General features: G+C 52.9%; 207 protein-coding genes and 7 tRNA genes (1 of these 214 running past the window's edge). 63 read left to right on the forward strand and 151 right to left on the reverse strand.

Features of this window, described 5'->3' with window-relative positions:
• Positions 1–78 precede the first annotated feature (78 nt).
• The 12 genes from nuoL to lrhA form a co-directional block, all read right to left on the reverse strand.
• Positions 79–1,920, reverse strand: coding sequence for an NADH-quinone oxidoreductase subunit L (gene nuoL / locus OGX86_RS11635; RefSeq protein WP_003834744.1), 1,842 nt, complete (start codon positions 1,918–1,920; stop codon positions 79–81).
• Positions 1,917–2,219, reverse strand: coding sequence for an NADH-quinone oxidoreductase subunit NuoK (nuoK, locus tag OGX86_RS11640; RefSeq protein WP_000612644.1), 303 nt, complete (start codon positions 2,217–2,219; stop codon positions 1,917–1,919). The genes nuoL and nuoK overlap by 4 nt, the downstream gene beginning before the upstream one ends.
• Positions 2,216–2,770, reverse strand: a complete 555-nt coding sequence (gene nuoJ / locus OGX86_RS11645; RefSeq protein WP_003028059.1) for an NADH-quinone oxidoreductase subunit J — start codon at positions 2,768–2,770, stop codon at positions 2,216–2,218. The genes nuoK and nuoJ overlap by 4 nt, the downstream gene beginning before the upstream one ends.
• An 11-nt stretch (positions 2,771–2,781) precedes the next feature.
• Complete coding sequence (gene nuoI / locus OGX86_RS11650) at positions 2,782–3,324, reverse strand: NADH-quinone oxidoreductase subunit NuoI (protein ID WP_003028062.1); 543 nt, start codon at positions 3,322–3,324, stop codon at positions 2,782–2,784.
• Positions 3,325–3,338: 14 nt separating this feature from the next.
• Positions 3,339–4,316 carry an NADH-quinone oxidoreductase subunit NuoH gene (nuoH, locus tag OGX86_RS11655; protein ID WP_003028063.1) on the reverse strand — a complete coding sequence of 326 codons (978 nt, stop codon included), beginning with the start codon at positions 4,314–4,316 and terminating at the stop codon, positions 3,339–3,341.
• Positions 4,313–7,039, reverse strand: coding sequence for an NADH-quinone oxidoreductase subunit NuoG (gene nuoG / locus OGX86_RS11660; RefSeq protein ID WP_032941985.1), 2,727 nt, complete (start codon positions 7,037–7,039; stop codon positions 4,313–4,315). Before nuoG ends, nuoH begins: the two co-directional genes overlap by 4 nt.
• Before the next feature lie 80 nt (positions 7,040–7,119).
• Positions 7,120–8,457: an NADH-quinone oxidoreductase subunit NuoF gene (nuoF, locus tag OGX86_RS11665; protein ID WP_003834753.1), complete on the reverse strand. Its 1,338-nt coding sequence runs from the start codon at positions 8,455–8,457 to the stop codon at positions 7,120–7,122.
• Positions 8,454–8,954: an NADH-quinone oxidoreductase subunit NuoE gene (nuoE, locus tag OGX86_RS11670; RefSeq protein WP_003028069.1), complete on the reverse strand. Its 501-nt coding sequence runs from the start codon at positions 8,952–8,954 to the stop codon at positions 8,454–8,456. Before nuoE ends, nuoF begins: the two co-directional genes overlap by 4 nt.
• Positions 8,955–8,956: 2 nt before the next feature.
• Positions 8,957–10,759 (reverse strand): NADH-quinone oxidoreductase subunit C/D, encoded by a 1,803-nt coding sequence (nuoC, locus tag OGX86_RS11675; RefSeq protein ID WP_003834757.1) that lies wholly within the window; start codon positions 10,757–10,759, stop codon positions 8,957–8,959.
• An 85-nt stretch (positions 10,760–10,844) separates the two neighbouring features.
• A complete protein-coding gene (gene nuoB / locus OGX86_RS11680; RefSeq protein ID WP_003028075.1) occupies positions 10,845–11,507 on the reverse strand; it encodes an NADH-quinone oxidoreductase subunit NuoB in 663 nt (220 codons plus the stop codon).
• A 15-nt stretch (positions 11,508–11,522) separates the two neighbouring features.
• Positions 11,523–11,966 carry an NADH-quinone oxidoreductase subunit NuoA gene (gene nuoA, locus OGX86_RS11685; protein WP_003028077.1) on the reverse strand — a complete coding sequence of 148 codons (444 nt, stop codon included), beginning with the start codon at positions 11,964–11,966 and terminating at the stop codon, positions 11,523–11,525.
• A 626-nt stretch (positions 11,967–12,592) separates the two neighbouring features.
• Complete coding sequence (gene lrhA / locus OGX86_RS11690) at positions 12,593–13,531, reverse strand: transcriptional regulator LrhA (RefSeq protein WP_003834760.1); 939 nt, start codon at positions 13,529–13,531, stop codon at positions 12,593–12,595.
• 927 nt (positions 13,532–14,458) lie between these two features.
• Between lrhA and alaA the strand changes: the two genes are divergently transcribed.
• Entirely contained in the window at positions 14,459–15,676 is a 1,218-nt protein-coding gene (alaA, locus tag OGX86_RS11695) for an alanine transaminase AlaA (RefSeq protein ID WP_003028082.1), read from the forward strand.
• Between the two features lie 83 nt (positions 15,677–15,759).
• Entirely contained in the window at positions 15,760–16,359 is a 600-nt protein-coding gene (gene yfbR, locus OGX86_RS11700) for a 5'-deoxynucleotidase (RefSeq protein ID WP_003028083.1), read from the forward strand.
• Between the two features lie 63 nt (positions 16,360–16,422).
• Here yfbR and OGX86_RS11705 read toward each other — a convergent pair whose 3' ends face one another.
• The 4 genes from OGX86_RS11705 to yfbV form a co-directional block, all read right to left on the reverse strand.
• Positions 16,423–18,255: an SLC13 family permease gene (locus OGX86_RS11705; RefSeq protein WP_048224738.1), complete on the reverse strand. Its 1,833-nt coding sequence runs from the start codon at positions 18,253–18,255 to the stop codon at positions 16,423–16,425.
• Positions 18,256–18,332: 77 nt separating this feature from the next.
• Positions 18,333–19,010 (reverse strand): sugar phosphatase, encoded by a 678-nt coding sequence (locus tag OGX86_RS11710; RefSeq protein ID WP_008785348.1) that lies wholly within the window; start codon positions 19,008–19,010, stop codon positions 18,333–18,335.
• Positions 19,003–19,497, reverse strand: coding sequence for a YfbU family protein (locus OGX86_RS11715; RefSeq protein WP_003028086.1), 495 nt, complete (start codon positions 19,495–19,497; stop codon positions 19,003–19,005). Before OGX86_RS11715 ends, OGX86_RS11710 begins: the two co-directional genes overlap by 8 nt.
• Positions 19,498–19,580: 83 nt before the next feature.
• Positions 19,581–20,036: a terminus macrodomain insulation protein YfbV gene (gene yfbV, locus OGX86_RS11720; protein WP_003028087.1), complete on the reverse strand. Its 456-nt coding sequence runs from the start codon at positions 20,034–20,036 to the stop codon at positions 19,581–19,583.
• Positions 20,037–20,375: 339 nt separating this feature from the next.
• Between yfbV and ackA the strand changes: the two genes are divergently transcribed.
• From ackA to yfcC, 3 genes are all read left to right on the forward strand, one after another.
• On the forward strand, positions 20,376–21,578 hold the full coding sequence (gene ackA, locus OGX86_RS11725; protein ID WP_003834770.1) for an acetate kinase: 1,203 nt from the start codon (positions 20,376–20,378) through the stop codon (positions 21,576–21,578).
• Between the two features lie 75 nt (positions 21,579–21,653).
• A complete protein-coding gene (gene pta, locus OGX86_RS11730) occupies positions 21,654–23,798 on the forward strand; it encodes a phosphate acetyltransferase (protein ID WP_008785351.1) in 2,145 nt (714 codons plus the stop codon).
• 199 nt (positions 23,799–23,997) lie between these two features.
• Entirely contained in the window at positions 23,998–25,518 is a 1,521-nt protein-coding gene (yfcC, locus tag OGX86_RS11735) for a putative basic amino acid antiporter YfcC (protein ID WP_286640098.1), read from the forward strand.
• A gap of 56 nt (positions 25,519–25,574) precedes the next feature.
• Here yfcC and yfcD read toward each other — a convergent pair whose 3' ends face one another.
• From yfcD to yfcF, 3 genes are read right to left on the reverse strand one after another with little or no spacing between them, the layout of a single operon-like run.
• The gene (gene yfcD, locus OGX86_RS11740) at positions 25,575–26,129 is read right to left on the reverse strand and encodes an NUDIX hydrolase YfcD (protein WP_003834775.1); all 555 of its coding nucleotides are present in this window, start codon (positions 26,127–26,129) and stop codon (positions 25,575–25,577) included.
• A gap of 56 nt (positions 26,130–26,185) precedes the next feature.
• Entirely contained in the window at positions 26,186–26,737 is a 552-nt protein-coding gene (gene yfcE / locus OGX86_RS11745; protein ID WP_048215855.1) for a phosphodiesterase, read from the reverse strand.
• Positions 26,738–26,792: 55 nt separating this feature from the next.
• Positions 26,793–27,437 (reverse strand): glutathione transferase, encoded by a 645-nt coding sequence (yfcF, locus tag OGX86_RS11750; protein ID WP_048215854.1) that lies wholly within the window; start codon positions 27,435–27,437, stop codon positions 26,793–26,795.
• A 134-nt stretch (positions 27,438–27,571) separates the two neighbouring features.
• Between yfcF and yfcG the strand changes: the two genes are divergently transcribed.
• The 4 genes from yfcG (at position 27,572) to OGX86_RS11770 (ending at position 30,125) form a co-directional block, all read left to right on the forward strand.
• Complete coding sequence (gene yfcG / locus OGX86_RS11755) at positions 27,572–28,207, forward strand: GSH-dependent disulfide bond oxidoreductase (RefSeq protein WP_048225819.1); 636 nt, start codon at positions 27,572–27,574, stop codon at positions 28,205–28,207.
• 54 nt (positions 28,208–28,261) lie between these two features.
• Entirely contained in the window at positions 28,262–28,624 is a 363-nt protein-coding gene (gene folX / locus OGX86_RS11760) for a dihydroneopterin triphosphate 2'-epimerase (protein WP_003028107.1), read from the forward strand.
• A 20-nt stretch (positions 28,625–28,644) separates the two neighbouring features.
• Positions 28,645–29,538: a TIGR01777 family oxidoreductase gene (locus OGX86_RS11765; RefSeq protein ID WP_003834782.1), complete on the forward strand. Its 894-nt coding sequence runs from the start codon at positions 28,645–28,647 to the stop codon at positions 29,536–29,538.
• A gap of 71 nt (positions 29,539–29,609) precedes the next feature.
• A complete protein-coding gene (locus tag OGX86_RS11770) occupies positions 29,610–30,125 on the forward strand; it encodes a GNAT family N-acetyltransferase (protein WP_071845290.1) in 516 nt (171 codons plus the stop codon).
• A 33-nt stretch (positions 30,126–30,158) separates the two neighbouring features.
• Here the strand turns inward: OGX86_RS11770 and hisP are convergent, their stop codons facing one another.
• The 15 genes from hisP to pdxB all read right to left on the reverse strand — a co-directional run bounded on the left by hisP (position 30,159) and on the right by pdxB (position 44,439).
• On the reverse strand, positions 30,159–30,932 hold the full coding sequence (gene hisP / locus OGX86_RS11775) for a histidine ABC transporter ATP-binding protein HisP (RefSeq protein WP_003028114.1): 774 nt from the start codon (positions 30,930–30,932) through the stop codon (positions 30,159–30,161).
• Positions 30,933–30,945: 13 nt separating this feature from the next.
• The gene (gene hisM / locus OGX86_RS11780) at positions 30,946–31,653 is read right to left on the reverse strand and encodes a histidine ABC transporter permease HisM (protein WP_003028116.1); all 708 of its coding nucleotides are present in this window, start codon (positions 31,651–31,653) and stop codon (positions 30,946–30,948) included.
• Positions 31,650–32,336 (reverse strand): histidine ABC transporter permease HisQ, encoded by a 687-nt coding sequence (locus OGX86_RS11785; protein WP_003028118.1) that lies wholly within the window; start codon positions 32,334–32,336, stop codon positions 31,650–31,652. Before OGX86_RS11785 ends, hisM begins: the two co-directional genes overlap by 4 nt.
• Positions 32,337–32,522: 186 nt before the next feature.
• Positions 32,523–33,305, reverse strand: a complete 783-nt coding sequence (hisJ, locus tag OGX86_RS11790; protein WP_003028120.1) for a histidine ABC transporter substrate-binding protein HisJ — start codon at positions 33,303–33,305, stop codon at positions 32,523–32,525.
• A gap of 247 nt (positions 33,306–33,552) precedes the next feature.
• Positions 33,553–34,335: a lysine/arginine/ornithine ABC transporter substrate-binding protein ArgT gene (argT, locus tag OGX86_RS11795; protein ID WP_043017065.1), complete on the reverse strand. Its 783-nt coding sequence runs from the start codon at positions 34,333–34,335 to the stop codon at positions 33,553–33,555.
• A 287-nt stretch (positions 34,336–34,622) separates the two neighbouring features.
• Complete coding sequence (locus tag OGX86_RS11800; RefSeq protein ID WP_043017066.1) at positions 34,623–35,192, reverse strand: UbiX family flavin prenyltransferase; 570 nt, start codon at positions 35,190–35,192, stop codon at positions 34,623–34,625.
• A 96-nt stretch (positions 35,193–35,288) separates the two neighbouring features.
• Positions 35,289–36,806, reverse strand: coding sequence for an amidophosphoribosyltransferase (gene purF / locus OGX86_RS11805; RefSeq protein ID WP_003028127.1), 1,518 nt, complete (start codon positions 36,804–36,806; stop codon positions 35,289–35,291).
• 33 nt (positions 36,807–36,839) lie between these two features.
• Positions 36,840–37,328, reverse strand: a complete 489-nt coding sequence (gene cvpA / locus OGX86_RS11810; protein ID WP_003028129.1) for a colicin V production protein — start codon at positions 37,326–37,328, stop codon at positions 36,840–36,842.
• 213 nt (positions 37,329–37,541) lie between these two features.
• Positions 37,542–38,210 carry a cell division protein DedD gene (gene dedD, locus OGX86_RS11815; protein WP_003834793.1) on the reverse strand — a complete coding sequence of 223 codons (669 nt, stop codon included), beginning with the start codon at positions 38,208–38,210 and terminating at the stop codon, positions 37,542–37,544.
• Entirely contained in the window at positions 38,200–39,468 is a 1,269-nt protein-coding gene (gene folC, locus OGX86_RS11820; protein WP_286640101.1) for a bifunctional tetrahydrofolate synthase/dihydrofolate synthase, read from the reverse strand. Before folC ends, dedD begins: the two co-directional genes overlap by 11 nt.
• Before the next feature lie 192 nt (positions 39,469–39,660).
• Positions 39,661–40,575 (reverse strand): acetyl-CoA carboxylase, carboxyltransferase subunit beta, encoded by a 915-nt coding sequence (accD, locus tag OGX86_RS11825; protein WP_003834797.1) that lies wholly within the window; start codon positions 40,573–40,575, stop codon positions 39,661–39,663.
• 149 nt (positions 40,576–40,724) lie between these two features.
• On the reverse strand, positions 40,725–41,384 hold the full coding sequence (locus tag OGX86_RS11830) for a DedA family protein (RefSeq protein WP_003028140.1): 660 nt from the start codon (positions 41,382–41,384) through the stop codon (positions 40,725–40,727).
• A gap of 24 nt (positions 41,385–41,408) precedes the next feature.
• Complete coding sequence (gene truA / locus OGX86_RS11835) at positions 41,409–42,221, reverse strand: tRNA pseudouridine(38-40) synthase TruA (protein ID WP_003028142.1); 813 nt, start codon at positions 42,219–42,221, stop codon at positions 41,409–41,411.
• Positions 42,221–43,234, reverse strand: a complete 1,014-nt coding sequence (locus OGX86_RS11840) for an aspartate-semialdehyde dehydrogenase (protein ID WP_008785360.1) — start codon at positions 43,232–43,234, stop codon at positions 42,221–42,223. Before OGX86_RS11840 ends, truA begins: the two co-directional genes overlap by 1 nt.
• Positions 43,235–43,302: 68 nt before the next feature.
• On the reverse strand, positions 43,303–44,439 hold the full coding sequence (gene pdxB, locus OGX86_RS11845; RefSeq protein ID WP_213786053.1) for a 4-phosphoerythronate dehydrogenase PdxB: 1,137 nt from the start codon (positions 44,437–44,439) through the stop codon (positions 43,303–43,305).
• 108 nt (positions 44,440–44,547) lie between these two features.
• Here pdxB and flk point away from each other — a divergent pair, with 108 nt between their 5' ends.
• Entirely contained in the window at positions 44,548–45,549 is a 1,002-nt protein-coding gene (gene flk / locus OGX86_RS11850) for a flagella biosynthesis regulator Flk (RefSeq protein ID WP_048216403.1), read from the forward strand.
• On the opposite strand, the gene OGX86_RS11855 is transcribed toward flk, so the two are convergent.
• Positions 45,546–46,724 (reverse strand): MFS transporter, encoded by a 1,179-nt coding sequence (locus OGX86_RS11855; protein ID WP_128611945.1) that lies wholly within the window; start codon positions 46,722–46,724, stop codon positions 45,546–45,548. The genes flk and OGX86_RS11855 overlap by 4 nt on opposite strands.
• Positions 46,725–46,954: 230 nt before the next feature.
• Positions 46,955–48,175 (reverse strand): beta-ketoacyl-ACP synthase I, encoded by a 1,221-nt coding sequence (gene fabB / locus OGX86_RS11860; RefSeq protein WP_008785363.1) that lies wholly within the window; start codon positions 48,173–48,175, stop codon positions 46,955–46,957.
• 159 nt (positions 48,176–48,334) lie between these two features.
• On the opposite strand from fabB, the gene mnmC reads away from it, so the two are divergent.
• Positions 48,335–50,335: a bifunctional tRNA (5-methylaminomethyl-2-thiouridine)(34)-methyltransferase MnmC2/FAD-dependent 5-carboxymethylaminomethyl-2-thiouridine(34) oxidoreductase MnmC1 gene (mnmC, locus tag OGX86_RS11865; protein WP_286640105.1), complete on the forward strand. Its 2,001-nt coding sequence runs from the start codon at positions 48,335–48,337 to the stop codon at positions 50,333–50,335.
• Between the two features lie 114 nt (positions 50,336–50,449).
• Here mnmC and OGX86_RS11870 read toward each other — a convergent pair whose 3' ends face one another.
• The 6 genes from OGX86_RS11870 to prmB are packed head-to-tail and all read right to left on the reverse strand — an operon-like array spanning position 50,450 to position 55,000.
• Positions 50,450–50,725: a YfcL family protein gene (locus OGX86_RS11870; protein ID WP_003028163.1), complete on the reverse strand. Its 276-nt coding sequence runs from the start codon at positions 50,723–50,725 to the stop codon at positions 50,450–50,452.
• 32 nt (positions 50,726–50,757) lie between these two features.
• The gene (locus OGX86_RS11875; protein ID WP_003834819.1) at positions 50,758–51,306 is read right to left on the reverse strand and encodes an elongation factor P hydroxylase; all 549 of its coding nucleotides are present in this window, start codon (positions 51,304–51,306) and stop codon (positions 50,758–50,760) included.
• Positions 51,306–52,115, reverse strand: a complete 810-nt coding sequence (locus OGX86_RS11880) for a sulfite exporter TauE/SafE family protein (RefSeq protein ID WP_003834821.1) — start codon at positions 52,113–52,115, stop codon at positions 51,306–51,308. The genes OGX86_RS11875 and OGX86_RS11880 overlap by 1 nt, the downstream gene beginning before the upstream one ends.
• Complete coding sequence (mepA, locus tag OGX86_RS11885) at positions 52,115–52,939, reverse strand: penicillin-insensitive murein endopeptidase (protein ID WP_032944099.1); 825 nt, start codon at positions 52,937–52,939, stop codon at positions 52,115–52,117. Before mepA ends, OGX86_RS11880 begins: the two co-directional genes overlap by 1 nt.
• A gap of 3 nt (positions 52,940–52,942) precedes the next feature.
• Positions 52,943–54,028, reverse strand: coding sequence for a chorismate synthase (gene aroC / locus OGX86_RS11890; protein ID WP_003834825.1), 1,086 nt, complete (start codon positions 54,026–54,028; stop codon positions 52,943–52,945).
• Positions 54,029–54,067: 39 nt separating this feature from the next.
• Positions 54,068–55,000: a 50S ribosomal protein L3 N(5)-glutamine methyltransferase gene (gene prmB / locus OGX86_RS11895; protein ID WP_003028173.1), complete on the reverse strand. Its 933-nt coding sequence runs from the start codon at positions 54,998–55,000 to the stop codon at positions 54,068–54,070.
• Positions 55,001–55,166: 166 nt separating this feature from the next.
• Between prmB and smrB the strand changes: the two genes are divergently transcribed.
• Positions 55,167–55,718 carry an endonuclease SmrB gene (gene smrB, locus OGX86_RS11900; protein ID WP_003839296.1) on the forward strand — a complete coding sequence of 184 codons (552 nt, stop codon included), beginning with the start codon at positions 55,167–55,169 and terminating at the stop codon, positions 55,716–55,718.
• Between the two features lie 74 nt (positions 55,719–55,792).
• Here smrB and sixA read toward each other — a convergent pair whose 3' ends face one another.
• The 4 genes from sixA to OGX86_RS11920 all read right to left on the reverse strand — a co-directional run bounded on the left by sixA (position 55,793) and on the right by OGX86_RS11920 (position 60,409).
• The gene (gene sixA / locus OGX86_RS11905) at positions 55,793–56,278 is read right to left on the reverse strand and encodes a phosphohistidine phosphatase SixA (RefSeq protein ID WP_003028179.1); all 486 of its coding nucleotides are present in this window, start codon (positions 56,276–56,278) and stop codon (positions 55,793–55,795) included.
• A 208-nt stretch (positions 56,279–56,486) separates the two neighbouring features.
• Positions 56,487–58,634, reverse strand: coding sequence for a fatty acid oxidation complex subunit alpha FadJ (gene fadJ / locus OGX86_RS11910; protein WP_128317523.1), 2,148 nt, complete (start codon positions 58,632–58,634; stop codon positions 56,487–56,489).
• Positions 58,634–59,944: an acetyl-CoA C-acyltransferase FadI gene (gene fadI, locus OGX86_RS11915; protein WP_008785369.1), complete on the reverse strand. Its 1,311-nt coding sequence runs from the start codon at positions 59,942–59,944 to the stop codon at positions 58,634–58,636. Before fadI ends, fadJ begins: the two co-directional genes overlap by 1 nt.
• A 180-nt stretch (positions 59,945–60,124) precedes the next feature.
• On the reverse strand, positions 60,125–60,409 hold the full coding sequence (locus OGX86_RS11920) for a YfcZ/YiiS family protein (protein WP_003834838.1): 285 nt from the start codon (positions 60,407–60,409) through the stop codon (positions 60,125–60,127).
• Positions 60,410–60,780: 371 nt separating this feature from the next.
• Between OGX86_RS11920 and fadL the strand changes: the two genes are divergently transcribed.
• Positions 60,781–62,112, forward strand: a complete 1,332-nt coding sequence (gene fadL / locus OGX86_RS11925; protein ID WP_020996688.1) for a long-chain fatty acid transporter FadL — start codon at positions 60,781–60,783, stop codon at positions 62,110–62,112.
• A 59-nt stretch (positions 62,113–62,171) separates the two neighbouring features.
• Here fadL and mlaA read toward each other — a convergent pair whose 3' ends face one another.
• A complete protein-coding gene (mlaA, locus tag OGX86_RS11930; protein WP_003028190.1) occupies positions 62,172–62,927 on the reverse strand; it encodes a phospholipid-binding lipoprotein MlaA in 756 nt (251 codons plus the stop codon).
• A gap of 288 nt (positions 62,928–63,215) precedes the next feature.
• Here mlaA and OGX86_RS11935 point away from each other — a divergent pair, with 288 nt between their 5' ends.
• On the forward strand, positions 63,216–64,157 hold the full coding sequence (locus OGX86_RS11935) for a formate/nitrite transporter family protein (RefSeq protein ID WP_048224768.1): 942 nt from the start codon (positions 63,216–63,218) through the stop codon (positions 64,155–64,157).
• A 75-nt stretch (positions 64,158–64,232) separates the two neighbouring features.
• Positions 64,233–64,307, forward strand: a tRNA-Arg gene (locus OGX86_RS11940).
• 46 nt (positions 64,308–64,353) lie between these two features.
• Here the strand turns inward: OGX86_RS11940 and OGX86_RS11945 are convergent.
• The gene (locus tag OGX86_RS11945) at positions 64,354–64,986 is read right to left on the reverse strand and encodes an ECs1377 family protein (RefSeq protein WP_048215836.1); all 633 of its coding nucleotides are present in this window, start codon (positions 64,984–64,986) and stop codon (positions 64,354–64,356) included.
• A gap of 186 nt (positions 64,987–65,172) precedes the next feature.
• Complete coding sequence (locus tag OGX86_RS11950) at positions 65,173–67,071, reverse strand: methyl-accepting chemotaxis protein (RefSeq protein WP_048224902.1); 1,899 nt, start codon at positions 67,069–67,071, stop codon at positions 65,173–65,175.
• Between the two features lie 370 nt (positions 67,072–67,441).
• On the opposite strand from OGX86_RS11950, the gene OGX86_RS11955 reads away from it, so the two are divergent.
• On the forward strand, positions 67,442–67,981 hold the full coding sequence (locus OGX86_RS11955) for a DUF2058 domain-containing protein (protein WP_020996692.1): 540 nt from the start codon (positions 67,442–67,444) through the stop codon (positions 67,979–67,981).
• A 105-nt stretch (positions 67,982–68,086) separates the two neighbouring features.
• Here the strand turns inward: OGX86_RS11955 and pgtA are convergent, their stop codons facing one another.
• The 3 genes from pgtA to pgtC are packed head-to-tail and all read right to left on the reverse strand — an operon-like array spanning position 68,087 to position 72,529.
• Entirely contained in the window at positions 68,087–69,334 is a 1,248-nt protein-coding gene (gene pgtA, locus OGX86_RS11960; RefSeq protein ID WP_032944112.1) for a two-component system response regulator PgtA, read from the reverse strand.
• Complete coding sequence (pgtB, locus tag OGX86_RS11965; protein WP_171845906.1) at positions 69,324–71,318, reverse strand: two-component system sensor histidine kinase PgtB; 1,995 nt, start codon at positions 71,316–71,318, stop codon at positions 69,324–69,326. The genes pgtA and pgtB overlap by 11 nt, the downstream gene beginning before the upstream one ends.
• A gap of 11 nt (positions 71,319–71,329) precedes the next feature.
• Positions 71,330–72,529 carry a phosphoglycerate transport regulator PgtC gene (pgtC, locus tag OGX86_RS11970; protein WP_286640186.1) on the reverse strand — a complete coding sequence of 400 codons (1,200 nt, stop codon included), beginning with the start codon at positions 72,527–72,529 and terminating at the stop codon, positions 71,330–71,332.
• A gap of 415 nt (positions 72,530–72,944) precedes the next feature.
• Between pgtC and pgtP the strand changes: the two genes are divergently transcribed.
• Positions 72,945–74,336: a phosphoglycerate transporter PgtP gene (gene pgtP / locus OGX86_RS11975; protein ID WP_168978086.1), complete on the forward strand. Its 1,392-nt coding sequence runs from the start codon at positions 72,945–72,947 to the stop codon at positions 74,334–74,336.
• A gap of 109 nt (positions 74,337–74,445) precedes the next feature.
• Here pgtP and OGX86_RS11980 read toward each other — a convergent pair whose 3' ends face one another.
• Entirely contained in the window at positions 74,446–74,688 is a 243-nt protein-coding gene (locus OGX86_RS11980; RefSeq protein WP_008785383.1) for a DUF2545 family protein, read from the reverse strand.
• 439 nt (positions 74,689–75,127) lie between these two features.
• Here OGX86_RS11980 and lpxP point away from each other — a divergent pair, with 439 nt between their 5' ends.
• Positions 75,128–76,048, forward strand: a complete 921-nt coding sequence (gene lpxP, locus OGX86_RS11985) for a kdo(2)-lipid IV(A) palmitoleoyltransferase (RefSeq protein ID WP_020996694.1) — start codon at positions 75,128–75,130, stop codon at positions 76,046–76,048.
• A 41-nt stretch (positions 76,049–76,089) separates the two neighbouring features.
• Here the strand turns inward: lpxP and OGX86_RS11990 are convergent, their stop codons facing one another.
• Positions 76,090–76,704 carry a lysozyme inhibitor LprI family protein gene (locus tag OGX86_RS11990; RefSeq protein WP_048224909.1) on the reverse strand — a complete coding sequence of 205 codons (615 nt, stop codon included), beginning with the start codon at positions 76,702–76,704 and terminating at the stop codon, positions 76,090–76,092.
• Positions 76,705–77,047: 343 nt separating this feature from the next.
• On the opposite strand from OGX86_RS11990, the gene ypdK reads away from it, so the two are divergent.
• Positions 77,048–77,119, forward strand: coding sequence for a membrane protein YpdK (gene ypdK, locus OGX86_RS11995; protein WP_010723117.1), 72 nt, complete (start codon positions 77,048–77,050; stop codon positions 77,117–77,119).
• Positions 77,120–77,186: 67 nt separating this feature from the next.
• Here ypdK and alaC read toward each other — a convergent pair whose 3' ends face one another.
• Positions 77,187–78,425 (reverse strand): alanine transaminase, encoded by a 1,239-nt coding sequence (gene alaC / locus OGX86_RS12000; RefSeq protein ID WP_286640111.1) that lies wholly within the window; start codon positions 78,423–78,425, stop codon positions 77,187–77,189.
• A 387-nt stretch (positions 78,426–78,812) separates the two neighbouring features.
• Between alaC and OGX86_RS12005 the strand changes: the two genes are divergently transcribed.
• The 3 genes from OGX86_RS12005 (at position 78,813) to OGX86_RS12015 (ending at position 82,405) form a co-directional block, all read left to right on the forward strand.
• Positions 78,813–80,510, forward strand: a complete 1,698-nt coding sequence (locus tag OGX86_RS12005) for a sensor histidine kinase (protein ID WP_008785387.1) — start codon at positions 78,813–78,815, stop codon at positions 80,508–80,510.
• Between the two features lie 14 nt (positions 80,511–80,524).
• Positions 80,525–81,259, forward strand: a complete 735-nt coding sequence (locus OGX86_RS12010; RefSeq protein WP_286640112.1) for a LytR/AlgR family response regulator transcription factor — start codon at positions 80,525–80,527, stop codon at positions 81,257–81,259.
• A 123-nt stretch (positions 81,260–81,382) separates the two neighbouring features.
• Positions 81,383–82,405, forward strand: coding sequence for a hypothetical protein (locus OGX86_RS12015; protein WP_286640113.1), 1,023 nt, complete (start codon positions 81,383–81,385; stop codon positions 82,403–82,405).
• Between the two features lie 26 nt (positions 82,406–82,431).
• Here OGX86_RS12015 and glk read toward each other — a convergent pair whose 3' ends face one another.
• Complete coding sequence (gene glk / locus OGX86_RS12020) at positions 82,432–83,397, reverse strand: glucokinase (RefSeq protein ID WP_003028256.1); 966 nt, start codon at positions 83,395–83,397, stop codon at positions 82,432–82,434.
• Positions 83,398–83,601: 204 nt separating this feature from the next.
• On the opposite strand from glk, the gene OGX86_RS12025 reads away from it, so the two are divergent.
• Positions 83,602–84,837: an ion channel protein gene (locus tag OGX86_RS12025; protein WP_286640114.1), complete on the forward strand. Its 1,236-nt coding sequence runs from the start codon at positions 83,602–83,604 to the stop codon at positions 84,835–84,837.
• On the opposite strand, the gene OGX86_RS12030 is transcribed toward OGX86_RS12025, so the two are convergent.
• Positions 84,838–86,490, reverse strand: a complete 1,653-nt coding sequence (locus tag OGX86_RS12030) for an alpha-keto acid decarboxylase family protein (protein WP_286640115.1) — start codon at positions 86,488–86,490, stop codon at positions 84,838–84,840.
• A 182-nt stretch (positions 86,491–86,672) separates the two neighbouring features.
• On the opposite strand from OGX86_RS12030, the gene mgrA reads away from it, so the two are divergent.
• Together mgrA and ypeC are read left to right on the forward strand one after the other, a co-directional pair.
• The gene (gene mgrA, locus OGX86_RS12035; RefSeq protein ID WP_048234784.1) at positions 86,673–87,662 is read left to right on the forward strand and encodes an L-glyceraldehyde 3-phosphate reductase; all 990 of its coding nucleotides are present in this window, start codon (positions 86,673–86,675) and stop codon (positions 87,660–87,662) included.
• Between the two features lie 137 nt (positions 87,663–87,799).
• Positions 87,800–88,126 (forward strand): DUF2502 domain-containing protein YpeC, encoded by a 327-nt coding sequence (gene ypeC, locus OGX86_RS12040; RefSeq protein ID WP_003834889.1) that lies wholly within the window; start codon positions 87,800–87,802, stop codon positions 88,124–88,126.
• Between the two features lie 32 nt (positions 88,127–88,158).
• On the opposite strand, the gene OGX86_RS12045 is transcribed toward ypeC, so the two are convergent.
• Positions 88,159–89,397, reverse strand: coding sequence for an Nramp family divalent metal transporter (locus OGX86_RS12045; RefSeq protein ID WP_008785392.1), 1,239 nt, complete (start codon positions 89,395–89,397; stop codon positions 88,159–88,161).
• Positions 89,394–89,468: a hypothetical protein gene (locus OGX86_RS22845; RefSeq protein WP_418219455.1), complete on the reverse strand. Its 75-nt coding sequence runs from the start codon at positions 89,466–89,468 to the stop codon at positions 89,394–89,396. Before OGX86_RS22845 ends, OGX86_RS12045 begins: the two co-directional genes overlap by 4 nt.
• Positions 89,469–89,741: 273 nt before the next feature.
• Here OGX86_RS22845 and nupC point away from each other — a divergent pair, with 273 nt between their 5' ends.
• Positions 89,742–90,944 carry a nucleoside permease NupC gene (nupC, locus tag OGX86_RS12050; protein WP_003834893.1) on the forward strand — a complete coding sequence of 401 codons (1,203 nt, stop codon included), beginning with the start codon at positions 89,742–89,744 and terminating at the stop codon, positions 90,942–90,944.
• 150 nt (positions 90,945–91,094) lie between these two features.
• Here the strand turns inward: nupC and OGX86_RS12055 are convergent.
• Both OGX86_RS12055 and OGX86_RS12060 read right to left on the reverse strand, forming a co-directional pair.
• Positions 91,095–91,170 (reverse strand) — tRNA-Ala (locus OGX86_RS12055).
• 42 nt (positions 91,171–91,212) lie between these two features.
• A tRNA-Ala gene (locus OGX86_RS12060) sits at positions 91,213–91,288 on the reverse strand.
• 221 nt (positions 91,289–91,509) lie between these two features.
• Between OGX86_RS12060 and OGX86_RS12065 the strand changes: the two genes are divergently transcribed.
• Positions 91,510–91,872 carry a YfeC-like transcriptional regulator gene (locus OGX86_RS12065; protein WP_003028277.1) on the forward strand — a complete coding sequence of 121 codons (363 nt, stop codon included), beginning with the start codon at positions 91,510–91,512 and terminating at the stop codon, positions 91,870–91,872.
• Between the two features lies 1 nt (position 91,873).
• Positions 91,874–92,266 (forward strand): MerR family transcriptional regulator, encoded by a 393-nt coding sequence (locus OGX86_RS12070; protein ID WP_003834896.1) that lies wholly within the window; start codon positions 91,874–91,876, stop codon positions 92,264–92,266.
• 56 nt (positions 92,267–92,322) lie between these two features.
• Here OGX86_RS12070 and gltX read toward each other — a convergent pair whose 3' ends face one another.
• Positions 92,323–93,738: a glutamate--tRNA ligase gene (gene gltX, locus OGX86_RS12075; RefSeq protein WP_008785393.1), complete on the reverse strand. Its 1,416-nt coding sequence runs from the start codon at positions 93,736–93,738 to the stop codon at positions 92,323–92,325.
• Between the two features lie 258 nt (positions 93,739–93,996).
• Between gltX and OGX86_RS12080 the strand changes: the two genes are divergently transcribed.
• The 4 genes from OGX86_RS12080 to OGX86_RS12095 all read left to right on the forward strand — a co-directional run bounded on the left by OGX86_RS12080 (position 93,997) and on the right by OGX86_RS12095 (position 94,397).
• Positions 93,997–94,072 (forward strand) — tRNA-Val (locus OGX86_RS12080).
• A 46-nt stretch (positions 94,073–94,118) separates the two neighbouring features.
• A tRNA-Val gene (locus tag OGX86_RS12085) sits at positions 94,119–94,194 on the forward strand.
• A 47-nt stretch (positions 94,195–94,241) separates the two neighbouring features.
• Positions 94,242–94,317 (forward strand) — tRNA-Val (locus OGX86_RS12090).
• 4 nt (positions 94,318–94,321) lie between these two features.
• Positions 94,322–94,397 (forward strand) — tRNA-Lys (locus OGX86_RS12095).
• Positions 94,398–94,751: 354 nt separating this feature from the next.
• Here OGX86_RS12095 and OGX86_RS12100 read toward each other — a convergent pair.
• From OGX86_RS12100 to OGX86_RS12130, 7 genes are all read right to left on the reverse strand, one after another.
• A complete protein-coding gene (locus tag OGX86_RS12100; RefSeq protein WP_032944129.1) occupies positions 94,752–95,636 on the reverse strand; it encodes a LysR family transcriptional regulator in 885 nt (294 codons plus the stop codon).
• Positions 95,637–95,734: 98 nt separating this feature from the next.
• Complete coding sequence (locus OGX86_RS12105; protein ID WP_286640116.1) at positions 95,735–96,991, reverse strand: nucleoside permease; 1,257 nt, start codon at positions 96,989–96,991, stop codon at positions 95,735–95,737.
• A gap of 56 nt (positions 96,992–97,047) precedes the next feature.
• A complete protein-coding gene (xapA, locus tag OGX86_RS12110; protein WP_048224927.1) occupies positions 97,048–97,881 on the reverse strand; it encodes a xanthosine phosphorylase in 834 nt (277 codons plus the stop codon).
• 325 nt (positions 97,882–98,206) lie between these two features.
• The gene (locus OGX86_RS12115) at positions 98,207–98,476 is read right to left on the reverse strand and encodes a YdgH/BhsA/McbA-like domain containing protein (RefSeq protein WP_008785396.1); all 270 of its coding nucleotides are present in this window, start codon (positions 98,474–98,476) and stop codon (positions 98,207–98,209) included.
• 229 nt (positions 98,477–98,705) lie between these two features.
• Complete coding sequence (locus tag OGX86_RS12120; RefSeq protein WP_048224933.1) at positions 98,706–99,101, reverse strand: DUF302 domain-containing protein; 396 nt, start codon at positions 99,099–99,101, stop codon at positions 98,706–98,708.
• Between the two features lie 77 nt (positions 99,102–99,178).
• The gene (locus OGX86_RS12125; RefSeq protein ID WP_048224936.1) at positions 99,179–100,270 is read right to left on the reverse strand and encodes a YVTN family beta-propeller repeat protein; all 1,092 of its coding nucleotides are present in this window, start codon (positions 100,268–100,270) and stop codon (positions 99,179–99,181) included.
• 428 nt (positions 100,271–100,698) lie between these two features.
• Positions 100,699–101,625 carry a LysR family transcriptional regulator gene (locus tag OGX86_RS12130; protein WP_003834913.1) on the reverse strand — a complete coding sequence of 309 codons (927 nt, stop codon included), beginning with the start codon at positions 101,623–101,625 and terminating at the stop codon, positions 100,699–100,701.
• 89 nt (positions 101,626–101,714) lie between these two features.
• Here OGX86_RS12130 and OGX86_RS12135 point away from each other — a divergent pair, with 89 nt between their 5' ends.
• Positions 101,715–102,713 carry a bile acid:sodium symporter family protein gene (locus OGX86_RS12135; protein ID WP_003038103.1) on the forward strand — a complete coding sequence of 333 codons (999 nt, stop codon included), beginning with the start codon at positions 101,715–101,717 and terminating at the stop codon, positions 102,711–102,713.
• Here OGX86_RS12135 and OGX86_RS12140 read toward each other — a convergent pair.
• From OGX86_RS12140 to zipA, 3 genes are all read right to left on the reverse strand, one after another.
• Positions 102,710–102,928: a DUF3820 family protein gene (locus OGX86_RS12140; protein ID WP_048224939.1), complete on the reverse strand. Its 219-nt coding sequence runs from the start codon at positions 102,926–102,928 to the stop codon at positions 102,710–102,712. The two genes, OGX86_RS12135 and OGX86_RS12140, sit on opposite strands and share 4 nt — an antisense overlap.
• Position 102,929: 1 nt before the next feature.
• The gene (gene ligA, locus OGX86_RS12145) at positions 102,930–104,945 is read right to left on the reverse strand and encodes an NAD-dependent DNA ligase LigA (RefSeq protein WP_048224942.1); all 2,016 of its coding nucleotides are present in this window, start codon (positions 104,943–104,945) and stop codon (positions 102,930–102,932) included.
• A 71-nt stretch (positions 104,946–105,016) separates the two neighbouring features.
• On the reverse strand, positions 105,017–106,045 hold the full coding sequence (zipA, locus tag OGX86_RS12150; protein ID WP_286640117.1) for a cell division protein ZipA: 1,029 nt from the start codon (positions 106,043–106,045) through the stop codon (positions 105,017–105,019).
• 230 nt (positions 106,046–106,275) lie between these two features.
• On the opposite strand from zipA, the gene cysZ reads away from it, so the two are divergent.
• The 5 genes from cysZ to crr all read left to right on the forward strand — a co-directional run bounded on the left by cysZ (position 106,276) and on the right by crr (position 111,136).
• Complete coding sequence (cysZ, locus tag OGX86_RS12155; RefSeq protein ID WP_122984034.1) at positions 106,276–107,037, forward strand: sulfate transporter CysZ; 762 nt, start codon at positions 106,276–106,278, stop codon at positions 107,035–107,037.
• A gap of 163 nt (positions 107,038–107,200) precedes the next feature.
• On the forward strand, positions 107,201–108,172 hold the full coding sequence (cysK, locus tag OGX86_RS12160) for a cysteine synthase A (RefSeq protein WP_003038091.1): 972 nt from the start codon (positions 107,201–107,203) through the stop codon (positions 108,170–108,172).
• Between the two features lie 383 nt (positions 108,173–108,555).
• Entirely contained in the window at positions 108,556–108,813 is a 258-nt protein-coding gene (ptsH, locus tag OGX86_RS12165) for a phosphocarrier protein Hpr (RefSeq protein WP_002913505.1), read from the forward strand.
• 45 nt (positions 108,814–108,858) lie between these two features.
• Complete coding sequence (ptsI, locus tag OGX86_RS12170; RefSeq protein WP_008785405.1) at positions 108,859–110,586, forward strand: phosphoenolpyruvate-protein phosphotransferase PtsI; 1,728 nt, start codon at positions 108,859–108,861, stop codon at positions 110,584–110,586.
• Between the two features lie 40 nt (positions 110,587–110,626).
• The gene (gene crr / locus OGX86_RS12175) at positions 110,627–111,136 is read left to right on the forward strand and encodes a PTS glucose transporter subunit IIA (RefSeq protein ID WP_000522253.1); all 510 of its coding nucleotides are present in this window, start codon (positions 110,627–110,629) and stop codon (positions 111,134–111,136) included.
• Positions 111,137–111,284: 148 nt separating this feature from the next.
• Here the strand turns inward: crr and OGX86_RS12180 are convergent, their stop codons facing one another.
• Positions 111,285–111,524, reverse strand: a complete 240-nt coding sequence (locus OGX86_RS12180) for a hypothetical protein (RefSeq protein ID WP_008785406.1) — start codon at positions 111,522–111,524, stop codon at positions 111,285–111,287.
• Positions 111,521–112,387, reverse strand: coding sequence for a pyridoxine/pyridoxal/pyridoxamine kinase (pdxK, locus tag OGX86_RS12185; RefSeq protein ID WP_048224947.1), 867 nt, complete (start codon positions 112,385–112,387; stop codon positions 111,521–111,523). Before pdxK ends, OGX86_RS12180 begins: the two co-directional genes overlap by 4 nt.
• Before the next feature lie 82 nt (positions 112,388–112,469).
• Between pdxK and ptsJ the strand changes: the two genes are divergently transcribed.
• Positions 112,470–113,762 (forward strand): MocR-like B6 salvage transcription factor PtsJ, encoded by a 1,293-nt coding sequence (ptsJ, locus tag OGX86_RS12190; RefSeq protein ID WP_286640118.1) that lies wholly within the window; start codon positions 112,470–112,472, stop codon positions 113,760–113,762.
• Between the two features lie 13 nt (positions 113,763–113,775).
• On the forward strand, positions 113,776–114,492 hold the full coding sequence (locus OGX86_RS12195) for a type 1 glutamine amidotransferase (protein ID WP_286640119.1): 717 nt from the start codon (positions 113,776–113,778) through the stop codon (positions 114,490–114,492).
• Between the two features lie 81 nt (positions 114,493–114,573).
• On the opposite strand, the gene cysM is transcribed toward OGX86_RS12195, so the two are convergent.
• The 10 genes from cysM to OGX86_RS12245 form a co-directional block, all read right to left on the reverse strand.
• On the reverse strand, positions 114,574–115,485 hold the full coding sequence (cysM, locus tag OGX86_RS12200; protein WP_048215810.1) for a cysteine synthase CysM: 912 nt from the start codon (positions 115,483–115,485) through the stop codon (positions 114,574–114,576).
• 67 nt (positions 115,486–115,552) lie between these two features.
• Positions 115,553–116,650 (reverse strand): sulfate/thiosulfate ABC transporter ATP-binding protein CysA, encoded by a 1,098-nt coding sequence (cysA, locus tag OGX86_RS12205; RefSeq protein ID WP_003038066.1) that lies wholly within the window; start codon positions 116,648–116,650, stop codon positions 115,553–115,555.
• On the reverse strand, positions 116,640–117,515 hold the full coding sequence (cysW, locus tag OGX86_RS12210; protein WP_042306930.1) for a sulfate/thiosulfate ABC transporter permease CysW: 876 nt from the start codon (positions 117,513–117,515) through the stop codon (positions 116,640–116,642). Before cysW ends, cysA begins: the two co-directional genes overlap by 11 nt.
• Positions 117,515–118,348, reverse strand: coding sequence for a sulfate/thiosulfate ABC transporter permease CysT (gene cysT / locus OGX86_RS12215; protein WP_003038061.1), 834 nt, complete (start codon positions 118,346–118,348; stop codon positions 117,515–117,517). The genes cysW and cysT overlap by 1 nt, the downstream gene beginning before the upstream one ends.
• Complete coding sequence (cysP, locus tag OGX86_RS12220; RefSeq protein ID WP_003835019.1) at positions 118,349–119,365, reverse strand: thiosulfate/sulfate ABC transporter substrate-binding protein CysP; 1,017 nt, start codon at positions 119,363–119,365, stop codon at positions 118,349–118,351.
• A 157-nt stretch (positions 119,366–119,522) separates the two neighbouring features.
• Positions 119,523–120,314, reverse strand: a complete 792-nt coding sequence (ucpA, locus tag OGX86_RS12225) for an SDR family oxidoreductase UcpA (protein WP_286640120.1) — start codon at positions 120,312–120,314, stop codon at positions 119,523–119,525.
• 172 nt (positions 120,315–120,486) lie between these two features.
• Positions 120,487–121,386 (reverse strand): porphyrinogen peroxidase, encoded by a 900-nt coding sequence (yfeX, locus tag OGX86_RS12230; RefSeq protein ID WP_048215808.1) that lies wholly within the window; start codon positions 121,384–121,386, stop codon positions 120,487–120,489.
• 93 nt (positions 121,387–121,479) lie between these two features.
• On the reverse strand, positions 121,480–122,055 hold the full coding sequence (locus OGX86_RS12235) for an RpoE-regulated lipoprotein (protein WP_032944164.1): 576 nt from the start codon (positions 122,053–122,055) through the stop codon (positions 121,480–121,482).
• A 59-nt stretch (positions 122,056–122,114) separates the two neighbouring features.
• Positions 122,115–122,564, reverse strand: coding sequence for a DUF2919 domain-containing protein (locus OGX86_RS12240; RefSeq protein ID WP_008785415.1), 450 nt, complete (start codon positions 122,562–122,564; stop codon positions 122,115–122,117).
• Positions 122,551–122,976, reverse strand: a complete 426-nt coding sequence (locus tag OGX86_RS12245) for a GNAT family acetyltransferase (RefSeq protein WP_003038048.1) — start codon at positions 122,974–122,976, stop codon at positions 122,551–122,553. The genes OGX86_RS12240 and OGX86_RS12245 overlap by 14 nt, the downstream gene beginning before the upstream one ends.
• A 212-nt stretch (positions 122,977–123,188) precedes the next feature.
• Here OGX86_RS12245 and amiA point away from each other — a divergent pair, with 212 nt between their 5' ends.
• Positions 123,189–124,058 carry an N-acetylmuramoyl-L-alanine amidase AmiA gene (amiA, locus tag OGX86_RS12250; RefSeq protein ID WP_003038046.1) on the forward strand — a complete coding sequence of 290 codons (870 nt, stop codon included), beginning with the start codon at positions 123,189–123,191 and terminating at the stop codon, positions 124,056–124,058.
• Between the two features lie 2 nt (positions 124,059–124,060).
• Positions 124,061–124,960 carry an oxygen-dependent coproporphyrinogen oxidase gene (gene hemF, locus OGX86_RS12255; RefSeq protein ID WP_048224960.1) on the forward strand — a complete coding sequence of 300 codons (900 nt, stop codon included), beginning with the start codon at positions 124,061–124,063 and terminating at the stop codon, positions 124,958–124,960.
• 95 nt (positions 124,961–125,055) lie between these two features.
• On the opposite strand, the gene eutR is transcribed toward hemF, so the two are convergent.
• The 18 genes from eutR to maeB all read right to left on the reverse strand — a co-directional run bounded on the left by eutR (position 125,056) and on the right by maeB (position 142,355).
• Complete coding sequence (gene eutR / locus OGX86_RS12260) at positions 125,056–126,108, reverse strand: HTH-type transcriptional regulator EutR (RefSeq protein WP_003835032.1); 1,053 nt, start codon at positions 126,106–126,108, stop codon at positions 125,056–125,058.
• Positions 126,109–126,156: 48 nt separating this feature from the next.
• Positions 126,157–126,687, reverse strand: coding sequence for an ethanolamine utilization microcompartment protein EutK (gene eutK / locus OGX86_RS12265; RefSeq protein WP_003835033.1), 531 nt, complete (start codon positions 126,685–126,687; stop codon positions 126,157–126,159).
• An 11-nt stretch (positions 126,688–126,698) separates the two neighbouring features.
• The gene (gene eutL, locus OGX86_RS12270; protein WP_003838537.1) at positions 126,699–127,358 is read right to left on the reverse strand and encodes an ethanolamine utilization microcompartment protein EutL; all 660 of its coding nucleotides are present in this window, start codon (positions 127,356–127,358) and stop codon (positions 126,699–126,701) included.
• Between the two features lie 9 nt (positions 127,359–127,367).
• On the reverse strand, positions 127,368–128,264 hold the full coding sequence (eutC, locus tag OGX86_RS12275) for an ethanolamine ammonia-lyase subunit EutC (protein WP_286640121.1): 897 nt from the start codon (positions 128,262–128,264) through the stop codon (positions 127,368–127,370).
• Between the two features lie 20 nt (positions 128,265–128,284).
• On the reverse strand, positions 128,285–129,646 hold the full coding sequence (gene eutB / locus OGX86_RS12280; RefSeq protein WP_003038029.1) for an ethanolamine ammonia-lyase subunit alpha: 1,362 nt from the start codon (positions 129,644–129,646) through the stop codon (positions 128,285–128,287).
• An 11-nt stretch (positions 129,647–129,657) separates the two neighbouring features.
• Positions 129,658–131,061, reverse strand: coding sequence for an ethanolamine ammonia-lyase reactivating factor EutA (gene eutA, locus OGX86_RS12285; RefSeq protein WP_128316381.1), 1,404 nt, complete (start codon positions 131,059–131,061; stop codon positions 129,658–129,660).
• A complete protein-coding gene (gene eutH / locus OGX86_RS12290; protein ID WP_003835043.1) occupies positions 131,058–132,290 on the reverse strand; it encodes an ethanolamine utilization protein EutH in 1,233 nt (410 codons plus the stop codon). The genes eutA and eutH overlap by 4 nt, the downstream gene beginning before the upstream one ends.
• Before the next feature lie 119 nt (positions 132,291–132,409).
• Positions 132,410–133,597, reverse strand: a complete 1,188-nt coding sequence (eutG, locus tag OGX86_RS12295; RefSeq protein WP_286640122.1) for an ethanolamine utilization ethanol dehydrogenase EutG — start codon at positions 133,595–133,597, stop codon at positions 132,410–132,412.
• Positions 133,587–134,426: an ethanolamine utilization protein EutJ gene (gene eutJ, locus OGX86_RS12300; protein WP_079935155.1), complete on the reverse strand. Its 840-nt coding sequence runs from the start codon at positions 134,424–134,426 to the stop codon at positions 133,587–133,589. Before eutJ ends, eutG begins: the two co-directional genes overlap by 11 nt.
• 12 nt (positions 134,427–134,438) lie before the next feature.
• A complete protein-coding gene (locus OGX86_RS12305; protein ID WP_003835050.1) occupies positions 134,439–135,842 on the reverse strand; it encodes an aldehyde dehydrogenase family protein in 1,404 nt (467 codons plus the stop codon).
• Positions 135,843–135,853: 11 nt separating this feature from the next.
• Positions 135,854–136,141, reverse strand: a complete 288-nt coding sequence (eutN, locus tag OGX86_RS12310) for an ethanolamine utilization microcompartment protein EutN (protein WP_003038011.1) — start codon at positions 136,139–136,141, stop codon at positions 135,854–135,856.
• 114 nt (positions 136,142–136,255) lie between these two features.
• Entirely contained in the window at positions 136,256–136,549 is a 294-nt protein-coding gene (gene eutM / locus OGX86_RS12315; RefSeq protein ID WP_003835054.1) for an ethanolamine utilization microcompartment protein EutM, read from the reverse strand.
• Between the two features lie 36 nt (positions 136,550–136,585).
• Entirely contained in the window at positions 136,586–137,602 is a 1,017-nt protein-coding gene (gene pta / locus OGX86_RS12320) for a phosphate acetyltransferase (RefSeq protein WP_032944169.1), read from the reverse strand.
• Entirely contained in the window at positions 137,599–138,402 is an 804-nt protein-coding gene (gene eutT, locus OGX86_RS12325; protein ID WP_191226947.1) for an ethanolamine utilization cob(I)yrinic acid a,c-diamide adenosyltransferase EutT, read from the reverse strand. The genes pta (OGX86_RS12320) and eutT overlap by 4 nt, the downstream gene beginning before the upstream one ends.
• 9 nt (positions 138,403–138,411) lie before the next feature.
• A complete protein-coding gene (gene eutQ, locus OGX86_RS12330) occupies positions 138,412–139,110 on the reverse strand; it encodes an ethanolamine utilization acetate kinase EutQ (RefSeq protein WP_032944171.1) in 699 nt (232 codons plus the stop codon).
• A complete protein-coding gene (gene eutP, locus OGX86_RS12335) occupies positions 139,088–139,567 on the reverse strand; it encodes an ethanolamine utilization acetate kinase EutP (RefSeq protein WP_003037998.1) in 480 nt (159 codons plus the stop codon). The genes eutQ and eutP overlap by 23 nt, the downstream gene beginning before the upstream one ends.
• Before the next feature lie 12 nt (positions 139,568–139,579).
• Entirely contained in the window at positions 139,580–139,915 is a 336-nt protein-coding gene (gene eutS / locus OGX86_RS12340) for an ethanolamine utilization microcompartment protein EutS (protein ID WP_003037995.1), read from the reverse strand.
• Between the two features lie 160 nt (positions 139,916–140,075).
• Positions 140,076–142,355 (reverse strand): NADP-dependent oxaloacetate-decarboxylating malate dehydrogenase, encoded by a 2,280-nt coding sequence (gene maeB, locus OGX86_RS12345; protein WP_003835063.1) that lies wholly within the window; start codon positions 142,353–142,355, stop codon positions 140,076–140,078.
• A 280-nt stretch (positions 142,356–142,635) separates the two neighbouring features.
• Between maeB and tkt the strand changes: the two genes are divergently transcribed.
• Positions 142,636–144,630, forward strand: coding sequence for a transketolase (tkt, locus tag OGX86_RS12350; protein ID WP_048224972.1), 1,995 nt, complete (start codon positions 142,636–142,638; stop codon positions 144,628–144,630).
• Here the strand turns inward: tkt and OGX86_RS12355 are convergent.
• The 3 genes from OGX86_RS12355 to aegA all read right to left on the reverse strand — a co-directional run bounded on the left by OGX86_RS12355 (position 144,620) and on the right by aegA (position 148,498).
• Positions 144,620–145,663, reverse strand: coding sequence for a DUF1176 domain-containing protein (locus OGX86_RS12355; RefSeq protein ID WP_168978079.1), 1,044 nt, complete (start codon positions 145,661–145,663; stop codon positions 144,620–144,622). The genes tkt and OGX86_RS12355 overlap by 11 nt on opposite strands.
• Positions 145,664–145,786: 123 nt before the next feature.
• Positions 145,787–146,362: a GDP-mannose pyrophosphatase NudK gene (nudK, locus tag OGX86_RS12360; protein WP_286640123.1), complete on the reverse strand. Its 576-nt coding sequence runs from the start codon at positions 146,360–146,362 to the stop codon at positions 145,787–145,789.
• A 156-nt stretch (positions 146,363–146,518) separates the two neighbouring features.
• Positions 146,519–148,498 carry a formate-dependent uric acid utilization protein AegA gene (gene aegA / locus OGX86_RS12365; protein ID WP_048215802.1) on the reverse strand — a complete coding sequence of 660 codons (1,980 nt, stop codon included), beginning with the start codon at positions 148,496–148,498 and terminating at the stop codon, positions 146,519–146,521.
• A gap of 260 nt (positions 148,499–148,758) precedes the next feature.
• Between aegA and narQ the strand changes: the two genes are divergently transcribed.
• Together narQ and acrD are read left to right on the forward strand one after the other, a co-directional pair.
• Positions 148,759–150,456 carry a nitrate/nitrite two-component system sensor histidine kinase NarQ gene (gene narQ, locus OGX86_RS12370; RefSeq protein WP_048215801.1) on the forward strand — a complete coding sequence of 566 codons (1,698 nt, stop codon included), beginning with the start codon at positions 148,759–148,761 and terminating at the stop codon, positions 150,454–150,456.
• A 184-nt stretch (positions 150,457–150,640) separates the two neighbouring features.
• A complete protein-coding gene (gene acrD / locus OGX86_RS12375) occupies positions 150,641–153,754 on the forward strand; it encodes a multidrug efflux RND transporter permease AcrD (protein WP_286640124.1) in 3,114 nt (1,037 codons plus the stop codon).
• A gap of 75 nt (positions 153,755–153,829) precedes the next feature.
• On the opposite strand, the gene ypfM is transcribed toward acrD, so the two are convergent.
• Positions 153,830–153,889, reverse strand: coding sequence for a protein YpfM (gene ypfM / locus OGX86_RS12380; RefSeq protein ID WP_001386977.1), 60 nt, complete (start codon positions 153,887–153,889; stop codon positions 153,830–153,832).
• A 389-nt stretch (positions 153,890–154,278) separates the two neighbouring features.
• On the opposite strand from ypfM, the gene OGX86_RS12385 reads away from it, so the two are divergent.
• From OGX86_RS12385 to OGX86_RS12395, 3 genes are read left to right on the forward strand one after another with little or no spacing between them, the layout of a single operon-like run.
• Positions 154,279–154,635: an ArsC family reductase gene (locus OGX86_RS12385; protein WP_003835078.1), complete on the forward strand. Its 357-nt coding sequence runs from the start codon at positions 154,279–154,281 to the stop codon at positions 154,633–154,635.
• A 3-nt stretch (positions 154,636–154,638) separates the two neighbouring features.
• On the forward strand, positions 154,639–155,766 hold the full coding sequence (gene dapE / locus OGX86_RS12390; protein ID WP_003037976.1) for a succinyl-diaminopimelate desuccinylase: 1,128 nt from the start codon (positions 154,639–154,641) through the stop codon (positions 155,764–155,766).
• Positions 155,767–155,793: 27 nt separating this feature from the next.
• Positions 155,794–155,994 carry a YpfN family protein gene (locus tag OGX86_RS12395; RefSeq protein ID WP_003835080.1) on the forward strand — a complete coding sequence of 67 codons (201 nt, stop codon included), beginning with the start codon at positions 155,794–155,796 and terminating at the stop codon, positions 155,992–155,994.
• Positions 155,995–156,097: 103 nt separating this feature from the next.
• Here the strand turns inward: OGX86_RS12395 and ypfH are convergent, their stop codons facing one another.
• From ypfH to dapA, 6 genes are all read right to left on the reverse strand, one after another.
• Positions 156,098–156,796, reverse strand: coding sequence for an esterase (ypfH, locus tag OGX86_RS12400; protein WP_048224981.1), 699 nt, complete (start codon positions 156,794–156,796; stop codon positions 156,098–156,100).
• A 73-nt stretch (positions 156,797–156,869) separates the two neighbouring features.
• Positions 156,870–158,885, reverse strand: a complete 2,016-nt coding sequence (locus OGX86_RS12405; RefSeq protein WP_286640125.1) for a tRNA(Met) cytidine acetyltransferase TmcA — start codon at positions 158,883–158,885, stop codon at positions 156,870–156,872.
• A 15-nt stretch (positions 158,886–158,900) separates the two neighbouring features.
• Positions 158,901–159,767 (reverse strand): KPN_02809 family neutral zinc metallopeptidase, encoded by an 867-nt coding sequence (gene ypfJ / locus OGX86_RS12410; protein WP_003037967.1) that lies wholly within the window; start codon positions 159,765–159,767, stop codon positions 158,901–158,903.
• Between the two features lie 128 nt (positions 159,768–159,895).
• Positions 159,896–160,609, reverse strand: coding sequence for a phosphoribosylaminoimidazolesuccinocarboxamide synthase (gene purC, locus OGX86_RS12415; RefSeq protein WP_003835086.1), 714 nt, complete (start codon positions 160,607–160,609; stop codon positions 159,896–159,898).
• Positions 160,610–160,720: 111 nt separating this feature from the next.
• Positions 160,721–161,755, reverse strand: coding sequence for an outer membrane protein assembly factor BamC (gene bamC / locus OGX86_RS12420; RefSeq protein ID WP_003835088.1), 1,035 nt, complete (start codon positions 161,753–161,755; stop codon positions 160,721–160,723).
• A 16-nt stretch (positions 161,756–161,771) separates the two neighbouring features.
• Positions 161,772–162,650 carry a 4-hydroxy-tetrahydrodipicolinate synthase gene (dapA, locus tag OGX86_RS12425; protein WP_003037957.1) on the reverse strand — a complete coding sequence of 293 codons (879 nt, stop codon included), beginning with the start codon at positions 162,648–162,650 and terminating at the stop codon, positions 161,772–161,774.
• A 145-nt stretch (positions 162,651–162,795) separates the two neighbouring features.
• Between dapA and OGX86_RS12430 the strand changes: the two genes are divergently transcribed.
• Together OGX86_RS12430 and bcp are read left to right on the forward strand one after the other, a co-directional pair.
• Positions 162,796–163,368 carry a glycine cleavage system transcriptional repressor gene (locus OGX86_RS12430; RefSeq protein WP_003037954.1) on the forward strand — a complete coding sequence of 191 codons (573 nt, stop codon included), beginning with the start codon at positions 162,796–162,798 and terminating at the stop codon, positions 163,366–163,368.
• Positions 163,368–163,838, forward strand: a complete 471-nt coding sequence (gene bcp / locus OGX86_RS12435; protein WP_003835095.1) for a thioredoxin-dependent thiol peroxidase — start codon at positions 163,368–163,370, stop codon at positions 163,836–163,838. Before OGX86_RS12430 ends, bcp begins: the two co-directional genes overlap by 1 nt.
• A gap of 107 nt (positions 163,839–163,945) precedes the next feature.
• On the opposite strand, the gene iadA is transcribed toward bcp, so the two are convergent.
• The 4 genes from iadA to OGX86_RS12455 form a co-directional block, all read right to left on the reverse strand.
• On the reverse strand, positions 163,946–165,109 hold the full coding sequence (gene iadA / locus OGX86_RS12440) for a beta-aspartyl-peptidase (protein ID WP_286640126.1): 1,164 nt from the start codon (positions 165,107–165,109) through the stop codon (positions 163,946–163,948).
• A gap of 11 nt (positions 165,110–165,120) precedes the next feature.
• Complete coding sequence (locus OGX86_RS12445) at positions 165,121–165,582, reverse strand: YjiG family protein (protein ID WP_003835099.1); 462 nt, start codon at positions 165,580–165,582, stop codon at positions 165,121–165,123.
• Position 165,583: 1 nt separating this feature from the next.
• The gene (locus tag OGX86_RS12450; protein WP_032944189.1) at positions 165,584–166,243 is read right to left on the reverse strand and encodes a nucleoside recognition domain-containing protein; all 660 of its coding nucleotides are present in this window, start codon (positions 166,241–166,243) and stop codon (positions 165,584–165,586) included.
• 166 nt (positions 166,244–166,409) lie between these two features.
• Complete coding sequence (locus tag OGX86_RS12455) at positions 166,410–167,474, reverse strand: AI-2E family transporter (protein ID WP_003037941.1); 1,065 nt, start codon at positions 167,472–167,474, stop codon at positions 166,410–166,412.
• A gap of 226 nt (positions 167,475–167,700) precedes the next feature.
• Between OGX86_RS12455 and bepA the strand changes: the two genes are divergently transcribed.
• Together bepA and arsC are read left to right on the forward strand one after the other, a co-directional pair.
• A complete protein-coding gene (bepA, locus tag OGX86_RS12460; protein ID WP_008785438.1) occupies positions 167,701–169,164 on the forward strand; it encodes a beta-barrel assembly-enhancing protease in 1,464 nt (487 codons plus the stop codon).
• Between the two features lie 123 nt (positions 169,165–169,287).
• The gene (gene arsC / locus OGX86_RS12465; RefSeq protein ID WP_048215795.1) at positions 169,288–169,647 is read left to right on the forward strand and encodes an arsenate reductase (glutaredoxin); all 360 of its coding nucleotides are present in this window, start codon (positions 169,288–169,290) and stop codon (positions 169,645–169,647) included.
• A gap of 35 nt (positions 169,648–169,682) precedes the next feature.
• On the opposite strand, the gene OGX86_RS12470 is transcribed toward arsC, so the two are convergent.
• The 4 genes from OGX86_RS12470 to OGX86_RS12485 form a co-directional block, all read right to left on the reverse strand.
• Positions 169,683–170,384 (reverse strand): DnaA inactivator Hda, encoded by a 702-nt coding sequence (locus OGX86_RS12470; protein WP_211924219.1) that lies wholly within the window; start codon positions 170,382–170,384, stop codon positions 169,683–169,685.
• A 95-nt stretch (positions 170,385–170,479) separates the two neighbouring features.
• Positions 170,480–171,769, reverse strand: a complete 1,290-nt coding sequence (uraA, locus tag OGX86_RS12475; RefSeq protein WP_003835107.1) for a uracil permease — start codon at positions 171,767–171,769, stop codon at positions 170,480–170,482.
• 96 nt (positions 171,770–171,865) lie between these two features.
• Complete coding sequence (gene upp / locus OGX86_RS12480) at positions 171,866–172,492, reverse strand: uracil phosphoribosyltransferase (protein ID WP_003835110.1); 627 nt, start codon at positions 172,490–172,492, stop codon at positions 171,866–171,868.
• Between the two features lie 183 nt (positions 172,493–172,675).
• Positions 172,676–174,106: a 6-phospho-beta-glucosidase gene (locus tag OGX86_RS12485; RefSeq protein ID WP_048224988.1), complete on the reverse strand. Its 1,431-nt coding sequence runs from the start codon at positions 174,104–174,106 to the stop codon at positions 172,676–172,678.
• Positions 174,107–174,401: 295 nt separating this feature from the next.
• Here OGX86_RS12485 and purM point away from each other — a divergent pair, with 295 nt between their 5' ends.
• The 4 genes from purM to ppx all read left to right on the forward strand — a co-directional run bounded on the left by purM (position 174,402) and on the right by ppx (position 179,905).
• Positions 174,402–175,439, forward strand: a complete 1,038-nt coding sequence (gene purM / locus OGX86_RS12490; protein ID WP_286640127.1) for a phosphoribosylformylglycinamidine cyclo-ligase — start codon at positions 174,402–174,404, stop codon at positions 175,437–175,439.
• Positions 175,436–176,077 carry a phosphoribosylglycinamide formyltransferase gene (purN, locus tag OGX86_RS12495; RefSeq protein ID WP_008785442.1) on the forward strand — a complete coding sequence of 214 codons (642 nt, stop codon included), beginning with the start codon at positions 175,436–175,438 and terminating at the stop codon, positions 176,075–176,077. The genes purM and purN overlap by 4 nt, the downstream gene beginning before the upstream one ends.
• A gap of 215 nt (positions 176,078–176,292) precedes the next feature.
• Complete coding sequence (ppk1, locus tag OGX86_RS12500; protein ID WP_032944192.1) at positions 176,293–178,359, forward strand: polyphosphate kinase 1; 2,067 nt, start codon at positions 176,293–176,295, stop codon at positions 178,357–178,359.
• Positions 178,360–178,363: 4 nt separating this feature from the next.
• Positions 178,364–179,905, forward strand: a complete 1,542-nt coding sequence (ppx, locus tag OGX86_RS12505; protein ID WP_032944195.1) for an exopolyphosphatase — start codon at positions 178,364–178,366, stop codon at positions 179,903–179,905.
• On the opposite strand, the gene OGX86_RS12510 is transcribed toward ppx, so the two are convergent.
• Complete coding sequence (locus OGX86_RS12510; RefSeq protein ID WP_286640129.1) at positions 179,885–182,155, reverse strand: bifunctional diguanylate cyclase/phosphodiesterase; 2,271 nt, start codon at positions 182,153–182,155, stop codon at positions 179,885–179,887. The two genes, ppx and OGX86_RS12510, sit on opposite strands and share 21 nt — an antisense overlap.
• A 350-nt stretch (positions 182,156–182,505) precedes the next feature.
• Here OGX86_RS12510 and OGX86_RS12515 point away from each other — a divergent pair, with 350 nt between their 5' ends.
• Positions 182,506–182,709 (forward strand): YfgG family protein, encoded by a 204-nt coding sequence (locus OGX86_RS12515; RefSeq protein ID WP_103015178.1) that lies wholly within the window; start codon positions 182,506–182,508, stop codon positions 182,707–182,709.
• A 364-nt stretch (positions 182,710–183,073) separates the two neighbouring features.
• The gene (gene mscS, locus OGX86_RS12520) at positions 183,074–183,952 is read left to right on the forward strand and encodes a small-conductance mechanosensitive channel MscS (protein WP_032944199.1); all 879 of its coding nucleotides are present in this window, start codon (positions 183,074–183,076) and stop codon (positions 183,950–183,952) included.
• A gap of 121 nt (positions 183,953–184,073) precedes the next feature.
• Here the strand turns inward: mscS and guaA are convergent, their stop codons facing one another.
• Together guaA and guaB are read right to left on the reverse strand one after the other, a co-directional pair.
• Positions 184,074–185,651: a glutamine-hydrolyzing GMP synthase gene (gene guaA, locus OGX86_RS12525; RefSeq protein WP_003037760.1), complete on the reverse strand. Its 1,578-nt coding sequence runs from the start codon at positions 185,649–185,651 to the stop codon at positions 184,074–184,076.
• A gap of 63 nt (positions 185,652–185,714) precedes the next feature.
• Entirely contained in the window at positions 185,715–187,181 is a 1,467-nt protein-coding gene (guaB, locus tag OGX86_RS12530; RefSeq protein ID WP_003037756.1) for an IMP dehydrogenase, read from the reverse strand.
• A 160-nt stretch (positions 187,182–187,341) separates the two neighbouring features.
• Here guaB and xseA point away from each other — a divergent pair, with 160 nt between their 5' ends.
• Entirely contained in the window at positions 187,342–188,715 is a 1,374-nt protein-coding gene (gene xseA / locus OGX86_RS12535) for an exodeoxyribonuclease VII large subunit (RefSeq protein WP_286640131.1), read from the forward strand.
• 227 nt (positions 188,716–188,942) lie between these two features.
• A complete protein-coding gene (locus OGX86_RS12540; protein ID WP_286640133.1) occupies positions 188,943–189,491 on the forward strand; it encodes an REP-associated tyrosine transposase in 549 nt (182 codons plus the stop codon).
• 205 nt (positions 189,492–189,696) lie between these two features.
• Here the strand turns inward: OGX86_RS12540 and OGX86_RS12545 are convergent, their stop codons facing one another.
• The 15 genes from OGX86_RS12545 to OGX86_RS12615 form a co-directional block, all read right to left on the reverse strand.
• Positions 189,697–195,309: an adhesion domain-containing protein gene (locus OGX86_RS12545; RefSeq protein WP_286640135.1), complete on the reverse strand. Its 5,613-nt coding sequence runs from the start codon at positions 195,307–195,309 to the stop codon at positions 189,697–189,699.
• A gap of 161 nt (positions 195,310–195,470) precedes the next feature.
• Positions 195,471–196,448 carry a SinI family autotransporter-associated protein gene (locus tag OGX86_RS12550; protein ID WP_128316391.1) on the reverse strand — a complete coding sequence of 326 codons (978 nt, stop codon included), beginning with the start codon at positions 196,446–196,448 and terminating at the stop codon, positions 195,471–195,473.
• A 57-nt stretch (positions 196,449–196,505) separates the two neighbouring features.
• Positions 196,506–198,716 carry an intimin-like inverse autotransporter SinH gene (gene sinH / locus OGX86_RS12555; protein ID WP_284105832.1) on the reverse strand — a complete coding sequence of 737 codons (2,211 nt, stop codon included), beginning with the start codon at positions 198,714–198,716 and terminating at the stop codon, positions 196,506–196,508.
• A 210-nt stretch (positions 198,717–198,926) separates the two neighbouring features.
• Positions 198,927–199,145: a zinc ribbon domain-containing protein gene (locus OGX86_RS12560; protein WP_048225010.1), complete on the reverse strand. Its 219-nt coding sequence runs from the start codon at positions 199,143–199,145 to the stop codon at positions 198,927–198,929.
• A gap of 268 nt (positions 199,146–199,413) precedes the next feature.
• Positions 199,414–200,955, reverse strand: coding sequence for a peptide MFS transporter (locus tag OGX86_RS12565; RefSeq protein WP_048225012.1), 1,542 nt, complete (start codon positions 200,953–200,955; stop codon positions 199,414–199,416).
• Between the two features lie 301 nt (positions 200,956–201,256).
• On the reverse strand, positions 201,257–202,729 hold the full coding sequence (gene der, locus OGX86_RS12570; protein WP_003835168.1) for a ribosome biogenesis GTPase Der: 1,473 nt from the start codon (positions 202,727–202,729) through the stop codon (positions 201,257–201,259).
• Positions 202,730–202,847: 118 nt separating this feature from the next.
• Positions 202,848–204,026: an outer membrane protein assembly factor BamB gene (gene bamB / locus OGX86_RS12575; RefSeq protein ID WP_008785453.1), complete on the reverse strand. Its 1,179-nt coding sequence runs from the start codon at positions 204,024–204,026 to the stop codon at positions 202,848–202,850.
• 10 nt (positions 204,027–204,036) lie between these two features.
• A complete protein-coding gene (locus tag OGX86_RS12580; protein WP_136392220.1) occupies positions 204,037–204,657 on the reverse strand; it encodes a YfgM family protein in 621 nt (206 codons plus the stop codon).
• A gap of 13 nt (positions 204,658–204,670) precedes the next feature.
• Positions 204,671–205,945 (reverse strand): histidine--tRNA ligase, encoded by a 1,275-nt coding sequence (gene hisS, locus OGX86_RS12585; protein ID WP_003835173.1) that lies wholly within the window; start codon positions 205,943–205,945, stop codon positions 204,671–204,673.
• 110 nt (positions 205,946–206,055) lie between these two features.
• Positions 206,056–207,174, reverse strand: a complete 1,119-nt coding sequence (ispG, locus tag OGX86_RS12590; protein ID WP_003037720.1) for a flavodoxin-dependent (E)-4-hydroxy-3-methylbut-2-enyl-diphosphate synthase — start codon at positions 207,172–207,174, stop codon at positions 206,056–206,058.
• Between the two features lie 26 nt (positions 207,175–207,200).
• Complete coding sequence (gene rodZ, locus OGX86_RS12595; protein WP_286640143.1) at positions 207,201–208,199, reverse strand: cytoskeleton protein RodZ; 999 nt, start codon at positions 208,197–208,199, stop codon at positions 207,201–207,203.
• 283 nt (positions 208,200–208,482) lie between these two features.
• A complete protein-coding gene (gene rlmN / locus OGX86_RS12600; protein ID WP_008785455.1) occupies positions 208,483–209,649 on the reverse strand; it encodes a dual-specificity RNA methyltransferase RlmN in 1,167 nt (388 codons plus the stop codon).
• Positions 209,650–209,900: 251 nt separating this feature from the next.
• Positions 209,901–210,332: a nucleoside-diphosphate kinase gene (gene ndk, locus OGX86_RS12605; protein WP_003037710.1), complete on the reverse strand. Its 432-nt coding sequence runs from the start codon at positions 210,330–210,332 to the stop codon at positions 209,901–209,903.
• Positions 210,333–210,480: 148 nt separating this feature from the next.
• Entirely contained in the window at positions 210,481–212,793 is a 2,313-nt protein-coding gene (gene pbpC, locus OGX86_RS12610) for a peptidoglycan glycosyltransferase PbpC (RefSeq protein WP_048225020.1), read from the reverse strand.
• A complete protein-coding gene (locus OGX86_RS12615; protein ID WP_286640145.1) occupies positions 212,794–217,728 on the reverse strand; it encodes an alpha-2-macroglobulin family protein in 4,935 nt (1,644 codons plus the stop codon).
• A gap of 206 nt (positions 217,729–217,934) precedes the next feature.
• Between OGX86_RS12615 and sseA the strand changes: the two genes are divergently transcribed.
• Complete coding sequence (sseA, locus tag OGX86_RS12620; RefSeq protein ID WP_286640147.1) at positions 217,935–218,780, forward strand: 3-mercaptopyruvate sulfurtransferase; 846 nt, start codon at positions 217,935–217,937, stop codon at positions 218,778–218,780.
• Positions 218,781–218,823: 43 nt separating this feature from the next.
• Here sseA and sseB read toward each other — a convergent pair whose 3' ends face one another.
• The 11 genes from sseB to trmJ all read right to left on the reverse strand — a co-directional run bounded on the left by sseB (position 218,824) and on the right by trmJ (position 227,569).
• Positions 218,824–219,600, reverse strand: coding sequence for an enhanced serine sensitivity protein SseB (sseB, locus tag OGX86_RS12625; RefSeq protein WP_016157136.1), 777 nt, complete (start codon positions 219,598–219,600; stop codon positions 218,824–218,826).
• A gap of 70 nt (positions 219,601–219,670) precedes the next feature.
• On the reverse strand, positions 219,671–220,954 hold the full coding sequence (pepB, locus tag OGX86_RS12630; protein WP_286640149.1) for an aminopeptidase PepB: 1,284 nt from the start codon (positions 220,952–220,954) through the stop codon (positions 219,671–219,673).
• A 61-nt stretch (positions 220,955–221,015) separates the two neighbouring features.
• The gene (gene iscX / locus OGX86_RS12635; protein WP_003037694.1) at positions 221,016–221,216 is read right to left on the reverse strand and encodes a Fe-S cluster assembly protein IscX; all 201 of its coding nucleotides are present in this window, start codon (positions 221,214–221,216) and stop codon (positions 221,016–221,018) included.
• A gap of 11 nt (positions 221,217–221,227) precedes the next feature.
• Positions 221,228–221,563, reverse strand: a complete 336-nt coding sequence (gene fdx, locus OGX86_RS12640) for an ISC system 2Fe-2S type ferredoxin (RefSeq protein ID WP_003037690.1) — start codon at positions 221,561–221,563, stop codon at positions 221,228–221,230.
• Position 221,564: 1 nt separating this feature from the next.
• Positions 221,565–223,415 carry a Fe-S protein assembly chaperone HscA gene (hscA, locus tag OGX86_RS12645; RefSeq protein ID WP_003838439.1) on the reverse strand — a complete coding sequence of 617 codons (1,851 nt, stop codon included), beginning with the start codon at positions 223,413–223,415 and terminating at the stop codon, positions 221,565–221,567.
• 15 nt (positions 223,416–223,430) lie between these two features.
• Positions 223,431–223,946, reverse strand: coding sequence for a co-chaperone HscB (gene hscB, locus OGX86_RS12650; protein WP_071692600.1), 516 nt, complete (start codon positions 223,944–223,946; stop codon positions 223,431–223,433).
• Between the two features lie 76 nt (positions 223,947–224,022).
• The gene (gene iscA / locus OGX86_RS12655; RefSeq protein WP_003835203.1) at positions 224,023–224,346 is read right to left on the reverse strand and encodes an iron-sulfur cluster assembly protein IscA; all 324 of its coding nucleotides are present in this window, start codon (positions 224,344–224,346) and stop codon (positions 224,023–224,025) included.
• Positions 224,347–224,366: 20 nt separating this feature from the next.
• Positions 224,367–224,753: a Fe-S cluster assembly scaffold IscU gene (gene iscU / locus OGX86_RS12660; protein ID WP_002913991.1), complete on the reverse strand. Its 387-nt coding sequence runs from the start codon at positions 224,751–224,753 to the stop codon at positions 224,367–224,369.
• 26 nt (positions 224,754–224,779) lie between these two features.
• Complete coding sequence (gene iscS / locus OGX86_RS12665) at positions 224,780–225,994, reverse strand: cysteine desulfurase (protein ID WP_003835233.1); 1,215 nt, start codon at positions 225,992–225,994, stop codon at positions 224,780–224,782.
• Positions 225,995–226,106: 112 nt separating this feature from the next.
• A complete protein-coding gene (gene iscR, locus OGX86_RS12670) occupies positions 226,107–226,598 on the reverse strand; it encodes a Fe-S cluster assembly transcriptional regulator IscR (protein WP_003037674.1) in 492 nt (163 codons plus the stop codon).
• A 239-nt stretch (positions 226,599–226,837) separates the two neighbouring features.
• Positions 226,838–227,569 carry a tRNA (cytosine(32)/uridine(32)-2'-O)-methyltransferase TrmJ gene (gene trmJ / locus OGX86_RS12675; protein WP_003835235.1) on the reverse strand — a complete coding sequence of 244 codons (732 nt, stop codon included), beginning with the start codon at positions 227,567–227,569 and terminating at the stop codon, positions 226,838–226,840.
• Between the two features lie 118 nt (positions 227,570–227,687).
• Here trmJ and suhB point away from each other — a divergent pair, with 118 nt between their 5' ends.
• A complete protein-coding gene (gene suhB / locus OGX86_RS12680; protein ID WP_003835237.1) occupies positions 227,688–228,491 on the forward strand; it encodes an inositol-1-monophosphatase in 804 nt (267 codons plus the stop codon).
• A 103-nt stretch (positions 228,492–228,594) separates the two neighbouring features.
• On the opposite strand, the gene OGX86_RS12685 is transcribed toward suhB, so the two are convergent.
• Positions 228,595–229,575 carry a nickel/cobalt transporter gene (locus tag OGX86_RS12685; RefSeq protein ID WP_128316398.1) on the reverse strand — a complete coding sequence of 327 codons (981 nt, stop codon included), beginning with the start codon at positions 229,573–229,575 and terminating at the stop codon, positions 228,595–228,597.
• Positions 229,566–230,204, reverse strand: a complete 639-nt coding sequence (locus tag OGX86_RS12690; RefSeq protein ID WP_048225041.1) for a DUF1007 family protein — start codon at positions 230,202–230,204, stop codon at positions 229,566–229,568. Before OGX86_RS12690 ends, OGX86_RS12685 begins: the two co-directional genes overlap by 10 nt.
• Positions 230,205–230,624: 420 nt before the next feature.
• Here OGX86_RS12690 and OGX86_RS12695 point away from each other — a divergent pair, with 420 nt between their 5' ends.
• On the forward strand, positions 230,625–230,686 hold the beginning of the coding sequence (locus OGX86_RS12695) for an autoinducer 2 ABC transporter substrate-binding protein (RefSeq protein WP_286640152.1). The gene runs 922 nt beyond the window's last position; only the first 62 of its 984 coding nucleotides appear in the window; its start codon is at positions 230,625–230,627; its stop codon lies beyond the right edge, outside the window.

The following is a 230,686-nucleotide window of genomic DNA, read 5'->3' on the forward strand; positions in this document are numbered from 1 at the left end:
AATTCTAAAAATTATTTTTGGGTTTGTAGGCCGGATAAGCGCAGCGCCATCCGGCAATCGTTCATCCAGCCAACAAACTCAACGCAGTACCATCAACAGTGCCAGCACAACGACGGCGCCGATGCTCATTGATGCAACATACCAGCGCAGATAACCGTTCTCGCTCAACAGCAGGCCTTTACCTGCAAAGCGGGAAAGGATCGCCGGAATGTTCATCATTGAGTTGAGCGGATCGCGTTTCAGCAACCAGGCAACACCCAGGAACGGCTTGACGAACACTTTGTCGTACAGCCAGTCGAAGCCCCAGGCGTTATACCACCAGGTACCCAGCAGGCGGCCCGGCGCACTGTTCGCAATCGACGTCACCAGCGTGCGTTTACCCAGCCACAGCCATGCTGCGATCAGGATGCCCGCAATCGCTACGATACCGGAGGTAATTTCCAGCGTCATGACGCGACCATGCTCAAGCTCGGTCGTCGCAGGCAGTACACCCTGCAGCGGCGGCACAATCAGCGCGCCAACGAAGGTGGACAGGATCATCAGCACAATCAGCGGCAGATGATGGGTAATCCCCTTCCCTGCGTGGGCGTGAATTTGTTCTTTACCGTGGAACACGATGAAAATCATACGGAAGGTGTACAGAGAGGTCATGAATGCACCGACCAGACCTGCAACCATCAGATTAATATGACCATTCGCCATTGCACCGGCCAGAATCTCATCCTTACTGAAGAAGCCAGCGGTAATCAGCGGCAGAGCCGACAGCGCCGCGCCACCGATCAGGAAGCAGAGATACACCAGCGGAATTGACTTACGCAGCCCGCCCATCTTGAAGATGTTCTGTTCGTGGTGGCAAGCCAGGATAACCGAGCCGGATGCCAGGAACAGCAGCGCTTTAAAGAAGGCGTGCGTCATCAGGTGGAAAATCGCCGCATCCCACGCCTGTACGCCGAGAGCCAGGAACATATAACCAATCTGGCTCATGGTGGAGTACGCAAGAACGCGTTTGATGTCGGTCTGTACCAGCGCAGCAAAACCCGCCAGCACCAGCGTGATCGCACCGATAATCCCCACCAGGTGCAGGATTTCAGGCGTCATCAGGAACAGGCCGTGCGTACGTGCTATCAGGTAGACACCAGCGGTAACCATCGTCGCGGCGTGGATCAACGCGGAGACAGGCGTCGGGCCGGCCATCGCATCAGCAAGCCAGGTCTGCAACGGCAGCTGTGCAGATTTACCGACCGCACCGCCCAGCAGCATCAGGGTTGCCCACATCAGCATGTTGTTACCGTCTGCAAAGTGCGCAGGCGCCAGTTCCACCATTTCGCGGAAGTTCAACGTGCCCAGCTCGTTGTAGAGGATGAACAGCGCGAACGCCAGGAATACGTCACCAACGCGGGTTACCACGAAGGCTTTCATTGCCGCAGCGCCATTCTTCGGATCGGTGTAGTAGAAACCAATCAGCAGATAGGAGCACAGGCCCACGCCTTCCCAGCCGAGGTACATCAGCAGCAGGTTATCCGCCAGTACCAGAACCACCATGCTGGCGATAAACAGGTTGGTGTAGGCGAAGAAACGAGAATAGCCCTCTTCTCCGCGCATATACCAGGAGGCGAACATGTGGATCAGGAAACCAACGCCGGTCACCACGGAGAGCATGGTCAGCGACAGGCCGTCCAGCACCAGGTTGAAGCCGATGTTGAAGTCGCCGACTGACATCCACGTCCACAGCGGCTGGCTGTAAGCCTGCTGGCCATTGGCAAAGAAATCAACGCCAACAAACGCAGTCACCAGCGCGGCCAGACCGATCGACCCGACACCCACGGTAGCGGACAGATTTTCTGACCAACGACCACGAGAAAACGCCAGTAATACAAAGCCAATAAATGGCAGAATAATGGTTAAGGCAAGCATGTTCATCCACGCATCTCACTTACTGAATCGATGTTCAGGTTCTGGCGACGGCGATGAAGTTGCAGCAACAGCGCAAGCCCAATGCTCGCTTCGGCAGCCGCAAGGCTGATGGCGAGAATATACATCACCTGACCATCGGTCTGGCCCCAGTAGCTTCCGGCGACCACAAAGGCCAGCGCGGAGGCGTTAATCATGATTTCCAGTCCGATCAGCATAAACAGCAGATTGCGGCGGATAACCAGACCGGTTAAGCCCAGCACGAATAAGATCGCAGCGAGGATCAGTCCATGTTGTAAGGGGATCATGCGTGCTCCTCCGTTTTTCTTTTCGCGCGGTCATCGGTGCGATTGCTCAGCACTTCACCAGAACGCTCTTCGCGCCCCACGTGGAAGGCCACAACCAGACCCGCCAGCAGCAGCATCGAAGCCAGTTCAACCGCCAGTACATACGGTCCGAACAGGGAAATACCGACTGCTTTCGCGCTAATTGGCGTGCCGTCGATGCCCTGATCGTTAACGCCCAGAATGGCGTAAACAATAACCACCAGCATAATGGCCGACAGAATCGCCGGACCAATCCACACCTGCGGTTTCAGCCACTGACGTTCCTGTTCAATTTCAGAACCACCAAGGTTGAGCATCATCACCACGAACACGAACAGCACCATGATGGCGCCCGCGTAGACGATAATTTCCAGCGCACCAGCGAAGTAAGCGCCTAACGAGAAGAACACCCCAGAAATCGCCAGCAGCGAAATAATCAGGTATAGCAACGCGTGTACCGGATTGGTGTGGGTGATCACCCGCAAGGTTGCGAGAATGGCTATCAGGCCACAGATATAAAAAGCGAACTCCATTGCCCCTCTCCTTACGGTAACAGGCTCTTGACGTCGATAGGCTTAGCTTCGTTCTCTGCTTCACCCTTATCTTTGCCGTCGATTGCCATACCTGCCATCCGGTAGAAGTTATATTCCGGGTATTTGCCCGGACCGGAGATCAGCAGATCCTCTTTCTCGTAAACCAGGTCCTGGCGCTTGTACTCACCCAGCTCGAAATCTGGAGTCAGCTGAATAGCCGTAGTCGGACAGGCTTCTTCGCACAGGCCGCAGAAAATGCAGCGTGAGAAGTTAATGCGGAAAAACTCCGGATACCAGCGGCCGTCTTTGGTCTCTGCTTTTTGCAGAGAAATACAGCCTACCGGACACGCTACCGCACACAGGTTACAGGCAACGCAGCGCTCTTCACCGTCTGGATCACGAGTCAGAACGATACGACCACGAAAACGGGGCGGTAGATAGACCGGCTCTTCCGGATACATCTGCGTTTCGCGTTTCGCGAACGCATGCAGGCCGATCATCCAGATACTACGTACCTGGGTGCCGAAACCTACGAACAATTCTTTTAAGGTCATGGTCTTTGTGTCCCTTATTGCGCCTGCCAGAGAATGACAGCCGCCGTTACCAGCAAGTTGACGAGCGTCAGCGGCAGACAGACTTTCCAGCCGAAGGACATTACCTGGTCATAACGAGGACGCGGTAACGACGCACGAATCAAAATGAACATCATCATGAAGAACGCGGTTTTCAGCGCGAACCAGACGAATGGCGGTAAGAACGGGCCATGCCAGCCACCGAAGAACAGGGTAACCATCAGTGCAGAAATGGTGACGATACCGATGTATTCACCCACGAAGAACAAACCGAATTTCATACCGGAATATTCAATGTGGTAACCGTCGGCCAGTTCCTGCTCGGCTTCTGGCTGGTCAAACGGGTGACGGTGGCACACCGCCACGCCCGCGATGGCAAAGGTGACAAAACCAAAGAACTGCGGAATAACGTTCCAGATATCAGCCTGGTTGTTGACGATGTCGGTCATGTTAAATGAACCGGCCTGCGCCACCACGCCCATCAGGGAAAGCCCGAGGAACACTTCGTAGCTCAGCGTCTGCGCAGACGCACGCATCGCACCGAGCAGGGAGTATTTGTTGTTACTGGACCAGCCAGCGAACAGCACCGCGTATACCGCGAGGCCCGCCATCATCAGGAAGAACAGGATCCCGATGTTCAGGTCAGCAACCACCCAGTTCGGACTCACCGGCACGATGGCGAAAGCCAGCAGCAGCGAGGTGAAGGCGATCATCGGTGCCAGGGTAAAGATGACGCGATCCGAGAATTTCGGGATCCAGTCTTCTTTAAAGAACATCTTGATCATGTCCGCAACCAGCTGGAGCGAACCGCCCCAGCCAACACGGTTCGGTCCGTAACGGTTCTGGAACAGACCCAGCAGACGACGTTCGCCAAAGCTCATGAATGCCCCGCAGGTGACCACCACCAGCAGGATCACGACCGCTTTGAGAATGCTCAGCAGGATCTCAATCAGATCGGGTGTAATCCAACTCATTGTTGTGCCTCCTGCAGATCCTCAAGACGCGCACCTGCCAGAACCGGCGCGATGCCAGGCATACCCATCGGCAAACCAACCTGCCCTGCCGTTAATCCTTCAGCGATTTCAACCGGCAGCGTAACCGTGTTGCCATCGTAGCTGAAAGAAACGCGCGTACCGGCATTAACACCCAACTTCGCGGCATCAGCCGGGTTGAGTTTGATGTACGGCTGCGGCATGCGAGTCTGGAAGACTGGCGCACGCTGGGACATTTCGTCACTGCCAAACAGATGGTAGTACGGCGCTATACGCCACTGACCATCCTGAGCCTGGAAGCTCGCCGGAACGGTAGTGAAGTAATCCATACCATCTGCAGAAGCTTCGATCAGACGCACGCCCGGATCGCCATGACGCAGTTTACCGCCCACTTCATCCTGGAACTTGTTCCACGCCTGTGGGGAGTTCCAGCCCGGAGCCCAGGCAAACGGAATTTGTGAACGCGGCGCAGACGGTTGGTTGTTCCCTTCCATAGAGAAGGCGAACATAGTGTCTTTGTCCTGCGGCTGGCGCGGTTCGTGTACGCTGATGTTGGCGCGCATTGCGGTACGACCGCTGTAGCGGTGCGGTTCACGTGCCAATTTCTGTCCACGGATACGGAAGCTTGCGTCCGGAGCGGCATCTTTGATACCCGCCAGTTGCGGCAGCTTCTCAACGACCGCGTCGATAACGTGGTCGAGCTGCGTCCAGTCCACTTCGCGGCTCTGCACGGTGCTGTGCAGCGAGTGCAGCCAGCGCCAGCTTTCCAGCATCACGGTGTTACTGTCGTAGTAGGACGGGTCGTAGACCTGGAAGAAACGCTGAGCGCGGCCTTCGTTGTTAATCACCGTACCATCGCTTTCGGCGAAGCTTGCGGCGGAAAGCACCAGATGAGCGTTTTCCATAATTGCCGTACGCTGATGGTCAATGACCAGTACCAGCGGTGCTTTCGCCAGCGCAGCGTTCACACGCGTTGCTGAAGCATGGCGATGCAGGTCATTCTCCAGCACCACAACGGCGTCAGCACGACCTGTTTCCAGCTCGGTCAGCGCATCGTCAAGGGAACCACCGCCAATCATACCCAGGCCCATGCTGTTAACAGAGCGAGCAATCATGGTGATGCCGACGTCTGCGCCACGGCCTTTCAGCGCCTTCGCCACGTTGGCAGCCGCCTGAATCACTTCGGCGCTACCGGCGTTGGTGCCGGAAATAATCAGTGGTTTCTTCGCCCCGGCCAGTGCCTGAACGATAACGTCAATTTTGTTCTGCAGGTCACGGTCGATACCGTCAACCGCCGGAGCGTTGTTATCCAGCGCATGAGCGATAGCGAAACCTAAACGCGCCTGATCTTCAACCGGTGCACGATAGGTCCATGCGGCGATGTCATCCAGACGGGTGTTATCGACGTTGGTAACGAACAGCGGGTGCTTAGCACGCTGGCCGATGTTAAGGATTGCTGCGATCTGCCAGTCAGCCACTTTCTGTGCCGCCGCCATTTCACGCGCTTTACCTTTCACCGCCTGACGCACTGCCAGCGCAACGCGTGCGCCGGTCTGGGTGACATCTTCGCCCAGCACCAGAACCGCATCATAAGATTCGATTTCGCGCAGTGCCGGAGTATGAATCCCGCCGTCACGCAGCACGCTCAGTGCCAGTTGCAGACGTTCCTGCTCGCCCTGGGCGATACCGGTATAGAAGTTATCCGCACCCACCAGTTCACGCAGCGCGAAGTTACTTTCAACGCTGGCGCGCGGGGAGCCGATACCAATTACTTTCTTCGACTGACGCAGAATATCTGCCGCGCCCTGCATCGCCTGCTCGGCGTTGAGCGTGATCAGGTCATCGCCACGACGCTGTACTGGCTGACGCGGACGGTCTTTCAGGTTCACGTAACCATAGCCAAAACGACCACGGTCGCAGAGGAAGTAGTGGTTAACGGTACCGTTATAACGGTTTTCGATACGACGCAGTTCACCATAGCGTTCGCCCGGGCTGGTGTTACAGCCGATGGAACACTGCTGGCAGATGCTCGGCGCAAACTGCATGTCCCATTTACGGTTATAACGCTCAGAGTGCGTTTTATCGGTGAAGACGCCGGTCGGGCAAATTTCTACCAGGTTACCGGAGAACTCACTTTCGAGCGTACCGTCTTCCGGGCGGCCAAAGTAGACGTTGTCATGTGCGCCATAGACGCCCAGATCCGCGCCATCGGCGTAATCTTTGTAGTAACGTACGCAGCGATAGCAGGCGATGCAGCGGTTCATTTCGTGAGAGATGAACGGCCCCAGGTCCTGGTTACGGTGAGTACGCTTCGTGAAGCGGTAGCGACGGAAGCTGTGACCGGTCATGACGGTCATATCCTGCAGGTGGCAGTTGCCGCCCTCTTCACAGACCGGACAGTCGTGCGGGTGGTTAGTCATCAACCACTCCACGACGCTTTCGCGGAACTGTTTCGCTTCTTCGTCATCAATAGAAATAAAGGTGCCTTCGGTGGCCGGTGTCATACAAGACATCACCAGGCGACCACGCGTGTCTTCCGCGTTTTGATATTGCTTCACCGCACACTGGCGGCAAGCACCGACGCTTCCCAGCGCCGGGTGCCAGCAAAAGTACGGAATATCAAGGCCGAGAGACAGACAAGCTTCCAGCAGGTTGTCCGCTCCGTTGACCTCATATTCTTTGCCGTCTACATGAATCGTAGCCATAGTCAGCATGCTTCCAGTTGGCTCGGTCGTAACCGAGCGTTAATCGAATTTCTTATCGCGACACAGGGCTAACCCTGTAATCACCAGCGCTCTTTCAGCAGGTTCGGCTGAATACCACCAATCTGATGGGTATTGCTGAAGGACTGCTTGATGCCAGCTTCGAATTCTTCGCGGAAATATTTAATGGCGCTCTGCAGCGGTTCCACTGCACCCGGTGCGTGTGCACAGAAGGTTTTACCCGGGCCGAGGAAACGACACAGTTGCTCAAGTGTCTCGATATCCCCAGGCTGGCCTTCGCCACGCTCCAGCGCGCGCAGAATTTTCACACTCCACGGCAGACCGTCACGGCACGGCGTACACCAGCCGCAAGACTCGCGGGCAAAGAACTCTTCGAGGTTACGCACCAAAGGAACCATGCCAATCTCGTGATCAACAGCCATGGCCAGCGCGGTGCCCAGACGGCTACCTGCTTTACCAATGCTTTCGAATTCCATCGGCAGATCGAGGTGTGCTTCGGTCAGGAAGTCAGTCCCTGCACCGCCTGGCTGCCAGGCTTTAAACTTCAGTCCATCGCGCATGCCGCCCGCGTAATCTTCGAGGATCTCACGCGCGGTAGTACCGAAAGGCAGTTCCCACAGGCCAGGATTCTTCACGCGACCAGAGAAGCCCATCAGCTTGGTGCCCGCGTCTTTGCTCTTCGAAATGTTCTGGTACCACTCCACGCCGTTCGCGAGGATAGCCGGTACGTTACACAGGGTTTCGACGTTGTTTACGCAGGTCGGTTTGCCCCATGCGCCAGAGCTTGCCGGGAACGGCGGCTTGGAGCGCGGGTTAGCACGGCGACCTTCGAGGGAGTTGATCAGCGCGGTTTCTTCACCGCAGATGTAACGCCCTGCCCCGGTGTGGACAAACAGTTCGAAGTCGAAACCAGTGCCCATGATGTTTTTGCCAAGCAGACCGGCTTCGGTCGCTTCGGCAATCGCGCGACGCAGATGCACGGCTGCTTCGATATATTCACCGCGCAGGAAGATGTAACCACGGTACGCTTTCAGCGCAAACGCGGAAATCAGCATGCCTTCCACCAGCAGGTGCGGCAGCTGTTCCATCAGCAGACGGTCTTTATAGGTGCCCGGCTCCATTTCATCGGCGTTACACAGCAGGTAACGGATGTTCATGGATTCGTCTTTCGGCATCAGGCTCCACTTCAGACCGGTGGAAAAGCCCGCGCCGCCGCGCCCTTTCAGGCCAGCGTCTTTTACCTGATTAACGATTTCGTCCGGTGACAGCCCGGTCAGGGCCTTACGCGCACCTTCGTAGCCGTTCTTGCTACGGTATTCGTCCAGCCAGACCGGCTGTTTGTCATCACGCAGACGCCAGGTCAGCGGATGGGTTTCGGGAGTACGGATAATGTCTTTCATTTATACCGCTCCAGTAGTTCGGGAATGCCTTCCGGGGTCAGGTGAGCGTGAGTATCCTCATCGATCATCATGTTTGGCCCTTTATCGCAGTTCCCCAGGCAACAGGTCGGCAGCAGCGTAAAGCGACCATCAAAGGTCGTCTGCCCCGGCTTGATGTTGAGTTTTTTCTCAAGCGCGGCCTGGATCCCCTGGTAGCCGTTGATATGGCACACCACGCTGTCGCAATAGCGGATCACGTGGCGACCTACCGGCTGGCGGAAGATCTGGCTATAAAACGTAGCAACACCTTCTACGTCGCTTGCCGGAATACCCAGCACATCAGCGATCGCATAGATCGCCCCATCCGGCACCCAGCCACGCTGTTTCTGAACGATTTTCAGCGCTTCAATGGACGCCGCACGCGGGTCTTCGTAGTGGTGCTTCTCGTGCTCAATCGCTTCACGCTCAGCCGCACTCAGCTCAAAAGCCTCGGTTTGTGGTTGTTGATTCTCGTGCATAATTAGCGGTCCACATCTGACATAACAAAATCGATACTACCCAGATGGACGATTAAGTCGGACACCAGGCTGCCACGTACCGCTACCGGGATCTGCTGCAGGTGCGCATAGCTCGGGGTACGGATACGGGTACGGTAACTCATGGTGCTGCCATCGCTGGTCAGGTAGTAACTGTTGATACCCTTGGTCGCTTCCACCATCTGGAAGGACTCGTTTGCCGGCATAACCGGACCCCACGAAACCTGCAGGAAGTGGGTGATCAGGGTTTCGATATGTTGCAGCGTGCGCTCTTTCGGCGGCGGCGTCGTCAGCGGGTGATCCGCTTTGAACGGGCCTTCCGGCATGTTATTGAGGCACTGCTCAAGGATGCGCAGACTCTGGCGCAGCTCTTCAACTTTCAGCATCACGCGGGTATAGCAGTCAGAAACGCCGCCGCCAACCGGGACTTCAAAGTCAAAGTTTTCGTAACCAGAGTACGGACGCGCTTTACGCACGTCGAAATCAATACCGGTCGCGCGCAGCGCAGCACCGGTACAACCCCAGTCCAGCGCTTCTTTCTTACCGTAAGCGGCAACGCCCTGCGAACGGCCTTTCAGGATGGTGTTACGCAGTGCGGCTTTCTCGTAAGAATCCAGACGTTTTGGCATCCAGTCGAGGAAGTCACGCAGCAGCTTGTCCCAACCGCGCGGCAGATCGTGTGCCACACCGCCGATACGGAACCAGGCCGGGTGCATACGGAAACCGGTGATCGCTTCCACCACGTCATAGATTTTCTGACGGTCGGTAAAGGCGAAGAAGACCGGGGTCATCGCGCCGACGTCCTGAATGAACGTGGAGATGTACAGCAGGTGGCTGTTGATACGGAACAGTTCGGACAACATCACGCGAATCACGTTGACGCGATCCGGTGTGGTGATACCAGCCAGCTTCTCAACGGCCAGTACGTAAGGCATTTCGTTTACGCAGCCGCCGAGGTACTCAATACGGTCGGTGTACGGAATGTAGCTGTGCCAGGACTGACGTTCACCCATCTTTTCAGCGCCACGGTGGTGGTAGCCGATGTCAGGTACGCAGTCGACGATTTCTTCGCCATCAAGCTGCAGCACAATACGGAAAGCACCGTGAGAAGACGGGTGGTTAGGACCGAGGTTGAGGAACATGAAGTCCTCGTTTTCGGTACTACGCTTCATACCCCAATCTTCAGGTTTGAAGGTCAGCGCTTCCATTTCCAGATCCTGTTTGGCTTTAGTCAGCTCAAACGGATCAAATTCGGTCGCACGCGCCGGGTAGTCTTTACGCAGCGGATGACCTTCCCAGGTATGCGGCATCAGCAGACGCGTCAGGTGCGGGTGACCTTCGATATCGATGCCAAACATTTCCCAGGTTTCACGCTCGTACCAGTTGGCGTTCGGGAACAGTTTGGTGAAAGTCGGTACGCGCAGATCGTTTTCAGACAAAGCCACCTTGAGCATGATATCGCGATTGCGTTCAATGGAAATCAGGTGATAGAAAACGGAAAAATCCGCGGCAGGTAACCCTTCGCGGTGCGTACGCAGACGTTCGTCCATGCCGTGTAAGTCAAACAGCATGACGTAAGGTTTCGGCAGTCTCTTTAAGAAATCGCCAACTTCCAGTAATTGTTCACGCTTGACCCAAACAACGGGTACCCCGGTGCGAGTCGCCTGAACGGTAAAGGCATCCGGCCCAAAACGGTTGCGCAGTTCGCCAATGACCGGGTCATCAAGGTGATCCCGTGTTTGCCATACGGCGTCTTGCGCGGTTAAGTCGGTCATATTGTTCACCATTGCAAATGGTCCGTGGTGGTCGGCAGTGCTTCGCGCTATTTATGTAGTGATAAGCGAAGGAAGTGCTGCTGCCGACAGGCGCAAATTAAATCTCGTCTGGTGTACGAAGATTCGTTACAGCAATACGTTCGCCGCGTTTACGCTCGCGTTCTGACTGCATATTGGCGCGATAAACGCCCTGATCGCCAACCACCCAGGAGAGCGGACGGCGTTCTTTGCCAATGGAATCTTGCAGCAGCATCAGAGCCTGCATATACGCTTCTGGGCGCGGCGGACATCCCGGGATGTACACATCGACCGGAATAAATTTATCAACGCCCTGCACCACAGAATAGATGTCGTACATACCGCCGGAGTTGGCGCATGCGCCCATGGAAATAACCCATTTCGGTTCCAGCATCTGATCGTAGAGGCGCTGAATAACTGGTGCCATTTTGGTAAAGCAGGTTCCGGCTACGACCATCAGGTCAGCCTGACGCGGCGATGCACGCAGTACTTCCGCACCAAAACGGGCCACATCGTGCACGGCGGTAAACGAGGTCACCATCTCAACGTAGCAGCAGGAAAGGCCAAAGTTATATGGCCAAATTGAGTTTTTACGGCCCCAGTTAACCATGTCATGCAGTTTGCCCATGAACACGTTTTTGTTAACTTCTTGTTCCAGGGGGTCGGTTACGATCTCCTGTTTTTGCAGGGGGTAACGGTCGTTCTCACCGTTAGGATCTATGCGGGTGAGCGTATAATCCATCTTAATGCCTCGCGGTTAGCGTTGACGATTAGCGATACTGTTCGTTTCCGGGTTCATACGCTCGCGGCGTGAACGCGCGGGCGTCCAGTCCAGCGCGCCAATACGCACCAGATAAACCAGACCTGCCAGTAACACAAAAATAAAAATTGCAGCTTCCACAAAGCCAATCCAACCGCTTTCACGGATAGAAGTTGACCATGCGAACAGATACAGCGCTTCAACGTCGAAGATAACGAAGAACATGGCTACCAGATAAAACTTGGCAGACAGGCGCAGGCGGGCGGTGCCGACCGAGTCGATACCTGATTCAAACGGCACGTTTTTAGATCTCGCGCGTGCGCGACCCCCTAAAAACCAGCCGCCGACGAGCATCAGGCAGCACAGGCCAATGGCAACGATAAGAAAGATAGCGAATGCCCAGTGATGAGCGATGATTTCAGTGGATGTTGACATACTCATTGCTTACTCATCAAAAGTAGCGCCAAATTCTCTGCTCTTTTCGGCAGATGAACGCCACATCGATTCATGGGGAGGAATAAAAAAACCTTACAATCACTGTGAAAAATCATTTTATACAGCTAATTGATGGGGTTTTTTACTCCTTTCTATAACCTTTTGTCAACTTTAACAAAAGTTTCCTCACATTATTTTACACTGTTCCAACTTCATTAACATAAAGTGCTCTTTAGACCCACTTCGATTGCATCATCGGTCATTTTTAATGTTGTTGAATCGTGTCCGTAGTGAAGTAAAAAAGATAATACACGTCTATTTTGACAGGAATTCACCCAGATGCCTCCCCCTAAATGGGAGTATTTTCTTGATCTGTGACACGCTTTTGTTAATTCACCATAAAAAACAGCAACAATTTCTCTAGTTTTTTAACATGGAAACATTTAGCAACTCAGCTGATTATTTTTCATCCTATTGTCAGTCTGTTTTTTTACCTGCTGATTTTGTTAAGTTTTAGTATATGAATGAACAGAAAGCAGTAATATTTGCATAAAAAAAGAGCCGCTGGATGTTTTTTCATCATCAGTGGCTCTTTTTTACACTTACATTTTAAAACGTTTTTTTGTGACGCTTTACTCAAAGTCGCCTTCAACAATCAGCGAGTCATCTCCCCCTTCAGGGGTAAACTGATTGTATTGCCAAGGATTTTGATATGTCTGCATCGACTTAAAGATAACCTGAGCTAATTCATTTTGCGTGGCCGGATCGCTGCACAGCAGATACTCGGTATCAGGCAGAGGTGGTAATCCGTCTGCCGCACCCAGTACGCGTAAATCCGGGCTCATCATTTCGACAGGACGGGCAGTAACGCCCAGCCCTGCTTTTACCGCCGCGCGGACCGCAGGCAATGTTGAAGCGACATAAGCCAGACGCCACGGGATCTGTGCGGCATTCAACGTCGCCAGCACGATATCGCGAAACGGGCTGGGATCGTCCAGCAGAACTAACGGCACCGGTTCCCCTTTTTGCAGGATATATTCGGCTGCGCAATACCAGTGCGTCGGTGAAGTCCGCAAATTCAGGCACTCAAAATCGCCAGGTCGGTTAGTGGTGACCACTAAATCCACTTCTTGCGACTTAAGCATCTCCACCATGTAGGCGTTGCGTTTCACTCTGACATCCAGTGCAAGTTTCGGATAAACCGAACTTATACGGTTAAGCAGAAAAGGGAGTATGGTATCGGCGGATTCATCAGAAGCACCGATAGTTAACACCCCCTGAAGATTGTTAAACATCAATGATGAGCATGCCTCATCATTAAATCGCAGTATTTTCCTGGCGTAACCCAACAGCTGGATACCATGTTCGGTCAGCAGTTTGTTGCGTCCATGGCGCGCGAACAACTCTTTCCCCACAAGTTGTTCAAGACGCTGCATTTGCTGACTTACCGCAGACTGAGTTCGACATACCGCAGCTGCCGCAGCCGCAAAGGTATTCAGGTCGGCAACAGCAACAAAGGTTCTCAGCAGATCGAGGTCGAGGTTAATTATCGGACGATTTGCATTTATCATAGTTTTTCACTTACTCGCGGGTCATACCGGGTTAATGCTGTGCATTCAGAATCAAACAACTCCATTTGTAATGTGCCTCCCTTCAGTTTCGCTTAGTGTAACCAAGTGAAAATAAGGATGTATTTGGTTTAACAAACGAAACAATTCTCTTTCTGAGCTATTTTAATACCCGTGATATTCATCGGAATATAGCAACGAGAAAGAGCCGTATTTTTAGCTGCTGGATGATTCTGACTAATGGGAAACATGTAAATTTTGTAAATTTAAAAAATAGTTAACGAACAATAATTTACACATTAAAAACTAACTTTTCAGGATGTTAGGAACAACCAACAAACATTTGAATTATCGTAAAATTCGTACTACACACCATTTCATAGGAGTTATCTTAACCTAAAACCACTATATTTATAAGTGTTATCGCGAATAATTCCGGGCAAATTGGTGTTATGTCAGCGCAACGGTTTTCGTATTATTGGCCCACTCAATTTGATGTCGTTTAAATAATAAATAATAATTAATTAAGAATCTCTCAATTCATTAATTATGCTTAACAATGGATTCACACCGCATCACGCAGGGATCAGACCGATAACAGATTTCGCAGGCAAAACCTCAGTATTTTCGAATTACGCCATTCAGCTGAGATCTCGGCTACCTTTTTCTTTACAGGTCTAACTTTTTTCGACCAGACAAATCACCACACCCACACTAACAAAGCAAAATATAAACCACAAAAAACACAACAATCCAGATTATTACTCTACAAAAATCACATTATTTAGTTATTAACAGTGAATTATAATCCTCCTGCTTTCCAAAATCTTCTACTAAAGACCCTTCAAAACTCACCGTCGTGGGAGTACATTGTGCTGGGCTGACTTCCACGGCAGGGAGTGGCATTCACAGCTAAAAAGGTCAACGTTCATGTCCCCCATTGAAAAATCCAGCAAATTAGAAAACGTCTGTTATGACATTCGCGGCCCGGTTCTGAAGGAAGCAAAGCGCCTGGAAGAAGAAGGCAACAAAGTTCTGAAACTGAACATCGGCAACCCTGCGCCTTTCGGGTTTGAAGCGCCAGATGAAATTTTGGTGGATGTGATCCGCAATTTGCCAACTGCGCAAGGATATTGCGATTCCAAAGGCCTTTATTCAGCCCGCAAAGCAATCATGCAGCATTACCAGGCCCGTGGGATGCGCGACGTAACCGTGGAAGATATCTATATCGGTAACGGCGTATCTGAATTGATTGTGCAGGCCATGCAGGCATTGCTAAACAGTGGGGACGAAATGCTGGTTCCTGCACCTGATTATCCACTGTGGACGGCGGCGGTTTCGCTCTCTGGTGGTAATGCCGTGCACTACCTGTGTGACGAATCGTCAGACTGGTTCCCGGACCTGGATGATATCCGCGCCAAAATTACGCCGCGTACCCGTGGGATCGTCATCATCAACCCAAACAACCCTACTGGCGCGGTGTATTCTAAAGAGCTGCTGATGGAGATTGTTGAGATTGCCCGCCAAAACAATCTCATCATCTTTGCGGACGAGATTTACGACAAAATTCTTTACGATGACGCCGAGCACCACTCGATTGCGGCAATGGCCCCTGACCTGCTGACTATTACCTTTAACGGCCTGTCAAAAACCTATCGTGTTGCCGGTTTCCGCCAGGGCTGGATGGTATTGAACGGACCGAAGAAACATGCCAAAGGGTATATCGAAGGCCTTGAGATGCTGGCTTCTATGCGCCTTTGTGCCAACGTTCCGGCACAACATGCCATTCAGACCGCACTGGGTGGATATCAGAGCATCAGCGAATTCATCATGCCAGGCGGGCGTCTGTATGAGCAACGTAACCGCGCCTGGGAACTGCTTAATGACATCCCCGGCGTCTCTTGCGTAAAACCGCGCGGTGCGCTGTATATGTTCCCGAAAATTGATGCTAAACGCTTCAATATTCATGACGACCAGAAAATGGTACTCGACTTCCTGTTGCAGGAAAAAGTACTGCTGGTCCAGGGGACGGCATTCAACTGGCCGTGGCCGGATCATTTCCGCATCGTCACGCTACCGCGTATTGACGATATCGAAATGTCGCTGAGTAAATTTGAGCGTTTCCTGTCAGGATATCGCCAGCTGTAACCACGCAAAGTGCTGCCGGGTTTGCATCCGGTAGCACTCTCTGCGCAAAATACCGTTACTGAAGTCACTGAGTAAGGGTCGTTATGAAGCAGAGCCACTTTTTTGCCCACCTCTCCCGTCTGAAACTCATTAACCGCTGGCCGCTGATGCGCAACGTGCGCACCGAAAACGTGTCCGAACACAGTCTGCAGGTTGCCATGGTTGCCCATGCGCTGGCCGCAATTAAAAACCGTAAATTTGGTGGTCAGGTTAATGCTGAGCGTATTGCCCTGCTGGCGATGTATCACGATGCGTCAGAGGTGTTAACCGGCGATCTCCCTACCCCAGTGAAATATTTCAACTCGCAGATTGCCCAAGAATATAAAGCGATAGAGAAAATTGCCCAACAAAAACTGGTCGATATGGTTCCCGATGAGCTGCGCGATATTTTTGCGCCGCTCATTGATGAACATGCCTTAAGTGAAGAAGAGAGGTCGATTGTTAAACAGGCCGATGCCCTGTGCGCGTATCTGAAGTGCCTGGAAGAACTCTCTGCCGGTAACAACGAATTTCTGCTGGCGAAAACACGTCTGGAAAAAACGCTGGAGTCACGACGCAGCGAAGAGATGGACTACTTTATGGACGTATTCGTCCCGAGTTTTCACCTCTCATTAGATGAAATCAGTCAGGATTCTCCATTGTAAGTTTGCGGCGACATTGCCTTTGTAGGCCGGATGAGGCGTTAGCCGCCATCCGGCACATAAAAATCAAAACGGAAACAGCATCGGGATCATCACCACGCACACCACCATCACAATGATGGTAAACGGCACGCCAATTTTTACGAAATCGCTAAAGCTGTAGTTACCCGGCCCGAGTACCAGTGTGTTTACCGGTGAAGAAACTGGCGTCATAAAGGCTGCGGAAGCCGCCATCGCAATCACCATTGCAAAAGGATACGGCGAAACGCCCATCGACTTTGCTGCCGCCAGCGCAATCGGCGCCATCAGTACCGCCGTCGCAGTGTTAGAGATAAATAACCCAATGGTCGCGCACAGCACGAACAGACAGCCCAGCATCATATACGGGCCGTACCCTCCACCAACGTCCATTAGCCCTTTAACCACCAGATCGACGCCGCCCGTTTTTTGTAATGCCAGCGCAAAAGGCATCATTCCGACAATCAAAATAATACTTGGCCAGTGAATGGCTTTGTAGGCGCTTTCGGCATCGATGCAGCGGAATTTTCCCATCAGCAAACAGGCGATAATCGCGGCAACTGTATTAGGGATTTCATCGGTGAGCATTAACGCGACCATCAGCACCAGACAGAAAATCGCATGCGGCGCCTGGCTGTGCGCCGGAGAAGCTTCACTGACTTCCACGGGCATATTCAGCACCACGAAATCGCGCCCTTTTTGCCCCAACAAAGTGATGAGTTTCCAGTTGCCCACCACCAGAATGATATCGCCCATCAGTAGTGGTTCATCAACCACCGCTCCGGCCAGTGCCGTACCATCACGCTTCAGTCCGACGACATTAAGCCCGTAACGCGAACGAAAAGCGATTTCCCGTACCGTTTTGCCGATCAATTCCGATTCAGGAATCAATGAAATCTCGGCCATACCCACATCAAGCGCCTGCTCGGAGAAGTATTCACCACGCAGCACCATCGGCTCCAACAGTTGCTCGCTGCAAAACTCACGCAGGTCAACGTCGGCCGCTGACATATCGATCAGCAATACGTCACGGGCACGGAACTCAGAAACCCCGTTAACATCGACAATCACGCGGCGAAAACGCCGCCAGCGTTCAACACCAATCACGTTTGCCCCGTAGCGTTCACGCAATTTCAGGTCATCCAGACGTTGGCCAATCATGGGAGAACCCGGGCGAATCGCCAGGCGACGGGCACGCCCTGTCAGGCGATATTCTTTGATCAGATCGCGAAAGGTCCGGCGCTTCCAGCCGTCTCCCGGCTGCCCGGAGTCTTCGCCTTTCAGCATAAAACGCATCACCAGCATATAAATTATGCCGAGTACCAACACCACCAGTCCCAGTGGGGTTACGCTAAAAAAGCTAAAACCGTTAAGTCCTTCACGTAACAATTCACTGTTGACGACCAGGTTCGGCGGCGTTGCCACCAGCGTCATCATGCCGCTTATCAATCCGGCAAAGCTCAATGGCATCATCAGGCGTGAGGGGGAGATTTGCATGCGCATGGAAACGCTTAAGACAACCGGAATAAAGATGGCGACCACACCGGTCGAACTCATGAAGGCACCGAGTCCGGCTACGGTTATCATCAGCAACACCAGCATTTTAACTTCACTGCTGCCAGCGACCTTCACCAGCCAGGCACCCATTACCGTCGCCACGCCGGTACGCACCAGGCCGTCGCCGATAATGAATAAAGCCGCTATCAAAATAACGTTAGGATCGCTGAACCCGGAAAAAGCCTCTGTGATGCTCAATGTTCCGCTCAGAACAAAGGCAATAATGACCAGCAAAGCGACCGCGTCCATACGCACTCTGCCAGTTGCAAACAAGACGACGGCAATCGCCAGCAATGAGAGAACCCATATCAATTCACCGTTCACAACATATCCTTGTTAAATGAGAGGGATGGGCTGATTCTGCCATAAAAAAGCCCCAACAATCTGGGGCTAAATCATGATCAGGTATTTCTTATAACGACCACATTTCCGTTGGGTTGTTTGGTCACAGAAATATGTTCCAGACTGGTCAGCGAAAAATCAACCTCGTCCAGACGCGGCGTATCCGCTGGCGCGTTAACCGCGATGACATGACACCCAGCAGCCAGTCCTGAGAGCACCCCGGCGGGGGCATCTTCCACCACTGCACATTCCTGCGGCGCCAGACCCAGAAGTTGAGCGCCTAACAGATACGCGTCTGGCTCTGGCTTCCCTCTTTTTACCCGCTCAGCGGTGACAAACACTTCTGGAGCAGGAAGCCCAGCAACACGATGGCGCGCCCGTGCGACCGGCATGGAGCCGGAGGTCACAATCGCCCATGGAATACCCGCTTTATTGAGATGGTTGAGTAAATCAACTGCCCCCGGCAGCGCGGTGATCCCGGCGGTTTCCGTCGCTTCGATCTGCTCCAGACGGGTAAATTCCGCGGCGATCTCTGCCTCAGACTTGCCCACCATAAAGTGTCGCAGGGAGGTAATGGCCTGCTTGCCATGAATAAAGCCGAGTACCTCGGCGTGATCGAGGCCGAAGCGATCGGCCCAGTTGCACCACGCACGCTCTACTGCGGGTAAGGAATCGACCAGCGTTCCATCCAGATCAAACAGAAAACCTTTGCACTGCACGCTCGCCCCCTCAGGCATTAATGATTTGGTTAATTTCATTCGCGCTCAGGTGATACTGACGCGGGCAAGAGTGCCAAACATTCAGCATACGCTGATATTTTTCCCACATTGGGGTCTGGGCGTTGAAGCCATGCGTACCCGCATCAAAGTGGGTGTAACGACCTTCCACATTGACCATAAAACGAACGTACCCGAGGAAACGGGCTTCCGTTGCGGCGTCAAAACCGAGGAAGGTCACGCGACGCTCATCAATAGCCTGCGCATCCTTAAGATTAGTCCAGGACACATGTAATGCGTGATACATCTCCATAATATCGATAATCGTACGACAGGTTTCTTCCGTCAGTTCACCAAACTCACGATCCAGCTCACGCATCTGCAAGCCGTAACCGCGTTCAATAATCGTCTGCAAACGACGATAACGCTCGGCGTTAGTTGGATCGAGCATAGTCATCATTTTGTACTGATTCGACAAAATCAGACGTTGAGCGTTGGTCATTTCCATTTGGGACTCCTGTATCACTACTACTGCGATGAAAAAAAAGAAGGCATCTTGTGCCTTCTTTTATATGCGTAATCAGGGGTCAATTACAAATCATCAAGGAAAGTTTTATCCAGTTGTTTGAAGGCGCGCTTAAGCGTGTCAGCCAACGCCTGGTAATCCGGCTTTCCTTCCACCGGAGAGAGCGCCTGCCCAGCTTCTTGCAATTTACCCCGAACTTCGTAGAACCAATTGAGAATTGAAGGCGGCAGCGGCGTTACGGAACGTTTTCCCAGCCACCACATCCCCTGCATCGGCAGGCTAAGCGCAAACAGAGCAGTCGCCACGGCCGGGCCCAACTGCCCCCCTAACGCAATTTGCCAACATAAGGTGAAGACGGCGATAGGCGGCATAAAACGAATCGCGTAACGCGTCATGCGGATCACGCGGTTCTCAACAAACACGGGCGCAAGGCGCTTTTCCATTGGCCACGTCTTTGCATAGTGCTGCCCCCGGCGAAACAAGCTAAAAAAATTGACGGAGCGATTATCCGGTGTCGACATGGCGGTTACCTCAACTTCACATATAAAAATTAAAAAATTTGTGCAAAACAACAACTACAAGGGACATCGTTCAAAACATTTTGTCTTTGATACCCACATTCAGGTATCCTGTGCCGGCCTGTAAGGCCTGTAGTCCAAAATCATTGAGTCGTCAAATTGGCATACATTATGCCATTGCCTGAAAAATACGCAAAATGACATAGACTCAAAGGTATTTATTCCATCGTGCCCAAAAAGACTATGGCGCATGATGTTAATCATAAACGTCGGTGTCATCATGCGCTACGCTCTATGACTCCCTGACGTTTTTTTAGCCACGTATCATAAATAGGTACTTCCATGTCGAGTAAGTTAGTACTGGTTCTGAACTGCGGTAGCTCCTCACTGAAATTTGCCATCATCGATGCAGTAAACGGTGAAGAATACCTCTCTGGTTTAGCCGAATGTTTCCATCTCCCAGAAGCACGTATCAAGTGGAAAATGGACGGCGGTAAACAAGAAGCGGCTTTAGGTGCAGGCGCCGCTCACAGTGAAGCGCTGAACTTTATCGTTAACACTATTCTGGCACAAAAACCAGAATTGTCTGCGCAATTGACCGCTATTGGTCACCGTATCGTACACGGCGGCGAGAAGTACACCAGCTCCGTGGTTATCGATGATTCCGTTATTCAGGGCATCAAAGATTCTGCCTCTTTCGCACCGCTGCATAACCCGGCTCACCTGATCGGTATCGCAGAAGCGCTGAAATCCTTCCCTAATCTGAAAGACAAAAACGTGGCTGTATTCGACACCGCGTTCCATCAGACTATGCCGGAAGAGTCTTACCTCTATGCTCTGCCGTACAGCCTGTACAAAGAACACGGCGTTCGTCGTTACGGCGCGCACGGTACCAGCCACTTCTTCGTCACACAGGAAGCGGCAAAAGTGCTGAACAAACCGGTTGAAGAGCTGAACATCATCACTTGCCACCTGGGCAATGGCGGTTCTGTATCTGCTATCCGTAACGGTAAATGTGTTGATACCTCCATGGGTCTGACCCCGCTGGAAGGTCTGGTGATGGGTACGCGTTCCGGTGACATCGACCCGGCGATCATCTTCCACCTGCACGATACCCTGGGCATGAGCGTTGACCAGATCAACAAAATGCTGACCAAAGAGTCCGGCCTGCTGGGTCTGACCGAAGTCACCAGCGACTGCCGTTATGTTGAAGATAACTACGCTACTAAAGAAGACGCTAAACGTGCAATGGACGTTTACTGCCACCGTCTGGCGAAATACATCGGTTCTTACACTGCGCTGATGGATGGTCGTCTGGATGCAGTTGTCTTCACCGGTGGTATCGGTGAAAACGCAGCGATGGTTCGTGAACTGTCTCTGGGCAAACTGGGCGTTCTGGGCTTTGAAGTTGACCACGAACGTAACCTGGCCGCACGTTTCGGCAAATCTGGTTTCATCAACAAAGAAGGTACCCGTCCTGCGCTGGTTATCCCAACCAACGAAGAACTGGTTATCGCGCAAGACGCGAGCCGTCTGACTGCCTGATTTCACACCGCCAGCCTAGCTGGCGGTGCTGTTTTGTAACCCGTCTAAATTGGCGGTAACGAAAGAGGATAAACCGTGTCCCGTATTATTATGCTGATCCCTACCGGAACCAGCGTCGGCCTGACCAGCGTCAGCCTTGGCGTGATCCGCGCAATGGAACGCAAAGGCGTTCGTCTGAGCGTCTTTAAGCCGATCGCTCAACCGCGTGCCGGTGGCGATGCGCCAGACCAGACTACCAGCATCGTCCGTGCTAACTCTTCTCTGCCAGCCGCTGAGCCGCTGAAGATGAGCCACGTTGAATCTTTACTGTCCAGCAATCAGAAAGATGTGCTGATGGAAGAGATCATCGCGAACTACCACGCGAACACCAAAGACGCTGAAGTCGTACTGGTTGAAGGCCTGGTCCCAACCCGTAAACATCAGTTCGCGCAGTCTCTGAACTACGAAATCGCGAAAACGCTGAACGCGGAAATCGTCTTCGTTATGTCTCAGGGTACCGACACCCCGGAACAGCTGAACGAGCGTATTGAACTGACTCGCAGCAGCTTCGGCGGCGCGAAAAACACCAACATCACCGGCGTAATCGTTAACAAACTGAACGCACCGGTTGATGAGCAGGGCCGTACTCGCCCGGATCTGTCCGAGATTTTCGACGACTCTTCCAAAGCGAAAGTGATCAAAGTTGATCCGGCTAAACTGCAAGAATCCAGTCCGCTGCCGGTTCTGGGCGCGGTGCCATGGAGCTTCGATCTGATCGCTACTCGTGCAATCGATATGGCGCGTCACCTGAACGCCACCATCGTTAACGAAGGCGATATCAACACCCGTCGCGTGAAGTCTGTGACGTTCTGCGCACGCAGCATTCCACATATGCTGGAACACTTCCGCGCAGGCTCCCTGCTGGTAACTTCCGCAGATCGTCCTGACGTGCTGGTTGCAGCATGCCTGGCGGCCATGAACGGCGTGGAAATCGGTGCCCTGCTGCTGACTGGCGGCTACGAAATGGACGCGCGCATCACTAAACTGTGCGAACGTGCATTTGAAACCGGCCTGCCGGTATTCATGGTAAACACCAACACCTGGCAGACCTCTCTGAGCCTGCAGAGCTTCAACCTGGAAGTTCCGGTTGACGATCACGAGCGCATTGAGAAAGTTCAGGAATACGTTGCTAACTACATCAACGCTGACTGGATTGAATCCCTGACTGCAACCTCTGAGCGTAGCCGTCGTCTGTCTCCGCCAGCGTTCCGTTATCAGTTGACCGAGCTGGCGCGCAAAGCGGGCAAACGCGTTGTTCTGCCGGAAGGTGACGAACCGCGTACCGTTAAAGCGGCAGCCATCTGTGCTGAACGTGGTATCGCAACCTGCGTACTGCTGGGTAACCCGGATGAGATCACCCGCGTTGCAGCCTCTCAGGGCGTTGAACTGGGCGCTGGCGTAGAAATCGTTGATCCAGATGTGGTTCGCGAAAGCTACGTTGCTCGCCTGGTCGAACTGCGTAAAAACAAAGGTATGACCGAAACCGTTGCCCGCGAACAGCTGGAAGACAACGTTGTTCTCGGTACCCTGATGCTGGAACAGGACGATGTTGACGGTCTGGTTTCTGGTGCAGTACACACCACTGCGAACACCATCCGTCCGCCGCTGCAGCTGATCAAAACTGCACCAGGTAGCTCTCTGGTGTCTTCCGTGTTCTTCATGCTGCTGCCGGATCAGGTTTACGTTTACGGCGACTGCGCGATCAACCCGGATCCGACTGCAGAGCAGTTGGCAGAAATCGCGATTCAGTCCGCTGATTCCGCAATTGCCTTCGGTATCGAACCGCGCGTAGCGATGCTCTCCTACTCCACCGGTACTTCTGGTGCAGGTAGTGACGTAGAGAAAGTTCGCGAAGCAACCCGTCTGGCACAGGAAAAACGTCCTGACCTGATGATCGACGGTCCGCTGCAGTACGACGCCGCCGTTATGGCTGACGTAGCGAAATCCAAAGCGCCGAACTCTCCGGTTGCAGGTCGCGCTACCGTGTTCATCTTCCCGGATCTGAACACCGGTAACACCACTTACAAAGCGGTACAGCGTTCTGCCGACCTGATCTCCATCGGGCCAATGCTGCAGGGTATGCGCAAGCCGGTGAACGACCTGTCTCGTGGCGCGCTGGTAGACGATATCGTCTACACCATCGCACTGACCGCGATCCAGTCTTCCCAGCAGCAGCAGTAATCTGCCGAGTGTGCCGGATCTTTTATCCGGCAACACATCTGCTTATCAAACCGGAAATAGCTGATATTTCCGGTTTTTTTATGTCTTTTTCCCCTTTGGCATAATCTGAAACATTTGCCTGGATGCGCTGTATCAATGAATAACTATTCTTCTGTTCGCATACTTACTCTCTTTTGCGTTGCAACAGGGATAGTCTTTCATGTCAGCAGTAACAGAATCACAGCCAGCTAAAAAATGGGCGATGCCCGACACGCTGGTGATTATTTTTTTCGTCGCCATTTTAACCAGTCTGGCAACATGGGTTGTTCCCGTCGGGATGTTCGACAGCCAGGAAGTTCAGTATCAGGTTGATGGACAAACCAAAACCCGTAAGGTGGTTGACCCCCATTCCTTTCGTATTCTGACCAACGACGCAGGTGAAGAGCAGTATCACCGGGTGCAGTTATTCACCACCGGAGATGAACGCCCAGGCCTGATGAATTTCCCGTTTGAAGGATTAACCTCCGGCTCGAAATTCGGCACTGCTGTCGGCATCATTATGTTTATGCTGGTCATTGGCGGCGCATTCGGCATCGTTATGCGTACCGGCACCATTGATAACGGCATCCTGGCGCTCATTCGCCATACGCGGGGCAACGAGGTCCTGTTTATCCCAGTGATGTTTATTCTCTTCTCCTTAGGCGGTGCGGTGTTTGGCATGGGGGAAGAGGCTGTTGCCTTTGCCATTATCATCGCGCCTTTGATGGTACGGCTAGGTTACGACAGTATCACCACCGTGCTGGTTACCTATATCGCGACTCAGATTGGTTTCGCCAGCTCATGGATGAACCCATTTTGCGTGGTGGTCGCGCAAGGTATTGCGGGGGTACCGGTGCTCTCTGGTTCCGGGCTACGCATCGTGGTCTGGGTGATCGCTACACTAATCGGGCTGACCTTCACGCTGGCCTATGCGGCGCGTATCAAAAAGAATCCGCTTTTGTCCCGGGTACATGAATCCGACAGCTTCTTTCGCGAGCAGCAGGACGAGGTCGTGGAACGACGCTTCACGCTGGGCGACTGGTTAGTGCTACTGGTGCTAACCGCGGTGATGATTTGGGTTGTCTGGGGCGTTATCGTCAACGCGTGGTTTATTCCTGAGATCGCCAGTCAGTTCTTCACGATGGGTCTGGTGATTGGCATTATCGGCGTCGTGTTTCGGCTCAACGGCATGACGGTCAACATCATGGCCTCCTCATTCACTGAGGGTGCACGAATGATGATTGCCCCTGCCCTGCTGGTTGGTTTTGCCAAAGGCATTTTACTGCTGGTCGGTAATGGAGAGGCGGGTGAAGCCAGCGTGTTAAACACTCTGCTGCACAGCATTGCCAATGGCATCAGCGGGCTGGATAACGCCATCGCGGCGTGGTTTATGCTGTTGTTCCAGGCAGTTTTTAATTTCTTCGTCACTTCCGGCTCTGGTCAGGCTGCGTTAACCATGCCGCTACTGGCACCGCTGGGCGATCTGGTTGGCGTAAACCGTCAGGTCACAGTCCTGGCCTTCCAGTTTGGCGACGGATTCAGTCATATTATCTATCCGACGTCAGCATCTCTGATGGCTACGTTAGGCGTTTGTCGAGTGGATTTTCGTAACTGGCTGAAGGTAGGTGCTACGCTGTTGGGACTGCTGTTTATTATGTCCAGCGTGGTGGTGATTGGCGCGCAGATGATGGGTTACCATTAAAAAGTGTGCGTCCGGCCTACTCGATTTCTCGACGCAGTAGGCCGGATGAACAGAGTTTACTCAGCTTCTTCCTGCTTTTCGGCTTTCGCCCCTTCATTCTTGGCGTTGCGGGTCATCCACAGCGCCAGGGCTTTCAGGGAGTCCGGTGTAAATTCGTCGCAGCGCGCGGTAATTTCTTCCGGCGTCAACCAGCAAACTTCACTGACCTCATCTTCCTGAAGCGCAAACGGTCCGTGGGAAACGCAGCTAAACAACCCACCCCATACGCGACAGTTCTGGTCTTCAAAGTAAAACTGACCATGCTCGGCAAACGGCACGCCCGCAATCCCCAGTTCCTCTTCTGCTTCACGACGCGCTGATTCCAGCATCTGCTCGTCAGCCTGAACCACACCGCCTGCGGTGGCATCCAGCATGCCGGGCAAAAAATCTTTTGTCTCAGTGCGACGTTGAACCAGAATTTTGCCCATACCATCATGCACAACGATATACGTTGCACGATGGCGTAAGCGTTGCGCCCGCATTTGTTCCCGGCTGGACTGTGCAATGACTTCATTGTCTTCATTCACAATATCCACCCATTCAGTACTTGCCAAACGACGCTGTTCCACCATCAGGAAACCTTCTTTTTTCTGGCGCTCTTACGGCGCGTTTATGTTTGTGGGGTAAATTACGGATTAATCTCGACCTGTGCAATAACACTTTGATCATTGAGTGCCATTACGCTGAGAACATTATCATCCAGAATCCCGTAACTTGCCGCAAAGCCCCCTTTCGGGATGCTTACCGAGCCGGGATTGAAATGATAGATACCCTCGCGCCGCTCAGCAACCGGCAGATGAGTATGCCCATAAACCAGAACATCGCCCGCATTGAGCGCCGGCAAATTTTGCGGGCCAAAAAGATGTCCGTGCGTCAAAAAGAGTCGCTGGTTTTCTGTCAGAATTTGCTGCCACGGCGCAGTCATCGGAAAATGCAGGAGCATCTGATCCACTTCGCTGTCGCAATTACCACGCACCGCAATAATTCGCGATGCCAGCTCATTCAGCCGTTCAGCAACCTGCGCAGGTGCATAGCCTTCTGGAAGCGCATTACGCGGCCCGTGGTTTAAAACATCACCCAATATCACCAGCCATTGCGCGCCGCTTGCAGCAAACCGCTCGAGTACGCGTTCCGTGGCTGGCAACGAACCATGAATGTCCGATGCGAACATCAGTTTCATCACTCACTCCTCGCTGAAAATTACCTTGTAATGATACTGGATTACGGCCCGTTTTTCAGCAGGAACGCTTCGCTGAAAGCGCGATAAAACGCTGTACTGAAGCGCGCTGCCACTGGAAGGTGGCGTATTCCGCAAGCGCTTCTGGAACCTCATCGCCGTTAAGGACCAGGCGATTAAGCATTAGCGCTAAATCACAGTCAGCGATACACCATTCGCCAAATAAATTCTGCTTACCGTGGCTCAGTAAACTGCTCGCAGTAGCGAACAGTTTTTCCGCACTGGCTTTTCCCGCTTCGCTTAACGGTCCTTTCTTTACGTCAGCAAAAACGACATCTGTTGATCGTTCCTCACGGATAGGCATTAAATCGCTGCGGATCCACGCCTGAACCTGGCGCGCCCGAGCGCGCTTTTGTACATCGTGTGGGTAGATACGCTCCCACTGTGGCGGTGCAAAGCTCTCTTCCAGGAATTCCGTAATCGCTGATGATTCGCTTAGTTCAAAACCATCGATCTCAAGAACCGGTACGCGGCGCGTCAAGGCGTAACCTTGCCATGAAGGATGCAAGTGTTCACCACTATTGAGATCAACGGTTTTCAGCGTAAAAGGTAGCCCTTTCTCTTGCAGAGCAACATAAACAGACAGCACGTAAGGGGAGAAAAAATTGGCATCTGACCACAGCGTAATTGCAGATTTGCTCATAATGTCCTCTGAAGTGTATTGGCTTGCTTTCAAAATATAGAGTCTTTCTCTCGCTGTCACTTGATGAAAACTCACGCACGCCAACAGGCTCTATACTTGTAATGACCCGGTTCATGACAAAACGGATGCTGAAAATGATCGATCTCTTTTACACGCCATCGCCAAACGGTCACAAAATCACGCTGTTTCTTGAAGAGGCACAGCTGCAATACCGTCTGATTCATGTCGATATCAGCAAAGGCAGCCAGTTTCGCCCCGATTTTCTACTGATCTCGCCGAACAATAAAATCCCGGCCATTATCGATCATGCGCCGGAAGATGGCGGAAGGCCCATCAGCTTGTTTGAGTCCGGAGAAATTTTACTCTATCTGGCGGAGAAGAGCGGTAAGCTGCTCAGCGGTGAATTACGCGAACGCCACACCACACTGCAGTGGCTGTTCTGGCAGGTCAGCGGTCTGGGTCCCATGCTGGGGCAGAATCATCATTTCAGTCATTACGCTCCGCAAACGATCCCTTACGCTATTGAAAGATACCAGGTTGAAACCCAGCGCCTGTACAACGTGATGAATAAACGTCTGGAAACGTCACCCTGGCTGGGAGGCGATCACTACAGCATTGCTGACATTGCCTGCTGGCCGTGGATCCACGCCCATCAGCGTCAGCGCATCGACCTCGACAATTACCCGGCGGTCAACAACTGGCACGAACGCATCCGTACGCGTCCCGCCACGGAACGCGCCATGCAGCAAGCACTGAGTGAGAAGCGGTGACGCAATTCGGTTCTCGTGTATCATGCAGAGGTTCATACATGGAGGAAACCTGCAATGTCACAACCTGACGCCATTATTCGTATAAAAAACCTTCGTCTGCGCACCTTTATCGGCATCAAAGAAGAGGAGATCCTTAATCGCCAGGATATCGTCATCAACATTGCCATTCACTATCCGGCAGACAAAGCCCGTACCAGCGAAGATATCAACGACGCGCTGAATTATCGCACTATAACCAAAAGCATCATTGCCCACGTGGAGGGTAACCGCTTCTCATTGTTAGAAAAATTAACTCAAGATGTGCTCGATATCGCACGCGAACATCACTGGGTCACTTATGCTGAAGTGGAGATAGATAAACTTCACGCATTGCGTTACGCCGACTCAGTATCAATGACGCTGAGCTGGCAGCGCTAAAACGTAACCCGGGAGGCGACATGCAGATTCTGATTACCGGCGGTACTGGCCTGATTGGACGTCATCTGATCCCCTGCCTGCTGGAACTGGGGCATCAGATAATCGTAGTGACACGTACCCCTGATAAGGCTCGTCAGATTCTCGACTCTCGGGTCACGTTATGGAAAGGACTGGAAGAGCGGCAACATCTCAATAATATTGATGCCGTGATTAACCTTGCCGGAGAGCCTATTGCAGATAAGCGCTGGAGCGCACAGCAAAAGGAACGCTTGTGCCAGAGCCGTTGGGGCATTACGCAGAAACTGGTCGATTTAATCAATGCCAGCGAGACGCCGCCCTCAGTGTTAATCTCCGGTTCCGCTACCGGTTACTACGGCGATTTGGGCGAAGTTGTGGTTACGGAAGAAGAGCCACCGCATAACGAATTTACCCACAAGCTGTGCGCCCGCTGGGAGCAAATTGCCAGCACTGCGCAAAGCGACAAAACCCGCGTATGTATGCTGCGTACCGGCGTGGTACTGGCCTCAGCAGGCGGCATTCTGGCAAAAATGGTCCCGCCGTTTCGTCTTGGCTTAGGCGGCCCGATCGGTAACGGACGCCAGTATATGGCATGGATCCATGTTGATGATATGGTCAACGGAATTATCTGGCTGCTGAATAACGATCTACGCGGTCCCTTCAATATGGTTTCGCCATACCCGGTGCACAATGAGCAGTTTGCCCACGCGCTGGGTCACGCTCTGAACCGCCCTGCAATTCTGCGCGTTCCCGCCACCGCTATGCGACTGCTGATGGGGGAATCGTCAGTACTGGTCCTTGGTGGACAACGCGCATTGCCCAAACGCCTGGAAGCTTCCGGTTTTACGTTTCGCTGGTACGATTTAGAAGAAGCGCTGGCGGATGTCATCCGATAACCCCTATGCACTATTCACAGTCGCCGTTGTGGTGGTAAGGTTATAGACCAGATTTCCGCAATGGCGACGTTATGGCGATAATATCGACTCCCCGACTTACCCTCTCTTTGTTTCAATTTTCTGACTGGTCATTTTTCCAGAAACTCCGTGAATGTCCTGAAGTCATGCGCTATATGGGCAACATCGCCCCGGCGAAAGATACGCGGCTGTTATTCGCCAGACGTCTGGCCGCACAGCACACTTTCGTCATCCGCGAACATAACAGCCCGACGCCACTTGGCGATATTGGTCTGCAAATCAGCCATCTTTACCCGCAGGAAGCCGACCTCGGCTACGCCATCATGCCACAGGCTCAGGGGAAAGGTATTGCCAGCGAAGCCGTGCGCGCGGTGTGCCAGTATGCCTTCGAGCATGCAGGTGTGACGGCGATAAACGCATACGCGCTGGCGGATAACAAGGGTTCAATCCGTATTCTGGAAAAGACAGGCTTTGTACGTACGCAGGTACTGGAAAAGGCGTATGAGATTGACGGCATCGCCTACGACGACTGGGTGTTTCGGCTGGAGCGCGACGCGCTAAAATTGTAAGCCCGGAAAGCGTAGCGCCTCCGGGCTGTTGACTTACTTCAGCGATCCTTTAAGGAACTGTTGCAAACGCGGGCTTTGCGGATTACCAAATACCTGCTCCGGGTCACCCTCTTCCTCAATTTTCCCCTGATGCAGGAAAATCACGTGCGTGGAAACATGACGGGCAAACCCCATTTCGTGGGTCACCACCACCATGGTTTTCCCCTCTTCAGCCAGCTGTTGCATAATGCGCAGCACTTCACCCACCAGCTCAGGATCAAGCGCCGACGTAGGTTCATCAAACAGCAACACTTCCGGTTCCATCGCCAGCGCACGGGCAATGGAAACACGCTGCTGCTGACCACCGGACAGGTGCACCGGATATTTGCCCTGTGCGCGCTCATCAATGCCCACTTTAGCCAGATACTTCACCGCACGGTCGCGAGCTTCCTGCTTGCTCAGCCCCAACACCTGAATCGGCGCTTCCATGACGTTTTCCAGCACTGTCATGTGACTCCACAGATTAAAGTGCTGAAAGACCATCGTCAGACGCGTACGCAGCAGGCGTAGCTGATTTTTGTCCGCAACCTTCAACTGGCCGTCTTTGTCGCGCACCAGACCAATGTTCTGACCGCTGACGACAATCGACCCGGCACTCGGTTTCTCGAGAAAGTTAATGCAGCGCAGGAAGGTACTTTTACCGGAACCTGACGAGCCAATAATGCTGATAACATCACCCGCGTTGGCCTGCAGCGATACCCCTTTCAGCACTTCATGTTCGCCGTAGTGCTTATGTAAATCGATAACGTTTAATTTATTTTCAGACATCGTGTTACTCGAATCATTTAGAGGATACATGCTGCAACCAGCGTTTTTCCGCTTTACGGAACAGACTGATCAGGACATACGAAATAATCAAATACAGCACAGCGGCAATACCGAAGGCGGTAAACGGCTGATACGTTGCCGAGTTGATATCGCGAGCGATTTTCAACAAATCTGGCACCGTGGCCGTAAATGCCAGCGCCGTGGAGTGCAGCATTAAAATGACTTCATTACTGTATGCCGGCAGCGCAATACGCAGCGCGGAAGGTAAAATAATGCATCGATACAGTTTGAATGACGAGAAACCGTATGCGCGCGCAGCCTCAATCTCACCGTGAGGCACGGAACGAATAGCCCCGGCGAAAATCTCCGTGGTATAGGCGCAGGTATTCAGCGTCAGCGCCAGCACGGTGCAATTCAGCCCGCTGCGGAAAAACGCGTTGAGGAAGTCCGTGCCTTTAACTATTTCCAGCGTATACATCCCGGAATAAAACACCAGTAACTGAACGTACAGCGGCGTCCCACGAAAAATATAGGTGAACAGCCAGATGGGAAACTGGATAAATTTATTACTGGAAACGCGACCAATCGCCAAAAAGAGTGCCAGTATTCCGCCCATCACTACTGACGAAATCAAAAGCCACAGGGTGATAGCGACGCCAGTGTAGCGATATCCGTCGGTCCACAGCAGGGACTTCCAGTATTCCTGAATAATCTCGATCACAGGTCAGCCCTCTTCACACCCACGGAATAGCGGCGCTCAAGGTACAGCAGCACACCATTAGAAACAGTGGTAAACACCAGATAGATGACCCCGCACACGACGGCAAAATAGAACGGCTCCCAGGTACTCTTCCCGGCAAGCTGAGTCGCTTTCACCACGTCTTCAAGTCCAAGCAACGATACCAGCGCCGTAGCCTTAAGAATAACCTGCCAGTTATTGCCGATTCCCGGTAAGGCATAACGCATCATCGCCGGGAACATAATGCGACGAAATATTTGTGAGCTGGTAAAGCCAAACGCCGTCGCGGCTTCAATATGGCCTTTTGGTACAGCCATAAACGCACCGCGAAAAGTTTCGGTAAAATAGGCGCCGTAGATGAATCCAAGGGTGATAATGCCCGCAACCATCGGATCAATATCAATCTGGCCGATACCGATGGCATCGGTAATGGTATTCAGCGCGATTTGTAATCCGTAGAAGATGAGCAGCATTAAGACCAGATCGGGCACGCCGCGGATTAGCGTTGTGTACCCTTCGAAAATAAGTCCCATTGCCCGGCTTTGCGACAGCTTTGCTGCTGCGCCGACAAGACCTATCAGAACCGCCAGTACCACCGAGCTGAGTGCCAGCTCCAGCGTAACAATTGCGCCCTGTAAAATAACACCTGAAAAGCCATACAACATGCTGCCTGTCCTGTCGTGTGTGGTGGAGTAGTAAGCCTCTTTTGATTTCAGACTAACCGTTAAATGCCGGATGGCGGCCTTGCCTTATCCGGCCTACAAAATCACCGTAGGCCGGATAAGCGCGGTGCCATCGGGCATAAATTCAACGCGTCAAAAATCTACGGGCTTTATCAGCACCTGCGGTAATTAACCGCCGTAAACATCAAAATCGAAGTACTTTTTCGCCAGCTTCTCGTAAGTACCGTCAGCTCGCATTTCGGCAAAGGCTTTATTCAGCGCTTCGCGCAGTTCGTTATCGTCTTTGCGCAGCCCCATACCGGTACCCACGCCGAACAACTTCTCGTCTTTCACAGACGGGCCGCCGAATTTGTAATCTTTACCGACTGGCTGTTTCAGGAAGCCTTCGCTGGCCGCAACTTCATCCTGGAACGCTGCGTCAATACGCCCGGCAGTCAGGTCAGAATAGATATTGTCCTGCCCCTGATAAGAGACAATCTCAATACCTTTTGGCGCCCAGTGTTCGTTGCCGAACGTTTCCTGGGTAGTGCCCTGCAGCACACCAACACGTTTGCCTTTCAGCGACTCAATGGTCGGCTGAATAGCAGAATCTTTAGCGACAACCAGACGCGAATCGGCGGCATAAAGCTTGTCGGTAAATGCGATTTCCTGCTGACGTTTTTCAGTAATGGAAAGCGAGGACATGATGGCATCGATTTTCTTCGCTTTTAGCGAAGGGATCAGCGCGTCCAGCGGGTTTTCCACGAAGGTACATTGCGTATTGATACGTTTGCACAGTTCTTTAGCCAGATCGATATCAAAACCGACTAATTCACCCTGCGCATTCTTCGATTCGAACGGCGCATAAGTAGGATCGGTACCGATACGAATTTTTTGCGGAATGGCTGCAAATGCTGCGGTAGCACTGGAGAAAGCCAGAACCAGAGAAAGAGACAACACCAGTTTTTTCATAACTATCCTCAACAGACTGTCTTTTATAGGGGATCTTTACAGGACCAGGTGCAGTTATCGTGCCATTAATCAGGCCGACAAGGCAAAGCATTCTACCCTGTCGGCGGTATTTATTTGCATGAAAAGCGCTTAAGTATGCACTCATGCTTATTAAGTCAGCGATAAAAGCACTAAAACAGTGCACTGAATTTATCATGCACCGTAATGGTTACCCGCAATGGTGCAGTCAATTCCCCGCTGCGGCGTATTAATCGCCGTAGACATTGAAGTTAAAATACTTGCTCGCCATTTTGTCGTAGGTGCCGTCTTTGCGCAGTTCGCCCAGCGCTTTATCGAAAGCGGCTTTCAGCTCTGCGTCATCTTTACGTAAGCCAATCCCGGTTCCGTCGCCAAAGTATTTTTTATCTTTTACTGAGGGACCGGCAAAGACGTAGTCCTTACCAGCAGGCTGCTTCAGGAAGCCTTCGCTGGCCGCGACTTCATCTTGCAACGCCGCGTCCAGACGGCCCGCCGTCAGGTCAGAATAGATGAGGTCCTGGTTCGCATAGGCCACCACGTCCACGCCTTTGCTGCGCCAGTTGTCATTGGCATAGGCTTCTTGAGTCGAGCCTTGCAGGACGCCAACGTGCTTGCCCTTCAGGGAGTCCAGAGTCGGTTGAATCGGGGAACCTTTCGCGGCGATCAGACGTGAGTCTGCAGCGTAAAGTTTGTCTGAGAATGCAATCTCTTGCTGACGCTTCTCGGTGATAGAAAGCGAGGAGATGATGGCATCGATTTTTTTCGCTTTCAGCGACGGGATCAGCGCATCAAAGTCGCTGGCAACCCAGGTACATTTGATCTGCATGCGCTTACACATCTCATTTCCCAGATCGATATCAAAGCCGACGAAGTCGCCTTTGGCATCTTTAGAGGAAAAAGGTGCGTACGTTGTATCTGTACCAATACGAACCGTCTGCGGAAGTGCTGCGTAGCTGGCCGCGGTGGCGGAGAGTCCTACCAGCAAAGACAAAGCAAGAACCGTCTTCTTCATACATAACCCTCAAGTGGCGTAATTTTATTATGTTTTACGTTGTGTTGTGTGTTTGCAGACTTTTTCATGCAGGTCTTATGCCATTTTCGCGCCGATGAGGATATTCGACGTTAAATATGTTAATAAAACGTTGCAATAATGTCCTGATTTTGAAGATAGCAGGTCTGACGGTTGAACCGCAGCGTTTCGTTGAGTTTTAACGAATTAAATGTTGAGGATATGATCGCGGTTACAAAATTGCCCTGAAACAGGGCAACGGATGTTTCTTTGCACGCTGATGGAACGGCTTACGCCCCTTGCCAGCGGGTGAACAGATCCTGCGGAAGGGAGATATCAAACTGATCAAGTACGCGGTTAACCGTTTGATTAATCACATCATCCAGCGTTTGAGGGCGATGATAGAATGCCGGGACAGGCGGCATAATCACCGCGCCAATTTCCGCCGCCTGCGTCATCAGCCGCAGATGACCCAGATGCAACGGCGTTTCACGCACGCACAGCACCAACGGGCGACGTTCTTTTAACACCACGTCTGCCGCACGGGTAAGCAGTCCATCGGTGTAGCTGTGAACGATGCCAGAAAGCGTTTTGATTGAACACGGCAGAATAACCATTCCGGCGGTCTGAAAAGAACCGGAGGAGATACTGGCGGCGATATCGCGCGTATCGTGATTCACATTCGCCAAGGCCTGCACGTCGCGTACAGAGAGGTCCGTTTCCAGCGCCAGTGTCTGCCGGGCAGCGGCACTCATCACCAGATGGGTTTCCACATCGCTAACGTCACGCAAAACCTGCAGCAGGCGCACGCCGTAAATTGCCCCGCTTGCGCCAGAAATACCAATGATGAGTCGTTTCATGTGTAATCGCCCTTACTTGCTCAGGGCCGACTTTGCAGGAAATTACGGTGAGTTGCAAGCAAGGGCGCAGGTTGCGCCCTTGCTTGCGAGCAAACATTAACCTTCGTTGTGCATCTCAAGGTTTTCCGCTTCGTTCTGACGCAACACCGCTTTGGCATCGTCATTACGCAGGGAGTCGAGGAAATCGAGATATTGCTGGTCGACGTCTTTGGTAACGTACACGCCGTTAAACACTGAACATTCAAACTGCTGAATATCCGGGTTCTCAGCACGGACAGCTTCAATCAGATCGTTCAGATCCTGGAAGATCAGACCATCTGCGCCGATTATCTGGCGAATCTCGTCCACTTCACGACCATGCGCAATCAGCTCCGTCGCCGTAGGCATATCGATGCCATAAACGTTCGGGAAGCGAATTTCCGGGGCGGCAGAGGCCAGATACACCTTCTTCGCTCCGGCTTCACGCGCCATCTCGATAATCTGTTCTGAGGTGGTGCCACGCACGATGGAGTCATCCACCAACAGCACGTTTTTATCACGGAATTCCGCACGGTTAGCGTTCAGCTTACGGCGCACAGATTTACGACGCAACTGCTGGCCCGGCATGATAAAGGTACGGCCCACATAGCGGTTTTTCACAAACCCCTGGCGGTACGGCTTACCGAGAATGCGGGCAATTTCCAGCGCGATATCACAGGAGGTTTCCGGGATTGGGATTACTACGTCGATGTCCAGATCTTCCCACTCACGGGCAATTTTTTCGCCAAGCTTAGTCCCCATATTCACACGGGCGCTGTAGACGGAAATCTTGTCGATAAAGGAGTCAGGACGTGCGAAGTAAACGTATTCAAACAGACATGGATTGCTCACCGGGTTATCGGCACACTGACGGGTAAACAGCTGGCCTTTTTCGGTGATGTACACCGCTTCGCCAGGCGCTACGTCGCGCAAGAATTCAAAGCCCAGCGTATCCAGCGCTACGCTCTCAGACGCCACCATGTACTCGGTACGGCCATCGCCAATATCGCGTTTGCCCATCACCAGCGGACGGATACCGTTAGGGTCGCGGAAGGCAACCATACCGTGACCGATAATCATCGCCACGCAGGCATAGGCGCCGCGAATCTGGCGGTTGGTTGCCGCAATGGCCGCAAAAATATTGTCGGCTTCCAGCGGGTAATGGCGGAAGTTATCCAGCTCGCTGGCGAAAATATTCAGCAGAATTTCAGAATCTGAAGTGGTATTGATGTGGCGGCGCTTTTCTTCAAACAGCTTTTTACGCAACTCATGCGCGTTGGTCAGGTTGCCATTGTGGGCAAGCGTAATGCCATACGGTGAGTTGACGTAAAAAGGTTGAGCTTCGGAGGCGCTGGAGCTGCCAGCCGTTGGGTAACGCACATGACCGATGCCCATATTGCCCTGCAAACGCTGCATATGGCGCGCTTCAAAAATATCGCTCACCATTCCGTTTGCTTTACGCAAGCGGAAGCAGTTGTTGGCATCAATGGTGATGATGCCCGCAGCATCCTGACCACGATGCTGGAGCACCGTTAACGCGTCATAAATCGACTGGTTTACCGGCATAACACCGGCGATACCGACAATACCGCACATACGTCTTTTCCTCGTTCAGCAACGACCCAAAGTTTATACTTTGGGCAAGAAACTTGACGAGCTTTGCAGATAGTCAAAGAACCATCTGATGATGAAACTGAACTGCGGGATCAGCTGTGACTTACCCCAGTCTTCACTTTTCGACAGACCGGTAAAGGTATCGAGAAAGAACAGTATGGCGGCGACGATCAACGCTCCACGCAAAGCACCGAAGCAGATCCCCAACACCCTGTCGGTACCCGACAGTCCTGTTTTCTCTACCAGTTGGCCTATCACAAAGTTAACGATAGCGCCGACGATAAGTGTCGCGATGAACAGTATCGCGATAGCAATCCCATTTCGAACCAGTTCGTCTTCAAAGCCCGTAAACCAGACAGACAGGTAAGTGTAGTAATGGCTGGCGACAAAGAAAGCACAACCCCAAGTCACCAACGATAATGCTTCACGAACAAAGCCACGGATCAGGCTAACCAGACAGGAAAAACCAATCACCGCGATAATGGCGTAATCAATCCAGACCATATGTGTCCCACGATTTTACGCCCTGTCGTCCTGTTCGGGGCGCATTCTAACAGAAAAAGAAAACGTTTGCGTAGGGATTTCCTTTCCACGCGTAAATAAAAATGGCGCTGAAAAAATCTTCAACGCCATACGATTTTATGCCTCTTCGGACACTGCCGGATGGCGGTGTAAACACCTTGTCCGGCCTACATCAGAGCAACGTAACGCAATCCCTTAGTTAGGAGTATACCCCATCACCACCCCGCTCAAACCAGAGATCTTCTGCAGCTCGCCCAGCGAGTTCTTCAGCTTATCTTTGGAGGCGTCAGGCCCTACGAGAATGCGGGTTATTTTACCCTGCACCGGCGTTGACGGGGAAGTATATACCCGGAAGCCCGCGCCACGAAGTTTACCCACGATCTCATTGACCTTATCCGCGTTTTTCAGCGCACCGAGTTGTACAACGTACGCTTTGCCGGTTGGCGCTGGCGCTTCCTCAGCGGCCGGTTTCGGCGCTGGAGTCGGTGCCGGTGTTGGCGTCGGGGCGACGGCAACAGGCTGCGGTTTCGGTTTAGGTTTCGGTGGTTCCACAGGCGCAGGGACAGGATCTAACTCCGCACTGTTTGCCGTCGTCAAACGTGATGGATCCAACGATGGCGCGGCAGCATCACCCGCACGCACCTCTTCTGCCGCCCCTTCCGGCGGCTGAGTCGGCAGAGCCTGCGTTGCTGCAGGCATCATGTCTGGTTCATCGCGATCGCCGGGTTTAGGTACCAGTGGGATCGCTGCAAATTCATCCTGATAATGCTTTTTCTGGCCGTCAAGCAGCCCGGGAAGCACAATCACCCCGAGCGCGACCAGCACAATTGTGCCGACTAATCGATTCTGAAACTTACTCGCCACCGCTTCTCCCCACGTCTATTACTTCCATGACATGTGCGACAGTGTGAAACGATCCACACACCAACACGGTATCTTCTGGCTTCGCCTCAGCAAGTGCCGCAGTCCATGCCTGCGCCACGCTGTCATAAGCGTTGCCTTTGCCCAGGTGCTTCAGCAGCTGTTCTGCCGTTGCACCACGCGGCCCTTCCAGGGGCGCACAGTACCAGTCGTCAACCACGCTTTTCAGCCAGGCCAACGTACCGGCAATATCTTTATCATGTAGCATACCGATAACCGCAAGTACACGCCCGCTTTTCACTAACTTTTTCAGACGTCCGGTCAGATACTCCGCCGCATGCGGGTTATGGGCAACATCAAAAATCACCCGCGGCGACTCGCTCACAATCTGGAAGCGTCCCGGTAAAATCGCTTGTTCGATACCGTCACGAATGGCCTGCTCGCTGACGTTAAGACCACTTGCGCGCAGTGCAGCCAGTGCGGTTGCAGCATTAGGTTGTGGCACCTGCGGCAACGGCAGGTGCGCCAGCGTTCCATGAGCATCAGTAAACGACCAGTCGTTCTCCGTGACCGCATAGCGCCAATCCACACCACAACGTTGCAAAATCGCCCCGCACTCCTGAGCGACATCCGCGATGGTGTAAGGCATTTCCGGTTCACCGACGATGGCCGGTTTCTCTGCGCGGAAAATCCCTGCCTTCTCACGACCAATACTTTCGCGATCCGGGCCCAGCCAGTCAGTATGGTCAAGCGCAATACTGGTGACTACTGCGACATCGGCATCGACGATATTGGTGGCGTCAAGGCGGCCACCTAACCCCACTTCCAGAATAACAACATCCAGTTGGGCCTGTTTAAACAGCCAGAGTGCCGATAACGTACCGTATTCAAAGTAAGTCAGGGAAATGTCACCACGTGAGTCTTCAATCTCAGCAAACGAGGCGGTATGAGCTGATTCCGGCAGTTCACGCCCCTGCACGCGCACGCGTTCCGTGTAGCGCACCAGATGAGGCGAACTGTACACCCCAACTTTATAGCCTGCCGCAGTCAGCACAGATTCCAGCGTACGACAGGTTGTGCCTTTCCCATTGGTTCCTGCCACCGTAAAAACAAATGGCGCAGGTTTCAACACACCCAGTTTACGCGCCACCTGGCTGACGCGTTCAAGGCCCAGATCGATGGTTTTACTGTGCAGGTTTTCAAGATAAGAAAGCCACGACGCCAGGGGCGACGCGGCTTGAGGGATACGTTTATTGTCCATGATGCCTGTAGATTCTTTACGTTGAGAAAAGCAAAAGGGCAGCGCCAACCGGCCTGCCCTTTTTTACACGTCGTTTTCCACGTTGCAGATGTGTTGGCTGTACTCGCTCTCCCGAATCACTTAACGGTGTAAGTTCATCGGGATTAACACTCTTGTCGCCTGCCTGCAACCCGAAACCCATAGCGTAAACTATCAGGCCTCTGGTTCCTGATCGGGAACCGGAGGTACCACTTCGCCTTCACGCGGCTCATCCGGATTCGGCGCAGGAAGATTCATCAGCTTCGCCAGGATGCTTGCCAGTTTCAGGCGCATTTCCGGACGGCGGACGATCATATCGATAGCGCCTTTTTCAATCAGGAACTCGCTGCGCTGGAATCCCGGCGGCAGTTTCTCACGTACGGTTTGCTCGATAACACGCGGACCAGCGAAGCCGATCAATGCTTTCGGTTCGGCAATGTTGAGATCGCCCAGCATCGCAAAGCTTGCGGAAACACCACCCATTGTTGGGTCGGTCAGTACAGAAATATACGGTAAACCGCGTTCCTGCATTTTCGCCAGCGCAGCAGAGGTTTTCGCCATCTGCATCAAAGACATCAGCGCTTCCTGCATACGCGCCCCGCCAGAAGCGGAGAAGCAGATCAGCGGACAGTTGTCTTCCAGCGCCTGCTCAACGGCACGGACAAAACGCGCGCCGACCACAGAGCCCATGGAGCCGCCCATAAACGCGAACTCGAATGCCGCAGCAACGACCGGCATACCGTGAAGTGTGCCTTTCATCACCACCAGCGCATCTTTCTCGCCAGTTTCTTTCTGCGCAGAAGCCAGTCTGTCTTTGTATTTTTTGGAGTCACGAAACTTCAGCACGTCTTTCGGCTCAAGCTCGCTACCCAGTTCCACAAGAGAACCTTCATCTAACAGGCTATGCAGGCGATTGCGCGCCGACATGCGCATATGATGGTCACACTTCGGACAGACCTCAAGATTACGTTCCAGCTCAGCACGGTATAAAACCTGACCGCAGCTATCACACTTGGTCCACACCCCTTCAGGAATGCTTGCCTTGCGGGTGGGAGTAATGTTGCTTTTAATTCGTTCAATCCAGCTCATTGGTGACCTTTCTGCCTGAACCCTAGTCAGCTTTGTTATAAGGGGCGCATAATGCCATTTTTGCCCCTAACAGACCATGAATGTTGCACATTAAAACATAACAGCCCGAAACTTTGGATAAAAAAGTGGTCGAACCGCTGAGTTACTTTCTATTTTGCAGCCCGTGACGCAGCACGCTTATGGCGAATTACTTCAATCACCCCCGGCAATACGGAAAGGACGATAATCGCCACAATCAATAATTTCAGGTTTTCCTGGACGATCGGCAAATCGCCGAATAGGTAGCCTGCGTAGGTGAACAACAATACCCACAGCAATGCACCTACGACGTTATACATCGCAAAGTGACGGTAGGACATATGTCCCATACCGGCAACAAACGGCGCAAATGTACGCACGATAGGCACGAAACGCGCCAGGATAATCGTCTTACCGCCATGACGCTCGTAGAACGCATGGGTTTTATCCAGGTAGCTGCGGCGGAAAATTTTGGAGTTCGGGTTACTGAAAAGTTTTTCCCCGAACAATCGGCCAATCGTGTAGTTCACCGCATCGCCCACAATCGCCGCCACAATCATCAGTGCCACCATCAGATGAACATTAAGATCGTTGGTTGGCAGCGCAGAAAGCGCACCCGCAACAAACAGCAGCGAGTCCCCAGGCAGGAATGGTGTCACCACCAGCCCGGTTTCACAGAACAGGATCAGAAACAGAATGGCATATACCCAGATACCGTATTCCGCAACCAGCTCCGCCAGGTGCACATCAATGTGCAGGATAAAATCGATAAGAAAGTAAATCAGGTCCATAGTTTTGCCTTTATACGACTCAAATTAGTCCGCCAGAAATAGCGGGCCCATAGGCGGTTTTGGCAGGTCGAACCGGTCCGGGTAATCTACCGCAACCAGGTACAATCCTTCCGCTTTCGCCGTTGCCGCTGCCAGCGTTCTGTCCTTTGCCGCTAACAGTTCTGCTATCCAGCTCTCCGGCTGGTTGTTGGCGCCAACTTCCATCAGGCTGCCGACAATATTCCTGACCATATGATGTACAAAGGCATTCGCTTTAATATCCACCACCACATATGCACCGAAACGTTCGACGTTAATGTGCATCACGTTTCGCCACGGCGTGCGCGACTGACACTGCACCGCTCGAAACGAGGTAAAATCATTTTCGCCAATCAGACACTGGGCCGCACGATGCATACGCTCAGCGTCCAGCGGTTCATAGTAATGGGTTACCCCTTTACCCAAAACCGCAGGGCGCAACCGATGATTGTAGATGATGTAGCGATAACGGCGAGCCGTGGCGCTAAATCGGGCATGAAAATCATCGGGTACAGCTTTAACCCAGCGCACGGCGATGTCACCAGGTAAATTCGCATTTACCCCTAGTGTCCAGGCCGCATCTTTACGCTGGGCAGTGGTTTCAAAATGCACGACCTGCCCAGTGCCATGAACGCCCGCATCCGTGCGTCCTGCACAAAAAACATTGATGCGTTCATTCGCCACCTGAGAGAGCGCTTTTTCCAGTTTTTCCTGAACGCTACGCACTTCGTTCTGGCGCTGCCAGCCATAATATTTGCTGCCGTCATACTCAATGCCCAGCGCAATTTTATGGGTTGACGGCTGTTGCTGGTCAGACATTAGTACAGGTACTCCTGCACCAGTTTTTCCGCAATTTTCACCGCCATTAACGCGCCGCCAAAGCGTACGTTGTCCGCCACAGACCAGAACTGAACCTGCTCTGGCATACCGTAATCATTATGCACGCAGCCAATAGAAAGGTGCGGCGTGCCCGATGCATCGCCAACCTGGGTCGGGAAGTCGGTCTCTTCCGACAACACCACGTCTTCACCGCGTGAAAACGCATCGCGCGCTTCTTCCGCCGCCAACGGGCGCAGGGCCTCAAAATTTACCATCTGCGCGTGGCCATAAAATACCGGGGACTGCACAATGCTGGCGGAGATGAGCAGACCGTCATCCTGCATAATTTTGCGCACTTCATCGACGATACGACGCTCTTCACGCACGCTACCTTCACGATCGGGCAGCAGCGGCAGCATGTTGAATGCCAACTGACGGCCAAAGAAATCATCTTCGTCAATCGGGATACCGTTAAGCAGTTTCGCACTCTGTCCGGCCAGCGCATCCACCGCTTTTTTGCCATGAGCGGAAGCTGAGATAATATTGGTCACCGTAATACGCGAAAGCCCACCGTCATCAATCAACGGTTTCAGCGCAGACAGCAGTTGGCTGGTCAGACTGTTAGGCACTGCAATCACATTGCGGTTACGGTAATCCGCCAGCACGAACGGGTTAACGTCCGGAACCACCAGCGGAACGTCTGGCTCAAGCGCGAACAGACCGCTGCTGTCGATCACCAGGCAACCCGCATTAGTGGCTTCTTCTACCCATGCGGCGGTGGCTTCAGCGCCCGCAACAAAAAATGCCAACTGTGCCTGCGTCCAGTCAAAGTCTGCAACGTCCTGTACTATGACCGATTTACCGTTAAAACGCAGATGTTCACCGGCGCTTTCATTACGCGCCAGCGCATAAATTTCACCGACCGGGAACTGGCGTTCAGCCAGCGTATCGAGCAGGGCTTCGCCTACGGCGCCCGTTGCGCCCAGAATGGCAATATTCCAGCCTTCAGACATGGTGATTTACTCCAAGAAATACGTAAGCGTCCCTGTCGCATTATTCGACAGGGAGCATTAAGAAGACATTAATGTGCCGGATGATGAACAGCGTTAAAACCCAGCTTACACAATAAGGCAGCAGCCGTTGCGTCGTCACACATCACATATAAAGACGACCATTCACGACGCTCAAGGTAATTTTTACGCAGTTTATCAAACTCACCCGGAATTCCAGCGACTTTACGCAGCGGCGCATCATCGCGGCGCACATCATACACTAAATGCACCAGCCTTTTCAGCGTTGGCTGATCTAACGGGCCGTGCAGGGTGATACGACCAAATTCCGGCGCGGGTAACAGGGTACTGAGCGCAACGTGCTGCTCGTGACCAATAAACTTACTATAGGCCTCAAAGACCTGCGTGGTGCCACGCGCTTTTCCTTCGAGGGTATACCCGGCAATGTGCGCCGTGCCGATATCGGCTTTCTCCAGCAACGCCACATTAAGATCCGGCTCTCCTTCCCAGACATCCAGCACAACGCTCAGCGACTGACCGGCATTCAACCGGTTCAGCAATGCCGTATTGTCGATGACCGGCCCACGGCAGGCGTTGATCAGAATAGTGCCCGGCTTCAACCGGCTAATCAGCGCGTCATCCGCCATGTGCAGCGTTTTGTACGGCCCGTCTTTAAACAGCGGGGTATGGAAAGTCAGCACATCGGCTTGCTCAACCAGTTCATCCAGCGAGCAGAAATTGCCTTCGTCACCGCGATCGGCTCGCGGTAGATCGCACAGCAGCGTGCGGATCCCCAGCGCTTCCAGACGCGCCTGCAAACGCCCGCCCACGTTGCCCACACCCACAATGCCTACGGTGCGATCGCGTAACGCAAACCCGTCGCGCTCCGCCAGCATCAGCAACGCTGAAAAAACATATTCTACGACCGCTATTGCGTTACAACCGGGCGCGGCGGAAAAACCGATCCCCGCCTGCGCAAGCCAGGCGTCATCCACATGGTCTGTGCCAGCGGTTGCCGTACCGACAAATTTAACCGTTTTTCCGCCAAGCAGTGATTCATTTACTTTCGTCACCGAGCGCACCATTAAAGCATCCGCATCATCCAGTTCAGCAACGGGAATCGGACGACCGGGAACCGCTTTGACCTCCCCCAAACGACTGAACAGTTCGCGGGCATAGGGCATATTTTCATCAACGAGGATTTTCACGTCTTTCGCACCTGTTTGAGAACGAGAGTTAACCGGGCAAGTGTGCCATAATCTCGCCGCCAGGCATACTGCGAGACCTGGTCAGCACAGATTTAAGGAACAGAGATGATGCAGCCCATTTCAGGTACGCCCGCACGCCCTCCCGGCGAAGGCCAAAATGCCCCTTCCGCTGCGGGTGAACAACCGTTATCCACGCAACAACGTACTGTGCTGGAACGGCTAATTACCCGTTTGATTTCACTCACCCAGCAGCAAAGCGCTGAGGTGTGGGCCGGAATGAAGCACGATCTGGGCGTCAAAAGTGATACGCCGCTGCAGTCACGTCACTTTCCTGCCGCTGAGCAAAACCTTAACCAACGACTGGGGGTTGCTCAGCAAAATCATGTTAATCGTCAGGTGCTTTCGCAGCTCACTGAATTACTGAGCCAGGGAAATAATCGCCAGGCGGTGAGTGATTTTATCCGTCAGCAGTATGGGCAAACGGCGCTCAGCCAGCTCACGCCTGAGCAGTTGAAGAACGTGCTCACGCTGCTGCAACAAGGACAGCTGTCGATACCGCAGCCGCAGCAGCGCCCTGCTACCGATCGCCCGTTGCTCCCCGCAGAGCACAATACGCTGAACCAGTTAGTTACCAAACTGGCGGCGGCCACGGGAGAATCCGGGAAGATGATCTGGCAGTCGATGCTGGAGCTGTCTGGCGTAAAAAGCGGTGAGCTGATCCCTGCCAAACAGTTTACGCACCTGGTCACCTGGCTGCAGGCGCGCCAGACGCTCAGCCTGCAAAGCGCACCAACGCTACAAACGCTCCAGGCGGCGCTGAAGCTGCCATTAGAGCCGAATGAGCTGACAGCGATAAAAGAATACGCGCAGCAGACGTATCAGATCCAACCACAATCGATTCTGACCACGGTGCAGGTGCAGGACTTGCTCAATCAAATTTTCCTGCGTCGCGTGGAACGAGAACGTGAGCTCATCGATCCGCGTCATCTGCAGCCCATTTACAGCCCGTTCGCGCCGATGATTGAAACGGTTAAATCTCTGTCGGCACGACCGGGACTGCTGTTTGTTGCGTTGATGATTGCGTTAGCCATTTTCTGGCTGGTCGCTTAACCTTTACGCAGCGTAAGCAACGTTACAATAATCCCCACCACGGCGGATATCGCCCCGGCAAGGAACACTGAGGGATAACCGTACGCGGTGGCCAGCACCCCGGCGACCGGACCGCTTATGCCGTAGGAGATATCCTGAAACGCGGCGTAACCGCCCAGCGCCGTACCGCGAACCTGCGCGGGCACTCGCTTCACCACTTCGACGCCCAATGCCGGGAAGATAAGCGAACACCCGGCCCCGGTTAATGCCGCCCCGAGCAGCGCAATCCAGGCCGATGGGGCCTGCCACAGCAAAATCAGCCCCGTTGTTTCCACCAGCAAAGAGACAACGGCAACCTTCACGCCGCCGAAACGGTCCGGCATCCAGCCAAACAGAATGCGCATCAGCACAAATGCCCCACCAAACGCAGTCAGGGTGAACCCCGCCATCGTCCAGCCGTTGCTGACAAAATAGAGTGAAATAAATGTACCGATCACCGCAAAGCCAACGCCCTGCAGCGCCAGGCCCAGGCCCGGTTTCCAGATAAGCCCCACCACGCTCCATAACGAAGGACGTTCTCCTGCATGCGCAGGCACTTTACGCACGGTGCCGTTGAATGCCCATGCCAGCAGCGGTAATACCATCGTCGTTCCCGCCAGCGCCGCGAAGCCAAAGTGGCTGTGGATCAACAGGCCCAGCGGTGCACCGGCGGCCAGCGCGCCGTAAATCGCCATTCCGTTCCACGACATCACCTTACCGGAGCGTGTTGGGCCGACCAGCCCCAACCCCCAGGTCAGCGTACCGGTGAGCAGTTGGCTTTCGCCAAAACCGAGGATCAAACGCCCGACGATTAACAACGCAAATTTTACAGGGACAGAAACAGGCAATAGCGCGGCTAAAAGCCACGCCGCGCCCGCCAACCCACAGGCAAACATCCCCTGTAGCGCCGAGCGTTTAGCACCATATTGATCGGCTAAGCGCCCGGCGTAGCCGCGCGTTAATACCGTCGCCAGAAACTGTACACCTACGGCGATACCGACCATGGTGTTGCCATAGCCCAGTTCCTGATGCACAAACAGAGGAATCACGGGCAAAGGGAGACCGACCGTCATATAGGTCAGGAAAACTGCAAAAGCGATACGAAACAGCGAAAAGTTCGCCGAAGGTGTTTTTTCTTGTTGGGTTACAGCTGTCATGCGTTACTCCAAAATGCAGAGTAAGGCGAGGAATGCCCACGCCCCCTCTACCTGACTATCAGGATTAAGGTGCGTTGGATAACGTTAAACGCTTACGCATTATCAAGAGGATAATGTTGAAGCTGGAGTCTGCCTGTAAACCCGATCGATTGTCAACGATATAAAAAAGGGAGCCTGACGGCTCCCTTTACTGTACAGCATGAGCCGGATATAAGATCCGGCACACTGTCTTATGCTTTCAGCTTACGCATGACCAGCGTTGCGTTAGTGCCGCCAAAGCCGAAGCTGTTAGACATCACGGTAGTCAGCGCCTGCTCGGTCGGTTTGGTCACGATGTTCAGACCTGCCGCCTGCTCATCCAGCTCTTCAATGTTGATGCTCGGCGCGATAAAGCCGTGTTCCAGCATCAGCAGAGAGTAGATAGCTTCCTGTACGCCAGCTGCGCCCAGGGAGTGGCCGGTCATGGCTTTAGTCGCAGAGATTGCCGGGCTGTTGTCGCCAAACACTTCACGGATTGCACCCAGCTCTTTCACGTCGCCTACCGGGGTAGAGGTACCGTGAGAGTTCAGGTAGTCGATCGGGGTGTCTACACCGTGCATCGCCATTTGCATGCAACGTACTGCGCCTTCACCAGACGGAGCAACCATGTCTGCGCCATCGGACGTTGCGCCGTAACCGACGATTTCCGCGTAGATATGCGCGCCACGTGCCAGCGCGTGCTCCAGCTCTTCGACCACGACCATACCGCCACCACCAGCGATAACGAAACCGTCACGGTGTGCGTCATAGGTACGGGAAGCTTTTTCCGGTGCATCGTTGTATTTGGTAGACAGCGCGCCCATGGCGTCGAATTCACACGCCATTTCCCAGCACAGCTCTTCGCCGCCGCCAGCAAAAACGATATCCTGTTTGCCCAGCTGAATTTGTTCTACCGCGTTACCGATACAGTGCGCGGATGTCGCACAGGCAGAGCTGATAGAGTAGTTTACGCCGTGAATTTTGAACGGCGTTGCGAGGCAGGCAGAAACGCCGGACGCCATCGCTTTGGTGACCACATACGGGCCAACCGCTTTCAGACCTCGCGGGCTACGCATTGCGTCAGCACCGAACACCTGAAAACGCGGGGAGCCGCCGCCGGAACCTGCAATCAGGCCAACGCGCGGGTTGTTCTGGTAATCTTCTGCTGCAAGGCCGGCATCAGCCACTGCCTGTTCCATAGAAAGGAATGCATAGATGGATGCGTCGCTCATAAAGCGCACTACTTTGCGGTCAATGAGGCCAGTGGTATCCAGTTTTACGTTGCCCCAAACGTGGCTACGCATGCCGGAGTCCTTCAGCTCCTGAGAGAAAGTGATCCCTGAACGTCCTTCACGCAGAGATGCCAGGACTTCCTGCTGGTTATTACCGATGCTGGAAACGATGCCCAAGCCAGTAATCACTGCACGTTTCATTCAATACCTCTGTAAGTCGCACTATTTTAAAGTTTCGAGTGGCACAATAGCGTACACTTGTACGCCGAACAAGTCCGATCAGCCATTTAATGTGGAAATTTGCGCAGCCAGGCACTCATCGCTAAGATCGGGGCACAGCCTGCCAGACGAGTAACTTACGTGAAACAATACGCTATACAACCTGCAAACCTTGAATTCAACGCTGAGGGTACACCTGTTTCCCGAGATTTTGACGATGTCTATTTTTCTAATGATAACGGGCTGGAAGAGACACGTTACGTCTTTCTCGGCGGGAATCATCTCGCCCAGCGATTCCCCGCGCATTCACGTCCCCTCTTGGTGGTGGCAGAAAGCGGGTTTGGCACCGGACTTAACTTCCTGACGCTCTGGCAGGCATTTACCGGTTTTCGCGATAGCCATCCTGAAGCTACCCTGGAAAGATTACATTTCATCAGTTTTGAAAAATATCCGCTAACGCGCGAAGATCTCACCTTAGCCCATCAGCACTGGCCAGAACTTGCCCCGTGGGCCACGGCGCTGCAAGAGCAATGGCCGCTGCCACTGGCGGGATGCCATCGCCTGCTCCTTGATGAAGGACGCGTCACGCTGGATCTGTGGTTTGGCGATATTAACGAACTGACCAGTAAGCTCGATGACTCCCTGAATCAAAAAGTGGACGCCTGGTTTCTGGACGGTTTCGCACCGGCAAAAAATCCGGATATGTGGACGCCAACGCTGTTTAACGCAATGGCCCGTCTGGCTCGTCCCGGCGGTACGCTGGCGACCTTCACCTCAGCGGGCTTTGTGCGTCGGGGGTTGCAGGAAGCCGGGTTTACGATGCAAAAATGCAAAGGCTTTGGTCGCAAACGTGAAATGCTCTGTGGCGTAATGGAACAGACGCTGACGCTCCCTTCATCGGCTCCCTGGTTTGCACGTTCCGGAACAGATAAACGCGAAGCCGCCATTATTGGCGGGGGGATTGCCAGCGCATTGCTGTCGTTGGCGTTACTGCGTCGCGGTTGGCAGGTCACACTCTATTGCGCCGACGATAATCCAGCCGGGGGTGCCTCCGGCAATCGCCAGGGCGCGCTTTATCCGCTAATCAGCAAGCATGACGCGGCCATTAATCTCTTTTTCCCCACCGCGTTTACCTTCGCTCGTCGACTGTATGACGCCCTCCCCGTTGAGTTCGCGCATGACTGGTGCGGTGTGACGCAACTGGCGTGGGATGAAAAAAGCCAGCAAAAAATCGACCAAATGCTGTCCCTTGAATTGCCTGATGCGCTCGCCGTCAGCGTTAACGCAGAGCAGGTTTTACAAACGACCGGCGTCGAAACCGGATGCGGCGGGATTCAGTACCCTGCCGGAGGATGGCTGTGTCCGGCACAGTTAACCGCCGCCGTATTCGACTACGCCGCAACGCTGGGATTACGCACGCGGTATCAACATACGCTGGCCTCGCTGTCTCGCCAGACAGAACACTGGCAATTGACGTTTGCCAGTGGCGAAACCGCCACTCACGCTGCTATAGTTCTGGCTAACGGGCATCGCATTAACGGCGTTGAGCAAACGCAGTCGCTACCAGTGTACTCCGTAGGCGGTCAGGTGAGTCACATTCCTACTACGCCTTCGCTTTCAGCGCTGCGCCAGGTGCTGTGCTATGACGGCTACCTCACGCCGCACAACCCGCAAAACCAGCAGCACTGCATTGGCGCCAGCTATCATCGCGGAAGTGAAGAAACGGTGTATCGCGCGGACGATCAGCAGCAAAACCGTCAGCGCTTAATAGATTGTTTCCCGAATGCCGCATGGGCAAAAGAAGTAGACGTTAGTGGCAATGCCGCCCGTTGTGGAGTGCGCTGCGCCACGCGCGACCACATGCCGATGGTCGGCAACGTCGCGGATTATGACGCCACGCTCAGCCAGTATGCCACTCTTGCCGAAGACAAAGTGCACGCCGTAAACGCCCCGGTGTATTCCGATTTATTTATGTTGGGTGCGCTGGGCTCGCGCGGGCTGTGTACTGCCCCGCTGTGTGCAGAAATTCTGGCATCGCAAATGAGCAATGAACCCATACCAATGGATGCCAACACGCTGGCAGCGCTGAATCCGAATCGTCTGTGGGTAAGGAAGTTATTGAAGGGTAAAGCGGTGAAATAAGATACCATCTCGCCATTGCCTGATGGCGCTACGCTTATCCGGCCTACAACCCCCGTCCGCGTAGGCCGGATAAGACGCCTTCGCGTCGCCATCCGGCACAATCCACTGCAATTATTATTGCGTTGCCTTCTGGAACAGTGTGTCCCACATCTCTTTCACTAACGCCTGGTCACGCGGCGAGAGTTCGCCTGCGCTGATGGCCTTTTCCAGGCTGCTGGTCACATTGGCGTACAATGCCTCAGCGGAATGGTCCTCGCCAGCATCCAGCTCAGCCACAGCCAGCGTCAGGTGCCCACGCAAATAGCCACTGGCAAACAACTCATCATCGCTGGCGTGCTCTACCATATCGTCGATTAATGCCAGAATGCGTGATTCAAACTCCGCGATCATCTTATTTCCTCATTGTAAACGTGGCAGCGGCTTCAGTTGAGCGCTTCGGGCCACGGGAATTGTTCCGCCGTAAGTTCAGGCGTGTGATAATAATTCTGTAACGCGTTAATGAAACGCGCCGGACGTTCAGGGATCCCCTTTTCCAGGTACTCCATCACCTGAGCATGAACACGGCGCTGGAATACCACGCGATCCGGTTCAAAGTCTCCTTCCAGATTGTCGCAACTGACGTTAAACGGGTAGCCCGCCGCCATGCAAAACAACCAGTCAAACGCCTGCGGCTTCACTTCCACGTCTTCAAACTGGCATTGTGTCTTCGCGTCGCGTCCGTCCGGGCAGTACCAGTAACCGAAATCGACCAGTTCACGACGGGCTTTACCGGCGATGCACCAGTGTGAAATTTCGTGTAACGCACTGGCGTAATAACCATGCGCAAAAACGATACGGTGATACGGTAATTCCGCATCCGCTGGAAGATAGATCGGTTCGTCGTCGCCTTTAATCAGACGGGTATTAAATTCATCGGCAAAGCAGCCGTTAAAAATCTCAATTAACTGTTCGTAGTGATGCGTATTATTCATTAGTTCATCCCCAGCCAGTGGAGAATCTCCTGTCCATGATTATCATAAAGTAGCTTGGCGCTCATCACGGCGGAGACAATAACGATCATTGGCCGAATGAGTTTTTGTCCTTTGCTGAGTACCAGTCGAGAGCCCATCCGTGCGCCAATAAACTGGCCAATGAGCATCACAAAACCTGTCGCCCAAATCACTTTGCCGCCGAGGGCAAACAGCAACAACCCACCGATATTCGATGTGGCATTTAATACTTTGGCGTGGGCCGTCGATTTCGCCAGGTTGTATCCGCACAGCATGACAAAAGCCAGCGCGTAGAACGACCCCGCCGCCGGACCAAAAAAGCCATCGTAAAAGCCGACGCAGCCCCCGGCCACCAGCGCGAAAGGCAAACCGTGCAGTCGGCGCTGTCGATCCTCTTCCCCGATTTTCGGCATCAACAGAAAGTAAAGGCCAATACAGATAACCAATACTGGCAGGATCTGGCGCAGAACATCTGACTGCACGTGCTGAACCAACAGCGCGCCACTCATTGAGCCGATAAAGGTCATGAAGATATTGAGCTTCTGATCCGCCAGATTCACCACACCCCGACGAATAAAATAGAGGGAGGAAGAGATAGATCCCCCGCAGGCTTGCAGCTTATTGGTCGCCAGCGCTTGCGCAGGTGGCATCCCGGCCGCCATCAATGCCGGGATGGTGAGTAGACCACCACCTCCGGCCAGAGAATCAATAAAACCTGCCAGCATCGCCACAAAAAAAAGCACACCTAACAGCAGTGGCGACACCATAAACAGAGAGGCAAAATGATCCATTAGAGTACATGCTCGTCCAGTAGCGCCTGGCAGGAAGGCGGCAACGGCGGCGGTGTCTTCTTCTCAGGCTTGGTGGTTCCAGGTTTTGGAGGTTCGAACCAGCTTTGCAGCTCTGCGCCACAGCCGTCACCCGGTGGCGGTAACGGTTGATCTTCGCACTCAAGGCTGTCGGCAGGGCAACGTAACCGCACGTGCATATGCGCACGATGCTGGAACCACGGCCGCACTTTACGCAACCAGTCCCTGTCGGTCCCTGCATCCAGACAAAGTTGTTGCTTAATCGCCGGATTCACGAAAATACGCGTTACTTCATTATCTTTTGCAGCCAGCCTGATCAGGCTGAAAATCTCCGGTTTCCACAGTGACGGCACAACACGTTTGCCATCCTGTGAGACCAGATCTAACGCCTGCGGCCGCAGCAGTTGCGACTGGGTCCAGCGCGTTTTCGGCAGTTGCAGGAAAATATCCACATCCAGTCCCGTCTGGTGGCTGGCGTGACCGCCATTGAAACGCCCACCGGCCGGCATCCCCATATCGCCGATTAACACCGTGCCCAGCCCCTGACTATTGGCCTGATAACTCAGACGCTGGATAAACCTCACCAGATCCGGATGGCCAAAGTAACGACGCTGATCGGTGCGCATCACCTGATAGTGTTCTGACTGTACAGGCAGCGTATCAGCGCCAACAATACAGCCATTGGAAAACGCGCCGATAGACTGCGCACTTCCTGCAACCGGATGGGTAATTTTCTGCCAGGGCGTCGCCGCCAGACAGGCGGTACTGGCAAACAGAGCCAGCGCCGCAAGTGCCGTTTTTTTCATCTCTTACCAGCGTGGAATATCGGTCTTCACGTCCGCATTTTGCGCCCGCTGACGCAGCAGGTGATCCATCAATACGATCGCCAGCATCGCCTCGGCGATCGGTACGGCGCGGATCCCTACGCACGGATCGTGGCGACCTTTAGTGATCATTTCGACTTCTTCTCCAAAGCGGTTAATAGTGCGCCCAGGAACGGTAATACTGGACGTCGGTTTCAGCGCCATATGAGCAATGATTTGCTGCCCGCTGCTGATCCCGCCCAGAATGCCGCCCGCATGGTTACTCTGGAAACCTTCTTTGGTGATTTCGTCACGGTTCTGACTGCCGCGCAGCGCAACAACGTCAAATCCATCGCCAATCTCAACGCCCTTAACGGCGTTAATGCTCATCAGCGCATGGGCGATGTCAGCATCCAGGCGGTCGAATACAGGTTCGCCGAGACCCGCAGGTACACCGCGTGCAACAACGGTCACCTTCGCTCCGATTGAGTCACCTTCTTTCTTCAGCCCGCGCATCAGTTCGTCCAGCGCTTCGAGTTTATCCGGGTCCGGGCAAAAGAACGGGTTAAGTTCCACCTGGGACCAGTCTTTGATCTCCAGCGGAATATCACCCATCTGCGTCAGGCAGCCGCGGATCTCAACGCCGAATTTTTCCGCCAGATATTTTTTGGCAATCGCTCCGGCCGCCACGCGCATCGCCGTTTCACGTGCGGATGAACGTCCGCCGCCACGGTAGTCGCGCAGGCCATATTTTTGCTCATAGGTATAGTCGGCGTGTCCCGGACGAAAAACGTCCTTAATCGCGCCGTAATCCTGTGAACGCTGATCGGTATTTTCGATCAGCAGGCCAATGCTGGTGCCTGTGGTAACGCCCTCGAACACCCCGGAGAGGATTTTCACCTGATCCGGCTCACGACGCTGCGTAGTGTAGCGCGATGTGCCCGGACGGCGTCTGTCGAGATCGTGCTGCAGGTCAGCTTCCGTCAGAGAAATGCCCGGCGGAACACCATCGACAATACAACCGAGCGCCAGCCCGTGTGATTCGCCGAAAGTGGTTACGCGAAAGAGTTGCCCAATTGTGTTTCCTGCCATCACGGCTCCGTTATGCGTGTTGTGTATGTGCGCGTGTAATTAGTCTTTATAAATGCTGAAGTGCTCGCGAGCAGCAACTAACTGCTCTTTGGTCAGCATGAATACGCCGTCACCGCCGTTGTCGAACTCCAGCCAGGTGAACGGTACATCCGGATATTGCTCTATCAGATGTACCATGCTGTTTCCGACTTCACAAATCAGAATACCGTTATCTGACAGGTAGTCTGGGGCGTTCCCCAGAATGCGGCGGGTAAGTTTCAGCCCATCGCTGCCGGACGCCAGACCCAGTTCAGGTTCGTGACGATATTCGTTTGGCAGATCGGACATATCTTCTGCATCGACATACGGCGGGTTGGTCACAATCAGGTCATACTGGACTTTCAGCAGATCGCGGAACAGATCGGAACGGATCGGCGTGACGTGATGAATCAGGCCGTGTTCTTCAATATTGTGTTCGGTCACCGCCAGCGCGTCAGTGGAAATATCCACCGCATCCACTTCGGCTTCCGGGAAGGCATACGCGCAGGCAATGGCAATACAGCCGCTGCCAGTACACATATCGAGGATATGCTGTGGTTGCTCATTAATAAGGCCCGCAAAGCGGTTATTGATAAGCTCGCCAATCGGTGAACGCGGAACCAGCACGCGTTCATCAACATAAAACTCATGCCCGCAGAACCAGGCTTTGTTGGTCAGATAAGCAACCGGAATGCGCTCGTTGACGCGGCGAATCACGCGTTCAACAATACGATGACGCTCGCTGGAGGTCAGACGCGCGGTACGCATATCTTCTGGAATATCCAACGGCAAATAAAGTGACGGCAGCACCAGTTGTACGGCCTCGTCCCATGGGTTATCCGTGCCATGGCCATACCAGATGTTCGCCGCGCTAAAACGGCTGACCGCCCAACGCAACATGTCCTGAATGGTATGCAGTTCACTCACTGCTTCATCGACGAAAATTTTATCCACGTATTCCTCCAGGGCATGCTCGTATTAATTTCGGCGGCTAGTTTGCCACGAAGACGGCGATAAATCAGCATTCACACGGGGCCTGAACGCGAAAATTGCGTTTTAAGCGATCGGATGCCCGCCGAGTCGGGTTAAACTAACGGAAAATAAAAGTTGAGACTCTCGAATGAAAAAGAAAACATCGCTCAGCGAGGAGGATCAGACGCTGTTTCGCCAGCTGATGACCGGCACGCGTAAAATTAAACAGGACACCATTGTTCACCGACCTCCACGTAAAAAAATTGCCGAGGTTCCGGTTAAAAGACTGCTACAGGAGCAGGCTGATGCCAGCCACTATTTCTCGGATGAGTTTCAGCCGCTGCTGAATACGGACGGTCCGGTAAGATACCTGCGCGCCGACGTCAGCCATTTCGAACTGAAGAAAATGCGCCGTGGCGATTACTCTCCGGAGCTGTTTCTCGATCTGCATGGGCTGACCCAGCAACAGGCCAAACAAGAGTTAGGCGCGCTGATTGCCGCCTGTCGCCGTGAGCATGTATTTTGCGCCTGCGTGATGCATGGCCACGGAAAACATATTCTGAAACAGCAGACGCCGCTCTGGCTGGCACAGCATCCGCACGTGATGGCCTTTCATCAGGCGCCGAAAGAATACGGTGGCGACGCCGCGCTGCTGGTGCTGATTGAAGTGGAAGAGTGGCTACCGCCCGAACTTCCGTGATGCAGAAAAACAAAAAGAGCCGCATTTGCGGCTCTTTGATTTTCCGGGTGGCGGCTGCGCCTTATCCGGCCTGTTTAAATCGCTTTTGCCATTTTCAGGTTACACGGGCTCATCTGCCAGTTAAAAGTACCCTTCCCGCTCTCATCAAGCGTAACGCTGGCAATCGCTGATGTGGTAAACATCGGCGGTGTTTCACCAGGGCAAAGCTCAGACACCAGATATCCCACTAAAGGCAAGTGAGAGATAACCAGTGCCGTGGCAATACCTTCATTGGCCAGAGCCTGTAAATAGGCGCTGACCAGACCGACATCGCCGCAGGGAGTCAGCTCCGGCAAAACATCAACACCGGTTGGCAGGTTCATACACTCCCCCACCACATCCAGCGTTTGTTCGGCTCGTAGGAACGGGCTCACCAGAACACGTTCGATATCCACTTTTTGACCTTTCAGCCAGTTCGCCATCAGGCGAGATTCGTCACAACCACAGGAGGTTAAGGGACGAACCGAATCACTGGCGGCATCGAGGGCCGCGTCGCCGTGACGCATGATAAAAACTTGCATATTGCACCGCTTTTGTTAACCAGAATCACCACTACCTTTATTCACAGCCCCTATTGGCTGTGGTAACGATATGGTGGCCGGCATTGTGCCTTATCCATTCACCGAATGAAACGCTGTTTTTTACCTCAACGGCGTAAGTATAGTCAATCTCTGTTTACATTTTGAGCGCGACCCATACATTCAGTGCGGATTCATCCTACCTTTGACCTCATGAATTCAGGTCAGTTTCCCCAATATTCCAGAATCTTTCACTGCGTTCCGCCATCTGCAATAACTGCTCACACGGCGTAAACCGCGAGCCGTACTGCGTGGTCAGCCGTTGCAGAACCGCAACCACTTCACCCGCGCCGAGAGAATCCATATACCGGAACGGGCCGCCGAGGAATGGCGGAAAACCAATACCAAATACAGCGCCGATGTCGCCATCACGTACGCTGCGGACTATCTTCTCGTCGAAACAACGGGCTGCTTCATTGAGCATTAACATAACGCACCGCTCTGCTATCTGCGCGGCGGTAAGTCGGCCCTGACCCTGGACGCCAATAAGCGTATAAATTGCAGGGTCGACCTGTTTTTTGCTTTTACGCCCTTTCGCAGCATAAAGATAGAAACCCCGACCATTTTTTCTACCTTTGCGATCGTCATTCAAAATTGAAGCAACAACATTTGCAGGCGCGCTAAAACGTTCTCCATATGCAGCCTCAAGCACTGGTATAATTTTAGTGCCCGTATCAATTCCGACCTCATCCAAAAGTTGGATTGGCCCAACTGGAAAACCAAACTTAACCAGCGCGGCGTCTATGGTTTCGACCCGCTCGCCTTCGGTCAACATACGAATCGCTTCGTTAATATAAGGCGCTAAAATGCGGTTAACGTAAAAGCCGGCCTTATCTCTCACCACTATCGGCGTTTTGCCCTGTTTTTTCGCTAACTTAACGGTAGTTGCAATTGTCTGCTCAGAGGTCGTGGCATGCGGGATCACTTCGACCAACGGCATTTTTTCCACCGGACTAAAAAAGTGTAAACCAATCACTTGTTCGGGCCTGGCAGAGTTCGCAGCAATATCGCCAATGGGCAAAGAGGAGGTGTTAGAAGCAAAAATGGTATGAGGTGCGCAATTTTGCTCAACTTCTGCCACCATCCGTTGTTTTAGCGACAGATCTTCAAACACGGCTTCAATAATTAGATCGCGATGCGCAAAGCCACGGTAGTCGATTGATCCCGAAATCAGCGCCAGTTGTTTATCGCGTTCGCTGGCTTTGATATGACGGCGGCGAACCTTCGTTTCAAGCTGATCCCAGCTGTACTTCAGCGCGTGGTTGATTCCCTTAGCGTTTATATCTTTGATGCGCACAGGCAAGCCGCCTTTACAGGCCGTCACGTAGGCAATACCCCCGCCCATCAGACCGCCCCCCAAAATACCTACGCTGTTTAGCGGGCCAGGTTTCGCATCACTTCCGGGATCTTTTTTCACATCGGTGTTGGCAAAAAAGATGTGCCGTAGCGCCTGAGACTGGGATGTCATCGCCAGTTCACCAAACGCGCGGGCCTCAGCGTCGTAACCGCTACTGCTGCCTTGCGCTAGCCCGGTTTCGATGACCTCAAGGATACGTTCTGTTGCAGGGTAGTTACCTTGCGTTTTTTGCGCCGTCTTTTTACTGGCCATGCGGAACAACAGCGCCCGCCCCAGCGGCCCCGCCAACACTCGCTCTCTCACGGGCAGTGTTCGATGCGCAGAACTGTCCTGTTTAGCCAGTTCAACGGCCGCTTCCAGCAAAATGGAATGCGGTACAACTTCATCCACTAAACCAACTTTCAGCGCCTGTTTTGCGCGTAATTGTTTTCCGGTGAGGATCATATCCAGTGCGGTACTGACGCCAATCAGGCGCGGCAGCCGCTGCGTACCACCGGAGCCGGGCAACAAGCCAAGTTGTACTTCCGGTAAACCCAGAACGGTTTTAGCATCATCGGTACAAATACGATTGTGGCACGCCAGCGCCATCTCCAGGCCACCGCCGAGGCATGCGCCATGAATCGCGGCGATAACCGGGATCGGCAAGGCATTAATTTCCGCCATCATCTGCTGCCCCTGACGGGCCAGCGTTTCGGCTTCCTGCGCGCTACGACAGCTACCAATCATGTTGATATCCGCCCCGGCAATGAAGTTATCGGGTTTAGCCGAAATAAACACCACGCCGCGCAATGCTTTGTTATCGCGGATTTGCTTCAGAATGGCCCGTACCTGAGAAGCAAACTCCGCTTTCAGGGTGTTCATTTTCTCTCCGGGCACATCAATGGTGACAACAGCAACGTTATCCAGACGTACGTTTAGTGTAAAAGCCGATGCCATTTCCATTATTCCGCCTCCAGAACCATGGCTGCACCCAAACCACCAGCTGCACAGGCGGTCACTAAACCAAAACCACCGCCACGACGTCGTAACTCATGGAGGGTTTGGGTAATCATGCGCGCACCGGTAGCGGCGAAGGGGTGCCCATAGGCAATCGATCCACCCAGCACGTTAAATTTACTGTCATCAACTTCGCCAGTGGCATGTGCTCTGCCCAGCACGTCGCGGGCAAAACGTTCGCTACCCAGCAACTGAATATTCGCCAGCGTTTGAGCGGCAAAGGCTTCATGCATGTCGATCAGCGTTAAATCTGCCATCGTCAGACCCGCTCTCTCCAGGGCAAGCGGCGTTGACCACGCTGGTCCCAGCAGCATGTCCTGCCAGACATCGATGGCGGTAAAAGCAAAACTACGCAGGTACCCCAGTGGCACCAGCCCCAGCTCTTTCGCACGCGACTCCGTCATCATGATCACGGCGGCTGCGCCGTCCGTTAGCGGGGTACTGTTTGCTGCGGTGACAGTGCCGTGCTTGCGGTCAAACGCTGGACGTAGTTTGGCGTAATCGGCCAGCGTAGAGTTACCACGAATATTGTTATCTTCTGAAAAAGGATCTTTAAACGGTGGCGCGTAGGTAGTCATTACCTCATCTGCCAGCTTTCCTTCAGCCCACGCCTGAGCGGCACGCTGATGAGAGCGGTGCGCCAGAGCGTCCTGCTGTTCTCGGGTAATACCATAGGTTTTGGCCATTTGCTCAGCCGTATCCCCCATACGCAAACCGGTGGAATACTCAGCGACGGCTGGCGGCACAGGCATCAGATCACGTAATCGCAGTCGGGAAAAGAGTTTAAGGCGTTGACCGGTAGTCCGGGCCTTATTGACATCCACCAGCACCCGCGCCAGCTTTTTACTAACGCCAATAGGCAAGACTGACGAGGAGTCCGCACCCCCCGCAATTCCCGCACGAATAGACCCCGCCATCAGGCTTTCCGCGACATTCGCCACTGCCTGAAAACTGGTCGCGCAGGCTCGGCTTACGCTATAGGCATCCGTATGCACATTCATGCCGGTTCCCAGCACGATTTCACGAGCAATATTTGGCGCTTCAGGCATTTGCACCACCTGACCAAAAACCAGTTGCTCAATCACATCAGCAGGTATTTCGCTGCGCGCCAGCAGCTCACCGACGACCATTTTTCCTAAATCAACGGCGGGAATGCCATGAAACGCGGTAGCCTGACGAGCAAATGGCGTACGCAATCCACTTACAATGGCAATACGGTCGCCCTGGCGGGTAACCAGCGGTAAAGCCTGACTCATAACACTCCCCTGTAAAAAAAATAAAATAAGTGGTCTGACCTGATCATAGTCTTAACCAATTTTTTACATTTAGCCAAGCGGAGAGAAAAGAAAGTGGGAGCTAAGACACAGTGAATAATCACTGACAGTTACGAAAAAGCCCTTGCTATCTGATAGCAAGGGCTTTTGCAGAGGGGGAGATTAACGCAGGCCCAGCTGGAAGATCAGCGTTTCAGCTTCACAGGCAAAAACAAAGTCGATATCCAGACGCACACCTTCTGACTCTTCAGTAAAGGTCGAGGTGATTTGGCAAGGCTCAGATTCCACGCCACGCGCCTTTTCGGTCAGAGCGGCCAGCGTTTCTTCCGCCTCTGCGCGATTCGCGAACACACGGCTGTAGGACGCGGTGCAATCGGAGTTGTCCATGATGGTGCCAACATCCATACAGCAGCAAACCGGGGTTTCATCAGCACTGCATTTACTCATTGTAGATTTCCTCTGTATTCGCACCTGAGGTGCCAGATAAACGATAGGGATATTTTACGCTCCCATTATTCGCCTCTCCAGTCGTTAATTGTATGAAATGCGATAAGTGACCGAAATCACACTTAAAAATGATCTAAAACAAAAATCGCCCAAACAGGTGAGTGCGCACCCCCGCAATTTTGCCAGCTGGATCGCGTTTCTCTGATCAAATTTGAAAATATTTATAAACATACTTGCAACATTCCAGCTGGTCCGACCTATACTCACGCCACTGGTCTGATTTCTAAGTCGTACCTCAGACCCTACACTTCGCGCTCCTGTTACGGCATGTAACATTGTTTGTATAAAAATAAATCTATGAGGTTATGGTCATGAGCCAGAAAACCCTGTTTACAAAGTCTGCTCTCGCAGTCGCAGTGGCAATTATCTCCACACAGGCCTGGTCTGCAGGCTTTCAGTTAAACGAATTTTCTTCCTCTGGCCTTGGCCGGGCATATTCGGGTGAAGGCGCAATTGCAGATGATGCAGGTAACGCCAGTCGTAACCCGGCATTGATTATGATGTTCGATCGCCCTACTTTTTCAGCAGGTGCAATTTTCGTTGACCCAGATGTAGATATTTCCGGTCGCTCGCGTATTGGCAATGACGCCAGCCAGGATAATATCGCCCCAACAGCCTGGATACCGAACGTGCATTTTGTTGCTCCGATTAACGATCAGTTTGGTTGGGGGGCCTCAGTCACCTCTAACTACGGCCTGGCTACGGAGTTTAACAATAATTACACAGCAGGCTCGATGGGCGGGAAAACCGATCTGGAAACGCTCAATCTAAACCTGAGCGGTGCTTATCGCCTGAACAATCATTTTAGCTTCGGTCTCGGTTTAAACGCCGTCTATGCAAAAGCGAAGCTTGAACGCTATGCTGGCGATTTACCACAGCAGATCGTTGCAGGCTCCGGGGGCAGAATTCCTCCATCACTGGCCGCGCAATATCCGGCAGATACACAGATTGCGCGCCTGAAAGGTGACGAGTGGGGCTTCGGTTGGAATGCTGGCCTTCTTTATGAAGTAGATAAAGATAACCGCTACGGTTTCACCTACCGTTCTGAAGTAAAAATTGACTTCAACGGTGATTACCGCAGCAATCTGCCATCAATGGACCGTATTCCTGCGCAGTTGCGTCCGGTGTTCGCGAGCCTGCCAGCAGGAACCAACGGCAGTACGATCGATGGTTCACTTGATCTGAACCTGCCAGAAATGTGGGAGTTTTCAGGCTATAACCGCGTTGCACCACAGTGGGCGGTTCACTACAGCATGGCTTATACCAGCTGGAGTCAGTTCCAGGAGCTGAAAGCAAAAGGCAACAACGGCCAAACCTTGTTCTATAAAGAAGAAGGCTTCAAAGACTCCTATCGCATCGCGCTCGGTACTACCTATTACTATGATGATACCTGGACGTTCCGTACCGGTATCGCCTTTGATGATAGCCCGGTTCCGGCAAACCGTCGTTCCATCTCTATTCCGGATCAGGACCGCTTCTGGCTGAGCGCGGGTACAACCTACGCCTTTAATAAGGATGCATCGTTGGATGTTGGCATCTCTTATATGCACGGTCAGAAAGTGAAATTCGAAGAAGGCCCATACTCCTTTGAATCTGAAGGGAAAGCCTGGTTGTACGGTATGAACTTGAACTACGCATTCTGATTTTCTTCAGACGTAAAAAAGGTGAGCTTTTTAGCTCACCTTTTTATTTGCCCAATTCCTTACTCAGAATCGATCTCTTTTAAATCGTCCTGAATATCTTTCGCGTTCGGGTTTTCTTCTGGTTTGAGTTTCCCGCCGTTCGCAATAAAGTCATGACGCTGGAAGTAAGCTTCACGCACCATGATGTAAGGATCGGAAGACTGACGCAGCAGACCATCAGAGTCGAGCAATTGCGCACGAGTTTCAATCCCTTCAACCGTCCATTTGCCTATCGACAACGGCCAGGTCAGCCAAGACAGTACCGGATACAGCGTATCGACCATATCGCCGCCGTCATCACGCAGCGTGAAACTACCGTAGAACGGAAGCTGCATATACGGCCCGTAACCAACATCATAGTGGCCTAACGTACTGCCAAAGCGGTGTGGTTCAACGCGCTGCAACTTCGGATTAGCCATACCTGCCACATCGATAAAGCCGCCCATACCTAACAGGGTATTCAGGAAGAAACGGGTAAAGTGCACCATCCCCTGATAAGGATCGCCTTGCAGGAAATAGTTGACCATGACGGCCGGCTCTTCAAGGTTCCCCGTAAAGTTGCTTAAACCATTACGCGCCGGCTGCGGAACATAGTCACGCCAGGCAACAGCTACGGGTCTTACAACGTATGGATCTAAAACATTAAAGTTGAAGTTGTACATGGTGCGGTTGAACCCTTCAAATGGGTCCGAACGCCCCTGCTGTTCAGTACCGGAGCTCGCACACCCCACCAAAAGTGTGGTTCCCAGCGCAAGCGCCGACAGGCGAAGCTTCATAAGTGTCTCCCTGTGTTTTATGGCTATCGCTGATTGCCATCCATGACGGAACGATGACGTATCCGCCTGTTTAGATGTGAGCGATTGTAACAGCACGTCAAATGATGTCTATATACCCTGTCTTACTGATTTGATCATAGCCTGGTAATGCGCACTCCGCGGCGGTTCTATTCTAACTAACCCGATAAAAACAAACGTTACTATTTTTGCTATCTCAGACTTTCTCCCGCTGATTTTCAGACAAAAGCCGCTACGCTTTAGCAATACGTGCTTATTCAGGATTCGGCTATGAATGACATCAAGAAAGATAAGATTGATCGACACAGCGACGAACTCGAGGTGGAAAGCGATGAAAAGCTAACAGGGAAAAAGATAGAGCTTGATGAGGACAGACTCCCCTCCCGCGCCATGGCAATCCATGAACATATTCGCCAGGATGGGGAGAAAGAGATGGAGCGTGACGCGATGGCGCTACTGTGGTCAGCCATCGCAGCAGGACTGTCGATGGGCGCCTCGCTACTGGCAAAAGGGATTTTTCACGTACAGCTGGAAGGTGTGCCAGGGGGATTTTTACTCGAGAACCTCGGTTATACCTTCGGCTTTATTATTGTCATTATGGCCCGCCAGCAACTTTTTACCGAAAATACCGTCACCGCTGTACTGCCGGTGATGCAAAACCCTACCCTTGGCAATTTTGGCCTGTTGATGCGCCTGTGGAGCGTGGTTCTGCTGGGTAATATTATTGGCACCGGGGTTGCAGCATGGGCATTTGAACATATGCCGATTTTTGATGAAGAGACCCGCGATGCTTTTGTCAAAATCGGCATGGATGTGATGAAAAACACTCCTGTGGAGATGTTTTCCAACGCCATCATTTCCGGCTGGTTAATTGCCACCATGGTGTGGATGTTTCCCGCCGCCGGAGCGGCAAAAATTGTGGTCATTATTCTGATGACCTGGCTGATTGCGTTAGGTGATACCACGCATATCGTCGTCGGCTCGGTGGAAATTCTCTATTTGGTCTTTAATGGCACGCTGCACTGGAGTGATTTTTTCTGGCCCTTTGCGCTACCAACGCTCGCCGGGAATATCTGTGGCGGAACGTTTATTTTCGCGCTAATGAGCCATGCGCAGATCCGCAATGATATGAGCAACAAACGCAAGGAAGAAGCCAGGTTGCAAGCAAAGCGTGATGAGCAAAAGCAGAAAAACCAGAAAAAACAGGCCTGAATGGTGACTGTTTGAGCAGTCGGGCGGCCTGAGACTTACCGTTGTGAGTAAAAAACGCTATACTCGTGCCGCTTCGTCCCCTTAGTTAAATGGATATAACGAGCCCCTCCTAAGGGCTAGTTGCAGGTTCGATTCCTGCAGGGGACACCATGAATTCTTATGCTCCCCGTTATAATCCCTTCATTTACCAGTCAGTTCATCCCTGTGCCAGGCGGTAAAACGGCACATTCCTCACTGTTGCAGTAAGATTGTCGGACACCATTGTCTGCTTTGTCGCTATCCGCATCCCTGCTTTTCTCAGCCTCAACACATCAGCGGCAATACGCTGGCTGCCAAACCAGAAAAGCCCGTCCAGCGCAGTGACATCAAGGCCCGATTCCAGTGCCAGCTTCAGACGTTCACGCGGCGCTTTTACTGTTTTAGCAATCTGCTGATATGGCGCTTCGCTTGAACCTGCAGGACTAATGCGCCGGATACGATGTGACAAGCGGTACTGAAATTCATCCGGTATCCCACCGAGACTCGCTTTCAGGCTGTAAACACAACCAAAGCGTTTGCCGTTAAAGATGACGTTTTTCTGACTAAGCTGCAGCTCTTCACGCACGCTGGCAATCAGTTGTGGAGTACGGAGTAATAACAAGCGGAAAGGCAGCTCAAAGCTAGTCACGTAGTCCACATTCAATAAAGCAATACGCAGACGTTCTTGGGGCCCCGCCTTCATTTCCCGGCATTCAGCAATAACATCAGCCCACTGGCCGGTAAGACGGGAACACTCTGTCGCCTCAGTAAAACTGTATTTTTCAGCCTGATAATCAATACGCTCGGTCACACTGAATTCCCTTCTGGCCAGATCTCGGTATTGGTTGCTCACTTTACCAGCGACGACATCCCTGTGTCAGAAATCTTTTTCTAACCCACTGAAAGTGCCTGACCAATCTTCCCTCGTATCCTCACCATGAGGATACGACAACTAACCGACCCGGTATGTTTTCCGGGTCGGTTAAACGGCGCCACGTCAGACAACAAAACGGTTAACCAGATCCTTCATGGTTGCCGACAGATTGTCCAGCCGCTGGCTGTCGCTCGCAGCCTGAGATACCAACGCCGCATTTTGCTGTGTGACCTGTTCCATCGGTCGCAATGCCAGGTTTATCTGGGTTACCCCTTGTGACTGCTCCGTCGCCACACGAGCGATATCCGCAATATATTGCTTCATACTGGTGGTATTATCCGCCGCGGCTTCCAGCGCGGTAGCAGATGCAGTAACCCGCTCAACGCCCTCACTAATTTTGACCATATTCTGCGCGACCAACTCACGGATTTGGTTAGCCTCTTTGGCGCAACGCTGCGAAAGATTTCTCACTTCACTAGCTACGACAGCAAACCCCCTGCCCATCTCTCCTGCCCGAGCAGCTTCCACTGCCGCATTCAGCGCCAGTAAATTAGTCTGAAACGAAATATCATCAATCGAGGTCACAATATTCGAGATTTTCTCACTGGAAGCGCGAATATCCCCCATGCTCTGGTTCGCCGCACTGGCAACGTTACTGGCCTGTCGGACCTCTTTTTCCAGTCTGATTGTCAGATGCTCCGCTTCGCGGGCATTATCCGCCGTTTGCGTAATCGCAGTTGATAACTGCTCCATACTGGCCACAGCTTCTACTATTGATGCAGCCTGTTCATCTGTACGTTGAGCCAGATCCTGATTTCCCGCCGTAATACTGCTACTGGCATCGGACAAAACCACGGAGCCTTGCTTAATCTCCTGTACGATATGCTGAATACTTTCCAGCATCGTGTTATAGGCACGATTAAGTGAGGAAAGCTCATCTTTGCCCGGGGTCGCCAGACGTTGAGTCAGATCGCCATTCATACCCGCAATCTTGCGTAGCGTGTCACTAAACTGACGGTGCATATTGATTGCGATGGCCCCAGCGAACGTCAATGATGCCAGGAGCGCTAACAGGCTAACAGCCATATATATTTGCCAGTTTTTTCGTGCATCCTGCGCGAGTTTTTCTGCATTCGCCAACAGACGATTCGCCGTCACATTTTCTATCTGCCGCATCACTTCAATACGCTGGGTTTGTACTTTAAACCAGGTAGTAGGATCGACACCAAATCCACCGTTCTCGACATGGTTAAACGCGATCTCGCGAAATGCGAGGGCTTTAGACGCTTCTGCTGACTGTAAGCGGCTTTTCAACATGGCCGCCTGTTCCGGTGAACTCAGGCGTAACGATTCTGCCAACCAAACGTTCTGTTTACTGACGACATCACTGAGTTGATGTAACTGTCCGTCGGCGAAATGGCCGGAGGAAAAGATATTTGATAACAGCGCCCGTTCAATACCCGCTTGTTCTTTCAAATTCAGCAGGTTGTAGTAGGCGGCAAATGCGTTTGCCATCTCGCCAGAATCCGTCAACTGCCCCAATCTACCCACAAAATTCAGCACATCAGCAATGACGTTGGTATAAAACTTAACGACATCTGAAGCCGGAAGCCCTAATTGCGTGACATTCTCCCGTATAGTGGAGAGAGAAAGAATGTTTTTCTTAAACGTAGCGACAGAGGTGGCGACATCCCCTTCCGGTAATGCAGTATCGGACAGTGACCGCACAAATACCTCGATCTCGCGATCGGTCAAAGCCCGCTGTGCGTTTAACTCATCTTTGAACGTCTTCCCTTCAGCCCCCAGAAACCCGACACTCATGCCGCGTTCTTTTTGCAATTCATGCACTACATTTCCGGCACTGCGTGCGAGCGCTGTCAGTTGGGCAATATTCTCCATCTGCCGTTCTGTCTCAATGCGCGTTAATATTCCTGAACCAGCAAACCAACATAACGCCAGTAATAATGGTTGTAGCGCAATTATTAACTTCATTTTCATCGGCATTCGATAAACCCACCACATGCCACTTCCCTCCATTATCCATATCTTCATTATGGTTATCGGCGTAAAGAAGCGGCTCTTTAAATTTGAACAATGGGCAACCGTTTGTTTTTTAGATTAAATTTTTGCCAGAATAACTCTATTTAATTACTTCAATCAGAATAAAACCCTGACTAATACGGATTTGTAAACCTATAGTCCATTTTATTAACTTATTTGGCATATTATTTTTTATTAAAAAATCAGGTAATCATTAACTGATTCAAAAGAGAGAGAAGCACAGGACAGTGACAGCAGCCCGAGATAACAGCCATGGCGCGGCCATCATTCTGGCGTCCCGCCGAACGTTAAGGTTATAATCCTTGCAACGATTTTTGGATTAGAAGCGACAATGACAAAACTTACCCTACAAGAACAGATGCTTAAAGCAGGTCTGGTCAGCAGCAAAAAAATGGCGAAAGTGCAGAGAACGGCGAAAAAATCGCGTGTTCAGGCTCGTGAAGCCAGAGAAGCGGTTGAAGAAAATAAAAAAGCACAGGTCGAGCGTGATAAGCAGCTCAGCGAACAGCAGAAGCAGGCCGCATTGTCTAAAGAATACAAAGCGCAGATCAAGCAGCTGATCGAGATGAACAAAATCACCATTTCCCGTGGCGATATTGGTTACAACTTTACTGACAATAACCTGATCAAAAAAGTTTATGTTGATAAGGTAACCCAGTCTCAGTTGATCAAGGGCCGTCTGGCCATTGCCCGCCTGACTGCTGAAAGCAGCAGCGAGAGCGAATACGCCATTATCCCGGCTGTTGTCGCCGACAAGATTGCCCAGCGCGATGCAAGCTATATTGTTCTCAATTGCGAACTGAGCCAGGAAGCGAAGGACGAAGACGATCCGTATGCTGATTTTGTCATTCCTGACGATTTGATGTGGTAAGAAAAACACCCCGATAATCACCCAGAGTTCCGTCGTGTATTTCGGTGAACGCTAGCGCCGCCACCGAAATACCGTCAACCGCTATTCTTCCCCACATGCCGTCTGCTAAAACTTATAGTGTTCCTTGCTCAGTCCGTATTTTCTCATGCGCAAATACAGTTTCTTACGCGGAATTTGTAAATACTCCGCCACTTCATTAATACGTCCCTGATGAATATTAAGCGCTTCGGTAATGATCTGTCGCTCGTACTCATCGACGCGACGATCGAGCGGTGTCGGTTCGGGCAAATGTAGCTGTGGATTCGCGGTTTCAGCCAGTGGCAATAACCCAACGGCAAAAAGCTCGGCGGCATTGGCCAGCTCTCGAACATTGCTCAACCACACGCGACGCCGCATTCCTTTTAGTAATTCCCCGTCAACCTCGGGCACCGGATGGTTCAGACGCAGACAGGCTTTCTGCAGATAATGGCGAAACAGCGGCTCAATATCATCCGGGCGCTGAGACAACGGCTGGCAACCAATTTGCGTCATCGCGAAACAGTAATAAAGTTCGGCCACAATCTGGTTGGTTGCTGCCAGTTCCACCAACGAAGTAGCGCCAATACCGATTAAGCGAAACGGACGCCGCTCCTGGCTTTGCAAATGCACCAGCTGGTGCTGCTGTTCGCGCGTCAGGCACTCAATATGGCTCAGGACCAGCGTTCCCCCTTGCGCCTGGGCAATAAGGTCATTGAGTTGCCCCGCATTCTCTAACGTCAATTCCCCGCGGATAAACGGTCCTTCAGCGCTGCGCCCAAGCTGATGCAAATAACGGGCTCCGGTCATACGCCCCGTTCCCGGCTCGCCATAAAACCAGACGGCAATATCCGTTTCCGCCAGTTGCCGTAAGCGCTGGCGGTACTGATTAACCCAGTCGCTGTAGCCGACCAGTTCAACCTGGAGCTTTTGCTGGCAATAGTGACGACGTGCAATCACAGATTTTCTCTGCCGCAACGCATCCTCTACCAACACCAGCAGTTTGCCTGGATCAACCGGTTTTTGCAGAAAATCCCACGCACCTTTCTTCACCGCGTCCACCGCCATCGGGACATCGCCATGTCCGGTGATCAACAGGATCGGAAGCTGATTGTCATCCTGATGAAACAACGTCATCAGGTCGATTCCATTACAGCCAGGCATACACACGTCGCTCAGGACAATCCCTGGCCAGTCGGCCTGCAGCCAATTTCGGGCATCAAAAGGGTTACTGCATGCGAATACATGATATCCCTCCTGTTCAAGCAACAGGGTGTAAGCGTCAAGAACATCGGCATCATCATCAATAAGCAGAACAGAATATTCATCACTCAACATCGTTTACATCCGTCAGATTAAATTGCAGAACGACGCAGGCATTGCGCCCCGGGGTCGACGCCAGGCGCAGTTCGCCGTTCATTTGCATCATTAACGATACACAAATCGATAAGCCAATACCGAGGCCAACATCCTTACTGGTGGTAAACGGTTTTAACAGTGATGGTAATAATGCTCCAGGCCAACCAGGGCCGTTATCACTGATAAATACGCACAACCGGCTGCCTTCGGTCTGCCAGTGAACCTCTATTTTCGCTGCAACCGGACAGGCATCCAGCGCATTTGCCAGGACGTTTACCAGTACCTGCTGGATACGCACTTCATCACCAACCACCCACACGCCCCGGTCTGGGAGCGTCAGCGTACCCTGCTGTGGCTTGTGTCGCATGGCCAACAGTTCCCAGGCAGCGTTGAACGTTTGTCGGAGATCGACCGGATGCAGAGGCGTGCCAGGCTCGGCCCGGCGCGCAAACTGACGCAGTGAACGGATAATGGCATCGATGCGAGTAATCAGCCCTTCCGCTTTGGTTAATGTGCTTCTCGCCTGAGCGGGTTGCCCCTGTTCGATTGCCCTCCCCGCCGTAAACAGGTACATCGACAGCGCATTCAGCGGTTGATTAATCTCGTGCGCCAGCGTGGTCATAGTCTGGCCGACCACCGCCAGTTTTGCCGTCTGGATCAGCTCATCTTGCGTTGCACGAAGATCAGATTCAATCTCCTTGCGTTCGGTCACTTCCTGCTCCAGCTGATTTTTTTGCGCACTCAACTGGCCCAGGGTATGACGCAGCAAGCCTGCGATACGCCCCAACTCATCGCGTCCATATACCGGGATAGAGGCATCCGTTCTGCCAAGACCAATTTGCACCACGGCCTGGTTGAGCGCAGTAAAACGCTTCACCAGACGCGAGCGAATGAAGTAGTGGTTAAGCCCCCAGGCGAGAAGTAGCGCCAGCAGCGTCGCCAGCAGGATAAGTCCACCGCTGACGCGAACAATTTGTTCCAGCCGCTGGTTAAACGTCTGCATTTGCTGATGGCTACTCCCCAGTTGCGCTTCCAGCAGTGTTCGAAAGCGCCCAAGCGTAGCCTCTCTGGCATGGCTGGCATCAACCAGCGCTTTTTGCGCTGCGACATAATCGCGCATCGTATCGGGCATTTTATTTTTCATCATCCCGATTTCCAGCAGCTCATCGATAGTTTGTCGCAGTGTGATAGTGCTGGGCCAGTCATCGAGGGTGCGGATATTTTCATCCGCCGTTTTCTTCAGATTTTCCAGGTAGCGGATGTGATTCTCCACCAGCATGCCATCGTCGCTACCCGATTTCAGTTCATTGAGCCTGTCGCGTAAATCATCAACGATCTGGTTTTCAATTCTTGCCAGGGTATAGACCTGCTGCTGCTCGTTTTGCACCTCTCGGGCACGTTTGAGATACAGCGCCGCATCACCATTTTTGGCCTCGATTTGATCCAGCAACGTCCCCTGCTGCCAGGTAAAATCCTGCACCAGTGAATTCAGCTCAGTAGTAAAATCATCATGTAGCCAATCAATGCGCGCGGAAAGTTCGCTCACTTTTTCGCGGACAAGGAACATGTTGTAGAGCACCCGGTCCAGTTCCGCCATCAGCGCCCGGCTGTCCTGCAAAATCACCGCCAGTTGCTGCTGTTCTGCTGGTTGCAACCCCCTGCTCAGCACTTCGATTTTATCCAGATGCGAGATTATCTGATTGCGCAGTTGCAGCCTAACCGTCGTATTGGGAGCCAGCAGGAATTCATTAAGCTGGTCCACAACCAGATTGAGATTCCCTTCAATCAAAAAAGCGGAATGCACGCGCGGGAAGTAATCATCAAGCGAATAGCGTATCTGCGAGCTCTGCTCATGCCAGGAGTATAAACTGACGCAGCTTACGCTCAACGTCAGTAATGCGCCCGTTAGAAAGGCTCCCCGCAGGCTGCTGCTGATGCTGAGTTGGCGAAGGCGTTGCAGTATCGATCCACCTTTCATTTTAATTCTTCCAGTTTTGATATCGCCTGACGCTGGTTTTTAAGAAACCAGAGCTGCCACTCCATCATCTGCTGTTCGGCAACGCTTTTATTATCAAACTGCGCAAGCCAGGCTTCATCTTCACTACTTTTGGCATCTATCGGAACGCTGGTCAGTAAGGCTCTGATTTCGGGTAGCGGGCGTTTCAGGCGTGCTTCCGCACTGTATAGTGCCCGCCATGCATCCTTCAGTTGCGCAAGACGGAAACTGATGGCGGTATCAAACATCCGCTGCACTAACTGTTGTCGCTTAAGGATCAGCCGATAATTAAGCGGAGGCTGGTTCATTAAAATAGCCTGCTGAGCAGCGCGGGGATTATCAGATGCGAGCTGCGTTACCGGATATTTCCCCGTATTCGCATCAGCAAGGATCCGCTGCCCCTCCGGGCTTAACAAATAGCGGATAAAACGACGCGCTTCATTGGGGTGCTGGCTGTTCTTGAGAACAGCAACATAGGTTGGCGATACCGCCGAGCGTGGAAAATAGGTAAAAGTCAGGTGAGGATCGTTAAGCAACAGGTTGGCATAATTATCAATGACCGGCCCCGCCACGCCCAGGCCACTCTTAATTTTGTCGGCTACGCCAAAACTGCGTGATGAAATCGTCACCAGATTTCCAGCACTCGCCAGCAGCGTCGCCCACCCCGCTTCCCACCCTTTTTGCTGTAGCAATGACTCAACCATCAGATGGTTGGTATCCGAACGCGATGGGCTACTCATCAACAGTGCGTTCTGATATTTGGGCAGCGTTAAATCCCCCCAGTCGGCAGGAGGCGACAGATGTCGTGCCACCAGCGCAGAACGATTAATCAACAGACCAAAACCAGATATCGCCACTGCCACGGAGGTCGAACGGATAGAGTCTGGCACCAGCCGCTGGCTTTCCGGCAACGCATTTTCGAAGGACGCCAGCTTCTGATGCTCCTGCAGATGCTGTAACAGCATAGGGGATGAGGTCAAAATCAGATCAACATTTTCCGCATTCGCGGTATCCAGCAGTTGCTCCAATGAAATGCTGGTCCGGTTTAACGTGCGAATCATCACCGACCCCGGTTCAGTCTGCCAACGCTGAATAATCCAGGCCGTTGCCCCAGGGGAAAAGGTTGTCGCCATTACCAGCTCTTTACCCTGCGCCAGGCAACTCACCGACAACGACATAAAACAGAGCGAGAACGCCCAACAACGCCCCCGGCCCAAAAGTCTGTTTGTGATCCCGTTCATAAATACCAACATATGCAAAAAAAAATATTGAGACAAAACTTACCCGTTTATCACCGACTGGGGGAAGAATAAGGTTATTCGTAGAATAACCAAACGGAAAGTGACGACATCGGTAAAGAATACCCGAAAATGCAGTCTGAATTTGTTAATATCCGCACACGCCGATGATAAAAGCGTCCGTAAAAGAATAGAATTGAAAAGCCATTATTTAAAAAGAGTCAAAATAAGCCACACCATCCAAAAATTGAGTCAATAGTGACACATTTCATCTATTTGAATTTCTCGCCCGCCTATTTCACTCTTCACTACGAAAAATCCTGATATTCACATCAATATAAATTTAGGTGATGATATGTTATCCATATTTAAGGCAGGGCCTTCAGCAAATAAAGTCCCGGCGGAGAAAGTCCAGGAAACTTATGGCCGATACCGCATTCAGGCATTACTCAGCGTATTTCTTGGCTATCTTGCGTACTATATTGTGCGTAATAACTTCACGCTCTCAACACCGTACCTGAAAGAACATCTGGATCTCAGTGCCACGCAAATTGGTCTACTCAGCAGTTGTATGCTTATTGCCTATGGGATCAGTAAAGGCATTATGAGTAGTCTGGCAGACAAGGCCAGCCCTAAGGTCTTTATGGCATGCGGCCTGGTTCTGTGCGCCATCGTAAACGTCGGTTTAGGATTCAGTACCGGATTCTGGATTTTTGCCGCTCTGGTCGTTTTCAACGGTTTGTTCCAGGGTATGGGCGTTGGCCCTTCATTTATTACCATCGCCAACTGGTTTCCGCGTAAAGAACGTGGACGCGTCGGCGCATTCTGGAATATTTCTCACAACGTTGGCGGTGGTATTGTCGCTCCGATTGTTGGTGCCGCCTTTGCCATTTTAGGGAGCGAGCACTGGCAAAGCGCCAGCTATATTGTCCCGGCCGGTGTTGCCGTACTGTTTGCTTTTATTGTGCTGATGCTGGGGAAAGGTTCACCGCGCCAGGAAGGCTTACCGGCTCTGGAAGAAATGATGCCGGAAGAAAAAGTAGTATTAAATTCCCGACACACTGACCAGGCGCCAGAAAATATGAGTGCCTTCCAGATTTTCTGCACCTATGTGCTGCGTAATAAGAATGCCTGGTATGTTTCACTGGTAGATGTCTTCGTCTATATGGTGCGTTTTGGCATGATTAGCTGGTTGCCTATTTATCTGTTAACCGAAAAACATTTCTCGAAAGAGCAAATGAGCATCGCTTTTCTGTTTTTTGAATGGGCGGCAATCCCTTCCACATTACTGGCGGGCTGGCTTACCGATAAACTGTTTAAAGGCCGTCGCATGCCGCTGGCCATGATTTGTATGGCGCTGATTTTCGTCTGTTTGATCGGCTACTGGAAAAGTGAATCCCTGCTGATGGTCACTATTTTTGCCGCCATTGTGGGTTGCCTGATCTATGTTCCACAGTTCCTCGCTTCTGTTCAGACGATGGAAATCGTTCCCAGCTTCGCAGTAGGTTCTGCAGTAGGACTGCGCGGATTTATGAGCTACATTTTTGGCGCATCGCTGGGCACCAGTCTGTTTGGCGTAATGGTCGACAAAATGGGGTGGCACGGCGGCTTCTATCTGCTGATGGGGGGTATTGTTTGCTGCATCCTGTTCTGCTACCTCTCTCATCGCGGTGCGCTGGAACTTGAGCAACAGCGAAAAAATGCTCAGCAAGAGGAAGCATCACTCCAGTTGGCGGATGCCCGGTAATTCATTTCGGCCTCACAAAAAAGTGCCAGCGATGCTGGCACTTCAATAAACTCAGATAAATAATAAATAACTCAAGGTGATAATTTATTGCTAAACGTAACATTCCAAATTATTGCTTACCATCCGCGACCATAAAGCGAATGATCAAACCACATGTCGGGGCAAGAAACAGGAATAATCCAGTTACCATTTCGTTACCATTGGTCAGCCGCATAGTAAAAACGTAAATTAATGCCGTAAGGATGGCCATGCCGAGAAAAGCGCTAATTGACGCCGCAGCGCCTATAACCTGCCAGATATAGCAACTGACGCACAGAATGCTCAGTATGAGAAAGGTCCAGAAATAGAGCATAGCGATACCTCCTGTCTGCCGTAAACTTAACGTAAGTCCTTACACTCCCTTAACTTTATATTCTAAGACAATTCCTATCCGCTTGCAATTTGAGCAACATTTTATTCACAAAAATCATTCGACCGCTTACTATTACACTGTTCTCCGTCGTTTATTTAATCATCATAAAAACAACGAATTATATATAGGCGAAATTTTGCCCTTAATCGCCCTAAAAACATTTACGAATCTTGAGTAATTATTTCTGGCTGACATTAATTTTCGGGTGTACATTGTGCGTCCGATCATTCATGCCCCCTCGTGGTTTTGTCCTGACTCAGTTTTACACTCTTTACAGGAACCAATGTCGTTCATGGCGGCCTAACGATCAGTGCAGAGTGTAAAGCGACAGGCAAAGAATCTTCGCGATACATCTATTTCGTATCAACAACAGGTGCTTATGTTCCCCCAATGTAAATTTTCACGCGCGTTTTTGCATCCGCGCTACTGGCTCACATGGTTTGGTGTTGGTGTGCTCTGGTTACTGGTACAGCTTCCCTATCCCGTATTGTGTTTTCTTGGTACCCGTACAGGAACGCTGGCTCGTCCATTTTTAAAACGCCGTGAATCTATTGCACGTAAAAATCTCGAACTCTGTTTCCCAAATCTGTCACAGGAAGAAAGAGACAAACTGGTCGATGAGAATTTCCGTTCGCTCGGCATGGGGCTGCTTGAAACAGGTATGGCCTGGTTCTGGCCGGACCGCCGGGTGCGCAAATGGTTTGATGTAGAAGGGCTGGACAACCTGAAGCGCGCTCAGATGCAAAATCGTGGCGTGATGGTCGTTGGCGTACACTTTATGTCGCTCGAGTTGGGTGGTCGCGTAATGGGGCTTTGCCAGCCAATGATGGCAACCTATCGCCCGCACAATAATAAGTTGATGGAGTGGATCCAAACCCGCGGTCGTATGCGCTCCAACAAGGCGATGATCGGCAGAAATAATCTGCGTGGTATTGTCGGCGCCCTGAAAAAAGGCGAGGCAGTGTGGTTTGCCCCCGATCAGGACTATGGTCGTAAAGGGAGTTCATTCGCCCCCTTCTTCGCAGTTAAAGACGTGGCGACCACCAACGGTACCTACGTACTGTCACGGTTATCGGGCGCAGCAATGCTGACCGTAACCATGGTGAGAAAAGCAGATAACACCGGTTACCGCCTGTTCATCACCCCAGAAATGGAAGGTTACCCGGCAGATGAAAGCCAGGCTGCGGCGTATATGAACAAAATTATCGAAAAAGAGATCATGCGTGCACCCGAGCAGTATCTCTGGATCCACCGTCGCTTCAAAACTCGCCCGATGGGTGAAGCTTCGTTGTATATCTAAAAAGAAAGGCCGTAAGGCCTTTCTTTTTTTCTGCGGTTGAATTACTTAACGCCCCATTTGCTGTGCAGTTCAGCCATTCGCTCGCTGTAGTTGCGGGCGATGCAGGCTGATTTATCCTGTTCCTTCCAGCACTCGTTACGCCCTTTCACCCAACCGCGCTGCTCTGCTTTCAGCGTCTGGTTATTGCTCGATTTAACCAGCGCCTGCTTGTAGGCCCCGTTTAACGCTAAATCCATTTCTGAGAGCGAAGGACTGTGGCAGATAATCTCTTCGATACTGCCCTTTGCAACCGCAGCGCAGGAAAAAGAGGGTCCAGTGCTGGTCGATTTTTTGGCCCCAGAAAAGTCAATATTATCTTCAGGCAGGCATACCCCGTGCTTTCGATTCGGCCCACTCCAGGAAACGTCCGGATTCCCGTCATCTTTACGAGAAATAGAAACCGTATTGTTCCCGCTTTTGGCTTCCCAGTAATTTTCATTGAAGGCCTTCACCGTCGCCTTCGAGCCATCAATCCAAACATTGCCTTTGCCATCACTATTCACGCCACCAATACTTGCGCAGCTGAAATTAAACGCCAACGGTGAGGCCGCCATCGACGTCAATGGCGTAAAAACGAGTGCTAACATCATTAATCTGGTCATTTTTAACCTTTTCATTATCTCATTTCGCGAAAAATTAACCGCATTAACATCATGGCGATATGAGAATTCTCCGAGTAACCATTACGTCGCTCAATAGCAATTTATTACCGGCAGAAATTAAACTGTCGCCGAATCACGACAGTTGTAAGTTATTAAAATTAAATAAAAAAATGCCTCTTGTCTCTCCTCATTTTTAGGCGTACATTAGCGCCGTCTGGAGCATTAAAGCTCAGAATTCTGAGGTGATGCAGCCAAGCAAATGAGGGGGATTCTCCCTTTCGTTCGCGAGTGCATCAGCTCTATGTCAGGTAAGCATATGTTCATTTAGACGTACCCCAGGTATGCGGAGAGATGAAAAGTGAAATATTTCTTTATGGGCATTTCTTTTATGGTCATCGTTTGGGCCGGTACTTTCGCCCTGATGATCTAAATTAAAAGACGCAGCAAAAAAACAGGAGCCATCAGGCTCCTGTTTTGCATTTTGGGGAAACATTCTATCAGTCGATACTTTCAGAAGCCGGTTTTGCACTGGTCGGTAACAGGCCATCTGCGCGAAACATCGCCTTGATGCCGCGAATAGCCTGGCGGGTACGGTCACGGTTTTCAATCAACGCAAATCGCACATGCGTATCACCATAATCACCAAACCCAATCCCTGGCGAAACGCATACCTTCGCTTCGTTCAGCAGCTTCTTGGCAAACTCAAGTGACCCCATCCCGGCGTATTGCTCTGGAATTTTCGCCCAAACGTACATTGAGGCCTTTGGCATCTCGACCATCCAGCCTGCTTCATGCAGTCCTTTGACCAGCACATCACGACGACGTTTATATTGCTCAGCGATATCCCGCACACATTGCTGATCGCCTTCCAGCGCGGCAATTGCTGCAACCTGCAGTGGCGTAAAGGTCCCGTAATCGTGATAGCTCTTGATTCGCGCCAGCGCGTTCACCAGCGTTTTGTTGCCCACCATAAACCCGATACGCCATCCCGCCATGTTGTAGCTTTTCGACAGGGTGAAAAATTCAACAGCGACGTCGCGAGCGCCGGGTACCTGCATAATCGATGGCGCCATCCAGCCGTCATAAACAATATCAGCGTAGGCCAGGTCGTGAACCACCAACACGTCATAGCGTTTAGCCAGGGCCACCACTTTCTCAAAGAATTCCAGCTCGACGCACTGCGCGGTCGGGTTGGATGGGAAACCTAAGATCATCATCTTCGGCTTCGGGTAACTTTCGCGTATTGCGCGTTCCAGCTCATTAAAGAAGTCGACCCCCTCAACCAGCGGCACTGAACGCACCTGCGCGCCGGCAATCACCGCGCCATAGATATGGATGGGATAACTTGGGTTGGGCACGAGGACCGTATCACCGTGATCGAGCGTTGCCAGCATCAGGTGCGCCAGCCCCTCTTTGGAACCGATGGTCACAATGGCTTCGGATTCAGGATCGATCTCAACGTCATAGCGTTCCTGGTACCAGCGGGAAATCGCCCGACGCAAACGCGGAATGCCGCGTGAGGTGGAGTAACCGTGAGTATCCGGGCGCTGCGCCACGGTACACAGTTTTTCGACAATGTGAGGAGGCGTGGCTCCATCCGGGTTCCCCATACTGAAATCGATAATATCTTCGCCGCGCCGACGCGCAGCCATCTTCAGTTCAGCGGTGATGTTAAAAACGTACGGGGGAAGGCGATCAATACGCGTAAAGCGACGTTCAGGGCGGGAGTCAGCCATAATATCCTCAGATTAACGTTAGCGCCCGGACCGTCCGAGCGACGCTGCCACGATGGTGGCACGTTTAGAAAATAGCCTGAATAATTTCCTTCTGTCGAGAGGCAAAACAAAATATTTTTTCCTGACGAAAAAGAGGAACAGCTGAGCAAAATGAGGAAATAACCATTTTCACAACCCGCCAAAAATTACCATCATTTAACATTTTGTTGTTAAATACATTACCTTGAACGCAGTGCTCACAGGACAGGTATTGTAAATACAACAATCATGCAACAATCCCCTTTTAATATTATGGTTTTTCCCCATTAGCTCTGAACTGCGGGGATGCTGGTCATCCTGCCTCAGGTTACCTATCATAGTGGTTTAACCCTTGCGCAAGAGTCACCCGTGCACGAAATATTCAATATGCTGCTGGCGGTATTTGACCGGGCAGCACTGATGCTGTTCTGTCTGTTTTTCCTGATTCGTATCCGCCTGTTTCGCGAACTGTTGCACAAGTCAGCCCACTCCCCAAAAGAGCTGCTCGCCGTTACCGCGATTTTCTCCATGTTTGCCCTGTTCAGTACCTGGTCAGGCGTACCGGTAGAAGGTTCTCTGGTCAATGTGCGTATTATCGCGGTCATGTCAGGAGGGATCCTGTTCGGTCCGTGGGTTGGCATTATTACGGGGCTGATCGCAGGCACCCACCGTTACCTGATCGATATTGGCGGCGTAACTGCCCTACCCTGCTTTATTACCAGCATTCTGGCTGGCTGCATTGCCGGGTGGATCAACCGTAAGATCCCCAAAGCGCAGCACTGGCGCGCGGGTATTTTAGGCGGAATGCTGTGCGAATCACTGACCATGATCCTCGTCGTCGCCTGGGCACCCACCACCGAGCTGGGGCTGGATATTGTCTCAAAAATCGGTATCCCAATGATCCTCGGCAGCGTCTGTATTGGTTTTATCGTGATGCTGGTACAAAGCGTTGAAGGTGAGAAAGAAGCCAGCGCTGCAAAACAGGCCAAGCTGGCGCTGGATATCGCCAACAAAACGCTGCCGCTCTTTCGTCAGGTCAACAGCGAGTCGTTACGCCAGGTGTGCGAAATTATTCGCCACGATATCCACGCTGACGCGGTTGCCATCACCAATACTCAGCACGTTCTGGCCTATGTTGGCGTTGGAGAGATCAACTACCGCGATAACGATGACTTCGTCAGCCCCACCACGCAGGAGGCCATAAATCACGGTAAAATCATCATAAAAAACAATGATGAAGCGCATCGCACCCCGGAAATTCACTCCATGCTGGTGATCCCGCTTTGGGAGAAAGGCGTCGTGACCGGCACGCTGAAGATCTACTACTGTCACGCTCATCAAATCACTTCCTCGTTACAGGAAATGGCGATCGGTCTGTCGCAAATCATCTCCACCCAGCTTGAAGTCTCCCGCGCAGAGCAACTACGAGAAATGGCAAATAAGGCAGAGCTACGCGCGCTGCAAAGCAAAATAAATCCCCATTTTCTGTTTAATGCCCTGAACGCGATTTCATCGTCGGTGCGGCTTAACCCGGACACCGCACGTCAGCTCATTTTTAATTTGTCGCGCTATCTTCGCTATAATATTGAATTAAAAGACGATGAGCAGATCGACATCAAGAAAGAGCTGTATCAAATCAAGGATTACATCACCATCGAACAGGCCCGCTTTGGCGACAAGCTGACCGTTATTTATGATATCGATGAAGAGGTAAGCTGTTTTATTCCCAGCCTGCTGATTCAGCCGTTGGTCGAGAACGCTATCGTCCATGGGATCCAGCCCTGCAAAGGGAAAGGTGTGGTCACCATCAGCGTTGCGGAGTGCGGCAACCGGGTACGGATTGCCGTACGAGATACGGGTCATGGTATCGACCCAAAAGTGATTGAACGGGTCGAGTCCAATGAAATGCCGGGCAATAAAATTGGTCTGTTGAATGTGCACCATCGCGTTAAGCTGCTCTACGGTGAGGGATTACATATCCGCCGTCTGGAGCCAGGCACAGAGATTGCCTTTTATGTACCTAATGTGCACTCGCCCGCAGCCGCGCCAACTACATTATTGCTTTAACCAGGAGTGAAGTCGTGAAAGTCATCATTGTTGAAGATGAATTCCTGGCCCAACAGGAACTGAGCTGGCTGATAAAAGAGCACAGCCAGATGGAGATTGTCGGCACGTTTGACGATGGTCTGGACGTGCTGAAATATCTCCAGCACAACCGCGTTGACGCCATTTTTCTGGATATTAATATTCCCTCGCTGGACGGCGTATTGCTGGCACAAAATATCAGCCAGTTCGCGCATAAACCCTTTATTGTGTTTATTACCGCATGGAAAGAGCATGCTGTTGAAGCCTTCGAACTGGAAGCTTTTGACTACATTCTGAAGCCGTACCAGGAATCACGCATTGTCAGTATGCTGCAAAAGCTAGAAGCCGCCTGGCAGCAACAGCAAACGGGAACGTCTCCTGTAAGTCCGGTGGCCCGCGAAAACGATACGCTCAACCTGATCAAGGATGAGCGGATCATCGTGACCCCAATCAACGACATCTACTACGCTGAAGCGCATGAAAAGATGACGTTCGTCTATACGCGACGAGAATCATACGTCATGCCGATGAACATCAGTGAATTTTGCAGCAAACTGCCGGCTTCGCATTTCTTCCGCTGCCACCGCTCGTTCTGCGTAAATCTGAATAAAATCCGCGAGATCGAACCCTGGTTTAACAACACTTATATTCTGCGTTTAAAGGATCTGGAATTTGAAATCCCGGTTAGTCGGAGCAAAGTGAAAGAATTCAGACAATTAATGCATTTATAGTGCTGAAAAAGCGTGACGAATGGAGAGTACAGCGCGCGCTTTCAGTCGTTTCCGCGACTAACAGGATAGCGGAACTAAGTTTGTAGTATATTGGTCGTCACTCTATTTTTTACAGGTGATGTCATGGCAAAGCTGAGCGAAAAATATCAACGTACATATCTACGCGAATACGCAAAAGAAGCGGAAAAAAATGCCCTGATATGGATAAGTACGGACGATTATTTAGCTGAGTGCCTGGATATTCATGAACAATGCCATCTGGATTATTCACTGCAACAACAGCTGAGTTCATGGCTTTTTATGCTGCGCATGAAGCGCAGCCCGGATTTATTAGGATATAAAACCGCGATACAGTCAAATAATATGGAATCTCTGCACTTATCCCTGCGACAGTCTGCGATGATTAAACATGTGACGCAGGGTGTGGACTCAGGCTGCGATCACAGTATTAATGTATGGACGACACTGGAGATTCTTGCCGCGGGTTTATTTGACCGAGTACCGCTCTTATTGCCTGAAAAATTGGGCATGAGTGATAACGGTCACCCTGTTAACCTGGCCATGACGAATTTAATGATGGCGGTGTGGTACAAACGTGCAGACTTTGCAGTGGATGCCAGAAAAAGAGCGCAAAAGGTACTGGCCGCGAAGCAGACAGCAAGCGATATGTTCATCCTCCGCTACCTGATGGCGCTCCTGGATGAGGATGTGACAGAAGCAGGGACACAACTCGATTTATATTGTAAAAGCGTATCTGCATTGAGAGAACCGGGACTCACTAAGCTCCATAAAATGTTCTGGCCATACGCGCACGGGTTATACAACATGGTTTATATTGTATTGGGCAAAGATAAAGCCAGCGCGATGCCAAAACCAACCGCAGAGTGTTTCATGGACGATCTGGCGGAATGGCAAAATAAAAATAACTATCGCCATGGCCCGCTATTTGTTGAATACCCTAAACCAATTGACCTTATTAACACCCTGATCTCATGCACGCCGCCAGAATGTTGTTTGCATCAACCCTATCTGGATACCGATAAAAAATATAAAAACACAAGATACCTGCATGCCGATTTATTTGAACAACAGATGATCAAGATAATTTTAGAAAATATGAACAGCCAGAACGACAAGGCCGGATAAGCGCTGAGCACCATCCGGCCCTGACCTTACAAAATGTGGCCCAGCGTCTGACGTAAATGCGCACCAGCGCCAAGTAGTCCTGGATTATCGTGCACGATCAGATACACCGGAATATCCTGCACGTAGGCTTTAAAACGACCTTTATCTTCAAAACCACCGCGGAAGCCCGACGCTTTAAAAAAGTCGAGGAAGCGCGGCACAATACCGCCGGCGATGTACACACCGCCAAATGTGCCCAGCGTTAACGCCAGATCGCCACCAAAACGTCCCATGATGACGCAGAACAGCGACAGCGCACGACGACAGTCAATGCAAGAATCTTCCAGCGCCCGTGCGGTGATATCCTTCGGCTGCAGATTTTCCGGCAGGCGTCCGTCAGATTTGACGATCGCGCGATACAGATTCACCAGTCCCGGACCAGACAGCACGCGTTCTGCGGACACGTGACCTATTTCCGCGCGCAGAACCTCAAGGATAATTCCCTCTTCCTCGCTGTTAGGCGCAAAATCCACGTGGCCGCCTTCACCAGGGAGGCTTACCCAGCGTTTATCCACGTGGACCAGATGCGCCACGCCGAGCCCGGTTCCTGCGCCATAAACAGCAATAGGTTTACCTTCAACAGGTTCCGCGCCACCAAACTGGATTAAATGCTCTTTTTTCAGCATCGGGATCGCCATCGACACAGCGGTGAAATCATTGATGATTTCCAGATGGCTGAAGCCCAGGTTTTTTTTCATCTCAGCAATAGAGAACGCCCAGGTATGGTTGGTCATTGCCACCCAGTCGCCGGTTATCGGACAGGCAATGGCAATACAACCATCTTCAACGCTAACGCTATGCTCATCCAGGTACACGCGCACCACCGCCTCCAGACTTGGATAATCCAACCCGGAATAGGTTTTTGCCTGCGAAATCTCGCCACTGGCAATATCGCACAGAGCAAGACGCGCGTTGGTGCCGCCAACATCCCCTACTAAAGCATATTTTGTCATTCTTCCACTGCTCCGCTAAAGTCAGAATAAATCTTTGCCACACTGTAAATTCATGGGGACATAACAACAACGGTCTGAAGGCTGATGCCCGTGGAAAATCGATCCAGATCACACAATTACTTTATCGTTTCAGCACCATTTGCAGCGATGTCGTCAGGCAGGCTGTGCAAACTATGTCTATGAATCTGTTTTAAGGAATAGAAAATGCTCCATCCGCGAGCCAGAACGATGCTCTTGCTATCAATCCCAGCGCTAATCATTGGCATAGCGTCCAGCCTGGTGTTGATCGTTGTGATGAAAGTGGCTTCCGTTTTACAGCAGTTTTTGTGGGAACGTCTGCCTGTTAGCATCGGTATAGCCCAGGACTCTCCGGTCTGGATTATCGGTATGCTGACACTCACGGGGATCATGGTCGGGTTAGTTATCCGTTACAGCCATGGCCACGCAGGCCCGGATCCGGCCTGTGAACCGTTAATTGGTATGCCGGTGCCAACGTCAGCAATACCGGGCCTGCTGGCAGCGCTAATCCTCGGCCTCGCGGGTGGCGTCAGTCTGGGTCCGGAACACCCCATCATGACCGTGAATATCGCACTGGCAGTGGCACTTGGTAGCCGCATGTTTCCGCGCATTGCGAAGCTGGACTGGACCATTCTCGCCTCTGCCGGCACCATCGGCGCGCTATTTGGTACCCCCGTTGCCGCCGCGCTGATATTTTCGCAAACGCTAAATAGCTCAAACGATGTGCCCTTGTGGGATCGCCTGTTTGCACCGTTAATGGCCGCCGCCGCGGGTTCGCTAACCACCAGCCTGTTTTTTCACCCCCATTTTTCACTGCCCATCGCGCACTACACGCAGATGCACTTGATCGATATCCTCAGCGGCGCGGTTGTTGCTGCCATCGCCATTGCCGCTGGGATGGTTGCCGTCTGGTGTCTGCCGCGTTTGCACCATTTAATGCATCGATTAAGACACCCGGTGCTGATCCTCGGGGCAGGCGGTTTTATCCTTGGTATTTTGGGTGTTATCGGCGGGCCGCTTACCTTGTTTAAGGGACTGGACGAAATGCAGCAAATGGCATTTAGCCAAACGCTGGGGACATCAGATTATTTCATGCTCGCCGTGATCAAACTAACGGCATTGGTGGTAGCAGCGGCGAGTGGTTTTCGCGGCGGACGAATCTTCCCGGCGGTATTCGTTGGCGTCGCGCTTGGCCTGATGCTGCACGCCCATGTTGAAGCTGTGCCGGCTGCCATCACGGTTTCTTGCTCTATTCTCGGGCTGGTGCTGGTCGTCACCCGTGACGCCTGGCTGAGCCTGTTTATGGCAGCAGTGGTGGTGCCAGATTCCACCCTGCTACCGCTGCTGTGCATCGTCATGCTGCCCGCCTGGCTGCTGCTGGCAGGCAAACCGATGATGGTCGCTGAGCGCCCTGATAAATAGCTATCCGCCGTTGCGAGATTCCAGCGCACGGGTCACCGTGCGCAATAATTCAGGAAGATCGGCTTTCGGTAGCACCACCTCAATTAACGACAATCGTTGCGGATTGGACAACCGGGCCAGCACCTCTTCCAACTGTACCGCCAGCTTCACCCGCCAACATTCTGCCTGACATTCACGACTAAACGCCTGCGGCACCGACGTCCAGCTCCAGGCGGCGATGTCGTTATAGCGCTGATTTGCCCCATGTATGGCCCGCTCCACGGTATAACCGTCATTGTTGAGCAGTAAAATAACCGGCGATTGCCCGTCTCTGAGCATGGAGCCCAGCTCCTGAATGGTGAGCTGCGCCGCGCCATCACCAATAATCAGGATCACCCGACGGTCCGGACAGGCCGTTTGCGCACCGAATGCCGCCGGGAGCGCGTAGCCGATAGATCCCCACAAAGGTTGAACCAGTACTTCCGCCCCGCAAGGTAGTGAGAGCGCAGCCGCGCCAAAGGCGGCGGTTCCCTGATCGACGAGGATAATGTCATCAGGCTTCAGAAACTGCTGCACCGTGTGCCAGAAGTTTTCCTGCGTCAGTTGGCCCTTCTCAACCTGAACACGCCTAATTGGCGGACGTTCTGGCGGTAGAGAAAACGACATTTCCAGGCACAACTCACGTAATGTGGTGACCGCCTGCTCCATCGGGATGTTAAACCAGTGGGATCCAATTCGTGACGCATGGGGCTGAACGTCAATGGTGCGATCCTGCGGTAGCTGTTGTGTAAACCCAGCAGTGAGGGTGTCGACAAATTGTGTGCCGACACACATTATCGTATCGGCATCTTCTATCGCCTGACGTACATAATCGCTGCTGGCTCCAGCGCTGTACGTGCCAACAAACGCCGGGTGACGCTCATCAAACAGTCCTTTGCCCATCAACAACGTGGCATGAGCCATCGGCGTTTCCGCCATCCAGCGCTGTAAAACCGGCTGCAGGCCAAAACGCAGCGCGAGGAAGTCGGCCAGCAACGCTACGCGTGGGCTGTCCAGCAATCGTTCACGGGCATGGTAGCGAAACGCCTCTATCACGCTGCTTTCCGGCTCGCTCAGAGGAACAATCATAATATCATTCGGTGGCGTAGCAGGCTGTTTAGCCACATCAGCAGGCAGCATCAGATAGCCCGGCCTGCGCTCGCTGAGCATCATTCGCAACACACGGTCAATTTCATAGCAGGCATTTTGTTCATCCAGTATCGCGCTGGCCGTTGTTACTGCCTGCTGCATGCGGTAAAAATGCTGAAAGTCACCGTCACCCAAAGTGTGATGCATCAACTCTCCGCGACGCTGCGCGCCGCGACAGGGTGCGCCGACAATATGCAAAACAGGAACATATTCCGCGAAGCTACCCGCGATACCGTTAATTGCGCTTAACTCCCCCACACCAAACGTGGTGAGCAGCGCCCCAACCCCGGATACCCGGGCATAGCCATCTGCCGCATAAGCCGCATTCAATTCATTCGCACACCCGACCCAACATACGTTGGGATGTTCAATCACGTGGTCAAGAAACTGCAAATTATAATCGCCCGGCACACCAAAGAGATGGCCGACGCCACAGCCTGCCAGCCTGTCCAGCAGATAATCAGCAACGGAATACGGGGTTTGCATGACAGCTATCCTTCTGACGGTAACCTCATGTTGAGTATCGAAGAACTGTGATGACTGTCCAGGAAAGTCGCTGTGAAAGGGTGGAAAGCAGGATTTACAGTTTTGGCGGTTAAAATTCATTGAAGAATCGACGGTGTAACCGTATACACTGAAAGACACACGCATTGTGGAAGGGAGGTGACATGGTTTATCACGCAGATGAAAATCGTTATCAGACAATGGAGTACCGCCGCTGCGGTCAAAGCGGCCTTAAGCTCCCGATTGTCTCTCTGGGTTTGTGGCACAATTTTGGCGATACCACGCAGGTCGAGAACAGTCGCGCATTGCTACAGCGCGCATTCGATCTGGGGATTAACCATTTTGATCTGGCAAATAACTATGGTCCACCGCCGGGTTCGGCAGAACGGAATTTTGGTCGGATCCTGCAGGAAGATTTTTTACCGTGGCGAGATGAGCTTATTATCTCCACAAAAGCGGGCTACACCATGTGGGAAGGTCCCTACGGTGACTGGGGTTCACGCAAATATCTGATTGCCAGTCTCGATCAAAGCCTGAAGCGTCTGGGGCTGGAGTATGTCGATATCTTCTACCACCATCGCCCCGACCCTGAAACACCGCTCAGAGAAACCATGCGCGCGCTGGATCACATCGTCCGTCAGGGCAAAGCGCTGTACGTCGGGTTGTCTAACTATCCAGCAGATCTTGCCAGGCAGGCGATTGAAATACTCGACGATTTAGGTACGCCATGCCTTATTCACCAGCCCAAATATTCCATGTTTGAACGTTGGGTCGAAGGCGGCTTGCTGTCGCTATTACAGGAAAAAGGTGTCGGCAGTATCGCCTTCTCACCGCTGGCTGGCGGACAGTTAACCGACCGCTATCTGAACGGCATTCCTGCGGATTCTCGTGCGGCAAGCACCAGTCGCTTTCTGAATCCGGACCAGATCACTCCACAAAAACTGGAAAAAGTGCGGGCGCTGAATGTGCTGGCAGAACGACGCGGGCAAAAGCTTTCCCAAATGGCGCTAGCATGGGTGTTACGGGATGACAAAGTCACGTCCGTGCTGATTGGCGCGAGTAAAACGGCGCAGATTGAAGACGCTGTCGGTATGCTGGCAAACCGTCACTTTACGTCTGAAGAGTGCGCGGAGATTGATGCTATCCTGAGTTGATTGAAATAAAGACACATTTATTAACAAAAAGTGCTCTCACTTGCGATTTAAGAGTTAAGGCGATGAAACGGGGCTTTACTGCCCCGTAATATTACGTTAACAGGCCGGCTACGGCTCGATCGTGAAGGAGAGAAAACATGTTCAGGTCACTGATTCTGGCGGCAGTCTTATTGGCTTTTACACCGCTGGCCGCGAACGCTGGCGAAATCACCCTGCTGCCATCAATAAAATTACAAATTGGCGATCGCGATAACTACGGTAACTACTGGGATGGCGGCCGCTGGCGCGACCGGGATTACTGGCACCATAACTATGAGTGGCGCAAAAATCGCTGGTGGCGTCATGACAACGGCTACCATCGTGGCTGGGACAAACGCAAAGCTTATGAGCGTGGTTATCGTGAAGGCTGGAACGATCGTGACGACCACCGCGGTCGCGGGCGTGGCCACAAACATCATCATTAATGTAACAAAAGGGCCAACGGGCCCTTTTGTTTTTACAAACCGAGTGCGGTTCCTACCAACAGCCAGATATTAAGCGCCACCACCAGTACAACAATCACCCAGCCTACCTGTTTTACCCAACGGGTATTCACCAAATCGCCCATCAGCTTACCGTCACTGGTAAAGATCAGTAGCGGCACCAGCGCCAGTGCAATACCAAAACTGAGCAATACCTGGCTCATCACCAGAATACGCGTCGGATCCAGTCCCATCAAAATCACAATAAATGATGGCATCATGGTGACGGTACGGCGTACCCAAAGCGGAATGTGAAAGCGGATAAACCCTTGCATCACCACCTGCCCGGCCAACGTACCGACCACGGTAGAAGAAAGTCCCGCAGCCACCAGGCTTAAACCGAATACCGTCGCCGCAGCGTGACTCAACAGCGGTTCAAGTGTCAGATACGCTTGATCGAGATCGGCAATACCGGTATGCCCGCTAAAGTGAAATGCAGCGGCAGCCGTCGCCATCATCGCCAGATTGACAAATCCAGCAATCGTCATGGCGATTGCCACATCCCATTTCGTGGCCGCATAGCGCTGTTGACGTGTTCCGCCGTGCAGATGCTGAGTTAAGGAAGAGTGCAGATAAATGACGTGTGGCATGATAGTCGCGCCGAGCACGCCAGCCGCCAGGAACACCGCTTCGGAATTAGGCAGGCTCGGGATAACCATTCCCTTGCTAAGTTGCGCGAAGTTCGGCTGGGAAAAGATCAGTTCCACAATGTAAGCCGCAGCCACAAACAGCAGCAAGCCGCCAATCACTTTTTCCAGCGGTTTTTGCCCACGGCGCTGCAACATCAGAATCAAAAAAGTCGCGATACCGGTGAGCACGGCCCCCTGCAATAACGACACGCCGAGGATCAATTTGAAACCAATCGCGGCACCAATGAATTCAGCAAGGTCTGTCGCCATGGCGATAATTTCGGCCTGCACCCAGTAGAACCACACCACCGGACGAGGATAGTGATCGCGAATTTGCTCCGCCAGGTTTTTACCCGTGGCAATACCCAGCTTTGCCGACAGCACCTGAATCAGCATCGCCATCAGATTTGCCCAGACCACCACCCACAACAATTTATAGCCAAAGCTGGCCCCTGCCTGGATGTTGGTGGCGAAGTTGCCCGGATCGATGTAGCCGATCGCCGCGATGAACGCAGGTCCCATTAATGCGAGCTTCAACTTGCGCGCTGCCCGTCCACTGCTACTCTCAACGCGATCGTTAGTCATTTTAGTGCCTCAGAAACATAGCCTTTGCTATGTTTCAAGCTACGCCTATTGAGAATGATTATCAAATTCATTTTAATGGGTGAAGTTGATTTCTCTGATAGCGTTTGTCTATGGATCGATAAGGATTCTGGAAATACCGGTGAGATGTTTAATTATTGTTATGAGATTAGCACAATGACATAACTTTTCACTTCCATACTAAACATAACAGAAGTGTATCACCGATCACTAATTTTGAATCTCGTCACAGGTCCTTATTATAGTGTGTGTTTGATCTCGTTTTCTTTATGGTTGTTACATAGAATGTGCACGAAAACTAAACCTGCCTCATATTTGGAGCAAATATGGACCGCGTTCTTCATTTCGTCCTGGCCCTTGCCGTGGTTGCGGTACTCGCACTGCTGGTAAGCAGTGACCGTAAAAAAATCCGCATTCGTTATGTTATTCAATTGCTTGTTATTGAAGTGTTACTGGCATGGTTCTTCCTGAACTCTGATGTCGGTCTGGGCTTCGTGAGAGGCTTCTCCGAGATGTTTGAAAAACTCCTCGGATTCGCTAATGAAGGGACAAACTTTGTCTTCGGCAGCATGAACGACAAAGGCCTGGCATTCTTCTTCCTGAAAGTGCTGTGCCCAATCGTCTTCATTTCCGCTCTTATCGGTATTTTGCAGCATATCCGCGTTCTGCCGGTTATCATCCGCGCGATTGGTTTCCTGTTATCCAAAGTGAACGGTATGGGCAAGCTGGAATCCTTCAACGCCGTCAGCTCCCTGATCCTGGGTCAGTCCGAGAACTTTATCGCCTATAAAGATATTCTCGGCAAAATGTCTCGCAACCGTATGTACACCATGGCTGCAACGGCGATGTCGACCGTTTCCATGTCTATCGTCGGCGCGTACATGACCATGCTGGAGCCGAAGTACGTGGTTGCAGCGCTGGTTCTGAACATGTTCAGCACCTTTATCGTGCTGTCGCTGATCAACCCGTACACCGTTGATGCCAGCGAAGAAAACATCCAGATGTCTAACCTGCACGAAGGCCAGAGCTTCTTCGAAATGCTGGGTGAATACATCCTGGCAGGTTTCAAAGTGGCAATTATCGTTGCGGCGATGCTGATTGGTTTCATCGCGCTGATCGCGGCCCTGAACGCCCTGTTCGCCACCGTGACCGGCTGGTTTGGCTACAGCATCTCCTTCCAGGGCATCCTGGGCTACATCTTCTACCCGGTTGCATGGGTAATGGGTGTGCCGTCCAGCGAAGCGCTGCAGGTGGGCAGTATCATGGCAACCAAACTGGTTTCCAACGAATTCGTCGCGATGATGGATCTGCAGAAAATTGCCGCCACGCTCTCTCCGCGTGCAGAAGGTATCCTGTCCGTGTTCCTGGTCTCCTTCGCTAACTTCTCTTCCATCGGTATTATCGCCGGTGCGATTAAAGGTCTGAACGAAGAGCAAGGTAACGTGGTTTCCCGCTTCGGTCTGAAGCTGGTGTACGGCTCTACGCTGGTGAGCGTACTGTCTGCATCTATCGCCGCACTGGTGCTGTAAGCGTAAGACAACGTCGTATTGATAAGACCGGGGAGATTCTTCTCCCCGGTTTTTTTATGCCTGCTATCCAGCAAACCGAAGAGATACAGGGTAAGAACAGGTAGGATACAGAAACAAAAAACCCCCGCTTTTCAGCGAGGGTTTAAATTTTGGTGGAGCTAAGCGGGATCGAACCGCTGACCTCTTGCATGCCATGCAAGCGCTCTCCCAGCTGAGCTATAGCCCCACGATGCTATTACGTACATACCAAATTCATTGGGATTAAATTTGGTGGAGCTAAGCGGGATCGAACCGCTGACCTCTTGCATGCCATGCAAGCGCTCTCCCAGCTGAGCTATAGCCCCATTACGTAAAGCTTGTCGAGTTGACGGGCGGCATCATATGAATTCCCTTCGCGTGTGTCAACGGCAAAATTAACTCATAGAATTCAATCGCTGAAAAAGCAGTCAAATGAAGAACATTGCGTAACAACTCGCATTCAGTAGTTAAACGCGTCACGGTTTCTACTAAAATGGTGCTATAAAATGAGCCACTAATTAACCCCACGACTATTCAGGGAATCGTTATGTTCAAGGAACGGATGACGCCAGAAGAACTTGCTAATCTGACCGGATACAGCCGACAGACCATCAATAAATGGGTGCGCAAGGAGGGTTGGGCTACATCACCAAAACCAGGCGTACAGGGCGGTAAAGCGCGTCTGGTTCACGTCACCGAACAAGTTCGTGAATACATTCGCAGCGCTGAGCGTTCAGCCGAAGGTTTATCAGATAATTTATCGTTATCCGGCGATACCTCTATCGAAGCTCTACTGATTAGGCTCGCCAAAGAGATGACTCCGTCAGAACAAAAAATGTTTACGTCACTGATCCTGCGTGAAGGCATTACGGGTTTGTTACAACGCTTAGGGATCCGCGACAACAAATAATATGAAAAAATTACGCAGCAAAATGACGACCGAAGAACTGGCGGAATGTCTCGGGGTTGCCAAACAAACCGTCAATCGTTGGATCAGAGAACAAAACTGGACCACCGAAAAGTTTCCCGGCGTTAAAGGGGGTCGTGCAAGGCTGATCCATATCGACTCCAGCGTCCGTACGTTTCTGCTCAATATTCCGGCTTTTCGCAAAGTCCCTGAAATTTATCAGGCTGAGGAACCGCTGGCAGAATACACCCACGTGGTGCGTAGCCACGCCTGTCGCCAGATAATTAGCGCACTGGACAACATGTCCCCAACGGAACAAGAAAAGCTGGCAATGTATATTTCGCGCGAAGGTATTCGCACTTTCCTTACCCGTCTGGGTATTGATGAGTCTGAATAACAGGCAAAAAAAACGGCAGGATGCGCTCCTGCCGTTGTTTCATCGCTCAACCGGTCTTACTGCTGGCTTTCACGCTCAGCAATAAACGCCAGCGCTTTATTAATACGCTCAATGCTGCGGGATTTACCAATCGCATGCACCGTTACGTCTAACGCCGGAGACTGACCCGCGCCGGTTACGGCTACGCGCAGCGGCATCCCAACTTTACCCATACCCACTTCCAGCTCATCAGCGGTTGCCTGAATCGCGTGATGCACGTTTTCTGCCGTCCACTCGCTGATAGCAGCCAGCTTATCGCGAACCACTTCCAGCGGCTGACGCGCTACCGGACGCAGGTGTTTCTTAGCTGCATCCGCGTCGAACTCAGCAAAGTCTTCGTAGAAGTAGCGGCAGCTCTGCGCCATCTCTTTCAGCGTTTTGCAGCGCTCACCCAGCAGTTTAACCAGCTCAGACAGCTGCGGGCCGACGCGAGTATCGATATTTTCCTGCTCAATATGCCATTGCAGATGCGTTGCCACATATTCAGGTGCCAGCGAATTAATGTAGTGATGGTTCAGCCACTGCAGTTTTTCGGTGTTGAACGCACTGGCAGACTTGCTCACCGCACCAAGGGAGAACAGTTTGATCATCTCTTCACGGGTGAAGATTTCCTGATCGCCGCTGGACCAGCCCAGACGCACCAGATAGTTCAGCAGCGCTTCCGGCAGGTAACCGTCGTCGCGATACTGCATAACGCTGACCGCACCGTGACGTTTAGAGAGTTTTTTACCGTCGTCGCCGTTGATCATCGACACGTGTGCATAAACCGGCACCGGCGCATTCAGCGCTTTCAGGATGTTAATCTGACGCGGAGTGTTGTTGATATGGTCTTCACCACGAATAACGTGGGTGATTTCCATATCCCAATCGTCGACAACAACACAGAAGTTGTAGGTCGGGGAACCGTCAGTACGGCGGATGATCAGATCGTCCAGCTCCTGGTTGCTGAATTCGATCGGCCCACGGATCTGGTCGTCAAAAATAACGGATCCATCCTGCGGGTTGGCAAAACGCACCACGCAGGGTTCATCAGCAGCATGATGTTCATGGCCGTGGCGGCAGCGACCGTCGTAACGTGGCTTCTCACCGTTTGCCATCTGCTCTTCGCGCAGCGCGTCCAGACGCTCTTTGGAGCAGTAGCATTTATACGCGGTACCGGCTTCCAGCATCTCATCAATCACGGCGTTGTAGCGATCAAAACGTTTGGTCTGGAAGTACGGGCCTTCATCCCATTCCAGATTCAGCCAGTTCATGCCATCCATAATGGCTTCAATAGCTTCCGGAGTGGAGCGTTCAAGATCGGTGTCTTCAATACGCAGCACAAACTCACCGTCATGGTTACGTGCAAAAAGCCAGGAATATAGAGCAGTACGCGCACCACCGACATGCAGGTAACCTGTCGGGCTTGGCGCGAAGCGAGTTTTGATTTTCATGAAATGGCCTTACGTTTATAAAGATGCCGACAACCGGCAAATCCTGGGAAGATTATCAGGCTCGTATTCTATCACTGTGGCCTGATTCCTCAATGTTGTTCAGGTTGGAACATCACGCTTTGCCATTTTCGTATACAAATCATGCTGCATGGATTGATTTGCGATCGTTTTGTTTAAATTTACGACGAACGAACAAATTCTTTAGAAAATGCGTTGACTCATTTTCAACTCTCCCTATAATGCGACTCCACACAGCGGGGGTGATTAGCTCAGCTGGGAGAGCACCTCCCTTACAAGGAGGGGGTCGGCGGTTCGAACCCGTCATCACCCACCAACTACTTTATGTAGTCTCCGCCGTGTAGAGTAAGAAATTGAGAAGTGGGTGATTAGCTCAGCTGGGAGAGCACCTCCCTTACAAGGAGGGGGTCGGCGGTTCGATCCCGTCATCACCCACCACTTTCTCTCCAGCTGGATTTCTTACGATAAAATTGAAGTACCGAAGTGGGTGATTAGCTCAGCTGGGAGAGCACCTCCCTTACAAGGAGGGGGTCGGCGGTTCGATCCCGTCATCACCCACCACTTCGGGTCGTTAGCTCAGTTGGTAGAGCAGTTGACTTTTAATCAATTGGTCGCAGGTTCGAATCCTGCACGACCCACCAATGTAAAAAGGCGCCCTAAAGGCGCCTTTTTGCTATCTGCGATTTATAAGATTCGAACCTGCATCGCCTGATGCGCTACGCTTATCAGGCCTACAGACAATACCGCACGCGTAGGCCGGATAAGACGTTAGTCGCTATCCGGCACAGACAACACTACACACGTAGGCCGGATAAGACGTTAGTCGCCATCCGGCACAGACAGCACTACACACGTAGGCCGGATAAGACGTCAGTCGCCATCCGGCACAGACAATACCGCACACGTAGGCCGGATAAGACGTCAGTCGCCATCCGGCACAGACAACACTACACACGTAGGCCGGATAAGACGTCAGTCGCCATCCGGCACAGACATCACATCGTCAATGCCGCTACCAGTTTCTCCAGCGCGGGTGTCGCCTGCAGTTGGTCATACACAATATACAAATCCGCCGGAATACGTTCCTCTAACGGTCGAAATACCACACCAGGCCAACTCATCTGCGCATAGCTGTCAGCAATTAACGTAATACCAATCCCCATGCTGATCATCGCCAGCACCGTTTGCGGCTCCCTCACCTCACGAATAATCATCGGGGAAAATCCAGCACTCAGGCAAACTCGCTGCAAAAATGCCCAGTCAGTATGAATGGAAGGCATTGTGACAAAATATTCATTTCTCAGCGCCTCCAGCGGTATGGACTCACAGGCAGTAAGAGGATGTTCTTCCGGCATGGCAACCAGAAAAGAGGACTCATGCAAACGCAAACTGGTAAACCCGGGAGAAAGCTCCGTAGCCATCCGCCAAATTCCTGCATCCAGTTCACGCCGTTCCAGCATCGTCATCTGCATCGCGGGCATGTTCTCGCGAAACAGCACCTCAACATTGGGATTATCCTTCATAAAACGCCGCATCACCGGACGCATTTTTCCCCACATCGCTGTACCGATAACGCCAAGCTCAATTCGCCCTGCCTCACCACGACCAATTTGCTCCACTCTCGCCAGCGCCTGATTGGCACTGGATAACAGTCGGCGCGACTCTTCCATCAATATCTTTCCCGCGTGAGTTAACGCCACGCTGCGAGAATGACGGATAAATAGCAAAGTGCCGAGCTGTTGCTCCAGCTCTTTAATATGGGTACTGAGCGGCGGTTGCGACATATTCAGGCGAGCAGCAGCGCGTCCAAAATGCAGTTCTTCTGCGACAGCAAGAAAATAACGCAGTAACTTCAGATCGATACGGTGCGTGCGTTCCATGGATAATGCGCTCCTGAAATAAGGATAATGCGCAAAGTTACCACATTGCCTCGCAGATAATGAAACGGCGGGTATCAGAACCCGCCGCCAATGGAGTGTTAATGTGCCGATGATTTCTGTGCCAGTCGTTCAGGCTCATGCCTGTACTTAAAGAACAATGCAAAGATAACCGCAAGTGCTAACGCATACGCGGCAAACACCAGCCAGATGGTTTGCCAATCCTTAACGCCATCGACAGAGAAGTAATCTACCGCCATCCCGCTCAGGATTGAACCCACCCAAGCGCCCACGCCGTTGACCATCGTCATAAATAGCCCCTGCGCGCTGGCGCGAATGTTAGAGCTAACCTCCTGCTCGACAAATACCGATCCCGAGATATTGAAGAAATCAAACGCACAGCCGTAGACGATCATCGACATCAGCAGCAGCACAAAACCAAACGGCGACGGATCGCCAAAGGCAAAGAAGCCAAAGCGCAGCGTCCATGCCAGCATGCTCATCAGCATCACCGTTTTAATGCCAAAGCGTTTAAGGAAGTACGGAATAGTGAGAATAAAGCCCACCTCCGCCATCTGTGAAACGGAAAGCAATATGGAGGGGTACTTCACCACAAAGCTGTCGGCAAACTCAGGATTACGGGCAAAATCATGCAGGAACGGATTGCCAAAGACGTTGGTGATTTGCAACACCGCCCCCAGCATCATCGCAAACAAAAAGAAGATTGCCATCTGCGGTTTTTTAAACAGAACAAAGGCGTCCAGACCGAGCTTGCTGGCAAGCGTGGTGTTTGCTTTCTTCTCAGCAACCGGGATTTTCGGCAACGTCAACGCATACAGAGCCAGCAATAACGATGCGCCAGAAGCGATATACAGTTGCGCACTGCTCAGCTCCAGTCTCATCAGGCTCACCGTCCACATCGCCACAATAAACCCAATGGTGCCAAACACACGAATTGGCGGGAACGCGGTGACCGGATCCTGACCCGATTGTGCCAGGCACGAGTATGAGACGCTATTCGATAACGCAATCGTCGGCATATACGCCATTGCGTTAACCAGCATCACCCAAAACATAGTCTGCGGATCGGTAACGGTTGTGGCATATAGCAACACGCCCGCACACACCAGATGACAAAGCATATAGGCGCGATCGGCGCGTAGCCATTTATCGGCAATGATGCCCATAATGCCCGGCATGATAATCGCCGCCAGCCCTTTCGAACTGTAGACCATACCCACATTCGCGCCGGTAAAATCCAGGGTATTAATCATGTAGGAACCCAGGGTTACCAACCAGCTTCCCCAGATGAAATATTGCAAAAACGACATGAGCTTTAAGCGAGATGCGATACCCATTTTTCCGTTCCTTGCCATAAAGTAAGACCCCGCAAGCGGGGTCATTTTTTAGTTATTCAGGCCAGTTTGCGCAAGAATCCGCAGATCAAATTGATGAAATTCTGCCGGGAGAGTTCCGCCGCAGCCAGCGTCTGCGCGTGAGATAATTTAACATCACCCAGACCTTCCGCCAGGTTGGTGATGGCCGCCACCGCAACCACTTTCAAACCGCAGTGGCGCGCAGAGATAACTTCAGGCACCACCGACATCCCCACCACGTCGCCACCGATAATTTGCATCATGCGGATTTCTGCCGCGGTTTCAAAGTTCGGCCCCGGATAAGAGACAAAAACCCCTTCACTCAGCGGGAATCCTTCCTCAGCGGCAACAGTTTGCAGGATCGCACGGTAGTCAGCATCATAGGCATTCGCCAGTGAAAAGAATCGCTCACCAAAACGCTCATCGTTTGGCCCTACCATCGGCGTACCCGGCATCGTATTGATGTGATCGCTAAGCGCAACGAGGCTACCCGGTCCGACTTCGGGACGCAAAGAGCCTGCGGCATTGGTGCAAAACAGCAGCTCACAGCCCAGCAGTTTCAGCGTACGAATGGCATCCGTCATCACCGTCATACCGCGACCTTCATAGAAATGTCCACGTCCTTTCATACAGGCCACCGGAATTCCCGCCAGATTTCCCAACACCAGTTCACCAGCATGGCCGTGTACGGTACTCACCGGGAACCCTGGTAGTTTCTCGTAAGAGATGGCAGCCGCATCCTCAATTTGATCCGCCAACGCCCCCAGGCCGGAGCCGAGGATAAAGGCTACGCGCGGCGTAAAATCCGGTTTGTAACCACGAATGATATCAGCGCTATACCAGGGATTTTGCGAGAAAAGAGAGTGGCTCATGAGATGTCCTTAATACTGAGTAATCGAAATAACGTAGCGTACCGCATTGTTATAGCGAGACTACGCAATCGATTACCAATACCGTTTATCCCGATAACCGATAGTAAATCGGTATAGATGGCATGTGCTAAATCGGCCTGAACTCACATTTTTTTTCTGCCAGAAATGGCAAGGAGTACCAACATATCTGGAATTCGTCAGACGAGTGGGCTGACAAAACCCGCCCTGAGAATGACTGACAAACATTTGTTGATTATTAATAAGCGAAAGCAGGTACAACAACGTACTTTCGCTAATCAATATTTTAAATGGGGGAAACTGCTGTTTACTTCTTATAGAGTTCGCTGGTCACTACAGCCTGAGAACCATTGCCTATAGAAGAGAAGTTCTTAATAACAAAGAAATCAGCACCTTCTTTATCTGCCATTTTCGAAATTTTGTGCATACATTGATTCACCGTATTTTCCGTTACGGTGATTGACTTGACATGCTTTAAACTATTGGCTTCTTGTTGCGAGATTTCTGTAGCAGCAAAGGCAGACAGACTGAGAAAACACAAAGAAGCGGCCAATGATGTGACTAATGTCTTTTTCATAACTATCCTCATAACTTACATATTAATATTTGAGCGTCAAGATATACTCTTCACATAATATTGCAAACAAAAATCCTTCTATTTATAAAATAGACGAATCGACAAATATTGAAGAGTAATGAACATCAAATGTATTGTTCAATAGGTTTATTATAGCGGGTTAAATACTTGCATAATAAACGCAGAAAATAACACTAAATACCCACGAGGCATTTAGTGTTACTTGCAATTAATTACCTGCCACTTCGTTAAGAAGGGTTGCCAGGATGCTAACTGGAGCAACAATATTATGTGCAACACCATAATCAATCTCCAGAACAGTACTTGCATCCTGATAATCTATATGGGTATCACCATTATCATCCTGCCAAATAACCACCCGTAGGGGTAGCTCTATTGCCGCATGAGGATTTGCTTGCATGGCAGGAGTACCACCCTTTGGGTTACCAAACAGAAATAACATCGTCGGTCGCAGAGCAAGACCTACATCCGTTGCCGCTTGCTGTTGATCAACCTGCACAAAAATACGAATATTTTTAGCATTCAATACGCTGACGAGTCTGTTTACAGTATCATCAAAATTGAACTTACTAGGCAGCGTTTTTGTCCGCTCCGGCTTTCTCATCTGTCGTTCCTTTATTTATAGAATATTTATGAAAATACCCGCCAGCAAATGACGGGTATTGATAAATGCTAGCACAATTATTTAGGCGTCACGTCAACAGAGCCCCAGCTAATACCATTTGGGTTGTTGTCTACCGGGAGCGTGTTCACTACCTTACGCTCATTAATGTCAATCATCGAGACAGAGTTTGCAAATGAGTTAGTTACGTAAGCATATTTGCCATTTTTATCGACAACCACGCCATGGGCCCCATTGCCAGTGGTGATAGTTTTCGCTACCGTAAGGCTTGCGATATCAATCATGTTTATTGTGTTACCCGGCTTGCTCTTCGAGCCCTGATTGGTTACCAGCATGCTTTTACCATCCGGAGTGCCAAACAGCTGGATTGGTACGGTACCGACATTAATTTTCTTCACAACTTTACGCGTTGCTGTATCAATCACCGCTACAGCGTCTTCACCAGACAGGGAAACAAACACCAGTTTTCCGTCCGGTGAGAAACCTACCTGGGCTGGCATTTTACCTAATGGGATCTGCGCGACTTCTTTATTACTGGCTGTATCAACAACGGATACCGAGCCCCCTTTCATATTCGCGATATAAACTTCTTTACCGTCAGGACTCACTCTGAGGCCATGAGGGAACTTACCTACATTAATTGTCGTTAGATTTTTCAAATGCTCTGCATCAATCACGCTGATGGTGTTATCTGCACTATTTGAGATATACGCCATTTTCCCATCAGGGGTGACGACAACATGCGCAGGGTGTGCGCCAACCTGAAGTTTTGCAATAACTGTATCATTCTCGGCATTAATAACCCAAACTTCGCCATGTTCCTTTTTGCCTGCATGAGAATCTTTGCCCATGTCCATCTTCTCAGAATGGGTATCTTTACTCATATCCATATGTTCAGAGCCTGATGAATGTGTCCCGTTAGCACCAAGGTTGGTTACCCAAACTGTTTTATTGTCTGGTGACACCTGAACGTTATGCGGCATTTTACCAACATGTACTTTATCTACAGTCTTTAAAGACACAGCATCAAGTACATTAACTGAATCTGCACCTTCATTTGCTACATACACTCTGTCTGCTGCAAACGTATAACCAGACCATGCCAGCATACTAATTTGCATTGCAATTAAAATTTTATTTTTGCTTATCATCGCCGCCAATACCCCATTAGTTAAATATATTTACCGGATTAGTTTCAGCAACCAGCTATTGTAGGATTATTTAACATATCACTAATATTACTCCATCGGGATCGTGTTAATTCTACCTATAACGAGTTACTGTATAAATTGCTTAGTCATTTCATTAATCAATCGCCATACATCATTGTATTAGCTACTGCTATCCGTACTTGCGTATAAAGAGTATCAACCTTCCAGCAAGTGGAAGGTCAAGAAAAAAAGTAATAATTTAAAATAGTCTTACAAATCCGCAAGCTGAGCAATTGCCTAAGAATATCGCAGGAGAATTTATAAATATAAAGAGGTAGTCCGGTGCCGGGTAAAAATATAAAAGTTAACGATCAGTTCATCGATACTGAAAGCCAAACTTAACGACATGACAAACACCAGCCATATCGTTAAAGCTGGTACAAAGGATCCCGTGCCCGACCGGCGGTTAATTCACTGGCCTGCATCCGTACTACGTCCCACAGCGCCTGAGCCGCAGTCGATAAAGAACGATTTTTACGTCGTGCCAGCATCAATTGTCGTTCCACAACCGGCGTCAGGCGTTTAACCTGCAAATGGCTGCCCTGTGGCAGAGGAAGCGCCAGCGCAGGCAGCACGCTGATACCAATCCCCGCCTCAACCATCGGGAAAAGCGTGGCAGGGTGACCTATCTCCTGAACGATATTGGCCTCAATGGAAAAGTGAGCCAGCGCCGCATCGATCAACGGTCGACTGCCGGAAGCGTAATCCTGTAATACCAGGCGCTCATGATATAAATCCTGCCAATTTACCCATTCGCGTTGGGCTAGCGGATGATCCTCTCGACACAACAGCAGGAATGGTTCGGATAACACCGCTTCACACTGCAGATCGGTCACAGCACCTGGATCTATCACAATGCCAAAATCTACCTCGCCCTGACGAATACTCTCCAGCACCCACTGTTGCGGCCTGTCGTGCAGCACAAAATCGATTGCTGGATAAAGCTGATTACTCTGGGCAATACACTGTGGAATAAGGTGAGCAGATATTGTCTGGCTGGCGGCAACGCGCACCGTTCCGGTTAACTGCGTTCCCACCTGGCCTGCTTCACGCAGCGTGCTGTGCAGTTCATCCAGAATACGTTCCAGCCGCGCCGCCAACTGGTGCCCTGCTTCCGTCAGCACTACTTCCCGCGTTGTTCTATCTAACAACCGCACACCCGTCTGCCCTTCCAGCTCTTTAACGCTGTGGCTGACCGCAGACTGGCTTAAGCCAATGATATCCCCCGCCCGGCTAAAGCTTTTGGCCTGAGCGACGGTAACAAAGATACGGAGCTGACGCAGAGAGTAATTCATCTATTCGATTCATATATGGATGCAATAAATCAATTTTATTTCTCAAACAGAAAAACGCAAAATGTTCCTACCGAATTTCAGGAGCTTTTATGAAACTTTTTCGTATCCTTGATCCGTTCACGATAACGTTGATTACGGTCGTTTTACTGGCGTCCTTTTTCCCGGCCGAAGGTGGCTTTGTACCTTTCTTTGAAGGCTTAACCACCGCTGCCATTGCCCTACTGTTTTTTATGCACGGGGCGAAGCTTTCGCGTGAAGCCATTATTGCCGGCGGTAGTCACTGGCGTTTACATCTGTGGGTGATGTGCAGCACGTTTGTTGTTTTCCCGGTGCTGGGCGTTCTGTTCGCCTGGTGGGCACCGGTAAATGTTGACCCGATGCTGTACACCGGTTTCCTGTACTTGTGTATTTTGCCGGCCACGGTGCAGTCGGCAATCGCTTTTACGTCGCTGGCGGGGGGTAACGTTGCTGCCGCCGTGTGTTCCGCTTCGGCCTCCAGCCTGCTGGGTATTTTTCTCTCGCCGTTACTGGTTGGCCTGGTAATGAATATGCATGGCGCAGAAGGCAGTCTGGAGCAGGTGGGGAAAATCATGCTGCAGCTGCTGCTGCCGTTCGTACTGGGACATCTTTCACGTCCGTGGATTGGTAACTGGGTGTCCCGACATAAAAAATGGATCGCCAAAACGGACCAATCCTCCATCTTGCTGGTGGTGTACTCCGCCTTCAGTGAAGCCGTGGTTAACGGGATCTGGCACAAAGTGGGGATTGGTTCGCTGTTGTTTATCGTGGTGGTCAGCATCGTATTGCTGGCAATCGTGATTGGCATCAACGTCTTTGTTGCGCGGAAATGCGGCTTCAACAAAGCCGATGAGATCACCATTGTCTTTTGCGGATCGAAAAAGAGCCTGGCGAATGGGATCCCAATGGCAAATATTCTGTTCCCGACGTCAGTGATAGGAATGATGGTGCTGCCGTTGATGATCTTCCATCAAATTCAGCTGATGGTGTGTGCCGTGCTGGCACGTCGCTACAAGCAACAAACAGACGCATTGCAGGCGCAGCAGAAAAGCCGCGCCGCAAAGGCTTAGAGAGGGCGTTTCAGGGGCTGCACCAGTTGCGTCAGCCCTTCAGTTTTAATCAGCAGCGTGATTTGCATCAGCTCGCCCAGCTTTCCCGGCGGGAATTCATCTTTACGGGCAAACCACAGCAGATACTCTTCCGGGACATCAATCAGCCGACGCCCTTTATATTTGCCAAAGGGCATCACGGAATTGGCGATTTCAACCAGCTGCTCTTTTTCCATTTCAGGCACCCAGTAAGCGGATCATTTCAGCTTCATCGATCACGGCAATACCCAGTTCCTGCGCTTTTGCCAGTTTCGAACCCGCCGCTTCGCCGGCAATAACCAGATCGGTTTTCTTCGACACGCTACCGGCTACTTTCGCGCCCAGTTCGGTCAACCGTGCTTTGGCGTCATCACGCGACATCAGGCTCAGGCTTCCGGTCAGCACCACCGTTTTGCCCGCGAAGGGGCTGTCGATTTCGTCAGCGTTGATGACCACCGGCGCAGGCCAGTGAATGCCCTGCGCCAGTAACTGGCCTATCACCTCGCGGTTGCTCTCTTCAGCAAAGAAATTAAACACGTGGGTCGCTACCACAATGCCGACATCCGGCACTTTTTGCAGCTCTTCAATGGAAGCCGCTTCCAGCGCTTCAAGCGTGCCGAAATACGCCGCCAGACCTGCGGCTGTGGCCTCGCCGACTTCACGAATGCCCAGCGCGTAGAGGAAACGGGCAAACGTCGTTTCTTTCGCTTTTTCCAGCGCATTCACCACGTTTTGCGCCGATTTCGGCCCCATACGATCGAGTCCGGTCAGCTTGCCTGCCGTCAGGGTGAAGAGATCTGCTGGCGTATGGACATACTCTTTCTCGACCAGTTGATCGATAATTTTGTCGCCCATACCGTCAACATCGAGCGCGCGGCGAGAAACGAAGTGTTTCAGCGATTCCTTACGCTGCGCCCCGCAGATTAAACCACCGGTACAGCGAGCGACCGCTTCGCCTTCCACACGTTCAACATCAGACCCGCACACCGGACAATGCTGTGGAAACACAATTTCACGCGTATCGTCCGGGCGCTCGGAAAGCACCACATTGACGACCTGCGGGATCACATCGCCCGCCCGGCGAATAACGACTTTATCGCCAATACGCAACCCCAGACGATCGATTTCATCGGCATTATGCAGAGTGGCGTTACTGACCAGAACCCCGGCAACCTGAACCGGCTCAAGACGAGCGACGGGCGTAATCGCCCCGGTACGTCCGACCTGAAACTCAACATCGCGAACAAAGGTCATCTGCTCCTGCGCCGGAAACTTAAAGGCCACCGCCCAGCGCGGCGCGCGCGCGACAAAACCCAGTTGCTCCTGCAACGCCATAGAGTTGACTTTAATCACCACACCGTCAATATCGAAGCCCAACATCGGTCGGTCTTCTTCAACCTTGTGATAGTAAGCGAGTACTTCCTCCGGAGAGTCGCAAAGCTTAACTCTGTCGCTCACCGGCAATCCCCACTCTTTAAATTGCAGCAGACGGCCCAGGTGGGTATCAGGCAACACACCACCTTCCAGCACACCAACGCCATAGCAGAAGAAAGTAAGCGGTCGCTTCGCTGTGATACGTGGATCAAGCTGACGTAATGACCCGGCCGCTGCGTTACGTGGGTTAGCAAACACTTTGTTGCCAGTACGGCGGGCCTCTTCGTTAATTTTTTCAAATCCGGCCTGCGGCAGGAACACTTCACCACGCACTTCCAGACGCGTCGGAATGTTATCGCCTCGCAGTTTTAATGGGATCGCACGGATGGTGCGCACGTTCGAGGTAATGTCCTCCCCCGTGGTACCATCACCACGCGTTGCGGCACTAACCAGCACACCGTTTTCATACAGGATACTGACCGCCAGCCCGTCCAGCTTCAGTTCGCAGCACCAGGTTAGTTTGTCCGTACTCTTCAGTCTGTCCTGCACGCGCTTGTTGAAGGCGAGAAAACTCTCTTCATCAAACACGTTATCCAGCGACAGCATTGGCACTTCATGGCGAATCTGGCTGAACGCTGCTAACGGGGCGGCGCCAACACGCTGGGTTGGCGAGTCGGGGGTGATAAGTTCCGGATGCTGCGCTTCCAGCTCGCGCAGTTCACGCATCAGGCGATCATATTCCGCATCGGGAATTTCCGGCGCATCCATCACATGGTAGAGATACTCATGATGGCGAAGCGTGGTTCGCAGTTCTGTCAGTTGTTGTTCGATTGATTCCATATCGCACCATCAATGATAAAAAACCCCCGACAGGCGGGGGTTTAGCAAGGAGATGTCACGCCAGAGGAAAATCAGGCGCGAGATTCTTTAACTTCGCGGATGCGGTCCTGATACTCGCGCAGTTTCTGCGGCGTCATCATGCGACGTTGATCGTCGAGCACCACACCACCCACTTCATCGGCAATGTGCTGTGCGGACTGCAGCATCAGCTTAAAGTTTTGCAGCTCGTCACCGTAGGACGGAACCTGCATAAAAATAGTCACGCCAGGGGTGCTGAAATCACCCGTCATTTCGGGGTCAAACGTTCCTGGGTTAACCATATTGGCAAGGCTGAACAGCGAAGGACCGCTGCCATCCGGGCTCAAATGACGATGGAAAATATTCATATCGCCAAATTTAAAACCGGCTTGCTGAATGCTGTTGAGCAGCACTTCACCGTTGAGCTCACTACCGTGATGCGCCGCAACGTTCATAATAATGACCGCTTCTTTACGCTGCGGTTTTTCAGCAACAGGCGCTTCTTCAACTACCGGCTCAGGCTGCGGTTGATGTTCAACGGCAGGCTCTGCGGGCTGGAAAGCCTGCGGCGCAGGTTGCGGTGCTTGCTGCACGGGCTGCTGAACCTGCGGAGCAACGGGCTGATGCTGCATCGGCTGCTGCACAGGTTGTTGCTGAACAGGCTGATGCTGAACAGGCTGATGCTGCACCGGCTGCTGCGGTTGTACAGGCTGCGGCTGCTGCTGAGCATGCGGCGGCGGTACCGGCGCTTGTGCAGGCTGCGGCGCGGGTTGACGCGGCTGAGCAGACGCATAAGGCGGCTGGTACTGGTGTTGCGGCGACTGAGGAGGAACACCATGTTCCTGCGCGTTACCGGGAGCATGATTCACACGATGAACGCGAACTTCGCCCACGCCTTCGTCTTCCTCGACGTTGTCGTCGAACGAATCCTCGTCTTCACGTTTAGACTTCATGCGTTTCAGTGGGCGATCGCGGAATATAGAAGACCGCTCTTTACGGCTAGTCCAAAAACCATGTACCAGTAAAGCGATTATGGCGATCGCGCCAACAATGATTAATATCAGACGCAAATCCTGCATCATTATATTCTCTGTTGTTCTAACACCTTGCCACCACGGCAAACATTTACTCACTAAGAGTATTTGTCGATTACGCCAAGTGCAAGTGCACTCTTGGCTTTCACGGCATAAAGATGAACAAAATTGTGCTTTTTGCTGTTTTTTCGAACATTTCTGAACAGCTTAACGCTCAACAACCCGGTAAGATACGCAAAGTTTACCAGAGCTTATATAACAAGGAGTATGTCCTGACCATGGTTTCATCATCTGCAGTCGTACCTCGCAGCGGCCTTTATTACTTTTCACAGGGATGGAAGCTCATCACCCAACCGGGCATTCGTCGCTTTGTCATCCTGCCTTTGCTGGTGAATATCCTGCTGATGGGCGGCGCATTCTGGTGGCTATTCACACAACTCGATAGCTGGATCCCCGCGCTGATGAGTCACGTCCCTGGCTGGCTTCAGTGGCTCAGCTACTTGCTGTGGCCGATTGTCACTATCTCCGTACTACTGGTGTTCGGCTACCTGTTTTCCACCATAGCCAACTGGATTGCCGCGCCGTTTAACGGTCTGCTGGCTGAACAACTGGAAGCACGCTTAACGGGCGCAACACCGCCTGATACCGGCGTTCTCGGCATCATGAAAGATGTTCCCCGTATCATGAAACGTGAATGGCAAAAGCTGGCATGGTATCTCCCGCGCGCCGTCGTGTTGCTGATCCTCTATTTTATTCCGGGTATTGGTCAGACCGTCGCCCCGGTGCTGTGGTTCCTGTTCAGCGCGTGGATGCTGGCCATTCAGTACTGCGATTATCCGTTTGATAACCATAAGGTGCCTTTTAAGGAGATGCGCGTCGCGCTGCGCACACGCAAGGTCACCAATATGCAATTTGGCGCATTGACCAGCCTGTTCACCATGATTCCGGTGCTCAATCTGTTCATCATGCCGGTCGCGGTTTGTGGTGCCACGGCGATGTGGGTAGACTGCTATCGTGCTAAGCACGCGTTATGGAAGTAATGCAAAAATGTGTAAAAGCGGGCTGGCTTATGCCCGCTCTTATTCCATACTGCAACGCATTATTTCCTGGTGGCATATAGATATACGAATTCCTTACTTCCCCATACTTTCTCAACAGGTATGCTGAAGCGGTATCCCAATTTCATACAGTTAAGGACAGGCCATGAGTAAGATTTTTGAAGACAACTCGCTGACTATCGGTCATACGCCGCTGGTTCGACTGAACCGTATCGGTAACGGACGCATTCTGGCGAAGGTGGAATCACGCAACCCAAGCTTTAGCGTCAAATGCCGTATCGGTGCCAACATGATTTGGGATGCCGAAAAACGTGGTGTACTGAAACCGGGTGTAGAGCTGGTCGAACCAACCAGCGGCAACACAGGGATTGCGCTGGCCTACGTTGCCGCAGCTCGCGGCTACAAACTGACTCTGACCATGCCTGAAACCATGAGCATTGAGCGCCGCAAGCTCTTAAAAGCGTTGGGCGCGAACCTGGTGCTGACTGAAGGCGCAAAAGGTATGAAGGGCGCGATTCAGAAAGCGGAAGAAATTGTGGCCAGCGATCCGGAAAAATTCCTGCTGCTGCAGCAGTTCAGCAACCCGGCAAACCCGGAAATCCACGAAAAAACTACCGGCCCGGAAATCTGGGAAGATACCGATGGCCAGGTTGATGTCTTTATTTCCGGCGTCGGTACCGGCGGTACGTTGACTGGTGTGACCCGTTACATTAAAGGCACTAAAGGCAAAACCGATCTGATCACCGTCGCGGTTGAACCTACCGACTCCCCGGTTATCGCCCAGGCGCTGGCAGGTGAAGAACTCAAACCAGGCCCGCATAAAATTCAGGGCATTGGCGCAGGCTTTATTCCGGGCAACCTTGATCTGAAGCTTATCGATAAAGTCGTTGCCATCACTAATGATGAAGCTATTTCTACTGCGCGTCGTCTGATGGAAGAAGAAGGTATTCTGGCTGGGATCTCTTCCGGTGCTGCGGTTGCTGCCGCGCTTAAGCTCCAGGAAGATGAAACCTTTACCAATAAGAATATAGTGGTTATTCTACCGTCATCGGGTGAGCGTTATCTGAGCACTGCACTGTTTGCCGATCTCTTTACAGAGAAAGAACTGCAACAGTAGTGCCAGCATGTTAAAAACGCGTAAAAAAGCACCCTTTTGGGTGCTTTTTTGTGGCCTGCTTCAAAGTTTCAACTCTCCTGGCATTGATTCAACCCGCCGGAACTGGTATTTAACCAAGCTAATTATTTTGATGCGCGAAATTAATCGTTACAGGAAAAGCGCTAGCTGAATCGATTTTATGATTTGGTTCAACTCTTCCTTTCGCTGCATAATGTTTAATGACGAACGAAACGTCAGCGGCAAGAAGTTGCCAGCAACGGATTGCACCGAACTCCTTTTGTGTCGCGTCCAGTTTACGCCGATGCTAACAATACAGGCTAAAGTTGAGCCGCCAGGCTAGACTTTAGTTCCACAACACTAAACCTATAAGTTGGGGAAATATAATGTTCCAGCAAGAAGTTACCATTACCGCTCCGAACGGTCTGCATACTCGCCCTGCTGCTCAGTTTGTTAAAGAAGCAAAAGGCTTTACTTCTGAAATTACTGTGACTTCCAACGGCAAAAGCGCTAGCGCCAAAAGCCTGTTTAAACTGCAGACTCTGGGCCTGACTCAGGGTACCGTTGTCACCCTGTCCGCAGAAGGTGAAGACGAGCAGAAAGCAGTTGAGCATCTGGTAAAACTGATGGCTGAACTCGAGTAAGTTCAACGAGTTCTTTTAAATATCAGTCACAAGTAAGGTAGGGTTATGATTTCAGGCATTTTAGCATCCCCGGGTATCGCTTTCGGCAAAGCACTGCTGCTGAAAGAAGACGAAATCGTCATTGACCGGAAAAAAATTTCTGCCGACAAGGTTGATCAGGAAGTTGAACGTTTTCTGAGCGGTCGTGCCAAGGCATCTGCGCAACTGGAAGCGATCAAAACCAAAGCTGGTGAAACGTTCGGTGAAGAAAAAGAAGCCATCTTTGAAGGGCATATCATGCTGCTCGAAGATGAGGAGCTGGAGCAGGAAATCATAGCCCTGATTAAAGATAAGCACATGACGGCTGATGCAGCTGCGCATGAAGTTATCGAAGGTCAGGCCACAGCCCTGGAAGAGCTGGATGATGAATACCTGAAAGAACGTGCGGCTGACGTACGTGACATCGGTAAACGCCTGCTGCGTAACATTCTGGGTCTGGCAATTATTGACCTAAGCGCTATCCAGGACGAAGTTATCCTGGTTGCCGCAGACCTGACTCCGTCAGAAACCGCACAGCTGAACCTGAACAAGGTGCTGGGTTTCATCACTGACGCGGGCGGACGTACTTCCCATACCTCAATCATGGCGCGTTCTCTGGAACTGCCTGCTATCGTAGGTACGGGTAGCGTAACCTCTCAGGTGAAAAACGACGACTATCTGATTCTGGATGCCGTAAACAATCAGGTTTACGTCAATCCGACCAACGACGTTATTGAGCAACTGCGTGCCGTTCAGGAGCAGGTTGCAACCGAGAAAGCGGAACTCGCTAAGCTGAAAGATCTGCCGGCTATCACGCTGGACGGTCACCAGGTTGAAGTTTGCGCCAACATCGGTACCGTTCGTGACGTTGAAGGCGCCGAGCGTAACGGCGCTGAAGGTGTGGGTCTGTACCGCACCGAATTCCTGTTCATGGACCGTGAGTCGCTGCCAACTGAAGAAGAACAGTTTGCTGCGTATAAAGCCGTTGCTGAAGCCTGTGGCTCTCAGGCGGTCATCGTCCGTACCATGGACATCGGCGGCGATAAAGAGCTGCCGTACATGAACTTCCCGAAAGAAGAGAACCCGTTCCTGGGCTGGCGTGCCGTGCGTATCGCCATGGATCGTAAAGAGATCCTGCGTGACCAGGTTCGCGCTATCCTGCGCGCCTCCGCTTTCGGTAAACTGCGCATCATGTTCCCGATGATCATCTCTGTTGAAGAAGTGCGTGCACTGCGCAAAGAGATTGAAATCTACAAACAGGAACTGCGCGACGAAGGTAAAGCATTTGACGAGAGCATTGAGATTGGCGTGATGGTGGAAACACCAGCTGCGGCAACAATTGCGCGTCATTTAGCCAAAGAAGTTGATTTCTTTAGTATCGGCACCAATGATTTAACGCAGTACACCCTGGCAGTTGACCGTGGTAATGATATGATTTCACACCTTTACCAACCGATGTCGCCATCTGTGCTGACGCTGATCAAGCAAGTTATTGATGCTTCTCATGCTGAAGGCAAATGGACTGGCATGTGTGGTGAGCTTGCAGGCGACGAACGTGCTACACTTCTGTTGCTGGGGATGGGTCTGGACGAATTCTCTATGAGCGCCATTTCTATCCCGCGCATTAAGAAGATTATCCGTAACACGAACTTCGAAGATGCGAAGGTGTTAGCAGAGCAGGCTCTTGCTCAACCGACAACGGACGAGTTAATGACGCTGGTTAACAAGTTCATTGAAGAAAAAACAATCTGCTAATCCACGAGATGCGGCCCAATTTACTGCTTAGGAGAAGATCATGGGTTTGTTCGATAAACTGAAATCTCTGGTTTCTGATGATAAGAAAGACACCGGAACTATTGAGATCGTTGCTCCGCTCTCTGGCGAGATCGTCAACATCGAAGACGTGCCGGATGTAGTTTTTGCTGAAAAAATCGTTGGTGATGGCATTGCTATCAAACCAACCGGTAACAAAATGGTTGCCCCTGTTGATGGCACCATCGGCAAAATCTTTGAAACCAACCACGCTTTCTCTATCGAATCCGACAGCGGCATTGAGCTGTTTGTTCACTTCGGTATTGATACCGTTGAACTGAAAGGCGAAGGCTTCAAACGCATCGCTGAAGAAGGTCAGCGCGTGAAAGTGGGCGACCCGGTTATTGAATTCGATCTGCCGCTGCTGGAAGAAAAAGCCAAGTCTACCCTGACTCCGGTTGTTATCTCCAACATGGACGAAATCAAAGAGCTGATCAAACTGTCCGGTAGCGTGACAGTGGGTGAGACTCCGGTTATCCGCATCAAGAAGTAATTCTTTTTGCAGAGAAAGATGGCGCCATCAGGCGCCATTTTTTTTATCTGATGGATATCAAAACCCTGCCGGATGGCGCTACGCTTATCCGGCCTACAGCAAACTCCGTAACGTAGGCCGGATAAGACGTTCTCGTCGCCATCCGGCATTAAATCTGTGAGGTGACCGGTCGGTAACACGCCTCGCGCATCAGAATCTTCATCCCTTCCGGCCCGCTTTCCAGCATCCGTCGCTCCGAGTCTGCCACTAACAATTCACAGTCGTAGCCACCCGCAATACCAAACATGGCCCGTGCTACGCAGATATCTTCCAGCGCTGCTGCCCCGTTGGTGTCAAAATGTCCAACCATACGCCCATTCTGGCGAACTACCAGCCGGTAACTCTTCATCGCGCCTCCCCTGCCGGTGGCAGAATTAATTCATCACAACCGCACAGGTGCGTCCACGTCATCACGTCCAGCACCCGCTGCGCGGCGTCGTGAGTCGCGGTCGTCAGCGCTTTCCCCAGCACAATGCCGCTCGCCAGTTCAGCACAGAACAGATCGCCGGTGCCTTTTAAATCCGTCTTCACCCGCGGGTAAGCGAACACCTCAACCGTTTCAGCCGTCACCACCGCAACGTTAATAATCTCTTCGGTATCCCCCGGCGCGCTGGTAATTACCACCCATTTCAGGGTGTCAGTGAGCAGTGATTGTGCCGCCGTAATGGCTTCATCAAGCGTTCGACACGGCTTTCCGCTCAGCATTTGCAGCTCGAACACGTTCGGCGTCAGCCCCTGCGCCAGCGGCAGCAGGTACTGACGATAAGCTTCCGGGATTTCGGCTTTCACATACATGCCGCTATCCGTATCGCCAATCACGGGGTCGACCAAAATGCACAGGTCCGGATGCGTTGCCCGAACGGTTTCCAGCCACTGTGCCAGCAAGGCGATTTGCTCTGCGCTGCCCATGTATCCTGTAGTCACCGCCTTCAGCTCGCGCAGAGCATCACGCTCATTTAAGGCGCGGAGATAACCGCTAAACCACTCGGCCGGAATAACGCCGCCATAAAAGGTTTCATAATGCGGGGTGTTACTGAACAGTACCGTGGGTACTGCCGTCACGCGTAATCCCTGCGCTTTAATAGCCGGAACAGCGATACTGTTGCCTACGCTGCCATATACCACCTGTGACTGGACGGCGACAATATCGGTCTGTAATGCCCGATGCTTATCGTCGAAGAGCACTGACTGAATATCACTCCCCTGCTCCATAAATTTCTCCTCTCGCTGGACAGCGCGCTTACGCCTCACTATTATCGTCATATGCTAAAATTCATTTTGTCATAGGTCAATAATGATCGACGGAAAAACCGCTAACGAAATTTTTGACAGTATCCGTCAACATGTCGCTACAGGCACGCTGGCAGCGGGAGAAACGTTGCCACCAGTGCGGGAACTGGCAACGGAATTAAACGTGAACCGCAATACTGTCGCGGCGGCTTACAAACGCCTGGTCACCTCCGGGTTGGCGCAGAGCCTGGGACGCAACGGCACGGTGATTAAGGGGATTAATGCCCCGGTTGCGCTGGAAGGTGGTAATCCAGATACCCCGCTTGTCGATCTTTCCGGCGGGAATCCAGCGCCCTCGCGGCTTCCTGACCTGAGTAGTTATTTCGCAAAGATAAATAAGAATCCGCGTTTGTACGGCGATGCCGCTGTGTCACCAGGGCTTAAGGTATGGGCATCACAATGGATGCAAAATGCAATGCCCGGCAAAGGGGAAATTGATATCACCAGCGGCGCCATTGATGCTATCGAACGGCTACTGTGCGCCCATTTACTGCCTGGTGATAGCGTTGTCGTAGAAGATCCATGCTTTTTGAGCAGCATCAACATGCTGCGTTATGCTGGTTTCTCCGCCAGTCCGGCCAATGTTGACCACGAAGGCATGCTGCCGGACCAACTGGAACTCGCGCTACAGAAAGGTGCGCGGGCGGTAATTCTGACACCGCGTGCGCATAACCCCACAGGATGCAGCCTGAGCGCCTCACGCGCGGCGCAATTGCAGGAAATCCTGGCCCGCTATCCGCAGACTCTGGTGATCGTCGACGACCACTTTGCGCTGCTATCTGCTTGCCACTGGTATCCGGTGATTGCTAAGGAAACCACGCATTGGGCGATTGTCCGTTCGATGTCGAAAACCTTAGGCCCGGATTTACGCCTGGCCATCGTAGCCAGCGATCCCGTCACATCCGGGAAACTGCGTTTACGGCTCAACTCCGGTAGTCAGTGGGTCAGCCATCTGCTGCAGGATTTAGCCTGCGCGTGCCTGAGTGACGAGACATATCAACACACACTGGCACAAACGCAGCAGTTTTACGCCGTCCAGCAGCAAAAGCTGAATACGGCTCTGCGCCAACATGGCATTGAACTGCCCGTCGGTGACGGTCTGAATCTGTGGTTACCGCTGGCAGATCACAGTCAGGCGATCGCTTTTGCGCTGGCAAAGTCCGGCTGGCTGGTTCGGGAAGGCGAAGTGTTCGGCGTCAATACGCCTGCACACGGTTTACGCATTACGCTGTCAACATTAGAAGACAGCGACATTGATAAGCTGGCGGTTGATATTCATCAGGCGCTAAAGCGCTAACAGGAGAGAAAAAGTGCGAGTTCATTTTGTTATTCATGAGTCTTTTGAATCTGCTGGCGCGTATCTGCCGTGGGCCGAATCACGCGGCTATACCATCACCTGGTCACGCGTATACGCCGGAGAAACAGTTCCCGCCAATGCCGATGGTTTCGATATGTTGGTGGTGTTTGGCGGTCCACAGTCACCACGAACCACGCTGGCAGAGTGCCCGTACTTTGATTCTCAGGCCGAGCAGCATCTGATCAACCAGGCGATTGCGGCACGTAAAATTGTGGTGGGGATCTGCCTGGGTTCACAGTTAATCGGCGAAGCGCTGGGTGCGAAGGTGTGCCAGAGTCCGGAAAAAGAAATTGGTCACTACCCCATCGTTCTGACCGAAGCCGGTCAACAGCACCCGCTGTTCAGCCATTTCGGCTCACCGCTTACCGTCGGTCACTGGCACAACGACATGCCAGGAATAACCGACCAGGCGACCATTCTTGCTGCCAGCGAAGGCTGCCCACGACAAATCGTGCAATACGGTAATGTCGTCTATGGTTTCCAGTGCCATATGGAGTTCACTGCTGACGCGATTGAAGGATTAATTCAGCACTCAGAGCAAGAGTTGGCTGAAGCTGAAGGGAAACGCTTCATCCGCCCGGTTGAAGAGATGCGCGCCTGGGACTACCAGCAAATGAATGAGAAGCTGTGGCAATTCCTGGATAAGCTGGTGGAAAAACGTAACGATTAATCATCCCTGGCCGGATAAAACATTATCCGGCCATCGTGCCAGGCAGTTACCTGATGGCGCTGCGCTTATCAGGCCAAAAAGTTAAATTCCCAGCCCCTGATTAAAGTGCTCTTCACCAAAGACGCCGGTCGAAAGGTAGCGATCGCCGCGATCGCAGATGATCGCCACAACTACCGCGCCGGGCGTAGCACGTGCAACGCGTAACGCGCCCGCGACCGCGCCGCCAGAGCTGACACCGCAGAAAATTCCTTCACGCACGGCCAGTTCACGCATGGTATTTTCGGCATCATTCTGATGAATATCCAGCACCTCATCCACCAGCGAGGCGTTAAAAATGCCCGGCATATATTCCGCAGGCCAGCGGCGAATTCCCGGAATACTACTGCCCTCTTCCGGCTGCAGGCCAACGATAGTGACCGCTTTTTCTTGCTCACGCAGAAAACGCGACACACCGGTAATGGTGCCTGTCGTTCCCATACTGGAGACAAAGTGGGTAATACGACCTGACGTCTGCTGCCAGATTTCCGGTCCGGTGGTGGTGTAATGCGCGTACGGGTTATCCGGATTATTAAACTGATCCAGCAGCTTACCTTCTCCACGCTGCGCCATTTCAAGAGCTAAATCGCGCGCGCCTTCCATCCCCTGCTCTTTGGTGACCAGAATCAGCTCGGCACCATAGGCGCGCATCGCCGCACGGCGCTCCTGACTCATGTTGTCTGGCATCAACAGCTTCATGCGGTAGCCCTTCAGCGCGGCGATCATTGCCAGCGCAATTCCGGTATTACCGCTGGTAGCCTCAATCAGCACGTCGCCTGGCTTAATTTCTCCGCGCTTTTCCGCTTCGACGATCATCGACAACGCGGCGCGGTCTTTCACCGAACCTGCGGGATTATTGCCTTCCAGCTTGACCCAAATTTCACTACCGTTATCCGGCGCCAGACGTTGTAATTTCACCAGAGGCGTATTGCCAATTGTTTTTTCTAATGTGTTCACGTTTTCAGCTCGTAAAAAAGCCCGGTAAGCGTAGCGCCACCGGGCGATAACTATGCAAATTAACCTATCAGGCTGATTGCGCCAGGGCAAGTTCCTCTTCACGCGTTTCAATACGCTGGTCGCCGTTATACAAACGTGCATTTTGCAGCCCGACAAACAGCCGTTCACCGCGGCTCGGGGAATCATCGCCTTGCATGATGACCGTCAGCGGTTCGTTGTACCACCCGAGGGGTTGTACAACTAATTGGGTGTAGTGCCCCTTCGGACTAGCTTCCAGCACCTGCACCGGCAGCGGCGAATCCAGGCTGGTACGGCGGCTCACATCCACTTCCCATGGACGCAGGAACAGATCGACCGGTCCCTGGTAGCCAGGTGTATAGCCCAACGGCCAGCGGTGTGCGCCCACGTGGAACTGTCCGCCACGAATCGTCCCCTGCAGGCGGTTAACCTCGCCCATAAACTCCAGCACAAAACGGGTGGCCGGTTCGCGCCAGACCTGATCCGGCGCATCAGCCTGTTCGATATGACCCTGACTCATCACCACCACGCGGTCTGCGACTTCCGTTGCTTCTTCCTGATCGTGGGTAACAAACACGCTGGTAAATTTCAGCTCTTCATGCAACTGACGCAGCCAGCGACGCAGCTCCTTGCGCACCTGCGCATCAAGCGCGCCAAACGGTTCGTCGAGCAGCAGGATCTGTGGCTCTACCGCCAGCGCACGCGCCAATGCCACGCGCTGCTTTTGTCCGCCGGAGAGCTGTGCCGGGAAACGGTCCGCCAGATGAGCCAGTTGAACCATTTCCAGAAGTTTGGTCACTTTTGCTTTGATGGCCGCCGCATTCGGGCGCTCACGCCGTGGCAGGACCGTCAGACCAAACGCGATATTGTCGAAAACGGTCATATGACGAAACAGCGCATAGTGCTGGAACACGAACCCCACCTTACGGTCGCGGGCGTGTAATCGGCTGACGTCGGTACCGTGAAAACGGATATGCCCGCTGGACTGATGCTCCAGGCCGGCAATAATGCGCAGCAACGTGGTTTTGCCCGAGCCGGATGGCCCCAACAGCGCGACCATCTGACCTGAAGGAATATCCAGCGAGATATCGTTCAGCACCTGGGTGCGACCAAAAGACTTCTTAATATTGGCAATCTCAATGCTCATGATTTTCCTCCTGCTGCGCGCGTTTTTCCTGGTTCTCCAGACGCCATTGCAACATGCTCTTCAAAAACAGGGTAATAATCGCCATCAGCGTCAACAGCGCGGCGGCGGTAAAGGAGCCGACGGCGTTATAGTCCTGCTCCAGTAATTCAATCTGTAGTGGTAAAGACAAGGTTTCGCCGCGAATCGAGCCGGAAACCACCGACACTGCGCCGAATTCGCCTATCGCACGGGCGTTAGTCAGCACCACGCCATACAGCAACGCCCAACGGATATTCGGCAGCGTGACGCGGCGGAACATCTGCCAGCCGGAGGCGCCCAGTAAAATCGCCGCTTCGTCTTCATTGCTGCCCTGACTTAGCATCACCGGTACCAGCTCGCGCACTACAAACGGACAGGTCACGAACACCGTCACCAGCACCATCCCCGGCCAGGAGAACATGATTTGCAGATTGTGTTCATCCAGCCAATCACCCAGCGGACCGTTAGAACCATAAAACAGCAGATAGATCAGACCTGCGACCACCGGCGAGACAGCAAATGGAATATCCAGCAGCGTCAGCAGCAGTTGGCGTCCTGGGAAGTTGAAGCGAGTCACCAGCCAGGCCAGCAATACGCCGAACACCAGATTAACCGGCACCGCAATCAGCGCAATTAGCACCGTCAGCCAAATGGCATGCAGCATATCCGGGTCAGCCAGGTTCTGTAGTACCGGCATTAATCCCTTACTGAACGCCTGCACGAAGATATAAATCATCGGTACCAGCAAAATAAAGGTCGATACCAGCATGCCCGTGCCGATCAGAAACCATTTACCCCAGTTAATGCGGGGTGCGTCATAGCGTTTCAATTGAGTAATGTCTGCCATCAGTGACCTACCACGCGTCGACCGAAGCGACTTTGCAGGGTGTTAATTGAAAACAGCAGCAACAACGACGCCCCGAGGATCACAGAAGCAATCGCGCTGGCGGCCGGGTAGTCAAACTCCTGCAAGCGAACAAAAATCATCAGCGAGGTCACTTCCGTTTTCCATGCGATGTTTCCGGCGATAAAAATAACCGCGCCAAACTCACCAAGGCTGCGGGTAAACGACAGCGCAACGCCCGCCACCAGCGCAGGAGACAGCTCCGGCAGCACTACTTTACGGAAACTCTGCCAGCGCGTAGCACCGAGCGTTTCAGCTGCTTCTTCATATTCCGGGCCTAACTCTTCCAGTACTGGTTGCACGGTACGCACCACAAACGGAATGCTGGTAAAGGCCATCGCTACCGCGATACCTAGCCAGGTGTAGGTCACCTTGATATCCAGCTTCGCCAGCCACTCGCCGTAGAAGCCATTAACCGAAAACAGAGACGCCAGCGTCAGACCTGCCACCGCCGTAGGCAGTGCAAACGGCAGGTCCATCAGCGCATCCAGCAGCGTACGGCCCGGAAAGCGATAGCGTGTTAAGATCCACGCCATCAGCAAACCGAACACGCCGTTAAAAATCGACGCCACAAACGCCGACAGCAGCGTCACTTTATAAGCCGCCACCACCTGCGGATTGGTAATCACATCCCAGTATTGCGCCCAGCTCATTTGCGCCAGTTGCATCACCAGCGCGCTCAGCGGCAGCAGCAATATCAGGCAGACAAACAGTAAGCTGGTGCCCAGGCTCAAAGTGAAGCCAGGCAGCACGCGTCGGGAAGAAACAGCAAACATTTACTTACGCCCCGCCGCCAGCAGTTTGTCCAGCTCACCGCCGCTGACAAAGTGCGTTTTCATCACTTCAGGCCACGAGCCAAACTTATCTTCTACACGGAACAATTCGGTCTGCGGGAATTTATCTTTCAGCTTGTCCATTACCTGTGGGTTATTCACGCGGTAGTAGAAATCGGTAATGATGGTTTGCGCCTGCGGGCTGTACAGCCAGTTCAGGTAAGCTTTCGCCGCTTTTTCAGTACCGTTGGCCTGCACATTTTTATCTACCCAGGCCACCGGGAACTCCGCCAGAATGTTGACCTTCGGCACCACCACTTCGAAGCCCTGGTCTTCATACTGTTTACGGATGTTGTTCACTTCCGATTCAAACGTGATCAGCACATCACCCAGACCGCGTTCAACAAAGGTGGTCGTTGCACCGCGACCGCCGGTATCAAACACTTCCACGTTTTTCAGAAACTGGGTCATAAACTGTTCGGTTTTGGCTTTATCACCACCGTCAGCTTTATCTGCCGCGCCCCACGCAGCCAGATAGGTATAACGCGCGTTACCGGAAGTCTTCGGGTTAGGGAAAATTAGCTTCACGTCCGGGCGAACCAGATCGTTCCATTCGTGGATATTCTTCGGGTTGCCCTTACGCACCAAAAACGCCATGGTGGAATAGAATGGCGAACTGTTATTCGGCAGGCGGCTTTGCCAGTCGGCAGGGATCAGCTTGCCTTTGTCATGCAGGATCTGCACGTCGGTCACCTGGTTATAGGTCACGACGTCAGCTTTCAGCCCCTGCAAAATCGCCAACGCCTGTTTTGATGACCCGGCATGAGATTGTTTAATCGTCAGTTTGTCGCCGCCGTTATCCTTCGCCCATTGCTGTTCAAACGGCGGATTAAGGGCGGCAAACAGCTCGCGGGAAACATCGTATGAACTGTTCAGCAGTTCCGTTGCCTGCGCTTGCCCCACCAGCAACAGCATGGCTGCCAGCGTCAGTGTTCTTTTTTTCAGTAAGTTAACGGCCATTGCGCACCCTTATAAATTAAATGACTTTCTTATGGTCATCATATTTATAACCAGTGCTAAAGGAGTAACGGTTTTATATACCGTTTGATGATTTGAAAGTTGAAAAGAGAATAAGGGGTACCTCCTCCCCAGCACATGGGGAGGAGACCGGCATCAATCAGACGCCGACGCTAACGCTTTCAGGCAGGGTACTGCCGCCATCAATCACGTTTTGCGTGCCAGTTAAATAACTGGACTCATCCGATGCCAGGAACGCCGCCAGTTCACCGACCTCAAGCGGGCAGGCCAGACGACGCATCGGGATCGCTTTCGCCATTTCGACTAAAACGGATTCAGGATCTTCCGGGTTAGACTGTCGCGCAATGCTTTCCGCCATCGGCGTACGAACGTAGCCAGGGCAAATGGCATTCACGCGAATGCCGGACTGCGCATATTCTACCGCCAGGGATTTGGTCAAACCGATGATCGCGGCTTTCGACAGCGCGTAGGCCGTTTCGCCCGGGTCAGCAACCATATCGCCGGTCACCGATGACATCATCACGATGCGCCCGTCTTTGCGCGCAATCATCTCCGGCAGAACGGCTTTCGTCACGTTCCAGACGCCTTTAATGTTGATATCAATGTGGAAATCGCGATCTTCATCGCTCATATCAAGGAAGCTGCCGAGGCGGCATACGCCGGCATTGTTCACCAGAATATCGATTTTGCCTTCAATCTGCTTCGCGCGCGTCACCGCTTCCTTGACCGACGCAAAATCTCTGACGTCAGCGTGAACGGCTGTGCAACGGTGCCCACGCCCAGCCAACTCATCCGCCAGTTTTTCAATCTCATCGGAGATATCCAGCAGGATTAAGTTCGCACCATGGCGGGCAAACGTTCTGGCGATACCCTCGCCAATACCCTGAGATGCGCCCGTAATCAATGCTGTTTTGCCCGTGAGTTTTCCCATTTCAATATTCTCCTTTTGAATATGAAGCCTTCGCTTCATTCACGCAGAAGATACAGCAATAACAAATTAGTGCTGAGGAATAGCTCACTAAATCAGGTTAATCTCAGGTAAAAAAAATCCCCGACGATGCGGGGATGTCTATTTCGTGGCCGATAACAGGATCAGCTCACCATTACAGCGCCATTAAACGGTCCAGCGACGGTGCAAAGTAATAGCCGCCGGTTACCGGTTTGGTGAAGCGCAGCATCGCATCACGCTTACCGTCAGTGTCACCAAACATGCTCAGCAATTGTTGTTCAATGTTGTACAGACGAGCGCAGTAGGCGCAGAAATAGAGACCATGCGTGCCGCTGGCAGTACCGTATGGCAGGCTCTGACGCACAATTTTCAGCCCTTTACCGTCTTCTTTTAGGTCAACACGGCTCAGGTGAGAGGTGACCGGACGGTCATCACCGTCGATCTCTTCGTTGGCTTCCTTGGTGCGACCAATCATCATTTCCTGGTCATGGATGCTCATGCGATTAAGCTGCTTCAGGTTATGTTCCCAACGCTGCACAAACACATAGCTGCCACCGGCATCCACGCCATCTTTGATAACAGCAACTTCACGGCGCGTTTCTTCGCCTGCCGGGTTTTCCGTACCGTCAACAAAGCCGCTGAGATCGCGCTCTTCGACCCAACGGAAACCGTGGATTTCTTCTTTAACTTCAATACAGTCGCCAAATGCTTCCATTGCCGCCTGCGCAACGGAGAAATTCACGTCATGACGCAAAGAGAGAATATGGATCAACACGTCATATTGGGTTGCTGGTGCCAGACCTTTACCGTAAGGGATAAAGTCTTTTAACTCTTCAGCACCGACGCCGCCGCTCAATGCACGCCAGGTGTTGTTGCCAAAAGCGACAACCGCGCCCAGATGCGCATCCGGGAACTTAGCTTCAAAGGTCGCCAGCTTATCGGCGAAGGTTTTGCTGGCCGCACGCAGGGCATCAACGTCGCCTTTAACATTGGCTTCAATCCAAATCGCCGCACGGCAATGTTCTGGCAAAATGCCACTCTGAACCTGAGACATTGTTCCTCCTGAAAAAAAGATGCCACGACATCGTGGCATTGATGGGCGCTATTCTACCTGTTTTTTTAACAAGCCGATTTGTTCAGACGCAAATTAACGCCGCCAGATAATTTTGCTTACTTTCCACGCTTTCAGCGTGTCGTCAGACGGCATTATATCCTCAGGCCCGCTCCATTCACCGGAAAAAATATAGCTAATATGTTGACTTCCCTCAGCTTTACACTCAACGCCCGCGCTGTCATCGCCGGTTGCTTTTTGGCAATTACCATAAGCTTTAGTGTAAAGGTCGCTAAACGGTGTACCGATTTCGACACCCGCGGCTGACGAAATATCGTGATCTAATACATCAATACGACTGATGGTTCCCTGGCTGCCGTTAATGACTATCGCCAGCTTGTCGTCTTTCATAGCTTCATAGAAGCGCACCACATTACCGTTATCGGTCTTCATTCCGCTACGCAGGCGGTAATCACCGTCCAGCGCATCAGCAATGGCTTTTTCATCCAGCGGCGTAGCGCCCGTTAACGCTCCTACGCCCTGCTCTGTGACCTGCGTTGAAGAACCAAACCAGTTCCACGGATTGGCGGCAGACCAGTTCACCGAGGACAACGTTGAACACCCGGCCAGTAGCAGCGGCATCGCGCATAAAGTCAAACGCAGTGATTTCATTTCACTTCCTTCCTTATTTATCAACGTTGCTTGGAGTCCGGTTTCCCCAAAAAGTGCCGTTATTCTTTCTCAAGGGAAAAACAGGCGCGCAGACGTTGATTGGTTAACAGCCAGATCAGCGCGACAATATCCGCCACCAGCAGCGCCAGCCCGACGCCATTGAGAGGATCGCCTGCCAGCCACATCACCGGCTGCCAGCACAGCAGCACCAGTTGAGCGAGAATCAATAATCCGCGCAGCCAGCGCCAGAGCACCGGAAACGCAAAGCGTCGCCCACTGAGTAAAAACGCCAACACGGCGGGAACGCCGGGAAGCAACCCAAGCCAGAATGCGTCATGATCGGGATAAAACAGATTCAGCAAGGTGTTGCCCTGCTCACGGGAAGAACCGGCAATCACAAACAAAACCCAGGTGCGTGCCTGCAACAGCAGTACGCACCAGAAGAGAAAAGGCAGGCGCAGACGCCCATGACCGTCATAGTCGGCCGGATGAAACTCAGTACTCTTCATCTTCGATCAAACGCTTGCCCAGATTGAGTACATCCGCATGTTCATAGCCCAAACGTTCATACATGCCCTGTACGACGTCGTTATCGTCACGCACCATGATTTGAATCTTCGGACAACCGCGGGCAATGAGCTTTTTCTCCAGCCGGTTGAGCAGCGCATTGGCGATGCCGCGACCGCGAAACTCAGGATGCACGCCCAGGTAATAGGCGGAACCGCGATGCCCGTCGTATCCGCCCATCACCGTACCGACCACCTCACCGTTCACTTCAGCGACGAGGAACAAGCTGACGTCATGATTGACTTTACGTTCGATGTCCATTTCAGGGTCGTTCCATGGACGCAGCAAATCACAACGCTCCCAGAGGGTGATCACCTCTTCGAAATCTTCCTGGCGAAAAACGCGTATTTCCATGGTATTGGGTACCTTTTCAGGACGTTAAAAAGCGATTATGGCGCGAACGGCTGATTTAGCCAATATCTGACGCGAAGCGGCGGAAAAAATGGCATAATACGGAATTGTCACGTATTGAAATGAAAAGTAAAACAATTCTTATCTCGATCCGTCGCAACGGACTACGCGATACGATATAACGTTTAGAACCTTTTTTTTACAACTCAGGCCGTATGAGCACTTTTAAACCACTAAAAACACTCACATCGCGCCGCCAGGTGCTGAAAGCCGGGCTGGCCGCCCTGACGCTGTCAGGCATGTCACAAGCCATCGCTAAAGAAGAAGCGCTAAAGACCAGCAATGGACACAGCAAACCGAAAGCGAAAAAATCCGGTGCTAAGCGCGTTGTTGTCCTTGATCCGGGGCACGGAGGGATTGATACCGGCGCAATTGGTCGCAACGGGTCGAAAGAAAAGCACGTGGTACTGGCGATTGCCAAAAACGTGCGCTCGATCCTACGTAACCAGGGGATTGATGCACGCCTGACCCGCTCCGGCGATACGTTTATTCCGCTCTACGATCGCGTCGAGATCGCCCACAAACATGGTGCCGATCTGTTCATGTCGATCCACGCCGACGGTTTTACCAATCCGAGCGCTGCGGGCGCTTCGGTCTTTGCCTTATCCAATCGCGGCGCCAGTAGCGCCATGGCGAAATATCTGTCCGATCGTGAAAACCGGGCCGATGAAGTCGCCGGAAAGAAGGCCACTGACAAAGATCATTTGTTGCAGCAGGTGCTGTTCGATCTGGTGCAAACTGACACCATAAAAAACAGCCTGACGTTAGGCTCGCATATTCTTAAGAAGATCAAGCCGGTACACCGTCTGCACAGTCGCAGCACGGAACAGGCCGCCTTCGTGGTGCTAAAATCACCTTCGATTCCGTCGGTCCTGGTCGAAACCTCGTTCATCACCAACCCGGAAGAAGAACGATTGCTGGGTACGGCGGCGTTTCGTCAGAAAATCGCCACCGCTATCGCCAATGGCATCATCAGCTATTTCCACTGGTTTGATAACCAGAAAGCACACTCGAAGAAACGTTAACCATGAAGCCCGATGCACAGCGCGTAAAACAGTTCCTGCTCAGCCTGCAGGATGAAATTTGTCAGCAGTTATCCACCGTAGACGGCAGCGAATTTGTTGAGGATAACTGGCAACGCGAAGCGGGCGGCGGCGGGCGCAGTCGGGTGTTGCGTAACGGCGGTATTTTCGAGCAAGCAGGCGTTAACTTCTCCCACGTCCACGGCGATGCAATGCCGGCCTCGGCTACCGCGCATCGCCCGGAGCTTGCCGGGCGCAGTTTTGAAGCCATGGGCGTCTCGTTGGTGGTGCACCCGCAGAATCCCTACATTCCAACCAGTCATGCCAACGTACGGTTTTTTATCGCGGAAAAACCGGGGGCCGATCCCGTGTGGTGGTTTGGCGGCGGCTTTGACTTAACGCCCTACTACGGCTTTGATGAGGATGCGGTTCACTGGCATCGCACGGCGCGGGACCTGTGCCAGCCGTTTGGCGATGACGTTTATCCACGTTACAAAAAGTGGTGCGATGACTACTTCTTCCTCAAGCACCGCAACGAGCAGCGCGGCATTGGCGGGCTGTTTTTCGATGATTTGAATACCCCTGATTTCGACCACTGCTTCGCTTTTATGCAGGCGGTAGGTCAAGGATACACCGAGGCGTATCTGCCCATCGTCGAACGCCGCAAAATGATGAGCTGGGGCGAGCGCGAACGTAATTTCCAGCTTTATCGTCGTGGTCGCTATGTGGAATTTAATCTGGTGTGGGATCGCGGCACGTTGTTCGGTTTGCAAACCGGCGGGCGCACGGAATCGATTCTGATGTCGATGCCGCCGCTGGTACGCTGGGAGTATGACTGGCAGCCGGAAGCGAACAGCCCGGAAGCTGCCCTTAGCGAGTTTATTCAGGTCCGCGACTGGGTGTAATTGCCTGATGGCGCTACGCTTATCAGGCCTGCAACAACGGCAAACCCGTAGGCCGGATAAGACGCGTTAGCGTCGCATCCGGCACAATAATCTCATCATGCCCACTGGCGCATACGCTGATGCAGCGTCAACGACGGTTTCTCCGCAAACAGCTGCTGGTAGTCGGTGGCAAACTGCCCTAAATGCCAGAATCCCCACTGCATGGCGGCGTCTTTCACCGTCGCACTCTGTGACCATGGGCTTATCAACTCACGGCGCACGGCGTTCAGGCGAATACGTTTCAACCAGGCATTTGGGCCAATACCGAGGATCGCGTGAAAGGCGTTTTGCAACGTCCGGCGGCTAACGTGCAGCTGATTGCATAAGTCGAGCACGGTCAGCGGCTCTGACATATTTTCCAGCACATATTCGCGCGCACGTGACAGCAAGCGACGATAGCTCTGATGGCTGATGCTCTCCGCAGTCATAATCGGCTGCGCTTCTTCCAGCATGGTGCCCATCGCCAGCAGCAGGTTATCCCCCAACACTTTACGCACCGCGGGTTGGTGAAGGTTTTCAGGATTCTCACTAAACGTCGCCAGCGCCTGCTGCACAAAGCCCCATAGCGCGGCTTTGTGTTGTTCTTTAACTTCCAGCGCCGACTGATTGCGCAGCATATGCAACACCCTTTCCGGGTTATGCAGGAAGTTGGCCTGACGAGCAATGGCCTCTTCCGAAATGACGACACCCAAAATGGTGTAATCATCCGGGGTACTCAGTTCAAACTCCGTCCCGCCTGGGCGGGTGGCAATTTCAGCGCTACCCAAACACTGGGTACCAATAAATCCCTGCTCGCCGCGCGTGGCCGGAATGCCAAACCAAAATGAGTTTGGCCAGACAAGGCACGACTGACGCAGCGCCAGTCCGGTGTATTCACGGAACACCTGAATATCATCGAGCAGGATTTCCGTGAACTCGCCATGAAATTTTCCCGGGTGCAGCTGGTCGTAGATCTGCTGCCAGGCGGTAATCGTCAGCGCGTGCTCATACACATCCGTTGTTCGCCGTTGGTGAACGTTGTCCACTTCCACTTTCGGCGTCAGTTTAACGTCTTCGGGTAATACTTCATGATAAAGATGGTGCAAGTTTGCAGTACGGTTCTTTTTCATGATCTTTTAAGCCGGAAGCTTCAACGAAGCCCCCGGCCCTCCGACAGGTTAATTTTTTAAGCGGTAGCGACTACTGCGTTTACGCAACGCTCCATCAGAAAAGAGCTGTTCCAGCGCATTTCTGGCTTCATCAAGTGACCAGCCAAAATGGGCCGCCACTTCCCCTGCCGTCATTCCTTGACGGACCGATGCTAACAGCGTCAGAAGTTGGGCAGAGGATTCAGACGTCACTGGGGCGTCCTGTGTCTTCTCTGGTTTCACTTCTGTTTTCGCTTCTGGCTTCTGTTCAGGTTTCTTCGGCTGGCGTTTAAAACCGCCGATCAGCCACTGGGTGTCATCGTCCGGCCGGCCTATTTCCTTACGGCTGATAACACGGCCCGTACGCGCTGCGGCTGCACTGCCAGCATCCAGCGCTGCGCGGCATGCCGCCAGATCGCCTTCCACCACCAGCGTCAGCCGACCAGGATCGAGCACTTCGTGGCTAAGCAGACGCACGTTCGCGGCTTTCAGCATTGCATCGGCCGCGTCCACGGCAGCCACCATGCCATCCACTTCCAGTAATCCCAGTGCATTGATCATCACTACCTCTCTTACGCGCGCTGGATTGGATTACGGGCAATATCCAGAACGGCATCGGCAAAGGCGTTACATGCGGCTTTACAAGCGGCCTGGCTACCGGTCAAAAACGCGGCTGAATAGTTAGTTTCTGACGGCGGTGGTACATAGGTCACCAGTTGTACATCGGCAGATTTCAGCGCGGCATCAATACCAAATGTCGCTTCCAGCGGCGGTGCTACCAGATACGCCATCGGATCGCCCAGTCGGCATCCCGCGGTTGCGGAGAGATACGAACCGGTACGCGAAACCACATGCGCCAGGAAGGCGGTATCTTCTGCGTCATTCGCCCACTGGAATGCCGCCCCGCTTTCAATATTGGCCACCATCGCGTCCAGACCCGCGCGAACTTCGGCCGGGTTTGGTCCACCGAGCATAATCAGCACTTCGCCCGATGTTGGAGAGGGACTGTGCGCCGCACCGGCATACAGCGAGCGGCCATAAACCACTTCGACCATTGCCTGTTTTGTCGCTTCGTCTGCGGCAATATACGCCACGTCATCAGAATCTGCTGTGATGAGTCCGAGGCTACGTATATGTGGCGGTAATTTAAGTTCGCGGGCAAAACCGTCATTTACCGAGGCAATCACACGCATTGCGGTGACTGAAGGTCTAATTAAATCTAATGCTGGCATGATGCCTCCTTAACGGGTCATATTGATGCCGGATGCTTTTTGCTCCAGCATGCGCTTGGCCAAATCCACAATCACCGCCGCCGCTTCAACCGGTGGCGTACCGCCCTGGTGAATGTTCGAGATACAGGTACGATCAGCCTCAACGGTGGTCGCCACACGCGGCGAATAGACGGCATAGCAAGAAAGACTTTCCGACTGGCCGAGGCCCGGACGTTCACCAACCAGCAGGATCACCGCTTTTGCACCCAGCAGTTCGCCGATCTGATCTTCGATTTTCACGCGCCCATAGCGAACAAAGAACGGCGTCCCGACCTTCAATCCGGCCTGTTTTAAGCCCGACAACAGCGGCGGCAGGATCTCTTCATAGTTAGCGGTAATCGCGTCGGTAGACAGGCCATCAGAAATAATCACCTGCACATCCGGATTCATTACACACTGTGATTTCAGTTCTTCAATGGCTTCCGCACTCAGACGACGCCCCATATCCGGACGCGTCAGATACAGGTTTTTGTCGCTGATTTCCGAGCGCACTTCCAGCAGCCCCTGGGCTTTTACCCACTCTTCCGGCACTTCTTTCAATACCGTATCTTTCGAACGCGAGTGGTCAGCCAGGAAACGCAGCAGCGCCTGGGTACGCGGACGAGGACCGGCACGACCAGTACATACACGCGCAGCGGTGCTACGGCGAAGTTCAGTCAACACCTCTGCACGGTGCGGATTCTCAACGCCAATCCATGCTTTGGCTTCGGCTGAGCCTAAGTCCATCGCGCAGCTTTCACCGGTCGGCGTGGCGCACTGCGTGGTGCTGCATTTTGCTGGTGCTGACGGTTCTTGAGCCTGCGGTTGAGACTCACCCATTGACGCCATTACGCTGCGTACAATTTCTTCAATCTGTTTTTGATCCATCGTGTGTCATCCCCGCGTCATCAGAAGAACAGTGACGGATCGCCCGCCCGTTTGGTCAGGCGACCGTTTGCCATAATGCCCATGGTTTCCAGCCAGCGTTCAAACTCCGGCGACGGACGCAGGTTCAGCAGCTGACGCACGGTCGCGGTGTCATGGAAGGCGGTGGTCTGATAGTTGAGCATGATGTCGTCACCGAGCGGCATGCCCATGATGTAGTTGCAGCCAGCGGTGGCGAGCAGAATCATCAGGTTTTCGTTAAGGTTCTGGTCAGCATCAGCATGGTTGGTGTAGCAGCAGTCGCAGCCCATCGAGATGCCGCTCAGCTTGCCCATAAAGTGATCTTCCAGACCCGCGCGAATAATCTGACGGTCGTTGTAGAGATACTCTGGCCCGATAAAGCCCACCACGGTGTTCACCAGGAACGGATCGTAGTGGCGTGCCAGTCCGTAGTTACGCGCTTCCATCGTCACCTGATCGGCGCCGAAGTTCGCGCCCGCGGAAAGCGCAGACCCTTGCCCGGTTTCGAAGTACAGGCAGTTTTCCCCGGCGATACGGTTGAACTCAGCGCCCACTGCACGCGCTTCATCCAGCATGGCCAGCTCAACGCCAAACTCTTTTAAGCCTTTTTCGCTACCGCAGATACTCTGGAAAATCAGCCCGCCCGGCGCACCGCGACGAATCGCTTCGATCTGGGTAGTCACGTGTGCCAGTACGCAGCCCTGGGTCGGGATGTTGAATTTGTCGATAACGCCGTACACGGTATCCAGTACGCGGCTTAAGTTTTCCACGTCATCCGTTACCGGGTTAACACCAATCACCGCATCGCCCGCCCCGAAGGACAGCCCTTCGTAGATTTGTGCGGCAATACTCTGCACGTCATCACGGGTGTCGTTCGGCTGCAAACGGCAGCTGAAGGTGCCCGGCAGACCGATGGTGGTATTGGCCTTTTTGATCACCGGCATTTTCTTACCGCCGTAGATCAGGTCCGCGTTAGAGCAGATTTTTGCTACCGCAGCGACCACTTCCGACGTTAACCCTTTGCGCGTAAACGCAATGTCATCAACAGAGGTTTCATCGCTCAGCACGTACTCGCGCAGCTCGCTGATACTCCAGTTTTTGATACGGTTATAGGCCGTCTCGTTGACGTCATCCTGAATCAGACGAGTAACACAGTCCTCTTCATAGGAAATCACCGGGTTATTGCGGATATCCGCCACCGTCATTTCCGACAGTACCTGCTTGGCCGCCACGCGCTCCTGCGAACTGGTTGCAGCCACTCCTGCCAGCACATCCCCCGAACGCAGTTCGTTGGCTTTTGCCAGCACCTCTTTAACATCCTTAAACTGATAAACATTGCCGAACAATGTGGTCTTTAGTTTCATAAGTCGTTCCCTCAGGAAGGAAATGCGAGTGATTTCACCGTCACCGGCACAACCGATCCGCCAAAAAGAGGCGTACCAATGTCGATATAGTCCCCCGCCCGGACAACCACCTCATCGATGACTGCCAGCGGGTGTTGCTGTAACTGTGGGCGTAACAGCATGCCCAGGGCCTTACCAAAATCCTGCTCGGCTACCACCAGCAGGGGATGCGGATTCGGATAGCGCGCGACAAAGGCCAGCAGCGCATCAATCACCGTTAACAGCGCGGCGTAGCGCACCGGCAGCGAACCGGGCAGCGCCAGCACGTAGGCGTCCGTTTGCGGGTCCAGATCGAGCTGCATTAGCGCCTGTTGCCAGGCGGCCACCAAATCAGCCTCATCAACCGGAATCGCCACCGGCAGATTGCGCAGCGGAAGCGCCACACCTTCCAGCCAGATGGTGCTGCCCGAAAGCGACAGCGTATGCGCACCGGCGCCAATCACCGTGGCGCGCACGGTTTGCGCCGGGAACTGCACGTTCATCTCACGCAGGCGCGGATGTTCATGCAGCGCCGTCGCTAACAGCGGGCCAATGTCGGAAAAACAGAACGGATCGGCTGGTTGGTTGCGGTAGCACTCGCCCACCCCGCCGGACAACGTAATCACTTCCGGTTTCACGCCCGCCGGTAACAGGCCGGTTTGCATCAGCGCCTGCGCCAGCGGTGATAACGTGCCGTCAATCACCTCCACAATCAGCGCCGCCATCCGTCGTGCTACCTGAACAAGCTGCGCCGCATTGAGGGTTCGGGCGTCGGTGCCCGGACCAAATACGTCATCAACAATCATCTGCCCCGGCTGATGCGCATGTACTACTCGCCCCTGACCGTCCGTTTCCAGCAGTCGCCCGCCGACGTTGAGGCAAGCCGAACCGCTGACCTTTCCAGCATCAAACAGAACGTAGTTCGACGTACCGCCACCGATGTCGATATTCAGTACGCGGCACAACTTCTGCTCGGACAGGGTTTGTGCCCCCGCACCGTGACCGGCAATCACCGATTCCAGATGCGGACCGGCGCTGGCCACCACAAAATCCCCCAGCGACTGAGAGAGCGCCATCACCGCCGGACGCGCATTACGGGTTTTGGCACTTTCTCCGGTGATGATGATCGCGCCGGAATCGACAGTCTCAGGTGCAATACCCGCCGCCTGATACTGGGCGAGGATCAGCGCCCTAAGTTCGGCCTCTTTCAACCCGCCCTGCTTATCAACGGGGGTAAAGAACACCGGGCTTTGCCAGCTAATTTCGCGTTTGATGAATTCGTAGCGCGGCACCTGCGACACTGCCGCACGGTTGACTAACTCAAGGCGCGAGAAAATCACCTGAGTGGTAGTGGTGCCGATATCGATACCGACGCTCAGTAGCTGGCGAGTATTCACGATTGCGCCTCCGGGTTGGTTTCTACTTCTGCTGGCACATCTTCATCTTTCGGTACCAACAGCATAGCCACACCAATCGCCGTCACGCCGCCAATCAACTTGCCGACAATCATCGGGAAGATCATCGCGTTCATGTTGGCAGCGGCGAAGCCTAAGTGGTCACCCAGAGCAAAGGCCGCGGAGACCGCAAAGGCGCAGTTGATCACTTTGCCGCGGGTATCCATATTCTTCATCATGCCGAACATTGGGATGTTGTTCGCCAGCGTCGCAACCATACCGGCAGCCGCAATATTATTGATTTTTAACAGGTTACCGACGCTCATCAGCGGTTTTTCAAACCAGCGGGTCAGCAGCAGTACCATTGGGTACGCACCGAGCAGTACGCAGGAAATAGAACCGATAACTTCGATGGCGCGCATCACTTCACCCGGCTTGTCACCCGGAGCCATGAAGATAGGATCAAGACCTGGGATCAGCTCCCAGCCGAGCAGGAATTTGACCACCGCTGCTGCCAGGCCGATGGTGATCAGCGCTACCAGGAATTTCGCGAAAATCTGGAAGCCGTTGATCATTTTTTCCGGGATGAATTTCAGTCCCAGCGCCACCAGCACAGCCACGATCAGCACCGGGATCATATTCATCAGGATCAGCGCGAAGGTGAATTCCACCGGCTGTCCGTTGATTTCGACGCCGGAGTACATCGCAATCAAACCGCCCGCAATACAACCAATTGGAATGGTGACAATACCCGCCAGCACGCCCAGCGCCAGATAACGACGGTCAGACGGTTCAATAATCCCCAGCGCAACCGGAATAGAGAACACCAGCGTCGGCCCCATCATCGCCCCGAGGATCAGGCCAGAGTACAGCCACGCCGCAACGTCGCCGCCCGCCAGCTCTTTCGCCAGGAAGAAGCCGCCCATATCGCACGCCAGCAGCGTTCCGGCAAACATCGACGGGTTCGCGCCCAGCATTTCATACAGCGGAATAATCACCGGCCCGAGCACATGCGCCAGAACCGGTGCCAGCGCGGTCATACCGACCATCGCCAGACCCAGCGCGCCCATCGCCATAAAACCTTCTTCAAACTGGCCGCCCGATCCCTCAATACTCTTACCGAACTTACCGAGGAAGCGTGCCGAACCGCCGAACTGCGACAGGATCCTGTCCACGGCGGCAATCAGCATAAAGAACATCATGATGTACATGATGATTTCGTTAATTCCCATAGCCCCTACTCCCTGTCATTTGTGATTTGTAGGCCGGATAAGACGTTTACGTCGCCTCCGGCATTAACGCCGTGTTATTGCCGGATGGCGGTGCGAGCACCTTATCCGGCCTACAGGCATTACCCGGCAGCCGCGTACAGGTCGATGATCTGTGCCAGCGTGGCGGTGCGTGGGTTACTGCGAATACAAATATCCTCCAGCGCGGCGTGAGCCCATGCGCTGTACTGCTCGGGCTTTGCCCCAACGTCAGAGAGCCGTTTGGTCTGTCCCACTTCGCTAATCAGCTCGCTGACGGCGTTAATGGCATCGCGATCGTCCGACTTCTTGTTGGTTAACGCGCGTCCGATATGGCTAAAGCGCTCACGACACACCATGCGGTTGAACCCCATTACCGTGGGAAGCAGCATGGCGTTAGCCTGTCCGTGTGGAATGTGCAACGTCGCCCCCGGCTGGTGCGCCATCGCATGGCACAGGCCAAGCCCAGCGCTGGAAAACGCCATCCCGGCCATACAGGAAGCCAGCAGCATGCTTTCGCGCGCCGCCAGATCCTGACCGTAGCCGACGGCCTTCGGCAGCGATTTACCGATCATCGCTATCGCACCAATCGCCAGGCTGTCGGTAAACGGCGTCGCGTTCAGTGCGCTATACGCTTCAACGGCGTGCGTCAGTGCATCAATCCCGGTCATCGCCGTTACGTGCGCAGGCACGCCTTCCGTCAATGCGGCGTCAAGGATCGCCACATCCGGCATCAGGGTTGCGTGGGCCAGCACTTTTTTGAGTCCGGTCGCGGCGTCGATAATCACCGTGACGTTCGTGGTTTCTGAGCCCGTTCCGGCGGTAGTCGGTACGGCAATCAGCGGCAGACGCGGGCGTAACACGCTACGCTCGTCCATGTCAGCCAGCGTCTGGGTAGGATTGGTCACCAGCAACGCCACTGCCTTGGCGGCATCCAGCACGGAACCGCCGCCGAAAGCCACGACACCGTCGCACTTCGATTCACGCAGTTGCGCGACTGCCGCGCAGACGTCCGTAATGCACGGTTCGCCCACCGGGCACGGCCACAGCGTCATCGCCACGCCTTTCATCGCCAGACTGCGTTCCAGCGCAGCGGTCATCCCAGCCTGATGCAGAAAGCTGTCTACCATGACGAACATGTGCGTCAGTCCGCGCGTTTGTGCTTCCTGACCGCAGGTACTGAGCGCTCCCAATCCGCAAAGGGTGACCGGTGGAACGCTAAACGTTTTAACGCGTTGCAGATTCAGGGTATCGAATGCCTGAAAGAGCGCGGTCTGCAATTCAGCTTGCATAGATTCCTTCCGCTTTTTCTTTTCCGCTGTTTGCAATCGCCAGCGGAGTCATAAACAGGCTGTGCTGGGGTAAATGCACCTGCAGTTCCGGGAAACGCTTACGGAACAGTTCATCAACGCCTGGCTGCATACAGGAGCCACCCGCCAGCCACAAATCAGCGACACCCTGTCCGGCAATATGGTGCGCCACGATTTCCGCCATCTTTTCGTAGACAGGCTTCACCACCGGCCAGATTTCTTTGCCATTGCTGCGCTTGTACTGCTCGGCTTCTTCCAACTGGATACGACGGTTCCCGGCCAGCGTCAGAGAGATATGGTGCCCGCCGGTCGCTTCATCAGCGGAGTAAGTCACTTTGCCCTGTTTAACAATCGCAATCCCGGTAGTGCCACCACCAATATCCACCACGCCGGCGTTATCAAGCTGCAACAGATCCGCCACCGCGGTTGGTTCGTCGAGGACATGGCTCACTTCAAGCCCGGCAGACTCCAGCACGTTAATAGAGATGCGTGGGTCAGTTCCCGGTGGAAACGAGGTTGCCGCATGGGTAAAACGGCAACCCAGTTGTTGTTCGAGCGTATCGAGATGGCGACGAACGATGGTCACCGCACCAAAGAAATCCCAGACGATGCCATCGCGCACGACATCGGCCCAGTCCAGGCAAACCGCGACCGGCTGTCCGTCACTGTCCACAACCATCGACACCACATCACACGTTCCCAAATCAATGCCCAACCACAGCGGTGAATCGCTCTTTGCGGGCGTCTGGTTACATAGCGTTGCCGCTTTTAGCAGTCTGGGTGTCAACCAACGTTGTTCGTCGTGCGCCATCTCATTTACTCCTTATACAATTCTGAAGGCGTCTACCAACACACAGCGACGCAGACGCACAAACGTACGCGCACTGGTCACCCCTTCCCCGGTTGGTGTGGTAATGGTCATCGTGGTCCAGCCTTCACCGCCCAGTCCAAGACCGGCAATACACGGCCCGTTCTTAACGAAGATGCTGGTATCAATAGCGTTTGCCATACGGTTCATATTTTCGATATTGCGTGAGTGCATCGCCGCCGTATGGTGGCAGCCGCCTTCCAGCTTGACCGCCAGTTCAATGGCTTCATCGACGTTAGCAACCCGCACGACCGGCAGCACCGGCATCATCAGTTCGGTAACGGCAAACGGATGCGTCGCGGAGGTTTCGACGAATAACAGACGGGTTTGCTCCGGTACGTTCAGACCAATCGCCGCAGCGATTTTTCCGGCATCGCGCCCGACCCAGTCACGGCTGACTGTGCCTTTACCGCGCTCATCGATATTTTTCAGCAGCACCGGCTGCAGCTGTTCGGCCTGAGCCGCGGTCAGTTTCACCGCATGCTGGCTTTCCATCAGACGCATCAGTTCATCAGCGACGCTATCGACCACGATCAGCACTTTTTCGTCGGCGCAGATGATGTTGTTGTCAAACGATGCACCTTTGACTATCGACTGCGCCGCACGTGCCAGGTCAGCCGTTTCATCAACCACCACTGGCGGATTACCCGCACCAGCGGCAATCAGACGTTTGTTGGTGTGCTTACGCGCGGCGTCTACTACGGCTTCACCACCGGTCACCACCAGCAGGCCGATACCTGGGTACTTGAACAGACGCTGCGCAGTCTCGATATCCGGGTTGGCAACCGTCACCAACAGGTTTGCCGGACCACCTGCAGCAACCACCGCCTGGTTAAGCAGAGTGATAGCGCGCTGAGAGACTTTTTTCGCCGCCGGATGCGGTGCGAAGACCACGCTGTTACCAGCGGCAATCAGGCTGATGGCGTTGTTAATGACGGTCGCGGCCGGGTTGGTGGATGGGGTTACCGAGGCCACCACGCCCCACGGTGCGTTTTCAATCAGCGTCAGACCGTTATCGCCGGTCAGAACCTGTGGAGACAGGCATTCCACACCCGGCGTGCCGCGCGCCTGCGCCACGTTTTTGGCAAATTTATCTTCGACGCGTCCCATGCCGGTTTCAGTGACGGCAAGTTCCGCTAATTCTCTGGCGTGCTTTTCGCCCGCCTCACGTAGAGCCGTGATAGCCAGTTGGCGCATAGCGACGCTTTTCAACCCCTGCTGGGCCAGTTTTGCTGCCGCCACTGCGTCATCCAGGGAGGCAAAAACGCCCATTTCTTGAACGGCACTGACGGGTTGGCTGCTGTCTTTCATTTTCAGCAGTACCGCTTTCACGACCTGTTCAATATCCTGTTGATTCATGATTTTCTGCCTTATTTATGGAAGATCACCTGACCACCTGCCACCACTTCATCGACAATGCCAATCACGCACAGATCGACAGGCGATGATTCATTCCGGTGCGCCTGACGGGCGGAGCTTCCGCTGACCAGCAGCACCCACTCTCCGGTTCCCGCCCCGATGCTGTCGATAGCAACAGCACATTGCCCGTCGGGATTTCCCTGGGCGTCAATCATTTCCACCATCAGCAACTTGTCGTGCGCGAGCCCCTGATGGCGTACGGTACAAACAATTTGTCCTGTAACGATTGCCAGTTTCATACGCGCCTCCGTGGCATATTTCAGGTAAAACCTCCCCCTACCCTCCGCAGAAGGTAATGTGAAAAGGAGAGAGGGTGACGCCAGCAATGAAGTCTGTGGCGTCACATGGACGACTTACATGTCGTTGCTGTCGCCTTTAAAGCTGATCGGGAACACTTCTTCCAGATCGCCGTGCGGACGTGGGATCACGTGTACTGAAACCAGCTCGCCAATACGCTGTGCTGCCGCAGCACCTGCGTCCGTTGCAGCTTTACATGCCGCTACATCGCCACGGACCATGGCAGTGACCAGACCGCCACCGATCTGCTTCACGCCAACCAGTTTCACGCGTGCCGCTTTAACCATTGCGTCAGAAGCCTCAATCAGTGCAACCAGGCCCCGGGTTTCAATCATTCCTAATGCTTCCATTGTGTTTTCCTCTCATTAAGGGGTCCAGAACGGGACCTAAACAACCAGTGTTTGTGAGGCGTTTTCACGACTCACGTCAGTCTGGCGCGGCACTGCTGCCACCAACGCCAGTTCGATAATTTCCTGTACGCTACAGCCACGAGAGAGATCATGAAGCGGTGCGGCAAGCCCTTGAATCAACGGACCTACTGCGCGATACCCTCCCAGACGCTGGGCGATTTTGTAGCCAATATTGCCTGCCTCCAGCGATGGGAAGACCATCACATTGGCATTGCCCTTTAACGGACTGGCGGGCGCTTTTTGCGCTGCGACATCCGGAACAAAGGCGGCATCAAATTGCAGTTCTCCGTCCACGGTAAGCTGCGGGGCACGCTCACGAACGATCTCGGTCGCCTGCTGTACGTTAGCGACGTTAGGATGGCGAGCACTGCCATTACTTGAAAACGACAGCATAGCCACGCGCGGCTCTTCACCAGTGATCGCCTGCCATGTCTGCGCGCTGGCAATCGCAATATCCGCAAGCTGTGCGGCGGTGGGCTGCGGCACGACGCTGCAATCGGCAAAACCTAATGACGGACCAAGGTACTGCGGCAGCATCAGGAAAATTGACGACAGCGTTTTACAGCCAGGCTGTAGCCCGATAATGCGTAATCCGGCACGCAGCACGTTCGCTGTTGATGAGAGATTGCCCGCAATACAGACGTCAGCTTTACCCGCGCTAACCATTGCAGCGGCGAACATCAGCGGATCGTTGAGTTTTTCCAGCGCATCCGCAGGCGTTTTATCTCCCGCGCGGGCCAGCCAGCGCAGCGCAAACTCTTCGCGCATTGGCTGATTGCTTTGCGGATCGATAACCTGAATACCATCCATTGCCACCCGGTGACTGAGGGCAAACTGGCGCAGCGCAAACGGACTGGCAACGAGAATGGGATGTGCCAGACCGTGCTGGTGCAGGTAATTCGCCGCCTTCAACACCCGGACATCCAGCGCATCCGGGAACACCACCCGTGCCGGTGAGCGTTGGGCGAGTTGACGAGCACGTTCAATGATCATTGCTTCTCCCCCAGTCGCTGTTGAATTTGGTTAACCGTCAGCGGATGCTTCGCAACGCTCAGAATCATCATCACGTAGACCGTACTGGAAAGGCGGTTGAGCGCCTGCATAATGTCCGGTCGCATAACCTCAAAACTGCGAGTGATGAACACCTGGGCCGCCACCGTCTCCGTTTCACGGACTTTGGTACGCAGCAGATTAAGCAGCGCGCAATCACGTCCGTGGCTGGCTTCAGGCACCAGATGGTCGTGGTCCAGATAGCGCAGCGGTTGATGCGAAAGACGGTGTAAATCTTCGTCACTTAACCCCACGACAGCTTGTGCTGCCAGCGGCTCATCCATGGCGTCAGCGCGCATAATATTGCCCAGGCGCGAGCGGATATCCGCCAGCCACGGCTGCCACGGTTCTGTCATCTCAATCTGCAACCACACAGCCAGGGCGATGGTGCTGTCCAGCGCGGCGCGAAATCCCAGGCGCGGATCGCTTTTGGCGACCATCTTGTCCGCCGTCAGATGCGTCAGGGTGTCCGGTTTCTTCGCCACCGGTTGATGGCACAGTTCGCAGCTGGCCTGTGGATGCGTATCACTGCTGGTTAACCCATGCACCGGCTGCGGCTGCTGTTCTTCGTCATCAATAAACAGGCTGCCCTGCTCGTCGATAAACTTAATACGCAGATGTCGGCTTTCCAGTAATTCCCGGGCAGACGGCGTCAGGCGAGCGTCAGCGGGGAGATGAATTTCAGCCCCTTCGCTGAGCGTATGATTCGCTCTGAGCCATGCTTCGGTAATGAAATCCTTCATACATCCGCCTTAGCAGGACTGCCAGTTCGCAGGCCAGGCCACATACAGAAACTTCACCGTTGATGGCGTACCAAATTCGATGCTGGAACCTTTCGGGATAAACATCACGTCCCCGGCTTTTGCAATCATGGTTTCGCCTTCGTGGCGAACGTGCAGCTCGCCTTCCAGAATCATGTCGATTTCGTCGTAGTTCAGCGTCCATGGGAAAAAGGCGTTATCCCACTGCATAAACCCGGCGGCCATACTGCTACCGTCCTGGTCGGTCACCAGATCGGTTAAGCCCACGCAGTGCGGCTGCGCGCCGTCAAAACGACCAAACTTCACGCTGCTGCCGTCAATGACTTTGACGCCGCCTTTGCCGGTAACCGAGTTAAAACTCGGCTGCATTCCGCCCTGCTCCAGCGACTGCTTCTCCTTCATAACTTTGTCCATCAGTTGGGCGACCAGGCTTTCGGTAAACTGCCCTTCCGGTAACTGCGCAATGATGGTTTCGCGAATGCGCTGGCTTTCCGTTTTGCCATCATCAACCGCCGCCGGTACAGCAGCAGTTGGCGCGGATTCATCGCATTCACTGATGGTAACGCCCAGCAGCTCCGCAACTTCGCGCGCCTCCGGGGTGATGATGCTGGCGCGCAGAACAACCGACATTTCCTGTTCGCCGCGTGCGTGGGCCGCACGAATATCGTTAGCTGTGATGAGTTTTTTCACCTGCCCTTTCCTCCTTTTGGCTGAGCTCAGTCAGATAATCCACCAGGTGCTGCACGCTGCGCGGGTCATGGCTATTGAGCTCAAAAATCGGCTCCTGAAACCCCATCCCGCGAAGTAGTTGTCGCGTTGCGGCGACGTCGGCATCCGGCATGTCCGTTTTACTGATAACGGCGATTTGTCGTTTACTGGCGCCGATATCCAACAGCCCGGCAGGTAAGCGACTTTCTTTATCATTTGCCGCGTGTATATAAATCAACGTATCGACATCCTGCAGCGTGGTAATTAAGGCGTGATACCAACGCGGATGGCTAAAATATTCCCCTGGCGTATCGATATCGCCATTTTCATTAAACTCCACGGCCTGTGTTTTTCTGGCGAGGGAATAATTCCCCTGTAGCGCATTAAAGAGCGTTGTTTTCCCCGCCCCCACCGTACCGACAAATGCAATACGTTTCATCGCCGCCTCTGATTAACTTTTTGTCAGGTTGCACAAAGTGAAATTTAATAATCGACCCAGACCGCTTACCGTCTGTAATAACGCTTCTTCTACTGCGCCTACCGAACCGTAGATCACCAGTGCGCCGCTGAATCTATCGAGAAAACCGATATGTACATCCGCCGCCTTCATGGCTAAGTCACCGGCAATCATCGCGGTTTCGCCTGGCGTCAGCGTCATGATGCCGATAGCGCCCGCTTCGGGAACGCCGATCTTTTTCGCTAATTCCTCGCCGGGGTGCGCAATGAGATGCGCCAGCGTGACCTGTTTCCCCGGCACAAATTCCTGAATAATGCGTTCTTTTTCCATTGCTCACCGCCTCCGCTAAAACTGCCCTCATCGTGGCAATTTTTTGTCAGAGTAAATAACAAAATTCGGCAACCAGGTTTAAAAGGTGAAGTAGATCACTAAGAAAGGGAAAATAAAAAGGCACGGGAGAAACCCGCGCCGGAAATAAATTAAAGTGAAATTACAGCGGCTGCGTTTGGGCTTCTACAACCGCCAGCGCCACCATATTAACGATACGACGAACAGAGGCGATCGGCGTTAATACGTGAACCGGTTTCGCAACCCCCATCAGCACTGGGCCAACCGTAACGCCTTCAGAACTGGAAACGCGTAGTAAGTTGTAACTAATACGGGCCGCTTCCATATTTGGCATCACCAGAATATTCGCTGAGCCTTTCAACGGACTGTCCGGCATGCGGTCATTACGGATGCTTTCCACCAGCGCGGCGTCGCCGTGCATTTCGCCGTCAATCATCAACTCTGGCGCGCGCGCCTTAATCAGCTCCAGCGCGTCGCGCATTTTGCTGGCCGACGGACAGTTAGAGGAACCAAAGTTGGAGTGCGACAGCAACGCCACCTTCGGTTCGATACCAAAGCGACGCACGGTCTCTGCCGCCATCACGGCGATTTCCGCCAGTTGCTCAGGCGTAGGATCGTCGTTGACGTAGGTATCGGCGATAAAGGTGTTACCGCTTGGCAGCAGCAAGGCGTTCATCGCCCCGGCAGTATGCACGCCGTCGCGATGGCCAAATACCTCTTTTACCACACTGAAGTGCTCATGATAGTCCCCAATCGTACCGCAGATCATCGCATCCGCTTCGCCGCGCTGTACCATGATTGCGCCAATCACCGTAGTGTTGGCAATCACCGCACGCTGCGCCTGCTCCTGGGTAATCCCACGACGCTTCATAATCTGGTAGTACTCGCTCCAGTACTCTTTAAAGCGCGGATCGGACTCATTGTTGACTATTTCAAAATCGACGCCCGCTTTGATCTGCAGACCCAGTTTCTGGATACGCATTTCAATAACGCTTGGACGACCGATCAGGATCGGTTTTGCCAGCCCTAACGTGATCAGCTCCTGGGTAGCGTGCAGTACGCGCGCTTCTTCCCCTTCGGTCAGCACCACGCGCTTCGGCGCTTTGCGTGCCAGGGAGAAAATCGGCTTCATGAACAGGTTGGTTTTGTAGACGAATTCAGTCAGCTTATCGATGTAAGCGTCAAAGTCGGCAATCGGACGCGTTGCCACGCCGGAGTCCATCGCCGCTTTCGCCACCGCGGGGGCGATTTTGACGATCAGACGCGGGTCGAACGGTTTCGGAATGATGTATTCCGGGCCGAAGCTCAGGTCCTGATCGCCATAAGCAGATGCCACCACTTCACTCTGCTCAGCATGCGCCAGCTCAGCAATCGCGTGCACCGCCGCCAGTTTCATCTCTTCGTTGATGGCCGTCGCACCAACGTCCAGCGCACCGCGGAAGATGAACGGGAAGCACAGGACGTTGTTAACCTGGTTCGGGTAGTCTGAACGACCGGTACAGATGATGGCGTCGGAACGCACCTCTTTTGCCAGCGGCGGCAGGATTTCCGGCTCCGGGTTGGCGAGTGCCAGAATCATTGGCGCACGCGCCATCTTCTTAACCATTTCCTGCGTCAGCACTTTCGGGCCCGAGCAGCCGAGGAAAATATCTGCGCCGTCAATGACATCATCCAGCGTACGCTTACCGTCATCCACCACCGCGTAAGCCGCTTTGGTTTCCGCCATGTTCGGTTCGCGGTCTTTGTAAATCACACCTTTGGAGTCACAGACCACAATATTGTGTTTCTGCATCCCCAGCGCTACCAGCAGGTTCATACAGGCAATCGCCGCCGCACCTGCACCAGACACCACCATGCGCACGTCAGAGATATTTTTCTCAACCACCCGCAGACCGTTCAGAATAGCGGCTGTACTAATGATCGCCGTGCCGTGCTGATCATCGTGGAAAACCGGAATATTCATGCGTTCGCGCAGTTTTTGCTCAATATAGAAGCACTCCGGCGCTTTAATATCTTCGAGGTTGATACCGCCAAACGTGGGCTCCAGGGCCGCAACCACATTGATAAACTTATCCGGATCGAGTTCATCGACTTCAATGTCGAACACGTCGATCCCGGCGAATTTCTTAAACAGAACGCCTTTACCTTCCATCACCGGTTTGCCGGCCAACGCGCCAATGTTGCCGAGACCCAGCACCGCTGTGCCGTTGGAAATAACCGCAACCAGGTTGCCGCGCGCGGTATATTTGTAGGCTGCCAGCGGATCCTTTTCAATTTCAAGACACGGTGCAGCCACGCCCGGCGAGTAGGCCAGCGCCAGGTCGCGCTGCGTTGCCAGAGGCTTGGTCGGAGAAACCTGGATTTTACCGGGTACCGGAAATTCGTGGAAATCGAGGGCGCTTTGTTTTAACTGGTCATCCATCTTGTTGTTCCTTTCACGTATCTATCAAAAAAGTGGCGCGGGTAACCATTCTACTGAGCCGCACATTATCACCTCAGTCAACGGTACAAACTTTGAAGGTCCCCAAACTCTCACCATTCAAAGAAAGAATTTGTTATCAATTTATAACAACCATGTTACCTGCTTAATCCAGCAATACCATGCCTGTCTGCTATGCTTTTTGCTGACAACGCCCGCAATTTTCCCAAAAGTGTGAATCACAACACGCATCTAACACTTTACTTTTCAAGGAGTATTTCCTATGACCCGTAAAGAGCTTGCCAATGCCATTCGTGCGCTAAGTATGGATGCCGTCCAAAAAGCTAACTCCGGCCACCCTGGAGCACCAATGGGGATGGCCGATATCGCCGAAGTTCTGTGGAACGATTTTCTACGCCATAACCCGACCGATCCCACCTGGTACGATCGTGACCGGTTTATTCTGTCCAACGGCCACGCCTCAATGCTGCTTTACAGCCTGTTGCATCTTTCCGGTTACGACCTGCCAATCGAAGAATTAAAGAACTTCCGTCAGCTCCATTCGAAGACGCCAGGGCACCCGGAAATTGGCTACACGCCAGGCGTGGAAACCACGACAGGACCGCTGGGTCAGGGTTTAGCCAACGCCGTCGGTATGGCCATTGCCGAACGTACGCTGGCAGCGCAGTTTAACCAGCCGGACCATGAGATTGTTAACCACTTTACCTGGGTCTTTATGGGCGACGGCTGTCTGATGGAGGGTATTTCACACGAGGCTTGTTCGCTGGCGGGCACGCTGGGGCTTGGCAAACTCATTGGCTTCTACGATCATAACGGCATCTCAATTGACGGTGAAACTGACGGCTGGTTTACCGACGATACTGCAAAACGCTTTGAGGCTTATCACTGGCATGTGGTGCACGACATTGACGGTCATGACCCAGAGGCGGTGAAAAAAGCCATTCAGGAAGCGCAGGCTGTTACCGATAAACCATCGCTAATTATCTGCCGCACGGTGATTGGTTTTGGCTCACCAAATAAAGCAGGGAAAGAGGAAGCGCACGGCGCTGCGCTGGGCGAAGAAGAGGTAGCACTGACCCGGCAGAAGCTGGGGTGGCATCATCCTGCTTTTGAGATCCCCAAAGAGATTTACCGGGCGTGGGACGCACGCGAGACAGGCGAAAAAGCGCAACAGGGCTGGAAGGAGAAATTCGCAGCTTACCAACAAGCCTACCCGGAACTGGCGGCAGAGTTTACTCGCCGGATGAGCGGTGGGCTGCCGGAAAAGTGGGAAGAAACAACCCAGAAATATATTACCGAGCTGCAGGCCAATCCGGCCAAAATCGCCACCCGCAAGGCCTCGCAAAATACCCTCAACGCTTACGGGCCTATACTGCCTGAGCTGCTTGGCGGATCGGCGGATTTGGCCCCCAGCAACCTGACCATCTGGAAAGGCTCTTCCTCTCTTAAAGAGGATCATGCAGGAAACTACATCCACTACGGCGTGCGGGAATTTGGCATGACCGCGATTGCCAACGGTATCGCCCATCACGGGGGCTTCGTTCCGTACACCGCTACGTTCCTGATGTTTGTCGAATATGCCCGAAATGCCGCGCGTATGGCGGCACTGATGAAAGCCCGACAAATCATGGTTTATACCCACGACTCGATTGGCCTGGGGGAAGATGGTCCTACGCACCAGGCCGTTGAACAGCTCGCTAGCCTGCGCCTGACGCCTAATTTCAGTACCTGGCGACCGTGCGATCAGGTTGAGGCGGCGGTAGGCTGGAAGCTGGCAGTCGAACGTCATGACGGGCCAACGGCGCTGATCCTCTCGCGGCAGAATCTGGCACAGGTTGAGCGCACGCCTGAGCAGGTGCAGCAAATTGCCCGCGGCGGTTATGTACTGAAGGATGGCGGCGGTAAGCCGGATGTTATTTTGATTGCTACCGGTTCAGAAATGGAAATCACGCTGCTGGCAGCGGAAAAACTGACCGGAGAAGGTCGTAACGTGCGAGTGGTTTCTCTGCCCTCAACCGATATCTTCGACGCCCAGGATGAGGCGTACCGGGAATCGGTCCTGCCAGCAAACGTCAGCGCTCGCGTGGCGGTAGAAGCAGGAATTGCTGACTACTGGTACAAATATGTCGGGCTGAAAGGGGCAATTGTTGGGATGACGGGTTATGGAGAGTCGGCTCCAGCGGACAAACTGTTCCCGTTCTTCGGCTTTACGGTAGATAACATCGTCGACAAAGCGCACAAGGTGCTTAACGCGTGATCCACAGTGTGGGCCAGGCATCTGGCCCATGCCAGTTATCGCAGCTTGGCTCCTGGGCATAGCGCACCAGGCGAAAACGTTGACCGTCGTAGCGCCAGCGGGTCTGGATACCGCAATCTGCCAACCCTCGTCCTTTAGCGAGGGTGACCAGCTCCCGCGACTTCTCGTCAAACGTAGCGTTGGTCAGCTCCATATCGCGACTTTCTGCATCCGTTTTAAACGGCAGGCTTAACCGTACCGCGCGTGAAGTCAACGGAGTCGTACGTGAAACCACCCACGCCAGATCGATGGTGTTATACGCCCCGGCCTCACAACCAATCATCAGCAGCGCTTTATCATCCGTTAGGGCCGTGACGCGCATCTCGCGACGCAGCGGATCGATAGAGCAGCGAATACCGTTGATCCGCCAGTTACCATAGTCCAGCAGTTCACTGCGCTCCTGCTGCGTGAGAGGCGTTGGCGTTGGATTAATGACCGCTACACCTTTCAGCGCGGGGGCCGGAGGTACGCTGAGCGGAGGCTCGTCACCTTTTTCAATCCATGCAGTTTCGCTCCCCACCCGTTTTTGCTGGGCGTCGATAAACAACAACGCGGCTTTTAGCCCGGCCAGCGAAAGGTTTTGCGCACCTTTTTGCAGAGTAATCGCCTTCGCGTCCTGTACGGTTTGTAAAAATGCGCTGATGGTGGCGGGATCATCGGTCGTCAGCTGCCAGGGAGTTATGCGCCAGTGCTCGCCGCTCAGCGAGAGTGGCGCACCATCCAACAGCAGACGCGGCGCAATATCGCTCTCTTTGACGCTGGACGATTCCAGCCCGCCCAGCTCAATACGCAACACGGCGTCAGTATGTGCCCCAGCGCTGCGGCTCAAGGTCATGACCAGGCCGTGGTGCTCTCCGGTATTTCGCGCCACGCAAAAATTTTGGTTATTACACGTTACCTGCCAGTCAGAAAACGCCTGTTGCGCGGGCGCAGCCCACAGCAATCGGGCAGGTAGCAACCCGAGCAGGAAAAGGAGAATAACGCGATAGCGCATGGACGGTACAACCCCGAAGTCAAAACACACAGCCTAAGCGGTATCTTCCTTGCGCGACTGATGTGGCTCAATAAGAATCGTCGGATTGGCCGTAAATTTGTAAAGAAATATAAATCCCGCGCATTAGTCCATGAGATGCGATGACTGCAAATAGTTCAGCAATAGCACCGTTTTACCGTCACGGATCTCACCCGTTTTGATCATTTCCAGCGCCTGTGTGAACGGCAGTTCCAGAACTTCAATATCTTCATCTTCCACGCCGCCCCCCGCGTTTGTCCGCTGACTGTCACGGTATTGCGCGATGAAGAAGTGGATTATTTCCGTCACACCGCCCGGCGACATGTATAGCTCAAACAGTTTACGTACTTCACCCACTTCAAAGCCGGTCTCTTCAATCGCCTCTTTTCGAATACATGCTTCCGGTTTGTCGTTATCCAGCAGCCCGGCGCAGGTTTCAATCAGTTGACCGTCTTCGTTACCGTTGACCCATGTCGCAACGCGAAACTGGCGGATGAGCACCACCGTTTTCTTCTCCGGGTTATACAGCAGGATTGTGGCGCCGTTACCACGATCGTAAACCTCACGTTTGTGACGGATCACCTCTCCATTCTTACGGGTCAGGTCATAAGTGATATTGCGCAGGACGAAGTAGTTATCGGAGAGGACTTTATCTTTGATGAGGGTAATTTTTTGCGACATACCGGCTCCACAGCAAGAAGTGAGAAATAATACTACGCCGTGAAACCGGGTTTGTCTTGGAACAATGTAGGCCTGATAAGCAAAGCGCCATCAGGCATTCATGCGGCACATTGCCGGATGGCAACGCTAACGCGTTTTATCCGGCCTACTCGCCGATTAATGAGATTTGACTGATTTTACGCCCAGCCAGTCGACGATCCCCTGGGCGGCGTGCCGCCCTTCCGCCATGGCCGTCACCACCAGGTCTGCACCGCGTACCGCGTCGCCACCGGCAAAGATTTTCGGGTTACTGGTTTGATAACGGTATGCACTTTCAACATCGGCGGCAATGCGCCCCCAGTTATCGACCTTAACGCCATGCGACTCCAGCCACGGCATGCCGTGTGGGTGAAAACCAAACGCCATAATCACCGCATCTGCGGGCATGACAAACTCACTCCCGGCAATGGGAACCGGGCGACGACGGCCCTGCGCATCAGGTTCACCAAGTTGGGTACGTAAGAAACGCACACCGCTGACTCGCCCATCGGCATGCAACACCAGCTCAACCGGCTGAACGTTAAACTCGAAATTTGCCCCCTCTTCCCGGGCGTTCTTCACCTCTTTTTTCGAGCCGGGCATGTTGGCTTCATCACGACGATAGGCGCAGGTCACCTGGCTTGCACCATGACGCAGGGCGGTTCGCACACAGTCCATTGCCGTATCGCCTCCGCCCAGCACAACCACGTTTAGTCCGGCGGTGTCGATAAACGGTTCTTCAGGCAGTTCCTCCAGCCCCATCACCTGCTTGGTGTTGGCAATCAGGAACGGCAGCGCATCATACACGCCTGGCGCGTCTTCATTTGGCAGGTCCGCCTTCATGGAACGATAGGTTCCTACGCCCACGAACACGGCATCGTAATCCTCCAGCAGCTTTTCAAGCGCGACATCCTTACCCACTTCACAGTTAAGTTCAAAATGAATACCCATGGCGCTGAAGATTTCACGGCGGCGCGCCAGCAGCGATTTGTCCAGCTTGAAGGCCGGAATACCGAACGTCAGCAAACCGCCAATTTCGGGATGGCGATCGTAGACGGTGGCGCTGATACCGCTGCGCGCCAGCACATCCGCACAGGCCAGACCCGCCGGACCCGCACCGATGATGGCAACACGCTTGTCCACTTTCTGCACATGGCTTAAGTCCGGTCGCCATCCTTTACTCAGCGCCCGATCGGAGATGTAACGCTCAATATTACCGATGGTGACTGCGCCATGCTCGCTACGCACCGTGCATGCCCCTTCGCAGAGTCGATCCTGCGGGCATACGCGTCCGGTCACCTCCGGCAGGCAGTTGGTCTGGTGAGAAAGCTCAACCGCCGCGTCGATATTCCCGGCTTTGACCAGTTCAATCCACTGCGGAATGTGGTTATGCAACGGACAGGTCCATTCGCAGATACTGTGGTCGCCGCATTTCAGGCAGCGAGAGGCTTCGCGCTCCGCCTGCGCCGTACGAAACGGCAGATAGATCTCTTCAAAGCTGGTTTTCCGGGCCTCAATCGCCAGTTTATCCGGCTCCCCGCGCGCAGGCGTCGCCTGCATTTGCTCACGTTTAGTGATGACATGTGGAACAAAATCGGTAGTGCTGGCATGCCATGGCTGGCTTTCCAGACTTGCGGTACGCAGCCTGCGCGCTTTTGACAGACCGGTAAGCGAATTTTCCGTCACCAGCTGTAACGCCTGCGCCGGACAGTTTTCTACGCAGGCGGGTCCCTGTTCACGCCCCTGGCACAGATCGCATTTGTGCGCGGTAGCTTTCACCTTCCCTTTGGCGACGGGAGTGAGTACGATCTGCATCGTGCCGAAAGGACAGGCTACAACGCACGATTTACAGCCAATACACTTTTGCGGGTTCACCTGAACGCTGTCGTTATCATGGCTAATTGCCCCGTTTGGGCAGCTTCTGGCGCAGGGTGCATCTTCGCAGTGGTGGCAGGTCACCGCGCTGCGCTGCTGCTGATGCTTAATGACGGTAATTCGGGGCTGAAAATGCCGTTGGTTCAGGACATGCTGTTCGCCATTGTGAGCCATGACGCAGGCGACCTCACAGGCATGGCATCCCAGGCACTGCTGGCTATTGACCATAATAAAACGATTCATGGCTTCCTTCTTTTTTGGTTGCAAAAACCTTATTCTTTATAAGAGTGTTATTAACCGACACGGAAGGAAGCGGCAATGTTCATTTGCCCAGGAAGCACAACTATTTATCCAGAACCTGTGGCAGATCAATTTATTTCATCGCATATGAAATTGTGTTTCAGTTACCATCCAGTTTCATGGCGTTTTATTAACATTTATCAAATACACCGCATCGTTCACGCTGTTTTCAGGCGCGACGTGTATTGTGTGAGGATGCACAAGTGACGGTAAAGCGTCCGGTTTCGGCCAGTCTGGCTAAAGCTTTTTTCTACATAGTGCTGCTGTCAATTCTCTCAACGGGTATTGCGCTGCTCACGCTGACCAGCAGCTTGCGAGATGCCGAAGCCATCAACGTTGCTGGCTCATTGCGCATGCAAAGCTACCGTCTGGGTTACGATCTACAAAGCCAGAGCCCGCAGCTTAACGCCCACCGCCAGCTTTTCCAGCAGGCGCTAAACTCGCCAGCACTACAGAATCTGAACGCGTGGTATGTGCCACAAGCGGTAAAAAGCCGCTATGGACGTCTGCATGCTAACTGGCTGGAAATGAACGCCCGACTGATCGACGGCGATTTAAAATGGTACCAGGCCAACATCAACAACTACGTCGATCAAATCGATCTCTTCGTGCTGGCGTTGCAGCATTATGCCGAACGCAAAGTGATGCTGGTATTTGGCATCTCGCTGGCGGGCGGGATAGGCATATTCACCCTCGTCTTCTTTACCCTGCGGCGCATTCGCCAGCAGGTGGTGCGTCCACTGAATAAACTGGTGATGGCCAGTCAGCAAATTGAACACGGTCAGTTTGATATCCCACCGCTGGATACCGGTTTGCCCAATGAACTGGGATTGCTGGGCAAAACGTTTAGCCAGATGTCGAGTGAATTACACAAGCTGTACCGCTCGCTGGAAGCCTCGGTAGCAGAGAAAACCCACGATCTCCACGAAGCCAATCGCCGTCTGGAGGTGTTGTATCAGTGCTCGCAGGCGTTAAATACCAGCCAGATTGACGTGCACTGCTTCCGCCATATTTTACAGATCGTCCGCGAACATGACGCCGCGTATTTCCTTGAGCTCACCGTCGGTGATAACTGGCGGATTAGCGAAGGGACTAAAAGCCTCGAGCTGCCAATGCAAATCCTGCCAGTCACCATGCAGGAAACCGTCTACGGCGAACTGCACTGGCAAAGTCCAAACGTCAACGCTTCTACTCCGCTGCTCAACAGCGTCTCCTCGATGCTGGGACGCGGGTTGTACTTCAACCAGGCGCAAAAACATTTTCAGCAGCTGTTGTTAATGGAAGAGCGCGCGACCATTGCACGCGAGCTGCACGACTCGCTGGCGCAGGTGCTCTCTTATTTACGCATTCAGCTCACGTTGCTTAAACGTTCAATTCCGGAAGATAACGCCCCAGCGCAAAGCATTATGGCGGATTTCTCCCAGGCGCTGAATGATGCCTATCGTCAATTGCGCGAGCTGCTGACCACCTTCCGTCTGACCTTACAGCAGGCAGACTTACCCTCCGCCCTGCATGAAATGCTGGAAACGCTGCAAAATCAGACCTCAGCTAAACTCACACTCGATTGTCGGTTGCCTACGCTTGCGCTGGATGCGCAAATGCAGGTGCATCTGTTGCAGATCATCCGCGAAGCGGTGCTGAACGCCATTAAGCATGCGAGTGCGAGCGAAATTGCCGTCAGTTGCGTAACGGCTCCGGACGGCAACCACACGGTTTATATCCGCGATAACGGCATCGGCATTGGCGAGCCGCATGAGCCTACAGGGCACTATGGACTAAATATTATGCGTGAGCGGGCGGAAAGACTAAGCGGCACGTTGACCTTCTCTCAACCTTCTGGAGGGGGAACGTTGGTGAGCATCAGTTTCCGTTCGGCTGAATCAGACAGTGAGCTAACGTAAAGAACCGCAAAGCGCCGTCGGGTCTGGATCCAGGCCTGACAGCGTTGGCACGAAAGGTATGCTGTAAACGGGCATGATAATTTACATTATCTTCTTTTTTTCTCCACGTTTGACCCGTACCTTGCCGCTAAAGTGAAGCAAGCCATACCCATAACGATACGCAGAAACACGAGGTCCTCTTTTAATGGCGAATTTTTTCATCGATCGCCCCATTTTTGCCTGGGTGTTAGCTATCCTGTTGTGCCTGACAGGAGCCCTGGCTATTTTTTCACTGCCCGTTGAACAATATCCCGATCTGGCACCGCCAAACGTGCGGGTCACCGCCAACTATCCTGGCGCCTCGGCTCAGACTCTGGAAAACACCGTCACCCAGGTTATCGAGCAGAACATGACCGGTCTCGATAACCTGATGTACATGTCATCGCAGAGCAGCGGGACAGGTCAGGCTACGGTTACGTTGAGCTTTGTTGCCGGAACCGATCCTGATGAGGCCGTCCAGCAGGTGCAAAACCAGCTGCAATCGGCAATGCGTAAACTGCCGCAGGCGGTACAGGATCAGGGAGTTACGGTGCGTAAGACCGGGGACACCAATATTCTGACTATCGCCTTTGTCTCCACCGATGGCTCAATGGATAAGCAGGACATCGCCGACTACGTCGCCAGTAACATTCAGGATCCGCTCAGCCGTATTAACGGCGTGGGGGATATTGACGCTTACGGCTCACAGTACTCCATGCGTATCTGGCTTGACCCGGCCGAACTGAACAGTTTCCAGATGACCGCTAAAGATGTGACCGACGCTATCGAGTCACAGAATGCGCAGATTGCCGTCGGACAACTTGGCGGTACGCCTTCGGTGGACAAGCAGGCGCTGAACGCGACGATCAACGCCCAGTCGCTACTGCAGACTCCGGATGAATTCCGCGCCATTACGCTACGCGTCAACCAGGATGGTTCAGAAGTTAAACTGGGCGATGTGGCAACGGTCGAAATGGGTGCTGAAAAGTATGATTACCTCAGCCGCTTTAATGGAAATCCTGCCTCCGGCCTGGGCGTGAAGCTGGCTTCAGGCGCCAATGAAATGGCGACAGCAACGCTGGTCATTAACCGTTTGAACGAGCTGTCACAATATTTTCCGCACGGGCTGGAATATAAGGTGGCGTATGAAACCACCTCCTTTGTTAAAGCCTCAATCATCGACGTGGTAAAAACCCTTCTGGAAGCTATTGCACTGGTATTCCTCGTGATGTACCTGTTCCTGCAAAACTTCCGCGCCACGCTGATTCCCACCATCGCCGTTCCCGTCGTCCTGATGGGTACCTTCTCCGTGCTTTACGCCTTTGGCTATAGCGTTAACACCTTGACGATGTTTGCGATGGTGCTGGCGATCGGTCTGCTGGTCGATGACGCCATTGTAGTTGTGGAAAACGTCGAGCGTATTATGAGTGAGGAAGGACTCTCACCGCGGGAAGCGACACGGAAATCGATGGGACAAATCCAGGGTGCGCTGGTCGGTATCGCCATGGTGCTGTCAGCGGTGTTTATCCCGATGGCCTTCTTCGGCGGCACCACCGGGGCAATTTACCGCCAGTTCTCGATTACCATCGTCTCCGCCATGGTGCTGTCTGTTCTGGTGGCGATGATCCTCACCCCTGCACTGTGCGCCACCCTGCTCAAACCGCTGCATAAGGGTGAGCATCACGGACAAACCGGTTTCTTCGGCTGGTTTAACCGGATGTTTAATCGCAACGCCGAGCGCTACGAAAAAGGCGTCGCCAGAATTCTGCACCGCAGCCTGCGCTGGATACTGATCTACGGCCTGCTGCTCGGCGGAATGGTTTTCCTGTTCCTGCGCCTGCCAACCTCCTTCCTGCCACTGGAAGACCGCGGCATGTTTACCACCTCGGTACAGTTGCCCAGCGGCTCCACACAGCAGCAAACATTGAAAGTGGTTGAGGAAGTGGAGAAGTATTACTTCACCCATGAGAAAGACAACATTATGTCAGTCTTTTCCACAGTCGGTTCTGGCCCTGGCGGGAACGGTCAAAACGTGGCACGTATGTTTGTCCGCTTAAAAGACTGGGATGAGCGCGACACCACTACCGGGACCTCTTTCGCCATCATCGAACGTGCGACCAAAGCCTTTAATAAGATTAAAGAAGCCCGCGTCTTCGCCAGCAGCCCTCCGGCTATCAGCGGCCTCGGAAGCTCTGCCGGTTTCGATATGGAGCTGCAGGATCACGCCGGTGCGGGCCATGATGCGTTAATGGCCGCGCGCGACAAACTCATTGAGCTGGCAGGGAAAGACACGTCCCTGACTCGCGTTCGTCATAACGGTCTGGACGACAGCCCACAGTTGCAAATTGATATCGATCAGCGCAAAGCCCAGGCGCTGGGCGTTTCCATCGACGACATCAACGACACATTGCAAACGGCCTGGGGTTCCAGCTACGTCAATGACTTTATGGACCGGGGCCGCGTGAAGAAGGTTTACGTGCAGGCGGCAGCAAAATATCGCATGCTCCCGGACGACATTAACTTGTGGTACGTCCGCAATAACAACGGTGGCATGGTGCCTTTCTCGGCCTTTGCGACTTCACGCTGGGAAACCGGTTCACCACGTCTGGAGCGCTATAACGGATACTCCGCGGTCGAGATTGTCGGCGAAGCCGCGCCTGGCGTCAGTACCGGTACGGCAATGGACATAATGGAATCGCTGGTGCGCCAGTTACCGACAGGGTTTGGCCTCGAATGGACTGCGATGTCTTATCAGGAACGGCTATCGGGCTCTCAGGCCCCTGCCCTGTACGCCATTTCTCTGCTGGTCGTGTTCCTGTGTCTGGCGGCACTGTACGAAAGCTGGTCGGTACCCTTCTCCGTCATGCTGGTCGTGCCGTTGGGGGTCATTGGTGCGCTACTGGCGACCTGGATGCGCGGCCTGGAAAACGATGTGTATTTCCAGGTCGGGTTACTTACCGTTATCGGGCTATCGGCGAAGAACGCAATATTGATTGTTGAATTCGCCAATGAGATGAACGAGAAAGGACACGATCTGCTCGACGCCACGCTCCATGCTTGTCGCCAACGTTTACGCCCAATTCTGATGACGTCACTGGCGTTTATCTTCGGGGTGCTGCCGATGACCATCAGCAGTGGCGCTGGTTCTGGCGGTCAACATGCGGTGGGGACTGGCGTAATGGGCGGGATGATTTCAGCCACAATTCTGGCGATTTACTTCGTTCCCCTGTTCTTTGTGCTGGTGCGCAGACGCTTCCCATTGAAGCCACGCCCAGAATAATCGGACACAAAAAAGGCGACTTACGTTGAGTCGCCTTTTTTTATCCTTTACAGGATATGAATTTCTTCCAGAAAATTATTTACGAAGCATCACTTCGATAAAGTCTTTCCAGTTCCCCAGTTCACGTTCAATCATAACAACCTCTCTTATTATTATGGGCATTCTACGAAATCATCATCATTAAAAGAAGGCAATTTAACCGATGGTTGCGATTGATTCCTCCAGTGTTTGGGGTTTATGTGATCACTATGCGCTATACCCATAAATTTTATGTGACTTACTGCAATATTTTGAAATATTCATACATCATCTACTACTTTTGCAATTCTGATGGAAAAACAGGCTGATGCAAACAGGCAGATTCTGATTTTTAGTTATACGGTATTTTTTGGAGCTTTCAGGAATCATTATTCACTGTTGTTCAACAATGTTATATTTTTCTATAACGATTGAATGACAATATGTATTATTCATTGCCACAGAATAAAAGAATAAATATTCAAGTTACGTCAATAAGGATTCAAATGATCACCCTTTACGGCATTAAGAATTGCGACACGATTAAAAAAGCCAGACGCTGGTTGGAGGCTCAAGGTATTGACTACCGCTTTCATGATTATCGCGTCGACGGTCTGGACAACACGCTCTTACAGTCCTTTATCAGCGAATTAGGTTGGGAGGCGCTGCTCAATACGCGTGGAACCACCTGGCGTAAACTCGATGAATCCACGCGCAGTCAAATCACCGATGCGGCTTCCGCCGCCGCGTTGATGATTGAAATGCCAGCAATTATCAAACGCCCATTGCTCTGCGCGCCGGGTAAGCCTATGCTGCTTGGTTTCAGTGAATCCAGTTATACTCTGTTTTTTAATGAGGTGTAGTCTATGTCGTGCCCGGTCATTGAGCTGACACAGCAGCTTATTCGCCGTCCTTCCCTGAGCCCGGATGATGCCGGGTGCCAGGCGTTAATGATTGAACGCCTGCGCGCGGTAGGTTTTACCGTTGAGCGAATGGACTTTGGTGACACACAGAATTTTTGGGCATGGCGCGGTAAAGGTGAGACCCTGGCATTTGCCGGTCACACCGACGTAGTGCCTGCCGGCGATGTCGATCGCTGGATCAATCCACCGTTCGAACCGACCATTCGCGATGGCATGTTGTTCGGGCGTGGCGCTGCCGATATGAAGGGTTCACTGGCGGCGATGGTCGTGGCCGCAGAACGTTTTGTCGCCCAGCATCCAAACCATCAGGGTCGTCTGGCCTTTTTGATAACGTCTGACGAAGAAGCCAGCGCCAAAAACGGCACCGTGAAGGTGGTTGAAGCGCTGATGGCGCGTAATGAACGACTGGATTATTGCCTGGTGGGTGAGCCATCCAGCACGGAAATCGTTGGCGACGTGGTGAAAAATGGACGTCGTGGTTCACTGACCTGCAACCTGACCATTCACGGCGTGCAGGGCCACGTAGCCTATCCGCATCTGGCCGATAACCCGGTACACCGCGCGGCCCCCATGCTCAACGAACTGGTGGCGATCGAGTGGGATCAGGGTAACGAATTCTTCCCGGCGACCAGCATGCAGATTGCCAATATCCAGGCTGGAACCGGAAGCAACAACGTTATCCCTGGAGAACTATTTATCCAGTTCAACTTCCGTTTCAGCACTGAGCTGACCGATGAGATGATTAAAGCACGGGTTCACGCGCTGCTGGAGAAACATCAGCTACGTTATACCGTCGACTGGTGGCTTTCCGGTCAGCCGTTCCTGACCGAACGCGGTAAACTGGTGGATGCAGTGGTGAACGCCATTGAGCACTATAATGAGATTAAACCGCAGTTACTGACTACAGGCGGGACGTCCGACGGGCGTTTTATTGCCCGCATGGGGGCGCAGGTAGTAGAACTTGGGCCGGTCAACGCCACTATTCATAAAATTAATGAATGTGTTAATGCCGCCGACCTGCAGCTGCTTGCCCGTATGTATCAACGTATCATGGAGCAACTCGTCGCCTGATGAGTGTTCCTGTAAGAGGAAATGAGCATGGACTGGCTGGCAAAATATTGGTGGATTCTGGTGTTGGTGTTTCTGGTAGGCGTGCTGCTGAACGTGATTAAAGATCTCAAGCGCGTCGATCACAAGAAATTTCTTGCCAACAAGCCGGAGCTTCCCCCGCATCGTGACTTTAACGATAAATGGGATGACGACGACGATTGGCCGAATAAGGACCAACCGAAGAAATAATTAGTAGGCAGATAATTCCCGTAGGCCCGGTAAGCGTTAGCGCCACCGGGCATTACGTGCCGGATGGCAACGCTTCGCGTTTTATCCGGCCTACGGTGATCAATCAGATCATGGTAATCACATCATCATCGTGAGGCTTACCGCCGCTCAGCGCTTCATCAAAGTAGTGCTTCGGTACGGTAAAACGCAGATGATCGAGCGCAAACTGCATACTGCGTTCATCAATGGCGTGCCCCAGATTTTCGACGATATCCAGCGTCACATCCCCACCGGCGCGAATTAACGCTTCCTGCGCGGCAACGGCATGAGATAACTCAATTACCCGATCTTCACCACCGTGAATCAAATGCACCGTCGTCGCGGTGGTTGCAGCCTCTGGCAAGGTGGCATAGCGGCCATTGAAGGCGATGACCCGCGATGCCAGCCCCGGCTCAGCTTTGATGCTCTCAAGTGACATAATTGAACCCTGAGAAAAACCAATCAGCGCGGTTGCCTGCGGCGAAACGCCGCTGTGCTTCTGCCAGTAGCGCACGGTTTCGATAAACACCGGCATAATGGCGTCAACACGTTCCTGACGATTCTCTTCTGTTACGCCCTGCACCGAAAACCACTGACGTCCGGACGTCGTTCCGTAAGGCTCTGCTCCACCAATGCTAACGATTAGCGCATCCGGAAACAGCGGCGCAAACCAGGAGCCGATTTCGCCCATGGCAACCGGGTTATCGCCGACGCCATGAAACAGCAGGAGTAGCTGTTGAGCGGGTTTATCGGGACTTTGAACAACAAAATGGTCATGTTTCATGGCGATCTCCTTAACTGATGAGAATCATTCTACGCCGCTTAACCGCAATGACCATGCCAGGAAATTGAAGAAGTTAGTGAAAAAATTGCCATTGCATAATGCGATTATGTAGCCGCTGTTCACGCTCTGCATCCAGCTGATTTAATGCCTGCGCCGCTTCGGCGCGCTGAATGACCAGCAACGCTTTACGACCAGAAATCTTGAGCTGTTGACACAATTCGGCGTCGCTACGTTTAGCCTGGATGCGTCCGCGCAAGGCCGGAAGAGGTAACTCACTGTGCTCAAGCAGACGACTCAGACAGCCTAGCGACGTCAATAATGGCCGATGCGCGAAGGCAAACCCGGCCAGCTCAGCCCAGTCATCCTCATTAAGCGTAGTCTCTTTCAGCGGGACCAGCGGAATGCTCTCACCGTTCCATCGAGCAAGGATTTCCGCATCACGGCGCAAATGCTGGTGCTCCCGCTCGGTAAGGCGTTTCCCCGCTTCGCTAATGGGAAGTAACGCCATGGCGGTATAACAGCCGCTGCTGGCTTCCCGATGATTTCCCATTCGCACCAGCACAAAACCGCAACGTTGCCAGAAACGCCATAGTTCAGCCGTATACCCAAAACTGACCGACAGATAGTCACACGATGTGGAATAGCGGTAGGCCAGCATAATCAGCTGTTGCCCAATACCTTCTCTTTGGCGCGCAGGATGAACCGCAATTCGACTGACCCGTCTCCCGACGAGCGTCGCCGCCAACGGGTCACCACCGTGCGCCGCCAGCGACTGCGCAACCAGATTCCCTCTCGGTCGACGATATCCGGCCCAGACGGCCTGGCTTAATTCCGCGGATAGTCCCCCTTCATCGACCAACCAGACGGCTCCCGCTACGGAGTCAGCGGTTGATGCCTGAAGAAAATGCTGACCAGGCGCGTCCATCATCCGCCGCAGGTCCAATGGCGAGGTGCGATAATGCGCTCCAGAAAGCAGCTGGTATACCGCTAACGGCAGCGCCGGATTAGCATGCCAGGACTGTTGCTCAAATGCCGAGAAGTGAAGCTCCCCCAATGGGGCATGCGTGAACGTTTCATCATCAAACACCAGCGCATCGCTGACGATTTGCTCCAGCGGACATCCCTGCGCCCAGCGTACCGGTTGCTGCAACTCATAGCGTTGAAGATTGGGGAAGCGGGCACAGAATTTCAGCAAGAAGCCTCTCCCCGTACCCTCGTATCCTTGTACTGTAGTGGTTAACAGCGTACGAGGAAAACGCGCCACCAGTTGGTGCAGCAGCGGCGCGGGGATCGCGGCGGCTTCATCCACAATCAGCCAGTCTGCGATTGCAGAACTGCTTAACAGCGCATCCGGGGCCATAAAGCTGTAACGCTCCCCGGCAAATTGCGCCAGCACATCGGTTGCCGCTTTGGCAGGCGCTGTCACAATCGCAGTGCCGTTAATCCGCGCTATGAGTTGCCCTGCCAGAGCGGACTTGCCCCGACCCCGTGCGGCCGTCACCGCAACCACACCGGGAGGCATAGCCAGCAAATGATTTAATATCATCGCCTGTTCTGGCTGGGGTTCGCCGGTTGCCGCATGCCAGGCTGCGCGAGCAGGAAAATGCGGACAGGCAACCGGCTGATGCTGTTGCCAGTGCAGAGCCTGTCTATCGCGGGAAATCACCCGTTTGACGTGCTCAATAAAGTGCGGTGTAGGGATCGGTTCAGCACAATCGCTCCAGCGTAGTGAATCCGCGTCCGGATGTGTGTGCCAGGAATGCCAGGGTGGGGTCAGCAATACCAGCCAACTGCCAGCAAGCAGTGTGCCGCTTAAGGCGGCAAACGCCGCAGCGTCAAAACCTTGCCTGGCGTCAAAAACCGCATGACGAAACTCGCGCCCTAATAATGTTTTTAGCGCCTGCGGCGTACAGCACGGCTCGGTAGGGGCTTGCTCCCCTACCCACAGCCAGTCGCCGGGTAACGTGCTACGTAGCGCTAATGCCTGTTCCTGACACCAGTTATCCTCGCCGCTGATAATCAGCAGACGACGGATCCCTTCGTGGGTCATTTGTTCGGTTAACGCGCTCAGCGCCGTGTTATCGGACATCCCTGCCACAGAGTCTTAAATACCTTTACCAAAAGTATTACATTGCCCCGGATCGCCGCTGTCAAAACCGCGTTTGAACCAGGTAAAACGCTGTTCAGAGGTTCCGTGAGTAAAGCTGTCCGGTACTACGCGTCCTTGACCCTGCTGTTGCAGACGATCGTCACCAATGGCCTGTGCGGCGTTCAGTGCCTCTTCCAGGTCACCAGACTCCAGTACGCCCTGCTGCTGCATGCTGTGGCCCCAGACACCGGCAAAGCAGTCTGCCTGCAGTTCCATTCGAACGGAAAGACGGTTCACTTCTGCCTGTGAGGCATTCTGCTGCATCTGACGAACTTTAGGTTCAATGCCCAGCAGTTTCTGCACGTGATGACCCACTTCATGGGCGATAACATAGCCCTGAGCAAAATCACCATCAGCACCCAGCTTGTTTTTCATGTCGTCATAGAATGAAAGGTCGATGTAAACCGTACCATCTGCCGGGCAATAAAACGGCCCCATCACGGACTGACCCGCACCGCAGCCGGTACGCGTCGCGCCCCGGTACATCACCAGCTTCGGCTGTTGGTAGGTGCGGCCCATTTTTTCAAACTGCTGTCCCCAGGTATCTTCTGTTGTAGCCAGAATCACCGAGGTAAATTTTGCCGCTTCATCATCGTTTGGGCTGATGGAGCGTGATGATTGCTGTTGGGAGACCGGCTGGCCAGTCATTAGCCCGGTGAGATCCACGCCATAATAACCCGCCACCAGCACCACAATCAGCAGGATGATGCCGCCTTTACCACTGGGCAGACGAAAACCGGGCCCACCCATAGAGGGGCCGCCGCCAGAGCTGTTTCGTCTGTCTTCCACATTGTCACTTTCACGACGCCCTTGCCAGCGCATAATCACCTCAACTTTTTATTCATTATGATGATGATCGTAGGCGGTTCGGAACAGGATTACCATAAGAAATAGTAATCAAATCAGGTGGGGTTAATGAGCCGGAGAGCGATCGCCGGCTCAGGGGAAGATTAGTCTAACTTCACACCCAGGCGATGCGCGACGGCTTCATAGGCTTCGATCAGGCCGCCCAGACTCTGGCGGAAGCGATCTTTGTCCATTTTATCCAGCGTTTCTTTGTCCCACAGGCGGCTACCGTCCGGTGAGAATTCATCACCCAGGACCACTTCACCTTTATACAAACCAAACTCAAGTTTGAAGTCGACCAGAATCAGACCAGCATCATCAAACATCTTTTTCAGCACGTCGTTAGCTTTGTAGGTCAGCTCTTTCATACGTGCCAGATTCTCTTTGCTCACCCAACCAAAAGTTTCGCAATAGGAATCGTTAATCATTGGATCGTGCATAGCATCGTTTTTCAGGAACAGATCAAACAGCGGCGGATTCAGTTCAATACCTTCCTCAACGCCTAAACGCTTAACCAGAGAGCCTGCCGCGCGGTTACGTACCACACATTCAACCGGTACCATCTCCAGTTTTTTCACCAGACATTCGGTATCAGAAAGCAGTCGCTCCATCTGGGTAGGAATACCCGCTTCTTGCAGTTTAGTCATAATGAAATGGTTGAATTTGTTGTTCACCATGCCTTTACGGTCAAACTGTTCAATGCGCGCGCCATCCCCTGCTGACGTATCATTGCGGAATTCGAGCACCAACAGGTCCGGGTTTTCCGTGCTGTATACGGTCTTCGCTTTACCACGATACAACTCAGCTTGCTTTTGCATCTTTATTACTCCTGGGTGTGAATTAACGATAAATATTGCGTTTTTCTGCCGACGCACACGTTTGCGTATCATATCAGAAAAAAAGGGCTGGAGTTATCCAGCCCTTTATTTTTACTTACTGAACGCTGCCTGGAAGACGGCGACCAGCGCGTCGTTCTGGCTTTGCGTCAGGGTATGCCCCTTCGGATCGATAAACTGCAAGCTGCTGCGGTTGTCTAAATCACCGACCTGCAGTTTATAGTCGCCGGATACCAGACCCGGATCGCTTGCGCCCAACTCCTGCCAGTTGCTATCGGACAGTGGTTTGTAGGTCACCGCGATGCTGCCCTGAGAACGGGTGCTGTCGGTTACCTTCATCCCCACTTTCTCAAGCGCTGCCGGCAGACGCTGCCACACCACGTTGAACGGTCCACGTACCACCAGCATTGGTAAACCGGTGTCATCGGCGGCGCTCTGAACATCCATGGTGGCTGCAGAGCGGTTCTGCGCGGCATTCGCGGCGTCGGTGGCGTTCTTATCCAGACCAGCAGAGATAACGTTCATCATCTCAGCGCTGTAACGCTGCATTGATGCCGCATCGGCTACGGGTTTACCCGCCTGCTCGAGGTTGACCAGTTTCACCGTTACCGCTTGCTGATAGCCCTGCGGTTTAACCGAGATTTGATAACGTCCACGGTACTGCTCGTCTTCATCCAGACGGTTCCAGTCAACCCAGTCGGTGGTCAACGTCTGGCTGGCATCATCACGTTTGGTGATCGTGTAGTTTTTAGACTGAATGACGCTAACGACCTGCGGCCACAGTGTGTTGCCACGACCGTTTTCCACCAGTAATGTCGACGTATCACCCGCGATCTGTGTGCGAGCACCGGTGACTAATGCTAACGGCTGAGCCGGTGGACGAATATCCAGCGCTTTACCCACGGCACCACTGCCGTTGGTTACCGGGATATTATAGTCGCCCGACATAACCGGCAAAATCATCCCAGCTGGAGCATGAAGCTCAGCAAGCGGTGCGGCCTCCAGATAGGATTCATCACCGCTCACCTGGCGCTTATAGCGCGAGTCAGAGCTACAGGCCGCGAGCAACATAACAAGCGAAACACCCGCAACCTTGGCCAGGCGCGACTTTTGTACTGAGTAAGCCATCAAATCTCCCTAAACTTTACAGCAAACCGGCATGCTTAAGCGCCGCTTTGACGATTTCACGAGCATTGTCCGTGATTGGCGTCATCGGCAGACGTAGCGTATCGGTCGCCACAAGTCCCAACTCCTTACACGCCCATTTCACGGGGATAGGATTGGGTTCGACAAATAGTTTGTTGTGTAACGGCATCAGACGCTGGTTAATCACCCGCGCCTCGGCAAATTGCCCGGCTGCCGCCAGTTTGCACATTTCAGCCATATCACGTGCCGCAACGTTAGACGTTACGGAAATCACGCCATGACCACCGAGCTGCATAAAATCCAGTCCGGTCGCGTCATCACCGCTGAGCAGAATAAAGTCGTCCGAAACCAGCTCTTTGATCTGGTGAACGCGACTTAAGTTCCCCGTGGCCTCTTTAATAGCGATAATATTTTTAACTTTCGCCAGACGACCAACGGTTTCCGGCAGCATATCGCAGCCAGTACGGGACGGCACATTATACAGAATTTGCGGCAGGTCAGTATGCTCAGCGATGGCTTTGAAATGCTGGAACAAACCTTCCTGGGTTGGGCGGTTGTAGTAAGGCGTCACCGTCAGGCAGCCGACAACACCGCTGTCGTTGAAACGCTGCGTCAGACTAATGGCTTCCGCGGTCGCATTGGCGCCGGTTCCGGCAATCACCGGAATACGCCCGTCAGCCAGTTCCAGCGTCATCATCACCACATCGCCATGTTCATCATGACTCAGGGTGGCGGACTCACCAGTGGTGCCAACAGAAACGATCGCCGAGGTGCCGCTGGCGACATGATAATCAATCAGTTTTTTCAGGCTCGACCGGCAGACTTTACCTTTCTCATCCATCGGCGTAACAAGCGCGACAATACTTCCCGTGAACATGGGCCATCCTCTGTGCAAACAAGTGTCTCAATGGTACGTTTGGTACGACAATAAAAGCAAGCGACCAGAGCCGTTCTGATTGTTGTATGCATGTTTTTTTTATGCTTTCCTTATGATTACCTCACCGCTCAAAGGAAGAACAGGTTTGACATCGTCATCGCAACACTATCTGGTCATTACTGCGCTGGGTGCCGATCGCCCAGGAATTGTGAACACCATCACGCGTCATGTCAGCAGTTGCGGCTGTAATATCGAAGACAGCCGACTGGCCATGCTGGGTGATGAGTTCACGTTTATCATGTTGCTGTCGGGCACCTGGAATGCCATCACCCTGATTGAATCAACCCTGCCATTAAAAGGCGCAGAGCTGGATTTACTCATTGTGATGAAGCGCACGACCGCGCGCCCCCGTCCGGCAATGCCTGCTACGGTATGGGTGCAGGTCGATGTCCCTGATTCTCCCCATTTGATTGAACGCTTCACCGCTCTGTTTGACAGCCACCAAATGAATATTGCGGAACTGGTTTCACGCACGCAACCGGCTGAGAATGGAAAGGCGGCGCAGTTGTTTATTCAAATTACCGCACATAGTCCTGCGTCACATGATTCGGCAAATATTGAAGATGCGTTTAAAGCACTCTGTACAGAACTCAATGCGCAAGGCAGTATTAACGTCGTCAATTACTCACAGCATGATGAACAGGATGGAGTTAAGTAATGAACCCACTGAAAGCCGGTGATATCGCACCGAAATTTAGCTTGCCGGATCAAGACGGAGAACAAGTAAATTTAACCGACTTCCAGGGACAGCGTGTTCTGGTTTATTTTTACCCGAAAGCCATGACACCCGGCTGTACCGTACAGGCCTGCGGCCTGCGCGATAACATGGATGAGTTAAAAAAAGCGGGTGTTGAAGTGCTGGGGATCAGCACCGACAAACCAGAGAAGCTTTCCCGATTCGCGGAGAAAGAAGTCCTGAATTTCACGCTCCTGTCCGATGAAGATCATCAGGTTTGCGAGCAGTTCGGCGTCTGGGGTGAGAAGTCATTTATGGGCAAAACCTACGATGGCATCCACCGCATCAGCTTCCTGATTGATGCCGAAGGGAAAATTGAGCATGTGTTTGATGACTTCAAAACCAGTAACCACCACGACGTGGTAATGAATTGGCTGAAAGAGAACGCCTGACCGTGAAATGCCGGATGGCGGCGTGAACGCCTTATCCGGCCTACAAATGCACGCACGTAGGCCGGATAAGACGCGTTAGCGTCGACATCCGGCAGATGACCGCCCGGTTACTCAAACGTCCCTTTCACACACGCTTTCTGCTCCCTGACTACGGCTTTTCCCTTCGCCCACAGGTGATGAACTTCCAGCGCGTCGTTGAGCACCAGAATGTCCGCATCGCATCCCACCGCCAGACGCCCTTTATGCTCCAGTGCCAAAAATTCTGCGACCGTACGCGTCAGCGGACACAGCGCCTGTTCCAGCGGTATGGCATGAACCTTCACCAACTGGCGCACCGTCTCAGCCAGTGATTCAAACCCCGCGACACCGATGCCGGTGAGATTGCCAAGCTCATCAAATTCCGGCTGGCTGCCGTTGCCATCTGAGCTAAGGGTAATGCGCGACAGCGGCACGTTCTGGCGCAGCGCCGTGGCGATAGCCGTGGCCGGGTCGACGGGCTCATCAATGCTGCTGGTAATGTCGATATAACCGCCTTTACGGGCATACTCCAGCGCCGCCTGGAACAGCGGTTCCGCACGGTTAACGTGTGTCGGCAACAGTTTAGTAATCGGCACATCGCAACAGTCAAGGATCTGGTACAACGGTTCCAGCATGCGCTGGCTGTCGCCCATATGGAAAACGCTGATCCCCGGTTTGCGCCCTAACAATCCGCCGACACGCGACTGCGCCGCCATATTTGCCAGCGCCGAGGTATTCGGGGCTGAAGAACGATGGTCCGAAACCGCACATTTCACACCAATAACTTTATCAATCAGCGCCACGTCGCGATCGATGCTGCCGGTGATCGTCGGGGAAGGCAGAGAGTACGCCCCGGTCAGCATCCAGGCGCTGATACCTTCAAACTCCAGCGCGCGGGTTTTTGCCAGCAGCGATTCAGGGTGACGGGTAATGCCATCGGTACCCAGCAAACCCACCACCGACGTGACACCAGCTTCAACCAGCCGTGACAAGCGCACTTCCGGCGTGCGGGTATGCGGCCCCGCTTCCCCACCGCCGCCAATAAGATGGACGTGTTGATCGATAAATCCTGGGCATACAATCGCGCCGTCAAGATTGATACACTCGCAACCGGGAAAGTCTTCAGGAGAAATTGACGGGGCGATGGCAACAATTTTGCTGCCGGAGACCAGTATATCCTGTCGCCCTAAATCTTCCGGCGCATACACGTGTCCCTGCTGGAACAACGTCAAATCAAGAATTGAACAGTTCATAACCTTCCTTGTCAGGCAATAACCTGCATAACCCAAATAGAGAGCAGCGCATTAATGACGCATACCGCAATAATTAGCGGGTAATAACGAGGATGAACCCCCGCGGTCCCCAGACAACGGCCCACATTTTGCACCGGATTTCCCATCAGGTAGATAGCCGGTAACAACACCGTGGCATCATGTCCCGAAAGCGTACCGGCGACAACCAGGCTGGCGCACACGCCGACACCGCCTCCCATACTCATCACCGCTGCCAGCAGCACAGTGGCAGATTCCCCCGGTAGCCCCCACAGCGCCATTACCGGCTCGCATACCCGCCCTACAACCTCGAGCAGCCCTGTCACCTTCAGCGCCTGAATAATCACAAACGCCATCACCACGTTAGGCAACAGACTGGTTGTTGCAATGGTAAACCCGCGCCGTGCGCCATCGATAAACATATCCATGACGTTTTTACGTACCTGCGTTGTCATCTCACGCCTCCTGCTGCATACGGCGATTTTCCAGCTGCGCGATCCACACACGCAACAGGTTCGCGCCCACAAATTTGAAGACAAGGATCACCGCCAGCGGCGTAATCACCGGAACGGTCACCATCGTAAACAGCGCTGCGCCAGAAGAAAAATAGTTGGTAATGCATGCGCTGCCGCTGGTTTGCCAGCAGGCAAAAATAGCGCGTTCCTGCTCTGTGATAATGCCCTCTTCCGCCATTTCTTTGGTCATCCCGGCCGCGGCATCGGTATTTTGCAAATTCGCAATCAACGCCAGCGAACAAATACCCGGAATGCCCAGTAACGGACGCAGGACCGGCGTCATCAGCTGTTGTGCCGCGCGCAACCCACCCAGCCCTTCGGTGACAGAAATAATCCCGAGCGAAAGAATGACGGAAGGCGCCAGCTCAAGCGCGAATAAGAAGCCGTCTTTTGCCCCCATCCCCCCTGTGCCACGAAAAGAGACCGCCGTGTCGCCCGCAGCATTAATCTGCCCAAACGCACCGTTGAGGACGGTGAAGTCAAAGACCCGCCACCATTCGGTACTTTTCGCAAACATGCCGGAAAAAAGAATAATCGTAATAAAAAAAGCGAGATAACCGCCCCATCCCACCTTTTGCTGCGTGTGTGTGCTGTGACCCATTTTGTTCTCCTGTTGGCCTTAATCCTTGTGTGACTAAAAGACATCACGATGGTCAAGTTAAAGACAAACGCGGAGAAAAACGACACCAGAGGAGATTATTCAGAAAGAGTGGATAGAGGTCAGACAAGTTCAGATCCGGCGACATGATATCGCCGGATCTTGCAGATTAGGGTTCGTCAACGACCTGACCATCCGGCCAGGCATGCATTACCGCTTTGATTAACGTCGCCAGAGGAATCGCAAAGAATACGCCCCAGAATCCCCACAGACCGCCGAAAATCACCACGGAGAGAATAATCACCAGTGGATGCAGATTGACCGCCTCGGAGAACAGCACGGGAACCAGCAAATTGCCGTCCAGTGCCTGGATTATCAGGTACACAGCAAAACAGCTCCAGAACTCGGTGCCAAGCCCGAACTGGAACAGCGCCACGCCAACCACCGGAATCGTCACCACAAAAGCGCCGATATACGGGATCAGCACAGAGAACCCGACCAGCACCGCCAGCAACAGCGAATAGTTGAGACCAAACAGCAGGAAGCCGAGCCAGGTCGCTACGCCGACCACCACCATTTCCAGCACCTTCCCGCGGATATAGTTGGTGATTTGCTGGTTCATCTCTTTCCATACCTGTCCCGCCAGCCCGCGATTACGCGGTAGCACCCGGCGCACGGCGTTCAGCATCTGGCCTTTATCTTTGATCAGGAAGAACACCATCAACGGGACAAGCACCAGATAAACCGCCAGCGTCAGCAAACCGACCAGTGAGGCCAGCGAATATTTCACCACCGAATCGCCCATGGTGAGCATTCGCGAGCGCATATTTTCCGCCATCGCATCAATGATGCCCGCATCCATCAGCGCCGGGTAACGTCGTGGCAAGGTGGCGGCAAAATCAGACAATTTATTGAGCATGCCGGGCATGTCGCGGATCAGGTAAATTCCCTGCTGCCACGCAACGGGCATCACCACAAAGGCCATCAGCAGTAAAATACCGACAAATACCACCAGCACAATCGATGTCGCCCAACGCCGTGAACACCCAATATGTTCCAGCCGCACTGTCGGCCATTCAAGCAGGTACGCCAGCACAATGGCGACCAGCAGCGGCGCCAAAAGACCGCTAAAGAAAAACAGGATGCCAAAACCGGCAACAAGAATAATCAGCAGGGCGATGGCTTCGGGGTCGCTAAAGCGGCGACGATACCATTGCATCAACATTTCGAGCATAAAACCCTTCCATGAACCCAATAGCGGGATTGCGATCCCGAATTGTATCGAAATGTCACAAAAAAGACTTCGCTTTTTATGGCTGATTACGCAAAGTGAAAAGACATTTTTCCTGGGTGTTCATCGTCAGGTTTCGCAGTTACACTCCGTAAGCTTGCGGAGTGTGAACGATACTTCACAGCATCGGTCAAATGGCTATCTCAAAAAAGAATACAGGACAGAGGTTATGTTCAGGCAGTTGAAAAAAAACCTGGTTGCTACCCTCATTGCCGCACTGACTATCGGTCAGGTTGCGCCCGCATTTGCTGATACTGCGGACACCCTGCCTGATATGGGAACGTCGGCAGGCAGTACGCTTTCCATAGGACAGGAAATGCAGATGGGCGATTATTACGTACGCCAACTGCGCGGCAGTGCGCCATTAATTAACGATCCATTGCTCACCCAATACATTAATGCGCTGGGGATGCGTCTGGTCTCGCACGCCGACTCGGTAAAAACGCCCTTCACCTTCTTTTTGATTAACAACGATGAAATCAACGCCTTTGCTTTCTTTGGCGGCAACGTTGTCCTGCACTCCGCACTATTCCGCTATTCCGACAACGAAAGCCAGCTGGCATCGGTTATGGCGCACGAAATTTCCCACGTTACACAGCGTCACCTGGCGCGTGCCATGGAAGATCAGAAACGCAGCGCACCGCTAACGTGGGTTGGCGCATTAGGTTCAATTTTATTAGCAATGGCCAGCCCGCAGGCGGGTATGGCGGCGCTGACCGGTACGCTGGCGGGTACACGTCAGGGAATGATCAGCTTTACGCAGCAAAACGAACAGGAAGCAGATCGCATTGGTATTCAGGTACTGCAACGCTCGGGATTCGATCCCCAGGCCATGCCAACGTTCCTGGAAAAACTGCTCGACCAGGCTCGTTACTCTTCGCGTCCGCCGGAAATTTTGCTGACTCACCCCCTGCCGGAAAGCCGTCTGTCTGATGCCCGTAACCGCGCCAACCAGATGCGCCCGGTGGTCGTCCAGTCGTCAGAAGATTTTTATCTGGCTAAGGCACGAACCTTAGGCATGTACAACTCTGGTCGTAACCAGTTGACCGATGACCTGCTGAGTAGCTGGTCGAAAGGCAACGTACGTGAGCAACGTGCGGCGCAGTATGGCCGGGCATTGCAGGCGATGGAAGCCAGTAAATACGACGAGGCGCGTAAAGCGCTGCAACCGCTGCTGGCGGCAGATCCTAACAATGCCTGGTATCTCGACCTGGCAACAGATATCGATCTCGGCCAGAAGAAAACCAGTGATGCCATTAACCGCCTGAAAAACGCCCGCGACCTGCGCACTAACCCGGTTCTGCAGCTCAACCTGGCGAATGCCTATTTACAGGGTGGACAAGCCAAAGAGGCGGCGACCATCCTGAATCGCTATACGTTTAACCATAAAGATGACCCTAACGGCTGGGATCTGTTAGCGCAAACGGAAGCCAACCTGAGCAACCGCGATCAGGAGCTGGCGGCGCGCGCGGAGGGGTATGCCCTCGCGGGACGTCTGGATCAGGCTATTTCGATGCTCAGCAGCGCAAGCTCTCAGGTGAAACTGGGTAGCCAGCAGCAGGCCAGATACGATGCCCGTATTGACCAGCTACGCCAGCTGCAAGAACGCTTTAAACCGTACACGAAGATGTAATTATCGAACCTTTGCCGGATGGCGACGCTGTAGCGTCTTATCCGGCCTACGTCAGACGCAATATGTAGGCCGGATAAGGTCTTTTGGCCGCCATCCGGCAGTATTGTTATGCAAGGAGAAGTCATGTCAGACGCGATTAAAATCTACCATAACCCACGCTGCTCCAAGAGCCGTGAAACGCTGGAATTACTGAAGTCCAACGGCGTGGACCCGGAAGTGGTGTTGTATCTGGAAACGCCGGCTGACGCAGCAACCCTGCGCGAACTGCTGCAAATGCTCGGTATGGCCAGCGCGCGTGAACTGATGCGCCAGAAAGAGGATCTCTATAAATCGCTTAACCTGGCGGACAAAAATCTGAGTGAAGATGCGCTGATTCAGGCAATGGTGGAAAACCCGAAACTGATGGAGCGCCCGATTGTGGTTGCCAAAGGTCAGGCTCGAATTGGACGCCCGCCTGAGCAGGTACTGGAAATCGTCGGTTAACCTGCAACCTGCCGCAGTCTTCTCGGCTGCGGCGCTTACAGCTTCAGAATTTCTTTTACGAACGGAATGGTCAGCTTACGCTGGGCGGTGATCGACGCATGATCTAACTGATCCAACGTCATAAACAGCGTTCGCATTTCACGATCCAGACGCTTCAGCAGGAAACGTCCCACATCTTCCGGCAGTTCAAATCCACGAAGTCTGGCGCGTAATTGCAACGCCTGCAGCTTATCTTCATCGGAAAGCGGTTGCAGCTTGTAGATTTGCCCCCAGTCCAGGCGTGAGGCGAGATCCGGCAACCCCAGATTCAGCTGTCTTGGCGGACGATCGCCGGTGATCAGCAAACGCGTTTTCCCCGACTCCAGGATACGGTTGTAGAGATCAAAGATCGCCATTTCCCACAGCGAATCGCCGGCCACACATTCGATGTTATCAATGCAAACCAGCGATAAATGCTCCATCCCGTCGAGCACCTCGGGGACGAACCAGGTGCGTTTGTCGAGCGGCACGTAGCCTACCGCATCGCCGCGCGCGGACAGTTCCGCACAGGCTGCATGCAGCAAATGACTACGGCCAGCGCCTTCACGCGACCAGAGATAAATATACCCGCTATGTTCCTGACGCAGCACGTTTTGCAGTGCAGCCAGTAAAGAGGAGTTATCCCCCGGCCAGAAACTTGCGAAAGTTTCGTCGTCAGGAAGATAAAGTGGCAAAGAGAGCTGTGCCGGTGTGTTCAGAGATACCTCAACCCAGGATTTCATAAAATCGCGTTGAGTTTAACACAGAAATACGTCGCGATAGAACCGGGCAGCGCTGCCGCCCGGTCAGAGATTTACTGTTGCGGACTGTCTGCATCTTTCGCGTCAAGCACGACTTCTTCCGGACGCAGCAGGCTGATAACTTTGAAAATCAGGCTCAAACAGACACCAACGATGGTCGCCAGCGCCATGCCTTTCAGCTCTGCGGCACCGATGTGAACTTTCGCGCCACTTACGCCGATGATCAAAATAACCGAGGTCAGGATCAGGTTCTGCGCCTTGTTATAGTCAACCTTCGACTCGATCAGTACGCGAATACCAGAAGCGCCAATCACACCGTACAGCAGCAGTGATACGCCGCCCATAACCGGCAGTGGGATAATTTGGATCGCCGCCGCCAGTTTACCCACGCAGGAGAGCAGAATGGCGAAAATTGCCGCACCACCGATAACCCAGGTACTGTAAACGCGGGTGATCGCCATTACGCCGATGTTTTCGCCGTATGTGGTGTTCGGCGTAGAGCCGAAGAAGCCAGAGATTACCGTAGACAGACCGTTGGCAAACATAGAACGATGCAGGCCAGGATCGCGAATCAAATCTTTTTTCACGATATTCGCCGTCACCACCAGGTGTCCAACGTGTTCGGCGATGACCACCAGCGCCGCTGGCAGGATGGTCAGAATGGCAACCCATTCAAAACGCGGCGTGTAGAACGTCGGCAGCGCGAACCAGTGGGCCTGCGCAATCGGCGTAGTGTCCACAACACCCATCACGAAGGAGAGCGCATAACCGGCCAGCACCCCGATCAGAATCGGGATAATCGCCATAAAACCGCGGAACAATACGGAACCAAAGACCGTTACCGCCAGCGTTACCATAGAAATGATGATGGTTTTTGAATCCGGTAATTGCCCTTCAGCAGGCAGTAACCCCGCCATGCCTGCAGCAACGCCAGCCAGCTCCAGACCGATGACGGCAACGATTGCGCCCATCGCCGCAGGCGGGAACATGACATCCAGCCAGCCGGTTCCTGCCTTCTTAACAATGAAAGAAACCAGGCAGAACAGGACGCCACACATAATGAAACCGCCCAGCGCCACTTCATACCCTAACGGCAGCAGCAGCAGCACCGGGGAAATAAAGGCAAAGCTGGAACCCAGATATGCGGGAATTTTACCCTTACAAATAAAGAGATACAGCAACGTACCAATGCCGTTAAACAGCAGAACGGTAGCCGGGTTGATGTGGAACAGGACTGGCACCAGTACCGTTGCGCCAAACATGGCGAACAGGTGCTGCAAACTAAGCGGGATTGTCTGTAAAAGCGGCGGTCTTTCACTCACCCCGATAGCACGGCGCGTCATAGTGTTTTCCTCTGAGTGTTGTTTGTTATTAGCCATTGGGTTGTTTTATTCAAAAAAAAGCCGACTCTTAAAGTCGGCTTCTTTTCACTTATTCGTTTACTTAGTACCAAAAATCTTATCGCCGGCATCGCCGAGCCCCGGAATAATGTATCCGTGCTCGTTCAGTCCCTGATCGATGGAGGCGGTGTACAGCTCCACATCCGGGTGCGCTTTTTCCAGTGCCGCGATACCTTCCGGTGCCGCAACCAGGACCAGCACTTTAATGCTGGTGCAGCCTGCATTTTTCAGCAGATCGATAGTGGCGATAACAGAGCCGCCGGTTGCCAGCATTGGGTCAACGATCAGCGCCATACGCTCATCGATGTTAGAAACCAGCTTCTGGAAATACGGAACCGGCTCCAGCGTCTCTTCGTTACGGTACATACCAACAACGCTGATACGCGCGCTCGGAACGTTTTCCAGAACGCCTTCCATCATGCCCAGGCCCGCACGCAGGATAGGCACAACGGTGATTTTTTTGCCTTTGATTTGGTCAACTTCAACTGGACCGTTCCAGCCTTCAATGGTCACCTTTTCGGTTTCCAGACCAGCGGTTGCTTCATAAGTCAGCAGACTGCCAACTTCCGAGGCGAGTTCACGAAAGCGTTTAGTGCTGATGTCGTTTTCACGCATCAGTCCCAGCTTGTGTTTGACGAGTGGGTGTTTGACTTCCACGATCTTCATACTCTTCTCCTTTCCTCAGACGAATGGCAACCACAAAAAAAATCGCCGGATTATACCGCTTTTCCTCTCTGGCGCAACACTGCATACGCTTGATATGGATCAACCAAAGTCATTTGCGTCTGAATGATGAGTATAAAACAAGCCCCGCACTGATGGCGGGGCTTGCTGTCAATGCTATGAATTTCAAAGATATTCAGCATTGGTCTGGATGACTTTTTGATACCACGAAAAAGATTTTTTAGGTGAGCGCGTTAATGTCCCGCTACCGTCATTATTTTTATCGACATAGATAAATCCGTAGCGTTTTTTCATCTCCCCTGTCCCGGCAGAGACTAAATCAATGCAGCCCCACGGGGTATATCCCATCAGATCCACGCCATCTTCCACCACCGCTTTTTTCATCTCACGTATGTGGGCGGCAAGGTAGTCGATACGGTACTGGTCGTTAACTGTACCATCGTCCTCGCGCACATCAATGGCGCCAAACCCATTCTCCACAATAAATAGTGGCAGCTGATAATGATCCCAGAACCAGTTCAGTGAATAACGAAGGCCAACCGGATCAATCTGCCAGCCCCAGTCAGATTTCTGCACGTACGGGTTGGAAACCAGGCTTTTCGACTCATCATAATCCAGCTGTGGGTTGTCCGCCGTTGCCTGGGTCGCGAAAGACATATAATAGCTAAAGCCGATGTAATCAACGCAGCCCTCGGTCAGCGCCTGACGGTCTTCCTCGGTGATATCCAGTTCAAAGCCACGACGGGTAAAGTAGTTGAGAAGATGCCGCGGGTATTTGCCGCGCACATGGACGTCAGTAAACCAGTAACGCCGGTGCATGGCATTCATCGCCATCATCATATCGTCTGGCGCGCAGGTCAGCGGATAGATTGGACACATGGCAATCATGCACCCTATCTGTAATTCCGGGTTAATCTCACGCGCGACCTTTACCGCCAGCGCGCTTGCCACCAGCTCATAGTGCGCCGCCTGGTACATGACCGGCTCGCGGTCTTCGCCTGGCTGGTATTTCAGACCTGAGTTAGTAAAGGGCGCGAAATCTTCGTGATAATTTGCCTGGTTGTTAATCTCATTAAACGTCATCCAGTACTTCACTTTGTGCTGGTAACGAGTGAATACCACCCTGGCAAAACGGACAAAGAAATCGATAAGCTTGCGGTTGCGCCAGCCGCCGTACTCCGTCACCAGATGGTAAGGCATCTCAAAATGCGACAGCGTAATCACCGGCTCAATGCCATATTTCAGGCATTCGTCAAACAGGTCATCATAGAACTGTAGGCCAGACTCATTGGGTTGTTCTTCATCGCCGAAGGGGAAAATACGTGTCCAGGCAATAGAGGTGCGAAAACATTTAAACCCCATTTCGGCAAACAGCTTTATGTCGTCTTTATAGCGATGATAAAAATCGATGGCCTCGTGGTTAGGGTAATTTTTACCGGCAATCACACCGTCGGTAATTTCACGCGCCACCCCATGCGCTCCCGCGGTCATGACATCAGCAACGCTGACGCCTTTTCCGCCCTCCTGCCAGCCACCTTCCAGTTGATGAGCAGCGACAGCACCACCCCACATGAAATCTGCTTTAAATCCTGACATACCCTTCCCCTATCGTGATGACTCTGCGCAAAACGCTGTTGATGAGGTCCGCAACAGAAAAAAGAAACCGGTTTCAGTAAGATACTGTGCAATCGCCTAACAGGATTCAAGCACAAGACTGTACCCGGTTTCATTTTCGTGGCGCAGCTCAAACAAATAGATAAATGATTGTAAAATGCTGAAAAAACCAGCAGATAAAACTTGATGCAGAGCAGGCTCGCAAACGTTTGCTTTCCCTGTTAGAATTGCGCCGAATTTAACTTTTACTGCAAGTAAACATGTGGGGAAGCAGGCAGTGACCGATAAAACCTCTCTTAGCTACAAAGATGCCGGTGTTGATATTGATGCAGGTAATGCTCTGGTTGATCGAATCAAAGGCGTAGTAAAGAAAACTCGTCGTCCGGAAGTTATGGGTGGTCTGGGTGGCTTCGGTGCGCTGTGCGCATTGCCGCAAAAATATCGTGAACCGGTACTGGTTTCAGGCACTGATGGCGTTGGTACAAAACTGCGTCTGGCGATGGATCTGAAACGCCACGACACTATCGGCATTGACCTCGTCGCAATGTGCGTCAACGACCTCGTGGTTCAGGGCGCTGAGCCGCTGTTCTTCCTCGACTACTATGCAACCGGCAAACTGGATGTGGACACCGCAGCCAGCGTCATTAACGGGATTGCCGAAGGCTGCCTGCAGTCTGGCTGTGCGCTGGTCGGTGGGGAAACAGCTGAAATGCCGGGGATGTACCACGGCGAAGATTACGACGTGGCAGGTTTCTGCGTTGGCGTCGTCGAAAAATCAGAGATTATCGACGGCTCAAAAGTTGCCGACGGTGACGTACTGATTGCACTCGGCTCAAGCGGCCCGCACTCCAACGGCTACTCTCTGGTGCGTAAAATTGTAGAAGTCAGCGGTTGTGACCCAGAAACCACCGAGCTTGAAGGCAAGCCGCTGGCCGATCACTTACTGGCCCCTACCCGCATTTACGTGAAATCCATTCTGGAACTGATCGAGAAGGTTGATGTGCACGCCATTGCCCACCTGACCGGCGGCGGCTTCTGGGAAAATATTCCACGCGTTCTGCCAGACAACACGCAGGCAGTGATCGACGAATCTTTATGGCAGTGGCCAGCCGTTTTCAACTGGCTGCAAACGGCGGGTAATGTCAGCCAGCATGAGATGTATCGCACCTTTAACTGCGGTGTAGGTATGGTTATCGCCCTGCCAGCTCCGGAAGTGGACAAAGCCCTTGCTTTGCTCAATGAGAAAGGTGAAAACGCATGGAAAATCGGTATCATCAAAGCTTCTGATTCCGAACAGCGTGTGGTCATTGAATGAAAAACATTGTGGTGCTCATTTCCGGCAACGGAAGCAATTTGCAGGCGATAATCGACGCCTGCGAACAGAAAAAAATCAATGGCACCATACGTGCAGTATTCAGTAACAAGGCCGATGCGTTCGGCCTTGAGCGCGCACGCGAAGCGAATATTCCGGCACACTCGCTGGAAGCCGCCCAGTTTGCCAGTCGCGAAGCATTCGACCGCCAACTGATACAAGAGATTGACGCCTATGCACCCGATGTCGTGGTGCTGGCCGGTTATATGCGTATCCTCAGCCCGGCGTTTGTCGCTCACTATGCTGAACGATTGCTGAATATCCACCCGTCTTTATTGCCGAAGTATCCCGGCCTGCATACGCACCGCCAGGTACTGGAAAACGGCGATGAAGAACATGGTACCTCAGTCCATTTCGTGACGGATGAGTTGGACGGCGGACCGGTCATTCTCCAGGCCAAAGTTCCAGTATTTGAAGGCGACAGCGAAGATGATGTCACGGCACGGGTTCAGGCTCAGGAACATACCATTTACCCGCTGGTGGTAAGCTGGTTTATCGATGGTCGCCTGAAGATGCGTGATAACGCTGCATGGCTGGATGGCGTTCGTTTGCCTCCACAAGGCTACGCCGCCGACGAATAATAAAAAAACAACCTGTAAGCCGAATGTCACCATCCGGCTTACAGGCATAACTACCTTTTCCGGTTAATACCACCGGTATTCATCTACTCTCCCCCTTTCTCTTTGCTATCAGACGGTTTATTGTCATATTTTTCTGGCACAGTTGGACATCTGAGAGCAATGCTCGCCATAATAAATCGGTAGTGTCCCGTGAATGAAACGGAGTAAAAGTGGTAATGGGTCAGGAAAAGCTATACATCGAGAAAGAACTCAGCTGGTTAGCGTTCAACGAACGTGTACTCCAGGAAGCTGCTGATAAGTCAAACCCGTTGATCGAACGGATGCGTTTCTTAGGTATCTATTCCAATAATCTCGACGAGTTTTATAAGGTTCGTTTTGCCGAACTGAAGCGCCGAATCATTATTAGCGAAGAACAGGGTTCAAACTCTCACTCCCGCCATTTGTTAGGCAAAATCCAGGCCCGCGTATTAAAAGCCGATCAGGAATTTGACGGCCTGTACAACGAGTTGCTGTTGGAAATGGCGCGCAATCAGATTTTCTTAATCAACGAACGCCAGTTGTCGGTCAATCAGCAAAGCTGGTTGCGTCATTACTTCAAGCAATATCTTCGCCAGCACATCACGCCGATCCTGATTAACCGCGAGACGGATTTAGTCCAGTTTTTGAAAGATGACTACACCTATCTGGCGGTAGAAATTATCCGTGGCGATACGATCCGCTACGCGCTGCTGGAAATTCCTTCCGACAAGGTTCCTCGTTTTGTGAATCTGCCGCCGGAAACCCCGCGCCGTCGCAAACCGATGATCCTGCTGGACAACATCTTACGTTACTGCCTTGACGACATTTTCAAAGGGTTCTTTGATTACGACGCACTGAACGCCTATTCGATGAAAATGACCCGTGACGCCGAATACGATTTGGTGCACGAGATGGAATCGAGCCTGATGGAGCTGATGTCATCCAGCCTGAAACAGCGTCTGACCGCAGAACCTGTACGTTTTGTCTATCAACGCGACATGCCCAACGCGCTGGTCGAGGTACTGCGTGAAAAACTGACGATTTCTCGCTACGACTCGATTGTTCCCGGCGGGCGTTACCATAACTTCAAAGACTTTATTAACTTCCCTAACGTTGGCAAAGCTAACCTGGTGAACAAACCGCTGCCGCGTCTGCGCCATATCTGGTTCGACAACGAGAAGTTTCGTAACGGCTTTGACGCCGTTCGTGAACGCGACGTGCTGCTGTATTACCCCTATCACACCTTTGAGCACGTTCTTGAACTGCTGCGCCAGGCCTCTTTCGACCCGAGCGTGCTGGCTATAAAGATCAACATCTACCGTGTGGCAAAAGATTCACGCATCATAGATTCAATGATCCATGCCGCACACAACGGTAAGAAAGTCACCGTGGTGGTGGAATTGCAGGCCCGCTTCGATGAAGAAGCCAACATCCATTGGGCCAAGCGTCTTACCGAAGCAGGCGTTCACGTCATCTTCTCCGCGCCAGGCCTGAAAATTCACGCCAAACTGTTCCTTATCTCGCGTAAAGAAGGTGATGAAGTCGTGCGCTATGCGCATATCGGGACGGGGAACTTTAACGAAAAAACGGCACGCCTGTATACCGACTACTCGTTGCTGACCGCCGATTCGCGCATTACCAACGAAGTGCGCCGGGTGTTTAACTTCATCGAGAACCCGTATCGCCCGGTGACGTTCGATTATCTGCTGGTTTCCCCGCAGAACTCACGCCGTCTGCTGTACGCGATGATCGACAAAGAAATCGCCAACGCGCAACAAGGACTGCCTTCCGGCATTACGCTAAAACTGAATAACCTGGTTGATAAAGGTCTGGTTGACCGCCTCTATGCGGCCTCAAGCTCAGGTGTGCCGGTCAATTTGTTGATTCGTGGTATGTGTTCTTTGATTCCGAATCTGGAAGGTATCAGCGACAATATTCGCGTTATCAGCATCGTTGATCGCTATCTTGAACATGACCGGGTCTATATCTTCGAGAACGGGGGTGACAAGCAGGTGTATCTCTCCTCCGCAGACTGGATGACCAGGAATATCGACTATCGCATCGAAGTCGCCACGCCGCTTCTTGACCCGCGTCTTAAGCAACGCGTGCTGGATATTATCGATATCCTGTTCAGCGACACGGTGAAGGCTCGCTTCATCGATAAAGAACTCAGTAATCGCTACGTACCGCGCGGAAACCGCCGTAAGGTTCAGTCACAATTGGCGATTTACGACTACATCAAATCACTCGAGCAACCTGACTAAAGATATGCCAATACACGACAAGACTCCACGACCGCAGGAATTTGCTGCGGTCGACCTTGGTTCAAACAGTTTCCATATGGTCATTGCCCGCGTGGTTGATGGCGCAATGCAAATTATTGGGCGGCTGAAACAACGCGTACATTTGGCGGATGGCCTCGGCGAAGATAACAAGCTGAGCGAGGAGGCCATGGAGCGCGGGCTAAGCTGTTTATCACTGTTCGCCGAACGTTTGCAGGGGTTTCCTCCATCAAGCGTATGTATCGTGGGAACCCATACTTTGCGTCAGGCACTGAATGCGACTGATTTTCTCAAGCGAGCGGAAAAAGTCATCCCCTACCCAATTGAGATTATTTCCGGCAACGAAGAAGCCCGATTGATCTTTATGGGCGTTGAACATACGCAGCCGGAAAAAGGTCGCAAGCTGGTTATCGATATCGGCGGCGGCTCAACAGAACTGGTGATCGGAGAAGATTTCGAGCCTAAACTGGTCGAAAGCCGCCGTATGGGCTGCGTCAGCTTTGCCCAGATGTACTTCCCGCGCGGTGTAATTAACCGTGAAAATTTCCAGCGTGCCCGCATGGCGGCTGCGCAAAAGCTCGAAACCTTAACCTGGCAGTTTCGCATTCAGGGCTGGAACGTTGCGCTGGGCGCATCGGGCACCATTAAAGCAGCCCATGAAGTGCTGCTGGAGATGGGTGAAAAAGACGGTTTTATCACCCCCGAACGTCTGGACAAGCTGACATCTGAAGTGTTGAAGCACGCGTCATTTGATGCGCTCAGCTTGCCGGGGTTGTCAGAAGAAAGAAAAGCAGTGTTTGTACCCGGACTCGCGATTCTGTGCGGCGTTTTTGACGCGTTAGCTATTCGCGAACTTCGCCTTTCTGATGGTGCGTTACGTGAAGGCGTGCTGTACGAGATGGAAGGCCGATTTCGCCACCAGGACGTTCGCAGCCGTACCGCCAGCAGCCTGGCGAATCAGTACAACATTGATAGCGAACAGGCCCGGCGCGTGCTGGAAACGACGATGCAAATGTACGACCAGTGGCATACGCAGCAGCCAAAGCTGGCCAATCCCCAACTGGAAGCGTTACTGCGTTGGGCAGCAATGCTGCATGAGGTTGGGCTGAACATTAACCACAGCGGTTTGCATCGCCACTCTGCGTATATCTTACAGAACAGCGATCTGCCTGGTTTCAATCAGGAACAACAGCTGATGATGGCAACATTAGTTCGTTATCATCGCAAAGCGATTAAGCTCGACGACTTGCCCCGCTTTACGCTGTTTAAGAAGAAACAGTTTCTGCCGTTAATTCAGCTGCTGCGCCTGGGCGTGCTGTTGAATAATCAGCGTCAGGCGACCACCACACCGCCGACTTTGACCCTGATAACCGACGACAGCCACTGGACCTTACGCTTCCCGCATGACTGGTTTAGCCAAAATGCGCTGGTGCTGCTCGATCTGGAGAAAGAGCAGCAATACTGGGAAGCCGTAACAGGCTGGCGACTCAAAATTGAAGAAGAGAGCTCACCCGATATCGCCGCATAAGATCTCAGCAGGTGTCAGTTCATCTGGCACCTGCTTTTCCAGCGTTTCATTCAACGGCAGTGGCTCACCAATCAGATACCCCTGCATGTAATCAATCCCCAGTGAAATCACCGCACTGCGTATTTCTTCGCTTTCGACGTACTCCGCAACCACCAGCATTCTTTTCATCCGCGCCAGATGGCAAATAGAGGCCACGATTTGGTAGTCGAGGCTGTTCGAAACAATATTGCGAATAAAGCTACCGTCAATTTTCAGGATATCGGCATTCACATTTTTCAGCCGCGCATAGCTGGCATATCCAGTACCAAAATCATCAATTGCAATCTGACAGCCCAGTGATTGCAGCTGCAGCAACGTTGCCTGTGCCTGTTCCGCATTGGTTAAGGCATTGCTTTCCGTCACTTCAAAGATAAGTTGCCATGCTTCAACCTTGTACTTATTCAGTAACTGATTGATGTCATTAGGAAGGCGCGCGCGACATACTGAGGTGGGTGATAAGTTGATAGCAAACCGGTGGGCGGGCATTTTTTCCCGATTCTGCGCCATAAATTTCAACGTATTTTCAATCACCCACAGATCGATACGGGATGACAAACCAAACTCATGGGCTACCGGCAAGAAGTTATCAGGGGCAATAGTTTCACCGTCATCCCCCTCAAGCCGCAGGAGGATTTCGTGATAAACGTCGCCACGCACGCCAAAAATCGGCTGCGCCTTCAGGAAAAAACGATTGTTCTCCAGCGCCTGCTGAATACGGTTCATCATCGCAACTTTATCTTTCAGGTCGCGTTGCAGGTGCATCACACCACGCCGCTGCAAATTCTCTGGTGAATTGGTTGCCAACGATAATTCGGCAATGGTACTTAACTCTCCCAGCAACAAATAGATATGGTTAACAGGAGAACGGACATAGCAAAAGCTGATCCCAACCTGCGGTTGCAAAGGCATTCCGTCCCAGACAAAACGAAACTGCTTGATATGCCTGTCCAGTGCTTCAATGCGTTCCTGGTGTAGCTCAGTGTTAAAACGCAGGATTAAATCATTACCTGACAATTGATAGACATGCTCATCCTGTTCAAGCAACGGTGTTATCCACTGAGCCAGTTTTTGCTTGTACTGGATACGCAGCATAATGCCGTAATTTTTCACCAGCAGCTCCATGCCCGGAACACCCAAAAAGCAAAGCACTGACCATGGCGCGTTTTTCAAATCCCGGTTCAAAGCGCGCAAATTCGGAATATGCACCATAGGGTCAAAGAAGGCCAGGCGATGGTTGCGCCGGGTAACAAAACGTTGACGCGTTGCCAGGACAGCAATGAAATTCACGATGAAGGAAAAAACCAGATAACTTGATGAGGTAATGGCAAGCTGCGTATCGTAACCCGAATACCATGGCATATAGCGCTGATAATAATGAATTGCGGTAATAAGTACGACCGCCCATATCACCGAAATAAATCTATAACCGTAACGCATTGCCCCCCACAGCATGACGGGAAGTAACAGTGACAAGGTATAATTCGTGCTGAATATTGAGCTTTGTTCATTGAGCGGCATACACAACATTGCCATTAGCACAGTCAATATAATCAACCAGACCGCAAACTCTGTTTTAGTCACTTTGGTATCAAACTGCTGCTTTAACTGAGAAAAATAGCCTCTCAGATGCAAGGGGTTGCGAATTGTTCGAATGATGAAATAACACAGCGGCACACCTACAAGATTCCCCGCGAGTATGGACTGATAGTTGATTAATGTGCCTGTATTGAAGGGCATAACGCCCACCATGCCGGATTTGCTTTCATAAACACCCACAAATGCGGCAAACTGAAAGAGTATCAGAAACAGCGTAGCCGGGCAGAAGACTTGCCAGAACATACGCTGAAACAACAGATGAGAGTCGCCGTGGGAAACGTTGTTTCGTCGGGGAGAAAATACTTTATATCCTCCCCAGCTAAGCACGACTGTAACTATAAAGTGCGAAATTATTGAAAGTGTTTCAAATAACCCGACCTGCGGATATTTGTACCAGATAATGGAAATGATAATACCTGGCAATGCCGCCCAACCAAAAAAAAGCATCAGGCTAATCATCAGCGCTAACGGCAGGTAGAAAAGAATTACGGTCCCCGTACTAATATGGGCATAGGTGGTGGCAGTGCTCAATATAGGCAACAACAAAGAAGGTAAGATGAGAGGTAATGCCCACCATCTATCTCTAATATCAATATAATTTTTATTGAGTTTCATAGATGCTCAGTAGAATCCCGCACATCCTGTAGGGGGTATTCAGACAGGCATCCCACCTGACTTTAAAACGATAAAGTAAAATACATCACAATGATTCATCGATTTTAGTTGTCAGCAACGTGTGATGCTTGATACATATCAAAAAAAATGCCCCTCATTCATCAATTATTACTCTTTTCATTATTTTTTATCGTTAATACATTATTCATGCAAATAATAATATTAATTTCCATAACATAAGAAGATAAAACAACCGAAGCAATTTTACATAAGGAAGAATTGACCATTTCCTCTCAGTGTGCCTTAATGTGAGTATCGCCCTCAGTTGGGTACACTACAAGGAACCTTTTGTGAGCCAGGTTACCAGCCTACGCAAACGACACCGATTTAACAGTCGCATGATCCGGATCGTACTGCTTATCAGCTTTCTCTTCTTCTTCGGACGCTTCGTCTACTCCGCCATTGGTGCGTGGCATCACCACCAGGACAAAAAAGAATCTCAGCAGACCACTCAGCCGCAACAGACATCTTCTGCACAAACCGACGTACATTGATCGCTCGCGCCTGTGATACCCCCAGCATTAAGATTCCTTACCGGATGGCTAATCGCCTGATATTTAACCATCCGGTAAGGGATTTGAGTGACGAAACTTTACACACATCTCTCCTCTCTCGCTTAATTATCAGATAATCGGCCATATTTTTCGCACAAATGCACAATCTTTTCATCCCACTTCACCGCACCATTCGCGCTGATTTTTACGTTCCGGTTTAACGGACATAAAAAGACAAACAGTGCTCAAATAAACGCTAATTAATATCACCAGCAAATATCACTGACGCAAGCATTTATATTTCGCATGAAAATTAAATAGTTATTTGAATTGTTATCATTTTTAAATACTACAGGGTAATACCATGAGTGGTTTTTTATTATTCCCGAAAATAAGAAGCGGCCTTGAGTGGATCGCCGGGCACAGCGATGCTGTCATTCAATTCGGCTGGAATATCGTTGCCGCCGTGATCTTATTGTTTATCGGTAAATTTATCGCTCGTCTGCTCTCTCGTGGGCTGGAAAAGTTACTGCTTAAACGTAAAGTCGACAGAACGATCATTCAGTTTTTCACCGCGCTGGTACGTTACATCACCCTCGCCTTTTCCGTCGTCGCCGCATTAGGTCGCATCGGTATTGAAACATCCTCCATTATTGCCGTCATCGGTGCCGCCGGACTAGCCATTGGCCTCGCGTTACAAAGCTCACTTTCCAACTTTGCCGCTGGCGTGCTGTTGGTTTCCCTGCGACCTTTTCGCGCCGGAGAAGTAGTGCAGATTGGTGCAGTCACCGGAACAGTAGAAAAGGTGCACATCTTCTCCACCACCCTGCTAACCGCGGACAGCAAAGAAGTGGTGATTCCAAACGGTAAGATCATCGCTGACAACATCATTAACTATTCCCGTCACCCTTTTCGTCGTATCGATCTGGTGATTGGTGTGGGTTATCAGAGTCGGATTGCAGAGGTTAAGCAAGTTATTAATCACATTATCGAGCAGGACAGCCGCATCGATAAGCAACGTGGGGTAACCGTTCGTCTGGGCGAACTGGGCGCTTCAGCGTTGAATTTTTACGTGCGCGTATGGGTGCCCAATATCGAATACTGGAATACCTATTACGATCTGCTGGAAAACATTAAAGAGGCGCTGGACGCCAACCACATCGACCTACCCTATCCACAGATGGATGTGCGTATTCAGCATGTCGCACCTCAGCAACAGTCTCAGCTGCAACTGGTCGATTAGCGTACTTTCCTGCAGAACATGCGCCTGAAGTATTTGCTGAAATGCGTGCAATAAAAAACCCTCTGTAAACAGAGGGTTTTCTGCATATTACCGGTTCAAAAACCGCTAACGGAAAGGGATATTATTCCCACTCAATGGTAGCTGGCGGCTTACCGCTGATGTCATACACCACGCGGGAAATACCGTTCACTTCGTTGATAATGCGGTTAGAGACGCGGCCTAAGAAGTCATACGGCAGGTGTGCCCAGTGCGCGGTCATAAAGTCGATGGTTTCTACCGCACGCAGGGAAACAACCCAGTCGTACTTGCGGCCATCGCCCATCACACCAACGGAACGAACCGGCAGGAACACTGTGAACGCCTGGCTTACCTTATTATACAGGTCAGCTTTGTGCAGCTCTTCAATGAAGATAGCATCCGCGCGACGCAGCAGGTCGCAGTACTCTTTCTTCACTTCGCCAAGCACACGTACGCCCAGACCCGGTCCCGGGAACGGGTGACGGTACAGCATGTCGTACGGCAGGCCCAGCTCCAGACCAATCTTACGCACTTCGTCTTTGAACAGCTCACGCAGCGGCTCAACCAGACCCATCTTCATCTCTTTCGGCAAACCGCCCACGTTGTGGTGAGATTTGATAACGTGCGCTTTACCGGTGGCAGATGCCGCGGATTCGATCACGTCCGGGTAGATGGTGCCCTGAGCCAGCCACTTAACGTCTTCCAGCTTCAGCGCTTCTTCATCAAATACTTCCACGAATACGCGGCCAATGATTTTACGTTTAGCTTCTGGGTCGTTCTCGCCTTTCAGCGCGTCCAGGAAACGCTGCTCGCCTTCCACGTGAACGATGTTCAGGCCAAAGTGGTCGCCGAACATATCCATCACCTGCTGAGCTTCGTTGAGACGCAGCAGACCGTTGTCGACGAACACGCAGGTCAGGTTTTTGCCGATAGCACGGTGCAGCAGCATCGCGGTCACGGAGGAGTCAACGCCGCCGGACAGACCGAGGATAACTTTATCATTGCCAACCTGCTCACGAATGCGGGCAACGGCGTCATCGATAATTTTTGCCGGCGTCCACAGCGCTTCACACTGGCAGATGTCGCGCACAAAACGCTCCAGCATGCGCATACCCTGACGGGTGTGGGTAACTTCCGGGTGGAACTGCACGCCGTAGAAGCGTTTTTCTTCGTGCGCCATGATAGCGAACGGGCAGCTGTCGGTGCTGGCAACGGTCACGAAACCTTCCGGAATGGCGGTCACTTTGTCGCCGTGGCTCATCCACACGTCCAGCAGCGGTTTGCCGTCTGCGGTCAGGGAGTCTTCAATACCGCGGACAAGCGCGCTATCGGTCTGAACTTCAACCTGCGCATAGCCGAATTCACGTTCGTTAGAACCTTCAACATGGCCACCGAGTTGCATTGCCATGGTCTGCATGCCGTAGCACACGCCGAACACCGGCACGCCCGCGTTGAAAACGTATTCCGGCGCACGCGGGCTGTTTTCTTCGGTGGTACTTTCCGGACCACCGGAAAGAATGATACCGCTTGGGTTGAATTCGCGAATTTGTGCTTCCGTAACATCCCATGCCCACAGTTCACAGTAGACGCCCAGTTCACGTACGCGACGTGCAACCAGCTGAGTGTACTGCGAGCCGAAATCGAGGATGAGAATGCGATGTTTATGAATATTGTCTGTCATTGACGCTAATTCCGAGGCAAGTGAAACAAATTCGCCCGGCATATAGCCGGGCGCGGAAACTTATCAGGAGCCCATGCGGTAGTTAGGGGACTCTTTGGTTATGGTCACATCGTGAACGTGACTTTCCTGAATACCCGCACCGCTGATGCGTACAAACTCTGCTTTCGTTCGCAGCGCGTCGATAGTACCACAGCCGGTCAGACCCATACAGGAGCGCAGGCCGCCCATCTGCTGGTGAATGATCTCTTTCAGGCGACCTTTATAGGCAACGCGACCTTCGATACCTTCCGGGACCAGTTTGTCAGCAGCGTTATCGCTCTGGAAGTAACGGTCAGAAGACCCTTTGGACATCGCGCCCAGAGAACCCATACCGCGGTAAGATTTGTAAGAACGGCCCTGGTACAGTTCGATTTCGCCCGGGGATTCTTCAGTACCCGCCAGCATGGAGCCAACCATCACTGCGGCAGCACCAGCAGCAATCGCTTTAGCGATGTCGCCGGAGAAACGAATACCGCCGTCGGCGATAACCGGAATACCGGTGCCTTCCAGTGCTTCAACCGCATCAGAAACGGCAGTGATCTGCGGAACACCGACGCCGGTCACGATACGGGTAGTACAGATGGAGCCAGGGCCGATACCCACTTTAACTGCGCTGCAGCCAGCTTCAGCAAGCGCGCGAGCACCTGCGCCTGTAGCAACGTTACCGCCGATGATCTGCAGGTCAGGATATTTAGCGCGAGTTTCACGAATACGCTGCAGAACGCCTTCAGAGTGGCCGTGAGAGGAGTCAATCAGCAGAACGTCTACGCCAGCGGCAACCAGCGCGTCTACACGCTCTTCGTTACCTGCGCCAGCACCTACTGCTGCACCAACGCGCAGACGACCATGCTCGTCTTTACAGGCGTTAGGTTTACGTTCTGCTTTCTGGAAATCTTTTACGGTGATCATGCCGAGCAGGTGGAAGCTGTCATCAACAACCAGCGCTTTCTCAACGCGTTTTTCGTGCATTTTGGCAAAAACGACATCGCGCGCTTCGCCTTCACGAACGGTCACCAGACGCTCTTTTGGCGTCATATATACGCTAACCGGCTGGTTCAGGTCAGTCACAAAACGCACGTCACGGCCGGTGATGATGCCGACCAGTTCGTTATCTTCAGTCACCACCGGGTAGCCTGCAAAGCCGTTACGCTCGGTCAGTTCTTTCACTTCGCGCAGAGTAGTGGTTGGCAGTACGGTCTGTGGGTCAGTTACCACGCCAGATTCGTGTTTCTTCACGCGGCGAACTTCTTCAGCCTGGCGCTCGATGGACATGTTTTTGTGGATAAAACCGATGCCGCCTTCCTGGGCCAGGGCAATTGCCAGGCGCGCTTCCGTCACGGTGTCCATTGCTGCGGAGAGCATAGGAATGTTCAGGCGAATGGTTTTCGTCAACTGGGTGCTGAGGTCAGCAGTATTCGGCAGAACGGTAGAATGAGCGGGAACGAGGAGGACGTCGTCAAACGTCAGGGCTTCTTTTGCGATACGTAGCATGGGCAATATCTCACCTGGGAGGTTATTAAATATTGCCGCGGCATTATACAGAGCGTAACCGATTGCATCCACACTTTTTTGCAAAAAAACCTTGCGCTCCTCTGTGAGCATGTTACTTTCGACTGAATAACCTGCTGATTTAGAATTTGATCCCGCTCACATGTTATCCTCTCAGACCTCCTCAATTTTTACCGTAAGCCGCCTGAATCAGACGGTTCGTCTGCTGCTTGAGCAGGAGATGGGACAAGTGTGGATCAGCGGCGAAATATCGAATTTCACCCAGCCCTCTTCCGGCCACTGGTACTTCACCTTAAAAGACGATAACGCCCAGGTGCGCTGCGCGATGTTCCGCAACAGCAACCGCCGGGTGACGTTCCGTCCGCAGCACGGTCAGCAGGTACTGGTACGCGCCAACATCACGTTGTACGAACCGCGTGGCGACTACCAGATAATTGTTGAGAGCATGCAGCCAGCTGGCGAAGGCTTGTTGCAGCAAAAATATGAGCAACTCAAGGCCAAACTGCAGGCTGAAGGGCTATTCGATCAGCAGTTCAAAAAATCACTACCCTCACCGGCTCACTGCGTTGGGGTCATTACCTCGAAAACCGGGGCTGCGCTGCACGACATTCTCCACGTGCTGAAGCGCCGCGATCCGTCGCTGCCAGTGGTTATCTACCCTACCGCAGTACAGGGCGACGACGCGCTGGGGCAGATCGTTCGCGCCATTGAGCTGGCGAACGCGCGGGGCGAGTGCGATGTGCTTATCGTCGGGCGCGGCGGTGGTTCTCTGGAAGATTTGTGGAGTTTTAACGATGAACGCGTAGCACGGGCAATCTTTGCCAGCCACATCCCGGTGGTAAGCGCCGTCGGCCACGAAACAGATGTCACTATTGCCGATTTTATTGCAGATTTACGGGCGCCTACGCCATCAGCAGCGGCGGAGATTGTCAGCCGCAATCAACTGGAACTGCTGCGTCAAATCCAGCATGGCCAGCAGCGTCTGGAGATGGCGATGGACTACTATATCGCCAACCGTACTCGTCGCTTTACTCAGCTTCATCACCGTTTGCAACAGCAACATCCGCAACTGCGTCTGGCCCGTCAGCAGACCGTGCTGGAGCGGCTGCGTCAGCGGATGAATTTCGCTCTTGAGAATAAGATTAAGCAGGCCAATCAGCGCCAACAGCGTATTCTGCAACGGTTGAATCAGCAAAACCCGCAGCCACGTATTCATCGTGCGCAAACGCGTATTCAGCAGCTGGAGTACCGTTTGGCTGAGACGATTCGCGCACGCCTGAGCGAACAACGCGAGCGGTTTGGCAACGCGGTTACCCATCTTGAGGCAGTCAGTCCGCTGGCGACGCTGGCGCGCGGCTACAACGTGTCCACCACTACAGGCGGTAGCGTACTGAAAAAGATCAAGCAGGTGAAAACCGGCGATCTGCTCACCACACGTTTAAACGACGGTTGGGTCGAGAGCGAAGTAAAAACCATCACCCCGGTAAAAAAGCCCCGCAAATCGAATAAAGCGTAACGGCGGTTTATCTCCTGCTTCGAGCCCGTCGGGTGCCGGCTGCACTCCACCCAACCTACAGTAATCAGTGGTAGGCTGGGTGGAGCGAAGCGGAACCCGACGTTACACATCCCGCTCCGACATTATATATCCAGGAAGCAAGCTCGCAGAAACAACACTGTGCTATTTCAGGTGCCACCACATCAGCGTATACCTCACCGCATGATTCTATTCGGGAGAGCATCGCCATGCCCAATTACCGCCGTCACCGTGTTCCGGGAGGGACCTGGTTTTTCACGGTCAATTTATTGAATCGACAAAGTTATCTGTTAATCGAACGCATCAATCTGCTACGCAACGTGGTCAAACAGATACATCAGCGGCAGCGTTTTTATATTGATGCCTGGGTGGTATTGCCGGAGCATATGCATTGTATCTGGACCTTGCCGGAGGGCGATGGCGATTATTCCTCACGATGGAAGATGATTAAAACGGCGTTTAGCCAGCAAATTCCCCATCAGGAGTGGCGCTCTCCTGCCCGGCAGCGGCAAGGCGAGCGCGGTATCTGGCAGCGTCGCTTTTGGGAACACACGATTCGTGATGACGAAGATTATGCCAGGCATCGGGATTATGTTTATATCAACCCGCTAAAACATGGCCTGGTCGGTCGTGTGGTTGATTGGCCTTATTCGTCGTTTCACCGGGATGTCAGACAAGGTTTATATCCGCCCGATTGGGGCGGGGATGTATTCGATATGGAGGCCGGCGAGCGAAGCCGCACATTGAACAAGGCGTAGGTTGGGTGGAGCGAAGCGGAGCGGAGCCCGACATTACACATCCCGCTCCACGTTCGTCGGGTTTCGGCTGCGCCTCACCCAACCTACAGCCATTGATGGTAGGTTGGGTGGAGCGAAGCGGAACCCGACATTACACATCCCGCTCCGCGTTCGTCGGGTTTCGGCTGCGCCTCACCCAACCTACCACAACCTACGGTAGTCAAAATCAGGGTACCCGACAGGCAGCAAAACCATAGTTACTGCCATTGCGAGTACAGTTTGGTGTGCCGGTCGTTTCATTAAATGAACACCGGCTACTTTTCTCACCCGTTTGCGACACATAGTCGTAAGAATAATAACTGCTCGTCGGTACCGACGTCGGCCAGTGTAGCTCCCCAATTTTCCCCTGCAGCGCTTTCAGATCATCCATAGTGGCAGCGTTTTCATAAGTACCGCAAATGTACGCTAATGACGTTTGCGGGTGAGAAGTCGCATTATCAAAATAGGTTGGTCCCCAGTTTTCATTATTGAGCTTCCATTCCGCTGGCGGTATAGCGTCCATTTCCGCCCGCAGCAACGGACGGCGCAGCGTGATACCGTTCACCGCAACGGTATCCGGCATATGGCCCCAATATGCGGCATAAGGGGAGTCCGGACTGGTTGGCACGGTAAAGATCGCATCAAGGCCTGAGGTTGCCGTTGGCTGATCGGCTGAACTGGCGGTAATCGCCGTTTTCAGCCCCAATGAATCTTTCTGCTCAAGAGTAAACTGCAGCGTGCCATCATCACCGGTAACGCCGTACCATTTGGCTTTTTTATCATTAAATTCCGCAGCAGCTCCCGCAGGCGATACCGACGTCACGCTCATATACGCCTCGGCAGTGGTAATTTCATGTGGGGAGGATATCGTCTTTGGGACAGGCTGCTTTGTGGGGTCCGTGCGGCTGAAAGACGATGCACGCGCCAACTGCACAACGGCTTTCTTCTGCGGCTTCCCGGCGGCGTCGGTGACTTTCACCGTCATCGGCAGCGCCTCGCCTTTCTTCGCCACGGCGGCGGATTTATCGCCATTCCACGCGGTTGAGGAGAAGGTAATCGACAGTTTGCGCGGCGCGGTCAGGCAAAGCTGCTGGAAATAGTTGCCATTGCCTACATCCGGCACCACTTTGCCAGTGTTCAGGTCGATACTTTGCCAGCCAAGCTTTATGCCATCTGAGCTTTGTACCAGCACTCTATCACTCGCCCACCATTTCACGGCCGTTGACAGCCCAAGATCGGCGGTGACTGTGCCACCTGGATGGTCGCCATACAGCGACAGGTAATCGTCCATCGTCGCCATCTGTTCCACCGGGCAGGCGCCGCTTCCCTGGGTATCAAAGAAGTTTATCTTGTACCACTCTTCATTCCCGGTCTTATGTCCATATATATTACCCGTTTTCACCGGCAGCTCGCTCAGAAGCAGCGGGCGCTTAAACTTCGCGCCGTTAGAGGCGGTGAAGGTTTCAGGCATATGGCCGTACATATAGGCCAGCGTGCTGTTCGGGCTGGTGATGACGGTGAATACCACCGGCAGCGATGACATGACCGTCGGCGCGTCGGACAGGCTGGCAGTCAGGATGTTTTTAACCCCCGGAGCGGCAGGTTCGGTGAGTTCCAAAGCCAGTGTACCGTCTGCACCGGTCATCCCGTACAGCTTGGTCGTCGCATTGAGTACCGGGTACGCAGAACCGGACGATGTAAACGTCATCGCAATATCGCCGACTTTATACGGGCCGTTGTCGTTGCGCGGCGCGCCGGCATCACGTTCCAATACAAAAGAGGTATAGGGCCTCGGGCTGCCCGCTGCATCGGTGGTCGTGACCAGCAGCGGGATCGACTCGCCGCTTTTCACCGTTACCGCCTGGAAATCCGTATTCGTCGGCAGGGTTGAGGTGAGCGTGATTCCCATGGACAGGTCCATCGGCGTCGCGCTACAAATCTGGTACTGCATGCTACTGACAGAATTGTTGGCGACTGCCGAAGCGTTGCCATCTTCCAGGTCGACCGCCATCCAGTTGTAGGGTTTGGTCGTGCCAATGTCACTCGCGCGCGTTCCGCTCCAGTAGGAGCGGTTAATCGGCCAGCCCTGCCCGGTTTTTATCGTCCGGTTGTCATACGCTTCCTGCAACGAACGCAGCGCCTCAACGGACGGATAATAGCCCACGCCGCAGTTGGCCGGGTTGCTTTTCCCGCTGTCCGGCCCGTAAAAACCGGCCCAGTTTTCATTGTCTTCCGTATACGAGATGGCATTGGTCGTGCTGGTCAGTTCGTCATAAAGCAGCGGGCGCTGATACTCCGCGCCATCCTTCGCCGTGAGCGATGGCAGCATATGTCCCCACATGTGGGCCTGAGCGACATCCGGGCTGGTGACGACGGTAAAAATAGTGTCGATGCTGGCGCTTGCCGTGGCGTCGTCATACAGCGAGGCGGTGATCGCCGTCAGGGTGCCGTGGGTATCCGGCCGCGTGACGTTGATGATTCGGCTGCCGTCAGCCCCGGTCTGCGACCCCATTTTAGCGGAAACCCAAGCCAGCGACGTGCCGTCGATCACCACGGGGGAGACGATAGCGTCGCCGCCCTCACTGGCGGTGTATTTGTGGCCCTGACGATCATAGCCGTCACCACGCGTCAGCACAAACGGCGCTTCCGGTATCGGCTGGCCGTTGATGTCTCTCACCGTCACTTTGAGCTGAATGGTCTCGCCCTTTTTCGCTTTCACCGCGTGGATATCGCCGTTGTCATACTTTTGCGAGTCATCCACCGGTTCAATGGTGATAGACATCCCCACGGGGTTATCGCTGGTCAGGCAACTGACGTAGTCAGTGACGCTGGCGTTGCCCGAGAACTCGCTGCCTTTGGAAAGCGACTTATTCTTCCATGTGATGGCGCTCTGGAATGTGGAACTCCAGTAATTAAAGTTCACCGGCCAGCCCTGAGTATCTTTGATACCCTGCTCATGGCCCTGGCCTTCGGCCTTATACAGCGCCTCAAGCTGATCGATACGCGGCAGGCGGTTCACCGCACAGCCGCCCTTATCAGGATTACCGGCGGCATCGCTATGGGTAACGCGCGCCCAGCTTTCGTTGGATTCCTCAATGAAACGCGTGGCGGCGGGAGCCTCAGACTGCAGCTTTGGCCGTTCAAAGGTCATGCCATCAACGGTGAGGGTATCCTGCATATGGCCCCACATGTTAGCGCCTACGACGTCCGGGCTGGTGGCGACGGTAAACTTCACGCTGCGGTTCATCGCCGTCGGGATGATTGCGTCCACCGGCAAAACGGTCAATTGCGTTAACACGCCTACGCCGCGCGGCTGCGTGATGATGATATCCGCCTTGCCCTGAGCGTCGGTCACGCCCTGATAAACGTTACTTGCGTTATTGTAGGCCACACCGTCAAACATCAGTTCGCCGTTGCTCTTGTCGATAAATCCGGTCGCGGTTCCGTTGCGCCGCTTACCGGGCGCCAGCGTGACGGTAAAGCGGGTATTCGCCACCGGTTGATTGTTGCGGCTGTTGCTCGAACGGACGTTCATTTTAATCTGTTCGCCCACTTTAGCGACCGGGGTGAGCAGGCTGAGATCGTCGTTGAAGTAGACATCCAGTACCGCCACCATCTCATTGGCCGAGCAGGTCAGATAGGCTGAATCGCCAGAGCCAGAGTCGCCGTTCGCCAGATTGACGGTGTCTACCTGTGACGAGCCGGTGGGATCCGCCGTGATATAGGCCCACTCCCCCGTCGGCCAGCCGTGTTCGGTGAGCATGGTGTTGCTGGCGTGCGTGCTGTACAGGTGTTCAAGCGATCCGGTATCCGGCACCTGCCCCGTACCGCACTGGCTGGTGGCGTTGGCGACCGAGCTGAACGTCGCCCACTCTTCGTTGTTTTCGCTTTGCGATCCGTGAGCTGCGCTGGCCTCCGCCGCCAGCACCGGGCGTCGGTACAGGTTGCCCGCATCCACCACGCCCCGCATATGGCCCCACATATTGGCCACGTCAACGTCCGGGCTGGTGATAACGGTGAAGATCACGCTCAGGGATTTCTCGACGCTGCCTTCGTCATCGTTAGCCATCACCATACGAATGGGCGTTTCCACCCCCAGACCTGAGTCATGCTTGAACGTCAGGTGTACCTGACCATTGGCGTCAGTGGTGACAGTATAATGTTCCGTCGACGAGGCCATTATGCCCTCGCCGTCAACGGTGACGCGCTGATTATCCCACTCGTCTTTGTGTACGCCCTGACGGTTTTTCGCCGGGTCGATAAACAGTTCCATTTTGCGGTAAGGCAGCGGCTGTTGGGTGTCTCTATCCACCACGGTTGCGATGACGTCAATAGATTCGCCCACTTCCTTTTTATAAGGCCCTTCCGGGGTGAGGGTAATCTGCGGATGGGCGGCGGGCGGCGCTTTGTCCACGCAACTCACCAGATAGGTATTGTTGTCGTTTTCCGCCTGCGGCACGCCGGTTTCCATATTGAGGGCGTAGTGACCGTTAAGCTGATATTCTGAGGACGACCAGTATTCCGCCTGAAACGATGAACTGTTATCCAACGGCCAGCCGGGGTAACGCGCCTCGGTGGTGTTGTCGTTTCTCAACGCAATCAGTTGGTCGATATTCGGCAAAATAGCGCAGTGGTTATCCGCGCCGCTCCAGTTAAACTCCGACCAGGTTTCTCTGTTGATGATAATGGTCTTGTTCGGGCTGGTTTCCGCCGCCAACTTCGGGCGGGTGAAGGTATACGAGACGCCGTTCAGCACGCCGGTGGCGGTTTCTTTCATATGGCCGTACATAAAGGCATATGTGCTGTCGGGGCTGGTCAGCGTAGTGAAAATCACGTCGGTGCTGGCCGTCAGCGCCGGGAAATTAACCGAGGAGATGATAAGATGCGTTTTCACGCCGGGCCCTTTAGGCTGCGTCACCACCACCGTGGCCTGGCCCGCTGCATCCGTCGTTCCCTGATATTTCGTTGCGGTGGTGGTCAGTTCCGTCTGGTCAATGCGTACCGGGTTGATATTGCCAAAATCATCGCCAGCCATGCTAACCGCGCCCTTGCGGTTGGTGGCCCTGTCGCGCTGGATTATAAATGGCGCGTTCGGCATCACTTCGCCGTTACAGCCGGTGGTAGTGATAGTCAGGGTGATGCTTTCCCCCACTTCCACTTTGGAGGCCTTGAGCACGTCGTCAACGTGATCGCCCGTCACCTCAATCGGCGCATCAGCACCCGGTTTAATCTTCAGCGTCACCTGCGGGCCGATCGTCTGGACGTCCGAGAAATTGGGCAAGCCGGTGAGGGTATACAGTTGCACTGTCGGGATAATACTGTCGTCATCCACCTGCGGCCAGGTTACCAAAGTACGCCCGGCCAGATTCTGGGCGCAGAAGGTCTGGTTAGGCGACGGCTGCGGATCGAGGAGCACCTGCGCTTTATCCGGATCACTGGCGTCAGCCCACAGCAGCGACACGGCGGGTGCTTCGTTATTTGGCCAGCTAATGGTCGGCGGGTCGCTGAAGAGATCGCCTTCGACATCAAGCGCCATGATCGTACGCATGACGCTGGGGTTCGTGTTCACGCTAAAGCTGCGCGGCATGTCGCTGAACTCAACCTCGTAGGTCGTGCGGGGATCGAGTTTATCACCATCATGATAAACAGGAAGAATGGCGCCGAGGGCGGAGGGGGGGGTGCCGTTGATGGCGCCCGTTGATGAACCCGCTTCTTGCCAGGCACCGCCTTTCAGCTGCGCTTGCGCAGGCCCAGCCAACGCTAGCAATAACACCAGTAAGAAGCGAAAAATCGTGTTCATACGTCCATCCCTGTCAAAATTTTTCATCCACACGCTGTGGGTTGGGTGAAACGAAGCGAAACCCAGCATCCGCTACCCACCACATATTTTGCGAAGCGGCGAGGCTTGGCAAAATACGCGGAAAAACCACTCCCCGCAGGGAGTGGTTGCTTGAGGCCAACTTATTTGCGTTTGTAGTCGATGGACAAGCCAAAGCCCTGAACGCCATCGGTGCCGACGGTAACGCCGCCAGAGGCACCTTCGAACGCCGTTTTCGCTTCGGCGTTGGTGATCGGGATGACCAGGTCTTTATCGTTCCAGCTTTCGTTGACGATCCCGCCCGTGCCGGTACCGGCTTTCTGACTGGTACCCACGAACCGCCAGCGGTAGTTGTAATCAGCGGTAACTTCTTCACCCGTATCGTATTTACCTTCCGTACCGCCCGCTTTATCTTTCCACAACAGCACTTTATATGTGGTGTTAGTTTTAAGATTCGTTGTCGCACCCAGCAGGTTGGTAGTTGAACCAGACTCGTAAATTACTGCGTGAACGTTTTCATCTACGACCGGACCTTCAGGAATATCATCGTCGTCAGCACCACCACCCTCATTGGTTGAGAGGTCTTTCAACAAAAGTTCTGTGGCAACGAAGGGGTCGCCCGTAGTGGTGGTTGGCGTAATTTTGATACCGATATAGCGATCCGCATCGCCATCCTGAATTTCATAGGTATCGCTGCCTTTGGTGCCAATTTCTTTGGCATCGCCGCCATTCTGGTCGCTGTAGCTCATCCACTGCACCGTGGCTTTGGTAGCCGTATTGTCAGTGTCAAGGTCGCCTTCAGTATCGCCAATCGCCCAGTTCACCGTCAGCTTATCGCCAACGTGCAGCTGCTTTTCACCGTCAGTGGATGCGGATCGAGAACCACGATCGATAGTCACCGTGACATGATCTTTATCGGTATCCGCAGTTTTATCCGCCGCACGGTTGATCCACGGCACGGAGCCCTGAATAGTGCCGGTCGATTCGCTAACACTTTGCCAACCGGCAGAGCCTTTCAGATTGCCTTCCGGGGCGGCAATCGCCGCTGGTACCGAACAGTACCCAGCGATGGCCAGTGCCAAAGCGACTTTAGTTAGCCGCCGTTTGAATGTTGCCTGCATTAAGACTCTCCTTTTCTTCAAAATTCAGCGACTGGCTGGTCAGCCACCACGCTGACGCTATTTCTTGCTATACACCACGCGTAACCCATAACCCTGTACACCATCTTCCTCATGAGCGGAAAACTTCTGCGCCGCTTCGCGGTTGGTCGCAGGCAATACTAAATCCTGATTGGCAGTATTTGTCTGCGCCCCAGTATGACCATTGGTGCTTTGCCCACTGAATTCCCATTGATAGTCGTACTGCGCCATCTCTTCTTCAGTGAGTTGTTCGGACATCTGAAACACGCCATCCTGGTTTTTATCTCGCCACAGCAGAAAGCGATAGGTATTATTGACTGCGGGATGTTGCTCCTCTTTCCCGATCAAATTGATTGGTTTTTTTGATTTCACCTGATAAATAAGTGGGTTCAATGTGCCCGCATCCTCTCCGAGGAAGCTGACATCTACATAGTTACTGTCGCCATAGGCATCTTCTTTCGCTTTCCAGCGGAAAGTGCCAGGCTGCGTACTGGAGAGCGTGACAGTCCCTGCTTCTTTGTCACGGCTGGCAATAAATACACATGGCGTTTCCGTAGTGCAAGGCGTTTGGGATAACATCACTTTCTTATCATTGCTGTCGTACAACTCAGGCGTCATGGCCTCGTCGACCAGCTCGTTGCCATTGCGATCGGTGGTGTCACCAAAAGAGTCGGTAATTAAGAGATCCATCACAACACCATCTTTACCATCGGCCTGAGCACTGGCTTCATGGCTGTGATCGGTGCGATCAGCATCGGCAATATTGTCAACGATAAGTTCGATTTTACGATTCTGCTGGACGGTGATTTCCACAATGCCAGAGTTTTGTTTATTTCCCTTTTCATCTTCCAGCGTCATACGCACTTTCCAGGTGTTCAGCGAAATACGTTGTGCTTCTGTCTCGGCGTTTACCCAAGCTGGAAGCACCAAATTCCAGCGATTGTTGTTACCTTCAGTCAACGTATTCGCTTTCACTACCGGCATTACTAGCGTACGTTCGGCATTATTCTTTGCCTGCCAGGAAGCGGAGACTATTTTGTAATGATGGTTAATCAGCGCATTCACTGTCCACTTACACTTTTCAAGACCGATACCGGCTTCTGGCGTATCCTGAATGACGCATTCAGGGTGCTCATTGGTTGCATCAGCCTTCAGCCACAGCGTGACGTCCAGCGGATCTTTTTCGCGGTATTCCAGAATGATGAAGTTGTTACGATCGACAAAATCGGTGCGGCTCCCCATCAGTGAATGCTGAATTTTGACGTTTTCGGGATCAAGCTGAGCCGCCAGCGGCGTGCCGAACTGGTAAGTGACAGTGGCATTAACGTTGAAATCGTTGCTATCTCCCGTTCCGGCTTTGTAATCCGTCCCCACCGTAACCAGCGGAACAGGCGTATAGTTCAGGCCAACGGTGACGGCGTGCGGATTTTTTTGTAAATTGTCGGTGCCGAACAGCGCCACTTCGTCGCCGTAATATTGCTCGTATATCAGCTTGCCGCCAATTTGTGGGTAGAACGGTAACCAGCTTTCCGCCCGTATGTCCCAACCTCGGGCTGGACGCTCTTCATAAAAGTCAAAATCCTCTGAATCTTTCCAGTCGGACAGCGGATGGTAATAGTTGCCGGAGAATTTAACAAAATCCGTCCATGCCTCGCTGCCCAGCCCCAGACGGCGATGGCCGCGAGTGAAGTCATAGTCGTAAAAGACGTTGCCGCCCAGTAGCCAGTCGCCCACGTTCTGGCGCATACCAAAACCCAGGTTACCAATAGTGCGTTCTTCTTTACGCTGGGCCGAAACCTGGCTAAAGAACAGCGTACTTTCGTTGTCATACCAAGGAACAAAATAATCCAGCGAACTGCCTTCAAGATCGCCGCCTTCGCCGACCGACAAGCTGGTGCGGACCTTACCATAGGGTGACATCGCCCCCTCAAGAAATGACTGTGCTGATGAAGTGATTTGGTTTTGCAGGTAGCTACGCGCCTGAGATTCCAGCGCTTCCGGCGTCAGATTTTCAAACCCTTGCGTCGCGGAGTTTGTTATATAATCCGCGCTTTTTTCTTTAATGGATTGTCCTTTACTTTCTTTTTCTTCTTTTTCAACCGCATCGCTGGCCAGATCGGGTAACGAGGAAACACGAGTATTTTGAGAATCACTCGCATATTCAGGAATGACAGGTACACTGATATCGGTCTCGGCAGCTACGGCGCCAGACATTAACAATAGAACGAATAAGCGTACTCTTGGCACCATAGATTATCCCTGTGTTTGCTATAGCTTCCATATACAGGAACATTATATCCATGGATTGAATATTACTTACGGTTAATATCCTAAATATATTCCTAAAAATAAGAAATATAGTAAAAACACCTTGGGATTTATTTGTATAATAAATAAGAAAAACCGAATTAATATTTTATCTATATAGCTAATCCTGTTTTATTCAGAAAGTTAATATAATTAGTATCTGATAGCAAAAACAACACGTTTTTTAGAAATAAGTCCGTGCCCATTCTGGCAGAAATAATCCACCGCACCACAGGCTTTGAGTACTTGCAGTGGCTGATTACACTCCGGACAACGCGTATCCAGTTGAAAATCTTTATCACAACTCTCACAGTGCGCCATACCGTTTTGTGGTTCCATTTCGGTGAGACAATCCGGGCAGATAATAGTCATAATTACTCCAGTATAAAGATCCAGTGTCACGCTGAGTTTAACACGCTACATTTACTAACGCCTGCGGAACAGCACCTGCTGGTTTAACTGGCTCTCAACATTTTCAACATAGATTTTTCGATCATGGTACGAACTATGGCAACGACCTGTTCCAAATCAAGAATATAGGCATGATGCAAAGATAAGGTGGCGATAAACACAACATATTCTTAGCCCATAAATTGAATAGCCGGGACATCACGTCTGCCCCGGCATAATCGAGGTGTTATCAGGCGCTAGTAGCCGGTTTAGTTTGCGTATTCTCCAGCATGCGACGGATCGGCACAATGAGGACGATCAGTACCGCGGCGCAGATAAGCAATGCAATCGAGCAGCGAGCGAAGAGATCCGGCAGCATATCCAGTTGGTCGGCCTTCACATGACCACCAATCAGACCTGCGGCCAGGTTACCCAGCGCACTGGCGCAGAACCACAGGCCCATCATCTGCCCGCGCATTCTTTCCGGGGCCAGCAGCGTCATGGTCGCCAGACCGATCGGGCTCAGGCACAACTCACCAAGCGTCAGCATCAGGATACTGCCCACCAGCCAGAATGGGGAGACGCCTGCGCCACCGTTACTGAGAACGTTTTGCGCTGCCAGCATCATCAGACCAAAGCCTGCAGCGGCACAGAGAATACCAATAACGAACTTGGTGATGCTGCTCGGGCGAATGTTCATGCTCGCCAGTTTCGGCCACGCCCAGCTGAATACCGGTGCCAGCAGAATGATAAACAGTGCGTTTATCGACTGGAACCAGACCGCCGGGATTTCAAAATCGCCGATCATACGGTTAGTGTAGTCATTAGCGAACAGGTTGAATGAGGTTGGCTTCTGCTCAAATGCAGACCAGAAGAACGCGGCGGAAACCAGCAGGATAAAGCAGACCAGCAGTCTGGCGCGCTCTTTACGGTTCAAACCGGCAAAGATGAACAGGTAGATAAAGTACAAGGCAACGGAGGCTGCAATCACGTATACCAGTATGCTGGCAACCGCGACCGGATTTATCACAATCACGCCCTGCGCAATCAGCGTAACGATAACGGCTACGCCGACGGCCAGCGCCAGCAGCCACGCGCCCACACCGTTACGTTTCACTACCGGGCTGTTCCAGGTTGAGTCCAGACCCACTTCGCTGTCATAACGTTTCATCGATGGAACGGCAAATACGCGGAAGATGATCAACGCCACCAGCATCCCGATACCACCGATGCCAAAGCCCCAGTGCCAACCGTGGGATTTAATCAGCCAGCCGGAGATCAGCGGCGCGATAAACGACCCCATATTGATGCCCATATAGAACAGCGAGAAACCGCCGTCGCGACGCGCATCGCCTTTTTTATACAGCGTGCCAACCATCACTGAGATACAGGTTTTAAACAGACCGGAACCGAGTACGATAAACATCAGGCCGATAAAGAACAGGTTGTTCCCCATAATGGCCGAGAGCGCGATCGACAAGTGACCGAGCGCAATCAAAATGGAACCGTACCACACCGCTTTCTGTTGGCCGAGCCAGTTATCCGCCAGCCAGCCACCTGGCAGCGCGGCGAGATACATCGTACCGGCAAAGATACCCACAATCGCCGAGGCATTTTCACGCGCCAGCCCCATGCCGCCGTCATAAACGGTAGCAGCCATAAACAGGATCAGTAACGGGCGAATGCCGTAAAACGAGAAGCGCTCCCACATCTCTGTGAAAAACAGCGAGCCGAGCGGATAAGGATGACCGAAGAAAGTTCGGCTTTCTTTTTGATTAACAGAGGATTGCATAATTCTCCCGAAAGTTATGTCGTCGTGCGTGTAAACACCGCGATGTACGCCAGCCAGTTACGTATCTGACCGATTTTTTACATGCGGCGAAAAGTTATTTAACCATTTGATAACCTAAGGCTAGTTTTGTCTAGTACCAGCCCCCGGACTTTAAGATGAAAACTCGACAAATGTCTACTTTCTTAGATTTAAACTTGGCAAAAAACGAATAGTGATTGACTTTACACAGGGGGGAGATCAGCAATGGGCAGACGAAAAAAAACCCGCGACAAGCGCGGGTTTTTATCAACATCAGCAACGATTATTTGCTTTTTTTAATGTGCTTAATCAAACGCTTACGTTTACGCATCTGGGTCGGCGTCAGTGTATTACGTTTATTCGCAAACGGGTTTTCCCCTTCTTTGAACTGAATACGGATCGGCGTCCCCATTACGTCCAGAGATTTGCGGAAATAGTTCATCAGATAACGCTTGTAGGAATCCGGCAGGTCTTTGACCTGGTTGCCGTGAATCACCACGATTGGCGGGTTATAACCACCAGCGTGGGCATATTTCAGCTTCACACGACGACCACGCACCAGCGGCGGCTGATGATCTTCTACTGCCATGGTCATGATGCGCGTCAGCATCGCGGTGCTCACTCGACGTGTGGAGCTATCGTATGCTTCACGGACCGATTCAAACAGATTACCCACGCCGCTACCGTGCAGCGCAGAGATAAAGTGTACGCGCGCAAAATCAATAAAGCCCAGACGGAAGTCCAGCGTCTCTTTGACCTGCTCTTTTACTTCCTGCGTCAGGCCATCCCACTTGTTGACTACGATAACAAGTGAGCGCCCACTATTGAGGATAAAGCCCAGCAGCGACAGGTCCTGATCGGAAATCCCTTCACGCGCGTCAATCACCAGCATCACCACGTTGGCATCTTCAATTGCCTGCAGCGTTTTGATTACTGAGAATTTTTCTACCGCTTCGGTAATTTTGCCGCGCTTACGCACGCCCGCGGTATCGATGAGCACATATTCGCGTTCATCGCGCTGCATCGGAATATAAATACTGTCACGCGTGGTTCCCGGCATGTCGTAAACCACTACACGATCTTCGCCGAGAATACGGTTAGTAAGCGTGGACTTACCTACGTTCGGACGGCCGACGATTGCCAGTTTAATCGGCAAATCCTGCGGGTTGAAATCGTCTTCAGGCTCTTCTTCGCCGTTTTCTTTGGCTTCAAGCTGCGCCCAGTATTCTGCGTCTTCATCCACTTCTTCCTGAGGAGCAACGTCATCCATCCACGGCAGCAGAACATGCTCCAGCAGGCTGAGAACGCCACGACCATGGGACGCCGCGATCGGATAAATTTCACCCAGACCCAATGAGTAGAAATCAACAACCGCCTGGTCAGGATCGAGTCCGTCAGTTTTGTTGGCGACCAGGAACGTCGGTTTCTGGCGCGAACGCAGATGTTTAGCAATAGCTTCATCCGCTGGCATCAGGCCAGCACGCGCATCCACCATGAACAGCACAACGTCTGCTTCTTCGATAGCCAACAGCGACTGTTCCGCCATACGGGTTTCAACACCGTCTTCGGTGCCATCAATACCGCCGGTATCAATACAGATAAACTCACGGCCTTCAATTTCCGCACGACCGTACTTACGGTCACGAGTCAGACCCGGGAAATCCGCAACCAGCGCATCTCGGGTGCGAGTTAGACGGTTAAATAACGTGGATTTGCCAACGTTAGGGCGCCCGACAAGCGCGACCACAGGTACCATGTTTAAAGCCTCATTTAAAAAATCATCAGACAACGGGCACATTTTTTGCCCCGTTGTTAAAAACAGTAAAACGGCCCCTGCACCAGGAGCCGTTTTTCAAAGCGAGCGGCCGGGACGATTAACGCGTAATAGAGTACAGCGTACCGTCTTTCGCCTGGATCAGCAGTTTACCATCAGCAGAGACCGGCTCGGTCAGGAAACCTGAGCTGTCGACTTTCTGCTGGGCAACAAAACGACCATCGTCAACGTTAATCCAGTGCAGGTAGCCTTCGCTATCACCGACGACCAGATTGCCATTATACAATACCGGGGACGTCAGCAGACGGTGCAACAGATCGCTTTGCGTCCACAGCGTCACGCCGCCATCGGTGGTCAGCGCCAGTACGCGGTCATTCTGGTCAACCAGGTAGATACGGTTACCGTCGACGATGAAATCATTCACCGAGCCCAGTTCGCGTTTCCACATAATTTGACCACTGCGCAGATCCAGCGCCGTCAGGTTACCATTATAAGCCAGCGCGTAAACAACGCCATTGACGATAACCGGCGTGGTATCAACGTCGCTCAGACGATCGATTTCCGTTGGGCCTGTCGCCTGAGAGATACGCTGCTGCCAAATCATCTGGCCTTGCTGCATCAGCACGGCGCTCACGCGACCGTTATCACCGCCGACAATAGCTGCGCCAAAGGCGGTTGCCGGAGCGGATTCACCACGCAGAGACAGGGAAGGCATGTCGAGGTTAACGGTCCATTTGATGGCGCCATCAGCTTCGTTTAATGCCTGCAACTGGCCGTTGCTGGTGTGGATCAGTACTACGCCATCGCTCACAACAGGACGAGACAGCGCTTCACCGGCGACTTTCGTCTGCCATGCGGTGGTACCGTCGCTGGTATTCAACGCATAAACCTGTGCTTTTTCGCTGCCAATGTAAACATGTCCGCCGGACACGGTTACACCGCCAGAAAGCTGTGCAGATGCACGGGAGAACCAGCCGTCTTTCTCACCCAGATTCACAGACCAGACTTCTTTACCGTCGCCTGCGTTCAACGCTTTCACTACACCAGCGCGATCGGCTGCATAGACAACGTTATCCGCCAGCGCAGGGTGAAGATTGGAATAGAAATCACCAATACCGTTACCTACGGAGGTGCTCCATTCCGTAGACGGAGTAAACTGGTTTTCAACCACCGGTAATGGGGACATCTTAACGACATCTTCTTCGCCACTAAACAGTGAACAGCCGCTCAATAGGGTAACGGAAAGCAGCCCTGGCAGAAGTAATTTACGCAATTGCATCGGGTCCCTCTCAGATGGACAAATTATTGATTTTCATCTGCATCATTTCGCTCAGAGCAGGAGAGGCATCGCTTTTCACACCCGCTTCCCATGCGCTACGCGCACCTTGTTTGTCGCCTTTGCTCAGCAACGCTTCACCGCGCAGATCGGCAACAATGGCCGTCCACCCTTCACCTTTAATGGTGTCGAGTGTTTTCAGCGCGGTATCAGCCTGTTTAAGCTGAACCTGAACACGAGCCAGACGCAGGTTAATCACCGCTTTGAGATTTTCATCGCTGGTCGCAGCCAAGCCCTGTTGCAGCTGACCTGCGGCTTTCTCAAGTTCATTTTGGTCAACAAACTGCTGCGCAAGTTCCAGTGAAGCTAGCGCGCCGTAGGTATTTTTATTCTCTGCAGCAAATTTCTCAGCGGCAGGAATGCTGTCCGGTTTACCCGCGCTAACCGCAGTCACCGTATTTTGATATGCCAGAGAAGCAGAGCGTGCGGACTCCGTCTGATGGCTGGTCCAGTAACGCCAACCAACCAGCGCGCCAACCCCTAAAATGATCCCAACAGCCAGCGCCTTGCCGTTTTCAGCAAAGAAGCGTTTTACCGCATCAACCTGGTCGTGTTCGTTCTCGTAAATTTCCACGCTGTCCTTCTCCTTAGCCCAGTAAAGTGCGCAAATGCGCGGCAACGCTATCCTGCGCTACTGCCGTTTGCTCACCAGAGCGCAAATCCTTCACTACAACAGTACCGTCAGCCACTTCGGACTCGCCCAGTACCAGTGCAACGCGGGCGCCCCACTTATCGGCACGGGCAAACTGTTTCTTAAAGTTGCCGCCACCGTGGTTTGTCATCAGTTTCACACCAGGAACTTCATCGCGCAGACGTTCTGCAAGCGTCATTGCCGCCGACTGCGTGTCCGCCCCTGAAGCGACCAGGTATATATCGACAACAGGATCTGCGTTAAATTCCGGATTAACTGCCTGAACTAACAAAACAAGTCGTTCCAGCCCCATAGCAAAGCCCACGGCAGGCGTTGCACGACCGCCAAGTTGCTCGACCAGACCGTCGTAACGACCACCGGCACACACGGTGCCCTGAGAGCCCAGGCTGCTAGTGACCCACTCAAATACGGTGCGGTTGTAGTAATCAAGACCACGAACCAGACGCTGATTGACGGTGTAGGCAATGCCTGCGGATTCCAGCAGTTTGCACAAGCCCGCGAAGTGCTCGCGAGAGTCGTCATCAAGATAGTCGCCCAGTGCAGGTGCGTCGTTAAGCAGCGCCTGTACTTCCGGGTTTTTGGAGTCGAGAACGCGCAGCGGATTGGTGTACATACGACGCTTGCAGTCTTCGTCCAGTTTCTCTTTGTGCAGTTCCAGGTAGGCGACCAACGCATCACGGTAGTTAGCGCGGGCTTCAAGCGAACCGATTGAGTTCAGCTCAAGGCTAACATGCTGAGAAATACCCAGCGCGCGCCACCAGCGAGCGGTCAGCATAATCAGCTCCGCATCGATGTCCGGGCCTTGCAGGCCAAATACTTCGACACCCAGCTGATGGAATTGACGATAGCGTCCTTTCTGCGGACGTTCGTGGCGGAACATCGGCCCGATATACCACAGACGCTGTTCCTGATTGTACAGGAGACCATGTTCGATGCCGGCGCGTACGCAGCCCGCAGTCCCTTCAGGACGCAACGTCAGGCTGTCGCCATTACGGTCCTCAAAGGTATACATCTCTTTTTCAACCACGTCGGTGACTTCACCGATCGCGCGTTTGAATAACGGGGTCTGCTCTACAATCGGCAAGCGGATTTCACTGTAACCGTAGCTACCGAGCACGTTTTTGAGAGTGCCTTCAATGCGCTGCCAGATGGCGGTTTCGCCAGGCAGATAATCGTTCATGCCGCGAATGGCTTGAATGTTTTTTGCCACGTTTATTCTCTTTATGAATATAAAAATGAACCCTCAGCGCTAACCCGAACAATGCGGGCGCCATGCGGGTTCAATCATACACGGGAAGCACGCCGCTTCCCATCACGTTGTTATTTTTCAAGCTGCTGCACGTCGATACGACGCGCTTCGTCCAGAATACTCGCTTTAGCGCGGATGCGGGCTTCAAGCTGCGTAATCATGTCGTCGTTATCGAGTCTGTCCTTACGCACGCCGTCTTCATACAGGCCGCTTTTCTTGTTACCGCCCGTCACGCCCAGCGTAGAAACCAGCGCTTCACCAGGACCGTTTACCACGCAGCCGATGATCGAAACGTCCATTGGCGTAATGATATCTTCCAGGCGTTGCTCCAGCGCGTTAACCGTACCAATAACGTCAAACTCCTGACGCGAACAGGTTGGGCAAGCGATGAAGTTGATCCCGCGCGCGCGAATGCGCAGCGATTTCAGGATATCAAAACCCACTTTGATCTCTTCCACCGGATCGGCTGCCAGAGAAACACGCAGCGTATCGCCGATCCCTTCAGATAACAGCAGGCCAAGGCCGATCGCGGACTTCACCGAACCACTACGCAGACCACCGGCTTCGGTGATCCCCAGATGCAGCGGTTGATCGATCTGTTTCGCCAGCAGGCGATAGGATTCTACGGCGAGGAAAACGTCAGATGCTTTAACGCTGACTTTGAATTGATCGAAGTTCAGACGATCGAGGTGATCCACGTGGCGCATAGCGGATTCCAGCAGCGCCTGCGGCGTCGGTTCGCCGTATTTTTCCTGCAGATCTTTTTCCAACGATCCGGCGTTGACGCCGATACGGATTGGAATATTTTTATCACGAGCGCAATCCACCACCATGCGAATACGCTCTTCACTACCGATATTACCTGGGTTAATACGCAGGCAATCAACACCGTATTCCGCCACCTTCAGCGCGATACGATAGTCGAAGTGAATATCGGCAACCAGCGGGACGTTAACCTGCTGTTTGATAAGCTTGAACGCTTCTGCGGCATCCATTGTCGGTACGGAGACACGAACAATGTCTGCACCTACGCGTTCCAGCGCTTTAATCTGATTAACCGTCGCTTCCACATCCGTGGTACGCGTGTTAGTCATAGACTGTACAGCGATGGGCGCACCATCGCCAATCGGCACGTTCCCAACGTAAATGCGTGTCGATTTTCTACGTTGAATTGGAGCCTGGTTATGCATTAAAAAATCTCCCGCATTGCCGTCTGTTACTGAGCCGGTGATTGTTCGGCATTAACGGTCAGACGCGCAACCTGGTTAGTTCTGATAAAACGACTCAGATCGACAGGTTTACCCTGGAACTGAATCTGCACTGCCGCCGGGGCGCCAATTTTCAGTTTGTACGGCGCTTGACCGGTCAGGTTTAGATTGCCGTCTTTACGCTGCATCCCGCTGAACAGTTTTTTACCGGTCGCATCGGTTACTTCCAGCCAGCAATCGGCGGTAAAGTTCATCACCAGCGCGTTAGGATCGGCTACAGGTGTAGTCACACCTGCCTGATCGGTTGGCAGAGGAGCCGCTGTAGCTGGCGCTGTTGGCGCTGCGGTTGCGGTATCGACGTTAGCCTGAGATGGGGCAACAACGGCGTTCTGCTGCGCATCAGCGGCAGGTGCCGGGGTCGCTGCAGCATCTGGCGTTGGCGCTGCGTCCGCTACCGCACCATCGTCAGGAGCCGGAGGGGTATCTTGCCCCGCTGCGGCGCTGGTATCTAACGGTACGTTCTGCGCACCCTCTTTACCGGCATTCAGCTCAGCAGAGGATTGATCGGCCATGGTGGTGATCTCTTCCTGCTGCGCTTTATGGTTCTGCCACCACCAGGCGCCTGTCAGTCCGACAACGACAAACAGTACCAGCCAGGTAAAGGTCATTAACCAGCCGTCGCGTTTCTTACGACGTTTGCCGAGCGAGAAGCTCTGCATCGGTGCGACTTTAGCTGGTCGAATCGGAGCCTGTTTTTCCAGCCCTGGCAACAGTTCTTCTTCAGGAATATGCACCAGACGCGCATAAGAACGGATATACCCGCGCAGGAATGTTGAAGCAAGATCGGCTGGCGCCTTATCCTCTTCAATATCGCGTACCGTGGAGACCTTCAGGCAAAGTCGCTCCGCGACTGCCTGCTGGCTGAATCCGAGTTGTTCACGGGCATTGCGCAGACGAACGCCGGTGGATAGTGTTTCATTTTTGTCGTGCGTGGCTTCAGTATTCATTCGCTACAGCTGCGTAAATTTGGGTTCTGATGCCGGCGAGCCACAATGCTCACCCACACCGCGAAACATCTGGTCAGTTAACCTTCGTCAGACAGTATAAAACGGTCAGACTATCAATGACAAAACGGCGTAAACCTGAGGGCTAAACACTTGTTACGCCGTTACATACTGCCTTAAAGTCGACAAAAACGCACCGTTATTATTGACCTGACGACGACAACAAAAAACCTCATATGGCTTACGTTGCACTACGGTACAGGAATTATACCGTAGTGCGCCAACATCAAACGGTCTTAATCTCGATAGCGTCGCCCTGCATACGCTTACGCAGAGTACGCTTGGTACGGTCGATAACATCGCCCGCCAGCTGACCGCAGGCTGCATCGATGTCATCACCACGTGTTTTACGCACGATGGTAGTGAAACCATAGCTCATCAACACTTTGGAGAAACGATCGATACGGCTGTTAGAACTACGGCCATACGGCGCGCCCGGGAACGGGTTCCACGGGATCAGGTTGATCTTACACGGCGTATCTTTCAGCAGTTCTGCCAGCTGATGCGCGTGTTCAGTGCCATCATTGATGTGATCTAACATCACATACTCAATGGTTACACGACCTTGGTTAGCGTTGGACTTCTCCAGATAACGACGAACCGCGCCAAGGAATGTTTCGATATTGTACTTTTTGTTGATAGGTACAATTTCGTCACGAATTTCATCGTTCGGCGCATGCAGAGAAATCGCCAGCGCGACGTCAATCATATCACCCAACTTATCCAGCGCAGGGACAACGCCTGAGGTGGATAGCGTGACGCGACGCTTGGACAGCCCAAAACCGAAGTCATCAAGCATGATTTCCATCGCCGGAACTACGTTGGTCAGGTTGAGCAGCGGCTCACCCATCCCCATCATCACCACGTTGGTAATAGGACGCACGCCCGTAGCCTTTACCGCACCGACGATCTTCGCCGCGCGCCAGACCTGACCAATGATCTCCGATACCCGCAGGTTACGGTTAAAGCCCTGTTGCGCCGTAGAGCAGAATTTACACTCTAATGCGCACCCGACCTGTGAAGAAACACACAGGGTCGCACGATCGTCTTCCGGGATATACACCGTTTCAACGCGCTGATCGCCAACCGCGATAGCCCATTTGATCGTACCGTCAGAAGAACGCTGCTCTTCCACCACTTCCGGGGCGCGAATTTCAGCCACTTCTTTCAGCTTGTTACGCAGCACCTTGTTGATGTCAGTCATGTCATCAAAGTTGTCGCTGCAATAGTGGTACATCCACTTCATGACCTGATCGGCACGAAACGGTTTTTCGCCCATCTCTTTGAAGAATTCGCGCATTTGCTGACGGTTCAGATCCAGCAGGTTAATTTTTCCATTTTTATTTGGAACCGCAGGAATGACGACTTCAGAGGTGTTAACTAATTCAGACATAATTTTTTCCGGCCTCGTTGTTACACGTTGTGGCCCGTGGAGGGTTAAAAAGAAACGCCCCGGCAAGCGATCTGCTCTTCCGGGGCGTTGCATTGTACAAAGTCTGGCGCAGGGATGCCACGTTTGCACGAAGCATTAGCGAAAATAATATGTAAAGGAAGATCGTAGGCCTGATAAGACGCATCAGCGTCACCATCAGGCAAAGCAGAGCCGGATGCGCAAATGCTTATCTGGCCTACCCCACGAGCTTATTAGCGAGTGCGCGGGCAAACCTCACCTTCACCAAAGAAATAGGCGATTTCGCGCGCCGCTGACTCAACGGAGTCGGAACCGTGAGTACCATTCTCGGTGAAGCTGTCAGCATAGTCTGCACGCAGAGTACCGGCCAGCGCATTCGCCGGGTTGGTTGCGCCCAGCAGATCACGATGACGCTGTACGGCATTTTCGCTTTCCAGAACAGAAACAACGATCGGACCGGAGGTCATAAATTCAACCAGACCGTCAAAGAACGGTTTGCCATCGTGCTCAGCATAGAAGCCACGTGCCTGCTCAACGGTCAGGTGCAGCATTTTAGTGCCGACAATTTTGAACCCTGCTGCTTCAAAGCGCGCAAAGATGCTCCCAATAACGTTTTTTGCCACCGCGTTTGGTTTGATGATGGAAAAAGTACGTTCAATAGCCATGATAACCTCTGTAATGTGTTCTGTTGTTGTCTATATAGATGTACGACCTGGCGCGGATTATAAAGAGCATCCCGGCAATTGACTATTGATGAAGGTAACATTTCTTTAAAATAAGATGAATTTTAGCAACAAACAGTCACCAACTGGTCTACTGCATCGAAAATCTCACCGTCGCTACCTGACCAGCGTCATCCATCACCAGCAGTTGATAATCCCCTTTAGTCACCAGCCGTAGCGTAAGACGACGCCCGCGTTCATCCAGCCTTTCACCGTTAAGAAACCACCAGCGTTCACCGCTCCCACCGCTGGTTTGCACCGGCAATGAGGCTTGAGCAGAACCGGGTAAACGCTTCACAATCGCGCCATCACGAATGCCTGTCAACTGCAACGGCTGCGAAGCGTCTTGCCCCAGCGGCGGACATGTGGCAGAAACTGGCGGTAATCTCTCCCCACGGCGTTCTGATTCCGGTAGCCATGGCTCCAGCGGCAACGGCCAGACGATTAACGTTTGCTCGTGCGCCTGCGGGCAATCCGCCGCCACACGTTTGCCTTCATCATCCAGCCAGACAGGAAAACGAATGCCATTAACCCCTTCCTGCTCGGGCAATAATAACGTTGGTGGCTGACTGCCATCCAGTAACCAGGTTGCCAGACGGCGACGGCAGTTGCTGTCTCCGGGGGCAAGGGATTGCCCACCCGGCCAGCACACCACGCCGCGACTCACGGAATCAGGACGTGGATCTTCCGGCTGATTGGTCCCGCGAGAGAGCAAAAGATTGTTGACCTGATTGAGCAGCGGCACGGCGCTGGCAAATCCAAACTGGCCCACCACCGGCGTTCCGTCTGGTCTGCCAGTCCAGATACCGATCACATAACGAGCATTAACACCAATCGCCCAGGCATCGCGATAGCCATAGCTGGTGCCCGTTTTCCACGCCAGCGGAACCACTCTGCTCAGTGCGTTATCCGGCAGCGGTTGCGCTTCGTCGGCCATAATACGGCGAATAATCCACGCCGCGCCCGCCGACATCAACGGACGTTCAAGCAGTGGGTCACCCGGCTGCAGACGTAGTTTTCCCGCTTTTCCCTGGCGGGCAAAGGCGCTGTACGCTGCGGCCATATCTTCCAGCCTTGCCCCCGCACCACCTAAAATCAGCGACAGATTCGGCGCGGCCCCTGCGGGCAGATACAGCGGTAAGCCGACATTACGTAACGATGCGGCAAAGCGCTTCGGACCATAGGCTTCAAGTACCTGCACGGCGGGTAAATTCAACGACCTTACCAGCGCTTCGCTCATGCTCACCGGGCCATGAAAACCGCTGTCAAAATTCCCTGGTCGATAGTCCCCGGTTCGCCGCGGCACATCCTGCAACAACGAAGCAGGATGAATGAGTCCGTCATCCAGCGCCAGACCGTAAACAAACGGCTTCAGCACCGAGCCTGGCGAACGGATCGCATTCACCATATCCACATGACCAAAGCGGGAGTCGTCATTCATATCTACCGACCCCACCCAACCACGCACGCTCATATCGGTGTGATCGACCACAATCATTGCCAGCGAACTGCGTGCAGGTAAGCGCCCCTTCCAGTTCTGCGCCAGCTCTTCCAGTTGACGCTGCAATCCGGCATCAAGGGTAGTCACGATTTTATCGCTCCGGCTTTTTCCCAGCATCATGCGCGAGAATAACGGCGCTAACTGCGGCATTTGCCGGGGCGCCAGCCAGACCGGTTCTTCACGCGACTCCTGTACCTGTCTGGCAGACCAAATACCCTGGGTCGCCATACGCTCGAGCACTTTATTACGCGCCGCTTGGGCACGGTCCGGCCAGCGATCCGGACGCAGGCGACTCGGTGCCTGTGGCAAAACAGCCAGTAGCGCGGCATCGGAGTAACTCAATTGCGCGGGTGATTTACCAAGATAGGCCCAACTTGCCGCCCCCACGCCCTGCAGCGTACCGCCAAACGGCGCACGGTTGAGATACAGTGTCAGGATGTCGCGTTTGGAGAGATGCCATTCCAGCTGCAATGCGCGCCAGAGCTGGCGAAACTTGCCGCCGAAGGTTCGCGGATGGGGATCGAGTAATCGTGCGACCTGCATGGTGAGTGTACTGCCGCCCGAAACCACACGCCCAGAGGAGAGGTCCTGCCATGCTGCGCGCAGTACTGAAAACGGATTGACGCCGGGATGCTTCCAGAACCAGCGGTCTTCGTAGTTAATTAGCGCCTCAAGGTAGCGGGGCGACACCTCATCAATCGTTACCGGATACCGCCAGATACCTTCGGCATCGGCAAAGCGCCAGAGTGGCGTACCATCATGTGCCACCACGACCCGTGCCGGATCGACTTCGTGCAAGGGCAGCGGCCAGATTTTATCTGCCGCCCAAACTGCCGCCACAATCAATAGCGCAACGGCTGCCAGCCAGAGCCAACAGCCGCGTTTACCCAACCGGCGCATCATTTACGGTCTGACAATCAAAAGTCCCTCTGTCGCACCGGTCGCGCGCCACTGCGGAACATACATTGATTCCACCTGTGGGACGGGAACCTGGTAGGTCCCCGGCGTCACCGCTCGCGCCAGATACACCAGCGTAACCGGTTGTCCTTCATTGACCGCCACCGCAGCGACAAAGCGATCGTCACGGAACTCAACGTGCTGGATATCTGCCTGCTGCATCTGATTAAGCAGATTCGCCACTTCGCTACCGCTATCCTGCAGGCTGGCGCTGCCGTTGGCCAGATTCTGGTTTTCCAGTTCCAGTCCTGCTGGCAGTAAATCGACCACCAGCGCATCCGGCACGTTCTGGCTGGCTTTCACCTCCAGCCAGACCAGCACCAGCTCGCCGCTGCGCAGCGAATCCAGCGATTTGCTGTTTCCGTCGAGCCCCAGAATTTGACGCTCAATATGCAGAACGTTGCTGGCAGGCGTCGGTGAGGTTTGCGGATAACCGCTCACATCCAGACGCAGCCACAGCGGTTGATTACCGGTATTGGTGACGCTCAGCGTGGACAGCGCATCGGCATCCAGATTACGCGTCTGTGATTTCTCCCCGGCTAACGGTTGCTCCGAGAGTGACGTTTGCGCCTGCCATGTGCCTGGCAAGTCCTGTAACGTACGGGCGGCAAGGAACAACGCATTATTTTCCTGAGTCGAGAGCCAGCGCTGCCCAAAGGCCTGTTCTGACAACGTGTTCAGCAGCGTATTCTGCACGTCAGGTTTGAGCTTGTTCTCTTCGAGCAAGGCCAGCATCAACGCGTTATCCCGTAACGCACTGCCGTAATCCGCCATCCACTGTTGCGTATCGCGGCGCGGCGTATTCAGCGCCAGCGTCAACGCCTGTTCACTGCGGTTAGCATCGCCCATATTTTTCAGCGCGATTCCCAGTTGTAACAGCGGTAAACCAGAGGCCGCTTGCGCACGGCGCTCCCAGATCTCACGCAGTGCGCCAAGCGGGGCTTTTTGCTGACGCGCCAGAACCAACGCGGCGTAGGCTTGTACGGCAAACCGGCTTGCTGAAGAGTCGTCGGTATAGCGAATCGACAACATTCCGGGATCCTGCAAATAGCGCAGCAGCCGCTCGTTGCCACGGTTAATGACCTCTACCGGGACGCTGTAGCCCTGTTCATTTGCCCGAACGAGGAAATCCATGACATACGCGGTCAGCCAGTACTCTTCCGACCCGTTTTTATCCCACAACGCGAAACCGCCGTTATCACGCTGCATCTGCACTAAACGAGAAATCCCAATATCAACTGCAGCACGGCGTTTTTCATCGCTGTCGCCCACAATACCTAACGCCTTCAATTGCGCAGCGTTGGTGTATAAGGATGGGAACAACCCGCTCGCCGTTTGCTCCAGGCAGCCGTAAGGGTAAGCCTTCAGTTCGCGGATATAACGCGCCAGATTTAGCGGCGGCTTACCGCTGAACAGCAGTTGTCCCTGCATCGTTGCAGGGGAGAAGTTGGTCAGTTCTTCGCCCGGAAGCTGCCAGGTTGCGCCCGGCTGAAGTGCGACACCGTTATTAACGGTTTGCGCCGGGAACGCCGGACGCACACCAATATTCCACTGTTTATGCTGAACTGGCAGCGTTTCACCCGGTAAAGTCAGACCGCTAATTTCTGCCTGAATTTCGCCATCGCCAAACCCCTCCCGCGCACGCACCGGAATAAACAACGTAGTCCGTACGCCTGGTGCCAGATTCAATGGAGCAGGATCTTGCCCCATCAGCTCCAGTAAACCGCTGGCCGCGAGCTTAATATTCAGTGTTTGCGGTTTGTCAGTCAGGTTAGTCACGTCCAGCGTCAGTCGCGAGGTATCGCCCCCCGCCAGAAAACGCGGCATATTCAGTTCAGCAATTACCGGCGCGGCAACAATCACCTTGCTTTCACTGCTGCCAAAGTCATCCGCCGTCCAGGCCTGTGCCATTACCCGTAGCTCGCCGTTGAAATCACCAATCGGTAGCGTCACCGTACCTTCGCCCTGCTCGTTGAGCGTGACCGGCAGCGCCTGTTGCGCCACGATATTGACGTGATTAACCGGTGGCTTACCGCCGCGCTTTAATTCATCGCCATCACCACCAAAGCGCAGTGCCGCCAGCCGCCCTTGCCCTTCGATCACCTGGCCGTAAATATCATAAATATCCGCGCCATAGCGTTTTTGTCCGAAAAATGCCTGCCACGGATCTGGCGTGGCGTAATCGGTAATGTTCAACACCCCGCTATCAACGGCAGAGACTAGCACGTTAACCTGTTTTGGTACGTCGCCATTTTTGACGCTGGCTTTAATCTTGACGGTCAACGACTGGTTTGGACGTATTTTCGCCGGGTTTTCCAGCGCCAGCGCCAGACGACGGTTTTCATCACCTAACGGCAAATGCAGTAAACCAACCGCCCGTTTTGGCGTGGCCGAACGGGACTTGTCGCCAGGACGAACCACCAGCGCACTGAGATACAAATCGTGGCGATTCCAGGTTTTATCGATCGGGATGGAGATATCGAGACCATCCGCCGGTACGTCTATTTCTTGCCACCACAGCGGGCCTTCGCTGGATTCCACCATCGCATAACCTTTGCCAGCAGCGGGAGCGGCAACGTGCAGCTTCATGGTATCGCCAGGACGATAGCTGGGTTTGTCCAGTTTCAGAGTCACGCGATCGGGACGCACGGCCCCACTGCCGTCGCTGTTATCCTGCCAGCTATAACCTGCCCAGAAGCGTACGCTGCTCACCGCATCATTCGGGGCTTTCACTTCCAGACGATAGGCACCCCACTCAACCGGGAAGCTGACTTTACCGGTTTCATCGGCCTTAAGATCCAGAGTCTGCTCACCTTCAACCAGATCCTTTTGATCGAACTGTGATTGCCAGCCCTCGCCTTCAGACCAGTTCCAGTAATAATCCCGGCGCTCGCGGATCAAACGCACCTGCAAACCGGACACCGCTTTTTTCTCGCCCTGCGCATCGGCATAAACAATGTCGAAAGCGGCGTTGCTGTTTTCATCAACGATAGGCTGATTCACGGTGGTATCAGTGCGATAGTCATAGACGGCTTTTGCCGCAAACTGCGGACGAATACCCGGCAGCATGTCCGCAGGCCAGATGGCTTGTTCAGCCCGACGCGTCACCGGGCGGCCACCTGACTCCAGCAGGCTGGCTTGCAGGATCACCTGTAACGGGGAATGCGTCTCCTGCCATTGGCTGTTGGTGGTCACTTCGCCGCGACCGTGTTCATCCAGCGTAAGCTGAACTTCATCGAGGCTGCGGGACAGGTTTTCTTCAGCAATATTACCAAACTGGAACCCCGGTAATGCCTGCACCGCTTCGCGCAGCGGGCGCAGGAAAAGCTGCCCTTGCAGAGCATTGCCATTAGCGGGCGCGCCGTACAGGTAGTAGCCCACTACCGAGAACTTCACTTCATCAGCCGGAGCGACCGGAATCTTATTGGCGGAGAGATTGAGCGCCATCCGCTCAGGCATAAAATCTTCGACGTGGAAATCCCACATCCGTGACTGGTTGTCGCCCGTATTAGCACGAATATGCCACATACCGGTTGGCGCGTTGGTGTCCAGCGGCCAGCTAAAGCGATACAGACCGTTCTCCGGCTGGCTAACCACCGAACGTAACACTTGCCCGTCGGGCTTCACAACCTCCAGCTTCACCGGCTGGTCGGGCAACGTGTTGCCGTCGCTGTCACGCAGTAATCCGTTGAGGATCACCGTTTCGCCAGGACGATAGAGGTCACGGGGACCAAACATAAAGAATTGTTTGCTGTATCCCGGTGCACCGGCAATATCAAATTCAGCCAGATCCAACGCCGGGAGTTTCAAATCCAGCAGCGTGGTTTGCCCGTCTTTGCGGGCCAGCAATAAAGCCGCGTCTTTATCAGTCTCCAGTTTGACATGACCCTGCGCGTCGCTGGTAGCCTGCGCCAACGTCTGCCCTTTTTCGTTGAGTAACGTGACCTCAATACCCTGCTGCGCAGCGCCGTTTTCCAGACTCTGCGTAAAGACATCCAGTTGATTATGGTAACGGTGCGCAGACACACCAATATCGCTGAGCGTGAACAGCGTAGCGGCATTACTGTAGTTGTATTGTCCAGCCTGATTCATCACCGCGATGTAAACACCTGCTTGCTGCAACGGCTTGATATCGCTCAGCGGCAGCAGCAGCTTCTCACGGGTGTTACGCGCAGGATTGAGATCAAAGCGTCCGGTATACACCAGTTCCGCCATTTTCAGTAGATTGTCAGATTCCCAGTTCGTCAACGAATTGCGGTATTCCCACTGGCTGACAAATGCGCCGAGCGATTCAGGCTTCACGCGAAAGAAGTTCACATCCACACTGTTAACGTTGAGGGCCATTACCGGCAGGCCTTCAATTACTTTTCCCGGCAACAGCGAGCCGCGACTGGCAAACCCAACGCTTGGCTGTACATCGCGGGTGGTAATGTTTTTTTCATAATCAATAGCGAACGTCGCTTTATTCAGCGCCAGCAAATCACGCTCAATGGTCACCACCAGTTCCCGGTTAGGTTCCAGATGGCGTAAGCGTAGCTCTTTCAGATTTGGCGCCAGCTCCCAGGCACCATCCACTTTGCCGCTTTTTTTATCAACAACGTGCACGACGCGGGAAAAATCTTGTTCTGGATCGAGGGGAATGGAGAAGGTCAAAACGAGCGTTGCCGCACCGTCGAGCTGGACCTCTGAGGCATCCAGCAGCGTCAGAGACTTGCCCTGGCTTTGTTGCACCAGCTTTTGTAATTGGGCCTTGTCTTTTACTGGCGCAGTCTGGGGAGCTGGCGAGTCAGGTTTCGCAGCCGTCGGTGATTTTTCGTTATTATTATCGCACCCGACCAGTGCCAGCATCAGCATGCAGGCCGCTACGCGTAAATGTTTCATTTTTCATCCCTGGCCGTAGTGGCCCGTTAGCTACGTAGAACAACTATTATGCGTCAGATTTCCGGCTGTGGAAGTCAGTAACTGAACAACGTTGTCTTAATTTAAGTGATTAATGTGGATTCACCTGACAAATCAGCCTGTTTTACTTGTCGCTTTACGGTAAACATCCGACAATTTGCCAAAACCTGGTAAAAATGGAGATGCCTATGACCACCGCCTTCTTTGTCGCTGCCGACTGGCTTGCCGAACACATTGACGACCCGGAAATACAAATTCTTGATGCCCGGATGGCACCTCCAGGACAGGAAGATCGCGATGTTGGCGAGGAGTATCGTGCGGGCCATATTCCTGGCGCAGTCTTTTTTGATATTGAAGCACTTTCCGATCATACCTCACCGCTACCGCATATGATGCCACGCCCCGAAGCCTTTGCCGTTGCGATGCGCGAGCTGGGCGTTGATCAGGATAAGCATCTGGTTATCTACGATGACGGTAATCTGTTTTCCGCGCCACGTGCATGGTGGATGCTGCGGACATTTGGCGTCGAAAATGTCTCCATTCTGGCAGGCGGTCTGGCAGGCTGGAAGCGCGATGAGTTAATGCTCAAGGAAGGCGATGAGGATTTACCTGAAGGTGAATTTAACGTGGCCTTTACGCCTGACGCAGTTGTGCGCGTTACCGATGTACTGCTGGCCAGTCATGAAAAAACGGCGCAGATCGTCGATGCCCGTCCGGCTGCGCGTTTTAATGGCGAAGTTGACGAGCCGCGTCCTGGTCTGAAACGTGGTCATGTGCCGGGTGCGCTTAACGTACCGTGGACAGAACTGGTTCGTGACGGCGAACTGAAAACCACCGATGAGCTGGATGCTATTTTCTTCAGCCACGGCGTGAGCTTTGACCGCCCTATTATCGCCAGCTGCGGCTCCGGCGTAACGGCTGCCGTCGTCGTGCTGGCACTTGCCACGCTGGGCATTTCTGACGTCGTATTGTATGACGGCGCATGGAGCGAATGGGGAGCGCGCAACGATTTACCAGTAGAACCGCAATTATAAAGCTGGAAAAGCCGGATAGCGCTTCGCTTATCCGGCCTACAATTTAGATAATCCGGTTCTGTTTAAAGTCGCGCAGGAAACCGCCCCAGCGGCGTTCGTAGAACGGTGCGATATGCTCAGTGATAAAGTGGCTCACGCCCTTCTCACCCTTCTTCACCTGGCAGATATCAATAGGTTCATCGCCCGGCAGCGTATCGGTCGCGACGCTGCCAGCAGCGTGGATGATCTCTTCAATATCCCCTTCCGCTTCAATACCAATCAGCAGATTCGGCTGGGCTTCCGCGCTTTCTTTGATTGAGCAGAGAAACGCGCGTTTTACCGGCTTAATGGTTTTAAACAGCGTAGTCAGCGAGTCAATCATCTGCGCCGGAGGTTCAGCGACTTCAGAGAGGATCAGCGATTCACCGCCTTCCAGTACTTCCTGGGTGCTGAGCGGATTCCCCTCTTCCCCCATCAGCAGGCTGATTTCACGCGGCATAAATTCTTTGCCGGTCGGCAGTTTCGCGTTGAGAAAGAGCGTTTCGCCGAGCGTCATTTCAAATAACGTACGCACCGGCATAACGACAAATGCTTGCTCATCTTCCACCGCCTGCTGCAGGGCTTCCAGAGAAGTGAAGAACGGGATCACGGTCGTGCCGTCCTCTTTTTCCCAGTGCTGCAGGTCGAGAGCGCTGTCTTCAACCACCGCCTCGCCTTCTGCGGCAGTACCCGGCACCCAGACTGTGGATTCCAGTAAAGTACGGAAAAATGCCGGACGATGCGCAGGTTCTGTCGCCGCTTGTTCAAGCAATGTTTCTAATTCGTTTTTTGTTTCGGACATAAGTATCACAAATTGGATGAATACATGTAGGCCGGATAAGCGTAGCGCCATCCGGCAATACAGTAATAAATTATGCGGTCAGCAGATTCGCAATCGTGCGCACACCCAGACCGGTTGCGCCCGCAGACCACTGCTCAACCGGCGCTTTGCGATAGGTTGCGGAGCAGTCGATATGCAGCCAGCCCTGCTGGTAGTTTTCCACGAAATGGGACAGGAAGCCCGCCGCGGTGCTTGCGCCAGCCGGGTAAGCCGCGCTGCCGGTGTTATTCAGTTCGGCAAAGTTCGACGGCAACTGACTACGGTGGAACTCTGCCAGCGGCAGACGCCAGAACGGTTCGTTTTCTTGTACCGCACTTGCCAGCAGGCGAGCAGCCAGCTGATCATCAAAGCTAAACAGCGCGTGGTAATCGTTGCCCAGCGCGGTTTTCGCCGCACCGGTCAGCGTAGCTGCATCAATAATCAGCTCCGGTTTCTGCGCGCTGGCATCGATCAGGCCATCAGCCAGCACCAAGCGCCCTTCGGCATCGGTATTCATCACTTCAACTTTTTTACCGTTGCGATAGTGAATAATGTCGCCGAGCTTAAAGGCGTTACCGCTAATCAGGTTATCCGCACAGCACAGATACAGCTTCACGCGCTTGTTCAGACCACGGGTGATGGCAAATGCCAACGCGCCGGTGACCGTTGCCGCACCGCCCATGTCGGACTTCATTGAGTCCATAAATGCGCTTTGCTTGATGCTGTAACCGCCGGAGTCAAAGGTAATTCCCTTACCAACCAGACAAGCATAAACCGGGGCTTCTTTGTCGCCTGTTGGGTTGTAGTCCAGCGCCAGCAGCACTGGAGGACGTTCAGAGCCGCGCCCCACGGTATGCAGTCCCATGTAGTTCTGCTCGCGCAGATCTTCACCTTTGGTGATGCGGTAAGAGACGTTATCGCACGCGACGGAGCACAGCAGATCAACAGCGCGCTGCGCCAGCTGTTCCGGGCCAAGCTCTTCTGCCGGGGCGTTAATGGTATCGCGCACCCAGTCAATAATCTTCAGACGGCTATCCAGCTCTTTGCGCTGCGCTTCGTCCAGAGCGGCCCACTCAACTTTGCGGGTGCCTTTTGGTCCCTTGTAGCCCTGCCAGAACGCCCAGCTACGTTCGGTATCCCAGCCTTCACCGTCCAGTTGAACGTGTTTAATGCCCAGGCCGTCGATTTTACGCGCGGCACGCTGGATAAGGCCGAGGTCATCTTTTCCGTTCAGGTGCAGGGTAATGCCGTCATTATTAATGCTGTATGTCGCCTTTTCACCCCAGCGGGCATCGGCGGGTTGCGTGGAAAGCGTAATTTTCATGGCTTCTGTCATTTTATTTATCCTTATTTTCGCGCATACAGGAAAACGGGCCACCCGTGGGCAGCCCGTTGACTTATTCGGCTTCGTCCAGCCAGACCAGCAAAATGGCCTCAAGGATTTTTTCGTTCGATGCCTGCGGATCATCATCGAACTCTTCCAGGTCACAGATCCATTGATGCAGATCGGTGAAACGAACGGTCTTGGGATCGAGGTCGGGGAACGCGTCATACAGCGCCTCGCCGATCTCGCGGCTATCGGTCCACTTCAGTCCCATACTACCCTCTGTTAATGCTCACGCGCATGATTGATTGTGTAACGTGGGATTTCGACCACTAAATCGTCCTCGGTTACCCGTGCCTGACAGCTTAAACGGCTCTCCGGCTCCAGTCCCCAGGCTTTATCCAGCATGTCGTCTTCTTCTTCCGTGCTTTCCGGCAAAGAATCAAAACCTTCACGTACGATGCAGTGGCAGGTTGTGCAGGCACAGGATTTTTCACAGGCGTGTTCAATCTCGATACCGTTACGCAGGGCAACGTCAAGAATGGTTTCGCCGGTCTCAGCTTCCAGAACTGCGCCATCGGGACAGAGATCCTGATGAGGCAAAATAACAATCTTTGGCATATTAAACCTCGTCCACGGAATGGCCTTTCAGCGCGCTACGGACGGATTTGTCCATGCGGCGAGCGGCGAATTCCTGGGTTTGTTTGTCTACGTTTTTAATGGCTTGTTCTATCGCGTCAACATCGTCACCCTGTGCAACCTCGCTCAAGTGCGCGGCGGCGGTGTCGATAGCCTGACGTTCTGCGGCGCTTAACAGCGCGGCATCAGCGTTCAGCGCACCGGATAAACTCTCCAGTACGCGTGCCGCTTCGACTTTCTGTTCTGCCAGCATACGGGCTTTAACGTCCTGCTCGGCAAAACTCATCGAATCCTGAATCATGGAGGCGATTTCACTGTCGGTCAGACCATAGGACGGTTTAACCTGGATTGAGGACTCAACGCCGGTGGATTTCTCCATGGCGGTGACGCTCAGCAGCCCATCGGCATCCACCTGGAAGGTCACGCGGATGTGCGCACCGCCAGCCGGCAATGCCGGGATGCCGCGCAGCGCAAAACGCGCCAGTGAACGGCAGTCCTGCACCAGCTCACGCTCGCCCTGCATCACGTGAATGGACATCGCGGTTTGGCCATCTTTAAAGGTGGTAAAGTCCTGCGCACGCGCCACCGGGATAGTGGTATTACGCGGGATCACTTTCTCCACCAGACCGCCCATGGTTTCCAGTCCCAGAGACAGCGGGATAACGTCCAGCAGCAGCATTTCGCTGTCCGGTTTATTTCCGACCAGAATATCCGCCTGGATTGCCGCACCGATAGCGACCACTTTGTCCGGGTCAATAGAGGTCAGCGGCGTGCGGCCAAAAAATTCACCGACGCGTTCACGTACCAATGGCACGCGCGTTGAACCGCCAACCATCACCACTTCCAGCACATCTTGCGGCTCCACGCCCGCATCTTTCAGCGCGCGACGGCAGGCCAGCAGCGTACGCTTGACCAGTGCGGAAATGAGTTCATTAAAGGTTTCACGGGTGATTTCACCCTGCCATCCTGCCACGTTAACCGTTACAGAATCAGCGTCGCTAAGCGCGATTTTTGCTGCGATCGCGGCATCCAGCAGTTCGCGCTGTACGCGGTTATCGCTGCGATCGGCCACGCCCGCCTGCTCGCGAATGTAATCGGCCAGCAGATGGTCAAAATCGTCGCCGCCGAGCGCGGAATCACCGCCGGTCGCCAACACTTCAAACACGCCACGGCTCAGGCGCAGAATAGAAATATCAAACGTACCGCCGCCAAGATCGTAGACTGCGATCACGCCTTCCTGACCGGAGTCCAGACCGTACGCGATCGCCGCTGCGGTCGGTTCGTTCAGCAGACGCAATACGTGCAGGCCCGCCAGACGCGCGGCGTCTTTGGTCCCCTGACGCTGTGCATCGTCAAAGTAAGCCGGAACGGTGATTACCACGCCGTCCAGTTCGCCGGACAGCGATTCGGTAGCCCGCGCGGCCAGCGCTTTCAGAATATCAGCGGAGACGCGCACCGGATTAAGCAAACCGGCAGCGGTTTCAATCATCGGCAGACCGTTTTCGCTCGCCTGGAACGTATATGGCAGATGCGGGTAACGCGCCTGGATATCCGCCAGAGAGCGGCCCATCATGCGTTTTACCGAGCTAACGGTGTTTGCCGTATCCAACGCGGCATTGGCGCGGGCATCGTAACCGACAGAGTAGCCCTGCTGCTGATAGTGAACCACTGACGGCAACAGGTGGCGACCTTCATGGTCTGCCAGCGTTTCGGCCTGGCCGCTGCGTACGGTCGCAACCAGGGAGTTGGTAGTGCCTAAATCGATACCTACCGCCAGACGACGCTGGTGCGGCGCGGCGCTCAGACCAGGCTCACTAATTTGTAATAAGGCCATTTTCGCTTCCGGAAATTAAAAATCGAGCAGTTTTTCTTCGAGTTGTTCTGCACTGCTTCGCAGTTTATCGAGAAAACGCAGCTTACGCACGGTATCTGCCGCTGCGTCCCACGTCTCGCTATCCAGCTGTTCCACCATCAGTTGATGGCGAACGTTATACATTTCGCTGACGCGTTTCATAAACGCATCTAAACGTTGACTGTCTTTTGCCTGTTCAATCTCGTCCAGCTCTTCACGCAGCTCCAGTTGCTCCATCAGGAACGCGGTATCGCGCACCGTGTGCTGCTCGCTGCGGATATCAAAACCGTGTAAAGACAATAAGTATTCGGCGCGCATCAAAGGATGACGCAGCGTTTGCCAGGCCAGGTTGATAGTGGCGGACTGCGAAACCGCAGCAAGTTGTTCCGCCTGGGAACCGCTGGCGAATTTATCAGGATGATACTGACGTTGTAGATCCTGAAAACGTAGGCTCAGCGCCTGAGTATCGAGCTGATAACGGGCCGGTAAGCCAAAGAGGGTGAAGTAGTCCATAACATTCTCAGGGGTAGCCTGTTAGAACAAACCCCACACGTAGCGAAGCCACGGTGGGGTTTTCGGGTGACGCACGTTACACGTGGAAGCTTTCGCCGCATCCACATTCGTCTTTCACGTTCGGGTTAGTGAACTTAAACCCTTCGTTCAGACCTTCTTTGACGAAGTCTAACTGCGTACCGTCGAGGAATTGCAGGCTCTTACCGTCGATCACGACTTTTACGCCTTTGTCTTCAAACACGGTATCTTCAGCCGCCGGCTCGTCAACAAATTCCAGTACATAGGCCATACCTGAGCAGCCGGAGGTTCTCACGCCCAGACGCAGACCAAACCCTTTACCGCGGTTTGCCAGGAAGGTATTTACACGCGCTGCTGCACTGTCGCTTAAGGTAATCGACATAATAAAACCTCAACTCTTAATTATTTTGCTTCACGTTTGCTTTTGTAATCCGCAATCGCGGCTTTAATCGCGTCTTCAGCCAGAATAGAGCAGTGAATTTTCACCGGTGGCAGTTCAAGCTCGTCGGCGATATCGGTGTTTTTAATCGCCTGTGCTTCGTCCAGAGATTTCCCTTTTACCCATTCGGTAACCAGAGAGCTGGAAGCAATAGCAGAACCGCAGCCGTAAGTCTTGAAACGCGCGTCTTCAATGATACCCTCATTGTTGACTTTGATCTGCAACTTCATCACGTCGCCACAGGCCGGTGCACCGACCATGCCGCTGCCCACGTTCTCGTCGCTGTTGTCAAAAGAGCCCACGTTACGTGGATTCTCGTAATGATCGATAACTTTTTCGCTGTAAGCCATGTTGAATTCTCCTTATCGGTGCCGAATTAGTGATGTGACCATTCAATGCTGTTCAGATCCACACCCTGTTTGAACATTTCCCACAGTGGAGAAAGGTCGCGCAGACGGCCAATGGAGTTGCGAACCAGATTGATGGCATAGTCAATCTCTTCTTCGGTAGTGAAACGACCTAAAGAGAAACGAATTGAGCTGTGTGCCAGCTCGTCGGTCATCCCCAGCGCGCGCAGCACGTAGGATGGCTCCAGGCTTGCAGAAGTACATGCAGAACCGGAGGATACAGCCAGGTCTTTCAGCGCCATAATCAGCGACTCGCCTTCAACAAAGTTGAAGCTGACGTTGAGAATGTTCGGTGCGCCCTGCTCGAGGTCGCCGTTGAGGTACACCTCTTCCATATCTTTCACGCCGTTCCACAGACGGTTACGCAGACTGCGCAGGCGCGCCATCTCGGTTTCCATCTCTTCTTTAGCGATACGGTATGCTTCACCCATGCCGACGATCTGGTGCACAGGCAGCGTACCGGAACGCATACCGCGCTCGTGACCGCCGCCGTGCATCTGCGCTTCAATACGAATACGCGGTTTACGACGAACGTACAGCGCGCCGATACCTTTCGGACCATAGATTTTGTGGCCGGAGAAGGACATCAGGTCAACTTTCAGTTGGCTCAGATCGATAGGCAGTTTGCCCACGCTCTGGGTCGCATCAACGTGATAGATGATGCCGCGAGCACGGCACATTTCGCCGATAGTCGCGATATCCTGCACCACGCCGATTTCGTTGTTCACATGCATGATGGACACGAGGATGGTGTCGTCACGCATTGCCGCTTCAAGTTCTTTCAGGTCGATAATGCCGTTACGCTGCGGGGCGAGGTAGGTAACTTCAAACCCTTCACGCTCCAGCTGACGACAGGTATCCAGCACGGCTTTGTGTTCGGTTTTGCTGGTGATGATGTGCTTGCCTTTTTTCTGATAAAAGTTGGCTGCACCTTTAATCGCCAGGTTATCGGATTCAGTCGCACCGGAAGTAAATACGATTTCACGCGGGTCAGCGCCCACGAGGTCGGCAATCTGGTTACGGGCGATATCTACCGCCTCTTCAGCCTGCCAGCCGAAACGGTGTGAACGAGACGCTGGGTTACCAAAGTTTCCGTCCAGGGTCAGACACTGCATCATTTTCTCGGCAACACGCGGGTCCACCGGCGTGGTTGCGGAGTAATCGAGATAGATCGGTAATTTCATTGCTCTATAAACTCCGTACATCGCTTCAATGCAAGGAATCAGGCAACCGGCTGGATGTACGACCGAGTTAACGGGGTGTGTAGCACCCCGGCCTGATTCTAAAATACTTTTATTATGCGCGTAACTTAACGTCGATCGCGTCTTGAGCACGATTAGTGCGTGGAGCGTCATGGGTATGCTGGCGACCAGACACATCCAGGACTTCCTGATTATTTACCAGTTCGCCCAACGTAATGTTGTTGAGGAAACCGGTCAGACGATCGCTCAGATCGCGCCACAGCGCGTGGGTCAGGCATTTATCGCCGCCCTGACAACCGCCTTTGCCCTGGCAACGGGTCGCATCTACAGACTCGTCAACAGCGCTAATCACTTCACCTACTGCGATGCTGCCGGCATCTTTACCCAGCAGATACCCGCCGCCTGGTCCACGTACGCTGGAAACCAGACCGTTTTTACGCAAACGGGAAAACAGCTGCTCCAGATATGACAGGGAAATTCCCTGACGTTCAGAAATATCAGCCAACGGTACCGGGCCCGTTTCGGAGTTGAGCGCAACGTCCAACATTGCGGTCACGGCATAACGCCCTTTTGATGTCAGTCTCATGTCTTACTTAGCCTCAAACTCGCCCCTGCCCGGGGTTTTTTATTGTAAAATGGGGGTATTGCATAGCAGGGGCAAGTCTGACATTCCCGACTAAATCAGTCAACTATTTACTTGACTAATTTAGTCAGGTATTTAACCTTCAGTGCCATTTTCACTTGCCGGATGCGCTTCGCTTATCTGGCCTACGAATCGTGCGGCCTGTAGGCCGGATAAGCGAAGCGCATCCGGCATTAGTACAGTTACTTGCTTTTATTCTGCTGCTCGATTGAAGCTAAAATCCCGCGCAGGATGTTCAACTCCTGGCTTTCTGGACGCGCACGGGTAAACAGACGGCGCAGCTTATTCATCACCTGCCCCGGGTGCCCTTCACGGATAAACCCGGTTGACAGCAGCGTTTGCTCCAGATGACCGTAAAAACGCTCTAAATCATCGACCAGCGGATACTCTGCTTCTTCGTAATCTACGGTCTTGTCGCTTTCCTGCGTCGCCAGCCAGGCCATGCGCACTTCATAAGAGATGACCTGCACTGCCATCGCCAGGTTGAGCGAACTGTATTCCGGGTTCGCGGCAATGGCGACGTGATAATGGCACTTCTGCAGCTCTTCGTTGGTCAAACCAACACGTTCACGACCAAAGACCAGCGCCACCGGCGAGTTCGTCGCTTCAGAGACACTTTTTAAACCGCATTCACGCGGATCCAGCATCGGCCACGGCAGCGTGCGGGAACGCGCACTGGTGCCTACCACCAGGCTACAGCCCGCCAGCGCTTCATCGAGCGTATCGACGATCTGCGCGCTGCCGATCACATCACTGGCTCCCGCTGCCAGGGCGATGGCCTGGGAGTCCGGTTTAACCAGTGGATTTACCAGCCACAGATTGGTTAAACCCATGGTTTTCATTGCGCGGGCTACAGAGCCCATGTTGCCAGTGTGAGAGGTTTCCACCAGCACGATTCGAATATTTTGCAGCATTGTATTTCTTCGGCTAAAGATTATTCGGGCATATTATCATAAAACGAAGACATATTCCGAACTCGCTGCTATACTCTGCGCCGTTTTCCCGTTCTTTAACATCCAGTGAGAGAGACCGATGCATCCGATGCTGACCATCGCCGTGCGCGCAGCGCGCAAGGCGGGTAATGTAATTGCCAAACACTACGAAACCCCAGACTCTGTAGAAACCAGCCAGAAAGGCAGCAATGATTTCGTGACTAACGTCGATAAAGCCGCCGAAGCGATTATTATCGAAACGATTCGCAAATCTTACCCACAGCACACCATCATCACCGAAGAAAGCGGTGAACATGTTGGTGAAGATTTGGATGTTCAATGGGTTATCGATCCACTGGATGGCACCACCAACTTCGTAAAACGTCTGCCGCACTTCGCGGTATCCATCGCAGTACGCATCAAAGGCCGCACTGAAGTCGCCGTTGTTTACGATCCAATGCGTAACGAACTGTTCACCGCAACCCGTGGCCAGGGCGCACAGCTGAACGGCTACCGTCTGCGTGGCAGCACCGCCCGCGATCTGGATGGCACCATCATCGCCACCGGTTTCCCGTTCAAAGCCAAACAGCACGCCGCTTCTTACATGAAAATTCTTGGCAACATGTTTACTGAATGTGCGGACTTCCGCCGCACCGGTTCTGCTGCGCTGGATCTGGCCTACGTTGCCGCAGCCCGCGTTGACGGTTATTTCGAAATTGGCCTGCGCCCGTGGGATTTCGCCGCAGGTGAACTGATTGCCCGTGAAGCTGGCGCACTGGTTTGCGACTTTACCGGTGGTCATAACTACATGGCGACCGGCAACATCGTTGCAGGTAACCCGCGCGTAGTGAAAGCCATGCTGGCTAACATGCGTGATGAACTGAGCGATGCGCTGAAGCGTTAATCGTTTGATGCCGGATGGCGGCTAGCGCCTTATCCGGCCTACCAGGGAATTCCCCGTAGGCCTGATAAGCGAAGCGCCATCAGGCATTCATCCTACAACAGTGCTAAAACGGTCTTATCCCTCGCCCCACCGGCACCGCACTCATCCACATCACTACCGCAGCAGCGATCAGCACCGCACCACCGGCTAATGCCAGCGTCGTCCAGCCAATCTGTCGCCACAATACCGGCGCTTTATGCCCGCTAAGTTTCACCGCCAGCGAGCGGAAACTGTGTACCAGCAGAGCCAGTGACGTAATCGTCAAAGAGGTTCCTGCCGCCATCGCCAGCGCCGACGCCATACCCCAGCTAAACACGCCAACCACTTTGCTGAACAGTAAAACCATGATGGCCCCCGAGCACGGGCGCATCCCCATAGACAGCACGATCATCAACCGGGCACGCCAGTCATCACCACTTTGCAGCTGTTCAGGATCGGGCAAATGCTGATGCCCGCAGCCGCAACCCTCGTGATGCACATGATGCGGCGTGAAGGCAGTGAATTTTGGGCGGCGCAGCAGCTGGCGCAATTTCTTCAGCGCACGGACGCACAATAAAACGCCCAACACGCCAACCAGCGCATAACTCCCTTTCTCCAGCCAGAAACTACTCATATGTAGCTGTCGTGCAGGCAACTGCAAGATGGTAAGCACCACAACCACCAGTCCGATAGCGAACAGCCCCTGTAATAAAGATGAGGCTAGCGTCAGGCCAATACTCGACTTCAGCTTCGAGGGGTGCGTTGCCAGCCAGGTGGTAATAACGACTTTTCCATGTCCCGGCCCCAGCGCGTGCAGAACGCCGTAGAGAAAACTAAATAGCAGCAGCGATCCCCCGGCCTGGGCCGGCCTGGCAGCAACCGCTTTCAGCAACCCGCTCATCTGTTGGTTAACGTCGCGCTGCCAGACGACACTTTTCATCATCACCTGCGGCCAGGCCTGCCATAGCCACAGTATGCCGCCTGCCGCCAACAGCAAAAAGACACCCAGCGGCCATAGCGTCAGCCAGCGACGTCTGGCTGCACGTTGTTGATACACTACTGACATTGCAGCGTTACCGTCTGTGCAAACTGTTTACCCAACTCCATATCCTCCGGCGGTGCGTCTTCTTTATCCAGCGACTGCGCAAAGCTCAACGTTTGTTCATTCGGCGTCGGCGTATGTACTGAAATCCGGCATTTTTGGCTTATGGACTGCCCCAGCCTGGCGTCGCTATCTTTGTCATAGCTCATATCAACGTAGTAGGTCGGGTCGAAGGTTGAAATGGTATATTTTTGACCACTCAGCGGCTGAGCTTCGGCCAGCGGCAAAACGAACGTCAGCACTGCCTGGTGTTCCTCCCGCGCCATGCCATATTCCGTCGGCCTGTTTTTAAACTTTACCTTTTTCCCGTCGTGCCACACTTCGGTGAAATAGTGCTGCCCGAGAACGTTGGCCATCACTTCCGCCGCCAGTTTCTTCCAGATCTCATCACCAGGTTTGGCATTCCCCGCATCGTAAAGCAGATCCGCCGAGGTAATTTCATCCATCGTCCAGCGCATTTTCAGCGCGACGAACTGGTCATTCTCGCTCACTATCTCAGTTTTCAGATGGATAAAGCTGTGGGGATGCGCGCCTGCGCCAAAGGACAGGACAGCGAGAAACAACGTGATAATGATACGTTTAACGCCTTGCATGAGTTCTCCACGATGAAAATCTACACCGCCACAAATAATGATGCCTGGTTTGGCGAAAGTGTGCTGAGGATACCATTGAACGAAAAAATAATGAGCACCCTTTTCCGGTATCGATTCAGTTCTCAATTTCGATAATTTCTTCTTCGGGAAATTCCCCTCAAACACCTTTTCGGCGTCAAAACTTAAGCCAAATGATAACGATATGTTAATTAATGGTTTCATTTTAATATTTAATTAACACTTAATTTAAACGACTGAATGTAAAACCATGCAAATTTAACTAATTATTAACCATTTTATTTCCATAAATTCACAACAATGGGCTTAGATCACATTCGCAAAACTTATGATTCATTCCCTCTTCCATTCATTGTTAACTTCACGCCGTGACATGTCCTGCCCCCTACGAAAGGTACAACTATGAAATTCAAACTCGCATTACTCAGTGCAACCCTGGTTTCTGCATGCATGTTGTCCGGCAC

The organism is Citrobacter sp. Cpo040 (assembly GCF_030332915.1).
Taxonomy (GTDB): domain Bacteria; phylum Pseudomonadota; class Gammaproteobacteria; order Enterobacterales; family Enterobacteriaceae; genus Citrobacter; species Citrobacter portucalensis.

Bases quoted from the DNA above. Each gene is read 5' to 3' on its own strand.
- nuoL (WP_003834744.1), bottom strand. From the start codon at position 1,920: ATGAACATGCTTGCCTTAACCATTATTCTGCCATTTATTGGCTTTGTA.
- nuoK (WP_000612644.1), bottom strand. From the start codon at position 2,219: ATGATCCCCTTACAACATGGACTGATCCTCGCTGCGATCTTATTCGTG.
- nuoJ (WP_003028059.1), bottom strand. From the start codon at position 2,770: ATGGAGTTCGCTTTTTATATCTGTGGCCTGATAGCCATTCTCGCAACC.
- nuoI (WP_003028062.1), bottom strand. From the start codon at position 3,324: ATGACCTTAAAAGAATTGTTCGTAGGTTTCGGCACCCAGGTACGTAGT.
- nuoH (WP_003028063.1), bottom strand. From the start codon at position 4,316: ATGAGTTGGATTACACCCGATCTGATTGAGATCCTGCTGAGCATTCTC.
- nuoG (WP_032941985.1), bottom strand. From the start codon at position 7,039: ATGGCTACGATTCATGTAGACGGCAAAGAATATGAGGTCAACGGAGCG.
- nuoF (WP_003834753.1), bottom strand. From the start codon at position 8,457: ATGAAAGACATTATCCGTACTCCCGAAACCCATCCGCTGACCTGGCGT.
- nuoE (WP_003028069.1), bottom strand. From the start codon at position 8,954: ATGCACGAGAATCAACAACCACAAACCGAGGCTTTTGAGCTGAGTGCG.
- nuoC (WP_003834757.1), bottom strand. From the start codon at position 10,759: ATGGTGAACAATATGACCGACTTAACCGCGCAAGACGCCGTATGGCAA.
- nuoB (WP_003028075.1), bottom strand. From the start codon at position 11,507: ATGGATTATACGCTCACCCGCATAGATCCTAACGGTGAGAACGACCGT.
- nuoA (WP_003028077.1), bottom strand. From the start codon at position 11,966: ATGAGTATGTCAACATCCACTGAAATCATCGCTCATCACTGGGCATTC.
- lrhA (WP_003834760.1), bottom strand. From the start codon at position 13,531: ATGATAAATGCAAATCGTCCGATAATTAACCTCGACCTCGATCTGCTG.
- alaA (WP_003028082.1), top strand. From the start codon at position 14,459: ATGTCCCCCATTGAAAAATCCAGCAAATTAGAAAACGTCTGTTATGAC.
- yfbR (WP_003028083.1), top strand. From the start codon at position 15,760: ATGAAGCAGAGCCACTTTTTTGCCCACCTCTCCCGTCTGAAACTCATT.
- OGX86_RS11710 (WP_008785348.1), bottom strand. From the start codon at position 19,010: ATGCCTGAGGGGGCGAGCGTGCAGTGCAAAGGTTTTCTGTTTGATCTG.
- OGX86_RS11715 (WP_003028086.1), bottom strand. From the start codon at position 19,497: ATGGAAATGACCAACGCTCAACGTCTGATTTTGTCGAATCAGTACAAA.
- yfbV (WP_003028087.1), bottom strand. From the start codon at position 20,036: ATGTCGACACCGGATAATCGCTCCGTCAATTTTTTTAGCTTGTTTCGC.
- ackA (WP_003834770.1), top strand. From the start codon at position 20,376: ATGTCGAGTAAGTTAGTACTGGTTCTGAACTGCGGTAGCTCCTCACTG.
- yfcC (WP_286640098.1), top strand. From the start codon at position 23,998: ATGTCAGCAGTAACAGAATCACAGCCAGCTAAAAAATGGGCGATGCCC.
- yfcD (WP_003834775.1), bottom strand. From the start codon at position 26,129: ATGGTGGAACAGCGTCGTTTGGCAAGTACTGAATGGGTGGATATTGTG.
- yfcE (WP_048215855.1), bottom strand. From the start codon at position 26,737: ATGAAACTGATGTTCGCATCGGACATTCATGGTTCGTTGCCAGCCACG.
- yfcF (WP_048215854.1), bottom strand. From the start codon at position 27,437: ATGAGCAAATCTGCAATTACGCTGTGGTCAGATGCCAATTTTTTCTCC.
- yfcG (WP_048225819.1), top strand. From the start codon at position 27,572: ATGATCGATCTCTTTTACACGCCATCGCCAAACGGTCACAAAATCACG.
- folX (WP_003028107.1), top strand. From the start codon at position 28,262: ATGTCACAACCTGACGCCATTATTCGTATAAAAAACCTTCGTCTGCGC.
- OGX86_RS11765 (WP_003834782.1), top strand. From the start codon at position 28,645: ATGCAGATTCTGATTACCGGCGGTACTGGCCTGATTGGACGTCATCTG.
- OGX86_RS11770 (WP_071845290.1), top strand. From the start codon at position 29,610: ATGGCGATAATATCGACTCCCCGACTTACCCTCTCTTTGTTTCAATTT.
- hisP (WP_003028114.1), bottom strand. From the start codon at position 30,932: ATGTCTGAAAATAAATTAAACGTTATCGATTTACATAAGCACTACGGC.
- OGX86_RS11785 (WP_003028118.1), bottom strand. From the start codon at position 32,336: ATGTTGTATGGCTTTTCAGGTGTTATTTTACAGGGCGCAATTGTTACG.
- hisJ (WP_003028120.1), bottom strand. From the start codon at position 33,305: ATGAAAAAACTGGTGTTGTCTCTTTCTCTGGTTCTGGCTTTCTCCAGT.
- argT (WP_043017065.1), bottom strand. From the start codon at position 34,335: ATGAAGAAGACGGTTCTTGCTTTGTCTTTGCTGGTAGGACTCTCCGCC.
- OGX86_RS11800 (WP_043017066.1), bottom strand. From the start codon at position 35,192: ATGAAACGACTCATCATTGGTATTTCTGGCGCAAGCGGGGCAATTTAC.
- purF (WP_003028127.1), bottom strand. From the start codon at position 36,806: ATGTGCGGTATTGTCGGTATCGCCGGTGTTATGCCGGTAAACCAGTCG.
- cvpA (WP_003028129.1), bottom strand. From the start codon at position 37,328: ATGGTCTGGATTGATTACGCCATTATCGCGGTGATTGGTTTTTCCTGT.
- folC (WP_286640101.1), bottom strand. From the start codon at position 39,468: ATGGACAATAAACGTATCCCTCAAGCCGCGTCGCCCCTGGCGTCGTGG.
- accD (WP_003834797.1), bottom strand. From the start codon at position 40,575: ATGAGCTGGATTGAACGAATTAAAAGCAACATTACTCCCACCCGCAAG.
- OGX86_RS11830 (WP_003028140.1), bottom strand. From the start codon at position 41,384: ATGGACCTGATTTACTTTCTTATCGATTTTATCCTGCACATTGATGTG.
- truA (WP_003028142.1), bottom strand. From the start codon at position 42,221: ATGTCTGACCAGCAACAGCCGTCAACCCATAAAATTGCGCTGGGCATT.
- OGX86_RS11840 (WP_008785360.1), bottom strand. From the start codon at position 43,234: ATGTCTGAAGGCTGGAATATTGCCATTCTGGGCGCAACGGGCGCCGTA.
- flk (WP_048216403.1), top strand. From the start codon at position 44,548: ATGCAGCCCATTTCAGGTACGCCCGCACGCCCTCCCGGCGAAGGCCAA.
- OGX86_RS11855 (WP_128611945.1), bottom strand. From the start codon at position 46,724: ATGACAGCTGTAACCCAACAAGAAAAAACACCTTCGGCGAACTTTTCG.
- fabB (WP_008785363.1), bottom strand. From the start codon at position 48,175: ATGAAACGTGCAGTGATTACTGGCTTGGGCATCGTTTCCAGCATCGGT.
- OGX86_RS11870 (WP_003028163.1), bottom strand. From the start codon at position 50,725: ATGATCGCGGAGTTTGAATCACGCATTCTGGCATTAATCGACGATATG.
- OGX86_RS11875 (WP_003834819.1), bottom strand. From the start codon at position 51,306: ATGAATAATACGCATCACTACGAACAGTTAATTGAGATTTTTAACGGC.
- OGX86_RS11880 (WP_003834821.1), bottom strand. From the start codon at position 52,115: ATGGATCATTTTGCCTCTCTGTTTATGGTGTCGCCACTGCTGTTAGGT.
- mepA (WP_032944099.1), bottom strand. From the start codon at position 52,939: ATGAAAAAAACGGCACTTGCGGCGCTGGCTCTGTTTGCCAGTACCGCC.
- aroC (WP_003834825.1), bottom strand. From the start codon at position 54,028: ATGGCAGGAAACACAATTGGGCAACTCTTTCGCGTAACCACTTTCGGC.
- smrB (WP_003839296.1), top strand. From the start codon at position 55,167: ATGAAAAAGAAAACATCGCTCAGCGAGGAGGATCAGACGCTGTTTCGC.
- sixA (WP_003028179.1), bottom strand. From the start codon at position 56,278: ATGCAAGTTTTTATCATGCGTCACGGCGACGCGGCCCTCGATGCCGCC.
- fadJ (WP_128317523.1), bottom strand. From the start codon at position 58,634: ATGGAAATGGCATCGGCTTTTACACTAAACGTACGTCTGGATAACGTT.
- fadI (WP_008785369.1), bottom strand. From the start codon at position 59,944: ATGAGTCAGGCTTTACCGCTGGTTACCCGCCAGGGCGACCGTATTGCC.
- OGX86_RS11920 (WP_003834838.1), bottom strand. From the start codon at position 60,409: ATGAGTAAATGCAGTGCTGATGAAACCCCGGTTTGCTGCTGTATGGAT.
- fadL (WP_020996688.1), top strand. From the start codon at position 60,781: ATGAGCCAGAAAACCCTGTTTACAAAGTCTGCTCTCGCAGTCGCAGTG.
- mlaA (WP_003028190.1), bottom strand. From the start codon at position 62,927: ATGAAGCTTCGCCTGTCGGCGCTTGCGCTGGGAACCACACTTTTGGTG.
- OGX86_RS11935 (WP_048224768.1), top strand. From the start codon at position 63,216: ATGAATGACATCAAGAAAGATAAGATTGATCGACACAGCGACGAACTC.
- OGX86_RS11950 (WP_048224902.1), bottom strand. From the start codon at position 67,071: ATGTGGTGGGTTTATCGAATGCCGATGAAAATGAAGTTAATAATTGCG.
- OGX86_RS11955 (WP_020996692.1), top strand. From the start codon at position 67,442: ATGACAAAACTTACCCTACAAGAACAGATGCTTAAAGCAGGTCTGGTC.
- pgtA (WP_032944112.1), bottom strand. From the start codon at position 69,334: ATGTTGAGTGATGAATATTCTGTTCTGCTTATTGATGATGATGCCGAT.
- pgtC (WP_286640186.1), bottom strand. From the start codon at position 72,529: ATGTCGTTGTCGGTGAGTTGCCTGGCGCAGGGTAAAGAGCTGGTAATG.
- pgtP (WP_168978086.1), top strand. From the start codon at position 72,945: ATGTTATCCATATTTAAGGCAGGGCCTTCAGCAAATAAAGTCCCGGCG.
- OGX86_RS11980 (WP_008785383.1), bottom strand. From the start codon at position 74,688: ATGCTCTATTTCTGGACCTTTCTCATACTGAGCATTCTGTGCGTCAGT.
- lpxP (WP_020996694.1), top strand. From the start codon at position 75,128: ATGTTCCCCCAATGTAAATTTTCACGCGCGTTTTTGCATCCGCGCTAC.
- OGX86_RS11990 (WP_048224909.1), bottom strand. From the start codon at position 76,704: ATGAAAAGGTTAAAAATGACCAGATTAATGATGTTAGCACTCGTTTTT.
- alaC (WP_286640111.1), bottom strand. From the start codon at position 78,425: ATGGCTGACTCCCGCCCTGAACGTCGCTTTACGCGTATTGATCGCCTT.
- OGX86_RS12015 (WP_286640113.1), top strand. From the start codon at position 81,383: ATGGCAAAGCTGAGCGAAAAATATCAACGTACATATCTACGCGAATAC.
- glk (WP_003028256.1), bottom strand. From the start codon at position 83,397: ATGACAAAATATGCTTTAGTAGGGGATGTTGGCGGCACCAACGCGCGT.
- OGX86_RS12025 (WP_286640114.1), top strand. From the start codon at position 83,602: ATGCTCCATCCGCGAGCCAGAACGATGCTCTTGCTATCAATCCCAGCG.
- OGX86_RS12030 (WP_286640115.1), bottom strand. From the start codon at position 86,490: ATGCAAACCCCGTATTCCGTTGCTGATTATCTGCTGGACAGGCTGGCA.
- mgrA (WP_048234784.1), top strand. From the start codon at position 86,673: ATGGTTTATCACGCAGATGAAAATCGTTATCAGACAATGGAGTACCGC.
- ypeC (WP_003834889.1), top strand. From the start codon at position 87,800: ATGTTCAGGTCACTGATTCTGGCGGCAGTCTTATTGGCTTTTACACCG.
- OGX86_RS12045 (WP_008785392.1), bottom strand. From the start codon at position 89,397: ATGACTAACGATCGCGTTGAGAGTAGCAGTGGACGGGCAGCGCGCAAG.
- nupC (WP_003834893.1), top strand. From the start codon at position 89,742: ATGGACCGCGTTCTTCATTTCGTCCTGGCCCTTGCCGTGGTTGCGGTA.
- OGX86_RS12065 (WP_003028277.1), top strand. From the start codon at position 91,510: ATGTTCAAGGAACGGATGACGCCAGAAGAACTTGCTAATCTGACCGGA.
- OGX86_RS12070 (WP_003834896.1), top strand. From the start codon at position 91,874: ATGAAAAAATTACGCAGCAAAATGACGACCGAAGAACTGGCGGAATGT.
- gltX (WP_008785393.1), bottom strand. From the start codon at position 93,738: ATGAAAATCAAAACTCGCTTCGCGCCAAGCCCGACAGGTTACCTGCAT.
- OGX86_RS12100 (WP_032944129.1), bottom strand. From the start codon at position 95,636: ATGGAACGCACGCACCGTATCGATCTGAAGTTACTGCGTTATTTTCTT.
- OGX86_RS12105 (WP_286640116.1), bottom strand. From the start codon at position 96,991: ATGGGTATCGCATCTCGCTTAAAGCTCATGTCGTTTTTGCAATATTTC.
- xapA (WP_048224927.1), bottom strand. From the start codon at position 97,881: ATGAGCCACTCTCTTTTCTCGCAAAATCCCTGGTATAGCGCTGATATC.
- OGX86_RS12115 (WP_008785396.1), bottom strand. From the start codon at position 98,476: ATGAAAAAGACATTAGTCACATCATTGGCCGCTTCTTTGTGTTTTCTC.
- OGX86_RS12120 (WP_048224933.1), bottom strand. From the start codon at position 99,101: ATGAGAAAGCCGGAGCGGACAAAAACGCTGCCTAGTAAGTTCAATTTT.
- OGX86_RS12125 (WP_048224936.1), bottom strand. From the start codon at position 100,270: ATGATAAGCAAAAATAAAATTTTAATTGCAATGCAAATTAGTATGCTG.
- OGX86_RS12130 (WP_003834913.1), bottom strand. From the start codon at position 101,625: ATGAATTACTCTCTGCGTCAGCTCCGTATCTTTGTTACCGTCGCTCAG.
- OGX86_RS12135 (WP_003038103.1), top strand. From the start codon at position 101,715: ATGAAACTTTTTCGTATCCTTGATCCGTTCACGATAACGTTGATTACG.
- OGX86_RS12140 (WP_048224939.1), bottom strand. From the start codon at position 102,928: ATGGAAAAAGAGCAGCTGGTTGAAATCGCCAATTCCGTGATGCCCTTT.
- ligA (WP_048224942.1), bottom strand. From the start codon at position 104,945: ATGGAATCAATCGAACAACAACTGACAGAACTGCGAACCACGCTTCGC.
- zipA (WP_286640117.1), bottom strand. From the start codon at position 106,045: ATGATGCAGGATTTGCGTCTGATATTAATCATTGTTGGCGCGATCGCC.
- cysZ (WP_122984034.1), top strand. From the start codon at position 106,276: ATGGTTTCATCATCTGCAGTCGTACCTCGCAGCGGCCTTTATTACTTT.
- cysK (WP_003038091.1), top strand. From the start codon at position 107,201: ATGAGTAAGATTTTTGAAGACAACTCGCTGACTATCGGTCATACGCCG.
- ptsH (WP_002913505.1), top strand. From the start codon at position 108,556: ATGTTCCAGCAAGAAGTTACCATTACCGCTCCGAACGGTCTGCATACT.
- ptsI (WP_008785405.1), top strand. From the start codon at position 108,859: ATGATTTCAGGCATTTTAGCATCCCCGGGTATCGCTTTCGGCAAAGCA.
- crr (WP_000522253.1), top strand. From the start codon at position 110,627: ATGGGTTTGTTCGATAAACTGAAATCTCTGGTTTCTGATGATAAGAAA.
- OGX86_RS12180 (WP_008785406.1), bottom strand. From the start codon at position 111,524: ATGAAGAGTTACCGGCTGGTAGTTCGCCAGAATGGGCGTATGGTTGGA.
- pdxK (WP_048224947.1), bottom strand. From the start codon at position 112,387: ATGGAGCAGGGGAGTGATATTCAGTCAGTGCTCTTCGACGATAAGCAT.
- ptsJ (WP_286640118.1), top strand. From the start codon at position 112,470: ATGATCGACGGAAAAACCGCTAACGAAATTTTTGACAGTATCCGTCAA.
- cysA (WP_003038066.1), bottom strand. From the start codon at position 116,650: ATGAGCATTGAGATTGCCAATATTAAGAAGTCTTTTGGTCGCACCCAG.
- cysW (WP_042306930.1), bottom strand. From the start codon at position 117,515: ATGGCAGACATTACTCAATTGAAACGCTATGACGCACCCCGCATTAAC.
- cysT (WP_003038061.1), bottom strand. From the start codon at position 118,348: ATGTTTGCTGTTTCTTCCCGACGCGTGCTGCCTGGCTTCACTTTGAGC.
- cysP (WP_003835019.1), bottom strand. From the start codon at position 119,365: ATGGCCGTTAACTTACTGAAAAAAAGAACACTGACGCTGGCAGCCATG.
- ucpA (WP_286640120.1), bottom strand. From the start codon at position 120,314: ATGGGAAAACTCACGGGCAAAACAGCATTGATTACGGGCGCATCTCAG.
- yfeX (WP_048215808.1), bottom strand. From the start codon at position 121,386: ATGTCTCAGGTTCAGAGTGGCATTTTGCCAGAACATTGCCGTGCGGCG.
- OGX86_RS12235 (WP_032944164.1), bottom strand. From the start codon at position 122,055: ATGAAATCACTGCGTTTGACTTTATGCGCGATGCCGCTGCTACTGGCC.
- OGX86_RS12240 (WP_008785415.1), bottom strand. From the start codon at position 122,564: ATGAAGAGTACTGAGTTTCATCCGGCCGACTATGACGGTCATGGGCGT.
- OGX86_RS12245 (WP_003038048.1), bottom strand. From the start codon at position 122,976: ATGGAAATACGCGTTTTTCGCCAGGAAGATTTCGAAGAGGTGATCACC.
- amiA (WP_003038046.1), top strand. From the start codon at position 123,189: ATGAGCACTTTTAAACCACTAAAAACACTCACATCGCGCCGCCAGGTG.
- hemF (WP_048224960.1), top strand. From the start codon at position 124,061: ATGAAGCCCGATGCACAGCGCGTAAAACAGTTCCTGCTCAGCCTGCAG.
- eutR (WP_003835032.1), bottom strand. From the start codon at position 126,108: ATGAAAAAGAACCGTACTGCAAACTTGCACCATCTTTATCATGAAGTA.
- eutK (WP_003835033.1), bottom strand. From the start codon at position 126,687: ATGATCAATGCACTGGGATTACTGGAAGTGGATGGCATGGTGGCTGCC.
- eutL (WP_003838537.1), bottom strand. From the start codon at position 127,358: ATGCCAGCATTAGATTTAATTAGACCTTCAGTCACCGCAATGCGTGTG.
- eutC (WP_286640121.1), bottom strand. From the start codon at position 128,264: ATGGATCAAAAACAGATTGAAGAAATTGTACGCAGCGTAATGGCGTCA.
- eutB (WP_003038029.1), bottom strand. From the start codon at position 129,646: ATGAAACTAAAGACCACATTGTTCGGCAATGTTTATCAGTTTAAGGAT.
- eutH (WP_003835043.1), bottom strand. From the start codon at position 132,290: ATGGGAATTAACGAAATCATCATGTACATCATGATGTTCTTTATGCTG.
- eutG (WP_286640122.1), bottom strand. From the start codon at position 133,597: ATGCAAGCTGAATTGCAGACCGCGCTCTTTCAGGCATTCGATACCCTG.
- eutJ (WP_079935155.1), bottom strand. From the start codon at position 134,426: ATGGCGCACGACGAACAACGTTGGTTGACACCCAGACTGCTAAAAGCG.
- OGX86_RS12305 (WP_003835050.1), bottom strand. From the start codon at position 135,842: ATGAATCAACAGGATATTGAACAGGTCGTGAAAGCGGTACTGCTGAAA.
- eutN (WP_003038011.1), bottom strand. From the start codon at position 136,141: ATGAAACTGGCAATCGTTACAGGACAAATTGTTTGTACCGTACGCCAT.
- eutM (WP_003835054.1), bottom strand. From the start codon at position 136,549: ATGGAAGCATTAGGAATGATTGAAACCCGGGGCCTGGTTGCACTGATT.
- pta (WP_032944169.1), bottom strand. From the start codon at position 137,602: ATGATCATTGAACGTGCTCGTCAACTCGCCCAACGCTCACCGGCACGG.
- eutT (WP_191226947.1), bottom strand. From the start codon at position 138,402: ATGAAGGATTTCATTACCGAAGCATGGCTCAGAGCGAATCATACGCTC.
- eutP (WP_003037998.1), bottom strand. From the start codon at position 139,567: ATGAAACGTATTGCATTTGTCGGTACGGTGGGGGCGGGGAAAACAACG.
- eutS (WP_003037995.1), bottom strand. From the start codon at position 139,915: ATGGAAAAAGAACGCATTATTCAGGAATTTGTGCCGGGGAAACAGGTC.
- maeB (WP_003835063.1), bottom strand. From the start codon at position 142,355: ATGGATGACCAGTTAAAACAAAGCGCCCTCGATTTCCACGAATTTCCG.
- tkt (WP_048224972.1), top strand. From the start codon at position 142,636: ATGACCCGTAAAGAGCTTGCCAATGCCATTCGTGCGCTAAGTATGGAT.
- OGX86_RS12355 (WP_168978079.1), bottom strand. From the start codon at position 145,663: ATGCGCTATCGCGTTATTCTCCTTTTCCTGCTCGGGTTGCTACCTGCC.
- nudK (WP_286640123.1), bottom strand. From the start codon at position 146,362: ATGTCGCAAAAAATTACCCTCATCAAAGATAAAGTCCTCTCCGATAAC.
- aegA (WP_048215802.1), bottom strand. From the start codon at position 148,498: ATGAATCGTTTTATTATGGTCAATAGCCAGCAGTGCCTGGGATGCCAT.
- acrD (WP_286640124.1), top strand. From the start codon at position 150,641: ATGGCGAATTTTTTCATCGATCGCCCCATTTTTGCCTGGGTGTTAGCT.
- OGX86_RS12385 (WP_003835078.1), top strand. From the start codon at position 154,279: ATGATCACCCTTTACGGCATTAAGAATTGCGACACGATTAAAAAAGCC.
- dapE (WP_003037976.1), top strand. From the start codon at position 154,639: ATGTCGTGCCCGGTCATTGAGCTGACACAGCAGCTTATTCGCCGTCCT.
- OGX86_RS12395 (WP_003835080.1), top strand. From the start codon at position 155,794: ATGGACTGGCTGGCAAAATATTGGTGGATTCTGGTGTTGGTGTTTCTG.
- ypfH (WP_048224981.1), bottom strand. From the start codon at position 156,796: ATGAAACATGACCATTTTGTTGTTCAAAGTCCCGATAAACCCGCTCAA.
- OGX86_RS12405 (WP_286640125.1), bottom strand. From the start codon at position 158,885: ATGTCCGATAACACGGCGCTGAGCGCGTTAACCGAACAAATGACCCAC.
- ypfJ (WP_003037967.1), bottom strand. From the start codon at position 159,767: ATGCGCTGGCAAGGGCGTCGTGAAAGTGACAATGTGGAAGACAGACGA.
- purC (WP_003835086.1), bottom strand. From the start codon at position 160,609: ATGCAAAAGCAAGCTGAGTTGTATCGTGGTAAAGCGAAGACCGTATAC.
- bamC (WP_003835088.1), bottom strand. From the start codon at position 161,755: ATGGCTTACTCAGTACAAAAGTCGCGCCTGGCCAAGGTTGCGGGTGTT.
- dapA (WP_003037957.1), bottom strand. From the start codon at position 162,650: ATGTTCACGGGAAGTATTGTCGCGCTTGTTACGCCGATGGATGAGAAA.
- bcp (WP_003835095.1), top strand. From the start codon at position 163,368: ATGAACCCACTGAAAGCCGGTGATATCGCACCGAAATTTAGCTTGCCG.
- iadA (WP_286640126.1), bottom strand. From the start codon at position 165,109: ATGAACTGTTCAATTCTTGATTTGACGTTGTTCCAGCAGGGACACGTG.
- OGX86_RS12445 (WP_003835099.1), bottom strand. From the start codon at position 165,582: ATGACAACGCAGGTACGTAAAAACGTCATGGATATGTTTATCGATGGC.
- OGX86_RS12450 (WP_032944189.1), bottom strand. From the start codon at position 166,243: ATGGGTCACAGCACACACACGCAGCAAAAGGTGGGATGGGGCGGTTAT.
- OGX86_RS12455 (WP_003037941.1), bottom strand. From the start codon at position 167,474: ATGCTCGAAATGTTGATGCAATGGTATCGTCGCCGCTTTAGCGACCCC.
- bepA (WP_008785438.1), top strand. From the start codon at position 167,701: ATGTTCAGGCAGTTGAAAAAAAACCTGGTTGCTACCCTCATTGCCGCA.
- arsC (WP_048215795.1), top strand. From the start codon at position 169,288: ATGTCAGACGCGATTAAAATCTACCATAACCCACGCTGCTCCAAGAGC.
- uraA (WP_003835107.1), bottom strand. From the start codon at position 171,769: ATGACGCGCCGTGCTATCGGGGTGAGTGAAAGACCGCCGCTTTTACAG.
- upp (WP_003835110.1), bottom strand. From the start codon at position 172,492: ATGAAGATCGTGGAAGTCAAACACCCACTCGTCAAACACAAGCTGGGA.
- OGX86_RS12485 (WP_048224988.1), bottom strand. From the start codon at position 174,106: ATGTCAGGATTTAAAGCAGATTTCATGTGGGGTGGTGCTGTCGCTGCT.
- purN (WP_008785442.1), top strand. From the start codon at position 175,436: ATGAAAAACATTGTGGTGCTCATTTCCGGCAACGGAAGCAATTTGCAG.
- ppk1 (WP_032944192.1), top strand. From the start codon at position 176,293: ATGGGTCAGGAAAAGCTATACATCGAGAAAGAACTCAGCTGGTTAGCG.
- ppx (WP_032944195.1), top strand. From the start codon at position 178,364: ATGCCAATACACGACAAGACTCCACGACCGCAGGAATTTGCTGCGGTC.
- OGX86_RS12510 (WP_286640129.1), bottom strand. From the start codon at position 182,155: ATGAAACTCAATAAAAATTATATTGATATTAGAGATAGATGGTGGGCA.
- mscS (WP_032944199.1), top strand. From the start codon at position 183,074: ATGAGTGGTTTTTTATTATTCCCGAAAATAAGAAGCGGCCTTGAGTGG.
- guaA (WP_003037760.1), bottom strand. From the start codon at position 185,651: ATGACAGACAATATTCATAAACATCGCATTCTCATCCTCGATTTCGGC.
- guaB (WP_003037756.1), bottom strand. From the start codon at position 187,181: ATGCTACGTATCGCAAAAGAAGCCCTGACGTTTGACGACGTCCTCCTC.
- xseA (WP_286640131.1), top strand. From the start codon at position 187,342: ATGTTATCCTCTCAGACCTCCTCAATTTTTACCGTAAGCCGCCTGAAT.
- OGX86_RS12540 (WP_286640133.1), top strand. From the start codon at position 188,943: ATGCCCAATTACCGCCGTCACCGTGTTCCGGGAGGGACCTGGTTTTTC.
- OGX86_RS12545 (WP_286640135.1), bottom strand. From the start codon at position 195,309: ATGAACACGATTTTTCGCTTCTTACTGGTGTTATTGCTAGCGTTGGCT.
- OGX86_RS12550 (WP_128316391.1), bottom strand. From the start codon at position 196,448: ATGCAGGCAACATTCAAACGGCGGCTAACTAAAGTCGCTTTGGCACTG.
- sinH (WP_284105832.1), bottom strand. From the start codon at position 198,716: ATGGTGCCAAGAGTACGCTTATTCGTTCTATTGTTAATGTCTGGCGCC.
- OGX86_RS12560 (WP_048225010.1), bottom strand. From the start codon at position 199,145: ATGACTATTATCTGCCCGGATTGTCTCACCGAAATGGAACCACAAAAC.
- OGX86_RS12565 (WP_048225012.1), bottom strand. From the start codon at position 200,955: ATGCAATCCTCTGTTAATCAAAAAGAAAGCCGAACTTTCTTCGGTCAT.
- der (WP_003835168.1), bottom strand. From the start codon at position 202,729: ATGGTACCTGTGGTCGCGCTTGTCGGGCGCCCTAACGTTGGCAAATCC.
- bamB (WP_008785453.1), bottom strand. From the start codon at position 204,026: ATGCAATTGCGTAAATTACTTCTGCCAGGGCTGCTTTCCGTTACCCTA.
- ispG (WP_003037720.1), bottom strand. From the start codon at position 207,174: ATGCATAACCAGGCTCCAATTCAACGTAGAAAATCGACACGCATTTAC.
- rodZ (WP_286640143.1), bottom strand. From the start codon at position 208,199: ATGAATACTGAAGCCACGCACGACAAAAATGAAACACTATCCACCGGC.
- rlmN (WP_008785455.1), bottom strand. From the start codon at position 209,649: ATGTCTGAATTAGTTAACACCTCTGAAGTCGTCATTCCTGCGGTTCCA.
- ndk (WP_003037710.1), bottom strand. From the start codon at position 210,332: ATGGCTATTGAACGTACTTTTTCCATCATCAAACCAAACGCGGTGGCA.
- pbpC (WP_048225020.1), bottom strand. From the start codon at position 212,793: ATGATGCGCCGGTTGGGTAAACGCGGCTGTTGGCTCTGGCTGGCAGCC.
- OGX86_RS12615 (WP_286640145.1), bottom strand. From the start codon at position 217,728: ATGAAACATTTACGCGTAGCGGCCTGCATGCTGATGCTGGCACTGGTC.
- sseA (WP_286640147.1), top strand. From the start codon at position 217,935: ATGACCACCGCCTTCTTTGTCGCTGCCGACTGGCTTGCCGAACACATT.
- sseB (WP_016157136.1), bottom strand. From the start codon at position 219,600: ATGTCCGAAACAAAAAACGAATTAGAAACATTGCTTGAACAAGCGGCG.
- pepB (WP_286640149.1), bottom strand. From the start codon at position 220,954: ATGACAGAAGCCATGAAAATTACGCTTTCCACGCAACCCGCCGATGCC.
- iscX (WP_003037694.1), bottom strand. From the start codon at position 221,216: ATGGGACTGAAGTGGACCGATAGCCGCGAGATCGGCGAGGCGCTGTAT.
- fdx (WP_003037690.1), bottom strand. From the start codon at position 221,563: ATGCCAAAGATTGTTATTTTGCCTCATCAGGATCTCTGTCCCGATGGC.
- hscA (WP_003838439.1), bottom strand. From the start codon at position 223,415: ATGGCCTTATTACAAATTAGTGAGCCTGGTCTGAGCGCCGCGCCGCAC.
- hscB (WP_071692600.1), bottom strand. From the start codon at position 223,946: ATGGACTACTTCACCCTCTTTGGCTTACCGGCCCGTTATCAGCTCGAT.
- iscA (WP_003835203.1), bottom strand. From the start codon at position 224,346: ATGTCGATTACCTTAAGCGACAGTGCAGCAGCGCGTGTAAATACCTTC.
- iscU (WP_002913991.1), bottom strand. From the start codon at position 224,753: ATGGCTTACAGCGAAAAAGTTATCGATCATTACGAGAATCCACGTAAC.
- iscS (WP_003835233.1), bottom strand. From the start codon at position 225,994: ATGAAATTACCGATCTATCTCGATTACTCCGCAACCACGCCGGTGGAC.
- iscR (WP_003037674.1), bottom strand. From the start codon at position 226,598: ATGAGACTGACATCAAAAGGGCGTTATGCCGTGACCGCAATGTTGGAC.
- trmJ (WP_003835235.1), bottom strand. From the start codon at position 227,569: ATGCTGCAAAATATTCGAATCGTGCTGGTGGAAACCTCTCACACTGGC.
- suhB (WP_003835237.1), top strand. From the start codon at position 227,688: ATGCATCCGATGCTGACCATCGCCGTGCGCGCAGCGCGCAAGGCGGGT.
- OGX86_RS12685 (WP_128316398.1), bottom strand. From the start codon at position 229,575: ATGTCAGTAGTGTATCAACAACGTGCAGCCAGACGTCGCTGGCTGACG.
- OGX86_RS12690 (WP_048225041.1), bottom strand. From the start codon at position 230,204: ATGCAAGGCGTTAAACGTATCATTATCACGTTGTTTCTCGCTGTCCTG.